Genomic DNA, 230,686 nt, shown 5'->3' with positions numbered 1-230,686 from the left:
CAATGTGCTTGGTGTGAAAGGTGTGGAGTTTATGATAGGAAATGGATTGAAAACACCTTTTAAATTCAATTTCGGAGCGCCTTCTTGCGTGCCAGCAACGTCTTTTGAATCTGCAGGAGCAATCATAGATTCCAACGATATTAAAACCTTAATGGCAAATCCTGAGATAAAGTATTTAGCCGAAATGATGAATTATCCTGGTGTTTTATTTGATGATGAAGAGGTTTTGAAAAAAATAGCTTGGGCAAAACATTATAGTAAGCCTATAGATGGTCATGCTCCTGGAGTCGTTGGTGATGATATTACTAAATATATAAACGCTGGAATGTCTACAGATCATGAATGTTTTACTTACACTGAAGGTTTAGAGAAACTACAAAAAGGGATGAAGGTTCTTATCAGAGAAGGAAGTGCAGCTAAGAATTTTGATGCCTTAATTGATTTATTGCCTGAACATTTTGAAAACATGATGTTTTGTAGTGATGATAAGCATCCTGATGATTTAATTATAGATCATATTAATAAACTTTGTGCTAGAGCAGTTGCAAAAGGAATTGATGTGTTTAAAGTGTTACAAGCGGCTTGTGTGAATCCTGTAAAACACTACGATCTTGATGTTGGTTTATTAGGAGTAGGTGATGATGCAGATTGTATTGTGGTTGAAGATCTAAAAGAGTTTAAGGTTTTGCAAACCTATATTAATGGTGTATTATTAAGTGAAAATGGAATCTCTAAATTAAAGTCCATTCCATTTGAAGTTCTCAATAACTTTAATACCAATAAGAAACAAGTTAATGATTTCAGAGTGTCTTCAGAAGCAAAACGAATTAGAGTGATTGAAGCGCTTGAAGGTCAGTTGGTAACTAATGAACTTATTGAAAATGCAACAATTAAAGATGGAAATTTAGTTTCAAATACCAATAACGATATTCTGAAAATGACTGTAGTTAATCGGTATAATAATGATGAACCAGCAATGGCATTTATTAAAAATTTCGGACTTAAAGAAGGTGCTATTGCGTCTTCAGTTGGTCATGATTCTCATAATATTATCGCAGTTGGTGTATCTGACGACATGATTTGTAAAGCTGTTAATTTGATTATTGAAAACAAAGGCGGAATTTGTGCAGTTTCAGCTTCCGAAGAAAACATTGTTTCACTTCCTGTTGCTGGTATTATGAGCGATCAAGATGGGGAAACTATTGGTAAGCATTATGCAGAGCTTGATAACATGGCAAAAGAATTGGGAAGTACTCTTCATGCGCCTTATATGACCTTGTCTTTTATGGCATTATTGGTAATCCCATCATTAAAGTTAAGTGATAAAGGATTATTTAATGGAACAGATTTTAAGTTTACACCTTTAGAAGTTTGAAAATTACCAATTAAATTTTAAAAATTTATAGTCATTAGCATCACTACTTGCTTCAAACACAATAAATCCATCTTCAAGAATAAATGACTTGTAGTGAATTTTATCTTTACTATTTTTAAACTGTTTTATATAAGTGTTAAATTCTTCATGAATAGCTAGGAGTTGAATCGTATTTACATCTAAAAAAACCTTTTTGCCATAAACGTCTTTCATGATCCTATGTTCAATGTCTACAGGGTAATTTGTGATACGATTATTATAACTAGACTTGAATTCTAGAACATTTTCTTCAATAGTTTTTCCTGTGTTTTTATCAATTTGCACCATGTTTAATACGTCAATATCAGTATTTCCATATGAAAATAATAACCTTGTTTTGTTTACTTTATTCAAGGTAAAAATACAGTCCATATTTGATTGATTGTCATCAAAAATATCTGAACTAAAAGGCGCTTGTATATCCCATAGAGACTTTCCTGTGATATCATATTTTTGAATGTAGTAGCCTTTAAATTTTGTTACAGCCCACTTTCTGTTAGCGTTTTTGTGCTCATGATAAAATCCATAGCTGTAAAATGCTTTATCAATTTTGTCATACCAAACTTTATTTAGCGCAGTATTTTTGTCGTTTTTTAGTGGAGCTCCGATTTTTGTTTCTTTAATTTTTTTACCATTCAAATCAAATGTTAATAAGAATATTTCGGTATAGAGTTTTTCTTTTACGTCTCGCGTAGATTTTTTTAGTTTGATTGTAAAACTATCATGAGTTAGCTTAAAGAGAGAAAAGTAAAATTTACCATCATTTGCCATGTCTGAAGGGCCTTGGAAATTCATTTTTTGAATTTTAGCAACTCCTGTCTTAAGATTTAATTTATATAAATAAAAATCATCCTGATTGTAAACATCTTTTGAGAACTCTTTTCCTTCTCTAGTCCCAATTGTAAATTGTGTGTTATCAATTAGAAAACGTTCTCCATTGTTTTTGATTTCTTCTCCTCCTGAAAGTAAATCTTTTTCAATTTCTAATATTTCTCCTTGACTATTTATATAGGAATAAGCATCCTTGCTAGCAGTCATTTTCGGATTATGTCTGTAATTGTTCAACATAGCGCCATCAATTGAAAAATCGAAAAAATTTGTGAATCCTGTAAAACTATTTGTGTAAATTTCATTTAAAGTGCTATCTATTCTAATGAGTTTTGGATCATTTGATTTGTAGCCTAAGGATTGCTTTGAAGCGCATATAACAAAGCTATTATCAGTAAAATGTATTAAACTACTGATTTTTTTATCCTTGTCTACTTCTATTTCATATGCAGAAGTTTGAGAAAAAGCAAAAGAAGTTGCTAAGACTAATAAGCAGGCTAATTTTTTCATCTTTAAAATTTTAGTAAAAATATCATTTATATAATTAATAAAAACAACGAGGTCATAAAATGAATACTCTGCATAGTTTGTTTGAGATAAATATTAATTTCATATATTTGGATAGAATGCTATTGGAAATTGCTAATAAAACTGCAAAATTTCTATAACATTCTTATTTTTTGTTCAAATATTAATAAAATTAATCTGAAAACCCGATGATGAATGTAAGTGATACACTTTCCGAAGTAAAAAATTATATAGATGGTAAATTCGAAAGAAATGATCAAAATGCAATGGACGTTTTAAGTCCGTTAGATGGCAGTAAAATTTCTTCAATTCCATTATCTACAACTCAAGATGTTGATGATGCTGTTCAAGCAGCAAAAAAAGCGTTTCCAGAATGGTCAGGTATGACCTTTAAAGAACGCGTTCAAATATTCTTTAGATATCGTAATCTATTAGAGCAAAACATGGATGAGCTCACAAAATTAGTTCAACTCGAAAATGGAAAAACCTATGGCGAGGCAAAAGCTGAGGTTGAAAAAAGTATGGAGCTTTGTGAATTTGCTGTGTCAATGCCACAAATAGTGGTCAATGAAGTGCAAGAGGTTAGTAAAGGTGTAGAATGTAGAATTGAGCGTAAACCACTTGGTGTTGTGGCATCTATTACACCTTTTAATTTTCCGAATATGGTTCCGCATTGGACGTTACCGAATGCATTAGTTTTAGGGAATACAATGGTTATGAAACCTTCTGAGCTTGTACCCTTAAGCACAGTTAGAATGGCTGAATTGCTTAAAGAAGCTGGGCTTCCCAATGGAGTGTTTAATATTGTTAATGGAGGAAAAGAAGTCGTAGAAGCTATTTGCGATCATCCAAAAATTGAAGCGGTTTCATTTGTTGGTTCTACTAAAGTTGCCAAAATTGTTTATAAAAGAGCGACGTCTAATTTGAAACGTTGTGTGGCTCTGGGTGGTGCGAAAAACCATTTGCTAGTCTTGCCTGATGCAAATCCGGAAATGACAGCTTCTAATGTTGTAGCATCAATGTCTGGCTGTGCAGGACAACGTTGTATGGCTGCTTCAGTTATGGTTGGAGTAGATAAAGTACAGCATATTATTGATCTTATGGTTGAAGATGCCAAAGCTATGGTGCCTGGAGATAATTTGGGTTCTGTTATTACTGCGGAAGCAAAAAAGCGTATTGAAGGTTATATAGATGAAGCTGAAAAAAATGGTGCAAAAATCTTATTAGATGGTAGAAATACAACTGTAAAAGGAAAAGAAGGTGGTTATTATGTTGGACCAACAATTATAGATTATGTGACAACAGATATGTCTGTGGCTAGAGAAGAAATTTTCGGTCCAGTGATTTCAATTATAAGAGCTAAAGATTTAGACGAAGCTATCGAGATTGAAAACGGTTCTAATTATGGAAATGCAGCTGCTGTCTTTACGCAAAGTGGAGGTTTAGCAAAACAAGTTATGGAGCGTGCAAGCGCAGGAATGATTGGTGTTAATATTGGAGTTCCTGTACCTCGAGAACCTTTTTCTTTTGGTGGTTGGAATGAATCAAAATTTGGTGTTGGCGATATTACAGGACGTAGTTCAATAGAGTTTTGGACACAAAATAAAAAGACCACAACGAAGTGGAATCCTGAAGCTCAAACAAATTGGATGAGCTAATCTATTTGTTTGCATAATCATAATTAAGTAATTATTAATCAACTATTTATATTTAATGAATAATCAACAGATTGTAAAAGATAATTTAGACTATACTTTATTTTCTTGGGCAAAACAAGGTGGTTTAAATCCTATAAATGCATCACATGCTAAAGGCTCTTATGTTTATGATAGAGATGGAAAAAAATATTTAGATTTTTCATCACAATTGATGAATGTAAATATTGGCCACGGAAATCAGAGAATTACCGAAGCTGTAGCAAAACAAATGCAAGAAGTGAGTTATGTGTATCCAGGAATGGCTACAGATGTTCGAGGGAAACTTGGAAAAAAAATAGCTGAAATAACGCCTGGAAATCTTGCTAAAACATTTTTTACACTTGGTGGAGCTGAAGCGATAGAAAATGCAATCAAGCTTGCAAGAATGTACACTGGTCGACATAAAATAATCTCACATTACAGAGCATATCATGGTGCAACTTATGGTGCTATGACTGCTGGTGGAGATCCTAGGCGATTCCCAGTTGATAGTCAGGCAATGCCGAATGTAGTTCATGTCGAAAATCCTTATGCGTATCGTTGTCCATGGAATTCTAATTCTATAGAGCAATGTGGAGAGCGTGCTTTGGCACATTTAGAGCGTGTGGTTAAGTTTGAAAACCCAGATAGTGTCGCTGCTATTTTATTTGAAGGCGAATCTGGTTCTTCAGGATGTTTGAAATATCCTCCAATGTATTTGAAACGAGTTAGAGAACTTTGTGATAAGTACGGAATTCTGATGATTGATGATGAAGTGATGAGTGGTTTTGGTCGTACTGGAAAAATGTTTGGAATTGATAACCATGAAGTAGCGCCAGATATTATGTGTTTGGCAAAAGGCTTGACTTCTGGTTACTTGCCTCTTGGAGGTGTCGTGGTTACAGATGAAATAGCTAAATATTTTAATGATAATCCAATGGTTGTTGGGTTGACATATTCTGCACATCCAACCTTGTGTGCTGCAGCATTAGAAAATATTAAAATTATCGAAGAAGAAAACTTAGTTAATCGCGCAGCCGAAATGGGATTGTATATTGAAACTGAAGTTGAAAAACTAAAAGCAAAACATCCGTCAATTGGTGACTTTAGAAACACAGGGTTATTGGGTTGTATTGAGCTAGTAAAAAATAGAGATACAAAAGAACCAACAACGCCTTGGAATGCAAAGCCTCATGAGATGGAAGCGACTAATAGAATGGCTGCTAAAATTAGAGAACTTGGTATGTTCACATTTGTAAGATGGAATTGGATTTTTATTGCACCTCCTTTAAATGTGTCTAAAGAAGAAGTAGATGAAGGGTTGAAAATTATCTCTCAGGCAATTGAGATAGCTGACGAATATTGTAAATAACCTTAATTGTCATTCCTACGCAGGCAGGAATCTAGAATTATATAGGCAAAATATTAAATGAACAAAGATATTGTAGAATTGCAAGAAGATGTGTCTAGTTCTTCACTTTATAGTGAGGATTTAGCGCCTGTGCCTTCAAATCAAAGAACTTGGACGAAATGGCATTTAGCTGCAATTTGGGTTGGAATGGCTGTGTGTATTCCTACTTATCTTTTAGCATCTTATATGATTAAATCGGGTTTAAATTGGATTGAAGCTTTAATCATTATCGGACTTGCAAATTTAATCATTACCATTCCTATGGTGCTCAATGGCCATGCTGGTGTAAAATATGGTGTTCCTTTTCCGGTTATTGGACGATCATCATTTGGCATAAAAGGGATTCATTTGCCTTCGGTTATTAGAGGGTTGGTTGCATGTGGTTGGTTTGGTGTAAATACGTGGTTAGGAGGAATGGCTTTATATTCCATTTTTATTGCTGTTTCAGGTAATGATCCTGCAATTGGACTTTCAATCGGACAATTTATATGCTTCGGAATTTTTTGGGTCATTAACATGTATTTCATCTGGAAAGGCACCGAAAGTATTAAATGGCTTGAAGAATATTCCGCGCCAATACTAATAGTGATGGGCTTGATATTGATTGGATGGGGTTATAGTAATGCTGGAGGTTTCGGGATTGTTTTAGAACAAGGAAAACAGTTGGAAATCCCAGTTGCTGAAATTTATCATACTGAAACTGCCAAAAATAATTTCATTCATATTAATCCTATTAAAAATATGGAAGGTGTTTCAAAAGCTAGTGAGTATCAACTTATTTTAAATGGAAACGAATTAGGATGGAATACATTGTCTGAAAAAGATGTTTCTATAGGAAGTTTAAATGAAAATGACGCGTATCAGATTCAATTAAGAAATACAAAATCAACGTCTTCTATTGTTGATGTAACCGCTAGAACTGATAAAGAAGCTTTCGGAAGTAAAATCTGGAAGTATTTAATATGGCTTACAGCAATGCTTGGCTTTTGGGCAACAATGTCATTGAGTATCGCAGATATTACAAGGTATTCTTCATCTCAAAAAGCACAAGTGAAAGGTCAATTTATCGGATTGCCTGGAACCATGATGTTGTATTCCTTTGTTGGGATATTTGTAACCTGTGCGGCAATTATTAATTTCGATGATATTCTAATTGCTAATGATGCGCCTTGGGATCCAATTGCACTGCTTGCTAAGTTTGATAGTGTTTGGGTTGTTGTCATTGCGCAAATTTTTATGATCATTGCAACACTGAGTACTAATATTGCTGCCAATGTAATTGCGCCAGCTAATGCGTTTTCAAATTTATTTCCTAAAAAGATAAGCTTTAGAGGTGGTGGTTTTATCACTGGGATTATTGGGATATTAATTTTTCCATGGAAATTGTTATATGAAATTCAAGGTTTGTTGATTGATGTTAGTGCTGTTTTAGGGCCTGTTTTGGCAATTTTAGTTTGCGACTATTACTTGATTAGAAAAAAACAAATTCAAATTGCAGATTTATATAAAGAAAACGGAATTTATTCCTATGGAAAAAGTGGGATTAATAAAGCAGCAATGATTTCACTATTCATAGGTGCTTTTGTTGCTATTGGAGGGAAGTGGATTCCAGCGATGAGTTCGCTTTATGCGATTTCATGGTTTTCAGGATTCATCGTATCTTTTGTGTTGTATTATGTATTAATGAAGAAAAAATAAAATGTCTATACTTATAAAAAATGGTCGTGTAGTAACGGCTTCCGAAAGTTATATTGCTGATGTCTATACTGAAGGCGAAAAAATTGTAGCTATTGGGAAAAACTTAAATTATCAAGCCGATAAAGTCATTGATGCTACTGATAGATTAGTGTTTCCTGGAGGGATTGATCCTCATGTGCATTTAGATATGCCTTTTATGGGAACGTATTCTAGTGATGATTATGAAACTGGAACACGAGCTGCATTACATGGAGGAACAACAATGGTTATTGATTTTATCCTGCAAACTCAAGGTGATACATTGCATAACGCATTAAAAACATGGCAAGATAAATCACAAAAAGCGATTGGTGATTATTCGTATCATATGGCTGTAACCGATTTTAATGAAGATGTGGCAAAAGAAGTCGTTCAGATGATTGAAGAAGAAGGTATTTCTTCCTTTAAAACATTTATGGCTTATAAAGGTGCTTTAATGATTGATGACGGACAAATGGTCCAGCTCATGAAAGTCGTTAAGAAGTCTGGAGGTTTAGTTACAGTTCATGCGACTAATGGAGATGTGATAGATTCTCTAATTGCAAAAAATAAAGCGTTAGGAAATATGTCACCTTTATATCATTATTTATCACAGCCAGAAGTTACAGAGTCTGAAGCTTCTGCGCGTTTTGCAGATATGTTACATTATACGGATTGTCCAGGCTATATTGTTCATATGACTTGTGAAGGTGCTTTAAATGCCGTACGAAAAGCAACGCAACGTAATCAGAAAGTATTCGTAGAAACGTGTACACAGTATTTGGTATTGGATGCTTCTTTATATGAAAATGATTTTGAAGGCGCTAAATGGGTTATGAGTCCACCATTAAGAGAAAAGAAAGATCAGGTAGCACTTTGGTCAGGAATTAATCAAGGTCTTGTTCAAGTTGTTGGTACAGACCATTGTCCGTTTATGTGGGAACAGAAGAAAATGGGTAAAAATGATTTTTCAAAAATTCCAAATGGTCATCCAGCAGTCGAGCATCGTATGGAATTGTTGTTTTCAGAAGGTGTAAATAAAGGAAAGATTTCATTAACAAAATACGTAGAAGTCAGTTCAACTAATGCTGCAAAAATCTTCGGAATGTACCCAAGAAAAGGAACAATAGCTATTGGAAGCGATGCAGATGTCGTAATATTTGATCCAAATAAGGAACATACAATTTCTGTAGAAACACATCATATGAATTGTGATTATTCAGGTTATGAAGGAATGAAAGTGACAGGGAAAACTGAAACCGTAATTTTAAGAGGAAAGGTTGCTATAGAAAATGAAGATTGTCTTTTAAAAGCAGGACATGGAGAATTTATAAAAAGAGGAAAAACCTCCAAAACAGTTATATAATTAATGTCAGGTCGAGCGCAGTCGAGACCTATTAAAACAAATAAATAAGATCATGGCAAGAAAAGTAAAATCAGGATTGATACAAATGAGCCTTCCAATGACAGAAGGAGAGGGAACAATTAAAGAAATTATGGATGCTATGTATGATAAGCATATTCCATATATTGAAGAAGCTGGACGGCAAGGTGTTCAGATTTTGTGTCTGCAAGAAATATTCAATACGCCATATTTCTGTCCAGGACAAGATAAAAAATGGTACGTATCGGCAGAGTCAGTTCCAGGTCCAACGACTGAAAAAATGCAAGTGCTTGCCAAAAAACATGATATGGTTATTGTGGTGCCAATTTATGAAAAAGAGTCTCCAGGTGTTTTGTACAATACAGCTGCAGTTATTGATGCAGATGGAACGTATTTAGGGAAATATAGAAAAAATCATATTCCACATACAACTGGATTCTGGGAGAAATTCTTTTTTAAGCCAGGGAATATGGGTTATCCAGTGTTTCAAACTAAATACGCTAAAGTTGGTGTCTACATTTGTTATGACAGACATTTCCCTGATGGAGCAAGAGCTTTAGGTTTAAATGGAGCAGAAATTGTTTATAACCCTTCAGCAACTGTTGCTGGATTAAGTGAGTATTTATGGAAGTTAGAACAACCGGCTCACGCAGCAGCCAATGGTTATTTTATGGGTTGTATCAATCGTGTTGGTGAAGAGAAACCTTGGAACTTAGGTAAGTTCTATGGGCAATCCTATTTTGTGGATCCACGCGGGCAAATTTTTGCTGAAGCCTCTCGTGATGATGATGAATTATTAGTCGCAGAATTTGATTTAGATTTAATAGAAGAAGTACGTTCTACTTGGCAATTTTATAGAGATAGAAGGCCAGAAACTTATGGTAGATTGACAGATTTGTAAATTAATTAGATGATTAAAATATTTTGTCATTCCGCACTTGATGCGGAATCCACATTAGGTTTAAAAATGGACTCCTGCTTTTACAGGAATGACAAATCAAAATAGTGTATGATTAAATTTTTTCGAAAGATTAGACAAAATTTACTTACTGAAAACAAATTCAGTAAATACATGATATATGCTATTGGAGAGATAGTTTTAGTTGTCATTGGTATTTTGATTGCGTTAGGTATTAGTAATCAAAATCAGCAAAAAATTAATGAAAAAAAAATAGCAAGTATTTTAAAAGAGATTCAAAGTGATTTGGTTAAAGATATTGAGTATTCTAAATTGATTTTTGATTATCACATTTATACTGATTCAATCGCAAAACTAATTCTTAATGATAAGTTTACATATGAAGATTATAAAACAGGAAATTTTGAAACTATAGGCTATAATTATCGTGATTTCAAAACCATTTCGAATGGTTATGATAATTTTAAAAGGAATATTGATAATGTGCCAGAAAAATACAGTGCTATAATTAATGATTTAAAGAATTTATATGAATTGGAAAAAATAGAACTTGATGTTTATAATGAAAGAATACGTACAACTGTTTACAAAAATATAGATGAATTCACTAATTTTAATTGGAATCTAGAACAAGAAAAAGGAATAGTTTCTGAAGAGCAAATTAACTATCGCCTTAATGATGATCACTATAAAAATATGGTGATAAAGTATATGAATGATCGAATAAATGTATTTTGGAAATGTAAATCATATAAATCGGATGCTATTAATCTGTATAATAAAATTTCTGAATTACTTGAAAGTAAAGATTCTATTCCTAAAAATGTATCCTATAATTCAATAAAGGGGTCTTTGGGTTTAAATAATAGTGTAGGGACTTATGAATTAAAAGAAACTGTGAATAACTCTTGGGATAAGATTATTGAAATTAAAGAAGTAAACGGTCAATTATTTCTTTCTAATGAAGATTCTGATGATATCGAGATTTTATGGTATGATAAATCCGTTTTCGTTGATAAGAATAAACGTAGTTCAATTTTGGTTATTTTTAATCGATCAAAAAAAGGAGAACTCTATATAAGTGGGAGTACAAATATGAGTGCAACTTATCAAAAAGTAGAATAAAAGACTGTAAAAATTATGGCAGAATATAAAAAACCAAAAACGAAAGCTGAATTCGATAAGAATTTCAAGCAGAAAAAACCATTAATGAATGACACTGAAGCTTTTTACGAAGCATCACGATGTTTGTTCTGTTATGATGCACCATGTATTCAGGCTTGTCCGACGAGTATTGATATTCCTTTATTTATCAAGCAAATCCATACAGATAACATAACAGGAGCCTCTAAAACTATTTTCGATTCTAACTGGCTCGGAAATGCATGTGGTGTCGTTTGTCCAACAGGTGTCTTGTGCGAAGGAGCTTGTGTGTATAATCATCAAGATGTGCCTCCAATTCAGATAGGTAGACTTCAAAATTATGCAACAAACAAAACAATTGATGCTGAAAAAGTGATTTTTAAAGTTGGAGAGTCTAATGGAAAAAAGATAGCAATCATTGGAGCTGGTCCAGCAGGAATTGCTTGTGCTTGTGAAGCACGAACTTTAGGTTATGATGTGGATATATATGAAGCAAAAGATAAACCTTCTGGTTTAACCGTTTACGGAATTGCACCTTATAAAATCACAAATGAAGAAGTGTTGAAAGAAGTTGATTATCTTCAAAAACAATTGAGTTTCAATATTAAATATAATAATGCTATCAATTCTAAAGAAGAATTAGCAGCTCTAGAAACCAATTACGATGCCATATTTATTGGTGTGGGTTTAGGAGTGACGAGACATTTGGGTATGGATGGTGAAGATAAAGAAGGTGTTGTTGGTGCAGTTGAGTTTATTGAAGAATTACGTATGAAGCAACATGAAATTAAGGTTCCTGCTAAAGTTGTGGTGCTAGGTGGAGGAAATACGGCAATGGATGCTGCTTCTGAAGCGGCAAGAATGGGAGCGCGTAAAACGGTTTTAGCTTATAGAAACTCAAAACAAAAAATGGGAGCTTACGGATTTGAATATGACCTAGCTATTAGTGCTGGTGTGGATAGTTTATTCAATGTAACTCCAATAGCTATCACAGGAAATGGTAAAGTTGAAGGTGTAAAGTTTGCAAAAACCGAAATGGTTGATGGAAAGCTACAAACCAATATGAATAATACATTCATCGTACGATGTGATATGGTAATCAAAGCAACTGGTCAAGCAAAGCAAGGTCATTTGTATGCTATGATTGATGATTTAGACTTAGATAATAAAACAAGAATTAAAATTAATGATGAATTTCAAACATCAAATCCAAAGTATTTTGCTGGAGGAGATGCTGTAAATGGAGGTGCAGAAGTTGTAAACGCAGCTTACGATGGTAAAATGGCAGCACAAGGAATTCATAATTGGTTAAACAAATAATATACACCTCTCGGCTAGGATCGAGGAGATGGAAAATAAACTAATGTCTGGTCGAGCGCAGTCGAGACCTATTTAAAAACAAAAACATGATTGACTTATCAGTAAATTTCGGAGGAATAAAAGCGCCTAATCCATTTTGGTTAGCATCGGCTCCACCAACAAATTCAGGATATCAAATAATGAAAGCTTTTGACGCTGGTTGGGGAGGAGCTGTCTGGAAAACACTTGGTGTTCCTGTGGTTAATGTGTCGAGTCGTTATGGTTCGGTGAATTATAGAAACACCAAAATGATGGGTTTCAATAATATTGAATTAATTACAGATAGACCATTGGCAGATAACCTTCGAGAAATTGAAGAAGTCAAAAAATATTTTCCGGATCACGCTGTAATTGCTTCCTTAATGGTAGAAAGCAGGGCAGAATGGGAGCAAATTATTAAAGATGTTCAAAATGCAGGAGCGGATGGTATTGAACTCAATTTCGGTTGTCCACATGGCATGTGTGAACGTGGAATGGGTTCAGCGGTCGGACAAGAGCCTGAGGTCTTAAAAACCATCGTTGGTTGGGTGAAAGAGGCTGCTAATATTCCAGTAATTACAAAATTATCTCCAAATATTTCTCATATTACTGATCCTGGATTGGCTGCTGTTCAAGGAGGAACAGATTCAATTTCATTAATTAACACTATTAAAAGTATTGTTGGTATCGATTTAGATTCTTATGCGCCTTATCCAATTGTGGATGGTAAAGGTAGTAATGGAGGTTATTGTGGGCCTGCAGTTAAGCCAATTGCGATGCATATGCTTAAAGATTTAGCACAGCATCCTGAAATAGGAAAAGTGCCTTTGTCTGGTATTGGTGGTATTGAAACTTGGCGTGATGTTGTGGAATTTATATTGCTTGGCGCTACTTCTGTGCAGGTTTGTACTGCTGTAATGCATTATGGCTTCGGAATTGTTCGTGAAATGGAAGCTGGCTTACGTCAGTTTATGGAAGAGAAGAATTACAACACAATTTATGATTTTGCAGGTAAAGCTTTACCGAATGTAACTGAATGGAAGCATTTGAATTTAAAGCATAAAGTCGTAGCCGAAATAAATCCAGATAAATGTATAGGTTGCGATCTTTGTTATATCTCTTGTGATGATGGAGCGCATCAGGCAATTGCATTGTCGGATGATCCAACAAATAGAATACCGAGTATTATTGAAGAAAATTGTGTTGGTTGTAATTTATGTTCTTTAGTTTGTCCTGTCGAAGATTGTATAACAATGGTTAAAAAAGATGATGGTACAGAAAGCTTAACATGGAACGAACGTACGCTTAATGATGATATTCCTGTGACATTTGATGATGATAGAGCTGGAGGAAAAGGGCATTTCGTGCCAACACCTCAAGATGCATTGAAGCACAGGAAATAGTAGTAGTTTCAATATTTTATTTGAGTTACCCTTTGTATATTGCTGCTGTTAAAAAAAATCAAGCAAGGAGCTTACAGTAGCTAAATATGCCAATATTAGAATCAACCTACAAACCGCCATTTCAGTTTAAAAACGGATTTATAGCAACTGTGTATTCAGGTTTAGTCCGTAAAATCAAAAACTTTGAACAGCAACGAGAACGCATTGAAACTAGGGATTATGATTTTTTAGATTTAGATTGGAGTTACTCTGAAAACAAATCGGATGCTGTCATCATTTTGCTTCATGGCTTAGAAGGTCATGCGCAACGTCCTTACGTCACAGGAACTGCAAAATTATTCAACGAAAATGGAGTAGATGCTGTTTGTGTGAACTTTAGAGGTTGTAGCGGAGAGGATAACCGATTTTATAATAGTTACCATTCTGGAGCTACTGATGATTTGGATGATGTCGTGAAGCATTGTGTTGAAAATAAAGGGTATTCAAAAGTCTATATAAAAGGTATTAGTTTAGGTGGAAATATTACACTTAAATATTTAGGTGAAGACCGAGAAATTCCTGAACAAGTAAAGTCGGCAATTGCGATTTCTGTTCCAGTTTATTTGAATGGCTCTGCAAAAGAATTACATAAACTGAAGAATAAAGCTTTTGCAATTCGATTTAAAAAGCATTTGGTTGACAAGTTAAAGTTAAAAATCATACAATTTCCTGATAGAATTAGTGTTATGAAAATTAACTCAATTAAAACTTTAAGAGATTTTGATGAGGTTTATACCTCAAAAGCGCATGGTTTTGAAGATGCTTTAGACTATTATGAGCAATCAAGTAGTTTACAATTTCTAAAAAATATTAAGGTGCCAACCTTGCTAATAAATGCCTTAAACGATTCGTTTTTATCTTCGGAATGCTTTCCTGTAAAAGAAGCAAAGCATAATGATAACTTATATTTAGAAATGCCGAAGTTTGGTGGTCACGTTGGGTTTATTCAAAAAGGTGGTATTTACTATAATGAAAGGCGTGCTTTGGAGTTTGTAAAACCTGAATAAATGGTTAACTTACAGCTTGTAAATTATATGCTATGAAAAGATATTACTCGACGACACTTCTATTACTTTTTTTATTTCAGATGTCTTTTGGGCAGATAAGTTTTCAAGAACATGTTATAAGTACAAATGCAAATTTTGCAACATCAGTTTTTGCAGCTGATTTAAATGGAGATGGTAATAAAGATGTAATTTCATTTTCAAGATTTGATTCAAAAATTGCTTGGTATGATAATGTTGATGGTTTAGGTGGTTTTAGTGAAGAAATAATTGTGTCAGATGATATACAAAATGCAGGTTCTGTTTATGCAGCAGATCTAGATGGAGATGGAGATATAGATATTATTTCAGCCGCTAGTGCTAGTTCTAATGCAGGAGAAGTTTGCTGGTTTAAAAATCTTGATGGTTTCGGGAATTTTAGCCCGAAAATTGTTATTTCTCAAAATAATCAATACTCAATTTCTGTCATTGCAGCAGATATGGATGGCGATAACGATTTGGATGTTGTAACACCAATGGCTTGGTATAGAAATAATGATGGAAATGGTAATTTTAGCGATGCGATACCTATTCCAAGTATAGTAACTTCATATTTACCGAAAGCTGTTTATGCAGCTGATCTTGATGGAGATGGAGATTTAGATTTAGTAACTGTAAGGTCTGATGGAACGAATGGTAGATCGATATGGCATGAGAATTATGATGGTTTAGGATCATTTTATAGCTCGAATTCTTATATTTTGCCTGGACAATATGGTGGGTTGAGTGATGTTTGTATTGCAGATGTAGATAGTGATGGTGATAATGACATTGTGGTTACTTCTTCAGATAATTCTGTAGATAATAGTGTTGTAAGAGTGTATTTGAACTCTGGAAATGGAAACTTTACAGGTCAAACTATTGCCACAGCAGCGCAATATAGAGCTGTGTTTTCTTCCGATATAAATAATGATGGAAATATAGACATCATAGCAGCTTCAAGTGGTTACTTGCATTGGTTTGATTCTGCTCAAGGCTTTAGTGAAAATACTATGAATTTTTCATTTTACAACTCAATAACAGATGTTTATGCTGCTGATCTTGATAATGATGGTGATGTAGATATTTTATCAGCATCGTCAAATGATGATTCGATTATATTTCTTGAAAACATGGGAGTTCTTGGTAACGAAATTGTAGGAACAGTTAAACTGAATTTGCCTACAAGCGATTGTAATGAAAACAACATTTACTTACCTAATATTTTAGTGTCCTCAGATGATGGCGGTTCAAATAGCTTTTCAACATTTACTCAAGAGAATGGGGATTTTCAAATACCAATTAATATAGGAGAATTTACAACTACTACGTATTCTCCTTCTAATTATAATAGTAACCCTAGTTCTGTTTTTATTGAATTTACTGATTTAGGTAATACTGAAGATGTCGATTTCTGTATGGAGCCAATAAATGTCATAAATGACTTAAATATTGTAATTTATCCCTCAATCAACAATCCAAGACCTGGTTTCGATACAACATACCAATTGGTATATAAAAACATTGGAACTACACAGTTAAGCGGTTCTGTAGCTTTCGAGTTTGACGACACAAAGCTCCAATTTTTAAACGCAAGTGAAACGATATCTTCTCAAACAAGTAGTAGCTTAACTTTTGGTTTCACAAGTTTAAATCCTTTTGAAACAAGAATAATAGATTTAGAATTCAATGTATTTGCGCCGCCAACAACAGAAATAGATGATGAGCTAGTCGCAATTGCTACTATAAATCCAGTTTTGGGAGATGAGACAGAAGATGATAATGTTTTTGAATTACAGCAAACAGTAATTGGTTCATACGACCCTAACGATATCGCAGTTTTAGAAGGCGATCAAATCTTAATCGAAGACGTAGATAAATATTTACACTATTTAATCCGTTTTCAAAACACTGGAACTGCAAGTGCTATTAATGTAACAGTAGAAAATGTATTAGATGATAAGTTAGATTGGACAACCATGCAATTAGAAAATTTAAGTCATACAGGTCGTGTTGATATCTTAAATGGTAGTGAGGTTAGTTTTGTTTTTGATAATATTAATCTGCCTGATAGTTCAAGCGACGAGTCTAATTCTCATGGATTTATTGCTTATAAAATTAAACCTAAAGACAATGTTGTTCTTGGTGATATTTTTTATAATACTGCAGCAATTTATTTTGATTATAATCCTCCAATCATAACAAATACAGTGTCTACTGAAATTGTTGAAGATCAATTATCTATTTCAGAATTTGAAAATGATATGTTCAAAGTATTTCCAAATCCAACTGATTCTAAACTAACCATTCAAAGTAAAGATGGAATGAGTGAAATTAATATTGTTGATATCAACGGAAGACTCTTGAAAACGTTTCAGAATTTAGATTCTAGTACAGATGTTGTTGTTGATGTAGGGAGCTTGTCTAGCGGAATTTATTTCCTTAAAATTCAAGTTAATAGTAAAAAACAGGTTGTTAGGTTTATTAAAAACTAATCATAGAAAAAAAGGGAAAATTTTAATTAGGCCATTTTTTTCATAACTTTAAGTCATATAAAATCTAGAAAAATGAAAAAAACTAGAAGGGTAAAGGAGGTGACTGTGAAGTCCAAATGTCTAAAGAAACAATAATTTCAATTCTTAATTTGTTAGGTCATGATATTTAAAGCAACAATTAAAAAGATGGTGTCAATTAAAAAATCAGTTTTCATAATGACACTAGTCTTGGTGTTGTCTTCTTGTCAGAGTCTTAAGACAGCTATTTTTGATCAATATTCTTACCAGCAAGCAATTTCAATAAAAGTAGAAAGCTTAAACCTTATGAGTGATGCTGATCAATCCTTTAGTGTTTATGAGGTGGAAGTTCAGGATTTATTGTTAGAGCTTCAGAAAATGATTGAATATGAAAAAAACAAGCCAGATAATGAGGTTAGTTATGCTATGTGGAAAGTGCTTGCAAACAAAGAGAAGAATCTATTGGCAGGTTTTTTTAAGCGCTGGAAAGATGGTGGGAAGCTTTCGGAAACATTTACAAACGAAGCAAAGCTACAGGTTGCTGAAGCTTTAGATTTGATAATTAAATACGAAGCGCAAAAGAATAAAACCAATGAGACTAATATTCTTAACTTTTTAGGAACCAATTAAATACAGATGTTATGGATATTGATGCATTGATAAAGCTATTAAAAGATGAACTAGTTAGTGTTTTGGGCGAAAGTTATTCGGATTATAAAAAAGAAACTAAAGAAGATGTAGAGTCATTTTTAACACTTTCTAAAGTGAAGCTTGAGCGGTGGACAGGCTTGTTACAATCTGGAGAGTTAACTCCAGATGATTACGAATGGCTTTTGAAGAGTCAGAAAGATTTATTAGTATTGAACGCTTTGTATCAGGCAGGTGTTTCAAAGTTGAGGCTTGGACATTTAAAAAATAAAATCATAAAAACAATTGTAAATACGGTAATCACTGTTGTAATTTAATTAACCAACGTATTAAAACATAATAATTTGTAGAATATTATCTATATTTGAGTAAATATTCTATAAATGCTCAAAAAAGTTTATGCTAGTGCAGTCTTTGGTGTTGAAGCTTCAACCATTACTGTTGAGGTTAATGTGGATAGCGGAATAGGTTATCATCTCGTAGGACTTCCTGATAACGCAATTAAAGAAAGCAATTTTCGTATTGCGGCAGCACTTCAAAATAACGGTTATAAAATACCAGGAAAGAAAATTATCATTAATATGTCGCCTGCAGATTTGCGTAAAGAGGGTTCTGCTTACGATTTAACCTTGGCAATCGGAATCTTAGTTGCGACCAATCAAATTAAAGCAGAATTTTTGGAGCAATATCTCATTATGGGAGAATTGTCTTTAGATGGAAATCTACAACCTTTAAAGGGTGCATTGCCAATTGCGGTAAAAGCAAAAGAAGAAGGTTTTAAAGGTTTTATTCTTCCGAAGCAAAATGCAAAAGAAGCAGCTATTGTCGATGGATTAGAAGTGTTTGGTGTTGAAAATATTAAAGAAGTAATTGATCATTTCGATATGAATATTAAAATTTCTAAAACCATTATCAATACTAAAGAGGAGTTTTACAAAAATTTAGATTTCCCTGAATTTGATTTTTCTGATGTAAAAGGACAGGAAAGCATTAAACGTTGCATGGAAATCGCAGCAGCTGGTGGGCATAATATTATTCTAATTGGTCCTCCAGGAGCAGGGAAAACCATGTTAGCGAAGCGTTTGCCTAGTATTTTGCCACCAATGACTTTGAATGAGGCTCTTGAGACTACAAAAATACATTCGGTTGTTGGTCGAGTGAAAGAGCATACAGGAATTATGGCGCAACGACCATTTAGAAGTCCACATCATACGATTTCAAATGTGGCGCTTGTTGGAGGAGGAAGTTATCCGCAACCTGGAGAAATCTCCTTATCGCACAATGGCGTTTTATTTTTAGATGAGCTGCCAGAATTTAAACGTGAAGTTTTAGAAGTAATGCGTCAGCCTTTAGAGGATCGGGAAGTGACAATCTCTAGAGCTAAATTCACAGTGACTTATCCATCGTCATTTATGCTGGTTGCAAGTATGAATCCTAGTCCGAGTGGTTATTTTAATGACCCAGGTGCTCCTGTAACATCGTCTCCAGCAGAAATGCAACGCTATTTGAGTAAAGTTTCAGGTCCTTTATTAGATCGAATTGATATTCATATTGAAGTGACTCCAGTGCCTTTTGATAAATTGTCTGATGATAGAAAAGGTGAATCTTCAGTGGAGATAAGAAAACGTGTAACTGCTGCTCGTGAATTACAAACCAAACGTTTTGTAGATTCAGAAAGTGTGCATTACAATGCGCAAATGAATATGAAGCAAATCCGAAAATATTGTAAATTAGATGATGCGTCTTTACAATTGCTAAAAACTGCCATGGAGCGTTTAAATTTGTCTGCTAGAGCATATAATCGTATTTTGAAAGTGTCAAGAACAATTTCTGATTTAGAAAACTCTAAATTTATAAATGGTTCTCACATTTCTGAGGCTATTCAATACCGAAGTATGGATCGTGAAGGTTGGTTGGGTTAAAAATCTTAATAATGTTATGGTTTAAAGTCTTAAATTTATAACATGAAAAACTATTATTTACTCTTTTTTGCGCTTTTAATATTGAGTTGCGATACATTCGAAAAAAAATCAATTACGGTTTCTGAACAAAAAATCGAAGTCAAGAAAGCTGTTGTGCCAATTCTGAATTTGACTGAAGCTAATCGATTAGCGCAATTGCCAATAGATTGTATTCAAACGGAGTATCCTAACAAGCTTAATCAGGTTATTGGTGGAAACGAAGATCTTCAGTCTCCACAAGCATTACATCCTGCATTTTATGGTTGCTTTGATTGGCATTCTGCTGTGCATGGTCACTGGAGTTTAGTGACGTTGTTGAAGCAATTTCCAGAGCTTGATAATCGTGACGAGAGTATTAGGATGTTGCTCGAAAACATCTCTGAAGACAATATAAAGATAGAGGTGTCTTACTTCTTCGGAAAACATAATGCGTCTTATGAGCGAACTTATGGTTGGGCTTGGTTGTTAAAGTTAGCAGAAGAGTTACATACTTGGGATGATCCAAATGCAAAAATTTTAGAGGGTAATTTACAGCCGCTTACAGATTTGATCGTTGATAAATACTTGGAGTTTCTTCCGAAACTAAATTATCCGATTCGAGTAGGAGAACATTCAAATACTGCCTTCGGACTTTCATTTGCTTACGATTATGCTAAAACAGTAGATAATGTTGAATTGAAGTCGCTTATAGAGCAACGTGCAAAAGATTTTTATAATACTGATACAGGGTGTCCTTTGTCTTGGGAGCCAAGTGGATTCGACTTCCTGTCACCTTGTTTAGAGGAAGCTGCTTTAATGAAGCGTGTATTGTCTTCTGGGGACTATAAAGCATGGCTAGATGATTTTCTTCCGCAATTAAAAAATAAAAATTTCACCATTGAAACAGGAAGAGTCAGTGATAGGTCTGATGGGAAATTAGTGCATTTGGATGGTGTTAACTTTTCTAGAGCATGGAGTTTAAACGAAATAGCAAAAGACTTGCAAGAATATGAACATTTGAAAAACATTTCAAACAAGCATATTAATTATTCGCTTCCAAGCATAGTGGGTGATGGTTACGAAGGTGGTCATTGGTTAGGTAGTTTTGCTATTTATGCTTTAAATTCTGTAGAGCGTGATTAAAAGTTGGTTTAAAAATATTGGACCAGGACCTTTGGTGGCTGCTGCATTTATTGGGCCAGGAACGGTTACTGTTTGTACGCTTGCTGGTGTAAATTTTGGTTTTTCTTTGCTTTGGGCTATGGTCTTGTCAATTGTTGCTACTATTGTTTTGCAAGAAATGGCAGCGCGTTTAGGAATTGTGTCTCAAAAAGGATTGTCTGAGGTAATTCGTTCTCAAATATCTAATCCATTATTAAGAGTTGCGGCTATTATCTTAATTCTTTCTGCTATTGTTGTTGGAAATGCAGCTTATGAAGCGGGTAATATTAGTGGAAGTGTTTTGGGTTTAGAAAATTTGTTTGGTGTTCAAGTTGTTGTTATTGGTGCTGTAAAACTTAATTTATTTAGTCTTTTAATTGGAATTGTGGCTTTTGTATTGCTGTACATAGGGAATTATAAAATTTTGGAAAAAGCATTGATTTCTTTAGTAATCTTAATGAGTTTTGCTTTTTTGATCACAGCTGTTATGACGAAACCAAATTTGTCTAAAGTGCTTAGAGGGTTATTTATTCCTGATTTTTCTGGTAACAATTTATTGACGATTATAGCTTTAGTTGGAACAACGGTAGTGCCATATAATTTATTTTTACATGCGTCTTTAGTAAAGGAAAAATGGAAAAGTGAAACTGATCTTAAATTTGCTCGTAAAGACACTGTAATTGCAGTGGTTTTAGGTGGAGTAGTCTCAATGTGTATTATGATTTCTGCTGCTGCAATTAAAACTTTTGAAGTTAGTAGTGCTGCTGATTTAGCAAAGGGTCTTGAGCCACTTTTTGGTAATTATGCGTCATTGTTTTTGTCTGTTGGATTGTTTGCTGCTGGAATCACAAGCGCAATTACTGCACCTTTGGCAGCTGCGTATGTAGCTTCTGGTTGTTTGGGTTGGAGTTCGAATATGAAAACTAAGCGATTTAGGATGGTTTGGGTATTTATCTTAGTATTAGGGGTTCTGTTTTCATCTGTTGGTTTTAAGTCTATCGAAATCATCAAATTCGCTCAAGTTGCAAATGGCTTGTTGTTGCCTGTTGTGTCTGGTTTTTTACTGTGGATTATGAATAAATCATTAATACTTGGGAAGTATAAAAATTCATTGCTTCAAAATGTGTTTGGTTTTGCGATTTTGGTAATTGTAATGTTTTTAGGAGTAAAAAGTATTTTGAAAGTATTCAGTTTTATTTAAAATGAAACAAATAGATATCAATTGTGATTTAGGTGAAGGTTTTGGTAATGAAGCATTATTGATGCCTTACTTGTCGTCGTGCAATATTGCTTGCGGTGGACATGCTGGAACATTAGAAACTATGAGGCTTGTTTCTAAGTTGGCGAAAAAGCATCACGTGAAAATTGGTGCGCATCCGTCATTTCCTGATGAAAAGAATTTTGGAAGGCAAATAATTGATATGTCAGTCTCAGATTTGCATAAAGCCTTATATGAACAGATTGATTCACTTGTAGAGGTTGTGAAGTCTATAGGTTTAGAGTTGCATCATGTTAAACCACATGGAGCTTTGTATAATTTAGCGTCAATAGATAAAAAAACGGCACAAATAATAGTTAGTGTAATAAAAAGTGTAGATGAAAACTTAATTCTTTATGCGCCTTATCGATCCATGATTTCTAAAATAGCTATTACTGACGGATTAAAAGTTATGTATGAGGGTTTTGCAGATAGAAATTATAATGAAAACCTAACTTTAGTGTCAAGGGAAAATAATGATGCAATAATTCGTGATTCAGAATTGATTTTTGAGCATGTTTTTAAAATGATTTCTGAAGGGAAAGTAAAGATGAAAAATGGAGTAGAAGTGGAGTTGAAAGTTGATACATTTTGCGTTCATGGTGATCATGAAAATGTGGTTAATAATTTAAAAAATTTGATACATAAATTAAAACAAAATTCAATAAAAATTTTGTAACTTTTGAAAGATTTTGAGCTTACATATCATCGCTTTTCAGAACGTTCTATTTTGGTGCAATGGCCTCATCGAATTAGTAAAAACATACTAAATGACGTGTTGATTTTTAAAAACCACCTTCTAAAATCAAATATTAAACAAGTGCTTCAGGTTAATAATGCATATAACTCGATATTAGTTATTTATAAGTGTACTATTGATGTTGTCTATGACGAGGTTTTTGCATTAAAAGCGTTATATTTTAGTCGAGCGAACGCAAAAAATCATGTCTTTAGACTCTGGAGAATTCCGGTGTGTTATGATGATAAATTTGGAATTGATTTAGATGAAATGTCAATAGAAATGAAACTCTCGAAATCAGAAATTATTAAGCGACATTCTGAAGTTTTTTATACTGTTTTTTTTATCGGATTTTTACCTGGTTTTTTATACTTAGGAGGTTTGGATAAACAACTGTTTTTTCCACGTAAAAAAAGTCCGAGATTACAGATTGAAAAAGGTGCAGTTGCAATTGGAAATCAACAAACAGGAATTTATCCAAATGTTAGCCCAGCTGGTTGGAATATAATAGGGAATTCACCTTTAGAATTTTTTAATAATGAACCTAATCTTCCATGTTTTGCAAAAGCTGGAGATACAATTCAATTTATACCTGTTTCAATTGAAGTACATAATGAAATATTAAAAGCAGTTCAAAACGGAACTTATAGTATAGAAAGTGAGGTTGTTTATGGTTGAAGTACTTAAAACGGGTTTATATGATACTATTCAAGACATAGGACGCTTTGGAGTTCAAAAATACGGAATTCCTTTTTCTGGAGTTATGGATTTGCAATCAGCCACTATTTCAAATACTGTTTTGGGTAACTCTATTTCAGATTCCATTTTAGAAATAACAATGACTGGACCTAAGCTACTCTTTCATTGTGATATTGAAATTGCTTTGGCTGGAGCCGATTTAAGCCCGAAAATAAATTCCAAAACCATAAAAATGAATACGCGTATTCATGTGACTAAAAATGATATCCTGACTTTTGGAAAACGAAACTATGGTTCTAGAGCTTATTTAGCAGTTAAGGGAGGATTTCAAACAGAATACTATATGAATAGTTACAGTATGTATGGCACTTTAACGAAGCAATCAAAATTAATAAAAGGGGATCAGCTCTTAATTTCAGAAGTTAGTGATGCATATGAAAATATTAATGCTTCGATTAAAATTGATAAAACCCATTTTAATGTAAGTGAAATCAAAGTTTTCAAAGGCATGGAATTTAACTGTTTATCTAAAATTGAACAAAACACACTTTTATCAACGAAATTTACAATTTCAAAGGATAGTAACAGAATGGCTTATCATGTCAATGAAACTTTAGAAAACACAATTGAACCCATTATTACTTCTCTAGTATTACCAGGAACAGTGCAATTAACGCCATCTGGTAAGCTTATGATTTTAATGCGAGATTGTCAGACAACTGGTGGTTATCCTAGAATTTTACAGGTTTCAGAAGCAGCTATCAATCATTTATCTCAGAAGGGTTTTGGTGAAAAATTTAGGTTGAAATGCATTGATTAGTAAGAAAAAACTTAGATTTTTTTCGTTTTGTTGGTTTTATCCTAAGATTTTCAATACATTAGACTAACAATTAATTCAAACTAACCAAATTATGAAAAAATTAGTATTACTTATTTTAGGATTTATCTTAGGTGCTTTAGCTATGTATTTTTATTTTCATAGTGATAAAAATCAAGAAAATATGGATGACACACCAATTCCAAAAGGTATTATTAAGCCTGATCAAATTAAGACATTAACTAAAGCATATGACCCTCGATATAATTTAATAAACGATAGTATTTTTAAAGGTGAAAAAGATGGAGATAATAGATCGTCTTGGTACTCTTTAGAGGACTTACAAAACTTTATTACTTTGGCTCAAAAACAAGCAGGAGACTTAGGTTACACCATGGATGGAATCAGGATTTATCCTGGTGCTCATCAGCAAGAAGCAGGTAAACCTGGATACACAACTTTTTTATTAGTACCAACTGGATATCTAAATACATCTGAAGGAAGTATGTTATCGATGCAAAAAGGCGGAGGAGATGATATTGATGGTGGAAATGGTTTAAATAATGGAGATAATGGTAAGCCACCAGGATCAAATTATCCTCAATAGTAGCAAGCTTTGAATGAGTTTTTATATCAGTATGATTCTGTAATAACTAAATCATTTGCTTTATTAGCTGCTGTATTTGGTTCTTTGTATTTGTATAAAACAAAGAATGAAAAGATTAGAATATTTGTGTACTTTTTATGGTTAACAGTTGTTGTTGAAACTATAGGAGGTTATACAAAAGTATTGCAAAATAATTTCGACTATTCTTGGTACATAGCTTTAAAAAACAGCATATTTTGTAGGAATTCATGGCTTTACAATATTTATAACTTTTTGTCTATAGGATTATTAGGAATTTACTATTCAGATTTGCTAATAAGTAAATCATTAAAGATTATTGCAAGGTCGGTTTTCCTGATTTATTGTGTTTTTACTTTAGGATATTACATGTTTACAGATGCGTTTTTTACAATGGGATTGCCATTTGAAAATATTTTGGCAACTTTAATAATAACGGTTTACGTAATTTGTTATTTTATAGAGTTAATTAGAAGCGAATACATATTGCAGTATTATAAAATGCCTTCGTTTTACATTAGTATAGCTATTTTAATATGGCATCTTACTGTAACACCTTTATTCATTTTTAACAGCTATTTTAGGGCTGTAAATACTGAATTTGTAATTTTTAGAACATACTTTTTGTTTTATATTAATATTTTCACATACTCATGCTTAACATTTGGTTTTTGGTATTCACTTTACAAGAGCAATCAATCAATAGAGAACAGATAGCTCTAATTGGTTATATGATTTTTGTGGTTTTGCTGTTGGCTGTCATGGTCATCCTGTTTTTTGTGACGTTTCAGAAAAGAAAAAACAAAATTCTAAGAGATAAGTTTAAACAAGAACAAGAGTTTAATGAAGAGATTTCTAGGACACAATCTGAGATACAAGAACAAACCTTAAAACATGTTGGTTGGGAATTACACGATAATGTTGGTCAATTATTGGCTTATGCAAGTATGCAATTAAATATGTTAACCTCAAAAGCTCCAGAAGATTTAAAAGTTAAGGTTGGTGAAACTTCAGATATTGTAAAGGAAAGCCTTAAAGAAGTTAGGTCATTATCAAAATCATTAAATAATGAAGTGATTTTAAATATGGGTTTTGAAGACTCTGTTTTGAATGAATTGAGTCGTCTAAAACGTATGAAATTCTCTTCCGCAGAATTAATTATAAATGGCTCAAATAAAGCTATTGCAAACAAAAAGCATGAATTGATTTTATTTAGAATATTACAAGAATTCTTTTCTAATTCGGTGAAATATTCTGAAGCAGAAACCCTTGAAGTATGTTTAGATTATCAAGACTCACAATTGTTAATAATCGCTACAGATAATGGCATTGGGTTTGATGTTGTTTCTTCTGAAAAAGGGTCAGGATTGATTAATATGAAAAGCAGAGCCCAATTAATTAATGCCACATTTGATTTAGTTTCACAGCCAAATGAAGGTGTGACTTTAAGCATCAAGTATCCTTATTAATTTTCACATGCATTCCAAATAGGATCATCTGGCAAAGGAGCAGTAACATCAATAGTTTCTTTTGAAACTGGATGTAAAAACTGTAAACGTCTAGCATGTAAGCTGATACTCGCATCTTTATTACTTCGGTTAAATCCGTATTTTAAATCTCCTTTTATTGGAGAGCCAATGCAAGATAACTGACATCTAATTTGATGATGTCTTCCAGTTTCTAATTCAATTTCAAGAAGCGAGTAATTATCTAGAACCTTTATTAAATTATAATGTAGAATAGCTTTCTTACTACCATCAATTTCACTAGAATATGCAGTAGACTTATTGTTTTTTGGATTTTTTTTAAGCCAATTAATTAAAGTGTCTTTAGGTTTTTTAGGACTAATTTTAACAATTGCCCAATAGGTTTTGTTCGCTTTCTTTTCTGAAAACAATTTATTAAGTCGAGGTAGTGCTTTACTCGTTTTAGAAAACATTACGATACCTGTTGTTGGTCTATCTAAGCGGTGTACAACGCCTAAATACACATTTCCAGGCTTATTGTATTTTTCTTTAATATAGTCTTTAACAACATCACTTAAAGGTTGGTCTCCAGTTTTGTCACCTTGAACAATATCTCCAGCACGTTTATTTACGATGATGATGTGGTTGTCTTCATAAATGACTTGAAGATTAGATCTGTTAGAATGGATTTTTTCTTTAGACAAGGCTAATATTCTAAATTAATACTGTTCTTTATCATTAGGGAAATCGGAAGCTTTAACATCGTCAACATACTGACCAATAGCTTGTGTCATTTCTTCATATAGATTCATGTATCGACGTAAAAAACGCGGATTGAATTCGTGTGTCATGCCAAGCATATCATGTAAAACTAATACTTGACCGTCAACTCCTCCACCAGCACCAATTCCGATAACTGGTATAGATACACTGGCTGCAACTTCTTGAGCTAATGTTGCTGGGATTTTTTCTAATACAATTCCAAAACAGCCTGCTTTTTCAAGCATTAAGGCATCTTCTTTTAATTGTTGTGCCTCTTGTTCTTCTTTGGCTCTAACAGTGTAAGTTCCGAATTTATATATAGATTGTGGTGTTAAGCCTAAGTGACCCATTACAGGAATTCCTGCATTTAAAATGCGTTTAATTGATTCTTTAACTTCTTTTCCACCTTCCATCTTTACAGCGTGACCACCAGATTCTTTCATAATTCGAATAGCAGAACGTAAGGCTTCTTTGGGATCACTTTGATAACTTCCAAAAGGCAAATCGACAACAACTAGAGCTCTGTCAATAGCTCTCACTACTGATGACGCATGATATATCATTTGATCTAAAGTTATAGGAAGTGTTGTTTCATGTCCTGCCATGACATTACTTGCCGAATCGCCTACTAAAATTACATCAATCCCAGCTTCATCTACTATTTTAGCCATAGTATAATCGTAAGCTGTAAGCATTGAGATTTTTTCACCTTTAGACTTCATGTCTACTAAGGTTTTTACTGTAATTCGTTTGTATTCTTTTTTTGCGGTTGACATGTGATGCTATTTAATTATTCGTAAAAATACAGAGATTTCTTAAATTTTATTTATTCTGAAGGATAAAAACTAACAATCACTCAAATGTACACCAACAGCTAAGCCTCCTTCTGATGTTTCTTTGTATTTAGTATTCATGTCTTTGGCAGTTTCCCACATGGTATTCACAACTTTGTCTAAAGGTACTTTTACGTTATTCGGATCAGTATCTAAAGCTAATTCACAGGCATTGATTGCTTTAATGGCACCCATAGCATTACGTTCTATACAAGGAATTTGAACTAAACCACCAATTGGGTCACATGTTAATCCTAAATGATGCTCCATGGCAATTTCTGCAGCGACTAAAACTTGCTCTGGTGTACCGCCTGAAAGCTCACATAAAGCTCCAGCAGCCATTGCAGATGATACTCCAATTTCTGCTTGACATCCACCCATTGCGGCACTAATAGTGGCTCCTTTTTTAAAGATGCTGCCAATTTCACCAGCAACTAACAAAAATCGTTTTATGTCTTCAAAATTACCATCGTGGTTTTCAATAACTAAATAATACATCAAGACAGCAGGAATAACACCTGCGCTTCCGTTTGTTGGTGCAGTAACCACACGACCTAAAGATGCGTTAACTTCATTTACTGCAAGAGCAAAGCAACTAACCCATTTTAAAATTTGACGAAATTTAACTTCAGTATTCCGTATAGAATTTAACCATTCAACAGGAATTGTGTATGTGGTGTCACCTTTTAGGGTTTTATGCATGTCATAAGCACGTCGTCTTACATTTAAGCCTCCAGGAAGGTTGCCTTCAGTGTGACATCCAATATACATGCATTCTAACATAGTATCCCAAATGCGATGTAATTCAGAATCAATGGTTGCTTCATCTCTTATTGATTTTTCATTTTCTAAAACTACACCAGAAATAGGGAGTTTTAAATCAGTGCAAAATTTGAGCAATTCATTTCCAGTAGAAATGGGATATGGATATGTACAATAAAAAATAATTTTATTGGCTTTAGAAACTTTACGTTCTTCTTGTACAACAAATCCTCCACCAATAGAGTAGTAGGTCGATCGATAACGCCTTCCATTTATATGTGCAGAAAACACTAAGGCATTTGAATGAAAAGGTAAAAATTTTCTATTGAAAATAATATCTGTTTTTATATCAAAATCTATAGGTCTTTCGTTATTAAAAGCTAAAGTATTTGTGTTTTTAATTGATGAAATAATGACATCAATTGATTCAACGGGAATATATTCAGGATCTGCGCCACTTAAACCTAAAAGTACTGCGTAATCTGTGGCATGTCCTTTGCCAGTTAATGATAAAGAGCCATAAAGGTCTACAGTTATTTTTTCAACCTTTTCAAATTTGTTGGAACCTTTTAATTCTTTAATCCAACGTTCTGCTGCTCTCCATGGTCCTAAGGTATGGGAGCTTGAAGGACCAACGCCAATTTTGAGCATGTCAAAAACAGAAATACACTCCATTTACTAAATCGTTTTAGTTGTAGAGCAAATATACGTTTTGTTAAACATGTGCAACACGTCTAGTATAAGATTCTGTATTATCTAATATTAAAACTTTCAATATTAGAGGCTTGCATAACCGTATTTAGATTAGAAGTATCAAGATTATCTATATTATCTGCAGGAACTACTACAACTCTAAAGATCTGATTTTGTGTCCAAATACTGTCTAAATTCTCTAAATCAGTAGTGCCTTCTAAAAAGAAACTGACGTCAGATTGTGTAAAATCATAATTATATACTAAGGTTCCATCATCAAACTCTACGGTTTGAGGCAACAAACGCCAAATGTCTTGTCCGTTTACAGTATCCCATAAAATGTAAACTAAAGTTACATCAGACGGATAGACATCAAATCCGTAGGCTTCAATAAAAGAGTAATCATCATCAGCATTAAAATCGATTTCAATTTCAAACGCAGAGGATACTAATAAGCCTCCAGTCACACCTTGTGGACCTTGAGGACCAGGATCGCCTTCACAAGACAAGATAAAAAATGTAGCAAACGCTAAAACTAAGTAAGATATATGTTTCATAAGGATAAGATTTGTTTGTTAGCATCAAATCGCGTACCAAAACTACAATTTAATGAGACAATTTTCAGAAAGAATTCTGACATCATGTCATATTTTTTGTAATGGCATAATGATTGTCATAATCAAATCGTAAATAAAAATGAACACAACGTTTCTGTGATAAGCAGAAATCTTTAAAACAAATATAATATTATGAGTAAGATTATTGGAATCGATTTAGGAACAACAAACTCTTGCGTTTCTGTAATGGAAGGTAACGAACCAGTTGTTATCCCAAACGCTGAAGGTAAAAGAACAACACCTTCGGTTATCGCCTTTGTAGAAGGAGGAGAAATTAAAGTTGGTGATCCAGCTAAGAGACAAGCAGTAACAAACCCAACAAAAACGGTTTATTCAATTAAACGTTTTATGGGTAACAAGTATTCTGAATCTAAAAAAGAAGCAGAACGCGTACCTTATACAGTGGTTAAAGGTGATAACGATACACCAAGAGTTGATATTGATGGTCGTTTATACACACCACAGGAGTTGTCCGCTATGATTCTTCAAAAAATGAAGAAAACGGCTGAAGACTATTTAGGTCAAGATGTAAGTGAAGCAGTAATTACTGTGCCAGCTTATTTTAACGATTCTCAACGTCAAGCCACTAAAGAAGCTGGTGAGATTGCTGGTTTAAAAGTTCGTAGAATTATCAACGAGCCTACTGCAGCTGCATTAGCTTATGGAATGGATAAAAAAGGTGTAGACCAAAAAATCGTTGTTTTTGATTTTGGTGGAGGTACACATGATGTATCTATCCTAGAATTAGGAGATGGTGTATTTGAAGTATTATCTACAGATGGAGATACACACTTAGGAGGTGATGATGTTGATCAAAAGATCATCAACTGGTTAGCTGACGAATTTAATGCTGAAGAAAATATTGATTTACGTAAAGATCCTATGGCTTTACAACGTTTAAAGGAAGCTTCAGAAAAAGCGAAGATTGAATTATCATCTTCAGCGCAAACTGAAATCAATTTACCTTACGTAACAGCTACAGCTTCAGGGCCAAAACACTTAGTACGTACATTAACACGTTCTAAATTTGAACAATTAATAGACGATTTAGTAAAACGTACAATTGAGCCATGTGCAGCAGCTTTAAAAGCAGCAGGTTTATCAAAAAGTGATATTGACGAAGTTATTTTAGTAGGTGGTTCAACTCGTATTCCAGTAGTTCAAGCAGAGGTAGAGAAGTTCTTCGGAAAAGCACCAAGTAAAGGTGTTAATCCAGATGAGGTTGTATCTTTAGGAGCAGGAATCCAAGGTGGTGTATTATCAGGTGATGTGAAAGACGTTCTGTTATTAGACGTAACACCATTATCTCTTGGTATTGAAACTATGGGTAATGTGATGACAAAGTTGATTGAAGCAAATACAACGATTCCGACTAAGAAATCTCAAGTATTTTCAACAGCAGCAGATAATCAGCCATCAGTAGAAATCCATGTATTGCAAGGAGAACGTTCAATGGCAGCTGATAACAAAACAATTGGTCGTTTCCATTTAGATGGTATTCCGCCAGCGCAAAGAGGAACACCTCAAATTGAAGTGATTTTTGATATTGATGCAAATGGTATTATTAAAGTATCTGCAGAAGATAAGGCTACTGGTAAGAAACAAGATATTAGAATTGAAGCGTCTTCAGGATTAACTGATGAAGAAATTCAAAAGATGAAACAAGAAGCTGAAGCAAATGCTGATGCAGATGCTAAAGCAGTAGCAAATGCAACGAAATTAAATGAAGCTGATGCTATGATTTTCCAAACAGAAAGTCAGCTTAAAGAATTTGGTGATAAATTATCTGATGATAAAAAACAACCAATCGAAGAAGCTCTTGAAGAATTGAAAAAAGCTTACGAAACTAAGGAAATTGAAGTTATCGAACCAGCTTTAGAGAAAATCAATGAAGCTTGGAAAGTTGCTTCAGAAGAAATGTACAAAGCGCAAGCCGATGCTCAAGGTGGAGCTGAAGCACCAGGACCAGATGCAAGCCAAAATGGCGAAGCAGAAGGAAGTGATGTTGAAGACGTAGATTTTGAAGAAGTAAAATAAACATCGTGTCATTCTTGTGAAGGCAGGAATCTCATAAACATAATTACTTAACATTTGGAAAAAGCGCAATCAGAAATGGTTGCGTTTTTTATTTCTATTAAATTAAAGAATATCGTTTCTTTGCGCAACGATTTCACACCTTACTAAATGCCTTTTTCAAAACATATAGAAACCAATTACAAACCCAAACGCCTAGCCGTAAAACTCACAGCTAAAGGAGAAAATTACGTGCAACAAGGACATCCTTGGGTGTTTTCTGATAGTATTGTAAAGGTAAATGCTGATGCAAAATCGGGAGACTTAGCTATTATATTTGGAAAGCGAGCCAACAAAATGATAGGTATAGGCTTATACGATGCCAATTCTCCAATTCGAATCAAAATGATTTACAGCGATACAAAACCTGTAACTATTGATGAAGCCTTCTTTTTTAAAAAGATTGAAAATGCCTATCAAAAAAGACTTCCGTTGCTTAAAACGAAAACCAATAGCTATCGCTTGTTATTTGGTGAAAATGACGGATTCCCTTCGTTAATTGCAGATGTCTATGCTTCAGTATTGGTCGTAAAACTCTATTCTGAAATATGGTTGCCTTTCCTAGAAACTATTCTAGAAAGCTTGGTTCGAGTTTCAAAATGTAAAACGGTTGTGATTCGTTTGAGTCGAGGTTTGCAAAACTCAAAGACGCATCAATTAGAAGATGGACTAGTTGTTTTTGGTACTTTAATAAGTGAAGTTGTTCAGTTTGTAGAACATGGCGTTAGCTTTTCAGCAAATGTTATTAAAGGTCATAAAACAGGTTATTTTTTGGATCATCGTGAGAATAGAAGGCAAGTCGGACTCTTAAGTAGAAACAAAACGGTTCTAGATGTGTTTTCTTATGCTGGCGGATTTTCAGTGCACGCTTTGGCTAATGGAGCAAATGAAGTCACTAGTTTAGATATTAGTTCGCAAGCTTTAGACATAGCTCTTCAAAACGGAAAATTAAATCCTCATTCTGGGCATCATAAAATATTAATTGGTGATGCTTTTCAACTATTAGAACAGCTTATTTTAGAAAAAAAACAATTTGATGTTGTCGTTATAGATCCTCCAAGTTTTGCGAAACAACAAACTGAAGTCAATTTAGCTAAGAAAAAATACGCACAACTTGCTCAGTTAGGAATTCAGTTAACAGCAAAATGTGGTGTTTTAGTTCTTGCATCTTGTTCTTCTCGAGTAACAGCTACTGCATTTTATGATATTAATGCACAGACCTTGCATAAACAGCAACGTTCATTCTCTATTGAACAGAAAACCCAGCATGATGTAGATCATCCTGTTGGATTTCCGGAAGGTGCTTATCTTAAATGCGCTTATTATAGATTTTTTGATTGATAATTAATACTTTTTAGATATGCCAAAACCCAAAGGTCAAAAAAACGGAAACAATAAAGCCAAGCACTCTAAGCTCATAGCTCAAAAAAAGAATAAACTCAAATCTGAGGCGGCAACAAGAAAAGAACGTTTAAAAGCGATTATTAAAAAGGCTAAAGAAGAGTAGCCTATACTGTTAAAAACGAATACTTCAACGGTTAATGTGTTTTATTTTAATACCTTGTGTAATCAATCAAACTTTAAGAATTTATGAAGAAAATTACACTCGTACTTACATTATTAACTTTAACAGTTCAAGCACAGTCTTTTCCTAGCCCATATTGTGTTGTTGATGAGGCAGATACATCTGTAGAAGAAATTACAACTGTTGCTTTTGGAGGAACAACAATCAATAATACTGATTTATTATCACTTTCAGTTGATGAAACAGCAACGATTATAACTGTAAATCAAGACGAAACTTATACGCTTGAAGTACAAGGAAACACTTACGATAGTGGAGGTAATGCTTTTGACAATGATATTGTTGCATTTATAGATTGGAACCAGAATGATATTTTAGATGATGTAGGCGAAATCTATCAAATAGGAACTATTACAGGTTCCACTGGGAATGATGGTACTACTGTGAGTATGGATATTATTATACCAACTGATGCTGTTTTAGGAACTACACGTATTAGAATCACAAAAATCTATCAAGATCCAGATTCTCCTGCGGAAATAGATCCTTGTGGAATTTTGTTTTACCCATTCGGTTTTGGGCCTTATGGAGGTTACGGACAAGCTTTAGATTTTACTTTAGAAGTTGAAGAAGCACTTGCTTTTCCTCTTCCATATTGTGTTGTCGATGAAGTAGATGTTTTGGTAGAAGAAATAACAACAGTTACTTTTGGAGGAACAACCATCAATAATTCAGATTTAACTTCTGTTTCAATAGATGAAACAGCAACGATTATAACTGTAAATCAAGACGAAACTTATACGCTTGAAGTACAAGGAAACACTTACGATAGTGGAGGTAATGCTTTTGACAATGATATTGTTGCATTTATTGATTGGAATCAGAATGACATTTTAGACGATACTGGCGAAATCTATTCAATAGGAACCATTACAGGTTCCACAGGAAGCGATGGCGTTTCTGTCACTATGGATATTACTATACCAACAAATGCTGTTTTAGGAACTACACGTATTAGAATCACAAAAACCTATCAAGATCCAGATTCTCCTGCAGAAATAGATCCTTGTGGAATTTTGTTTTATCCCTTCGGTTTTGGACCTTTTGGCGGTTACGGACAAGCATTAGATTTTACTCTTGAGGTAGAAGCGCCTTTAAGTGTCGCTCAGTTTGAGCTTGATGCCTTAGCAGTATATCCTATACCTGCAAAAGATGTTTTAAATGTAAATTACAATTCTGTACTAAGTGCTGTAAAGATTTATAATCTTGTTGGACAAGAAGTGTTTGTTGAAGAAACAGCTTCAGCAACTTTACAATTAGACCTATCGTCACTAGCTATAGGAACTTATATTGTGAAGTTATTTTCGGAAGAAGCAGTACATACCTTAAAAATTATAAAGCAATAAAAGTCGCTTAATGAAATATTTTAGACCAGTATTAAAACTGAATAACCATTCTATTGTTATTCAGTTTTGTTTTGTTAAAAAGTTGTTCGAAAGACGAAAGTAACTTAACATTTTAAATCAACTCGTCTCCGTTTCAGCCATAAAAATATTACTAACGACAAGATTCCAAAAACAGAAAACCCAATAAAAAGAGGTAACACAGACGTCTTCACAAAGCCACCAATAAAATTAGCAATAGGCACAGCCATAACCGTAGACACAAACCCATTAATAGCAGAACCAATACCAGCAATATGGCCTAAGGGCTCCATAGCAAGTGAACGTAAATTTCCGAAGAGAAAACCAATAGCAAAAAACTGTATTAAAAAGAAAGTAATCAAGATCCCAATACTTGGGTTATTTCCGGAGTGAAATAATATCACATATATTAATGAAATAACCGCATAGGCAATCGTAGCATAATATGCAATATTAAACGATCCAAAGCGAATCACAAGTCTACTATTTGTAAACGTCGCAAATCCCACTGAAAAGGCTGTACTGGCAAATATATAAGGAAACAAATCGCCCAATGCATATTGCTCTTGAAAGATGTGTTGAGACGTGCTTAAATACACCATAAATGATCCTGTTATAAACCCTGAAACAAGGGTAATTGCCACAGCTTCTTTATGTCGTAAAAATTCTTTTGTACCTGTAATAAAAATGGCAGGCGAGAATTTAATTCGATTCTCGTCTTTTAAGGTTTCGGGTTGTCGTTTCCAAAACCATAAAATGATAAGTAGTCCTATGAGTAAATTGGCATTAAAAATGGCTTGCCAATTAAAAATGTGTAGTAACCATAAACCAAAGGTTGGTGCAACAATTGGTACGAGAATAAAAAACATCACAATAATAGATAACACTTTCGCCATAAAGTCACCACTATAAGTATCACGCGTCATGGCAATGGCAATCGTACGAGGTGAGGAGAGACCAACACCTTGAAGGATACGACCAACAATCATTACTTCAAAGCTATTGGTAGTCACACAAATAATACTAGCAATCACAAAAACAGCAAATCCAAAATAAACCATAGGTTTTCGTCCGAAACTATCAGACAAAGGACCGAAGATTAATTGTCCGAAGCCTAAACCTAAAAAGATCATGGTAATCAATAGCTGATTATCACTAGGATTCGTTACACCAAGAGCTTTGCCAACTTCTGGTAAAGCAGGTAATAATGCATCAATAGATAAAGCAACAATTGACATCAACGATGCCATGAGTGCAATAAATTCGACTTTAAATGTAGGCTTATTTTGCATGCCGCAAAAGTACGAGAAAAGGAAGTGCGTACGACCTTATAAAATGAATTAACAAAACATTGACTTTTGGAAAAAACAGCGTACCAATATCAAGTGTATCTTTGTATCATAAATTAGAACGATGCAACATTTAAAAACTACAGATAAATCAGATACTAAAAATCCAAAGGTGACTTTAAAACAAGCCTTTAAAACGATTATTTGGCCACGAAGAAACCTCGTTTTTATAGGTTTGTTGCTAATTGTTATTAGAAGTTTATCTGGTTTAATTTTACCATGGCAAAGTAAAGTGTTGTTAGATGATGTGGTACCAAATGGTGATTCGAGTGCTTTATGGACACTTATTATTATTGTTATTTGTGCAATTACAGTGCAAGCTGTGACCTCTTTTTTATTAACAAAAATACTAAGCGTGCAAGCACAATATTTAATTAGTGAATTACGCGCACAAGTGCAAAAGAAAGTCTTGTCTTTACCCATTAGTTTTTTTGATAACACCAAATCAGGTGCTTTAGTCTCACGAATTATGACAGACGTTGAAGGTGTTCGTAATCTTATTGGTACAGGATTAGTACAATTAGTAGGCGGAAGTTTTACAGCAATTGTATCCTTAATTATTCTGATAAAACTCAATGCATGGATGACGCTTTTTGTGTTTGTACCTTTGTCTATCTTCGGAATTATTGCCTTGAAAGCCTTCAAATATATTCGTCCGATTTTTAGAAGCAGAGGAAAAATTAATGCTGAGGTTACAGGTCGTTTAACGGAAACCTTAGCAGGCGTTCGTGTTATTAAAGCCTTTAATGCAGAAGATCAAGAAAACAAAATCTTCGAAAAAGGGGTTGATAGACTCTATCAAAACGTAAAGAAAAGTCTAACAGCTACAGCCTTAATGACCAGTTCATCGACTTTTTTAATTGGAGTTGTCACAACAGGAATTATGGGAATTGGTGGTTATTATATGATCTTAGGAGAAATGACGACAGGTGATTTTCTGTTTTTTACGTTGGTGTTAGGTTTTATGATTGCGCCAATTGTGCAAATGAGTAATATTGGAAGTCAGTTAACCGAAGCATTAGCAGGTTTAGATCGTACAGAAGAATTGATGAATATGGCTGCGGAAGAAGATGATACAAATCGAAGTATAGAACTTCAAGATTTTAATGGTGAATTAGAATTTAGCGATGTCTCTTTTGCATATGAAGAAGGAAAACCTGTATTACACAATATTAATTTTAAAGCTGAATCTGGCTCTGTGGTTGCCTTAGTAGGAAGTTCTGGCTCAGGAAAATCTACTATTGCAGGATTGTCGGCAACATTTTTGAATCCGAAATCAGGACAAATTACCATTGATGGAAAAGATTTGTCTCAAGTGAATTTAAAAAGTTTCAGACAACATTTAGGTGTCGTCTTGCAAGATGAATTTTTGTTTGAAGGTACCATTCGTGAGAATATTATGTTCCCAAGACCTAATGCTTCCGAAGCACAAGTGCAAGCAGCAGTAAAAGCCGCTTATGTCAATGAATTTACAGACCGTTTTGATGATGGTTTAGAAACGATGATAGGAGAAAGAGGTGTTAAGTTATCTGGTGGGCAAAGACAACGGATTGCCATTGCTAGAGCTATTTTGGCTGATCCTAAAATCATTATTCTAGATGAAGCGACGTCTAATTTGGATACAGAAAGTGAAGCGCTTATTCAAAAGAGTTTAGGAGAATTGACAAAAAATAGAACAACCATTGTTATTGCGCATCGATTGAGTACCATTCGTAAAGCAGATCAAATTTTGGTTATTGAAAACGGAAAAATAGCCGAACGTGGCACTCATGATGAACTCATAGCAACTGAAGGTCGATACTTTGATTTGTACACGTATCAGGCTAAGATTTAACTTGTTGTGAGTTGTGAATTCATGAATATTATGAAGCGTCAGTTCGAGTGATTTTGTAGTATGAAAAATCGTAACGAGAACTTATTCTTGATACAAGTTTCACTTATTTCTAATCGTAAAATTTATTCGAATTGACGAATTTAATATATTTTAAATAAATTTATAGAATACTAAAATAGAAACCAATGCTAACAGATACATTAATTAAATTATTCGATAGAGATTTAAACGCTTTAAAAAAGGAAATTGAACTTTATAATGAAGAGGAGAGCATGTGGTTAACTCCAGAAGGAATTACAAATTCCGCAGGTAATTTATGTTTACATCTTATTGGAAACTTAAATCATTTTATTGGAGCTGGTTTAGGTAATTCAGGATATGTAAGAGAACGAGAACTCGAGTTTTCTTTAAAAGATATTCCTCGAGAAGATTTAATACAACAGGTAGATGACGCAAGCGTTATGGTATCGCAAATACTAAAACAAATTACTGAAGATGATTTACAAAAAGACTATACGCATCAAGTTTTTAAAGAACCTATGACGACTGCGTTTTTCTTGGTACATCTAAGTACGCATTTATCGTATCATCTTGGACAAATAAATTATCATAGACGACTTTTAGACAAGTAAATTATGACTTTTGATCACTATAAAATTAATCTACTTCAAGCCAATGAAAGCGAAGCATTTTTCAATTTAATTGATACTAATAGACCACGTTTAGAAGATTTCTTTGCTGGAACGGTTTCTAAAACCTTAACGCTAGAAACTACTGAAAACTACTGTGTTGACATTCAGAAGCGGATTGAAAATAAAAGCTATTTGCCTTATATGATTACAGATATTGAAACTAATGAATTTGTTGGATTAGTAGATGTAAAGAATATCGATTTGAATGTGCCAAAAGCAGAATTGGGTTCTTTTATAGATGGTAATTACGAAGGGAAAGGCATCGTGACTGAAGCTACTAAATTGGTTGTCGATCATATCGTAAAGCAGTATAAGTTCGTCAAACTTTTATGCAGAGCAGGAAGTCGAAATAAAGGTAGTATTGCTGTAATACTAAAAAACGGATTTGAACTCGAAGGCACCATTCGTAAAGACTATAGAACTACCAAAGGAGACATAGTAGATTTAAATTATTACGGTCGCGTGTTTGATGTTTAGTTTCTATAAAAATCATTTGAAATTCCTTTTTTGCTTTAAAGACTTTAGATTTTTGACCTATTTTTATTAATAGTTTATAGTTATGAGATTCCTGCCTGCGCAGGAATTTTACAACGGAATATTTCCATGCTTGCGATTAGGCTTCTTTACATCTTTATTTTCTAACATTGAAAAGGCTTTGATTAATTTCCGTCTTGTGTTCTTCGGAAGAATGACCTCGTCAATAAAACCTCTTTCTGAAGCACTATAAGGATTTGCAAACAATTCAGCATATTCGGCTTCTTTTTCTTTCCATTTGGCTTCAGGATCTTCAGAAGCATTAATTTCACGTTTGAATATAATTTCGGCAGCACCTTTGGCTCCCATCACAGCAATTTCAGCGTTAGGCCAAGCAAAGTTCATGTCTGCTCCAATATGTTTAGAATTCATTACATCGTAAGCTCCTCCATAAGCTTTTCTTGTAATAACAGTCACTCTTGGTACTGTAGCTTCACTAAATGCATAAAGGAGTTTGGCTCCATGTACAATAATACCGTTCCATTCTTGATCTGTTCCTGGTAAAAAACCTGGAACATCTTCTAATACCAATAACGGAATATTAAAACAATCACAAAAACGTACAAAACGCGCAGCTTTTTTAGAGCTATTCACATCTAAAACACCTGCTAAAAACATAGGTTGATTGGCAACAATACCAATAGATTTTCCGCCTAAACGTGCAAAACCAACAATGATATTTTCGGCATGATCTTTATGAATTTCGTAAAATGTGTCTTCATCAATAATGCCTTCAATCACCTGATGCATATCGTAAGGTTTGTTTGCGTTTTCTGGAACGATATCAGATAAACTATCTCTCAGTTCTTCCTGAAATTCAAACCCTAAATCTTTAGGCGTTTCTTTATTACTCTGAGGTAAATAACTCAGTAGTTTTTTAACATCTTCTAAGCATTCAACATCATTAGCTGAGGTTTTATGAGCCACACCAGACTTAGTAGAATGCACACTTGCTCCTCCTAATTCTTCACTAGTGACTTCTTCATTAGTGACTGTTTTTACAACATTCGGACCAGTAACGAACATATAACTGGTATCTTGAACCATAAGTGTAAAATCGGTCATTGCAGGAGAATACACTGCACCACCAGCACAAGGTCCCATAATTGCAGAAATCTGTGGAATTACACCAGAAGCCTGTACGTTTCTGTAAAAAATATCGGCATAGCCACCTAATGAACGCACACCTTCTTGAATTCGAGCACCTCCAGAATCATTCAAACCAATTATTGGAGCACCAACATTAACAGCCATATCCATGATTTTGCAAATCTTTTCGGCATGTGTTTCAGATAGAGAACCACCAAATACAGTAAAATCTTGAGCAAATACATAAATTAATCTTCCGTCAACGGTTCCATATCCAGTAACCACACCATCACCATAAAATTTTTGCTTTTCCATGCCAAAGTCTTTTGTTCTATGGGTTACCAAAGCACCAATTTCTTCAAAAGAGCCTTCATCTAAAAGATATAGCACACGCTCTCTAGCGGTTAGTTTTTTCTTTTGATGTTGTTTATCAATACGTTTTTGTCCACCTCCTAATTTGGAAAGTTTAAGTTTGTCGTTAAGGGTTTTTATTTTGGTATTCATGATTTTAAAATTTCATTATTTTGATAAGGTCTCGACTGCGCTCGACCTGACATTTGTGTCTTTAGTTGTTTTGTCAGGCTGATCACAGTCGAAACCTCCATGACAAGAATTAATTTGGTAACCTTAATAATTTATGATCTTCCAAATAGCATTTTAAAGCAATTTTTGCAGCTAGTTCAGCTTCCTCCTTGTGTTTAGCTTCCAAAAGGCTAGGTGAGTAGTAGTTTTTTACAAAGTGTGTATCAAAGTCTCCACTTTTAAAAGCATCATGTTCGCATACAAATCTTCCGAAAGGTAATGTGGTTTGAACACCTTTGATATGGTAATTATCAATGGCTTTTATCATTAACTGAATAGCTTCAGAACGTGTTTTTCCGTAGGTAATTAATTTAGAGAGCATTGGATCATAATAAATAGGAATGTCCATGCCTTCTTCAAAACCATTATCCACACGAATATTGTCGCCTTCAGGTAATTGATAGACTTCTAAATTACCAACACTAGGCAAGAAGTCGTTCATAGGATCTTCAGCATACACACGAAGTTCTAAAGCATGACCATTAATTTTTAAGTCCTCTTGTTTGATGTTTAAGGCTTCACCACGAGCGACTTTAATTTGCAGTTCCACTAAATCAACACCTGCAATCCATTCAGAAACAGGATGTTCTACTTGCAATCGCGTATTCATTTCTAAGAAATAGAAATTATGATCAGCATCTAGTAAAAATTCAACTGTTCCAGCACCTAAATAATCACAAGAACGCGCTACGTCTATAGCAGCTTGTCCCATTTTTTCTCTAAGTTCAGGTGTTAAAATGACTGAAGGCGCTTCTTCAACTACTTTTTGATGACGACGTTGTATGGAGCATTCACGCTCAAATAAATGAATGATATTACCATGACTGTCAGCCATGATTTGAATTTCAATATGACGAGGAGACGTGACATATTTTTCAACAAAAACAGAGCCATCACCAAAAGCAGACGTTGCTTCGCTAATGGCACGTTTCATTTGTTCTTCAACATCTTTTTCTTTTTCAACAACACGCATTCCTTTTCCACCACCACCTGCAGCAGCTTTAATTAGAATAGGAAACCCGATGTCTTTAGCAATTTGAATGGCTTCTTTTGGTTCAGTAATGGCATGGTCAACACCAGGAACCATAGGAATGTTATAATCTTTAACCGCATCTTTAGCAGCTAATTTATCTCCCATCATTTTGATGGCTTTAGAACGTGGACCAATAAAGATAATATTATTCTTTTCGGCAATCTCAGCAAAATCTGCATTTTCACTAAGAAATCCGTAACCTGGATGAATACCATCTACATTTAAAGATTTAGCGACTTCTATAATTTTATCACCTTTTAGATAGGATTGATTTGAAGGAGCAGGACCAATACAAACGGCTTCATCTGCATATTGAACGTGTGGTGCATTTCTATCAGCTTCAGAAAATACAGCGACAGTTTTAATGCCCATTTTTTTTGCAGTTCGCATGACACGAATTGCTATTTCTCCACGATTGGCAACTAATATTTTTTTCATATTTATTATATATCAATATGTCACATCTAGCGATTTTCTTCTGAAAATTATATTGAAAAGTTCTCGATACATTTTGTTCATACTTCTCAAAACACTTGAACTGACGAGTAAAAATTATTTAAATTCAATTAGAAGAGAATTTTTGTCTACGGTTTCACCTTGGTTTACATTTACAGATTTTATAACACCATCTCTAGGAGAGGTAATCACATTTTCCATTTTCATGGCTTCCAAAATTAAAAGCGCATCATCTTCTTTGACTTCCTGACCTTCACTAGCATTAATTTCTAGAATAAGTCCAGGCATTGGAGCTTTAATATCATTGACTTGTTTGGTAGCTCCAACCTCAAAACCTAAAGCTTCGATAAGTTGATCTAAATCATCATTGATGTCAACATTATATGTATTACTATTAACTTTTATAGTGTAGTTTTTTTTGTTGAAATCTGAGTTTAATACCGAAACTTTAGTAGAACTATTATGCTGTAACACATGAAAGTTACTTGTGTTGGTTTCAATAGCATCTAGTTTGTCTAAATCTGCTTTTGAAATGTCAAAACTATGGGTGTCATTGACTTTTATTTTATACATAAAATTGAAGTTTAATAAGGTATTGTAAAGTTAATAATATAAGCACTTCTAAAATGTGAAAACTGTAAAAATTTCTAGCTTTTCTTCACAATGATTTAAATTGAGAACGCTCTTGATGTTTTGCGATGGCTTTTCTAGATAAAACAATACCTATAATTAAAGATACAAAAGCACCAATCCAGATACCAGGAATGAAATCAATAAATAAGAAGAAATCATAAGCACCATGAAACAAGATGGCTAAGGCTAATCCATAAAGATTTAACTTAATTCGATTAGAAGAAAACTTAGCTTTTCCCATGAAGTAACCCATTAAAATCCCAAAAGTTGCATGAGCAGGAACTGCTGTAAAGGCTCTTAAAACAGCGACTTGAGCTCCTCCTTCTAATACGTAGAATACATTTTCGGTAGCAGCAAAACCCATAGATACCATAACAGCATAAACAATACCGTCAAAAGGTTCATTAAATTCATATTTTGGTTGTGCAAAATAGCGAACAATAACATACTTGCTAAACTCTTCTATTAAAGCGACTACAAAAAAGGCTTTTACGAATTGTTGCCAAACGCTAAAGTCATCTTTTAATGGCAATAGAATATCAAAACCAAGATATAGAATTGTAGTTATGATAATACTAACAATAGCACCAAAAAGGAAACACAAAAGAAGCAAACCTTTGGGTTCTTTTTCATATTTGTCTTTACAGTAGATGTAGATAATTATGATAAGAATAGGAGCAACTGCTAATAGTAAATTCATAGTCAAAAATATAAAATATACGACAAATTACGTATTTACATCAATTGATTTTCAAAGTAGTTTTGTGTATAAATTAAAATACTGATAAGATGAAAAAAATCACACTATTGATATTACTAATAATTACTGGAGCTAATGCTCAAGATTATTCTAGAATGTATTCAGTGTCTAACAGCTTAAGTACTGAATTAACAGATTATCAAATTCTTGTAGAGTTAGATACTCAAGCATTAATTTCTGAAGGAAAAATGCAGGTAGATTGTGACGATGTTCGTTTTATTCCAGCACTTGGTAGTGCAACACAATTAAGTTATTGGTTAGAATCTGGTTGTAATACAACATTGACACGGGTTTGGGTGAAAGTTTTATCTATACCAGCAGGAGGAACAGATATTTATATGACTTATGGTGATAATTCTGCAACTTCTGAAAGTGATGGCGAAGCAACCTTCATGTTTTTCGATGATTTTACTTCTGCGAGTTTAGATACTTCTAAATGGAATGTAAATACTAATGCTACCATTGATAATACAATGGGAGATACAGATATGAGTTCGGTTAAAATGAATCTCACAGGAACCAATGCTAATGGGTTACAGTCTAATTTGCTTCCTGATAACAATTTTGCGATTCATTCTACGTATTATGATCATGGTTTTGGAGGTGCTTCTACAAATACATGGAGTGGTGTTTTTGGAGCAGATGTCTATTCTGGAGTAGAATCTGGAGCACTGCCAAACTATTCATATTATACTGCTGGATATGGTAATACTGGAGTTGCAAGAAGTATTGGTTGGCATTATAGTGAAGTTTACTTTTCTAATAATCAATCTAAAACCATCGTTGATAGAGGTGCTTTTGAAAGCCCTTTAGTTGCTAATAACGGAATACCAGGAGATATGATTTTTTATAGTTGGAATGTACAGTCAAATTTTGATACTATTTTTGTTCGAAATTACGAAGCCGAACTTATAGTGACTGAAGGTGAAACGTTATCTAATATTGATTTTGATTACGCAAAGAAGAACGTGCTTGTTTATCCAAATCCAACTACTACTGAATTTTCTATAAAAAACGCACTCCATTCAAAGGTGACAATTTATAACACTTTAGGGAAACGTATGGTTGATGTTGTTAGTTATGATGGTAATGCAATTGATGTTTCTGATTTTAATTCAGGATTGTATTATGTTAATATAAATTCTGAAAAAGTGAATTCAACTCGAAAAATAATGATAAAATAATTACTTTAGTATAGTTGAAATTTCATCAAGTACTGTTTCATAATAGGAATTGTTTGAAGCTATAAAATGACCATTAGTTGCGCTGTTTTTTAATAATAATTTAAATTCAGGGATTGATATTAATTTTAAAGCTTCAACTTCTTCCTTTTGAAGTGTTAAGTCTTCAATGTTGACATTAATTTCAGCTATAAATGTGTTGTGAAATTCATTATCAATAATTCCATTTGTATACGATTGAAAGCATTCAAACACGCCAATTTTCATTAGTTGTTCTTCTGTAATAGTTATACCAATTTCCTCTTTAGCTTCTCTTACAGTAGCTTGTTTAGGAGTTTCTCCAGCATCAATATGTCCTGCAACAGACACATCCCAAAGTAATGGGTAAATAGCTTTTGAAGCAGCTCGTTGTTGGAGTAGGATGTGACCTTCCGAAGTAAAAAACCAAACATGAGCTGTGTTGTGCAAATGCCCTTTTGAGTGGATTTCAGATTTAGGAGCTGTAACTCCTGTTGGTATTCCGTTTATATCTACGATGTCTATGTATTCTTCCAAAACGAGAGTTTATAGTGCAGATTTTATACAATTTACTAAAGTCTCAAAATCAGATTTTGTATTATATAAATGACAAGAGATTCGGATATATTCACCTCGAAACGAAACAAATATTTGTTGCTCTTGAAGTGCGGTTTTTAATCGTTCGACATTTAGATTCTTAGGAAGTTTAACACCAAAAAGGTGATGTGTTCTATAGGTTTCATTTTCGATAATACATCCTAATTTTGACAATTCTTGAGAGGCTTCAAAAGAAATGGATTTACAGTAATTCTGTATCATTTCAGGTGTCCATTGAATAACTTGTTTTAAAGCTTCAATTTGCATTTTTACATAAATGAAGTTTCCATTTTCTCCAACAGCATAGCGATTTGCAAGTGGTTTGTATTGCGATTCGTAATTAGTTAATTCTGATAAGTTTTCACTATGTAATCGGTTAGACCAGCTGTTTTCAATAGGTTTACCATTATCAAAATATTTTCCGTAGTAGGCATAAGCACAGCCATAAGGGCCAAATAACCATTTGTAGCCAGCACATATAAGAGCATCTGGTTGAATGTCTCTTATCGAAAAAGGAAATGCACCAATTGTCTGACTGCCATCAACTATAAGTAAAGCATTATGCTTGTTGGTTTTTTGTCTGATAGCTTTTAAATCGAAAATCGTTCCGTTGGACCAATGAATATTTCCAATTGCTACAACTGCAGTGTTTTGCGTTATATTTTTTAATAGACCTTCGTTCCATTGTTTTGCATTATTCGTTTTAAGATTTGGGCTTTTTACAGTAATAATTTTTGCGTTGTATGTTTCAGCAAGGTTTTGCCAGGCATAAATATTACTAGGAAATTGCTCTTCAATTACTAAAATCTCATCATTAGGGTTGAGTTTAATATTGTTGGTAACTGTAGCTATTCCATAGGAGACAGAAGGAATAGTAACAATACGTTCAGATTCATTCGTGTCAATGAGTTTAGCAAATAACGATTTCAGTTCTGTTACAGGATCAAAGAAATCTGAAACAGTAATCGTATAAGGTTTACTTTTTTGAAGTACAGCATCTATTCCTGCTTGTTCTACAGCTTTAAAAGAAGGAGAGATGCTTGCTATATTTAAATAGGTGATTTTTTCAGGAATGTCGAATAAGTGTTTTTGATGTTGCATGCATAAATGATAAAAGTCACGTTGAGCGCAGTCAAAAAAATACATAGTTTTCGATTGCGCTCGAACTGACAGATGATTAATTATTTGAAATAAGAGAATGTCTCTCCATCTTTTATATTCAATAATGTTTCATAAATCATTTTAATTACATTTTCTACATCATCACGATGCACCATTTCTACAGTGGTATGCATATAACGAAGAGGTAAAGAAATTAATGCAGAAGCAACGCCTCCATTACTATAAGCAAAAGCATCAGTATCAGTTCCTGTTGCTCTTGATAAAGCAGAACGTTGAAACGGAATTTTTTTAGCTTCAGCTGTGTCTGTGATTAAATCACGTAATTTTTGTTGTACGGCAGGAGCATAGGCTATAACTGGACCTTTTCCCATTTCAAGATGACCTTCTTTTTTCTTGTCGATCATAGGCGTCGTCGTGTCATGAGTTACATCTGTTACGATTGCTACATTAGGTTTTATGGTTTCAGTAATCATTTGTGCGCCACGTAAACCAATTTCTTCCTGTACAGAGTTAGTTACATACAATCCAAAAGGCAGTTTCTTTTTGTTTTCTTTTAAAAGACGAGCCACTTCAGCAATCATAAATCCACCCATTCTATTATCTAAAGCACGACAAACGAATTTGTCTTTATTCAGAATATGAAATTCATCAGGATAGGTAATCACACAACCAACATGAACGCCAAGTTTTTCGACTTCTTCTTTTGTCGTGCAACCACAATCGATAAAAATATTATCTGGTTTTGGAGCTTCTTCTTTTCCTTTATTTCTAGTATGAATTGCTGGCCAACCAAATACACCTTTTACAATGCCTTTTTTTGTATGAATATTTACAATTTTACTAGGTGCGATTTGATGATCACTACCACCATTTCTAATTACATAAATTAATCCGTTGTCTGAAATATAATTAACATACCACGAAATTTCATCAGCATGACCTTCAATTACAACTTTGTACTTAGCTTTTGGGTTGATAACTCCAACAGCAGTTCCGTAGGTATCTGTAATGAATTCATCTACATAAGGCTTTAAATAGTCCATCCAGATTTTCTGTCCGTCCCATTCATAGCCTGTTGGTGCAGCATTGTTTAAATATTTTTCTAAGAAATCAATTGATTTTTTATTAAGTATGCTTTTTGAAGCCATATGTGTATCTTTTGTTTGTGTTTCTGTAAAAATAAAAGGTTTTATTTTGTTTTTAAGGCTTTGGAAAATGTTTTTGTAACAAATCCTCTTATTTTTGTACTTATTGACAAATAAACTAAAACAAGTACAGATGAAGCTTATCATTAAAGATTTAACTAAAACGTATAAAAACGGAGTAAAAGCAATTGACAATCTCAACTTAGAAATAGGTAGTGGAATGTTTGGTTTATTAGGCCCAAATGGAGCAGGAAAATCGTCTTTAATGAGAACAATAGCGACTTTACAAAGTCCTGATTCTGGTTCGATTACTTTTGGAGACATCAATGTGCTTGAAGATAATATGTCATTGCGAAAAGTGCTTGGATACTTACCACAATCCTTTGGAGTATATCCAAAAATGTCTGCTGAAGATTTGCTAAACTATTTTGCAACGCTTAAAGGCGTAAGTTCAAAAACGGATAGAGCCGTTTTAGTTAAAGAAGTATTAGAAATCACGAATTTGTATGATGTTAGAAAGAAGCATGTAGCTGGATATTCTGGAGGTATGAAGCAACGTTTTGGAATTGCGCAATTGCTATTAAATAATCCGAAATTAATTATCGTAGATGAACCAACAGCAGGACTAGATCCAGCAGAAAGACACCGTTTTTTAAATGTTTTAAGAGAAGTAGGGACTAATTGTACTGTTATTTTTTCAACACACATTGTTGAAGATGTAAAGGAATTATGTAACGATATGGCCATTTTAAATGGAGGACGAATTTTGAAACAAACCACACCATCTCTTGCTAGAAAGGAATTGATTGGTAAAGTTTGGACTAAGATTGTTGAGCGCGATGATTTAGAACAAAATGAAGCTAAATACAATGTGTTATCCTCTAATTATAATGAAGACAATACGCTAAATATAAGAGTGTTTTCTGAAGAACAGCCAGACACCGATTTTAAAACATCAGAACCACAATTAGATGACGTGTACTTTATAGCCTTAAAACATGACGAACCTGTTTTAAGCTAATTAATTTATAACTAAAAAAGTACACTATGTTTTCTACTATATTTTTTCATGAATTAAAATATTGGTTTAATAAACCAGCATTTTACATCTATATGGCAATTTTCTTTGCCTTAGCATTATTCTTTTCAGCGACAACAGCAGGGATTTTTGATAGTATTACAGCCACAACAGGTTCTTCACGAATTGTAAATTCACCTAGTGGAGTTACAGGATTGTTTAATGGATTGACTGTTTTTATTTTCTTCTTATTTCCGTCAATTATTGGTGTGTCTGTATATCGTGACTATAAAAGTGAAATGCATACCATTTTGTATTCGTATCCATTTTCAAAAGGAAGCTATTTATTTGCGAAATTCTTTAGCTCCATTTTAATTGTGACATGCATTGTTTTAGTTATTGGTTTAGGTATGTTCATTGGATTTAGAATGCCTGGAACTAACTCTGAATTAGTTACTGCTTTCGATTTTAAGTCCTATTTTGATGCCTATTGGTTATTCATTCTTCCTAATATTTTACTCTTTGGAGCTATTGTATTTGCTGTCGTTACGTTTTCAAGAAATATTGCAGCAGGATTTATAACAGTCATTCTTTTATTGTTTGTTCAAGGTGTTACTGAAAGTTTATTGTCTGATCCAGATAACAGATATGTTGCAGGATTACTAGATCCTTTTGGAGCTGCTGCATCAGATTATTATACAAGATATTGGACAGTTTCTGAACAAAACGAATTACACATACCTATCAAAGAATTGATTCTTTACAACCGTTTATTATGGTTAGGCGTTGCGAGTTTGATTTTCGGTTTGGTGTATAAATTCTTTCAGTTTAGTCAGAATGCTGTGTCATTTTTATTATTTAAAAAAGAAAAAGGAGAACGTGCTACCAAACGTAATTTTGGAGGAATCACACGTATCAATCTTCCGAAAGTTAATTTTGATTATTCAATACTTCAGAATATAAAAACCACTTGGAAACTCTCAAATATAGATTTCAAATACATTGTTAAAAGTTGGGCTTTTATAAGTATTGTATTGGTAGGATTAATCATCGTTTTAATTGCGCTTGCAGATGTTGGAAATCCTTATGCAACACCTACATATCCAAAAACTTGGCGTATGTTAAGAAGTGGAGGCGCATTTGTAATTGCGATAAATATTTGTACGTTTTTATATGCAGGAATGCTAGTGAATCGAAGTAAAACAACACGAATAAACTTTTTGATTGATGTGACTCCAATTCCAAACTGGTCCTTGTTTTTGTCAAAATTTATCGCCATAGTAAAAATGCAAATTCTTTTACTTGCTGTAATTATGGTTGCAGGAATTCTATTCCAAATTTATAAAGGGTATTACGATTTTGAATTTGGTTTATACATCAAAGAATTATTCGGTTTAAAACTGATTAATTATGTTTTATGGGCTTTTTTAGCACTAGCAATTCAAACACTAATTAGAAATCCTTATTTAGGCTTATTCGTCTTAATTGTGATATCTATTGGTATTCCGTTTTTATCTTTAGCTGGTATAGAGCAAGCTATATTTAAATATAATGAAGGTCCTGGTTTTAGATATGATGATATGAATGGCTATGGTGATTCACTAGGTCGTTATCTATTGTATAAAAGCTATTGGTTTTTATCTGGATTAATTTTGCTAATTGTAACTGCTTTATTTTGGGTAAGAGGTTTGCCACATTCATTTAAAGAGCGTTTGTCGATTGCTAAATCGAGATTTAGCACACCTGTAGCAATAACATTAGTAGTGTTACTTATTGGTTTCTTTTCTTTAGGTTATAGTATTTATAAGGAAACGAATATTGACAATGTTCGTTATTCTTCTAAAGAAACTGAACAATTAAGAGTAGACTGGGAGAAAACGTATAAGAAGTTTGAAAATTATGCACAACCGAGAGTCGTTTCAGTAAAGGTTGATGTTGATATTTTTCCGAAGAAAAGAGACTTTGCAGCGTCTGGAGAATATCTGATGATTAATAAAACGAATGAAGCCATTGATAGTATTTTTGTGAATCATAACGACTATCTTAGTACGTTTGAGTTTGATCGCGACAATGAGTTAGTTAAAGAGGATACGATTTTTAATTTTAATATTTATGAGTTAAAACGTCCTTTAGTTCCAGGAGACACCATGACACTTAATTTTACGGTTAAAAATCAGGCCAATACCTTAATTAATAATAATTCTCCTGTACTTACTAATGGTACATTTATTAACAACATGCAATTGTTTCCGAGTTTAGGCTATTCTGGAGGTAATGAGCTTACAGATGATAAAACGAGAAAGAAATTTGATTTACCACCAAATGAGCTCAAGCCTCATCCAAGTGATTCTACAGCTTTAGGGAATACTTACATCGCAAAAGATAGTGATTGGATAGATTTTGAAACAACCGTGAGTACAAGTGAAGATCAAATTGCTATTGCACCTGGTTATCTTCAGAAAGAATGGACAGAAAATGGGCGTCGTTATTTCCATTATAAAATGGATAGTAAAATATTGAATTTTTACGCTTATAATTCCGCAGACTACGAAGTAAAACGTGATAAATGGAAGGATGTCGATTTAGAAATTTATTACCACAAAGGTCATGAGTACAATTTAGAGCGTATGATGGATGGAATGAAAGCATCACTTGAGTACAATAGCGAGAATTTTAGTCCGTATCAACATAGGCAATTGCGTATTGTAGAATTCCCAAGTGGTGGATTTGCACAATCGTTTCCTAATACAATTCCGTTTGGAGGCGATACTGGTTTTATTGCAGATGTTGACGATAGTGATGAAGGTGGAATTGATTATACGTATGCAATTACAGTTCATGAAGTAGCACATCAATGGTGGGCACATCAGGTGATAGGAGCAGATGTTTTGGGAGCAACAATGTTATCAGAAAGTTTATCAGAATATGTCTCACTTAAAGTACTTGAGAAAGAATTAGGAAAACCTCAAATGCGTAAATTTTTAAAGAAATCTTTAGATGATTATTTAACACAAAGAACATTTGAGTCTAAACGTGAAAAAGCACTGATGTATAACGATGGTCAAGGGTATATTCGCTATCAAAAAGGATCTTTAGTGTTTTATGCATTGAGTGATTATATTGGAGAAAGAGTTCTTAATGATGCATTAAAAACCTATGTTGAAAAGGTTAAATTTCAAGAAGCACCTTATACGACATCAATAGATATGGTGAATCACATTAAAGCGGTTACTCCAGATAGCTTGCAATATGTAATCAAAGATATGTTTGAAACCATCACGCTTTATGATAATCGTATTGTAGATGTTACTTCTACGGAAATGGATAATGGTAAATTTAAAGTCGATATAGAATTTAATGTGAGTAAATACAGGAATGATGAAAAAGGAAAACGTTTTTATTCTGAAATTGGTCGTGATTCAATTTCGTATTTAGCTGAAGGAAAGAAGAGGCCATTACTTTCAGTTAAATTAGAAGATTATATAGACATTGGGATATTCGCTGAAGATGAAATTGATGGAAAAAAGAAAGAGCGTATTTTGTATTTACAAAAACATAAAATTACAGAGATCAATAATAAACTATCGATTATTGTGGATGAAAAACCAAATGAAGTAGGCGTAGATCCTTTCAATATCCTTATTGATACGCGTTCTGACGATAACAGGCAACGACTCTAAAAAGTAAGCGTCTTTTTCATTTTGAGCGCAGTTGAAAAACTTATAGTTTTAACTCGTATTGCATTTCAACTGCGCTCAATGTGACAAATAAAATTTTTAAAGAGACTTTTTATACAGTCTCTTTTTTATCTTAGAGACTTATATTTATGATTCTAAAGTATAATATTAATAGGATTTTAAGGTTTTACACTTTGTAAATATTTAATTTTGAATAACGTTTAAATCGTGTTTGGAATGGTTTTGGTTCAACACTACATAATGAAATTAATTAAGTACATCTTTATTGTGTTCCCAGTCTTTGTAATGGCTCAAATTGAACCCATTCAACAAGACTCAACTGCTGTGGAGTATATTTTGATTGAAGGCGATTCGATTCCTACAACAGCAATTGATCTGAATGAAGTTTTATTATTGCAAAACTTAAAATTTGATTCAAAAAAAGACCGAATCAAGTATTTAATTTTAAAACGGAAAACGATTAAAGTATATCCTTATGCAAAGCTAGCTTCAGAACGGTTAACGACATTAAATGAAAGACTAGAAACCTTAGAAACGAAACGTGCTAAACGACGATATGCAAAACTTATTCAAAAATATATTGAAGAAGAGTTTTCTGCAGAACTCAAAAAATTAACACGTACTGAAGGTCAGATTTTAATTAAACTTATTCATAGGCAAACTGGGACTACAACCTTCAATCTGATTAAAAAATTACGAAATGGTTGGCGAGCTTTTTGGTTTAACACCACAGCAAATTTGTTCGATATTTCATTAAAACGTGAATTTGATCCACTTAATGTCAAAGAAGATTTCCTTATTGAAGATATACTTGAACATGCGTTTCAGGATGGAAGATTAAAACGACAAGATCCTGCTTTAGATTTTGACTATTATGATTTAGCAAATAAATGGATCAATAATAAAACACCACAAACGAAACAATAATGCGAATACAATCGCCATTTGAAGAACGTTTAAATGCTTGGAGTCATGGCTTTGGTACTGCTTTAGGTATCGCAGGACTTATTCTTTTAATTGTGTTTTTAAAACAGGATATTCCTTATGCTTTGTTTAGTGTTATTGTGTATGGGATTTCTATTATCATCCTGTTTTTGGCTTCAACATTTTATCATGCAGTAAGTGGTGAAAAGCGGAAACACTATTTTAGAATTGTAGATCATATTAGTATTTATTTGCTTATTGCAGGAACTTATACACCAGTTTTACTCATTACGTTGCCTGATAGTTTAGGATGGGAATTGTTTTATACAGTTTGGGGAATAGCAGCTTTTGGTGTGATTTTAAAACTCTTTTTTACAGGTAAATTTGAAGCCTTTTCTACGATTTTATATTTAGTAATGGGTTGGCTGATTGTTTTCGATTTTTCAACTTTAGCAGATCGAATGGCTACAAACGGATTGTTATTGTTATTTGCAGGAGGTTTATTCTATACGGTTGGTATTGTGTTCTATGCGGTAGAAAGAATCCCTTATAACCATGTGATTTGGCATTTTTTCGTTTTAGGAGGTGCCATTTGCCACTTTTTTATGGTGTATTTTTTTGTGATTTAAGCTTTGTTTTTCTGAATAAGAAATGCTTTTAAGTCTTCGTAATTAGAAATTGATGTCGCTACTTTTTCTTTATCCATAACTGCTTCTATTTGAGGTGGCAAATCAATTTTTGTTTTAATAACAGATTCTACGACATCTAAAAATTTTGTTGGATGTGCTGTTTCTAAAAACACACAGTGCGAATTTGAATTGTTTTTTAAATATGATTTACAACCCAAATAGCCAACAGCACCATGAGGATCTGCAATGTAGTTATACGTCGTGTAAATATCTTTTAAAGCAACTCTTGTTTCTTCATCAGTGAAACTATAAGAAGATAGATTTTCTTTGAGAATACTAAAATCATTGTTATAAATTTCTTGAATGCGAATAAAATTACTCGGATTCCCAACATCCATAGCATTACTTATGGTTTGTACAGAAGGTTTCGGGATATACGTTTCTGTTTTTAAGTATTCAGTCACCACATTATTTGCATTGTTTGAGGCAACAAAATGTTGAATTGGTAAACCTAATTTTTGAGCCATCATTCCAGCACAAATATTTCCAAAATTCCCACTAGGAATAGAGAATACAATCTCTTTGTGTTTATGATGAAGTTGTTTATAAGCAAACATAAAATAGAACAGTTGAGGCAACCATCTTGCAACATTAATTGAGTTTGCAGAGGTCAACTGCATTTTACTAGTTAAGTCTTCATCTAAGAACGCTTGTTTCACCATATCTTGACAATCGTCAAAAACACCATCAACTTCAAGTGCTGTGATATTTTGACCAAGTGTCGTCAATTGTTTTTCTTGAATATCACTTACTTTACCTGAAGGATATAAAATCACAACATTTACACCTTTAACTCCTAAAAAACCATTTGCAACTGCACCTCCTGTATCACCAGAAGTCGCAACTAAAACTGTTACTTTCGTGTTATTGGTATTAAAATAACCTAAGCACCTTGCCATAAAACGCGCTCCAACATCTTTAAAAGCCATTGTTGGTCCGTGAAATAATTCTAAAGTAGAGATGTTGTTATCTAATTCAATAACTGGGAAATTAAAATTCAATGTCTCTTCAATAATCACTTTTAAAACCGATTCAGGAATTTCTGGACTTACAAACTGCTTTATAGCTTGAAAGGCAATTTCAGAATAAGAAAGTTGATCTATGTTTTCAAAAAATGACTTTGGCAAAGGTGTGATATGTTCTGGGAAATACAAGCCTTTGTCTGGAGCTAAGCCTTTAATAACAGCATCTTTAAAAGATGTATTTGGTGCTTTTTTGTTTAAACTGAAATAATTCATGATCGTTATAATATTTTTATACCTTCTGTGTTAATTTTTGACAAATGAATTTCAAAATCAATAGAAGTTTGAGAATAAACGTTTTGAATTGCAGTTTTTACCTTTTCTGCACTGTCTAATCCTTTACATAAACTAAATATAGAAGGACCAGATCCTGAAATTCCTGATCCTAAAGCACCATGTTTCAAAGCTCTTTGTTTCACATCATCAAAATACGGAATTAGTTGACAGCGATAAGGTTCAGCAATCACATCATTAAGACTATCACTTAATAAATTATAATCTTCGGTGTGTAAAGCATGAACAAAGCTACCAACATTTGACCATTGTGTGATGGCATTTTTTAATGGGATTTCTTGAGGAAGAATCGCTCTAGATTCAGAGGTTTTAATTTCTATTTGTGGATGAATGACAACGGCATAAAGGTCTTTAGGAGTGGGTAATTGTAAAACCTGTAAGGGAGCCAGACTTTTAACTAAAGTAAAACCACCAAAAAGGGCAGGAGCTAGGTTGTCTGCATGTTCACACTTGCTTGCTAAAGCTTCGCCTTTCATAGCGAAGTTGGTGAGTTGTGTTTTGTTATACGGTTTTCCGAGTAATTCGTTCATTGCAAAAACACTTCCAGCAGCACTAGCCGAACTACTTCCAATGCCGCTTCCAGGCTTGATTTTTTTATAGATTTCTATTTCAAATCCGAAGTCTGGATTAGCATCATTATATAATGCAAGAGCAGAAACTCCAGCCACATTGTTTTCAGTTTCAAAAGGTAAATCATAACCTTCAATTTTTGAAATGCATATTCCTTTTTGAGGCGTTTTTCTAATGATCATTTCATCTCCTATAGTGTCTAAACAAAAGCCAAGGACGTCAAATCCACAAGAGACATTTGCAACAGTTGCAGGAGAGAAAATATGTATTTGGTTCATGTCTTTTTCCACAAAAAAGAAGTCTTTATTTGTTACCAATTTTAATAATGTCAGCGAATAATCCAGAAGCCGTAACATCTGCACCAGCACCAGCACCTTTAACTATTAAAGGTTGTTCAGGATAACGTTCTGTGTAGAACATGACAATATTATCTTTACCTTCGAGATTATAGAATGGATGACCTTCTGGGATTTCTCTTAAGCCAACTTTTGCTTTTCCATTTTTGTATTCTGCGACATATTTAAGCTGACAGTTGTTTGCTTTTGCAGAAGCGTAAAGTTTTTGAAAATGTGCTTCTTCAGTTTTTAGTGTTTTGTAGAAATTATCTACGGTTGAACTTTCAAGATTAGTTTGGGTTAAAAAAGACTGGTTATCGATGTTTTCAATTTCCATACTTCCGCCATTTTCTCTAGCTAGAATTAATATTTTCCTTGCAACGTCAATTCCGCTTAAATCTATTCTAGGATCTGGTTCTGTATAACCTTCAAATTGAGCACGTTTAACTGTATCATGAAAGTTTGTACGATCACTGAAATTATTAAAAACAAAATTCAAACTTCCAGACAAAACAGCTTGAATACTCGTTACTTTATCACCTGATGCAATTAAATTATTAAGTGTATTTATGATTGGTAAACCTGCACCAACATTAGTCTCGTAAAGGAAAGGAGTATTGTAACTCAAAGATAAATCTTGTAACTTTTTATAGTTTTCGTACGTTCCTGAACATGCTATTTTATTACAAGCAACAACAGCAATACTTTGTTTTAAATAATCATCATACCAATTAGAAACGCCTTCATTTGCAGTAATATCCACGAAAATGCTATTGCGTAAATTTATATCAACAACCTTATTGAAAAAACCTTGTAAGTTTGATTTTTCGGCAAAATGGAACTGAGCTGTCCAATCATTTAGGTTGATGCCATCTTCATTAAAGATCATCTTTTTAGAATTGGCCATGCCAATGATGCGAACATCAATTTTTAGTTTTTTCTTAAGGAAATTGTATTGCTGAGCAATTTGATCAATAAGTTTTTCGCCTACATTGCCAATGCCAACAATAAATACATTGAGTTGTTTTGTTTTAACCTCAAAGAAGCGTTCATGTAATACGTTAAGTGCTTTTTTAACATCATTTTTATTGATAACTGCCGAGATGTTTCGCTCTGAAGCACCTTGAGCAATGGCTCTTATATTGATGTTGTTTTTGCCAAGTGTACTAAACATTTTTCCACTAATACCTTGAAAATTTTTCATGTTATCACCAATAAGAGCAATAATAGATAATTGGTCTTCAACAAGTATTGGATCAATTTTATGCAAAGAAATTTCATTTTCAAACGCAGTATCAATAGCTGTTTTTGCTAGGTCAGCATTTTTAATATCAATTCCAAAGCAAATCGAATGTTCAGATGATGCTTGGGTGATGAAAATGATATTTATTTTTTCTTGTGCTAAGGTTTCAAACAATCGTTTTGAAAACCCAGGAATACCAACCATTCCACTACCTTGTAAAGTGAGAAGTGCTATGTCATTTATGTTTGTAATGCCTTTTACAGGAGAAACAATCGTCGTTTCGGTTTCTGTTGAAATGACAGTACCTTGTTCATCTGGTTTTAATGTATTCTTAATATGGATAGGAATATTTAAATCTAATGCAGGCTGAACCGTTGGAGGATATAATACTTTTGCTCCAAAATGTGACAATTCCATCGCTTCCTGATAAGACAATCGTTTTATAGGATATCCATGCTTTACCAATTTTGGATTTGCGGTGTACATACCACTAACATCTGTCCATATTTCTAGTTGCTTTACTTTTAATGCAGCAGCAACAATAGCAGCTGTAAAATCTGATCCACCACGACCTAAAGTTGTTAGCTCTCCTAGATTAGATTTTGAGACAAAACCAGGTAAAATGGTAATATCTTGATTAGCAGATTTAAAATAAGTTTTAATATTAGTATTAGTGGCTTTGTAGATGACTTCTGCTTTTGTGAAATCTGAATTTGTAACTATTAATTCTTGTGAGTTCTTTCTTTCAGCATGAATCCCTCTCGATTTCATTGTTTCTGCAATAATATATGAAGACAATAATTCGCCAAAACTTACTAATTTATCAGAAGTTTGTGGAGACAATTCATTTATCAAATACAAACCATCTAAGAGGTCTTTAAGTGCTTTAAGTTTAGTTTCAACATAAGTTATGACCTCCTTATTTTTCTTTGGAATAAGAGCTTCAATTAATTTTATATGACTACGCTGAATAGCAATGAAAGCATCTTTGTAGTCGTTATTTTTTGATTGAGCAAGGTAACCAACATTAAGAAGTTTATCTGTAATTCCGCCAACAGCAGATACGACACAAATAACCTTATCTGTTTTAGATTTATCTTCTAATATAGAAATGACTTGATTGATATTATTTACCGAACCAACAGACGTACCTCCAAATTTTAAAACTTTCATTATTCTTGATTTACAACTTACGTTTAGTTGTTTTTATATTAAGTTCCAAAAGTATTACTTTTACTTTTAAATAAAACAGTACACGTGAAAATTTTCTCCAAAGAACAAATATATGAAGGTGATAGGTTAACCGCTAAAAAACAAGGCATTACCTCTACAGAATTAATGGAACGCGCAGGCATCCAAATTTTTAATTGGTTGCATATTAGAATGCAAGGAGCACAAGTTCCTATTCATGTGTTTTGTGGAATAGGTAATAATGGTGGAGATGGTTTAGTTGTAGCAAGACATTTAATCACTCACGGCTATAATGTTAAAACCTATATTGTTAATTGTAGTGATAAACGTTCAAAAGACTTTTTAGTTAATTATGATCGTATTAAAGAAACTACAAAAGAATGGCCTGCAATGTTGACTTGTAAGCAAGACTTTCCTCAAATTCATAAGGATGATATAATTATTGATGCGATATTTGGTATTGGTTTAAATCGTCCTGTAGATGAATGGGTTACCCAATTGTTTATGCATTTTAGAGCTAGTCAAGCGTATACACTTTCTGTTGATATTCCATCAGGCGCTTTTACAGATAAGATCACTGATAATGAAGATAGTGTCGTGTGGGCAAAACATACCTTAAGTTTTCAATCTCCAAAATTGATTTTCTTTTTACCAGGCACATCCAAATTTTCATTACAATGGGAAGTTATTGATATTGGTATTGATAGGGAATTTTTATTCAATACAGAAACAGATGCCACCCTTATTGGAAAGCATGAAGTGTTACCAATGTATCAATCTAGAGAAAAATTTTCTCATAAAGGGACTTATGGCCATGCATTAATTTTGGGTGGTAGTTATGGGAAAATAGGAGCTACACTTTTAGCAAGTAGAGCAGCATTAGTTTCTGGTGCAGGATTGGTGACTACATTTGTTCCTAAATGTGGTTATTCAATATTGCAAACAGCTTTACCTGAAGCTATGGTTATTACAGATAAGGATGAGAATTTAATTACAGATATTAGTTTTGATATCGCACCTAAAGTAATTGGTTTAGGAATTGGTATGGGAACAGCTGCTAAATCTGCTACTGCTTTAGAAAAATTTCTTAAGTCCAATACTGCGCCATTAGTGATTGATGCTGATGGAATTAATATCATTTCTAAAAAGAAAACAGTATTGAAATTATTACCAAAACAAACTGTTTTAACACCACATCCAAAAGAACTTGAATGTTTAATAGGAAAATGGAAAGATGATTTTGATAAACTTGAAAAGGTTAAAGTTTTTTCAAAAAAATACGACAGCATAATTGTAATTAAAGGCGCAAATACAATAACAGTATACAATGAAAAATATTATGTCAATACCACTGGGAATCCAGGGCTAGCAACTGCGGGAACTGGTGATGTTTTAACAGGTGTAATAACGGGTTTGATTGCGCAAGGTTATGATCCTTTACAAGCGACTTTATTTGGTGTTTACCTTCATGGGAAATCTGCTGATATTGCTATTGAAGATTTAGGATATCAAAGTCTAATAGCAAGTCATGTTGTTGAAACTTTAGGCGAAGCGTATCTAGATTTATTTAAACAGCCAGAGCAACCTCAGGTTGAAGAAGAACAACAAGAGAATAAATAATAAAATAGTAGTTAAATACATATAAAAAAGCCGCTCCATATGGAGCGGCTTTTTTATATTAATAATGAAATAGCTTAAACACTAAGTTTTTCTTCTAAAAGCTCTACTAATTTAGGGTTTGAAGGTCTGGGAGCATCAGGACTAACAATGTTTCCGTTTGGATCTATTAGAATAAAACGAGGAATCCCATTTACTTTGTAATTTTTAACAAAATCAGATTGCCACGCATTATCAGAAAACAGTTGAATGCCACCTAATTCTTTATCTTTTACCATTGTTTTCCATGATTCAAAAGCTTTCTCTTTAGTTCCACTTCGTCTCTCATCGTCTACAGAGATACTTACAAACTCAATGTTTTTGCCATGAAATTGTTCTTCTACTTTTTTAAGAGACGGAATTTCACGTTTACACGGACCACACCAAGTCGCCCAAATATCAACGTAAACATATTTTCCTTTTAAATCAGAAAGAGACGTTGTTCCTCCTTTAAAATTGATGTAATTCTCAAAAGTTGGTGAAGTCATTCCTTCAGGAAGTGATTCTCGTAACGCAATTTTTCCAGATAAATATTTTTTTATAGATTTGATAGTGCCTTCCATATTCTTGGCACCATTAGCCTTATGCAAAGAGTCTAATCCACTATAATTAGTTTCTAAATTTTTAAATCCAGCTTTGTAATCTGTAACAGCTTTGTTTAAACGCTCTGTATTTGGATCTGAGAATAAATCTTCAGTAAAATAGGTATTAGACAATAAATACGATTGTATCACATAGTTATTAATATCTGATCCATCACCATTATAAACGATGGTGTTATCAAAATCTTCATAATTAACTTCGATAGAAGATTCAAATCCATTCTTTAAATAGATAGAGCCAAATTCATCACCATGTTTTATAGAATAATCACCATCAGTCACTTTTAGTGTGTCACTAAATGTTCCATCTTCATTTATAACTATTATTTTTTCAAACGCTTTATCTTTGAATACCTTTAAAGTTTTGCTCTCATGAGAATTTGTAATTGTTCCGCTTAATGTAACATAATCTTTAGGTTCTTCTTTACATGCAAAAAGAGAGATTGCACATAATACTAATAAAATTCTTTTCATTTGATATGATTTTAGTTTCACCAAAAATAATAGATTATAGGTGTTTTTTTACATTTTATAAATTATTAACATTTGTTGCATACTAGCTTTCTATTGTTGATTTTTGAAAAAACAAATACATTATAATGAATACTGTCCATAAAATATCTTCTAAAACTTTAGATTTATCTACGATTAATGATGTCGTTTTTCAACAAATGAAGATTGAATTATCTTCTGAAGCTATCAGTAAAATCTCAAAGTGTAGAGCATATCTTGATACTAAAATGCAAGAAGAGGAAAATCCTATTTATGGAATTAATACAGGTTTTGGTTCCTTATGTAATGTGAAAATTTCTAAAGATAATTTAACACAATTACAAGAAAATCTTGTGATGTCTCATGCATGCGGAATAGGAGATTTGGTGCCTAAAGAAGTTGTTAAATTAATGTTGCTTTTAAAAATACAATCTCTCAGTTATGGTCATAGTGGTGTACAAGTAAAAACTGTAGAGCGTTTAGTTTATTTTTATAATAATGATATTTTACCAATAGTTTATACTCAAGGCTCATTAGGAGCATCTGGAGACTTAGCGCCATTAGCACATTTGGCATTGCCATTAATAGGAAAAGGAGAGGTGTATTTTAATGACAAAATATGTGATTCTGAATTTGTCCTTAAAGAATTGAACCTAGATCCAATTATATTACAATCTAAAGAAGGTCTAGCATTACTTAACGGAACTCAGTTTATGAGTGCTTATGGGATTCACTTGCTTTTGAAATCGTATAAATTGTCTTATATGGCAGATTTAATATCAAGTATTTCTTTAGATGCTTTCGATGGAAGAATAGAGCCATTTAACGAATTAGTGCATTTAGTGAGACCTCATAACGGTCAACTTAAAACTGCAAAACGGATTAGAGAATTTCTTGAAGGAAGTGAATTAATTAATCAAGAAAAAACAGATGTTCAAGATCCTTATTCATTTAGATGTATTCCTCAAGTTCATGGAGCTACAAAAGATACTTTAGCATTTGTAACAAAGACTTTTATAACTGAAATCAATTCAGTTACTGATAACCCAAATGTATTTGTTGGCGAAGATGAAATTATTTCTGGCGGAAATTTTCATGGACAACCTTTAGCATTAGCATTAGATTATTTGAAGATAGCAATGGCAGAATTAGGAAATATTTCTGAACGTAGAATTTATCAATTGGTATCTGGCTTAAGAGGCTTGCCAACTTTTTTAGTTGACAATCCTGGTTTAAATTCTGGATTTATGATTCCACAATATACTGCTGCAAGTATTGTAAGCGCAAATAAGCAATTAGCGACTCCAGCAAGTATTGATAGTATCGTTTCTAGTAATGGTCAGGAAGATCATGTCAGTATGGGAGCAAATGCAGCAATTCAAGCTTATTTATTAATCCATAATGTGGAACGTATTTTAGGCATAGAATTACTTAATGCTTCTCAAGCTTTAAACTTTCGAAATCCTAAGTTGTCATCACCATTAATTAATTCTTTATTAAATAGTTACAGAGTACATGTTCCATTCGTAAAAGAGGATAGTGTTTTTCATGAAAAGATAAAATTATCAATACATTTTATCGACGATTTTTGCATTGAAAATGAATTGCTTTTCGATTAAATGCATAAAAAATTGTTCAACTGTTTAATTTTTAAATAAACGTTAAATTTATTTGGTAGTCAATATTTTATCTTTTATTTTTAAACTATTCTAAGGTGAATTTTGTTCATTTTAGCTACACAAAAAAATAGAATTATAGCAATTATTTTTTCGTGTTCTTACCATAAAATTGTTTGATAGCACAACAATTGATTATTAGCACATTTATTGATTTTTGAATATGTAATGTATTCAAGTTTTTGAGTGATTTTATTTTACATTATCATGTAAAGTAATATTTCTCAAATTTGGTCCCAAACCTATTATTTAGCACTTGTTGCTTTAGTTATGTAGACTGCAGAAATGTTGTCAAAATAAATGTTAAGATAATTTTAATTTAAAACCAAACATTATGTTTATGAGCAATTTTACCCGAAGTGGTGGTCGCGCCAAAATCTGGCAGTCTATCACAAATTTATCGTGTTGTAGCCTTGATCTTATTACAAATCAAACAAGAGTTATGAAGGCGTTTGCCTTTGTGATGCTTTTTGGGTTTAGTATAAGTACAGTCGCAGCACAATCGTTAGAGAGAAGATCTTTCATCGAAGGCTGTCAAGACGAGGCACCAGCAGGACCAAGTGAGGCAGATGTAGCGAACTTGTATTTAAATCAATGTGGCGACACTCCAGCAGAAGTTATCAAGTCATCAATCATGTCAGGTAATGATTGTGATTGGACAGTTGAATACACTTACTCTATAAAGTGTGGTTCATTCGAAGGCGAGATAAAGATTCCTTATACAGGAGGAGATAGAACACCTCCATTATTAAATGAAGGCGCTCAAGTTCCAAGTGGAGCAACAGGTTTAAACTTATGTTTTAATCAAGCACCAAGCGGTCCAAAATTATCAACAATAGCAGGTCTTTACACAGATAACTGTGGAGAAGTTCTAGTAGAGAAGTTTGGTTCCCCTCAAGGCGATGATTGTTCATGGACAGCAAATTACAAGTATACAATTATGGATACTTGTGGTAACATGTTAGCGGATTTAGATATTCATTATAGTGGAGGCGATACTCAAGCGCCACAATTAAATAAAGGATCAGAAGTTCCAACAGGAATGAATGGTTTAAACTTATGTTATGATCAGAAACCATTAGGTCCAACAGAAGCAGAAATAGCAGCCTTATATTGGGATAATTGCGGAACAGTAACGGTAACAAAAACATTAACGACAGAAAAAGGTAATGATGATTGTAAATGGTTATCAGCATTTGAGTATACAATTCAAGATGACTGTGGGAACTTTGCAGAGCCAATCTTTATTGAGTACATGGGAGGTGATTCAGAAGCACCAGTTTTAAGTGGCGTTCCAGCAAATACAGAAGTATCATGTATAGATTTAATACCAGCAGCAGCTAATGTTACAGCAACAGATAACTGTACAGCAAATGTTGAAGTAATTCTTAATGAGAATTATGATAATCTAGGATTAGCTTGTGAAGGCGGAGAATTAGTAAGAACATGGTCAGCAATGGATCTATGTGGAAACATGGCCGTTGTAGGTACTCAAACAATAGTTGTGTTACCAGCACCAATGGCAGAATTTGCACCAGTTTCACCAGAGACAATTTCATGTGAAGCAGCATTTAACTTCCAAGTAGAAGATTTATTATATAGCAATGGTATATCAAAAAGTGCATGTTCAATTCAAGGATCAGTATCAGGAACAGTAACACCAAACTTTACACTTTGTGGAGGAGATATTACTGTAAACTGGACGTATTCAGATGACTGTGGACGAACAATAAACGCGGAGAAGGTTTATACCGTAACACCAGCACCAGCAGCGACATTAGACGCAACAGATAATACACCATTAAGTTGTGAGGAAGCATCCTCATATGTTGCAGGATCATTAGGCTATAGTAATGGCTTAGAAGGAGATTGTAGTATAAATGGTTCAATAGCACCAATTCAAAAGAATTTATTTGATGCTTGTGGCGGAAAAATCACAGTAAACTATATCGGAGAAGATACATGTGGTAATCCATTAAGTACATTAGTAGATATCGTAGTCTTACCAGCACCAGCGGCAGAGTTTGAAGCTATTGATGTTGAGTCAGAATTATCATGTTCAGATGCATCCGGTTATGTAGCAGCAGCATTAAATTATTCAAATGGCTTAGAAGGAGATTGTAGTTTAGATGGATCAGTAAACCCAGAACAAGTAAATGATTTTGATTCATGTGGCGGAAAAATCACAATAACTTGGACAGGAGAAGATGCTTGTGGAAACCCATTAAGCGCAACAGTAGATATTAATGTATTACCAGCTCCAGAAGCTAGTGTAACTACTCCAGAGCTTCCGACAAGTATTGATTGTGCAGATGCAGTAAGCTTTACAGCAGGAGATGCTACTTATACTAATGGATTAACAGGAGATTGTGAAATTTCAGGATCTTTAGTAGCAAACGTAGTTAAAGAATATGATTCATGTGGTGGTAAAATTACGATTACATATAATGGAGAAGATGCTTGTGGTCGCCCACTAAGCGCAGGTCCATTTGATGTAGATGTTAATCCAGCACCAATGGCAGAAATAATAGATGGGCCAGGAGATATTGTTATTTCTTGTGTTGACGTTGATGGATTTGTGCCAGACACATTAAATTATAGTAATGGTTTAGCAGGAACTTGTGAAATTTCAGGTTCAGTAACAGGAGTATTAAGTGGAACTTCTACAATATGTGGAGGAGAATTATTAGTGACTTGGGATTTTGTTGATGAATGTGGTAGAGAATTGTATTATGAGCAATTTGTTACTGTTACACCAGCGCCAGAGGCTAGTTTCGAAGAAACAGAACACGAAGATATTACATGTTCAGAAGCAGCAAATTATGAAGCAGGATTATTATCATATTCTAATGGTTTAGAAGGTGAATGTGGAATTAATGGTTCAGTAGACGGAGTATTAAGTGGAGAGTTTAACTCATGTGGAGGTTTATTGTTTGTAGATTGGACTTATACAGATCAATGTGGACGAACAATTACAGCAAGAAAGCAATTAAAAGTAGGTCCAGCACCAGAGGCAACGTTAGATACATTAGAGGATGAGATGTTAAGTTGTTCAGATGCAGATTCTTATCAAGCAGACTCATTGTATTATACAAATGGATTAGAAGGTACATGTAATATTTCAGGATATTTAGAGCCAACTCAAACGAATAATTTTGATGAGTGTGGCGGAGAAATCACAGTAACATGGTCAGGAGAAGATGTTTGTGGACGTGCATTAAGTGCTTCACAAACGATATCAGTAGATCCAGCACCAATGGCTGAATTTATAAATCCTTTACCAAATATCAATGTAACATGTGATTTAGCAGACGATTATATCGTTACTAATTTAGCATATAGTAATGGTTTAGAAGGAACTTGTGGAATCAATGGAGATGTACCAGGAGTAAAAACAGGAAGCTATGATGCATGTGGAGGAACTTTATATGTAGACTGGAAATTTGTAGATGATTGTGGACGAGAAATCGAATACAGAAAAACAATTACAGTTTTGCCAGCACCAGAAGCAAGTGTAACAACACCAGAACTTCCAGCTAGTATTGATTGTTCAGATGCAGCAGGATATATGGCAGCAAACGCAAGCTATACAAATGGCTTAACAGGTTTATGTGAGATTTCAGGAGAATTAGAAGCTACTATCGTACCAGATTATACTGTATGTGGAGGAAAGCTAACCGTAACTTGGTCAGGATATGACGTATGTCAAAATCCATTAAGTGCAGGTCCAATTGAGATCATCGTTAATCCAGCACCAGAAGCAAGTGTAACAACACCAGAACTTCCAACTAGTATTGATTGTTCAGATGCAGCAGGTTATATGGCAGCAAATGCAAGCTATACAAATGGTTTAGAAGGAACATGTAATATCTCAGGAGAATTAGAAGCTACTATCGTACCAGATTATACGTCATGTGGAGGAAAATTAACTGTAACTTGGAGAGGATATGACGAATGTCAACGTCCATTAAGTGCAGGTCCAATTGAGATCATCGTTAATCCAGCACCAGAAGCAAGTGTAACAACACCAGAACTTCCAACTAGTATTGATTGTTCAGATGCCGCAGGTTATATGGCAGCGAATGCAAGCTATACAAATGGTTTAGAAGGAACATGTAATATCTCAGGAGAATTAGAAGCTACTATCGTACCAGATTATACGTCATGTGGAGGAAAATTAACTGTAACTTGGTCAGGATATGATGAATGTCAACGTCCATTAAGTGCAGGTCCAATTGAGATCATCGTTAACCCAGCACCAGAAGCAAGTGTAACAACACCAGAACTTCCAGCTAGTATTGATTGTTCAGATGCAGCAGGTTATATGGCAGCAAATGCAAGCTATACAAATGGTTTAGAAGGAACATGTAATATCTCAGGAGAATTAGAAGCTACTATCGTACCAGATTATACGTCATGTGGAGGAAAGTTAACTGTAACTTGGTCAGGATATGACGAATGTCAACGTCCATTAAGTGCAGGTCCAATTGAGATCATTGTTAACCCAGCACCAGAAGCAAGTGTAACAACACCATTACTTCCAGCTAGTATTGATTGTTCAGATGCAGCAGGTTATATGGCAGCAAATGCAAGCTATACAAATGGTTTAGAAGGAACATGTAATATCTCAGGAGAATTAGAAGCTACTATCGTACCAGATTATACGTCATGTGGAGGAAAATTAACTGTAACTTGGAGAGGCTTAGACGAATGTCAACGTCCATTAAGTGCAGGTCCAATTGAGATCATTGTTAACCCAGCACCAGAAGCAAGTGTAACAACACCAGAACTTCCAACTAGTATTGATTGTTCAGATGCAGCAGGTTATATGGCAGCAAATGCAAGCTATACAAATGGTTTAGAAGGAACATGTAATATCTCAGGAGAATTAGAAGCTACTATCGTACCAGATTATACGTCATGTGGAGGAAAATTAACTGTAACTTGGAGAGGATATGATGAATGTCAACGTCCATTAAGTGCAGGACCAATTGAGATCATCGTTAATCCAGCACCAGAAGCAAGTGTAACAATACCAGAACTTCCAGCTAGTATTGATTGTTCAGATGCAGCAGGTTATATGGCAGCAAATGCAAGCTATACAAATGGTTTAGAAGGAACATGTAATATCTCAGGAGAATTAGAAGCTACTATCGTACCAGATTATACGTCATGTGGAGGAAAATTAACTGTAACTTGGTCAGGATATGACGAATGTCAACGTCCATTAAGTGCAGGTCCAATTGAGATCATTGTTAACCCAGCACCAGAAGCTAGTGTAACAACACCAGAACTTCCAACTAGTATTGATTGTTCAGATGCAGCAGGTTATATGGCAGCAAATGCAAGCTATACAAATGGTTTAGAAGGAACATGTAATATCTCAGGAGAATTAGAAGCTACTATCGTACCAGATTATACGTCATGTGGAGGAAAATTAACTGTAACTTGGTCAGGATATGATGAATGTCAACGTCCATTAAGTGCAGGTCCAATTGAGATCATCGTTAACCCAGCACCAGAAGCAAGTGTAACAACACCATTACTTCCAACTAGTATTGATTGTTCAGATGCAGCAGGTTATATGGCAGCAAATGCAAGCTATACAAATGGTTTAGAAGGAACATGTAATATCTCAGGAGAATTAGAAGCTACTATCGTACCAGATTATACGTCATGTGGAGGAAAGTTAACTGTAACTTGGAGAGGCTTAGACGAATGTCAACGTCCATTAAGTGCAGGTCCAATTGAGATCATTGTTAACCCAGCACCAGAAGCAAGTGTAACAACACCATTACTTCCAACTAGTATTGATTGTTCAGATGCAGCAGGTTATATGGCAGCAAATGCAAGCTATACAAATGGTTTAGAAGGAACATGTAATATCTCAGGAGAATTAGAAGCTACTATCGTACCAGATTATACGTCATGTGGAGGAAAGTTAACTGTAACTTGGTCAGGATATGACGAATGTCAACGTCCATTAAGTGCAGGTCCAATTGAGATCATCGTTAATCCAGCACCAGAAGCAAGTGTAACAACACCAGAACTTCCAGCTAGTATTGATTGTTCAGATGCAGCAGGTTATATGGCAGCAAATGCAAGCTATACAAATGGTTTAGAAGGAACATGTAATATCTCAGGAGAATTAGAAGCTACTATCGTACCAGATTATACGTCATGTGGAGGAAAATTAACTGTAACTTGGTCAGGATATGACGAATGTCAACGTCCATTAAGTGCAGGTCCAATTGAGATCATTGTTAACCCAGCACCAGAAGCAAGTGTAACAACACCATTACTTCCAGCTAGTATTGATTGTGTAGATGCCGCAGGTTATATGGCAGCAAATGCAAGCTATACAAATGGTTTAGAAGGAACATGTAATATCTCAGGAGAATTAGAAGCTACAATCGTACCAGATTACGATGCATGTGGTGGAAAGTTAACTGTAACTTGGTCAGGATATGACGTATGTGGACGTCCATTAAGTGCAGGTCCGATTGATATAGAAGTAAATCCAGCACCAGCACCAGTATTCGATTCAATCGAATCCGTTAGTATTGCATGTGAGGATTTAGCAAGTTATGAGCCAGAATTCTTAGGCTACAGCAATGGTATTGATGGAACATGTGGAATAAATGGAGAGGTTCAAGGAGTTGCTGATGAATTTACAGGAAGCTGTGGAACATTTGAAGTTCATTTCTCATATGTTTCTTGTGGCGTAGAGATAACATCAAAACAAACAATCACAGTAATTGATGAAACAGCTCCAATATTAGTAGGAGAGTTGCCTCAAGGATTATCAGATGTAAACGCATGTTTATCAGGAGCACCAGCTCCACCAACAGAGGAGGAGATTGAAGCCTTATTTACAGATAACTGTGGAAATGTAAATGCAACCTTAGTAATCACATCTCCAGAGGAGAATACAGATTGCTTATGGGCAGTATTATACAGATATACAATTGTTGATGACTGTGGAAACTATGCAGCACCAGTTAAAATTTACCATAACGGTGGAGATAAGTCTGCACCAGAATTGGTAGGAAACTTACCAGAAGGTGTTACAGGCTTACAGTGTTTAAGCGAAAATCCAGGAGCGCCAGATTTAGGAGCTATTCAGGATGCTTATACAGATAACTGTGGAGATGTAATGGTTACGCCATTTGAGCCTAATATTCAAGGAGATGATTGTGGATGGACTGCTACTTACGAGTATGAGATTAAAGATACTTGTGGAAACAAATTACCAAACTTAGTAATTGTAAACAGTGGTGCAGATACAATGGCTCCAGAATTAGATGGAGAGATTCCAATGGGAGAGAATACAGTAAATGCATGTAAAGATTCTGATTTGGGAGAACCAACAGAAGAAGATATAGCAGCATTATTCTCAGATAACTGTACAGATATTACAGCAGATAATGTAACTAAGATTGAAAAATTAGCTATAGGATCAGATTGTGAGTGGATACGAGTATTTGAATACATCGTTAAAGATGATTGTGGTAATGTTTACCCTACATTCAAAGTGAACTACCAAGGAGGTGATTCTGAAGGTCCAATGGCTACTGGTCAGTGTACAGATGAAGTTATGGTTCTTAATACTAGTGATTGGGATGGCTTAGCTTGTCCAGAAGATGCAAGTCTTTCTCTGGTAGATGGAGATGTAATATCAGTAGATTCAGAATGGACTGTAGGAGGAATTCCAGCAGGAGCAATAGGATCAATTTACGGATGTTATACTGATAACTGTACTGCAGTTGAAGACTTAACATTTACTGTAATCGGATTAGAGGAATCTAAATCAGATTGTTCAACGACATTAACAGTTACATTTGATGTAGAGGATAGTTGTGGAAACAAATCAGCAGATCCATTAGTATGTACATTTATTATAAATGATACAACAGCACCAGAATTAACTTGCCCAGCAGGTGAAGACTTTGGTACTGTAACTGAAACACCAGACTTTATTGATAAAGCAACTTGGACAGATAACTGTCAAGGTAATGGTGAAACGGCTGATTATACAGATGTGATTTCATCTAGTACAAGTACATCAGGAAATGGTGTAAGTGGAATTACATTTGATTGTTTTTATGTTGGAAATTCATTCCTAATTAATTTCGAAGATGCTATTGGTACTGATATAGATGGATATAATCTTTATGACGTGAGTGTTAATGAGTATCAAGGTCAAGTTAATACAGAACCATATTCTTTAATCTTTAATTCAGGAAATAATAGATGGGAGTTAAGACTTGTAAGCAATGCTGCAATTATTGCTGTAAGTTATGTAAATACATTTGAACCTTCTTGTAATTCTTCCGATTGGACTGATGTTCATCCTGATTGCTCAATTCTTGATGTAATATGTGAATCTGGAAGTGTTGAAGAGTACACATTAGTACGTACATTTACAGCAGATGATGGATGTGGAAATATTGGTGAATGTGAGACTACTTACACTTGGACTATCGGTCAAGCTTGTGATGATGTTGCACCAGTATTAGAGTGTCCAGCAGATGAAGACTTTGGTATTGTACAAACAGCACCAACAGCATTTGCAACTTCAGCACCTTACAGTGATGAAGGAAATGCAGGAGGAACAACTGAAACATATTCAGATGTTGATAGTTCAGAACAGTACTTTGGAGAGTCAACTGAATTGAGTATAGGTTGTATTGAAGATGGCGTTTTATTTGCCGTAGTTAATTTTGTAAGAACAGGATTCAATGGAGATGGTATTGCAGAGTATGCAACTGGTACAAGAGATGATGCTCCAGAATTGACATATGAATTGATTTACGATTCGTCTACAAGTACTTGGATAACAGAAGAGTATCAGAATGGAGTGTTCTTATCAAATATATGGTTCTCACCTTCGTCTGATAATGCACCTTCTTGTGATCCAGCAGATTGGGATATTAACTCAAGTAGATGTGATTCAATCTTTGTTGATTGTGGATTCGCAGAGTTAGATTATACAGAGTATACTAAAACAAGAACATTTACTGCTACAGATGATTGTGGTAATGAAGATACTTGTGATGTCGTTTATACTTGGGTAATTGATAATGAACCATCTGCTAGAAATTCTAGTTATACTGTAGGTTCTAATAGCGATGTTAGACCACTATCATTAACTGGTTCAAAAGAAGAATCTAAAATTGATTTCAAAGCGTTCCCAGTACCATTTGATAATGAGGTAACACTTACATATGAGTTTGATTACAGAACAGACGTAACTATTGAGTTCTTTGATACTAAAGGTTTATTAGTATTAACTGAAACAAACACTAGATATGTTGCAGGTTCCACAGGTAGAACTAAATTAGATCTATCAAGAACTTCTAATCAAGTCTTCTATGTGAAGTTAACGACAAATCAAGGTTCAGTTACTAAGAAGTTAGTATCTTCAGGGAAATAGTAAATTAGATTTAAATAATTAGGGAATTCCCTAAGGGTATATATAAAAGGCAGCTAGAAATAGCTGCCTTTTTGTATGCATTATTTTGAGATTTGAAATATGTGTTTTGTCACATCGACAGAACGAAGCATGAGAAACGAGATATCTTATATTAATAAATAATGACGATGCTAGTTTTAATTATTTTTTATTGTATTGTGAATAATATTGTTTGGGTTGTATCAGATTGATATAAATTCTATGATTTTAAAGAGTAGTAAATGAGAAAAAATAGCATTAAAATTTTTAGTTTAAATCGTTTTTGATTTTTAAGTATTTCAATTTTTATTTGAGTATTTTTTATAAAAAGACGAAAATCACTATGCTTTTTATCGACGATTTTTACATACTGAATCAATTAGTTTCCGACCAAATGCATAAAAGAAAAGTTGAACTGTTTAATGTAAGAAAAAACAATAAATTTATTTGGAAGCAAACTTTCTATAATATATTTTTGGAATCAAGTTAAGGTGAGTTTTATTCATTTTAACTACATGAAAAGTAGAATTATAGCAATTATTTTTCATGTCCTTACCATAAAATTGTTTGATAGCACAACAATTGATTATTAGCACATTTATTGATTTTTGAATATGTAATGTATTCAAGACTAGAGTGATTTGACCTTGCGATATTTCGTATGTTAATTTTACTCATTTAAAGCAAACCTATTGCCTAAGCTAAAACTAGCTTTAGGTTATATCAGATTACAGAAATGTAGTCAAATATAAATGTTAAAATAATTTTAATTTAAAACCAAATTCTATGTTTATGAGCAATTTTACCCGAAGTGGTGGTCGCGCCAAAATCTGGCAGTCTATCACAAATTTATCGTGTTGTAGCCTTGATCTTATTACAAATCAAACAAGAGTTATGAAGGCGTTTGCCTTTGTGATGCTTTTTGGGTTTAGTATAAGTACAGTCGCAGCACAATCGTTAGAGAGAAGATCTTTCATCGAAGGCTGTCAAGACGAGGCACCAGCAGGACCAAGTGAGGCAGATGTAGCGAACTTGTATTTAAATCAATGTGGCGACACTCCAGCAGAAGTTATCAAGTCATCAATCATGTCAGGTAATGATTGTGATTGGACAGTTGAATACACTTACTCTATAAAGTGTGGTTCATTCGAAGGCGAGATAAAGATTCCTTATACAGGAGGAGATAGAACACCTCCATTATTAAATGAAGGCGCTCAAGTTCCAAGTGGAGCAACAGGTTTAAACTTATGTTTTAATCAAGCACCAAGCGGTCCAAAATTATCAACAATAGCAGGTCTTTACACAGATAACTGTGGAGAAGTTCTAGTAGAGAAGTTTGGTTCCCCTCAAGGCGATGATTGTTCATGGACAGCAAATTACAAGTATACAATTATGGATACTTGTGGTAACATGTTAGCGGATTTAGATATTCATTATAGTGGAGGCGATACTCAAGCGCCACAATTAAATAAAGGATCAGAAGTTCCAACAGGAATGAATGGTTTAAACTTATGTTATGATCAGAAACCATTAGGTCCAACAGAAGCAGAAATAGCAGCCTTATATTGGGATAATTGCGGAACAGTAACGGTAACAAAAACATTAACGACAGAAAAAGGTAATGATGATTGTAAATGGTTATCAGCATTTGAGTATACAATTCAAGATGACTGTGGGAACTTTGCAGAGCCAATCTTTATTGAGTACATGGGAGGTGATTCAGAAGCACCAGTATTAAGTGGCGTTCCAGCAAATACAGAAGTATCATGTATAGATTTAATACCAGCAGCAGCTAATGTTACAGCAACAGATAACTGTACAGCAAATGTTGAAGTAATTCTTAATGAGAATTATGATAATCTAGGATTAGCTTGTGAAGGCGGAGAATTAGTAAGAACATGGTCAGCAATGGATCTATGTGGAAACATGGCCGTTGTAGGTACTCAAACAATAGTTGTGTTACCAGCACCAATGGCAGAATTTGCACCAGTTTCACCAGAGACAATTTCATGTGAAGCAGCATTTAACTTCCAAGCAGAAGATTTATTATATAGCAATGGTATATCAAAAAGTGCATGTTCAATTCAAGGATCAGTATCAGGAACAGTAACACCAAACTTTACACTTTGTGGAGGAGATATTACTGTAAACTGGACGTATTCAGATGACTGTGGACGAACAATAAACGCGGAGAAGGTTTATACCGTAACACCAGCACCAGCAGCGACATTAGACGCAACAGATAATACACCATTAAGTTGTGAGGAAGCATCCTCATATGTTGCAGGATCATTAGGCTATAGTAATGGCTTAGAAGGAGATTGTAGTATAAATGGTTCAATAGCACCAATTCAAAAGAATTTATTTGATGCTTGTGGCGGAAAAATCACAGTAAACTATATCGGAGAAGATACATGTGGTAATCCATTAAGTACATTAGTAGATATCGTAGTCTTACCAGCACCAGCGGCAGAGTTTGAAGCTATTGATGTTGAGTCAGAATTATCATGTTCAGATGCATCCGGTTATGTAGCAGCAGCATTAAATTATTCAAATGGCTTAGAAGGAGATTGTAGTTTAGATGGATCAGTAAACCCAGAACAAGTAAATGATTTTGATTCATGTGGCGGAAAAATCACAATAACTTGGACAGGAGAAGATGCTTGTGGAAACCCATTAAGCGCAACAGTAGATATTAATGTATTACCAGCTCCAGAAGCTAGTGTAACTACTCCAGAGTTTGCTGAATCACTGTCTTGTGAAGAAGCTAATGCTTTCAATGCGGCAAACGCAACATATACAAATGGATTAGATGGTACTTGTAATATTTCAGGAGAACTTGAAGCAACAGTACAGAATAGTTATGGAAATTGTGGTGGATTTATTACAGTTTCATATTCAGGAGAAGATGCATGTGGACGTCCACTAAATGCAGGTCCATTTGAAATTATTGTAATTCCAGCACCACAACCTACAGTGTCAGTTCCAGAATTCCCATCAGATATTATGTGTTCAGAAGCAGCAAACTTTACAGCTGCGGATGCTACTTATAGTAATGGTTTAGATGGTACTGCTTGTGGATTAACAGGTGCTATTAATGCTGATGTAGATTTTAACTATGACCTTTGCGGAGGAACAATTACTGTTAATTATTTAACTAAAGATGCTTGTGATAGAGATTTGATGGCAGGACCATTTGTAATCAATGTTACACCAGCGCCAGAGGCTAGTTTCGAAGAAACAGAACACGAAGATATTACATGTTCAGAAGCAGCAAATTATGAAGCAGGATTATTATCATATTCTAATGGTTTAGAAGGTGAATGTGGAATTAATGGTTCAGTAGACGGAGTATTAAGTGGAGAGTTTAACTCATGTGGAGGTTTATTGTTTGTAGATTGGACTTATACAGATCAATGTGGACGAACAATTACAGCAAGAAAGCAATTAAAAGTAGGTCCAGCACCAGAGGCAACGTTAGATACATTAGAGGATGAGATGTTAAGTTGTTCAGATGCAGATTCTTATCAAGCAGACTCATTGTATTATACAAATGGATTAGAAGGTACATGTAATATTTCAGGATATTTAGAGCCAACTCAAACGAATAATTTTGATGAGTGTGGCGGAGAAATCACAGTAACATGGTCAGGAGAAGATGTTTGTGGACGTGCATTAAGTGCTTCACAAACGATATCAGTAGATCCAGCACCAATGGCTGAATTTATAAATCCTTTACCAAATATCAATGTAACATGTGATTTAGCAGACGATTATATCGTTACTAATTTAGCATATAGTAATGGTTTAGAAGGAACTTGTGGAATCAATGGAGATGTACCAGGAGTAAAAACAGGAAGCTATGATGCATGTGGAGGAACTTTATATGTAGACTGGAAATTTGTAGATGATTGTGGACGAGAAATCGAATACAGAAAAACAATTACAGTTTTGCCAGCACCAGAAGCAAGTGTAACAACACCAGAACTTCCAGCTAGTATTGATTGTTCAGATGCAGCAGGATATATGGCAGCAAACGCAAGCTATACAAATGGCTTAACAGGTTTATGTGAGATTTCAGGAGAATTAGAAGCTACTATCGTACCAGATTATACTGTATGTGGAGGAAAGCTAACCGTAACTTGGTCAGGATATGACGTATGTCAAAATCCATTAAGTGCAGGTCCAATTGAGATCATCGTTAATCCAGCACCAGAAGCAAGTGTAACAACACCAGAACTTCCAACTAGTATTGATTGTTCAGATGCAGCAGGTTATATGGCAGCAAATGCAAGCTATACAAATGGTTTAGAAGGAACATGTAATATCTCAGGAGAATTAGAAGCTACTATCGTACCAGATTATACGTCATGTGGAGGAAAATTAACTGTAACTTGGAGAGGATATGACGAATGTCAACGTCCATTAAGTGCAGGTCCAATTGAGATCATCGTTAATCCAGCACCAGAAGCAAGTGTAACAACACCAGAACTTCCAACTAGTATTGATTGTTCAGATGCCGCAGGTTATATGGCAGCGAATGCAAGCTATACAAATGGTTTAGAAGGAACATGTAATATCTCAGGAGAATTAGAAGCTACTATCGTACCAGATTATACGTCATGTGGAGGAAAATTAACTGTAACTTGGTCAGGATATGATGAATGTCAACGTCCATTAAGTGCAGGTCCAATTGAGATCATCGTTAACCCAGCACCAGAAGCAAGTGTAACAACACCAGAACTTCCAGCTAGTATTGATTGTTCAGATGCCGCAGGTTATATGGCAGCAAATGCAAGCTATACAAATGGTTTAGAAGGAACATGTAATATCTCAGGAGAATTAGAAGCTACTATCGTACCAGATTATACGTCATGTGGAGGAAAATTAACTGTAACTTGGAGAGGCTTAGACGAATGTCAACGTCCATTAAGTGCAGGTCCAATTGAGATCATCGTTAACCCAGCACCAGAAGCAAGTGTAACAACACCATTACTTCCAACTAGTATTGATTGTTCAGATGCAGCAGGTTATATGGCAGCAAATGCAAGCTATACAAATGGTTTAGAAGGAACATGTAATATCTCAGGAGAATTAGAAGCTACTATCGTACCAGATTATACGTCATGTGGAGGAAAGTTAACTGTAACTTGGAGAGGCTTAGACGAATGTCAACGTCCATTAAGTGCAGGTCCAATTGAGATCATTGTTAACCCAGCACCAGAAGCAAGTGTAACAACACCAGAACTTCCAACTAGTATTGATTGTTCAGATGCAGCAGGTTATATGGCAGCAAATGCAAGCTATACAAATGGTTTAGAAGGAACATGTAATATCTCAGGAGAATTAGAAGCTACTATCGTACCAGATTATACGTCATGTGGAGGAAAGTTAACTGTAACTTGGTCAGGATATGACGAATGTCAACGTCCATTAAGTGCAGGTCCAATTGAGATCATCGTTAATCCAGCACCAGAAGCAAGTGTAACAACACCAGAACTTCCAGCTAGTATTGATTGTTCAGATGCAGCAGGTTATATGGCAGCAAATGCAAGCTATACAAATGGTTTAGAAGGAACATGTAATATCTCAGGAGAATTAGAAGCTACTATCGTACCAGATTATACGTCATGTGGAGGAAAATTAACTGTAACTTGGTCAGGATATGACGAATGTCAACGTCCATTAAGTGCAGGTCCAATTGAGATCATTGTTAACCCAGCACCAGAAGCAAGTGTAACAACACCATTACTTCCAGCTAGTATTGATTGTGTAGATGCCGCAGGTTATATGGCAGCAAATGCAAGCTATACAAATGGTTTAGAAGGAACATGTAATATCTCAGGAGAATTAGAAGCTACAATCGTACCAGATTACGATGCATGTGGTGGAAAGTTAACTGTAACTTGGTCAGGATATGACGTATGTGGACGTCCATTAAGTGCAGGTCCGATTGATATAGAAGTAAATCCAGCACCAGCACCAGTATTCGATTCAATCGAATCCGTTAGTATTGCATGTGAGGATTTAGCAAGTTATGAGCCAGAATTCTTAGGCTACAGCAATGGTATTGATGGAACATGTGGAATAAATGGAGAGGTTCAAGGAGTTGCTGATGAATTTACAGGAAGCTGTGGAACATTTGAAGTTCATTTCTCATATGTTTCTTGTGGCGTAGAGATAACATCAAAACAAACAATCACAGTAATTGATGAAACAGCTCCAATATTAGTAGGAGAGTTGCCTCAAGGATTATCAGATGTAAACGCATGTTTATCAGGAGCACCAGCTCCACCAACAGAGGAGGAGATTGAAGCCTTATTTACAGATAACTGTGGAAATGTAAATGCAACCTTAGTAATCACATCTCCAGAGGAGAATACAGATTGCTTATGGGCAGTATTATACAGATATACAATTGTTGATGACTGTGGAAACTATGCAGCACCAGTTAAAATTTACCATAACGGTGGAGATAAGTCTGCACCAGAATTGGTAGGAAACTTACCAGAAGGTGTTACAGGCTTACAGTGTTTAAGCGAAAATCCAGGAGCGCCAGATTTAGGAGCTATTCAGGATGCTTATACAGATAACTGTGGAGATGTAATGGTTACGCCATTTGAGCCTAATATTCAAGGAGATGATTGTGGATGGACTGCTACTTACGAGTATGAGATTAAAGATACTTGTGGAAACAAATTACCAAACTTAGTAATTGTAAACAGTGGTGCAGATACAATGGCTCCAGAATTAGATGGAGAGATTCCAATGGGAGAGAATACAGTAAATGCATGTAAAGATTCTGATTTGGGAGAACCAACAGAAGAAGATATAGCAGCATTATTCTCAGATAACTGTACAGATATTACAGCAGATAATGTAACTAAGATTGAAAAATTAGCTATAGGATCAGATTGTGAGTGGATACGAGTATTTGAATACATCGTTAAAGATGATTGTGGTAATGTTTACCCTACATTCAAAGTGAACTACCAAGGAGGTGATTCTGAAGGTCCAATGGCTACTGGTCAGTGTACAGATGAAGTTATGGTTCTTAATACTAGTGATTGGGATGGCTTAGCTTGTCCAGAAGATGCAAGTCTTTCTCTGGTAGATGGAGATGTAATATCAGTAGATTCAGAATGGACTGTAGGAGGAATTCCAGCAGGAGCAATAGGATCAATTTACGGATGTTATACTGATAACTGTACTGCAGTTGAAGACTTAACATTTACTGTAATCGGATTAGAGGAATCTAAATCAGATTGTTCAACGACATTAACAGTTACATTTGATGTAGAGGATAGTTGTGGAAACAAATCAGCAGATCCATTAGTATGTACATTTATTATAAATGATACAACAGCACCAGAATTAACTTGCCCAGCAGGTGAAGACTTTGGTACTGTAACTGAAACACCAGACTTTATTGATAAAGCAACTTGGACAGATAACTGTCAAGGTAATGGTGAAACGGCTGATTATACAGATGTACTTACTGAAGAGCAAGGAGAAGTTGCATATGTAGAAGGTGATTATGTGTTTACTTTTGAAGCAGGCTATGTGCTAACATTGGGAGGTCAACCAGCAGGTACTCAAAATGATAAACCATATTATGCAGGATCTATAACAACTAACGGAAACCCATCACCACAGTATGGTACTTTCGAAGTTATTTATAATTCAGGTAGTGGGCAGTATGAAGTTATGCAAGATTTCGGAAATGGACCATTCGTAGCAGGAACAGCAAGTGCAGATGCATTTGAAACATGTGATGCTGATGCATGGTACTTTGAAGAGCAAGATGGTCATAATAAAGCATTTACTTTAGAGTGTCCTGAATACTCAAGCACAACGACTTACACATTAGTACGTACATTTACAGCAGATGATGGATGTGGAAATATTGGTGAATGTGAGACTACTTACACTTGGACTATCGGTCAAGCTTGTGATGATGTTGCACCAGTATTAGAGTGTCCAGCAGATGAAGACTTTGGTATTGTACAAACAGCACCAACAGCATTTGCAACTTCAGCACCTTACAGTGATGAAGGAAATGCAGGAGGAACAACTGAAACATATTCAGATGTTGATAGTTCAGAACAGTACTTTGGAGAGTCAACTGAATTGAGTATAGGTTGTATTGAAGATGGCGTTTTATTTGCCGTAGTTAATTTTGTAAGAACAGGATTCAATGGAGATGGTATTGCAGAGTATGCAACTGGTACAAGAGATGATGCTCCAGAATTGACATATGAATTGATTTACGATTCGTCTACAAGTACTTGGATAACAGAAGAGTATCAGAATGGAGTGTTCTTATCAAATATATGGTTCTCACCTTCGTCTGATAATGCACCTTCTTGTGATCCAGCAGATTGGGATATTAACTCAAGTAGATGTGATTCAATCTTTGTTGATTGTGGATTCGCAGAGTTAGATTATACAGAGTATACTAAAACAAGAACATTTACTGCTACAGATGATTGTGGTAATGAAGATACTTGTGATGTCGTTTATACTTGGGTAATTGATAATGAACCATCTGCTAGAAATTCTAGTTATACTGTAGGTTCTAATAGCGATGTTAGACCACTATCATTAACTGGTTCAAAAGAAGAATCTAAAATTGATTTCAAAGCGTTCCCAGTACCATTTGATAATGAGGTAACACTTACATATGAGTTTGATTACAGAACAGACGTAACTATTGAGTTCTTTGATACTAAAGGTTTATTAGTATTAACTGAAACAAACACTAGATATGTTGCAGGTTCCACAGGTAGAACTAAATTAGATCTATCAAGAACTTCTAATCAAGTCTTCTATGTGAAGTTAACGACAAATCAAGGTTCAGTTACTAAGAAGTTAGTATCTTCAGGGAAATAGTAAATTAGATTTAAATAATTAGGGAATTCCCTAAGGGTATATATAAAAGGCAGCTAGAAATAGCTGCCTTTTTGTATGCATTATTTTGAGATTTGAAATATGTGTTTTGTCACATCGACAGAACGAAGCATGAGAAACGAGATATCTTGTTGAATTAAAATATTGATATCATTAAATGGTAAGATTGTTATGAGCCTAAAATAAATAAAAATGACTTTTATTTTAAAAGGTTTCAATTACAATTAATTTGACAGATGGTTGATTTAAAGTGTAATTTATAGTTGTTAAAAATAAAGAAAGATGCTTTTATAGGAATACCATTAAATAGAAAGGACTGTATTAGCCCAAATAGTAGCTTCTTCAATAGTATCAAGAATTTCAAAAGGTTTATTTAAAAAGAGCTTTTCAATTTCAGCATTGCGTTTAGCTTTATAATCTGCGGAAACTACACAAAATCCTGCTAGATTTTTAATTTTAGAAGTTTCTTTATAAATGGCAGGATCTACTGAATAAGAATGTAAGCGATGAGTGATATAAACAAAAGGTTTATTTTTATAATAGGTATCAGCAACATTTAATAATACATCGTTGTGCGTAGTTGTAACAGTAATGCCTTCATTTATAACTACTATCATATAGTAATCGTAAATATGCATGGTACAAAAATCATATTTTAATACATCAGTCACATCTAAAATTAGTAATTACTACGATGGAAAGCAAAAAAAACGTCTTGAAATTTCAAGACGTTTTTAATTTGATATATCAATATTATGATTCAGCTTGCTTTTTAGGCTTCTCTATTTTTATAGTTAATTCATCAGATTTTGTATCTAAATCCATAATAATAGTATCACCTTCTTGCAATTGTGAATTAATAATTTCTTCTGCCAATGCATCTTCAATATACTTCTGTATAGCTCGTTTTAAAGGTCTTGCTCCATATTGCTTATCAAACCCTTTTTCAGCTATGTAATCTTTAGCCTTAGTACTTAATTTAAGTTTATAGCCTAAATCTTTTATGCGTTTAATTAAGAATGCTAATTCGATATCAATAATTTTATTGATATCATCTTTTTCAAGTGCATTGAATACCATTACATCATCTATTCTGTTAAGAAATTCAGGAGCAAAAGCTTTTTTTAGTGCATTTTCAATAATGCTTCTAGAGTTGTCACTTGCCTGAGCGGCTTTAGCTGAAGTACCAAAACCAACACCTTGACCAAAATCTTTCAATTTTCTGGCACCTATATTAGAGGTCATGATAATAATCGTGTTTCTGAAATCGATTTTACGACCTAAACTATCTGTCAAGAAACCATCATCAAGAACTTGAAGCATCATATTAAAAACGTCTGGATGTGCTTTTTCAATTTCATCTAATAAAATAACAGCATAGGGTTTACGTCTAACTTTTTCAGTAAGTTGTCCACCTTCTTCATAACCAACATATCCTGGAGGTGCTCCAACAAGTCTAGAAATAGCGAATTTCTCCATATATTCACTCATATCTATTCTTATTAAGGCATCTTCACTATCAAATAATTCACGAGCTAATACTTTAGCTAACTGCGTTTTACCAACACCTGTTTGTCCTAAAAATATAAATGAACCAATTGGCTTATTAGGATCTTTAAGTCCAGCACGATTACGCTGAATAGCTTTAACAACCTTAGCAACAGCTTCGTCTTGACCAATTACCTTTCCTTTTATTAATTCAGGTAATTGAGCGAGTTTATTACTTTCAGTTTGAGCAATTCTATTTACAGGGATTCCAGTCATCATAGAAACAACATCGGCAACATTATCTTCTGACACTACTTCTCTATGTTGTTTGGTTTCTTCTTCCCATTTTTCTTGTGCTAATGCTAATTCCTTTTCTAAGCGTTTTTCATCATCTCTTAGTTTAGCAGCTTCTTCATACTTTTGCTTTTTAACAACCGTGTTTTTAGTTTCTTTTACTTCTTCAAGTTTCTTTTCAAGCTCTAATATTTGCTTAGGAACATCAATATTTGTGATGTGGACTCTAGATCCAGCTTCGTCTAAGGCATCAATAGCTTTGTCTGGTAAAAACCGTTCAGTCATATATCTATTGGTCAATTTCACACAAGCTTCAATAGCTTCGTCTGTATAATCAACATTGTGATGTTCTTCGTATTTTCCTTTAATATTATTAAGGATTTCAATGGTTTCTTCAACAGTTGTAGGTTCAACAATTACTTTCTGAAAACGACGTTCTAATGCACCATCTTTTTCAATATATTGTCTGTATTCATCTAATGTTGTTGCTCCAATACATTGTATTTCTCCACGAGCTAATGCAGGCTTGAACATATTAGAAGCATCCAAACTACCAGTTGCTCCACCTGCACCAACAATAGTATGTATTTCGTCAATGAACAAAATGATATCATCATTCTTTTCAAGTTCATTCATCACAGCTTTCATGCGTTCTTCAAACTGTCCTCTATATTTTGTTCCTGCAACTAAGCTAGCTAAATCTAATGTAACCACACGTTTATTAAAAAGAATACGTGATACTTTACGCTTTACAATTCTTAAAGCAAGACCTTCAGCAATGGCAGATTTACCAACACCAGGTTCACCAATAAGTAAGGGATTGTTTTTTTTGCGTCTACTTAATATTTGTGACACACGTTGTATTTCTTTTTCTCGACCTACAACGGGATCTAATTTGCCTTCTTCAGCCATTACAGTCAAATCTCTACCAAAGTTATCTAAAACAGGTGTTTTAGATTTTTTGGTTGATTTTGACCCTGTTTGACCAAAAGGATTTTGTTTAGCATCATCATCTTCTATTGGCTCATCATCAGAAAAAGATTCTGCTTTTGGCTCATCTATAAAATCATCATCGTTTGTAATCATAAATTTGAATTGTTCTTTAACATTATCGTAATCTACTTTCAGCTTATTTAAAAGCTTAGTTGTTGGATCGTTTTCATTTCTTAGAATGCACAATAATAAATGTGCTGTATTAATAGACGTGCTTTGGAAGAGTTTAGCTTCTAAAAATGTCGTTTTTAAAGCACGCTCTGCTTGTCGAGTCAAATGAAGGTTTTTCTTTTCATTTGATGTTATTGTAATATTAGGATTAGCAGGACTAAGAATTTCTACTTTCCGTCTTAAGTGATTCAAATCAATATCTAAAGCACTTAAAATATCTATTGCCTTTCCGCTTCCATCACGAAGCAAGCCCAACATTAAATGTTCGGTGCCTATAAAATCGTGGCCTAAACGTAAAGCTTCTTCTTTGCTAAACGCTATAACATCTTTAACTCTTGGGGAAAAATTATCATCCATATTAATCTCTTTCTGCATTAAAAATAGTAAAAACAAGTATAAAAAGGCAAAAACTATACCTTAAAATATTTGAATAGTCTAATAGACTAAAAAAACTTTACAAAATCAAAGTTTTTAACAAGTAACTTATTAAAAAAAAGCGTTAAAATTTGTTAATAAAAAATATTAAAAAAGGGATTTATAAGTTCTGTAAACACTATGAAATTGGTTATCTTAGCATGTTTTGAAAACCTACAAAAAATCTAATAATTTTATTTATGGCAGAAGGAGAAAAATTGATTCCTATTAACATAGAAGATGAAATGAAATCGGCTTACATTGATTATTCAATGTCAGTCATTGTGTCACGTGCATTACCAGATGTAAGAGACGGCTTAAAACCTGTTCACAGACGTGTATTATATGGTATGCATGAATTAGGAGTTCGATCTAATACAGCCCACAAGAAATCGGCTAGAATTGTTGGAGAAGTTCTTGGTAAGTACCATCCACATGGTGATACTTCAGTTTATGATGCAATGGTTCGTATGGCTCAAGAATGGAGCTTACGATATATGTTAGTCGATGGACAAGGAAACTTTGGCTCTATTGATGGAGATAGTCCTGCAGCAATGCGTTATACAGAAGCGCGTATGCGTAAGATATCTGAAGATATGCTTGCCGATATTGATAAGGAAACTGTTGATCATAAATTAAATTTTGATGACACTTTACAAGAGCCTACTGTATTGCCTACGCGTATTCCAGGTCTTTTAGTTAATGGTGCATCTGGTATTGCAGTTGGTATGGCTACCAATATGCCACCTCATAATTTGAGTGAAGTTGTTGATGGAACTGTAGCTTACATTGAAAATAATGACATTGAAATAGATGAACTTATTACGCATGTAAAAGCACCAGATTTTCCAACAGGTGGAACCATTTATGGATACGATGGTGTTCGTGAAGCTTTTAAGACAGGTCGTGGACGAATTGTCATGAGAGGAAAAGCTATTATTGAAGAAGTACAAGGAAGAGAAACTATTATCGTTACCGAAATACCATATCAGGTTAATAAAGCTGATATGATTAAGAAAACGGCTGACCTTATTAATGATAAAAAGATTGATGGTATTTCTTTAATTAGAGATGAATCTGATAGAAATGGTATGCGTATCGTTTATGTATTAAAACGTGATGCCATTCCTAACATTGTTTTAAACATGTTGTATAAGTATACAGCATTACAATCATCTTTTAGTGTTAATAATATTGCATTAGTTAAAGGACGTCCACAATTGTTGAATCTTAAAGACATGATTCATCACTTTGTGGAACACAGACATGAAGTGGTTGTAAGACGTACTAAATATGAGTTGCGAAAAGCAGAAGAACGTGCTCATATATTAGAAGGTTTAATTATCGCTTCAGATAATATCGACGAAGTTATTGCACTTATAAGAGCATCTTCAAATGCAGATGAAGCTAGAGAAAAGCTAATTGAACGTTTTAAACTTTCAGAAATTCAAGCGAAAGCCATTGTCGAAATGCGTTTGCGTCAATTAACTGGACTAGAACAAGACAAACTTCGTAACGAGTACGAAGAATTGATGAAAACCATTGAAGATTTGAAAGACATTCTTGACAAAAAAGAGCGTCGTATGGATATCATTAAAGACGAACTTTTACATGTTAAAGATAAATATGGTGATGAGCGTCGTTCATTAATCGAATATGCTGGAGGAGATTTAAGTATCGAAGATATGATTCCAGATGAACAAGTAGTGATTACTATTTCACATGCTGGTTATATAAAAAGAACATCACTTACAGAATATAAAACTCAAAATAGAGGAGGTGTTGGTCAAAAAGCATCGACGACTAGAAATGAAGATTTCTTAGAGCATTTATTTGTTGGAACTAACCACCAATATATGTTATTCTTTACTCAAAAAGGAAAATGTTTCTGGATGCGTGTTTATGAAATTCCTGAAGGAAGTAAAACATCTAAAGGAAGAGCAATTCAAAACCTTATAAATATTGAGCAAGATGATAAAGTAATGGCTTTCATTTGTACTCAAGATTTAAAAGACGAAGACTACATCAATAGTCATTATGTAATCATGGCGACTAAAAATGGTCAGGTAAAGAAAACATCTTTAGAGCAATACTCTCGTCCGAGAACCAATGGTATCAATGCCATTACCATTAAGGAAGATGACGAATTGTTAGAAGCAAAATTAACTACAGGAAATAGTCAAGTTATGCTGGCTCTTAAATCTGGTAAAGCCATCAGGTTTGAAGAAGCTAAAACGCGTCCAATGGGAAGAAATGCTTCAGGTGTTAGAGGAATTAGACTACAGCATGACAAAGATGAAGTTGTTGGAATGGTTACTGTTGAAAATCCACAAGAAGAATCTGTACTAGTTGTTTCTGAAAAAGGTTACGGAAAACGAACGTATATTGATGACCCAGAAGATGGAGAAGCAGTGTACAGAATTACAAACCGTGGAGGTAAAGGTGTTAAAACCATTTCAATCACTGAAAAAACAGGACATCTAGTTGCTATCAAAACGGTTACAGATGAAGATGATTTAATGATTATTAATAAGTCTGGTATTGCAATTAGAATGGCAGTAAATGATTTACGTGTTATGGGTCGTGCTACTCAAGGTGTTAAATTGATTAACCTTAAAGGAAGTGATTCTATCGCAGCTGTAGCCAAAGTCATGAAAGATGAAGATGAAGATGAATTAGATGTTGAAGACTCTGGCATTCAAGGTCTTAATGAAGATGGCACAACTCTTGATACCAACGAAGAAGAATAACAACAATAAAAACTAAACATAGTAATAATGAAAAAACAAATTATAATTGCTTTAGCACTATTAGTTAGTACCTTTTCTTTTTCTCAGAAAGACGAACTAAAAGCAGCTGAGAAAGCAATAAAAAGCAAAAATTTTGCTGATGCTAAAACGGCAATTCAATCAGCAGAATCACTTATAGATTCAGCAGATGATAAGATGAAAGCAAAGTTTTATTTCTTAAAAGGACAAGCGTTATATGCAAATGGTGCTGGATCTAATGACGATACAGATAAAGCTATTGCGAGTTTTAATAAGGTAAAAGATATTGAAGCTAAAGCTGGTAAAGGAAAGTATTCTTCTAACGTAGATGAATTAAAGCAACAAATGCTAGCTAATTTTTTAACTAAGGCAAATACAGCTTGGCAAGAGAAACGTTTTGTTGAGTCTTCAGATGGATTTAACAAAGCATATCGTATGTCTACTAAAGATACCTTATACCTTTATTATGCAGCATCTTCAGCAGTGAATGCACAAGATTATGATACTTCATTAAAATTATATGAAGAGTTAAGAGAGATGGGATATACTGGTATTGTTAAGGAGTACTCAGCTACGATTAAAAATACTGGTGAGTCTGAAAGTTTTGATAGTAAATCTTTAAGAGATTTTGCTTTAAAGGCTGGAACTCATATTGTTCCTAAAGAAACACTTACAGATTCAAAATTGCCTTTAATTAAAAAAATGCTTGCAGATATTTATATCTTCAAAGGAGAAGACGATAAAGCTATTGCAGCAATTAAAGAAGCTAGAGCTGAAAATCCAGATGATGCAACTCTTATTATTGCTGAAGCTAATATTGAATATAAACTTGGTAATAATGATAAATATAAAAGCTTAATGGAGGAAGCCATTTTGAAGGATCCTAACAATGCAACGCTTCGTTATAATGTTGGTGTGATGACCATGAAGGAAGGCGAATATGAGACTGCTAGAGCGGCATTCAGTAAAGCTTTAGAATTTGATCCAACAATGAAAGATGCTGCGTTGAATATTTCTACTACTTATATTGAAGAAGGAAATAAACTTTTAGAAGAAATGAATAGTCTTGGTACATCTAGTGCTGATTTTGAGAGATATGATGAGTTAAAAGCTCAAAAAGTTAATCTGTTTCAAGAAGGAGCAAACATATTGGTTGAATTTTTAGAGGCTAATCCAGAAGGAAGTAATGGTATTTTTCAACAACTGAATAATATCTATTTAGCTGTTGGAGAAGTTGAAAAGGCTAAAATGTATAAAGCCATGATTAAAGAATAATTTAATAGTCTAAGTTATATAAAAAAAGCCATTCAATTTGAATGGCTTTTTTTATATAATTTTTTTGATAACTCTAAGTTTATGAGTATGTATATTCTTGTCAATATTATAAATGCCAGAATGGTCTAAACGATCAATTCGTACTTTACCATGTGCATGGATGATATAATTATCTTCCATAATAATGCCAACATGTGTAATTAGCCCTTCATTATTGTCAAAAAAAGCCAGATCTCCAGGTTCGCTTTCTTCAATAAAACTTAATGCAAGGCCTTGAGTAGCTTGTTGTGAAGCATCACGAAGTAAATTGTATCCATTTAATTTATATACCATTTGAGTAAAACCTGAGCAATCAATTCCAAAAGGTGTTTTTCCTCCCCAAAGATATGGAGCATTTAAATACATAAATGCAGTTTTAATCAGGTTTTCTTTAGGGTGTTTTGTAGACGTTGTACGACCATCAAACGTATGCTTTAGAAGACTCAACCCATTTAAAGAAGCTCCAAGTGGTATTGTAGATAATTGTTGATTTTCATCTTCAATATATTCTACTAAATCATTTGAAAGCATGTGATTTTCAATCTTAATAGACTTGTATTCATCTTCTGTGATTTCTAAATACTGTTTGTTATCTATCCAACCTTCATATTTATCATATGCTAAACGAATTTTACTCCAAGATTTACGTTGTTCTAGCACCTTGAAAATTTCACCATAAAGTACTTGAGAGATCAACTCGCAAGCGTCACTAGGTTCAACTCTAAGTGGAACAATACTCAGATTACAAATTCCGTATTGCATTACGATAAATTAATTGCGTTCTAATACTACAGCAGAAGCACCACCACCACCATTACAAATAGCTGCGGCTCCAGTTTTAGCATTGTTTTGTTCTAATACGTTAAGCAATGTAATCAAAATTCTAACACCAGAACAACCTAATGGATGTCCTAACGAAACAGCGCCTCCATTTACATTTACATTACTATCAGTAAGTCCGAGTAGTTTCATATTGGCAAGACCTACAACAGAAAAAGCTTCATTGAATTCAAAATAATCTACATCATCTATTGAAATCCCAGCCTTATCTAATGCTTTAGGTAGCGCTTTAGCAGGTGCAGTCGTAAACCATTTCGGTTCTTGTGCAGCATCAGCATAACCTTTAATAGTAGCTAGTGGTTTTAATCCTAATTCTTCAGCTTTATCTTTACTCATTAATACCATTGCGCCAGCTCCATCATTAATTGTTGAAGCATTTGCTGCAGTAACAGTTCCTTCTTTAGTAAAAGCAGGACGCAAAGCAGGTATTTTTTCCATTCTAACATTGCTGTATTCTTCATCTTTAGACACAATGATTGCATCACCACGACGTTGAGGCACTTCTACAGGAACAACTTCATTATTAAATTTTCCAGCGTCCCAAGCAGCAGCAGAACGATTATATGATTGAATAGCAAAAGCATCTTGATCTTCACGTGAAAAATTGTATTCAGAAGCACAGGCATCTGCACAAACTCCCATAGCATTTTTATCGTAAGCATCAACTAATCCGTCTTTTTGCATTCCATCTTCCATGGTAGCAGGACCAAATTTAGTTCCAGTTCTTGCGTGGTAATAATGAGGTATTAAACTCATGTTTTCCATTCCGCCAGCAACAATAATATCTGCATCACCTAGCGCTATAGATTGTACCGCTTGCATTACGGCTTTCATGCCAGAAGCACATACTTTATTTATAGTCGTACACGGAACAGAATCAGGTATGCCAGCATAAATAGCAGCTTGTCTTGCTGGAGCTTGTCCAGTCCCAGCCTGAACAACATTACCCATCAACACTTCTTGTACCATTTCTGGTTTTAAATTGATCTTATCTAAAGCTCCTTTTATTGCTGTAGCTCCAAGTTTGGGAGCTGGAACTGTTGATAAAGCACCTAAAAAACTTCCTATAGGTGTTCTTGCAGCGGAAACAATTACGACTTCTTTACTCATTTTAATTCCTTTTGTGTTATTTGATGCAAAATTAATCAATTTTAATAGATTTTTTGCTATCAAATTGATAACATCAAAAGTTTAATCTATTATATTTTATTACTTTTGAATGAATTCAAACCAATACAAATACACATTAACTTAAAGGTATTTGTAACTCCTTAATATTGAAGATGGAAGATTTAATTAATAAATGGTATAAAAATCATTCACTTTTTTATAAAGTGCTTTTGTTTTTAAGCACTACATTTTTAATTGTATACCTATTTCCAAAAAGTGGAAAGTTTAAATATAATTTTGATAAAGGTAAACCTTGGCAATCTGAAAATCTGTATGCACCTTTTGATTTTGCTATAAAAAAATCGTTTGAAGAAATAGATGAAGAAGAACAAGACATTAAGGATGCTAGTCCTATATATTTTGATATAAAGACAAAGACCAAATTTGAAGTTTTAGAAATGTATGCTCTAAATTTTGAAAATAAATTTTCAGATACCATACCTAAAAAAAGAGTGTTATATGATGTAGGAAAGTCTGCTGTAGAAACTTTATATGGCTATGGTGTTCTTGATGAGGATTATAAATATCCTGAAAATAAAAACATCATTTTAGTTGAAGATCAGAAGCTAATTTCAAGAACTACTTTTGATCAATTAACAAAGATTGATGAATTTAGAACAATTTTAGAAGATGCTTTAATTTATAACGATTTATCATCTTATAAAACCACATTTGTATCGTTGTTTTTTGATATAGTTAAATCTAATGTATCAATAAATTCATCACTTACTGATAATGCACTTCAAGAAGAATTAAACAGTATTTCGACTGTTAGAGGAAGTATAGAAAAAGAAACCTTGATTATTTCTAAAGGAGAGATTGTTGAAGGTAATAAATATGATATTTTAAAATCTCTTGAAACAGAGTATGAATCTCAAGTTTGGAATGCCTCAAACTATAACTTAGTTCTTTTTGCATATGCTTTACTTGTAGCTTTGGCACTTCTAATGCTACTGCTTTTCTTACGTAAGTATAGAATTGAAGTCTTTTTAGATAATACTAAAGTCACCTTTATTTTCTTCAATATATTATTGATGATTTTGTTGACAACCCTTATTATTAAATACAATTCTAGTCAAGTTTATGTCATCCCTTTATGTATTCTTCCTTTAGTTTTAAAAGCATTTTTTGATGCACGATTAGGATTGTTTGCTCATGTATTAACTGTTTTGCTATTAGGCTTTATAGTTCCTAATAGTTATGAGTATATGTTTTTACAAATTATCGCAGGTATAGTTACTATATTAACAGTTTCAGAATTATATAAGCGAGCGAATTTATTTATTTCTGTAGGTCAGATTACACTCATATATATTATAGCATATTTTGCATTTTTTGTAATTCATGAAGGAAATATCACAAACTTAAAACTTGAAACTTTCGGGCTTTTTATTTTATGCGGATTAGCGACATTGTTTGTTCAGCCGTTAATTTATATTTATGAAAAATTATTCGGTTTAGTTTCAGATGTGTCACTTTTAGAGCTTTCAGATACAAATACTAAGCTTTTAAAGGAGTTGTCAAATAAAGCGCCTGGGACTTTTCACCATTCTTTAAATGTTGCAAATTTAGCTGAAGCCTCTGCAAATGAAATTGGTGCTAATGCAATGTTGGTTAGAGTAGGAGCTTTATATCATGATATTGGTAAAATGAAATCTCCTACCTATTTTACAGAAAACCAAGCTACTGGAATCAACCCTCATGATGAGTTGTCTTCAAAGGAAAGTTCAAAAATTATTATTGACCATGTTATAGATGGAATTGAGATCGCTAAGAAAAATAATTTACCAGATCGTGTTATCGATTTTATTAGAACCCATCATGGAACAAGTATGGTATATTACTTTTATATGAAAGAGAAAGCACTTAATGAAAATACCAGTGAAGATGATTTTAGATATCCTGGTCCTAAACCATATAGTAAGGAAACTGCAATTTTAATGATGTGTGACAGTGTTGAAGCAGCTTCAAAAAGTTTAAAGGAACCGTCTTCTTCTAAAATTGATAAGTTTGTTGAATCTATAATAGCAAAGCAAATGGATGATGGGCAATTCTTGAATGCAAATATTACATTTAAAGAAATACAATCTATTAAGAAAGTCCTTAAAACGAAGTTAGCCAACATATTCCATCTTAGAATAGAATACCCAGAATAAATTTTCATAAAAAATTTAAAAAAATAGTTGCGTTCTTTGTAATGATAAGTTACATTTGCATCCGCAATTTATTGCTAAGTTCATATACAATTGGAGAGGTGCCTGAGTGGCCGAAAGGAGCGGTTTGCTAAATCGTCGTACCTAGAAATAGGTACCCAGGGTTCGAATCCCTGTCTCTCCGCTAATTTCATTTGAAATTTTATTAATTAGATAGCCTTCGGAGTGTAGCGTAGCCCGGTTATCGCGCCGCGTTTGGGACGCGGAGGTCGCAGGTTCGAATCCTGCCACTCCGACTAATTTTTTGCAGTATTCAAAATTTTTTTATTTTGAAATTTATGAGTAAGGGCTCTTAGCTCAGCTGGATAGAGCACCTCCCTTCTAAGGAGGCGGTCGAAGGTTCGAATCCTTCAGGGCTCACAAAAAGACTTAACAGAAATGTTAGGTCTTTTTTGTTTTTAGTCGATTTATAGTTGCATTTCGTCGATAATTGAATTGAAATTGTGTATTTCGTCGAAAATATCAAACATTTTGGCGGTAAAATGATGTGGTTTTGATTTTATTTCAGCTACATTTGTAGAATAATTTTCATTAAACCCCAAACCGATGAAAAACCTACTAAGAGCAACTGCTTGTGCAGTTGTTATGATTTCATGTTATAGTTGTTCTGTTGAATCAGCTGAAACCACCCAAGAAGAATCTTTAACAACTCAAGAAGACCTAGCTAGTTTTGTAGCTCCAGAGGTTCAATGTTCTAGTCAAGATCCTCAAGCAGTATTAACTAATAATAGTTTATTGCCAGTTGATTTTGAGGTGTTAGATCAATTTGGACTTTTAATAACTCATGCTTATGGAGTTGCTGCTGGTGATGTTTCTTCCGTTTTAACATTTCCTGATGGTGTAACTACTTTTATTGTTAGTACTGAAATATTTTCAAAAGAAATAAAAATTGATATGGAAAACTGTATGATTTATGAAGTTGAAATTGATGTAAACAATCAATTAAATACTGACGATCCTATTCAACTTTAGAACAGATTAAAACTATTTTTTCGTTCAATACGTTTGTTGTAAAGAAGAGGTAATTATTACCACCTTCTTTTATATCTAGTTTTTTTCGAATATTCTGAACCGTTTCAGGAAAGTTTCTAATAGTGATATTTGCCTTTTTTAAATGCTCTTTTTTTAGACGTTGTTTATGATAAGGTAAGACCTTGTCTATTTGAAAACGTCTTCCAGGAAATGCGAAGAGTGTATTTGATGTATAAAGATGACTATTACTATGTAGTTTGTTAATGTTTAATTTTGTTGACACAAGTTTGAATGCGCCAGATTTGTAAATTGCTACGTTTGGTTCATATAAATAGGAAAGAGGTTCGCTATAAACAGGATTTGCATCAAGTTCTTCATTTAAATAAAAATCGAATGCTTCTGTTTTTTGATTAGTTATGTCTACTGTTGAAACTTTAATGCTACCTGAATAATCTTTTTTTAGTACCCATAATAATTCTTTGACTTCATTTTTTACAGAAACAATATGAATGGATTCTACATGTTTCAATTCTTTTAATCCGATAGAAATATCTAAAAGAGGAGATGTTTTAACTAAAATCTGATCTGTTTTTGAAAAGAGGAATTCTAGATTCAAAGGTACGTTTGGTAAACAGTCTTCAAGGAAAAAAACCTTTCCCTTTTGATTGTGTCTTCGTGATGGATCAATATATATCCAATCAAAAATTTCCTCATTACATTTTAAAAAGGCTATACCATCTGTTGAAAAAAACTCTATATTATTTGATTGAAGTAATTTTGAATTATTGGCTACAATGTGGGAGAGTTCTTCGTTTATTTCACAATGAATTACTTTGGAAAACCGTTTTGAAAAATAGTGGCAATCTATTCCAAAACCTCCAGTGATGTCAATAATATTATTACCAGAAATTAGTTCAGATTTATATTTAGCTGTGATTTCAGAAGATGTTTGCTCAATATTTAGTTTATTTGGGAAATAGATTCCTTCAGTTTGAAACCAAGTTGGTAATTTGATTTTAGACTTTAGTTTGGCTTCAATTTGCTCAACTATCGCTTTGGTGTTAACTCCATTTATTTGTGTTCCTTTTAATAGAAGTTTTGTAATATCATCATTAAGATGAGAGTTTATATAGGATTGAACTTCTGTATGTAAAATGCTTTGATTCAATTGAATTAAAGATCTTGAGTTAGTTTTTTTACGACTTTATTTTCTGAAAGAAACTCTTTTAAGATCACTTTTATTGCTGTATATGATGGTACTGCTACGATCATGCCTACAATTCCGAATAACAATCCTGCAATAATAATTATTAAAAATATTTCAAGAGGATGTGATTTTACGCTTTTAGAAAAAATAAATGGCTGACTGAAAAAATTATCTACCAATTGGGCAATTACAAAACCAATCATTACATAGGTGGTCTTAGGTAAAATTACATCACTAAAACTTTCACCTAAATTGCTAGACATGGTTAAAACAATCATTAAAATTCCACTTACTAATGGTCCAACATATGGAATAAGATTAAGTAAAGCACATAAAAAAGCAATAACGATTGCATTGTCAATATCAAATATTAATAATACCACTGTATAGATTACAAACAGAATTAGAATTTGAAAGATTAAACCAACAAAGTATCTAGAGAGTAAATCTTTAATTTTTTCTGAAGAGTTTTTCCAACGAGATTCTTTAGAGTCTGGTATAAATGTGATAATTCCGTTTTCAAAAAGACGGCTATCTTTTAAGAAGAAAAATGAAATGAATAATACAGAAAACAAGCCAATGAGAGAGCTTCCTAATCCTTCAATAAATGAGTTTAAAAAATTTGGGAGTATAGAATAATCTAATTTAGATAGCATTCCAGAATCCTTTATAGATTGCTCAACATCAACTTTACTTAAATCAAAATAGGTGATAATCTCTGAATATAAGTTTTCAGCATTTCGTTGTAATTCATCAATATCTAAGAGTGATAAATTTTCACCTTGTTCTACGACCAAAGGTATAAACATTCTTATAAGACCTAATAGTAGCCCTATAAATAATACCATTGTAATGATAACTGCTATTGTGTTATTGAACTTAAGTTTGCGTCTTAAAAACAATACGATAGGCCTTCCAATTAATGAAATTACACCAGCAATTGCAATGTAAACGATTACGGATTGAATTTTATATAAAAAGATTAAAATAAGGCAAGCACCTAATAAAATAGCAATCGCTCTTAATATGCCATTTGCAATGATTTTTGAATTCATGATCTAAAGATATAAAACTGTTATAAGAATTGCTTAGTAATTTCGTATAAAGTAATTGAAGTTGCTTGCACAACATTCATACTGCTATTTTGGCCAAACATTTCTATATGTATGGTATTATCACATAAGTTCAAAAGAGTTTCTGAAACTCCAAAATTCTCATCACCAATTATAAGAGCAATGGGCTGATTTATAGAAAATTGATGTGTATATAATGATTTGCTAGTACTTGTTATTTCTAATGCAATAATCTGATAGCCATAGGATTTCAGTTTAGTTGCTATTTCTTCAGCATTATTTGAAACTTCAAAACACACAGACTTCTCAGTAGCACGTGATGTCTTAGTCATTTTTCGACCTAATGGAATATGATCACCACAAAACACTATTTTTTCAATCCCAAAAGCATCAGCAGTTCTAAACAAGCTGCCAATGTTTGGTGCATTTGTGACATTTTCGCAAACTAAAGTTATTGGGAATTTTCGTTTTGTAAACGATGTAGAGTAGTGGTTGAGTTGCATTTTATAGATGAAATGTCTTTCCGCAATTACAACTCATGTGTATTGGTGGATCTGCAAAAAAACATGTGATACCATTAGGAGGATATTGATGAAAATTTGAAATTCCAGTTGAGTATGTATGCTGATTTATATTTTGCATAGACTGAAAAACAAAAAGAAATGCCATTAATATTGAAAAAATCATATTTGTATTTCTTCTGGTTTTCATATTAATTCTCAAACGCATATTTTACAATATTGGCTCCCATTTTAAGCGCTTTTTCTCTAACACTTGGTGGATCATTATGAACTTCAGGATCTTCCCAACCATCACCTAAATCGCTTTCAAAAGTAAATAAAAGCACTAATCTGCTTTCGTAAAATAAACCAAATGCTTGTGGTCGTTTACCATCATGCTCATGTATTTTGGGTAAACCATCAATAAATGGGTAAGCGCTATTAAAAATTTCGTGTGTAGCAGGTAATTCGATGAGTTCTTGATTTGGAAATACTTTTTTAAGCTCCTTTTTTATGTAAGGTTCCATGCCATAATTATCATCAATATGTAGAAAACCACCAGAAATTAAGTAATTATGAAGGTTTTCAGCATCTTCATCACTAAAAAAAACGTTTCCATGACCTGTCATATGTAGCATTGGAAATTGAAAAATATCAATACTACCAACATCAACAGTTTCTGGTTTTGGATTCATTTTGGTGTTTATGTTCGCATTACAATATTTAATTAAATTAGGCAATGCAGTAGGATTGCTATACCAATCACCTCCACCTTTATATTTAACAATCGCTAAATCTTGAGCACTAGAATTAAAATTAATGAATCCTATGAAAAATAAAAAAAGGTATAGTGTTTTACGGAGTTTTGACATATTTCAAAAATATAAAATAACTGCTATCTAAAAGATGTTTTAACTTTAATTAAGGTTTTTTCTAAAAGTTTTTCGACGTCTAAACACAACAGGATCAAAATGTTTCCAGATTTTTTGAATGGCCTCATTGTCTTCAAGTTCTGGAGTTCTAATGCAGGTTTCTATACCTTTTACTTTAAAAGTTTCATAATATTCATTAAAAATTACAGCATGAACACCTTTATTTTGATATTCTGGGTGAATTCCTATAAGATAGAAAATGGCATCTTTGCTATTCTTTTTTGCATTTAAAATATGTCTAAATCCAAAAGGAAATAGTTTTCCATTAGCGTTTTGTAGTGCTTTTGAAAATGCAGGCATAACTATTGCAAAACCAACAAGATCATCATTTTTATCTACCACAAACTTAATGTATTCAGGATTTATGAAGCTTATAAATTTCTTTTTGAAGTATTCTTTTTGAATATCTGTAATTTTCACAAAGGAAGATAGTGAAGCATAACTCTCATTGAACAAGTCAAACATTTTGTCAACGTAAGGCATAACTTCTTCTGTTTTTGTGAATTTTAAAGCCGTTAAACTATAGCGACGTTTAATTAATTCTTGAGCTTTTGCAAAAAACTCTGGTTTTACATTTTCAAAAGGGAAAGTGCTTTCAACGTAAGTTTTTTCAGCTTTATAACCTAAAGCCTCATAATGTTTGATGTAATATGGATGGTTGTACCAAGTCACCATTGGTGCAATAACGTCAAATCCTTCGGTAATAATGCCTACTTTGTCTAAGTTTGAAAAGCCAACAGGTCCTTCGGCATATTCTAGATTGTTCTCAATGCCAATATGTTCAACGTTTTGAAGTAAAGCTTTTGAAACGTCAAAATCATCAATAAAATCAAACCATCCAAAACGCATTTTCTTTTGGTTTTGTCCATCTACTTCAAGCCAATTAATAATTGCAGCTACGCGACCAACAATAGTGTCGCCTTTGTAAGCAAGAAAAAAACGAGCTTCGGCATCTTCAAAAATGGGATTCTTTTTTTTATTAAAAGTTTGCAATTCTTGAGTTATAATAGGAGGTACCCAAGCTTTTGAGTTTTTATAAAGCCCAAAAGGAAACTTTACAAATTGCTTCAAGTCTTTTTTAGAATGAATTTCTTTAACAGTAATCATACACATTTTGGCTTAAAGGCTTCCGTCATCATCAAAGTCAGTATCATCTTTTTTCTTCTTTTTTTTCTTTTTCTTCTTTTTTGGTTTTCTTTTGTCAGCATCCTCTTTGGAGTTGCCGTTGTCTGTTTCCTTATCAACATGAAAATCCAATCGGTATGAAAGTCCAAAATTCACGCCAAACACTGATGGCGTGTCTTTAGTATTTAATGTAACCGCAGTATCTAGCTGAAAGTCTTTACTCCATAAGTATGCTCCACCAAAACGAAATAAATTATCAGCATAATATTCACTATCAATACCTTGAGTTTCGGCAAAAATAACCCATTGAGGGTTAAAAGAGTGAGTAAGTGTTAAGATGTATTGAAATTCAGAATAATCGGTTCCAATTCTGTCTTTTATTAAATTCATAATAAGTACCCAACCACCAGAAAAATTATTTTGTGTAGCAACCATGATTTTAGGACTAAAACCTTCAACGTCTGGAGGTAAATATGAATTATCTTTTGTGTCAAAATTTGCACCTGCATAAACTGCGACAGCAGGAATTAAAGAGCTCCATTTGAAAGTTCTATTTGCATGGTAACTATATAGATTCGGTTTCTCTTCTCCTGCATTTTTTAAAGGATCATACACCAGATATTTTGCGCCAATAGTAAAATTTTTAAAGTTAGAACGTTTATTCTCTACAGCTATAAATCCTCTATTATCTGTTCTAGTGTCATTTTGGTAAATCCCTTCAATATTTATTTCTAATTCTTCAAAAAGCAATCCGTATCGAGCGGCAAAATCAACTCCAAAACCTGAAACTTCATATTTTAAAGGGGTATGCTCTTCTTTAACAATATATGGCCCAACTTCAAGTTGAGCAACATTTGTGCCTACTGAAAAAGCACTTCTCGACACTCCAGGTCTATTCGAATTAATAACTTCTGTGTATTGAGCAAAAATAGATTGGGTGACAAAAAGGAGGAATATTGTAAAGGATACTTTGATGAAATTCATAGGCTTTTGATTTAAGTCAAATATAGAGATTTTATATTTTTTTTAAGTATTTATAACTGTTTTTAAATGCTTATAATTGTATTTTTGTTTAAATATCTATTTATGTTACAAACAGCATCATTCGTGGGTTTTTTTAGAACGATTTTAATTATCCTTTTGGTATATTATGGTATTAAGATTTTGACACGTCTTTTTGCGCCATATTTTTTACGCTATATGTCTAAAAAGATGCAGCAGAAATTTGGCGGACAGTTTCAACAGCATCAGCAAAGCCAAAATCCTAAACAAAAAACAGGAGAAACTGTTATTGATAAAGTTCCTCAGCAACATAAAACTTCAGATAAAAGCGTTGGTGAATATGTAGATTACGAAGAAATTGAGTAAATTTCGACCTCATTGATAATTTGAATCCATGCCATTATCTTTCAAAAAATTTCTTCCGCACGTATTAGTCTTAATTGGTTTTGTAGTTATTTCATTAGCCTATTTTAGTCCAGTTTTGCAAGGGAAGCAAATAAAACAAAGCGATATCATGCATTATATTGGTATGGCGCAACAACAGAAAGATTTTAAAGCTCAAACTGGTCAAGAAACCTATTGGACAAACAGTGCATTTGGCGGCATGCCAACCTATCAATTAGGTGCTAAATATCCACATAATTATATTAAAAAATTAGATTTAACACTTCGATTTTTGCCAAGACCTGCAGATTATCTATTTATCTATTTTTTAGGATTTTATGTGCTTCTACTTGTATTAAAAGTTGAATATAGATTAGCGGCACTTGGAGCTCTCGCTTTTGGCTTTTCCACCTATCTCATTATTATACTTGGTGTTGGTCATAATAGTAAAGCACATGCCATTGCTTATATGCCATTAGTATTAAGTGGAATTGTACTCACATTTCGTAAAAAATACATTTTTGGATTCTTATTAACCACAGTTGCATTGGCTCTTGAACTCTGTGCGAACCATTTTCAAATGACCTATTATTTAATGCTGTTGGTCATCGTTTTAGGAATTGCATATCTCATAGACGCTTTTAAAAAACAAGTATTACCTCATTTTTTTAAAGCTGTTGGTATTCTAGTTTTTGCGGCTATACTTTCAGTAGCATTGAACGCTACTAATGTTTTGGCTACACAAGAATATGTAAAGGAAAGTACACGTGGTAAAAGTGAATTAACTATTAATTCAGATGGTTCTCCTAGAGAAATAACGTCAGGTTTGAGTCGAGATTATATCACAGAATACAGTTATGGACTTCTAGAAACGTTTAATTTATATATTCCTAGGTTTTTAGGTGGCGGAAGTGGTGAAAATGTAGGTAAAGATTCTGAATCGTATAAATTTTATACAGGAATTGGTGCAAGTCCGATTGAGGCTTTAAACGAAGTGAAACATATGCCTACTTATTGGGGAGATCAGACCATTGTTGAAGCTCCAGCCTATATTGGAGCAGTCGTTTTGTTTTTGTTTGTTTTTGCTTTATTCCTTGTAAAGGGCAGACTAAAATGGTGGTTAGTTGGAGGTAGTTTATTATCCTTGATTTTATCTTATGGAGACAGCGAGCCTTTCGCATTTATTACTAATTTCTTTATTGATTATGTACCATTGTACAACAAGTTTAGGGCAGTCAGTTCAATTCAGGTTGTATTAGAATTGTGTATTCCTGTTTTGGCTATTTTCGGATTATCGCGATTGTTTAATCAGTATGAAAAGGATACACAAAAAATGAAAGCTTTAAAGTATTCTGCAATGATTGCTGGAGGATTGGCTTTAGTATTCCTATTGTTTAAAGGTGCATTCGATTTTGTTGGTGTTAACGATGGGTATTACAGACAAGCCTACGGTCAATATGGAGAAGCATTTGTTGATGCGCTTCGTGAAGATCGAAAATCATTTTTTACTCAAGATACATTACGAACACTCATTTTAGTTTTATTATCAGCTGGAACCATTTTTATGTTTTTAAAGAAGAAATTTTCTGAAAACACGTTAGTGGTAGTTTTTGCTGTTTTGATTTTATTCGATTTAATTGGTGTTGATAGACGTTATGTGAATACAGATAATTTTGTATCTGCAATTAAAGTGAACAAGCCATACAAAGCTAACGCTGCTGATTTAGAAATTTTAAAAGACAAAGGTCATTTTAGAGTTTTAGATTTATCTGCTGAAGGCAGTAGAGCACCAGCAAGAGCAGCGTATTTTCATAATTCATTAAGTGGTTATCATGCAGCTAAACTGAAACGTTTTAATGAATTATATGATTTCCATATTGCTAGAAATAATATGAATGTATTGAACATGCTTAATACAAAATACATTATTGCTGAAGAAGAAGGTCAGGTGTTTCCTTATACAAATGAAGATGCTAATGGAAATGCTTGGTTTATTAGTGATTTAGAAAAAGTTAATTCTGCAAATGTAGAAATACAAATGTTAGATAGTTTAAATACAGCTATTAAAGCGATTACAACGTCTGAAGTATTGAATACAAAGCAATTTAGTGTTGATTCTACGGCAAATATTAAACTTACAGAATATAAGCCTAATTATCTTAAATATAGCTCTACAAATGCTAAAGACGGTTTTGCTGTATTTTCAGAAATGTACTACGGAAAAGGTTGGCAAGCGTATTTAGATGGAAATGAAGTGTCGCATCAGCGTGTTGATTATGTTTTACGCGGATTAGAGGTGCCTTTAGGAGAACATCAGATCGAGTTTAAGTTTGAACCACAAGTCGTAAAAACAGGAAGCTGTATTGCTTTAGCAAGTTCTATTTTGTTTGGATTATTATTGCTTGGTGGATTGTATATGGAGTTTAAAAAGAAAACCAATGAAAGTGCATAAAAAGGCACTCATTATCACTTATTATTGGCCACCAGCTGGAGGTCCAGGTGTACAACGATGGTTGAAATTTGTAAAATACCTTCCAGAATTTGGCATTGAACCTATTGTATATTGCCCAGAAAACCCGAGTTATCCAATAACAGATAACAGTTTAATTGATGAAGTTTCAAGTGCAATTACAATTCTAAAACAACCTATAAAAGAACCGTATCGTTTCGCTAATTTTTTATCGAAAAAGAATTCAAAACAAATCAGTTCTGGTGTCATTCCGAAACAAAAAAAGCAGACCTTTATTCAGAAAATGATGCTTTATATTCGTGGTAATTTCTTTATTCCAGATGCGCGAAAAGATTGGGTGAAGCCTTCAGTGTCATTTCTTTCAGATTATATTGTTAAACATAATATTGAAACCATAATTACCACTGGTCCACCTCATAGTTTACATCTTATCGGACTTCAGTTAAAACAAAAACATGGTTTTAAATGGTTGGCAGATTTTAGAGATCCTTGGACGACCATTGGCTATCATAAACAATTAAAATTGACAAAATCATCTGCTATAAAACACTTAGAATTAGAATCTAAAGTGCTACAGACCGCAGATCAAATTATTGTAACTAGCGATAATACTAAAAAAGAATTTGAATCTAAAACTAGACAACCTATTGCTGTAATTACTAATGGTTTTGATGTGAATCATGTTGAACGACCGAAGAAAGATTCAAAATTTACAATGTCTCATATTGGATCGTTGTTATCGGAACGAAATCCGAAACAATTATGGGACGCTTTGAGTGAATTAATTAATGAAAATTCTTCTTTTTCAGAAGCATTTCAATTGCAATTAATTGGAGTCGTTAGTGATGATATTATACAAACGTTTCAGCAGTTTGGACTAACTAATCATGTGAAAACTTTAGGATATGTTTCACATGAAGACGCTATAAAAGCTCAAATGAGTTCTCGATTATTATTACTTATTGAAATCGATTCCGAAGAGACTAAAGTAATTATTCCAGGAAAACTGTTTGAATACATGGTATCAGAAACACCAATATTAGCTGTTGGTCCGAAAGATTCAGATGTTGAGACTATTTTAAAATCAACGAATACAGGTCAGTATTATTACTACGACCAAAAACGAGATATTAAATCTCAGGTTTTATCGTATTTTGAAGCTTATAAAACCGATTCATTATTGGTAAATCCAATTGGATTGCAAAAATACAGTAGAAAAGCGTTGACCAAATCGCTTTCAGATTTACTCAAGGATTAATTTTAAAATTTAGAATTTTAAATGTATGGGAATAGTTATCAACCAATCTTTTAAAAATACAATAACCACGTATCTTGGTTTTGGACTTGGTGCTATTAATACCTTATTTCTTTATACCGAATTTATGAGTGACAATTACTATGGGTTGGTCGCTTATATCTTATCTACAGCAAATATTATGATGCCTCTAATGGCATTTGGTGTGCATAATACAGTGATTAAATTTTATTCAACTTTTAAAACTAAGAATTCTTTAAATAGTTTTTTAACCTTGATGTTGTTTTTGCCTTTAGCTTTGACAATTCCAATTGGATTAGTTGGATTTTTAAGTTATGATACGATTGCTAGCTGGCTAACTCATAAAAATAATATTGTTGGAGATTATCTCTGGTATATTTTTATCACAGCATTAGCAATGGCATATTTCGAGGTCTTTTTTGCTTGGGTAAAAGTGCAAATGAAAACGGTATTTGGAAACGTTATGAAAGAAGTATTTCATCGCGTTGGCATAATGATTTTGCTATTTGCATTATATTTTGAATGGATCACAGTTGAACAGTTTTTAACAGGATTAGTTAGTGTTTATGTTTTAAGAACACTATTAATGTTAGTCAATGCTTTTTATATTAGATTGCCAGTATTCCGATTCAATAAGATTGATAAATTAAGCTCTATATTAAAGTATTCAAGTTTAATAATTATAGCAGGTTCAATAGCAACTATGATTTTAGATATTGATAAATTCATGTTGAATAATTATATCGACATTGAAAAAGTTGCCTATTACAGTGTAGCTACATTTATTGCTACAGTTATTGCTGTTCCTCAGCGAGCGATGCATCAAATTATGATGCCTTTGACAGCTAAATTTATAAACGATAATAATAGGGAAGAGCTTAATGATTTGTATGAACGTAGTTCATTAACATTGTATATTATTAGTGGTTATATATTCTTGCTGATTGTGCTGAACATTAATGAGCTATACACTATTATTCCAGAAGAATTTTCAGGTGGAATTATTGTTGTTTTTCTAATTAGTATTGCTAAGCTTTATGATAATCTTTTAGGAAATAATAATGCTATTTTATTTAATAGTGATTACTATAGAATGGTCCTAGTGTTTGGAGTTATATTAGCGATTAGTGCAGTTGTACTCAATATTATTTTAATTCCATTGTATGGAATAAATGGATCTGCCTTAGCAACTTTAATTGCTGTAGTTGTTTACAATACCATAAAAGTTGTATTTGTAAAAATGAAATTTAATATGTTACCATTTACAATGCAAACTTTGAAGATTTCGGTTTTACTTATTATTTGTGTTTTAGCTTTTTATTTCTGGGAATTTCCATTTAATGCATATATGAATATCTTTTTCAAATCTATAATTGTTGGAATAGTGTATGCGGTCTTGATTTATAAGCTTAATGTGTCTGAAGATATTACTGCCATGTTTAAAAAGTATTTGAGGTTGAAAAAATAGATGTTATATGAATGGGAAAATCCCATAAGGTGCTAAAATGCATACTCTTATGGGATGTTCCACTAACCAACCAAAATCTTTATTTCTTTTGAACTTATCTTGTTCTTTTTGTTCTTGAACCTGAACTGTTTGTCGTAGTTCTTGAACTTGCTTTTTTTGCTTTTGTATTACTTCTACTATGAGTTTGGTTAGAAGCTCTAGCAGTTCTAGTGTTTTGCTTGTTACTAGATATACGAGTATTAGATGACTTTGGTTTTCTAATTGACGTATTTCTTTTAACTGTTCTAGTGTTTGTTTTGTTATTAGACACAGAAGTATTGTTTCTGGTCACATTTTGTCTTGTATTTGTAGCGCTTCTTCCTGTTGTACTTCTAGTTGTCGTAGCTGAACTTCTGCTATCATTATTTCTTGTACTGTTCATTCTAATACTATTACTAGTTGATAGAGTTCTAGTATTAGAGTTTCTTGTGTTATCATTACTTGATAACGTTCTGCCATTAGTTCTTGTAGAAGAGTTTCTAATAGTTCTATCGTTATCTCTAGTCGTAGCGTTTTGACGATATCTTGTATTTACACTATTTCCTCTTCTTCCAGTATTTGCTACAGTATTACGGCGACCATTTATTCGTACAGGTTGCCTGTAATTATCTCTATATGGTCTATAATATGTATGTCTTACAGGAGTGTAATATTGTCTGTATGGTCTGGTGTTTATTACGCAGTAGTTGACTGAAGGAATAATATAATAACTATGCCATGGTCTAAAGACATAAGCTCTATTGTATATGTTGATAAAACCTGTGTAATGCGTATACACTCTATGATTGTTGTAATGAATATAAAGTCCACCAACTCGAGCTATTCGACCGAAAGCATTATAATGAATATTTACATTTCCAACTTGTGTAACTCGTCCATAATAATCATAATAAATGGATGTGTTTTCTATTTGTAGAATTGCTCCAAAATCATCATACTGAACATAAGGATTATAATCATAACCAGAGTTAAAACTAATTGATACTCCAGGAGTATTAATACCTAAGCTAACATTTGGACCATAATCTTGCATGTAAAAATCAAACTGACCATCAGGAAAGATTGAAAATTCGATACCATTTTCAACAAAAATGAAAGAATTACCGTAACCTCTATTTGAATAGTTGTTTGATGTGTAGTTGGTTGCGAAAACTGATATTCCTCCGAGGAATAAAACAGTTATTAATAAGACTAATTTTTTCATGATTGTATGGATTTATTTGTTACATCTATATCTAAACAATTAGTGTGCCAAAAAAGCAAATTTTGTTTTATATAAATGCAAATCAAATTGTTACATTTTATTGATTGATGCTTTCTTAGAGTTCATACGTTTTTTTAATCGTAATTTTCAAACGAAACAATGTGTTGTTAGGGCAAAAAAAAGACTTATATTTTGATTGATACAGAATGTTTATGACTGAAAGATTTGATATTATTTTAAAAGATGTGACTGCTTTACTAGTTAACGAATTGTCTGAGCATTTGACTTATCATAGTGTTAACCATATATTATATGTTTTTAAAAAAGCAGAACATATTGCATTAAATGAAAAAGCATCTCAAAAAAATGTGTTTTTTGTTGAAATTGCTGCTTTATATCCTGATTTAAGATTTATGAATATTCGAGAAGGTCATGAAGCAGAAAGTTGTAAAATAACTAAACTCCAATTAGTAGATTATAATTTTTTAAAAGAAGATATCGATGTTATTTGTGAAGCTATAATGGTAACAAAAGTACCACAAAACCCAACAAGTCATTTAGGAGAGATTCTTTGATGCAGATTTAGAATATCTTGCAACAAATAAATTTTCGTCAATTAGTGAATTGCTTTATAAAGAACAAAAGTATTTCAATAAGGATTTAACTAGAAATCAATGGAATCAGATACAAATCGATGTTTTTATCGAAGCATAACTATCATACTAATTATTGTAAGCAATATAAGACGTTTCGAAAAGAAAATAATCTTAAAAAACTAAAATCTATGATGTAAATAATCCCAAAGACTTGGGGAAGTACTTTGGGATTGTATAGCTACATGTTAGTTGTTAGGGTTGAGCTATGATTGTTTATATTCTTTATTTTTCTTCGTTTTTTTTATTTTGCCATTTTTTCTGTAGTAATAATAATCATCGTCATAATCTTCTACATCATTATATCCAAAATAATTATTTCCACCATGACCAGAGCCAACACCATAATTAGTGTCAGTGTTAAAGCGGTTCACATTACCAGACACATGAACGATTTCTCCCCAACGATTATAGTTAATTCGTAATCCTCCAACTTGTTTCAATAAACCATTGCTTCTTTGATAGCTCATGTATACAGAGCCAGCACGTTTAATTCGTCCTTCTCTATCATAGTTAATAAATACATTTCCGATTCTACGAACTTGGCCATTGTTATCATGTGTAATAATGATGCCTCTTGGACGAGAATTAGAGTAGTGTACTCTGTTTATCGTTCCTGGAGCTCCATAAGTTGTATTTACAGAACTTCGTTTTGTATTTGATCTGTAATACATATTGGATGTATTGTTTTCAATTTCTGTGTTGAAATCGAAACTTCCATCTGGGAAAATCAAAAATTCTACACCACGTTCAATGAACACAATAGGTTCGGCAAAACGATAACGTGTTGTATTATAATCTTCCCTATTCGAAACAGCATGTCCTGCTGTTGTAGCTGTTGCTGATGTTAATCCTATTAACATCGCTGCAATAAAAAGTAATTGCTTTTTCATAATTATAGGTTTTTAGATTTTACCTTTGTTACCAACTTGTTTGGAAACTTTTTGGTTTGTATTATCTGTTTAATTAAATTCAATTTGCGTGCCAAAGTTGTAATTATTTGATTGTTAGGATTTTAATCATGTTTTGTTATTGCTTTTATTTGCTCAACGAGTAAGCTGGGCCTAAATCATTTAATTTTTTATTACATTTATATCGCTAACCAATATTTGATATGTCAGACGAATCATTAGTCACAACAAATGAACCTTTACCTTGTCAAAACTGTGATTCTATTTTAGAAGAGGGATTTGAGTTTTGTCCACATTGCGGACAAAAAACGAATGATGCACTTACAATAGGAGTGTTGTTTTATAATACGATAAGTAATTACTTTTCCTTTGATGCTCGTTTTTTGAAAAGTTTTGCTCCTTTGATGTTTAGACCTGGTTATTTAGCCGAAAAATTCATACAAGGCAAACGATTGTTGTATTTGCATCCTGCTCAAATGTATTTGTTTGTTTCTGTAATATTCTTTTTTATTGTCTCATTTAGTACAAGAGACCTTGTGCAAGAAGCTAATAAAATAAATGAAAAAGTAGCAAAGTCCGAGTTTGTATCAGAGCAAAAGGATTCGCTAAATCAAGCTACAGATTCAATTAAAATTGAGAAAATAATGAAGCCTTTAAAAGATAATCAACAGATTATCGGGCTTGAGGATTCGGACTTAAAAATGGCAGATTCTTTAATAAAATTAGAAACTGCTAATCCTAAAAACATGAACACATCATGGGATTTTGATAAAAGGAAAGTAGATTCTTTAGTTGCTTCAGGTGCAGATAATGAAGTTATTTATAAAGAAATGGGCATGTCTGAAGATCCCAGTTTTCTTGAGAGACGCCTTTATACAAGAATGTTGAGTTTGGCTAAAGGTCAAGGTGCTGGATCAATTGTTCAGGCATTCTTTGATAGTATTCCGATTTCGATGTTTTTCTTACTACCGTTTTTTGCGTTAATTCTTAAAGTGTTTTATTACAATAAAGGAAAGTATGTTCACCATTTGGTTTTTAGTTTCTATTTTTTTTCATTCTTATTTACGGTGTTTAGTGTTCTTTTTGGATTAAATAATTTTTTCGAGATAGAAAGTTGGATTAATTGGCTAATTGCGATATCAACTTATTTTTATTTTTTAATCGCTTTAATTCGGTTTTACAGACAGCATTGGTTTCTTACTTGGGTAAAAAGTGGAATAATTACTTTCGTATTTATCCTTTTTGTAATACCAACTGCTATTGGGTTACTAGCTGCGTTTTCTTTTTTTACGTCTTAAGAATAGAGTTTGTCACGTAAAAATTCTCCAGTAATGGATTTCTTATTTTTGGCAATGTTTTCAGGAGTTCCTTGAGCAATTAATTGTCCGCCACGTTCGCCTCCTTCAGGTCCTAAGTCGATGATGTAATCTGCACATTTAATAAGATCGATATTATGCTCCACAACGATGATTGAATGTCCTTTTGCTATTAAAGCTTGAAACGACTTCAATAATTTTTTGATATCGTGAAAATGTAAACCCGTTGTTGGCTCATCAAAAATGAATAAAGCATTATCGCTTTTAGAACCTTTTCCAAGGAAAGATGCTAATTTAATTCGTTGTGCTTCACCACCAGAAAGAGTAGAAGAACTCTGACCTAAAGTCACATAACCTAATCCTACATCTTGTAAAGGTTGTAATTTGCTTTGAATTTTTGTTTGAGTATGTTCAGTAAAAAATGAAATAGCATCATCTATAGTAAGGTTCAGTATATCATCTATAGATTTTCCGTTAAAATGAACCTCTAATACTTCTTTTTTGAAGCGTTTTCCATTGCATGTATCACATGTAAGATGTACATCTGCCATGAATTGCATTTCAATAGTAACTTGACCTTCTCCTTTGCAGGTTTCACATCGTCCTCCATCTACATTGAAGCTAAAATGCTTGGCTTGGTAGTTTCTAATTTTGCTTAATTTCTGACTTGCATATAATGCTCTAATATCGTCATAAGCTTTTATATAAGTTACAGGGTTAGAACGTGATGATCTTCCGATTGGATTTTGATCTACAAACTCTATATGTTTTATATTGCTGAAATTTCCTTTTAACTCTGTAAATTGTCCAGGTTTGTCTCCAAAATCGGTTAACTTCTTTTGTAAAGCTGGAAATAGTATCTTTTTAACCAAAGTACTTTTCCCACTTCCTGAAACTCCAGTAATTACGGTAAGCATTTCTAATGGAAACGTAACATTAATATTTTGAAGATTGTTTTCTCGTGCTCCTAAAACATCTACATGATATTTAGAAGTTCTTCGTTTTTTAGGCACTTCAATTTTTAATTGACCGTTGAGATATTTTGCAGTTAAAGATTCTGAAGCTAGGATGTCTTTAAAATTCCCTGTGGCTACAACTTCACCTCCAAAAGTTCCTGCTTCTGGACCAATATCTATTATTTCATCTGCTGCTTGCATAATGTCTTCATCATGCTCTACCACAATAACCGTATTGCCTAAGTCGCGCAATGCTTTTAAGACTTTAATTAGTTTTTGAGTGTCTTTTGGATGTAAGCCTATACTTGGTTCATCTAGGATATACATAGATCCAACCAAGCTGCTTCCTAAGGATGTGGCTAAATTTATACGCTGACTTTCACCTCCAGATAAGGTGTTAGATTTTCTGTTTAAAGTTAAATAGTCTAAGCCAACATTAGTTAGAAATGATAGTCGATTTGATATTTCTTTTAGCAAGCGATTTGCAATTGTTGTGTCATGATTGTTAAGTTCTAATTGCTTAAAGAAATTGACCAATTTATCCAATGGCATTTCTACTAAATCAGTTATTGTAATATTGCCAATTTTAACGTAATTAGTTTCTGGACGAAGCCGTTTTCCTAGACATACACTACATTTTGTTTTCCCTCTATAACGTGATAACATTACACGATTTTGAATCTTATATGCTTTAGATTCTAATTCAGTAAAGAAGGAATTTAAGCCTTCAAAGTATTGGTTGCCATCCCAAACGAGTTGTTTTTGTTCAGGAGATAATTCAAAGAAAGGTTTATGTATTGGGAAATCAAATTTATGTGAATTATTAACTAATTGATCTCTATACCAACTCATGCTTTCACCTCTCCAAGGAAAAATAGCATTATCATATATTGATAAACCTGTATTTGGAATCACTAAATCTTCATCAACACCAATAACATCTCCATATCCCTCACATTTTGGACAAGCTCCATAAGGATTATTAAAGCTGAATAGATGTGCATTTGGTTCTAGAAAAGTCATACCATCTAATTCAAATTTGTTATTGAATTCAGTACGCTTTTTGTCGGTAAGTGATTCGATAATGCAGGTGCCTTTTCCTTCAAAGAAGGCCGTTTCAATAGCATCTGCTAATCGATTATAAAAATCATCTTCGTGTTTTACTACAATACGATCTACAACAAGGAAGATGTCTTTTTTTAGTTTTTTATCTACAGCCTCATCAATTCTTAAGACAACTTCATTATGTTGAATTCTTGCATATCCTTGTTGTTTTAAAACATTAAGTTTGTCTATCATCGTTCTTCCTTCCTCTAAAATAATAGGTGAAAGGAGTAGAAGTTTTTCACGATCGTCAAATGATTTTACCAAATCTAGAACATCTTTAGTTCGATGTTTTTTTACTAAATCTCCAGAAACTGGAGAATAGGTTTTTCCAATTCTAGCAAATAATAACTTTAAATAATCATAGATTTCTGTTGATGTACCAACAGTAGATCTTGGATTTGTTGAATTTACTTTTTGTTCAATAGCAATAGCAGGAGCGATACCTTTTATAAAATCAACTTTTGGTTTATTGAGTCGTCCTAAAAATTGTCTAGCATAACTTGAAAGGCTTTCTACATAACGTCTTTGGCCTTCTGCGTATAAAGTGTCAAATGCCAAACTAGACTTTCCAGAACCTGATAAACCAGTAATCACTACAAGTTTTTGTCTAGGTATAACAACATCAATATTTTTTAAGTTGTGCAATTTGGCACCTTTAATGATGATGTTTTCTTTTGGATTAACGTCTAAAATGTTAGTATTCATAGGAGTTTACGCAAATTATAATGTGCAAAGATACTACAAGTATTTCATCAAATAAAATGGATTATTGTAGATTAAAATGTTAAAGTTTTGTACATTTTTTTGGAATTTAGAAATGATTGTTGTTATATTTGATTTCATAACATATTAAAAAAGAGCTGCCTATTTCATAATATTACTTTATAAAATTTAACCCCAAGCTAAGATTTATTCTTTGCATTAAAGTAATAATTATGAGACAACAACTTATCACGGACGCTGTTTTAGTTAGAAACTACATGGATGGAGATGAAAACGCTCTATCAGTTTTAATCCATAGGCACAAACAAAGAATTTACAGTTTTATTTATTCAAAAGTATTTGATAGAGACATTACTGAAGATATTTTTCAGGATGCTTTTATTAAAGTCATTAAAAATTTGAAACTAGGGAAGTATAACGAAGAAGGCAAATTTTTGCCTTGGGTAATGCGTATTTCTCACAATCTTGTAATTGATCATTTTAGAAAGAATAATCGAATGCCAAAATTTGATAATTCTGGTGAGTTTAGTATTTTTTCTGTTCTTGGTGATAATGCATTAAATGCAGAAAATCAGCTCATTAAAGATCAAGTTGAATGTGATTTGCGTCGCATTATAGAAGAGCTTCCCGAAGACCAGAAAGAGGTATTAGTGATGCGAATGTATAAAGACATGAGTTTCAAGGAAATTTCTGAACGAACAGGCGTAAGTATCAATACTGCATTAGGAAGAATGCGTTATGCGCTAATTAACCTAAGAAAGGTCATTGATAAAAATAATATCATTTTAACAAATTAACACAATAAGTAAAGTTTTATAGCGTTTATTTAATATAACAAACCAAAAACCGTAAAATGGCAAAACTTTACTCTGAATGTCCACAAAAAAAGGACAACCTTAATCCAAAAAAAGAAACTATAGATTTTCTTTTAAATTATTCTAAAGCTTTAAGTGTTATAGAATGTAGTGATTTGAAGTTTGAAACGCTTCAAAACTAAATTTTAAAAAGTCCTAATTCGTTAGTCGTTAGGACTTTTTATTTTTATTGTATGCGTTTAAAACTGTGGCTCTTCCAATAGTTTTTGTAATAATATCTTTTTCTAAATCCCAGCCTCTTGCTGGTGAATATTCTCTTCCATACCAAATAATTTGAAGATGTAAGTCGTTCCATAATTCTTTAGGGAATAAACGTTTGGCATCTTTTTCTGTTTGTATTACATTTTTACCATTGGTTAAATTCCATCGATACATTAATCTGTGAATATGAGTGTCTACAGGGAACGCAGGAATTCCAAATGCTTGTGACAATACAACAGCAGCAGTTTTGTGTCCTACAGCAGGTAATTCTTCTAAAGCTTCATAAGTTTGAGGAACTTTTCCGTTGTGTTTATCAATCAAAATATGTGATAATCCATAAATGCCTTTGCTTTTCATTGGAGATAAGCCAACAGGCTTGATAATGGCTCTAATTTCTTCCACAGAAAGTTTAATCATATCATATGGGTTGTCGGCTTTTGCAAATAGTAGAGGTGTGATTTGATTTACACGAACATCAGTACTTTGAGCAGACATTAATACAGCTATTAACAAAGTGTAAGGGTCTTTGTGCTCTAAAGGGATTGGTATGGTTGGATATAATTCTTTTAACGTATTAATAACAAAATCTACCTTTTCTTGCTTAGTCATAAGTTGTATTTTTACAAAAAGTAAAGTTAACAATTATGACACAATTAAAAGTAGGAGATAATGCTCCAAATTTTTCAGCTCTAGATGAACAAGGAAACATGATTTCTTTAGCAGATTACAAAGGGAAAAAATTAATTGTTTTCTTTTATCCAAAGGCGAGTACTCCAGGATGCACTGTTGAAGCATGTAATTTAAATGATAATTATGAACGTTTTCAAGCTCAAGGCTATGAGATTTTAGGTGTTAGTGCAGATAATGCAAAAAGGCAAACTAATTTTAAAAGCAAATATGGTTTTCAGTATCCTTTATTAGCAGATGAAGATAAGTCAGTAATTGAAGCTTTCGGAGTTTGGGGACCAAAAAAATTTATGGGAAGAGTGTATGACGGTATTCATAGAACAACGTTTGTAATAGATGAAAATGGAATTATTGAAGACGTTATTTTAAAAGTGAAAACTAAAGCTCATACAGATCAAATATTGAAATAGGTAGTTGCTTTACTTCATTCCGAATTAGAAACAAAAAACCGCATGAAATTCATGCGGTTTTTTGTTTCTAAGGTTTAAATTTAATCTCCTAAATGAATTTGTTCAGTTTCACAGCCAAAAAGACTTTTTTCTTTAATTAATTTGCCAACACCTTCAGGTAGCATAGCTTCCCATTCATCGTTCCCGCTAGCAATCATTTTTAGCACAGTTCTTGAGAATATTTTCAATGTAGATTCATCATAATCAGCGATGTCGACTACTTTTCCATTGTATTTAAAGAACTTGTAGAGTTCTTTCATTCTTGGATGTACTTTGAGGTTTTCACTAGTAGTAACCGTATTATCATCATTTTGCATTGGATATAAATAGACTCTTAAATCTTTGAAGAATAATTTTCCAAAGGCTTCTAAGATACCACCACTTAAATGACGGTAATATTTCTCATCAAAAATATCGACGAGGTTATTTACTCCCATTGCTAATCCCATTCTAGCTTTCGTATATTGAGAGAAGTATTCAACAAGTTTATAATACTCTTGAAAATTAGAGATCAACACTGTTTGACCTAATGAGCATAATAATTTAGCGCGATCCATGAAATCTTGTTCATCGATTTCGCCTTCAGCTCTTAGATTAGATAAAGTAATTTCAAAGATGACTTGTGTTTTGTCAACATCAACTTTACTTTCTTTAATAAACATGTCATAAGATTTCTTATACATGTCCATATTTACCTTAGTTACTGGTCTAAAACTACCACGTAATGTTAATATGTTCTTTTTGTAAAGAACTTTTGCAGGAAGTACGTTGTTGCCATCAGGCGCAAACATGACAGCATCAGTCATTCCGTTTTTAACCAGTTGTAAACTCATTAAGCGGTTGTCAACATCTTTAAAAACTGGACCAGCAAAATTGATAGTATCTATTTCAATTTGATCTTTGTCTAAATGATCATATAAATAACGTAGTATTTTTTTAGGTTCATTGTATTTATAAAATGCACCATAAATTAGATTTGTACCTAAAATACCAAGAGTTTCTTGTTGTAGTCTTGCATCGGTTTCTTTAAAACGTAAGTGCAGTACAATTTCGTTATAGTCTTGATTAGCATCAACTTGATATTTAATTCCTACCCAGCCATGTCCTTTGTATTTTTTCGCAAAATCAATAGTTGCCACTGTATTTGCATACGTAAAGAACATTTTATTAGGATGTTCTTCTCTAGAAAGACGCTCTTCAACTAAGTTGATTTCATGATCTAGCATTTTTCGTAAACGCGCTTCAGTAACATAACGTTTATCATCTTCAATACCATAAATTGCATCACTAAAAGCTTTGTCATAAGCAGACATAGCTTTTGCAATAGTTCCGGAAGCACCACCAGATCTAAAGAACTGACGAACAGTTTCTTGACCTGCTCCAATTTCAGCGAATGTTCCGTAGATGTTTTCATTGAGATTAATTCGCAAACATTTTGTTTTTAACGAAGGAATCTCATCAAATTCTCTATCTCCTTTTAAGGTTATTTCCATCTTTAAGTCTGGGTTTTGTCAACTTCACAAAGGTATTAAAATAGGAGGTATAACTAAAAAAAATAGTTTTATTTTTGTTTTAAATTAATAGACATTGAAAATTACATTTTTAGGCACAGGTACTTCACAAGGAATTCCAGTTATTGGAAGTGATCATCCTGTATGTTTAAGTACAAACCCTAAAGACAAGCGCCTTAGAGTATCTATCTTAGTTGAATGGGACGATTTTGCTTATGTCGTAGATTGCGGTCCAGATTTTAGACAGCAAATGCTTAGAATTGATTGTAATAAGATTGATGGTGTGATTTTTACTCATGAACATGCCGATCACACAGCAGGATTAGATGATATTAGACCTTTTTATTTTAGGCAAGGAGATATTCCATTTTATGCACATAAGCGCGTGTTTGGGGAGTTAAAAAAACGTTTCGATTATATATTTACAACTAAAAATAAATATCCTGGCGTTCCAAGTGTGATTGAGAATGAAATAAAGAATAAACCTTTTAAGCTTGGTGATTTGGAAGTGATTCCTATAAACGGTTACCATCATAAACTGCAGGTTTTTGGGTTTCGATTTGGTGATTTTGCGTATTTAACAGATATGAAAACTGTTGCAGATGAGGAAGTTGAAAAGCTAAAAGGTGTAAAAGTTTTAGTTGTAAATGCATTACGAGAGCGAGAGCATATATCGCATTTTAATATGACTGAAGCTTTAAATTTTGTAGAAAAGGTACAACCAGAAACCGCTTATTTGACACATATTAGTCATTACTTAGGTTTTCATGATGAAGTACAACAAAAATTACCCAAAAACGTTTTTTTGGCATATGATAACTTAGAAATAGAACTTTAAACATTGATTATGAAACAAAGATTGTTCATGTATTTATTTATTTTCACTTTATTATTAGTGATTTTTCAATTTGTAAATTCTAAAAGTATTATTGAGAACTATGACAAAAAGCTAACCAATTATATGGTAGCGAATACTCAATTGAAAGATTCAATTAGAGTTATGGAAGATGATGTTGTTTCTAATTTCTACACGTTCAAGTTTGACACCAATGAGGATGCAATGATATATTGGGAAGAGCAAGGTTTTAGAATTTCAGAGTTTGTACCATTTATAAAAGACGAATTAATGAATCTTAATGTTTATGAAACTGAAGATCATCCGTTAGTGCCTTATGCGTCTATGACTGGTCAGAAAATGCTAATAGATCAAATACGAATGCTTAACCATAAATGGATCATAGCTAGTTTTACTGATGGTAAATATTGGGGAGAAATGTTACTGTCTTATGAAATAGAAACTATTGAAGATAGGAAAGAGCTTAAGTTTAAAGTTATTGAATCATCGTTATATAGGCCTAGATAAACTTAAATAAAAGTTGCTTCGATTCGCTCTGAATGAAATTTTAAATTCTGTTCTTTAGCCAGCTTCTAAACTCATAAAAATTTTGAGGAGCAACACCATGTCCAATAGGGAATTCAGAATACGTATTTTTAATATTTAAAGCATTTAAGAACTGAGGTGATTTTCTAGCCCAATCTACTGGGATAACTTGATCTACACTTCCGTGAGAGCAATAGAAATCTAAGTGTTTGTAGTTTTTAGTTGTTAAATCTGTGTCTAACATATCTTCACTAACATAGCCACTTAATGCAATGATATTTTTAACTTTTTCGGGATAGGTGAGTGCAACAGCATAACTTAAAATGGTACCTTGACTAAATCCCAAAAGGGTGACATTATTTTTATCGACGGAATATTCAGCGCAAGCTTCATCAATAAAGTTGGCGATTTTATCACGTGATTCAATAGCTTGTTCTACGTCATTCCATTTGTTTTGATTGGCGTCAAAATTAATAGCATACCAGGCATTTCCATAAGGTTGCATAGGATAAGGCGCTCTTACCGAAATGATATATAATTCTTCAGGTAATTCTTGAGCGAATGAAAACAAATCATTTTCATCACTACCATAGCCATGACACATGATTAGTAATGGTGCATTTTCTTTTAATGAAGAAGGTCGTGTAATGTGATGTAAGGATAAACTCATAAATTATTGTCCGATTGTAGCAAAAAGTTTTTGAAAGAAAGGACCTAAAATTGGAACTTCATTCATTTTTTTTCCAACAGCTCCAAATATGCCATATAAAAATAAAGCGATAAAGAAAACCCAAAAGGACGATGAGATCATCCAACTATTAAAAGCACCAATAAAATAACCTAAAACCATTTGTAGTAGCCATAAACCCAATGCTTGTCGAATATGAAAGGAAACAAGTGGATTGCGCTCTTCTCGATTCATAAAGAATGCTATTAGAGTTCCGATAAGTGTGATATAAGCAACAATCGCTAAGCTGTCATTGTTGTCGTTTGATGTGTTTTGCATAGTTTGAAGTTGTTATTTTGATAAAATCATCTTATTGTTTGCGATAATCCCGTAAACTATTCCTTTTAATTCTCTGTTTTCAAATATTGAATTTTTTGATCTTGATGTCATTTGTTCTTTTGAAAATATAGAATTCTCATTTGGATTAAACAATGATAAATCAGCTTTGTTTCCTATAGAAATTGAAGAAGATTCAATTCCGAAGCGTTCTTTTCCTTTAGTTAATAATTCTATTGTTTTCTTAATTGTAAAGATAGAATTCAATGCTCCGAATGCGCTTTCTAATCCGATTGTTCCATATTTGGCATAATCAAATTCAATTTTCTTGTCTTCAATGTCTATTGGATTATGGTCGCTTGTTATCATATCAATTGTACCATCTTTAATCCCTTCAATTAAAGCATCAATATCTTTTTGAGTTCTTAAAGATGGTAGTACTTTAAAATTGGTGTTAAAAGTTGATAACTCTTCGTCAGTAAAAATTAAATTATGAATTGCAACACTACAAGTTACATTCAACTTTTTCTTTTTAGCTGCTCTAATCAATTCTACTGATTTTGCAGTTGATATTGTTGGTATATGGAGTTTAGCTTCAGCGTAATCTAAAATAAATAGATCTCTAGCGACCTGCAATTCTTCTGCCAAAGCAGGATTTCCTTTTAGCCCTAATGATGTGCTTGTTATGTTTTCATTCATAACTCCTAATCCGCTTATCTTTGATTCCTGTGGAAATGAACAGACCAATCCGTTAAAATTACTAGCATATTGTAGCGCTAACTTCATCAGATTTGGGTCGTCAATAGGGTGTTTGTAGTCATAAAATGCCACTGCTCCAGCATTTTTCATATCAAACATTTCTGCTAAGACTTTTCCATCACTATTTCGTGTTAATGCTCCAATTGGATAGAGATTCGTTGCGTGTTTTTCGGCCTTCAGTTTTAGAAAATGAATATCTGCATGAGAATCAATGACTGGATTTGTATTTGCATTTACTGCTACTGAAGTAAATCCAGAAAGAGCAGCAGTTTTAAGTCCGTTTTCTATCGTCTCTCGTTCTTCATATCCTGGTTCTCCAAAACTCACGCTACTATCAAACCAGCCTTGAGATATATGAAGGTTGTCAAGTTTAATTTCTTTATGGTTTTTTGGATTTGAAATGCGTTTAGAAATGTTAGAAATGACACCTTTTTCAATTAAGATATCGACCGTTTCATTGTGAAAATCGCTTTTAGGGTCAATTATAGTGGCCGATTTTACGAGTGCATTCATTTCAAGAATTTTAAGATGAGCATTTCAATAATTATAAAAGCTAGTGCAAAAATAACAAACCATTTCCATAGCTCGTTAACATTAGTTGCACTTTTTATATCATTTATCGTTGATGTAACCGATTCACTGACTGTTGCGTTTTCTGTATTAGTTAAATCAAAGTAGGAAAGATTACTTTCGTTTCTATTAAAATTAAAACTTAAATTTTTCAAAAAGGTTTCGTTGTTCTGAACAGCAATAATTCCTGATGAATTAGGATAATCACTAGTCTTTAAAGCAACTTTATTTGTATAAGTCTGTTGTAGTGGAATTGCTGAGTTTTCGCCATTAACTAAAGTTAGAATATCATCTTGCTGAAGTTTTGTTGGTATATCTATATTGTTTTCTTCACCTATAGTGTAGTATAATTGAGAGACTTTCAAGCTTTGTTTTCCAATATTGTAAAGTACAGGAACAATTAAAGGTGAATTTTTAAAATTAGAATTGTTTGTATTTAATGCTGCTGAAAAACGATATGCATTTTCGGATTGTGATAAAAATGAAGAGCCATCTTCGTAGCTCAATATTGATGTTCCTTTGTCTGAAGTGTTACTGTAATATGAATTTACTTTTGGGTACTGAAAATTTCTAATTTGTTTGTCAAAAACATTAGTCAATAATGGATGTGAAAAATGTATTGTTGTTACCCTTTTTTCTTGAGAATGAATAGAGTCAAATCTTGATAAATTATAGTTCGTAAATAATTGATTATAAGTGTTTAGTCTGATGTTGTTTGATGGGATTGTTAATATAATTCCACCATTATCTGTAAATGCTTTTAAGGCTGTGATTAATGATGGTGGAACCTCTTTTAATTCATTTAAAACGATTAGATTCTGGTCGTCAAGAAGATTGTAATTTAAAGCATTAAATGGTGTTGAAATGAAATCAAATTCATCATTGGTATATATCTTTTTTAAGTAGCTGTCATCAGCTTCATTAATTGCAATAACTTTTATAGCTTCTTGTTTGTCAATGTTGAAGTACAATTCGTTATCATATTGAAGATTGGTATCTTCAATCGTTATTTTTCCATTAAAAACAGTATTGGTTGGAATCGTAAAAATAGTGCTTGATTCACTTACAATATCAACAGCACTTTTAGCAATAAGTTTATCGTCATTAAATAAGGATACAGGCAAGGTTTCAATAGGTTCTCCTTGGTTTTTAAACTTAACAGTTAATTCTAAGTTTTCAACTGTAGATTTTGAAATAAATAAACTATCTATTGTGATATTTGAAACACTAGCTGGTTTTAACTGAACCAATTTTATATTTGTTATACTGTCCTTTGCAATAGAAAGGATGTCCATTTTTTGCTGAAAATCTGAAATTAAGACTAAGTTTTTAATAGAACTTTCATCTTTTGAAAAGACATTTTTACCTTTTAAAATAGCTGCGTCGTATCCTAGTTGACTTGGAGAATGCTTTAGTTGTATTAAATCATTTTTAATTGCTTTAATACTCGTGTTGTAAAAGTTTGCATTATTAGTAAATACCGAAATTGGTTCGTTTTCATCAATACTTTCAATAATATCTTGAATTGCAGAGTTTAATAAAGTCCCATTAATCCCTTGCGCTTGCATACTAAAGGAATTGTCTAGATAAATAACAGTTTCACTTTTAGTATTAAAGCTTTCAGAATTAGACATGTAAGGTTGAGCAAAAGCAATAATAGCACAAGCAAGCAGCAGCATTCTTGTTAATAGGGTTAGCCATTTTTTTAACTGTGAACTTTTACGTGTTTGTATGCTTAATTCTTTTAAAAACTGAACATTAGTAAACGCTACTTTTTGAAACTTACGAAGTTGAAATAAATGAATAATAATAGGAATGATAAGCAGAAGTAAAGCGTAGAGAATTTCTGGATGTTTAAACTGCATTCCTAAGTTGTGATTTTTTTATATAATTAGTTAATGCTCAAATATAGAAAATGCTAAGGGATTTGTAGCTTTAGCTTTTGAGAAAATTAACGTTTTAGCGTGAAATGACCAGTAAATGTCTTTCCATTAATAAGCGTTGCGATAAACCAATAGTCTGAACTTGGTAATGTTTGTCCATTAAGTGTGCCATCCCAACCAGGACTTAAATGGTTGAGTTGTGTTATTAATTTTCCGTAGCGATTAAAAATTTTCACATCAATGCCTTGGTTGAAATCTTCGCTAATACCATATATATGCCATCTTTCATGAACATTATCTCCATTTGGTGTAAAGAATTTAGGGAATCCTAAAACTGAAACAGTTTGTTCAATGAAACCGCAACCATTTAGATCTCTTACATAAACAGTATGTATACCTGGAGGAACGTTGTAAAACACATTATTCTCTTGAAAAATCACACCAAATATATCTAATGCATATTCGTAGACACCTTCACCAGTAACTTCGATAGCAATAGTATTATTACTTGTGCCTTCTTGAATGATTATATTTTCGATAGTAGCAATATTTGAAGGGTTCACTGTTAAAGTTCTGCTTGAAGAACAACCGTTTGGATCTGTAACTATTACTGTGTAAATGCCAGGTTCATTAATCTCATTAAACGATGTGTTTACTGAAGTTGTTGTGCCGTTTAGGAGCCATTCATAATAATAGTTGCTAGGAGAATCATTGAGTACACCTCCTAACAAAGTGATGGTTTCTGGAAATGAATTTAAGCAATAAATAAATTGTTCATCATCTAAAAGCACAGGAGTATATAAAACGTTAAGCTCTGCAGATGTTATTGAAAAACACTGATTATTATTTGTCACTTTTACAAAAATGGTTTGATTATCAGGTGTTATATTTTGATAAATTGCGCCTAAAGTATTCGTTTCTTGAAAGGCATCATTTTCAGTTTCATAAAAGGTAACATTTGCGCCAACAGGAATTTGATTTTGAATGTTATCAATAATCTGATTTAAATCGAAAGTTGCAAATCCATCAATATCATCACCATCACATGCTTCAAGTGTTGGGATGTTTAAGATATTATTTGAAATTTGAAGCTCTAATTCGGCAATTTCAAAACACCCATAAAAATTTTGAACTCGAGCATATACTGTTTGAAAAGGAATGGAGTTTTCAAAATTAGTGGGATTTATAATCGCATTTGTGTTTTGAAGTGCATCATTTTCAGATAAGTAAAAATTGACAAGAAAAATTGAATTATCATTATTAGTAATATCACCTTCAGCATCATAAAGATTATACAATGTTATTCCATCTTGATCTTGATCACATTCTATTAAAACGGAATCAAATACTATAGGATTATTGGCATATTCAATTACAATATCTCCATATGAAACGCAGGTATTGTCTAAGGTGATTTCAACATTATAGGTTCCAGCTTCTGTAACTGTGTAAGTTGCGTTTGTTTCAGTAATTAATTCAACACCATCTTTAAACCATTTAAAACTATTACTATTTATTTGAGAAGCGTCCAATTCTAAAGTCTCATTTCCACAAAGTGCATTTTGAGTTGATAGCAATCGGTTAGGACCTAAATTTGTTGATAGCTGAAAACTCCCAGCCTCAAAGAATACAGCAGAATCATATCTGTAATTATGATCGTCTGCAATAACAAGTTTAACATGATACGTTTGATTTGGAATTACATCAGCAGTAGCTGTAAGTACCTTTGTTTGTCCGTTAAAATTTATTGGCACATTATTACCATTCCAGCTTTCAAAATAGAATTCATTAATAGCGTCGCAACTATTAGGAATTCCGGAATGTACTGTGGTTACTTTTACAGGTGTTTGCGTATTTGGAACTAAAGCGATATTTGAATACTGTTGCTCACCGATTGGTCGAATAAGAAAACCGAATAGATCTGAGTAATGACACGTGTTTGAATTGCCTTCTTGGTATTCTTCGGAAGCAAATAAATACCTAAAACTGACTTGTGATGCGATAGAGGTGAAGTCGAATTCAAGAATAGTTGCATTTATGGTATTAGATTCGTTAAGACTGTTTTCTAGGTCTGTATCACCATTCCAATCAGGAGCATTGTCGTCACTTAACGTTGCATTTGGTCCAGGAACGTTAGATAATCTACCAGTACTAAGCACAACACCACTTTGAAATGGAAAAGTAGTTCCAGTTGCGTCAAAATAGCCATAGCTCTGGTCTGTATTATTGAAATTACCACCAACGACATTTGTTACAATGACGTTTTCAATACAATCACTATCAATAAGGATATCTTCAATAAGTTGTTGCGGAGTGAAGGTCTGACTATCAACTTGAATATTTTGTCCAAGAATAGTCAAACTTACTAGTAAACAAGTAAGTAAAATTAAACGTTTCATCTGCAATTTTTCCGCTAGCAAAGATACGGATAGTCAAGGTTTAAATAACTAAAATATTGTTAATATGAAGTTAGAATTTACTATAGTCGTAATGAAAAATGTCCTTTCACTTCAAAAGCGATGTCACCTTTTCTCACTTTAGCTAAATACCAGTAATCTGAAGCTGGCATTAATTTACCATTATAAAAACCATTCCATCCAGTTGAATTGGCAGTGAGAGTCGTAATTAGTTTACCAAAGCGATCAAATATATAGATGATTGTACCAGATAGCGTTTCAACACCAGTAATATGCCATGTGTCAAAATGACCATCACCATTAGGAGTCATAAATTTAGGAGCATCAATAACTACTATTTCTTTAATAATAGAAGCACAACCATTTAAATCAATTATGGTAAGTGTATGAAAACCTAAACTTACATTTTCAAATACATTCGATAATTGTGGATCCTCATCATCTAATTGGTACATGTAATTTCCAATACCACTTACTGTAATTACTACATTATTTGGATCTGAAAAATCAATATTTTCTGTAACGACAATGTTTGCTGCTTCAGATTCGGTAACGGTAAAGAATTCAGTAGATTCACATCCTTCAGAAGATGTTACAGTAACAGAGTAAGTTCCAATAGTTGTGATTTCAATATCTGGTGATGTTTGATTGGTAGACCAAAGATAGGTGTCTCCAACTTGATTTGTATTGGCACTAACTATTAATGGCAAATCTTCTAAACAAATTACCTGAGAGCCAATATCAAGAATTGGTTTCGGATTAATAATGATTTCAAAAGACGTCATATTATAGCAACCCGTTGTGTTGTTTTCGACACGAACAAATATTGTTTCAGCATTTTGCGATTCATATATTTCACCAATACTATTGATACCTTCTTCCGCAGCAATTAAATCATTGTAATAGGTAACACTAAAGTTATTCGGATTTTGTCCGTTTAAAACAGTTGGGTTTTGTAATGCTAAATCAAAGTAATACAAGCCATCATAATCATCATCACATTCTACTAGGTCATTTGGTGTATTTGCAATTGGACTCGGATTTACAATTAAATTAAACTCATGAATATGGTAACAATGCGTTGTTGAAAATTCGACACGCGCAAAAATAAAATCACTATTTGATTGGTATTCATAGTCATAGTCTAAAGCGTTAGTTTGATTTATGGCATCTTGTTCGGTTGGATAATAAACGACGATAACATTTGCTGTTTGTATTAGCAATGGCGAATTGATTTCAGATAACGTTGCTCTTCCATTTTCATTCTCACAGAGTTCAAACTCGTCTAAAGGATCAATTGCAGGAGGCAAATTGACATCTAATTCAAGAGGAACAAAAGTAAAGCAGTTAGCAACTGTATTAAACACTTTAATGAACACAGTTTGCGGACTAGAGCTATTGATGTAATTTGTAGGATTTATAATTTGATTCACATCATTTTGAAGGTCATCTATAGATTCAAAATAAGTGATGCTATTATCAGGATTTACACTGTTGAAAAGTTCGGATTCAGCTTGAGTTAAATCAAAAGGAGTATTGCTATCATAGTCTGTGTCACAGTTGACAATTAGCGAAGGCACATTTGGATGCTCATTGACAATTAAATTAAACTGAGTCAAGCTATAGCATCCAGTAGTGTTGTTTTCTATTCTCACAAAAACAGTTTCACCATTTTGCCCTATGTAATTGAATGTTAGAGGGTTTGTGTCATCGTTAGCATCTGCTATGGTTGAGAAATAGGCTACTGTAAATGCGTTAGCATCTTGAGAGCCTAAAACAGTACTGTTAACAGAGAACAAGTTAAATTCTCCAATACCATCATTAGAGTCATCATCGCAGGTTTGTAAATCTGAAGGTTGATTTGCTACAGGAAGAGGGTTGATTATAAGATCAAAAGGGTAAATATAGAAACAACTTGTTGATCCAAATTCTACACGAACAAAAATAGTGTCACTAATTGTAGAATAGGTGTAATCCGTGTTTAAAGGGTTTGAACTAATTTGCGCCTCTGCAAGCGTTTGATAATAGCTAAATAATACATCAGTGTTATCATTAACAATAACATTTTCTATCTCATTTAAGTTGAAACTACTCGTTGCATTATCACAGATTTCATGGGTTACAAATTCATTAATTTGTGGAGGTAAATTAATCATTAATTCTAAAGGAACAGAAGCATAACAATCTGCTAAAGTATTATAAGCCTTAATAAAAATTGTTTGTGGATTTGTAGTATTGGTATAGTTTGACGGACTTACAATAGCATTTGTACCAGACTCTAAATCAGTTTCAGATTCAAAATATGAAATTGTAATGTAAGATGGTAAAATTGGATATAAATCAGATTCTGCTTGTGTTATATCGAAAGTCGTAAAGCCATCATAGTCTGCATCACATAAAACAATAGGTTGAGCAGGTTGTGGATGTTCATAAATCAAAACATCAAAAAGCGTTGTACTATAACAACCTGTGCTGTTATTTTCAATTCTAACATATATTGTTTGTCCATTAGAAGCACCATAACTACTAGGTAAAACATTTGTGTTTGAATTGGCTGAAGTTTCATCTATGTGATAAGAGACTGTAAAGAGCATATCACTTTGAGCACCTAAAACTTGAGCATTTTGAAGTGTTAAGTCAATGGTTTCAATGGCATTATTTGAAATATCATCACAAGCTAAAAATGTTGTTGGAACATTAGCAATAGGTAGAGGATTGACAATTAAATTGAAATTATATGTTGTCCAGCAACCAGTAATTGCATGCTCTAAGCGTATATAAATAGTGTCATTATTGGTCGTGTAAGTGTAGTTTGTTGGTAACGGATTTAGATTGTTGTTAGCATCAGTTTGTGAGCTATGGTAGCTAATAATAATATTAGTTAAATCGTTAGTTACGATGTTATTTATAGTATTTAAGTCAAAACTATTGTTTGTATTTTCACAAATGTTATGTGATAGAAAATCATTGACTGAAGGCGGAAGATTTACAATTAAATTAATTGGTAAAACAGCATAGCAATCTGAAATGGTATTGTTTATTTTTACATATACCGTTTGAGGGTTTGATGTATTTGAATAATTTTGAGTATTTATAATTACTTCAGTGTCAGACTCAGCACCTGTTAGAGATTCGTGATATGAGATTTCTATATTATCTTGACGTACATCTAGAATATCTACTTCCACATCAGTTAAATTAAAAACGACAGAGCCATCATAATCTACGTCACAAGCGATGAGGTCAGGAGCAGGACTTACTTCAGGAACTTGAATAATATTAATATTAAAATCTACAATAGCATGGCAGTAGGTTCCATTTTCAATTCTTACAAATATTTGTTGAGGATTGGTAACATTTGTATAATTCAACGGAAGCTCATTTAAGTCATAATCTGCTTCATAATAACTATTGTGGAATGAAATACTAAGCGTTTCAGGAATACTTAACGCTATTTCAACAAGCTTTTCACTTAAGTCAAAGTCTTCAATACCGTTGTTGCTTATATCATCGCAAACAAAAACATCTACAGGTTCATTGTAAAGCGGTAAAGAGCCGACTTCCAATTCAAAAGATTCAGTACCAAAACATTCAAGATCTGTGAGGTTTTCAACTCGAATATGAATAGTTTGAGGACTAGATAAGTTTTGATAGGCAGAATATTTATCAATAATGTTTATCCGATCTATGGCATCTTGAGCCGTTTCAAAATATAAGACTTGTTTGCCTGGTTGACCATTTAAAATTTCAGTATCTTTTAAATAGAAAAAGAAATCTGCAATTTGATTACCATCTGCTTCACAATTTTCAAAATTACTAATAGGAATAAATGCAGGTAGAGTGTTGATATATACATAAAAGCCTACTAGACTAAAACAACCAGTATTATCATCTTCAACTCTAGCATACATATATTGTGTAGCTGTAGTATAACTCTCTGGATCTGAAATAACGTTTATTGCATCATAGGCATTCCAATAATCATTATAAAACGTAATATTGAGTCCTGTTGTATTAGTAACAATTTCTGGAATTCGAGTTTCTAAATCTACTGTAGATATACCATCTTGATCATCATCACAAACAATAATATCACTAGGTTGTAAAACAGTTGGAGCACTGGTTACATTTATTTCTAAAGGAGCGATATCAAAACAACCCGTTTGAGAATTGGTTACTCTTACATAAATGGTAAAAGGATTGACCGAATTATAGTAATATGGCGCTAAAACTATTTCGTTATCAATTGCTTCCTGTTCTGTTAAAAAATATCTTACGTTAGCTCCATTTACACCTGTAGCAACATAAGCGTTAAATGAATCTAAAAATACAGTTGTAAATCCATCTGTATCATCATCACAATAATCAACAGTGCCAAGACCTTGGATGTCTATTGGAGGTTGAATTACTAAATTAATTTCAATATATTCAGTACATATATCACTTACAATCGTAGCATAAATAACCGCAGGATTTGTACTTACAGTGTAAGGAACATTACTATCTAAAGGGTTGGTGTCATTATTTTGATCGTTAAGGGTTTCATAAAAGGTAATTGTAAACTCGTCATAACCATTAACCAGAGATGTTTCGATTTCATTTAGATCAAAATCTTCGATACCATCTTCGGAAACATCATCACAAACTGAAAAGGTATTAGAACTAAATCCTGTTTGAATAATATTAGCATGTAATTCTATAGGAACTATTGAAGTACAACCAGTAACATCATCAACAACTCTAATGTAAACAATTTGTAAACCAGGTATTACATTTTGGTAGTTTTCTGGATCAGCTATAGGGTTGTTTCCAGTGAGCGCATCTGCCTCATTTTCATGGAAAGAGATTGTTACTCCAGTTAAACCTTGTAAAGCAGAAGCCACTACAGTTGTTAAATCAAAATCTGCAAATCCATCAAAATCTTGTTCACAAGCATTAATCCATAGATCATCTTGAGTAACTGGAGGATTATCTATTACAGTTATGTTAACGCTGGTTGTATTAACGCATCCAGTCGTTGCATCATAAACACGAATAAATAAAGTTTCAGTTGAATTTATATTGCTATAAGGCGAATACACAGGGTTGGCTCCAGAATTCGCATCTTGTTGTGTATAATGATAACTTACATATAAATTTGGATTTCCATTTGTGACTTCTAAGCTAGTCGGATTTAAATCTATTAAAGTAAAACCATCAGAAACCGTATCATCACAGACCACTACATCTGCAGGATCAATAACATCTGGAACTTGATTAACAATGATATTAAACGTTGAAAAAGCCAAGCAACCATTGTCCATATCTTCTATTCTGATGTAGATTGTTTGTGGATTTGATGTGTTTTGATAAATATTTGGAAGTGCATTAGTTCCATTTTGAGCATCTGCTACTGTTGGATGGTATGTTATGTTGTAGTTAGAAGGAGGAACAGATATAAGGACTTCATAATCTTTAGTTGATAAATCAAATGTTTCAATACCATCATTCGAAATATCATCACACAATAAATAATCAGAAATAACACCAGAGTTTTGTTCTGTGTTTAGTGTAATTTCAATGTCGTCTTCAATTACACATTCTGTATTATTTAACTGAATCGTAATTTCTACTTTGTATGTCCCAGATGAGGTAGCTTCATAAGTTGTTGCAGTTGCTCCTGAGATTGGAGTGCCATTTTGAAACCATTCGTAACTAGCCAAATTGTTTTCAATATCAGCATTTAACAGTACCGAATCACCGCAAGTTACTATATCTGGACCTAAATCTACAGAAGCGTTAAAGCTATTTCCTTCTATGAATACTGCCGAATCATAATTTTCATCAGTTTGATCTGCAATGACCAATTTAATATGATATTGTACATTAGGAACAATGGTAGCTGTTGCAGTTAATACTGTTGTTCTTCCATTATAATTGGTGTCTCCAATATTATAACCTTCAAAAAAAGATTGATTTTCTGCTGGACAAAAACCAACAATTTCATCGTGTATGGTATTGGTGTTAACAGGAATGGCAGTTCCAGGAATTAAAGCAATATTAGAATAAGGATTTGAGGTTCCAGTTTCTTTAATAAGAAATGCAAAACCATCAGAATACTGACAAGGGAAATTTGTATTATACTCTTCTGAAGCTAATAAATAATTAAACTGAATTTGATTTGCTACAGAAATAAAATCAAATTCTATAGAAGTTGCATTTATGGTTTGTGTAATGCCTAATGCATTTTCAAGGTCTGAATCTGTTAACCAATTATCTTCGCCATCATTTAACGGATCAGTAATGACTGAGTTTCCTGCTGAATCAATATTTCCTGTAGATAATATGATACCATTTTGAAAAGGAAAACCAGAATTGTCCCGATCAAAAGAACCATAACTTGAAATTCCGTTTATTTCACCATTTATATTAGAAGAAATATTAGAAATATCTACACAACCTTGTCCTAAATTGGCTTGAATTAGTGCTTCAAGAGCTTCAGAACTATCTGTAGAAATTTGTTGTCCATTAACTATGTTAATTGAAAAAAAGTAGAACAACACATACAGAATGAAACTTATCTTCATTTGAAATGAAGTATAGTAAAGTGGTTTATTAATCATAGAATAATTTAAGGATCGAAATCTATAATTTATTAAAGTAATTAAAAATACCCAATACTAGTGGTTTTCAATGTTTAAAGGATTTATTCCTAGTTGAAATACAATATAATGTAGTGATTCTTGTTAGAGTCTTAAAGAAAAATGACCTTTCACCTCAAAAGATTTTTCACCATCTTTTACTTTCGCGATGTACCAATAATCAGAATTTGGCATGACGCTACCATTATAAGTGCCATTCCATCCTGGAGAATTTGAAGTCAATGTTTTTATGAGTTTTCCGTAGCGATCAAAGATGTAAATAATTGTTCCTGGTAATGTTTCAACACCTGTAATATGCCATGTGTCAAAACGACCATCTTCGTTTGGTGTCATAAACTTAGGAGCATCTATAACTACAATGTCTTTAGTTATGGAAGCACAACCATTTAAGTCAATTATGGTGAGCGTGTGATATCCTAAGCTCACGTTTTCAAATACATTTGATAATTGAGGCTCATCATCACCTAATTGATACATGTAATTTCCAATTCCATCAACCGTGACTATTACATTGTTTGGGTCTGAGAAATCAATACTTTCTGTAACGGTTATAGTTGCTGCTTCAGATTCTGTAACAGTAAATACTTCTGTAGTTTCACAACCAAAAGGAGAGGTTATAGTTACGGAATAGGTTCCTATGTCAACGATTTCAATTTCGGGAGATGTTTGATTTGTAGACCATAAATAGGTGTCTCCAATTTGATTCGTATTAGCACTTATTGTCAACGGTAAGTTTTCTAAGCAAATCACTTGAGAACCTATATTTGCAATAGGTTTTGGATGTATAATTATTTGAAAAGAAGTAATGTCATAACATCCAGTTGTATTGTTTTCAACACGAACATAAATGGTTTCATTGTTAATAGCTACATAAATTGTATTTAAAGCATCAATGTTATCTTCAGCAGATAGTAAATTACCATAATAAGAAACCGTAAAATCATTAGGATTTTGTCCATTTAAAACTGTAAAGTTCTGAGATGATAAATCAAAGAAATATAGCCCATCATAATCGTCATCACATGCTTCAAGATTATTAGGTGTATTTGCAATTGGTAGTAGATTGACTATTAAATTAAACTCATGAATATGAAAGCAGTGTGTTGTTGAAAATTCAACACGAGCAAAAACAGTGTCATTAGTTGATTGATATTCATAATTATCATCTAGAGGATTCGTTTGATTGATAGCATCAAATTCTGTAGAATAATATACTATGAAAGCATTTGCTGATTGCGTAAGTAATTTTGAATTGATATCAGAGAGCGTAACTGTGTCATCTCCATTATCACACAATTCAAATTCATCTAAAGGATCTATAGCAGGAGGTAAGTTGACATCCAATTCTAAAGGGACATGTGTATAACAATTAGCTATAGTATTAAATATTTTAATGTATATAGTTTGTGGACTCGTTATATTGATATAGTTTGAAGGGTTGCCAATGCTATTTATATCATTTTGAAGGTCATCAATAGACTCAAAATATGAGATGATATTATCAGGATTTACAATATCGAAAAGTTCTGATTCAGCTTGAGTTAAATCAAAAGGAGTAAAACCATCATAATCTGTATCACAATTTGTGATTTGAGAAGGCTCTTTAGGATGAATATTGACAATTAAATTGAACTGAGTTAAGTTATAGCATCCAGTAGAGTTATTCTCAATTCGAGCGAAAATAATTTCCCCATCTTGTCCTGTGTAATTATAAGTTACTGGACTGTTTCCAATATCAGCTTCAGCTTGAGTATTGAAATAAGTTACTGTAAAATCGTTAGAATCTTGAGACCCAAGAACAGCATTGTTTACAGAAAATAGATTAAAATTTTCAATTTCATCATTAGAAATATCGTCACAGGCTTGTAAACCTGGAGGTTGATTTGCTATTGGCAAAGGGTTGATAATAAGTTCAAAAGGATAGATGTAAAAACAACCTGTTGTTGCGTATTCAATACGACTAAAAATAGTATCGTTAGACGTTGAATAGGTGTAATTCGTATCTAAAGCATTAGCGCTATTTTGAGCATCAGAAAGTGATTGGTAGTAGCTAAAAACCACATCAGTATCATCATTAACGATTATAAAATTAATGTCATTCAAATCAAAACTGCTTGTAGAATTATAACAAATTTGATACTCCTGAAATGCATTTATCAGTGGAGGTAAATTCACTGATAAGTTTATGGGTTGAATACTATAACAGTTTGAAAGTGTATTTGTGACTTTTATGTAAACTGTTTGTGGATTTGAGGTGTTGGTATAATTGTCTGGATCTAGAATTGTTCCAGAGCTGTTTTCTGCATTTTCTAAAGTTTCATGATAACTTATGTTGATGTCGTCAATCCTAACGTCAAGGACATTAGATTCTATTTGTGTTAAATCAAATGAGACTATGCCATCGAAATCATTATCACAACTGATTAGGTCTGGAGCCGAATTTATTTCAGGAACTTGTACAACATTTAATAGGAAGGTAGAAAGTGAGTGGCAAAAACTGCCATTTTCTATTCTTACATACAAGAGTTGCGGATTGGTAATATTGGTATAATTAAGTGGTAATTCATTTAAATCTAAATTAGCATCACTATAACTTTGATGAAAGGAAATGTCTAAACTTTCGGGAATGTTATTACTAACTTCTGTAACCTTTTGAGTTAAATCAAAATTTTCAAAACCATCATTGGAAATATCATCACAAACATCATAACTTACAGGCTGATTAAACAGCGGAAATGGTGTGACGTTTAAAATTAATGATGACGTCCCAAAGCAATCTATATCTGTAAGATTCTCTACTCTAACATGAATCGTTTGAGGGTTAGATGCGTTTTGGTAAGTTATATTTTTATCAATTATATTGCTGCGATTTATAGCATCTTGTGCAGTTTCAAAATATAGCACTTGTTTACCAAGTTGACCGTTTAATATTTCGTCATCTTTTAGATTAAACACGAAGTCATTTATTCCATCATCATCACTTTCACAAGTAATAAAGTTTGATATCGGAATAAACACTGGTAATGTATTTATAATGACATCGAAATTAACAATAATATGACATGTTGTGATTAAGCTTTCTATTCTTACAAAAACAGTTTCGGTTTGCGTGTTGTAACTCTCTGGTGTTGATATGCTATTGGTCCCAAAATCGGCATCTTCAAAGGTGGTGTGAAATGTAAAAAGAAGGTCTGTTGTATCTGATACAATTTCAGGAATACGGTTCTCTAAATCTACAATTGAATATCCATCTTGATCATCATCACAAATAATAATATCGCTTGGTTGCATGACTATTGGTGGATCAATAACTAGAATTTCTAATGATGAAATATCATAACATGTTGTTTGAGTATTTGCGACTCTTGTATAAAGTGTAATTGGGTTTACTGTATTAGTATAATTTTGAGGTAATACGTTTTCATTATCAATTGCATTTTGTTCTGTTATATAATATTTAACGCTAGGAAAGTCAATTCCAAAGCTAACATAGTCATTAAAACTTGGTAAAAATATTGATGTTGAGCCATCAAAATCAGTGTCGCAATACTCAACACTTTCAAGAGGTTGAATCTTTATTGCAGGATGAATAACAAGTTCAATAGAATTAAATTGATCACAAGAATCTATTGTTGCTGTTATATAAATTATTGTGGAAATTGAAGTTGCTGTATAAGGTACATCTTGATCTAATGCATTACTATTATTAAGTTGGTCATTTTCGTTTTCAAAAAAAGAAATATCGAAGCCTACATAACTTGCTAATATTGCAGTTCTTACATCGTTTAAATTAAAATCTGCTATTTCGTCATTTGAAGCGTCATCACATACGCCAAAATCATTCGTATTAAAACCAGATTCAACGATATTAGTATGAAGTTCAATACTCATAATTGAAGAACATCCAGTGACATCATTTGTAACTGTTATATAAACCAATTGAAAAAATGGCGTTGTATTTTGATATGCTGTTGTATTAGGAATTACATTAATTCCTTCTTGTGCATCAATTAATGTTTCATAAAAACTATAAGAAACACCAGTAAGTCCTAGAAGAATTTCATCTACTACTGATGTTAAATTGAAAAATTCAAATCCATCACCATCAGTTTCACAAGCATTAATCCATTGTACTTCTTGATTGATAATTGGATTTTCTAACACTTGAATATTCATTTCGGTTGTGTTTACACATCCTGAAGTAGCATCTTCAATTCGTATAAACAAAGTTTCAAATGCATTAGTGTTCGTGTATGGACTAAGAATCTCATTTTGGTTTAAATCAGCTTCTTCTTGAGTACTATGGTAACTAATTAATAAATTGGTGTTTCCAGCAGTAATTTCATCCGTTTTAGTATCCAGATTAATAGTTGTAATTCCATCTGACACACCATCATCACAAATTTCAAGATCTGAAGGTTCTATGTATATTGGAGCATTATTTACAACAAGGTCAAAAGTTGAGTATGCCAAGCACTCTGTGTCTATGTCTTCAATTCTTACATAAATTGTTTGAGGATTTGTAATGTTTTGATAAGGACCTGTAATCGTAGCAGTTTCTGTTAAAGCACCAGCATTGGTTAGATGATAGCTAATGTCATAATTACCAGAAGAAACAGCATTTATGACTTCATTATCTTTGGTTGCTAAATCAAAAATCTCATGACCATCGTTTGAAGCATCATCACAACGTATAAAGTTTGTAATGGCATCTACATTTTGTTCGTTGTCTAAAACAATATTTATTTCATCTTCTATTATACAACTAGAACTGTTTATTTGCAAATCAATTTCTACTCTATATGTCCCTGAATTTGTAGCTTGAAATGTACTGTCGTTAGCACCTGCGATTGGTAAGTTGTTTTCAAACCATTGATAAGATGCCAGACTATTTTGAACATCACCATTAAGAAGTACGGATTGGCCACAGGTATCAATGTCTTCACCTAAATCGACTGTAGCAAGCGTACTTGTACCTTCGATAAATACTGCTGAATCATAGTTTCTATCAGTTTGATCTGCAATAATTAATTTTATACGATAGGAAACATTAGGAGAGATGTCGTTAACTCTAGCCGTTAGGACTTTAGTTCTTCCGTTGTAATTCGTGTCTCCAACATTATAGCCTTCAAAATATTGAGCATTTTGTCCATCGCAAAATCCAACAACTTCGTCGTGTATAGTGTTTGTGTTTACAGGTATCGACGTTCCAGGAACCAATGCAATATTTTCAAATGGGTCAGGAGTGTCAGATTTTTTAATCAGGAATGCAAAGCCATCAGAATACTGACAAGGAAAACTTGTATTATACTCTTCGGAAGCTAATATGTAATTAAAAGCAATAAGATTTCCTGCGGAAACAAAATCAAATTCTATAGATGTTGCGTTTAAGGTATTCGTAACACCTAAATTAGTTTCTAAATCTGGATCTGTTGGCCAATTATTTGAACCTTCATTTAAATTATTTGGATTAAAACTGTTTCCAGCCGAACTGATACTACCTGTTGATAAAATGATTCCGTTTTCAAAAGGAAAGTTTGAATTTGCTTTGTTGAAAGAACCAAAAGAATCAAGACTATCAAATTGACCGTTTACAGAGGATGATATGTTTGATATTTCCACACAACCTTGACCCAAGTTAGCTTGTATTAAAGCTTCGAGGGTTTGAGAGCTATCTGTTGAAATTTGTTGCGCTAATGTTGTATTCATTGAACCTAGTAGGAGTCCAATACACAAGCACTTTAATATCTTCATTTATAACGATTAATTACCTAAATAGTTAATTTCAAAGGTTAGATTTTAGGGTAATGAAATCTAGAACTAGTGAAGGTAATTAAAATATCCGTTTTTTAAAGTTTTATAAAGCCTAAAGGAGTTTTTATCAGTTAAAGTGCATGTTTACGTATTTGGCCAATAAATTACAGTCTGAGTGTAAAATGCCCTTTGACATCAAATGCAATACTTCCTTTTCTAACTTTTGCTAAAAACCAATAATCATTGGCAGGCATTAAGTTGCCGTTATATCTACCATTCCATCCATCTGATGAAGAGTCTAGTTTCGTCAATAATTTGCCATAACGATCATAAATATAGATGATAGTTCCAGGTAAGGTTTCTACACCAGTTATATGCCAAGTGTCAAAATAGCCATCATCATTTGGTGTCATGAATTTTGGTGCATCAATAACTACTATTTCTTTTGAAACTTCAGCACAGCCATTCATGTCTATTATTTTAATGGTATGATAACCAATACTTACATTTTGAAATACATTTGAAAGTTGAGGTTCGTCGTCATCTAATTGGTACATGTAATTACCAATTCCGCTAACTGTAACTGTAATATTGTTTGGGTCTGAAAAATCAATTGTTTCAGTTAATTCTATTGTTGCAGTTTCAGATTCTGTAACGGTAAATACTTCAGATGTTTCACAACCAAAAGGTGAGGTTACTGTCACAGAGTACGTGCCAACTTGAGTAATTTCGATTTCTGGAGTTGTTTCATTAGTAGACCATAAATATTGGTCGCCACTTTGATTTGTGTTAGCGCTTACGAGTAATGGTAAGTTCTCCAAACAAATTACTTGACTTCCAATATCAACGATTGGTTTTGGATTTACAATTGCAGTGAATTGAGTGAGTGTGAAACATCCTGTTACATTATTTTCAACTCTAACATAGATGTTTTGTCCGTCATAAACATCATAAAGTGTAGGTAAAACACCTTCTGCTTCTTCAGCCAGTATATCATCATCATAGTAACTTACTGTAAAGTTTGTTGGACTCTGTCCTCCTAAAACGATAGCATTTTGTTGACTAAGATCTATTTCAATAAAGCCATCATAGTCGTCGTCACAAGAAATTATATCATTAGGTTGATTTGCAATAGGAGCAGGATTCACCAAAAGACTAAATTCATGAATGTAAAAACAATGTGTTGTAGAAAATTCTATACGAGCAAAGATTATATCATTTGTAGATTGGTAATTGTAATTAAAATTTAAAACATTTGTTAGATTTTCGGCATCTAGTTGTGTTGGATAATAATTTATGATCACATTGGCACTTTGTTCTAAAATGACTGAATTAATTTCCGTTAAATCAGTGGTATCGGTAGCATTATCACAAATGGTATAACTTGCAATTTCGTTAATTGCAGGTGGTAAGTTGACTATAAGTTCTAAAGGTACAGATACAAAGCAATCAGAAAGAGAATTTGTCACACGAACATAAACTGTTTGTGGATCAGTAAGGTTTGTATAGTTTGTAGGATCTGCAATAGTATTTGTTTGTAAAAATGAATCTTCAAGAGTTTCATGGTATGTAATTACAATATTATCTTGCCTAACATCTAGTATATCGAATTCTGACAATGTTAAATCAAAAGTTACAATTCCATCATAATCGTCATCACATTGTATTAATGGTTGCGGCATATTTATATTTGGAGCTGCGATAACATTAAGAACAAAAGAAGTGTATGATTCGCAAATGGTTCCATTGTTAATTCTTACATAAATTTGTTGTGGATTAACAGTATTGCTGAAATTTAGAGGTAGTGGATTGATATTGTTTTCAGCATTGCCTTGAGATGTATGAAAGCTAACTTCTTCAATTTCACTTATACCTTGAGTGATTTCTGCAAGTTGTACGTTAAAATCAAATTCTACACTACCATCATTAGTAATATCATCACAGATAAATATATCTGAAGGTTCGTTATATACAGGATTTGTACCTACTTCAATAGGAAAAGATGAAGTGGTATAACAATTTGAATCTGTAACATTTTCAACTCTAATATAAATTGTTTGTGGATTTGATGTGTTTTCATATATATTATCCTTGTCAATTGGATTTGTATTGTTTTCGGCATCTAAAGCCGTCTCATAATAAAAGACTTCTTTTCCGGTTTGGTCATTTAATACTTCAGCATCTTGAGTAGAAAAGATAAACTCCCCTAAACCATCATCACCAATTTCACAAAATTTATAAAGACTTATTGGATGTATAACAGGTAACGTGTTTACAATAACTTCAAAACGTTCGGTTGTATAACAGCCAGTGGAATTGTTTTCAATTCTTATAAAAAGTGTTTCAGTAATTGCTGAATATGAAGACGTTGTATTAATAGAGTTGATGTCATCATCTGCATCAGCTTGACTATGGTGAAAGGTAATATTTAAGTTCGTTGTATTCGAAACAACTTCAAAAATTTTACTATCTAAATTAATGATTGAGATGCCATCTAAATCGGCATCACAAATTATGATATCAGTTGGAGTATTGCTTTCAGGAGCTGGAATCACTTCAATTTCAAAAGAATTTATATCAGCACAACCAGTTAAACTATATCCAATTCTAGCATAAATGGTTTGAGGATTTGACACGTTTGTATACACGGTTGGTAGTGCATTAGAGTTTGAGTCAGCATCTTCTTCTGTTGCAAAATATCTTACTGTATAATCTGGTTGACTATTGGTTACTTCAGCATCAAACTGACCTAAATCAATTGCTGTAAATCCATCTTGATCTATGTCACAAATTGTTACATAGCCAATAGAGTCAAACTCAGTAATTGAATTTAATGTAATTTCAATTTGGTCAACTTCTTGACAAGTTGGACTTGTTATAACTAGATATAATGTTTGAGGATTAGAAGTGGGTTCAAATGGTACAAGAGGATCAATTGCGTTAATTTGATTATCCCGTTCATTTTCTGTCAGATAAAAATCAATTGTAATATCTATCTCTAATATTACTCCAAGATTTCCAATGATTCCATCGGCAATACTAACTAAGTCAAATGTTTCTTGACCATCATTGCCAATATCACATACACTAACATCTCTTAAATTGGTTGCCGTTAATAATAGATTCGTATGCAGTTCAATAGGAGTAATGCTACCACATCCAGTTGCTTGATTTTCGACTCTAATGAACACAATTTGTTCATCACTTACAATATTTTGATAATTGCTTTCATTGGCAATGGCATTAATACCTAAATCTGCATCTTCTTGTGTTTCATGGAATGTTACAATGACGTCTGTAGTTCCTTGTAAAACATCAGCAATAATTGAAGTTAAATCAAAAGTAGCAAATCCGTCATGGTCAGCATCACAAGCATCAATGAATTGTGGAGCAGTATTGATTGAGGGATTAGCTAACACTTCAATATCTAATGTTGTCGTACTAGAACAGCCAGTATTAGCATCTGTTACATTTACAAATAAAGTTTCTGTAGGATTTGTGTTTACATATGGTAATGGAATACTATTAGTGCCATTATCTGCATCATTTTGAGTTAAATGATAGGTGACTAGTAAGTCAAAATTTCCAGAAGTAATTTGATCATCTTTTTGAGATAAGTCAATTGTTGTCACACCATCTGAATTAGTATCATCACACACGATTAATGCTGTAGGATCGATAATATTAGGCAGAGGGTTTACAATTAAATCAAAACTTTGATACGCTAAACATCCATTTACCGTGTCCTCAATTTTCACAAAGATCGTTTGAGGATTTGTTGCATTTTGAATTGGAGATGTAATAGCATTTGTTCCAGTTAAAGCTTCATTTTGTGTATAATGATAACTTACATTATAACTTGATGATGGTACTGAAGCTAGTGCTTCTGAGTCTTTTGTTGATAAATCAAATAATTCTATTCCATTTCCGCTAATATCATCACAAAGTTGATAGTCTGAAATTGTATCGGCAGATTGTGTTGAACTTAGAATTACATTTTTTGTATCTTCAATGATACAAATAGAGTTAGTTAAAGGTATTTCTATTGAAACCGTATAATCTCCAGATTGGGTTACGTTTAAAGTTTCTTGGTTTTCACCAGGAATTATAACACCATCATGTAACCATGTATAGATGGCTTGCGGATTATCAATATTACCATCTAAAGTTACATCAGTAGCACAGGTTTGGGTATCAGGACCAAGATCTACATTGGAATTAAAACTATTTCCTTCAATAAAAACCGCAGAATCATAATTTTTATCAGTTTGATCTGCAATTACAATTTTTATATGATATTGTACATTAGGTGTAATTGCTGCAGTTGCAGTCATGACAGATGTACGACCATTATAATTTGTATCTCCTACATTATAGCCTTCAAAATACTGCTCATTTGACGCAGCACAGAATCCTATAATTTCATCATGAATGGTATTCGTGTTCACTGGAGTAGTGGTTCCTGGAATAATAGCAATATTTGTATAAGGATCACTCGTTCCAACTTCTCTGATAAGAAAAGCAAACCCATCAGAATATTCGCAAGGAAAATTTCCAAAATATTCTTCAGAAGCTAATATGTAATTAAACTGAATTTGATTTGAAACCGAAACAAAATCAAATTCTATTGATGTTGCGTTCAATGTTCCAGAAATTCCTAATGCAGTTTCTAGATCGGCATCTGTAGTCCAATCTGTACCTCCTTCATTTAGGATGGCATTATTTTGGGTGTTTCCACCTGAAGTTGCATTTCCTGTAGAAAGCATTATTCCATTTTCAAATGGGAAGTTTGATCCTGCTCGTTCAAAGTAAGCAAAACTGTTAAATCCATTTATGGATCCGTTTACCTCTGAATTAATGTTGGAGGTTTCTACACAACCTTGAACTAAATTGTTTTCAATAAGTTGTTGTTCTGTAAAAGTATTATTTATACTTATTTGTTGGCTATAAGATATAAAACCAAATAATAAGCAGGTTAATACTGCAAGGGATTGTTTTAAAATATTCATTACTAAGCGGTTAAGTTCATGGTGGTTAGCCATGAGGTTTGGGACTTTGGGCTAATTTGTAATCTTTAATGGGCGAAATATAGAACTAGATTAGATGAAATGCAAATATTTACGACGAAATACACAAAACATTAACATTTCGATTTGTTGAGTGTAATGATTTCTGAAGCTTTTTTGATGAGTATTTTGAGTTCTTTGGGTCTGAATGTGTATAAGTAAATCATAACATAAATTATAAAGTTGGACTTTAAATGTTGAAGTGAAATTTGAGATTTACTTGTAATCCATTGATATTTAGTACTTAAAAACGTTCTGTGTGTGTTTGTACAAAAATGAAAACGAGGTTGTAGATTTTATCTTTTCATATGATGTAAGTGAGTTGCTGCTTAATAGAATTACTATTTGAGGGAAAAGATTGTTAAGCGATAAAATTCAAATTGAAATTAGAGTTTAATAAGATAAATGACAAATAAATACGACGAATAACTATAAAATTTAACATTTAATAGTTTACATAAACCCATCCTACTTGTGATTCATAATTAGTATCGTTAAAGTTTATAGTATAAAAATAGGTGCCAACTGGAACAATTTTGCCATGATTATTAAGACCTCTGTTAATTAAACCATACCAAGGGTTATCATTATTCCCTTCAAAAATAAGAGTACCATATCTATTATATATTTTTAGTTCATGTTTTTCAAATATATCATAGAGGCCTTGAATGTTAAACCAATCGTTTGTGTTATCATTATTTGGTGAAAACCCTTGTGGAATATGAGGTGGACAATTTTCAACTAAAACATCAAATGTGTAAATCTCATAGCAAGGCGGATTATCGATTTTGACATAGATGGTTTGAGGGTTGCTAGTATTATTATAGTTTTCTGGGACATTAATTTCATTAGTATTTAATTCTAAATCTGAAAGATTAGCATAGAAACTTATATTGTTTGATACAGTAATATTATGTTCATTAAAAATATCAACTAAATTAAATACAGCCGAACTAAACGCTTCATTACATGACTGAACTTCTGGTAAAAATTCAATAGGAGGAATAACTAATAAATCAAGTTGAATTTCAAAACTATTATTCGTCTCATTAATTTCAGTAATTGCACCAATACCTGTTCCGTTATCATCAACAACTAATGATAAGACAAAGGAATCACCAACGCTTTCTGGTATTAAAAGAGAAATAGTTCCGATTTCAAAATCATTTATTTGTATATCATTTAAGGTAACCGATTGTCCAACTAATTCATTATCTGCATAAAAAGCAATTTGTGTATTTGCAGGTAATGGGTCTGTACTATTGGTATTAAAAACGGTGTATTCTATATTTATATTTTGATCACCACAATTAATAGTATAGTCATTAAGCATAATTGTAGCATCAGGAAGTTGACTGTTAAGTACTGTAATGATATTATTAATGAATACTAAATCTTGACCAGAAGTTAGTTCTATTATGGCAGAATTGTCACCTATGGAAATATTGTTTTGAATATCATAGACGTCAATATCCATATTATATAAATCTGTAGCACCAGTAAAACTATTGGTTCCGTTAAAGGCATTATTTGTTGGGTTTAATGGTGGATTACCAATTATATTGCCGTTAATCGTTAACTGTTCATTAACAGCGAGTCCTGCATCTCCTTCCCAAGCAATAAAGCCAATTTTTGCGTCCTCATTGTCTAAAACATTCAAATTATCTAATGTTATTGTTATATTATCTGGTACTCTTTGTAATCCATCATAAATGTTTAATTGATTTAATGGGAGGTTTGGGTCTTCATAAATTACAGTAATTGCCCAACCACCAAAGTTACTTCCACTTAAATTTGAGCAGTAAGGTGCTATAATTTCAGTAAGATCAAATTCGGAAACTGTATAGGTTGTATTGCCTAGATTTTGAATGATTAAGGTGATGTCTGTAAAAGCAGAAAAGTAAACTTTATTATTATATACATTACTAAACGTTCTATCTGGAATAATAGGAATTCCATTAAATTCAATATCAAAGTCTCCAGGTCCTGAACCAGCCCAATATAAATAGGCAGCAACTATATTTTGATTAGTAGCTAAAGATAAATCTGCAGAAGACGTTGTTAAAATATCACAAGGAGAGAAGTTGCCATTTTCAGAATTGTTGAGTGTATTTCCAATTGCAGTATAGTCATATCGACCATTAAATTGTTGAAATAATTCAATATCTTGACTATATGAAGAAAATGATATAGCGAAAATGAAACTAAAAATTACAAATTTGCTAAACCTCATTTTGATTTGTTTTGATGTGTTAAATTACACAATTTTTTGTTTACCGTCTTAACGAAAAATGACTTTTAAAAACTCGACCATCTTGAAGTGTTACAGCAAACCAATAATCACTAGCAGGCATATTGTAACCGTTTAACGTTCCATCCCAACCAGGACCAAGTGGGTCTACTTCAGCTAGAAGTTTTCCATAACGATCAAATATGTGTATTTGTGTATTAGGTTGAAATTGTTGCGATATACCTTTTACTTGCCAAAACTCATTATTTAGATCTCCATTTGGTGTGAAAAACTTTGGGAATCCTATCACTGAGACTTCTTCTTCAGAAATACCACAATCATTTTCAATGTCACGAACATAAACTGTATGAAATCCAAAGTCTACATTGGTAAACACATTACTGTCTTGATAAGGACCAAAAATATTATCTAAGGCATATTCATAAATTCCATCTCCAGACACAAATACTGAAATGGTATTATTTGATGTGGCATCTGTAATTTGAATATCAGTAATTGTAGCAATATCTGAAGGTAATACAGTAATCGTTCGGTCTTTAAAACAACCATCTGTGTTGGTAACACGAACAGTATAGATTCCTGGTTCATTGACTTCAATTTCAAACATATCTTCACCTGTAGACCATTCGTAATAATAATTATTAGGAATGTCATCAATAAGACCACTAGTTAATGTAATAGTCTCCGGAAAGTCATTTAAGCAATACAATAATTCTTCTTGAGTGACAATATTTGGCAATTCAAATACGGTTAATTCTATTGCACTAATGCCGTAGCAAGCATTTGCGTTTTCAACACGTGCAAATATGGTTTGCGAATATGGAATTGTATTGGTGAAATTTGTACCTAATGGATTATTCTCTATAAGTGCATCTTCGTAGGTTTCATAATAAGTAAGATCAAGACCAGTTGGTAATCCATTTAGGATGGTGTTTTGTATGTCGATAAGGTTAAAATTAACAAATCCATCTTCTGTGCCATCATTGTCACAGGCTTCTAAAAATGTATCATTTGAAGCCGTTGAACTCGCTTGAAGTGTGATTTCAGCAATATTAGTACAGCCAGTATTGGTATCTGTCACAAGGGCAAAAATGAGATGCGGATTGAAATAATTGTCAAAGGCATTAGGATTTAGTTCGTCTTCCTCATTTTCTAAATCTGCTAAAGACACATAGAAGTTTATGGTTCTATTAGGAGCACTATTTGTAATTACGTCAAAAAACTGGTTAAGATTAAAGGTTGTAAATCCTTCAGGAATACCATCTTCATCACATTGTAAAATGGTCGTGTTTATAGCTTCAGGAGCATCGTTAACCGTTAAGATGAATGCATCTGTAGAATAACAATCGGTGTTTGCATTATTTTCTATACGAACAAATATCTCTTCAGTATATGCAATAGTATTGGTATATGAATTTGGCAATGCATTTGTATTATCATCTGCATCTAACTGTGTTGGATGATATGTTATGGTATATAAACTGTCATCTTGTGAGCCTAAAATATCAGGATTGAAATCTGAAAGCACTAAAGTTGTAACACCATCCATACTATCTGTATTAAAATCGGTATCACATACAATCACATCATTTAATGTTACAATTACAGGTGTAATATAAACGTCTATATTAAATGTTGTAGTAGCATAACAATTAGGATTGCCATTATTTTCTACTCTAGCATACATGGTTTGAGGCGTTTCAGTGTTATTATAATCTCCAATAATTTCATTCTCATTATTATCTGCATCTAACTGACTTGTAAAATACCGAACCGAGTAATCTATTGGATCTTGAACGTCTAAAATTTGAGCATCCTGAATGGCTAAATCAAAGCTTGAAATTTCTGTGTCATCACAAACTACAATAGTGTCTGGTGGAGTTGCAGAAGGGATGTCAAAAATACCAACTACAGCTTCGCCTTCAATTGGGCATTCACCATTGTTTTGCTCAATAAAAACTTCATAAAATCCAGGCGAATCAACAAATAAATTAAAAGTGGTATCTGGTAAAGGCAGTCCGTCTTTAGACCATACGTAATCTGCTCCAGGAATATTATCAGCTAATAATGTGTAACTGTCTCCTGTACATAGTTTTAGTTCGGTTGTGCTAATTCCATTTTGAATGATATCCACTTGAGAATTAAATAAGGATTGAATAAAAGGAGGTAAGCCAATACGACCTCTATTTTGTGAATTATTAATATCTAGTAACACTCCAGTTTCATTATAACCAGCAGCAGCTCCATCTGCTTCAGGGTTTGGAATTACACCAATAAAACGATCAGAATTACCACCACCTGAAAACTCGAATTGTACTCTATAAATTCTTTTGTCTAAACCGAGTTGTATAGCACCAGCATTAATAGTGTTTGATGTATGTATTGTTTGTTGAGTGTTTGGAATATCTGCTGCTTCTAAATCCCATTGTAAAATTCTACTTGATCCATTTCCAGTGATACCATCATTTATAGACGCATAAATTTTTCTATTTTCTGCTGAAAATTCTACGCCATACGGACTATCATTGTTTTGAGGACTATATAATTCTATAGCATTTGAAACAATTCCAGTATCATTATCAAAATCGAATAAGTAAACACCTCCTGCAGCATCATCTCCTGGGCTTGTTGCAAATCCAAAGTGAGCTACGGCTAGTTTAGATCCATCAGGAGAGGCTTTTAAATATCCAAGCGCATTTCTACGATATCCTGATATAGGAACTGTTGGACCAGCTGTTGATACCACTGGTGTTGTTTCTACTCCTGTTTCAGTGACTTTAAAAGCATAAAATTTGTCTATAAAATGACTAATCACCCAAAAAGAAGAGCAATCATCGGCTTTAACTGCTGTGATTTTTTCAGAACATTTATATTCGGTTTGAAGAGGATCAGTAGGATCGTAAGTAACTAAAGGAATATTCTTTTCAACACCATCAACATCTCCAAGCCCTCCATCTAAAGTCATGTCAACTAATGAATACATTAAGCCATCGTTAATGCCATCATTTTCAAATCCACCAGGAACAGCAGATGTGTTATTATGATGAGGTTCATCAACAGTGAATATATAGTAATAATTGGAGTCTTGTGGTTTTGGTACTATTAACCCTGAAGATGTGCTAGAGTCATCACCTTTAAGACCTGTACCTAGTGCTACACTACCATTTGTCATTGGAGCATGATTAGCATTCCAAATAGTTATACCATCAGAATAAAACAATAAATTACCATTTGTGTCTGAAATAGATGTACAACCTTCTAAGGTGTTAATTTGACCATCAGTTACAGCTGTAACGGTTCCAGCTCCTGCGTTAAAACGTAAGCCAGCATTTTGACCAAAATACCAATAGGATGCTTCTTGTTGTGCGTAGGTAAATACACTGCATAGCAGTAGTGTAAGAAATAGATAGGGATTCTTTTTCATGTAATAATAGCAATTATGTAAGATGCTCTATAGCTATAACAATTTAAGTTATAGAATTCCTCCTTTTTTTAGTTAAAGTTAGGGTACAAACTTTAAGAAGAACATCTAAAAACACTAAAGGTATTACAAATCTCGCTTTTTTAATAATCTGTAAGATAAAAAGATGAAAAGTGCTGTCCAACCTAAAACGATAGCAATTTCGTACCAATGTACTGCAAAGTCGTATAAGAATTCTTGTCCGTTTGGCGCTTTTGAAATTGCGATTCTTTGAAAGGGTTGGTCGATAAGCTTATACATGGATTGTAACGGGAAGAAATTATGAATTTTTTCAGCGATACTTAAATTAGCTTGCCATGTAATTAGTCCGAAAATAATCCATTCTAAAATATACAATACAAATAGAAATGCAAGAGCAAAAGCTGAACGTTTTACTAACATTCCTAAAAATAAACATAGACTAAAGAAGCCGACTAGTTTCAAGAAATATGCAAATAAAAATTCAGTGTCTCTAAAAATTAAACTCACTTCATTAATGCTAGAGTAATATAGTCCAATGACCAAACAAATAATAAATATTATAAATGTTGCAATGGCAGAAAAGAATACAATGGTATAAAATTTAGACAATATAAACTCCTTTTTACTTAAGCCATCAATGAGGTTTTGTTTAATGGTTTTATTGCTGTATTCATTGCCAATCATGCTTACAACAACAATGGCGAAAAAGAATTTAAACTGTGACGCAAAGAAGGTTGTGATATGCCATACAATCGGAAAGTTAAAAAGTCCGTAATGTCCTAATTCTAATGTAAAAAATCCAAAAAAGTCAATTCGTAATGACGATAAAATAATGACGAAAAAAGGAAGTATGAATGATATGAATATCAAAACTTTACTCGCTCTGTTGAGTAATAGTTTTTGTAATTCTAGTTTAAGTAATCTTAACATGATGGGTTGGTTTTATTTTGATTGATTGACCCTTCGACTGCGCTCAGGACAAGTTTTTAGTTATTGTTATCAGTAAGCTGTAAAAACTGTTCTTCTAAACTTTCTTTACGTTTTACTAAATGAGATAGCACAATGTCTTTTTCAAACATAAGTTTGTTAAACGCTGGTGAATCCATTGGTTCATTTAAAAACGCTGTGATCAGTTGGTCTTCAATTTTCACAGTTCCGAAAGAGGAATTGTTTTCAAGAAAAGTAACCAATTCGTTATGCTTTTCAGCTTTCAATTCAAAAAAGCCATGACTAGAGATCATTTCGTCAACACGACCTGAATATAATTTTTCGCCTTTTCGTAATACGACAACATGAGAGCATACTTTTTCAACTTCATCTAAAAGGTGAGAGGCTAAAAGTATAGTTGTGCCTTTGCTGGCTATTTCTTTTATAATCGCTCTAATTTGATGAATCCCTTGAGGATCAAGCCCATTTGTTGGTTCATCAAGAATTAAAATTTCTGGATCGTTAAGCAATGCAGAAGCAATAGCTAAACGTTGTTTCATTCCTAAAGAATAGGTTTTGAATTTGTGGTCTTTTCTATCTAATAAGCCAACAACCTCTAATTTTTCATTTATTTTACTTTGACCAACATCTTTAATTCTGCAAACCAATTTTAAATTTTGTTCTGCAGTCATGTATGGATAAAAATTTGGGCGCTCAATGATAGCACCAACTTTTTTTAAAGCGTTATGAGTAGATACGTTTCCATCAAACCAATGAAAATTTCCTTCAGTTTTATTGACGACGTTTAAAACGATGCCAAGCGTTGTTGATTTTCCACTTCCGTTTGGCCCTAAAATGCCATAAACGTTGCCTTTATTAATCGTAAAAGATAAATTTTTGACAGCAGTGAGGTAACCAAATTTTTTGGTAAGATTGTTAATGGTTAGTATAGCTTCCAAATTTGATTGATTTTTTTTACTGAAAAGCTTCAGTAAAGGTTGATTATAAAAGTAAGACGACACTGTGAATGTTTTGTTACAATGTCGTCTTAAATAAATATTTTGATTGCTGAAGTTTTTAATTCCAGTTTTCGTCAAAGTCTAAATCTTCATAATCATCAAGATCAAGATCATCACCAAATTCATCATCAAGGTCATCAAAGTTTTCTGCTTCAAAGGTTTTTTCAGGAGCAGAATCAGGAATTTCTCCAAAAGCAAACATAAGATTCGGATAATCACTAGCTTCAACTTCTTCAACGATATCAGCAAGTTCTACTAAAAATGTCCACATACTCATAAAATCGTAAACGTATATGAGTTTTGTTTGCGACTTACTCACCACTTGGTTTAGATTAGTTTCACTCATTAATCGAACTGATGAATGTCCTTCACTAACATCAAACATTGAGATTTCTTCACCTTGATCCCATTCTTCATTACTGATATAAAAAGACGCCATTTGTAAACCATCAAAACCAAACGATTGTGTAATGGCATTATGTAAATCTTCAAGAGAATCTGTTTCGCGAATTTCTATATCACGAAAAATATCTTCTTTAGTATCGTTATCTAGTATGGCTCTAAATCTGTATATCATGTTGCAAAAGTAAATTATTTACTGAAACGATGCAAAGTAAATGTCATTGCAGTTAGTAATAAAAATGCGCCAATTTGATGAACTACGCCTAACCAAACTGGAACCGCATAAATTATGGTTAATACACCTAGTAAAAACTGAATTCCAACCATAATTAGTAAGGCATTAATACCATATAATTGGTTGCTGGAAAGAATTAATTGTTTTGCTCTATACCATATGAATAAAATCATTGCGACTACAATATAGGCTAAAGTTCTATGTACAAATTGAACACCGCTTTTACCTTCAATAAAATTCTTATATAATGGACTTTGTTCTATATAAACCGTTTCGTGCATGAATTTTCCTTCGCTCATCATTGGCCAATGGTTGTGTATGAATCCAGCATCTAAACCAGCCACAAAAGCACCATAAATTATTTGAAGGATGAGTATGCCTAAACCAATCCTTATGATGTTTCTAACACCTTCGTCAATCTCTTTTTTGATTGGAAACATTAAATCTAAAGCCACCCAAAATGTATAAGCAAAAGTAATGAAGGCAGTTGTTAAATGCATTGATAATCTATAATGGCTCACATCTGGATTGTCAACCAAACCACTTTTTACCATATACCAACCTAAAAAACCTTGAAAGCCACCTAAAACCAGAAGCATTATTGCTTTTTTAATTGTAGCTTTTGAGAGTTGATTTTTTATAACGAAGTATAAAAACGGAATTAAAAAGACCATTCCAATAAATCGACCTATAACTCGATGTATCCATTCCCAGAAGTAAATGTCTTTAAAATCTTGAAGATCGAAATGCGTATTCAGTTTTTGGTACTCTGGATATTGTTTATACAAATCAAAAGCGTCTTGCCATTCAACGTCATTCATAGGAGGAAGGGTTCCGGAAATCAATTTGTAGTTCGAGATTGATAATCCAGAATGTGTTAATCTGGTTATTCCTCCAACAATCACCATAATGAAAATCAAAACACAGCCTGTTAATAGCCAGTAAATAACCCTTTTATTGTCTTTTTTCATTCTATTTTCTTTGATTCTGTATCATTTGCTATTCCGAGGAATTTCATTAATTATTAATAGGCTCTTTATTTCACTTCATTCTGAATGACAAAACTGTTATTGTATTTGATTATAAGCATGTGATTTTTTTACGTAATAATCTATACTTTTATTTTTTTTAAAATATGTCTTGCTCTTGCTTTAAAACCTGAACTCTGCATTTGATAATCTCTTTCTAAAATCATGACTAATTCTGGGTGAATCCAATCAATATCCTTTCCTAACAAATACAAAACGTTCATTGAATAGGCTTTTGGTGCTATTTTTTCGTCATTAATCATCCAGTCAAAACAAGCTTCCACAATTTTTTCTTTATGGTCAGAATTTAAAGCTGTTTTAATTGCATTATTTGTTTTTGCGTAATTAGCTGTTACTAAGTACTCACAAACTTTTGCTACTGGTCTTACAGCTGAATCTAAATGAACTTTATGTATGTTTTGAGTAAATCTGTCTAAATAAGGAATAATTGCTTCTAAATTTTCACCACACATAAACTCAAATACCCAAGCAGCACGACACGATATTTTATCGTCAACAGTAAATAAAATAGTCAGTAATTTAGGAATAAGGTTAGGTTGCGAAATCACTAAATTAGCATAGTGGAGCCTTTTTTCTCGCGAATGGTTGACGTAATTTAATTCGTTGTAAAGTTGTTCTGTGGTCAAACCTTTTTTTGTACTTTTAAGCACTACAAAAATAATCAAAATGAAACTTATAAAAAAGATACTTTTAGCTTTACTTGTACTATTTATTATTGCACAATTCTTCGGGCCAGATAAAAATGAAGGAGATTATGCTTCCATAGAATCATTTTTGAATGAAACAAAACCTTCTACAGAGGTAAAAGGTATTTTAAAGGAAAGCTGTTTTGATTGTCATAGTAGTGTAACTCGTTATCCTTGGTATAACAACATCACACCAGTAAATTATTGGCTAGCAGATCATATTAAACATGGAAAAGGTCATTTTGATGTGTCTAAATGGGATGAGTATTCTGTTAAAAAGAAAGACCACAAACTTGACGAATTAATTGAAATGGTTGAAGATAAAGTCATGCCATTAGACTCTTATACTTGGACACATTCTGAAGCTAAATTAACTGATGCTCAAATTAAAGCCGTAAATGATTGGGCAAAAGGTGTCAGAGCGACTTATGCTGCTGAACTTTCTAATGACTAATCTTGGTACATAATTCTGTGCAAAAGCAACTTCTTATTATAGGTTTTGTTTGGCCAGAACCCAATAGTTCTGCAGCTGGAAGCAGAATGATGCAGTTAATTTCCTGTTTTAAATCTGAAGGATATTCTATCACATTTGCCAGTGCTTGTGCTAAAACAACAAATGCTTTTGATTTAACCTCTTTTGGAATTGACCAAGTTAGCATTGAACTCAATCATTCTAGTTTTGATGAATTTATTTTAAAAATTCAACCAGATATTGTACTGTTTGATCGTTTTATGACCGAAGAACAATATGGTTGGAGAGTATCTGAACATTGTCCTGAAGCATTACGTATTCTGGATACAGAAGATTTGCATTGCCTGCGAAAAGGAAGACAACAAGCTTTTAAAGATCAGAACACATTTGACACTTCTTATGTGTTTAATGATGTCGCGAAACGTGAAATCGCTAGTATTTACAGATGCGATTTAAGCTTAATTATATCTGAAGCTGAAATAGATCTATTAACTCAAGTTTTTAAAGTTAACGATTCACTATTACATTATTTGCCGTTTTTATTAGATCCATTATCTGAGGTAGCTAAACTTGGTTTTCCTGAGTTTAAAGAACGAGATCATTTTGTTACAATAGGTAATTTTTTGCATCCACCAAACTATCAGTCAGTAGTGTATTTAAAAGAGCATATTTGGCCAGCAATACGTCAACAATTACCAAATGCTGAATTGCATATTTATGGAGCCTATGCATCTCAAAAAGTCACACAATTGCATAATGAAAAGCATGGGTTTTTAATTAAAGGTTATACTGAAATTGTTTCTGAAGTGATACAAAAAGCGAAAGTATGTTTGGCACCTTTGCAATTTGGAGCAGGATTAAAAGGTAAATTAATTGATGCTATGCAAAGCGGAACCCCTTGTGTTATGAGCTCTATTGCTGCGGAAGGCATGTTTGGAAACCATGAAGCTAACGGATTCATTACAGATAACGAAACCGAATTTGTGAATTCGGCGATTGCTTTACACACTAACGAAAGCATTTGGAACCAAACTCAAGAACATGGTTTTAAAGTGATTAATACACGTTTTCAACGTTCAGAGTTTCAAGCAAATTTTATTCAATTGATACACGATTTAAAGTCTGTTTTAATAACACATCGAAGAGAAAATTTTATTGGTCAAATGCTTCAGCATCACAATTTGCAAAGCACTAAGTTTATGAGTAAATGGATTGAGGAGAAAAATAAAGATAAATAATAGATATTTTGATGACATTTTAAGATGTTTTCGATGATTAATTATAATCACAAAACCTTAAAACCATGAAAGTTATTTTTAAATTATTTTTAGCCCTATTTCTATTTAATATGTCCTCTTGTTCTTCTGATGATAGTAAAGATGATGGTAAAGTTGGTGATGTTGTTACGATTGAAGGCGTTTGGAAACTTACAGCTTTAGCAGTTGAGAGCTCATTTGATTTTAATAATGATGGAGTTTATAGTAGAAATCTATTTGAAGAAACACCTTGCTATTTAGATGATTTTATAAATTTTAGAGCTGATGGATCTGTAAATATAGTATCAGCATTAACTAATATTTCGGTAGATGTTACTAGTTCTACAGATTATGAGCATGTTTATGAATGTTTAGATGGCCTAGATCAAGAATCGTCTTGGATTAAAGAAGGGAATTTAGTTACCGTTGAAAATGGAAGTACTGATTTAGAAGGTTATATATTTGAAAACACATTAATCGTCACTTTGAGAGATACCTTTGAAATTGAAATGTTTGATGGAACGAATTATTTTTATCAAGAAGAAGATATCGTTTTGGAGTATACTAAAGTACAAGAATAATCATTTAGAGCTCTTCCTCTAAATGGGAAGGGCTTGTATTGTTTTTATTTGATACTAGTCGTTTTTATATTCTCAATTTCCAATCCTAAAAACAATAGGTTATGAAACGTAGGTAATTGGGCTTCAGTTTCAGTAGTAGTCCAATCTGTCCAAGAGGCTTCTAATCCATTAATGGGTAAAATATCGACCCATAATTGAAAACTTTTTGGTTTTCCAGAATCATCAAAATGCCATAAATACGAATCACCTGGAGTTGAGCCACCAGAATTATAGGTGACTAAAAGTGCGTCTCTATTGCTTTCAGTTTTTACAAGTTTGCGTGTTACACCTTCATCAAAAACCTTGTAAGGCGCAACCAACCAAAAGGTGTCATTATTGAAATAACCTTCAGCTTTATGAATGTAATCATGAGCATCTGGTTGTTTGTATTCTAATTCATTAATAAAGACATTTGAGTTGTCATGATTTACCAGATCTAGATCTACTTTAATGTTTTTCCAGTAGACTTCACAAGTGTTTTTAGTTTTATTCCATTTAAAATGATGACGGTTTTTAAAGGTGAATTCAATAAAATCTGTGGCTTTATATGCATCATGATTTAAGACATTAAGCATTCTTGTTGCTAAAAGATCTGCAGCTTGTCCTTGTGTTCCAGTTGGCAATTCTTCATTGTATTTGAAATACATAAATGTGAATAAGAGCAACGTAGGTAAGGTGAAGAATACTACGATTCCACCAATAATTTTTAAAATGCGTTTAATTTTCATGAGCTAATTTGTCTTTAATAGCTTTGGCAAGCAGTTTAGCTGCTTCAGGATGGTGTCTAAACCATAATTCTGGTTCTATAAGTTCCAATTCTGAAAGTGCAATATGTTCATTATTATCTTCAAAGATATCAACTCTAGCATAGATAGGTAATTCAATACAGGCTTTTACACAAGTTTCAGCAAATTTAATTTCTTCATCAGTAGGAGTGTAGTCCTGCACACTACCTCCAAAATCATCTTGCACTCTAAAATCTCCAGTTTTTGCTTTTTTAAGAATCGCGTGTGTAAATTGTCCGTTAAAAACCATCATAGAGATTTCTCCTTTACTAACGATATTATGCTGAAACGGTTGCAACATCATGGCTTCATTTTTAATCAACTCTTGAAAGGTTTTTTCATGAGCTTCTAAGTTTTCAATATTTAATTTATAGGTATGTCTAGCAGCTCCAGAAATGCATGGTTTTAAAACAGTGTCTCTCCAATTTAAAATATGATGAAGTTGAGATAAAGTAACTTGAGCGTTTTGTTCTATGAAATGACTTTCGGCAATATGAATATCATTTTTTTGTAAATCTAAAAGGTAATGCTTATCAATATTCCAACGAATAATTGCTTCAGAGTTTAATAAAGTAGTTTGTTTAGAAACAGTTTCCAACCATTTTGAAAACTCATCAAAACGATCAAAATAATCCCAAGTTGTTCTAAATAATATTAATTTTGTAGTCGACCAATCAAAAAACATATCGTCCCAAGCGAGACGCAAAGTTCTAAGTCCGAGTTCTTCTAAGGCATGATAAACCAAGCGATCTTCAAAATAAACGTTATGTTTATAGGCATCCGTTTTTGAATCGTTAAGATATCGTTGTTCAGTAAGAATGACGCAATCGTATGTTGACATGTTGATTTTAATTCGCAACTAAATTATGAAAAGTTGATGAACTTGAAGAAGAAAATATTACTATTGATTATGTGATTTTTTGCCAATCAGTTCTATGTATTTCATAACAAATACATGTTTCAAATTTTGGATGTTTTTTTAGTTTTGGATGCTTAAATGTTCCAATTTTTTTCATGCCAATTTTTTTCATGACCTGTTCAGATTTGATGTTTTTTTCTGTAAACACTGAGATTATTTTTTCTAAATTTAGGGTGTTAAAGGCGAATTCTAGACATTTTTTTGCACCTTCAGTTGCATATCCATTTCCCCATACACTCTTTTTTAATCGCCAGCCAATATCTGTTGCAGGAGTAAATTTTGTTTGATATTCTTGATATGCTAAACCAATAAAACCAATTAATTCTCCAGTTTCTAAAAGTTCAGTAGCAAAGTAATTATAACCTTTGTTGTCATAATGTTTTTGTAGTCGGTCAATGAACTCTGAGGTTTCGCTTGTTGTTAATGGATTTGGAAAGTATTCCATAACTTCTAAATCGGCATTTATTTCAGCAAATTCGTTTAGGTCATTTTTATTCCAATTGCGAAATCCGAGTCTCTCAGATTTAAATATGTAGTCTTTTTTCAAATTAAATGTGTTTTATTTAAGTTAGTGAATCAAGATATTGGTTTTTAAAAATCATCATCATTTTATGATCATAATAGTTGTTCTCAATTTTTAAAAAATGCTTCTGAATGCCATATTCTGCAAAGCCTATCTTTTCATATACTTTGGCCGCTTTTGTATTACTTTCAATCACATCGATTTCTACTTGCTCAATACCTTGTATTTTAAATGCTTCACTTAAAGTGAATTTTATAAGATTTATGCCAACACTTTTGCCTTGAAACTGAGGTTTAACATACACTTGGATGATAATTCCTCTGTGATCAATTTTTAATCGTTCATATCTTTGAAAGCCTGAAATGCCAATTAAATTGTTATTATAAAATGCGCCAATTACAAAATTATTTGAATTAGCTTGTTCTATAAAAGGTTGAAAGAATAATTTCTCTTTTGCTTTTTCATCTTCGTAATTTGATGTGAAATTTGTTGGATAATTTTTTAGGCATTGTAATCTTAATTCGCGATAAGAATTAGATTCGTTAGGAGATAATTTTCGAATATCAAAGTCCATTAAAATAATTTAGTCAAGGTTTGTATATTACTGCTACTAAATTACTAAAAGAATACCAATAGAACAGTATTTGCTATTAATTGGCATCTAATTGATAAATGATTTTGTTTTAATTTTGTATTTAAGAATTTATGAAGAACAACAAGAATAATACTATTTTAAAAAAGACACCATGGCCAACTAAAGCAGCTATGGATCAAGTTTACAAATTGAAACTTTGGGGAGAAAATGAAACTAATTTTTATTCAGGTATTGGATCACATCATCCAAAATTAGTTCAGCCTTATTTAGATGTTTTAACTTCATTTTTGACATCTTTTAAAAACCCTCTTGTAGTATGTGATTTGGGCTGTGGTGATTTTAATGTCGGAAAAGAATTAGTAAAATATAGCAAGAAATATTTTGCTGTTGATATTGTTGAAGACCTAATTGAGCATAATAAAGTTAAGTTTATTGACGATAATTTAGAATTTCATTGTATAAATATTGCTGTTGATGATTTGCCGCCTGGAGATTGTGTCATTTTACGACAAGTCCTTCAGCATTTATCAAATATTGAAGTGCAAGGCATAGTGAATAAGTTATCAAAATATAAATATGTTATTTTAACTGAACATATACCAGAAGGCGATTTTATTCCTAATAAAGATATTATTTCTGGACAAGGTATTAGACTAAAAAAACAAAGTGGTTTAGATTTATTGGCTTCACCTTTTAATTTTAAAATAAAAGAAGAAAAACAATTATTATCAGTTAGTTTAAAAGATAGTAAAGGAATAATTATAACAACGCTTTATGAAACCTTGTAGTGTTAATTTATAAGCTATTTAATACATTCAGAACATAGAATTGTAGTTCTAAAAAACAATGTGTTAGTTTTTATGATTTTTTACAACTAAAGGCTTATAAAAATTAAACTCATGAAAAATTGTATTAAAATTTTATTCTTATTTATTGGTGTTTCTGCTTTTTCACAAAGTCCTTGGACTCAAAATAAAGGCAAGTTCTACACTCAGGTTTCATTTACTACAATATCAGATTATGATGCATTATTTGGTGATCCTGATTATAAAATTCCTGGTAAATTAACAGATAATACAATTCAATTTTATGGTGAATATGGTCTTTCAGACAAAACAAGTTTGATAATCAATGTTCCATTTAAATTAATAGCTTTCAATGGTTTTGTAAATCCATTAACTAACTGCGCCAATTGTTCAGAAGATCTTAATACATCAGCATTAGGGAATATAGAGATTGGTGTTAAACATAATTTTTATAAAAAGAATTGGGTGCTTTCAGGTCAATTGTCTTTAGAAGCAAATACAGGTACTTTTGATTCTGATTCAGGAATTAGAACAGGTTATGATGCATTTACATTTACACCGCTTTTTTTAGCTGGACGAAGTTTTGGGAAAACGTATATTCAAAGTTTTATTGGGTTCAATCTTAGAACCAATGATTACAGTTCTAATTTTAAAGCAGGAGGAGAAGTTGGACACAAAATTGTCAAACGAATTTGGTTGGTTGGATTTATTGATATCGTAAAATCATTTGAAAACGGAAATATCGTGTTACCAATTGAGAATGCGTTTACAGGTTTGTATGTTAACGATCAGGAGTATGGTGCTTATGGCTTTAAAGGTATTGGAGAAATCACTGAAACATTTGGTGTTACTGTTAGTTATGCAAGTGCTTTTTTTGGAAATAATGTTGCTAAACAATCGGCTTTAAATATTGGACTTTACCATAAATTTTAAGGCATTAAGTATTGGTTTAGCATTCATTGAAAAACACTTAGACTTTATTTATTCCTTTTTAATTTCATGAGCTATAATTTTACTGCAATATGATATGAAAACGTAATTGACTTTTTATTTAAGATGCCAAATTAAAAATACCTATTGAAATTCATTTATTATTTGTTATTTTTAAATTTATAGTTCTCATTTAAAGTCTTACTTATGAATCAAATCATCACCTTTGGCGAAGTCTTAATGCGTTTATCTCCAAGAGGAAATAAAAAGTTTATACAATCTAATTTATTAGAATTTTATTTTGGAGGTACAGAATTGAATGTTGGTATCTCAATTGCTAATTTTGGTGAAGATGTAAAGCATGTCAGTTGTGTTTCTGATGATTTCATTGGTGATACAGCAGTGTCTTATATCAATAAATTTGGTGTTAGTACGTCTTCAATCGTCTATTCAAAAAGACCATTAGGTGTGTATTTTTTAGAAGTTGGAGCAGTAATGAGACCCAGTTCCATTTCTTATAATAGATCACATTCTTCATTTTCAGAAATTTTGCCTTCAATGATAAATTGGGAAAAGGCCTTGAAAAAAGGAAAGTGGTTTCATTGGACAGGCATTACACCAGCTTTATGCAGAGGGAGTTATGAAACCTTAAGAGAAGGTTTAATTTTGGCTAGAAAGAAAGGAATGACAATTTCTGCAGATCCTACATACAGAAGTGGTTTGTGGAAATATGGAGAAGATCCTAAAAAAGTTTTAATTGAATTACTCAACTATTCTAACATATTTATTGGAGGTGTAAATGAAATGAATGAAGTTCTTGGTACAGATTTTAAGTACTCCAATGACGACTTCATTGAAGCTAGTAAATTGTTAATGGAAGAGTTTCCTTCTATTGAAAAAGTTTTTGATAAGGTCAGAACAGCTCTCAATGCGTCTTGGCATAAAATTAGAGCCAGAATGTGGAATGGAAAAGAGTTTAAGGAAACCGAAGACTTAGAAATAACACATATTGTGGATCGAATTGGTACAGGTGATGCATTTGCAGCAGGCCTAATTTATGGATTGCAAAAATATGATGACTATAAATCGTTGCAGTTTGGAAATGCTGCATGTGCTTTGAAGCACACCTACGAAGGCGATGTTAATTATGCTACAGTAGAAGAGGTGATTGGTCTATTAGAAGGAAATACTACTGCACGTGTAAATCGTTAATTGTAAGAAGATATTAGTCGGTTTACTCAGAAATTTTCTTTAATAATTCCGCAGTATTTGGTTCAATATCTCCATTGAATTTTAATTTAGTCACTTTTTTACCTGTAAGTAATTGATAAAAAACACAAGCGTTTAAAAAAGCACCATTTTTATTAGGATGAATATCATCATCATAAAGTTCTATTTCTAGATATTTGGTTAATACATCATAGTATTTGGTTCCGTTATTAGATTTTATCAAACCATGTTCTTGAGCTACTAAGTCGTACGATTCATTTATTAGTTTAATTTCTTGTTCTAAATTTTGAATAGTTGGCGAGCAACATTCGTCTTTATCAATTGATTCATCTATACGACTTGATGAATAGCAATAGTGTTTAGGATACTCTTTTTTTGAAGGCCAAGTATTGAAAAGTATGAATTCACATTCTGGATTAGTAGCTAGTTTTTTAATATCCGAAATGGCTTTATTTAGTTTAAGATCACGATTTTCAGGAATTAAAACACTCACAGTTCCTGTTTGCAGAATAATAATATCCCAATTTTTTTCAGTAATCTTATGTTCGGTCTCAGTGGTTTCTCCTGGTTCTTTTTTTCTTGTGCTGATGCTGTTTTCTGTTCTTGATGTGATAATATTTGATAAATGTCCTGGTAATGATTGACCAGGACATGTGATTTGGTCAATCTTAATATTTGGATGGGTTTCATCTAGCATCAACTGAAGTGTTTGTGGCATGTCATGAAAATACGTAAGACTATTTCCAACAAACAACACATTCAATTCTTGTGATGATTGTAGCTTTCTAGAGTTGCAATTTGTTACTGCAAAAGCAAAAATGATAAGTAAAATAATTCGCATAAACCTCAGTGAACTTGTTCGTATATGATTGTTGGTGTTTACTATTACTAAGTTAGTAAAAGTTAATTAATCAGAATGAAATTTATATAATTCCAGTAAAAATAAAAACATAATACAATCCAGTTAGAATAAAAACGATTCCTGCAATTGTTCGCATTACATTCTCAATTTTTGTAATTCTATTGTAAAATACACCTATTTTTCCTGCAGTAAAAGCTAATAAATAGGTAAAAAAAATGACAGGTAATCCTGTTCCAAACGCAAATACTATTGGTAAATAGAGTCCATCAACTGATGTAATTGTCATTGGGATTAGCATTCCAAAAAATAATGCGCCACTGTATGGACAAAAAGCCAATGCGAAAACAACACCAATTAAAAAGGAACCTAGCAAACCTTTATCCTTAAATTTTTCGGATAATTTTTCTTGAAAATTTGACTTTCCCAAAAAACTGAGCTTGATAAGATTTAGCATAATTAATCCTATAATTATTAATAAAGGCCCTAAATATTTTTCACCATTCTGATTAAAAAATCGAGCAATATGAAATTTACTTGCTCCAAAATATAATATCAAGCCAATAGTAGTATAGCTAAATCCTCTTCCAACAGAATATAATAAACCACTTAAAAACACGTGTCTTTTACTCGAAATGTTTTTTGAAATAAATGCAGTTGCAGTTATATTAGTTGCTAATGGACAAGGGCTAATAGCTGTCATTAGTCCGAGTATAAATGCTGATAAAATCGGAATATTATAACTTTCTAAAAGCGATTGTAAAACCTCCATTTAAAGCGTATTTAACTCCTTTTCAATTTTAGATTTTAGTTCTTTTGAAAAGGTATCTTGGTTGTTACCTTCCATAAAAGCAAATTCGGTTAAATCTATTTTGGTTTCTTTTCCCTTTTTTATCACATTCAAAATCAAAGCGGTTCCTGAAGCTTCAAATTTTTCAGCAATTTTCTCGTTTTCCTCTTTATCTACATTTATGACTTGAAAAGTGATTTTATCAGCTTTCATCTCATTTGAAAAATAGGTGTCTAAAGTATGTTTTGTATTTGCTTCAATAGCATTACATGTCATACATCTATGTGTAGAATGGAAGTCTAAAACCTCTATTTTAGAGATGGATTGATCTAAAGAATGTGTTTTGCTTTTACTTTGATCATTACAAGCCATTAGAAATAAGGCGAGTGTTAGCATTTTAAAAAATTTAATCATTGTGTTCATTTTAATATTGATTTATTATTTATAATAACATGTTGAATACATATCCTGAAATGATGATACAGAGAGTTACAACACTAAAAAAGATAGCAATTAGTTTTATGGTCATTACCTTCTTTAAAAGTAATGCTTCAGGTAAAGACAAGCCAACAACTCCCATCATAAAAGAGATTGCTGTACCTAATGGAATTCCTTTTGATACTAGCACTTGAACGACTGGAAGTATTCCTGATGCATTTGAGTACATTGGAATTGCTAAAATAGTAGCAATAGGAACTGCAAAAAGATTGTCTTTGTCCATATGTTTTTCAAAAAAACCTTCAGGAATATAACCATGCATCAATCCTCCAATAGCGATACCTACAATGACATAAGGCACAATACCTTTTAGAATGTTTATGACTTCATCCCAAATGATAGGCAATCTCTGTTTTAAAGTTTGATTTTCGGCAATAAATGCATCTTGGTCTTTTTGTGCATTTTCTAACACTTCTTTTGCCCAAGGAGTTAAATAAGATTCTAATTTTAATTTTTGAAGAATTACGCCAGAAATAGTACCTAATAAAATACCGCTTATGATATAGATAATTGTGGTTTTTATTCCGAATAAGCCAATGAAGAGTCCTATTGCAACTTCATTAACCAAAGGTGAAGTAATTAAAAATGAAAACGTAACACCTAAAGGAATACCGCCTCTTACAAAACCAATAAACAAAGGAACTGACGAGCAAGAACAGAAAGGCGTTACGACACCAAAAAGGCTAGCCATGAGGTATTCTAATCCATATAATTTGTTTCTGGAAAGGTAATTTTTGACTTTATCTATTGGGAAATAACTGTTAACTATTCCCATAAAAAAGATAACGACAAACAGTAAAATTAAAATCTTTGTTGAGTCATAAATAAAGAAGTTTAACGCTTCTGCTAAATGCTGTCCTTTATTTAAATTTAATAGATCATATACCAACCAATCAGCAATATTTTGTATCCAATCAAACATGACTTATTGTGCTAATCGTACCAGAAATTGTGCAAGACCGTTTTATAGTATTGTAAATCGTTCCAAACTTTTCAATATTCTTTTTTAGTAAGGTCGTGTTTAATTTTTTGTCGTCGCTAAATAGGGTCAAATGGTATTTGATATGATCCATTCTTGGAGGATTTTCATGACGTGTAGCATTAACCTCAAGAGTGGCTTTTGTATAGGAAAATTTCATCATACCCGAAAAACGTTCCACATTTTTAAGCATACAAGCCGCAAATGAACTCAAGAATAATTCAGCAGGATTTGGTAAGATTTCAGACGTAATTGAAGTTGTTCCAAAATCTATATTGGATTGTTTTACATGAATAATTGCATCTTGATTTGCAGTAGATGATGCTTTAATTTGATATCTCATGTTGTCAGTTTTAATTAGTTTAACAGTGCTAAAACTTCTTCTTTTGATGGTACTCTTCCTTTTATTGTAATCACATCATCAATTACTAAAGCAGGTGTTGTCATTACGCTGAATGTCATGATTTCCATTATATCCTCAATTTTTTCTAGGGTTGCATCAATGTTGTTTTCTGAAACAACATCTTTCACAATAGCTGTCATAGATTGACACTTTGGACAACCTGTTCCTAAAATTTTAATTATTCTACTCATAATATTTATATTTGTTTATCGCAAATAGACGATAGGTTTGCTGAAAAATATCAATCAAAAAACTGCTGAAATAATGATTTTGCAATGTTCCATTTGTCTTGATTGATACAGTATTTTATTTTTGGTGGTTTTAATTCTCCTTGAATGAGACCAGCGTTTTTTAGTTCTTTTAGATGTTGAGAAATTGTAGATTGAGCCAATGGAAAAACATCTACTAAATCGCCTGTAAAACAACAGGATTGATTTTCAAGATGCTTTAAAATTGCAACACGCGTTGGATGACTCAAAGCTTTGGCAAATTTGGCTAAGGCTTCTGTATCTTTTTTATATTCTATATGTTCTAAACTTCTTTTCAACTGCTTTAGTTTATTTTAAATTCATTATCGCAAATGTACGATTGATTTATAATTTAAAATGTGACATTTATCACATTTTCCTAATTTTTTGAGATAGAGAGGTCTTAATACTTTAATAATCTTGTGCTCTCTAAAAGTTTATTTGTAACTGTCTTTCATTAGTTATTTTGATTGGATAATTTAATATGCATCTTTTGACCTTCTCTTATAACGATGTCTACAATTTCTTTTATGTCTTTTTTTGAAGTTCTGAAATTCACAACACAAGCTCTTAAACAGTATTTTTGATTTACGATTGCATTTGAAAGAAATACTTCGCCACCAGTTTGTAATTCATTTAATAGTTTTTCATTCAAGGTATTTAGATAAGTGTTTTTATCATCTAAACTCATTTTAACGTGTTTTGGAATATACCTAAATGTCGTAATGCTTAAATTTTGAGTAACAGGCTCTAGCTCATCATGTTTTTCAGCTAAATGAAAAAGTAATTTGGATAATTCAATGTCTTCACCAATCAATTTTTCATAGCCACTTCGACCAAGGTGTTGTAAAGTGAGCCACACTTTTAATGCTCTAAATCCTCTAGAATTTTGAAGTCCGAATTCATAGTAATTTTGAGCAATTTCGCCTTCTGAACTCGTAAAATTGTAATATTCAGGATGAGAACTAAATGTGTCTATTAAATGCTGTGGATTTTTCACAAGAGTACATCCAGCTTCCAACGGACTATAGAGCCATTTATGAGGATCTAGAGCAATAGAATCTGCTTCAGTAACACCTTCAAATATATCTTTTAAGGAAGGGATAATTGCAGCAGGAATACCATAAGCTCCATCAATATGAAACCATAAATTATAGGTTTTACTAATCGTTGAAAGGTTCTTTAAATTATCAACTGTACCAGTACTGACATCTCCAGCTGTACCAATTATCATGATCGGTTTATAGCCGTTTTTTAGGTCTTCAGTAATTGTTTTTTCTAAAACATCTTCGTCTATTTTATTTGAGGAAGTTGTTGGTATCCATCGAATAGATTTTGTTCCTAGTCCAAATAGAATAGCCGCTTTTTCAATCCAAGTGTGTGTTGTTTTTGAGCAGTAAATCGTCAGTTTTTCTGTTGAATTTGAAATCCCATTTTCACTGATTGATTTTGGTGCTTTTGCAGTCCTTGCTGCTAAAAATGCTGTGAAATTCGCCATATTGCCACCACTTACTAATAGACCTCCATAACTTGGTGATACACCAATAAATTCAGCTAACCACTTTACGGTTTGCTTTTCGATTTCAGTTGCAATTGGACTTAACATATGAGCACCAACATTTGGATTAACTGAAGCTGCTAATAAATCGGCTAATGCTCCTAAAGGTGCAGCAGAAGATGTTATATATCCTAAAAATTTTGGATGACCATTAAACAAAGAATTGTTGAATAGTAAATGGGTTGTCTTTATTAGTAATTCATCTGGAGCGGTTCCTTTTTCAGGTAAAGACTGATGTCCTAATATGTTTTGGAGTTCACTTGGCGTTTTAGTTGTTGTTACAGGTTTCTTATCAATGTTATCAATTAAATCTGCAATCCTATCAATTAATTGATAGCCCAGTTTTTGGAACTCATTTTTATTAATGTCTATTTGATTTTCTCTATTTTCAGTCATAGTATTAAGTTTCCTAAATGTGAGAAGTTTTACGGTTTATAGTTCTTTAATTCGAAATTTTTGTGTCGATGAATTCATAATTTTCATTTACTATATCAAAAGACATTTTTTTAGTTATAAATTTAATTTGATCTTTATTTAAGACTTCGTATTTATAAATATCAACTTTGCCTGAAACATCATGGTATTCATGGAAGCATCCATTTTCAATCCACCAAGTTCCAATTTCAGTTTCTTCAATGAATTCACCATTTAAATTGGCTTTCACTTCAAGACTGAAAGTACCATCTAAATTTCTGATCATTTTCCATTCTGAAGACATGCCTGGAAAGATTTTACCAGATTCAGATCCTTTCCAAAGTCCAACTAACCTTGTATCAATTGTTTTTCCATTTTTGCCTACAATTAAATGTTTTTTTTCATTACAAGAAGTACATATGAAAAGCGAAATGCTTAATGCGCTAATAATTAATTTTGTTTTCATAGATGTCTAGTATTGAAAAGTCTCTATCTTATTAATGTCTCCATTAAAAGACCGTTTTCAAGAATTTCAGATTCCCATTTCATATTAAAAGTTGAATTACATATTGTATACTCCACCATTAATGTCCAAGGTAGCACCAGTTATAAAGCCATCATATTCGGACGCTAAATATAAAACTGCTCGTGCGACATCATCTGCATTACCTGCTCTTTGAATAGGAATACCAGCAGTTGTTGCTGCTGCTGATTCTTTTGTTGTATGCGTATTGTGAAAAGAAGTACCAAGTATAAGACCAGGAGCAACAGCGTTGACTCTTGTGCCATTTGGGCCTAATTCAGAAGCGAGTGCGCGAGTAAATGTTAATATAGCTCCTTTGCTAGTAGAATAAGCTAACGAACCAGGATGGCCACCTTTACGTCCTGCTAATGATGCTAAATTAACAATACTACTATTATTGTTTTTTTTCAGAAATGGTGCTGCTGCTCTCGTAACAAACAGCATTGATGTAAGGTTAATGTCCATTACCTTATTCCAGAATTCAGTTTCCATTTCGCTCAACATTTTGCGTGCAACAAGTGAACCTGCATTATTGATGAGTATGTCTAGACTACCAAATGCTTCTACTGTTTTCTGGACTAATACATTCGCATCAACTTCTTTAGTTAAGTCACCACTAATTGCAATTGCCTTTTGTTCTTTACTAGCTGCATATTCTGTTAATTTATTAGCAGTATCAGCACTAGAGAAATAGTGGATTGCTACATTGGCACCACAATCAATAAAGTGTTTAGTGATTGATTCGCCAATTCCTTGTGCTCCAGCAGTGATAAGAACGTTTTTTCCAGTTAATTTATTTTTATTCATAGTATTTGTGTCTTTTCGTTTTTGATTTTTATGTCATCAATTTTAGTGGTGATTTTTCAATTTGAATTAGAGGAATAAAGTTATGCTTTAAAATTAAAGTAGGAGTGAAGTGATTTTATTGTTCTTTCATAATTAATTATTGGTTGTTTTTGAGGTTTAGAATTCATCTTTCGACCAATTTGCCCTCTTTTTTAATTCATTGTGATCTGGTACATACGTGAGTCCTTTTTTATAAATTTTGTATGATCTTTTATATTGATTTTTATAGTAATAATAATTACCAGCTTTAATATAAAGATCGCTTAATAAACCATTACTCACTTCGTCTAGTATGTCATTATTATCTAAAATGAATTCTAATTTTTGTAGATATTCATTTGCTTCAGATATGTTTTTGCTTTTAAATTTCTTAAATGAAATACGAGCATATAAGTAAGCTAAACTTATATTATATCTATTATTCTCTTTTAAAAATTCATATTTTTCACAGATGCTTTCAAATGCTGTAAGCGCCTCCATATTGTAACTTGAAAGCTTTACTTTTTTAAACGCAACATAAGAGACAACACTCTTGATTCTTTTGTTTTTAGGATTGATGAGTAAGATGTCATCACAATAATTTATGGCTTCATCTAATTCTTCATTTCTTGCCGCATTTTCTGCTAAATACTCTAATAAAAATTCAATGGCTTCATTTTTAATATTTGGATCAGTTATATTTTTGAATTTTTCAATTGTGTATTCAATGAATGCATTGTCATTATCATCATGATCGATTATTTTGAATAAACTTGATTTTAAGTTGCTTATAGAATAATCTTCAGGGAATTTAGAAATGGATAATAATTCAATTAAATAATCGACATCCTTTTTTGTGTTAAATTCCAATTCATTTACATTAATAAACATAATGTTTTTAATAATTGGATCAATGAGAGGTGAAGAATAGAAAATCTTTGTTTTTTTAAAGTTGTTTAGAGCTTCATCATTTGCTTCATTTTCAAAATCTATCAAACCTTTGTTATAGTATTGCATTCCTATTAAAGCTCTTTTATCTATATATTCTTTTCCATAAAAGTAATCTTCATAAAATTTTAAATAGCCTTTTTTTGAAACTTCATCAGAAGTGACTAATTTGTATGATATTAATTCATCTACAATCTTTTTAATTTCAGATTCTTTGGGAGTAATAAAGCCATACTGTCCAGGAACTGTAGTTTCTAAATAAATTTTATAAGTGTTAGGATAAACCACTAAAAACACATGTGAAGGTGTTTCTTTGACATGATATGGAATATTTAATTCTTCAAAAACATAGGAATATAATGCAGTAGCTGTAACACAATTATACGTTCCATTTTCGAAAATATCGTTAAAATATGCATTCAGGCGATATTTAATAAAAAATGTATCATGCAAATCATCATATAATTTTTCAATCCTCTTTTTCTCTTTTTTTTCTTTTTTCTCTTTAGGAGGAACAGATTTTATAATTGAATTTACTTCTAATTTATAATCTGAAGCTAATTCTGGAGTCATAGAAGGATCTATGGCTAATAAGCTTTCGAAGAATTTATAATTTATAGAATCCTTTTTTATGTTGTTAAATATATCTTCCTCATAATTAGAAGAATAAGTTTGAGAGTTAACGCTAAGGCAATTGATTATTATAAATAAACAAATGAGTTTTTTCATGAAAAAGATTGGCTTTTGAGAGAAAAAATTAAGTAACATCACCAATATAATAAAAAATCAGATGTTATAGTTCTCTTATAGTCTTTCAATTTTCCGTTTTATATGAGTTTATTTTTTTTTCAAAGATTGTTATTAACGTATTTCCGTCGTTGAAAATAATTCTATCTCCATTAATAATTCCTTTTTTGATAGTTCTTGAATAATAATTTGTCTTTCCGCTTTTTGATGGTAAAAATTGTTCAAGTTCAATGATATCATCTGTAATTCTGTATTTTCCACCATAATAGATAGAATTTTTATTTCTAGACTCATATTTAAAATTATAAATACTAGAAGACTGTTTATAAAATCCGTCATTGTGAAAAACCAAAATATCGGGATTCTGTTTTTCGTTTTCGTTATAATATCTGCCTTCAAATATTTGAATATAATGTGCAGAGGTATCAATTTTGGTTAAATCGGTTTTACTAGGAATTTTTGTGAATTTATAATTCACTTTTTCATTCAAAATAGGTTCTCCATTAGTGTCTTTCAATATCTTGTGATAACCAATACAACCAATAAGAAATATAGATAAGATTGATAATATAAAACATTTTCTCAGCATGTGTGTTTTTGATTTAGAATGTTGTTCATATTAAACACAACGCGATTGTGAATGGTTAGTTGTACGGAATAAAAAAACGTAAGATTTTAGAGAACATACAGACTCGTCATTTTTTATCATTTTTCAACAAAAAGACTTTGTCCGAAAGTCAACAGATTATTGTCTGGATCTAGTATAGAAAATTCCTTTTGTCCCCAAGGTTTTGTTTCTAATGGACCATTTGGGTGAATAGGTGTTTTAGAATCTAATACGGATTGGTAAAAACGGTCAATAGCATCAGTTCTAATATAAACCTGACCATAATTCTCTTTAGGATCGAGTGTTTTAAATTCAAAAAAATGAAGTTGAATTTGATCTTTTTCCATCATCAAATACTCATCATAATCAGTGTTTCCAAAGGTTTTAAATCCTAGTTTATTTATATAAAATTCTTTCGTAATACTTTTGTTACGCATTGGTAATTTCGGATGAATATCAGTTAGCATAATTCTATTATTATAAAGTATTTAATTTTTTATGTTTCTTCCTTAGAGCAATTCAATTAATCCCACCATAACCAGAAGTATTTATTTTCTGTATAGTCAGAAATCATTTCATCCATTGTGCCATAACCTTGGTCAATTACATCTGGGCAAAATTCATAAACTTCATTTGAAAACTTATTAATGTCTCTTGGTAGCTTACCTATATATGCATGAATTCTAGAAACGTCGATAACAACAAATTTGAAGTTGATTTGCGAATCCCATGCTTTTAATTTTTTGATGATATCTGGATTGTAAACATCATAATTTACTCCATTAGTACCAATTAATTCAATGATTTTGAATGGATCAGAACCATCAATAATTACAATATCATAATACGTATTGTAAGATTCGTCAAAATCCATATTTGTAAGAAAGATGTAATTATTGCCTTTAACAACTTGCTCATAATATGCATTAAAAATGGAATGGGCTTTTTGTTCTTCCACAAATTTGAAGACTACACCTTTATTCAAAACGTAATGTTCTTCATTTCCTTCTTTATCGTAATTCCAGACTTCTCGATTTAATTTATTAGGTGTTTTTTTGAGATCATTCTTTATATTAGAAAGAAGTTTTGTATCAATTGTTAATCCATTTTTATCCACATCATTAAACCTAATATGTGTTGCAACATCAAGCTTGCTATCGTTTTTATTCAAACATGAAACTGCTGTAATAAGAATTAGAACGTAAATTATTTTTTTCATAAGTTTGATATATAGCACAAAAGGTATTGGTGTAATTTACTTGGTTAGCAGGAACTAAGTTAGCAATAGAACACAAATTGATTTAAGAATCTGGAATGTTTTACAAGTATAAATGAGCTATACAGTTTATGACAACCGTTAAATAGCTCTTTTTATTTTTTTTCTTTCTTTTTGTATTTGGTGAACGTTATTTTTTTCTTTTCTAGTATTGCATAAAATCTACGAGAAGATATTTTTAAATCTTTAGTTATTTCACTTACTTTTTTCTTTCTTTTTTTATAAAGCTTAAGATTTTCGTTGACTACTTTATTGAAGTAATGTTCTTTCAGTTTATCAACAATTTGTATTTCAGTTAAATTAGAGTCATTTGCGTAGGCTTCTATTTCTGACTTGACTTTAGATAAATTTGTTTTCATAATTCTTATTTATAGGGTTTAGAGTAATGAATGCCAACGGATTCGTATAGGGTTCGTATGTTGGCAGGAACTAAGTTAACAAAAAGAAAATTAACTATTAATGAAATTCGTAGGATTTTTAATAAAAACGTAAACTAGCCTTTGATCATTTCATTTTTTTTGGAAATCATTATTTTATGTATTGTCCATTTTTATAATGCTCAATATTTAGTAAATTTCCGTCAATATCATATATTTTCATTGTACCATTTCCTTCGGTAAATGTTCCTTTGTCTAATTCATTTCCTTTACCATCATAACAGCTAATAATTTCAATGAGCTTTCCGTTATTCCAATTACGTTCAGTTTGAAGTTGGCCATTTTTAAAATACCATTTCCATGTTCCAATTCGTTTGCCATAAGAGAGTGTCCCAATTCCTTGATGATTTCCATTTTGGTGATAGAAATTCCACTCTCCATTTTGTTGGTTATTTAAAAATTGACCTATTTGCCTTAATTCTCCGGTTTCGTGATAGACTTTCCATTCTCCAGTTTTATTTCCATTAGAATAATGTCCTATTTGAAATAGATTGCCATTTTTATGAAAAAGTTTCCATTTCCCATTTTTTAAAGTGTCAGAAATTTTTCCTTTAGCTTTCAGATTTCCACTTTCATAAAATTCCTTATGCAAACTGCAAGTGGTTAAAGAAAAACATGCAATAATTAAAAGTATAATTTTATTCATAAATTTTATTAAAATATGTTTTATAGTTAGAAGTAAACTTGCAATTCTTTACTACTATTATCTATCATTATTGATTTAACTCATTCATTCTATACATTACTGTAAGCGTTTAGTTTTCAGTGAATAGTTCAATAGTATAATCCAAAAGGTTATTATTACCAGTTTTTCCATGTCCAGGAATCACTATTTCTAATTCGGTTAATTCATCTTTTATTTTTGAAACTGTTTTTGGCCATTCCTTAATGTTTGCATCTTCAAGATTTCCTTTTCCAGATCCCATTTCCTTAATCAAACATCCACCAAATATTGCTTTTTCACTTTCTATATATGCGATGATGTTATCTTTCGTGTGTCCTTCTCCAAAATGTTTTGCCAGTACTATTTCATTTCCAACTTTCATTTCAAGTTGTTTTTCAAAACCATTTTGAGGTAACACTTTATTGTTTTCCTTTGCCAGTTTAATTGTTAATTTATGAGCATAAGATTTTATTCCTTTTGAATGAAATTCGTTCAATCCACCTAGACAATCAATATGAAAATGAGTGGCAATAATAGCCTTAATATCTCTTTTTCCAATCCAATTAATTAATTCTGCAGATGCTTTATCATTTGAAGGAGTGTCAAAAATCACAGCCTCATTATTATTAAAATATATAATTCCATTACAAGGAACTTTTCCATAATCTTGAGTATTTAAAAACGAAATGTGTTTGTAAAGGTTTTTGGTAATCTTTTCAATCTTTAAATGTTCTGAATGATATATATCAGACGGAGTATTATTAGAATTACAACTAATGAAGATAGTTATGATTCCTAGTATGAATATTTTATTTTTCATAATTACTTATGGATTTGTCTATGATTTATACGACTTAGAATCTTCAGAATCTTTAATTGCAGATAAAGTTATAAATTAAAATTGAAGTAGGAGGTTAGCATTAAATACATACATTGTTATAAACTATTTTTATTCACATAATAGGTTATAATCTTCAACCAATTCTATCAAATTATCAAAATTATATAATTGATTTTCCAGATAGTATACTATTTTTTCACAATCAGAGAAATAACTTTTTGTTTTAGCAATAAAGCCTATTAGGCTATTTGAACCTGTTATCAATTTTGCTTTTTGTTCGTTATTTCTTATAAGATAGAATTGAGAATTTTCGTAGTAAATTGTTGTAGAGGGTATGTTTGGGTTTCCAATTATTTATACTAGTTGTAGTTAGTTTTTATTTTTAATAATTTTTGCAATTCTATTATTTATGATTTCTGACAAGTTCCAATTGTATAATTTTGGGTCAGTTGTACTATAGAACGCAATAACAACCGCATCAATGTCTTTGTAATATTTTGCAAAACTTTGGTATCCAGGAACCCATCCTGAATGTTCATACTCATAAATGGAAGCATATATTTCCTGTTCATTTGGTTTAAACAATGATCCATCATTCAATGCTCTTATAAAAACACCTACGTCTTCTGCAGTGGCTAACATACCATGTTCGTCTGCCTTTAAATCAAAAGGATGTCCTACATGATAACCACTCATTACATCCTCTATATTGACTTCGCTTAGCGAACCAAAGGTGTTTTTAAGATTTAGAGGAATTAGGATTTCTTCTTGAATGTATTTAAAGTTAGGATAACCTAATGCGTCATCCATTATCTTATTGATTAAAAGATAATTTGTATTACAATATTCATAGTCTTCACCTGGTTTAAAATTTGCTGACTTATCGAGTATCAATGCAAGACTTTCTTCATAGGTTTCAGTAGGTGTTGCCCAAAAATTAGGAGTGTCAGTGAAATTTGGAATGCCACTTCTATGCTGTATCATTAATCTTAAAGTGATTTTGTCTGAGTTTTCTATTCTTCCTACAAGTTCTGGTAAATACTCAGCGATTGTTTTATCTAGTGAAAGCCTTCCATCATTTACTAATTTGGTAACAGCAACGGCATCATATAACTTACTAATGCTTGCAATCTTAAATAGTGCGTTAGGTTTGGCAGGAATCTTAGATTCTCGATTATGCCAACCAGAAACAAAATACTGTGGAGGTTGTTCAGCTTTGTCTACATAAACAATCATTCCGTCAAATCCATAATTAATTGATTTAGTTACTTGTTCTTTAACTGTATTTGGTAGAGGAAATATCCACGCTCTGACCAACAACCATGGTACGAAAAACATTGATACAACCGTTCCAACTAACAATATTATTCTAATTATGTTTTTCTTTTTCATATTACTTAAGAACCACATTTTTTTAATTAGCGTATTTGTGTACGAGGGAGTTACGTTGACGAGAACTAAGTTCGTAAAAAAGAATCAAACCACTATGAAAATCTGTTAGGATTTTCATAGCATATATAGATTAAACGATTGATTATACACGCTGTATAGTGTTGTTTTCTTCATTAAATATCACTATTACATTTCAGTTTCTAAAATGTGTGACTTCAATCCTTTAAAAATTAACCAAAATGGAAGTATTAGTTGAATTAATCCTATGGGAAGAAGCATATTCATACTTATACTTTGTCCAAAAAGCGAAAATAACATTTCAATAAACATAAGAATTATAGCTATTATTCCAACAATTGAAATGATTTTTGGAATTAACTTAGTGACGAATAATGTATAGTATAATATAAACACTGGGACACAAGAAATTAGTAGACTTAAGTAATGTGACCACCAATGTTTTTTGTAAAACACACTTCCTAATGTGTTTAGAATATTAGAATTTTCAATTCCGCTTTTTGAATATTCTAGACTTAATTCCAACATAGATAGAACACTAATATTATCAATAGATATAGCTATAAAGTGTAGTATACAGAAAGCTAAATATAAAAAGGCCAAGATGATACTATGTTTTTTAAATATTGGCAATAAAATTGTAGCGATAACTACAGACGTTATACCACTTAAAAATAAAAGTAAAGTTGAGATAATGATTTTAGTTGAATTTGTAGATGTGGTAGTTAGAAAGTCATCTGAAAATAGGACAGGACCTTGTAAAAATTGATAAACTATAATACCATTTGCAAAAATGAGTAGAAATAATAGGCCTACAAATCTTCCAGTTGTTTTATTTGATTTCATATTTTGATTGATTAATTGTATGACGTTTTGGGCACAAGAATGTTACAAAAGGAATGTAAATTCGTATTACACACAACGTGTTTGTGTATTGATTTTACTTTGACGAAAACTTAACTTATCAAAAGAAACTGAACCAATAGGAAAACCTATTAGGATTTTTTTGTGCGTACAAGCTGAGTAATTAATTATACACGTTGTTGGCTAAAGTTTCTATTTATTTGGCATAAGTTTTTAAATTATTCTCCCCACATTTTCATTTCAATACTTCTGTATAATTCGTCAAAATCATAAGGATGATTAGCAAATATTATGATAGCTCTTTTTTTAGTTGGCTCAATAATCGAAATTGTTCTAACACCTGTATCTCCTCCTCCATGTTCGAAGTATAAATTATTATTAATTGCTTTTATAAACCAAGTGTAATATCCCAAATGAGGAGTACTAACGGGAGGAATAATTAAGTTTTTTGTTTCATTATTTAAAATAAATTGATTGTTATCCGCATTTATAAAACCTGCTATTAATGTAGAATAATCTTTAATAGAAGTTCTTAATTGCCCACCAGGATAGTCTGGATATCCATTATGACCTTTAAAAACAAATTCTTTTGAATTATTTTTTATATATGTTTTGGCAACTTTACTTGTATCTAAATTTTTTAAAAACCAGCTTGAATTTTTCATGTTCATAGGTTTGAAAATATGTTTTTGACAAAAATTTTCATAGCTCATTCCTGATATTTGTTCTACTATGTAGCCAAGTAGAGCAATTCCTGTATTTGAATATTTAAAAACAGATTTGTGGTTTGGATTGCTATCATAATGACTCATATTATATAGATTACCTCCAGGAACTAAATATTCTTTTAGGAATGCTAAACTCATGGTTGGGTCACCATTTGGATTTCTCCAATGTGGTCCATAGAATTTAATATCATCTTTAATGCCACTTCTGTGTTTTAATAACAGAGAAACGGTTATTTTTTCATTAGGAAAATATGGATTTTTCACTTTAAAAGGTAAATATTCATTAATGTTTGTATTTAAATCGATTTTTCCTAACTCAACTAATTTAAATACAGCCATATTGGTAACTGTTTTAGAGACAGAAGCAATATGAAATGGAGTGTTAATATTGGCTTTTTTATTAAGTTTAACATCACGTAATCCATTTGCGCTAATATGTATAACTCTTCCAGAATCAATTACTGCAACTGCCAAAGCAGGAACTTTGTTTGCTTTAATTTCAGCATCAATTAGTGAATTTATTTTTGGTATTGTTTGTCCAAAACTAACAGTTATGACAAAAAGAAATAGTATTAAAAGTTTTGATTTCATGTGATTTAATTTTTGTTTTTTTAATTGAAATCAAAACTATGTGATTTAAATGCTGTAGAAGTTAAGTGTAGTCATATAGCGAACATCTAAGCTTATAAAGCGATAATTAGCGTATGAATTTTTGAATCCTTTAAAAAGAAGTGTTTATGTCTGTAAAACTCTATTTTATGCGTATTTATTAAGTGTTGGTAAAGTTATCTGTAAAGATTACTAGAATAATTGTAGTTTTAAAAACCTATAGATGTTCAATCAGTTATGATTAAAAAAAGTGCTTATTTACAGATTCTTAATAATACAGTTCTCAGACATATCTTGTTTTGGGGATTAGCTTTTATCTATTATTTAAGTGTTTCTTGGCCTTATAAGACAAATAAAATACTGTTAATTGAGGTTACATTGTTTGAGTTGATCTTACAAATGTTAATAGCTTATTCTGTGATATATTTCTTTATCCCAAAATTATTGAATAGAAATAAGAAGCTAGTGTTTTTTATGTGCATGCTTGTGATATCATATTTAGCCCATCTTTCTTTTTCTACATTTATAAGTTTTCGATGGATAAAAGAAACAGAAGTGCTTTCTAAATCCGATTTTTTCTTCGAAAGAATAACAAGTTTATCTCAATATTTAAGAAGTATTCCAAGTTATGCTTTACCTATGATAATTTTAGTGATTTTTGGTTATTATAAAAAACAGAAAGAAATCGCAAACCTCTTAGAGCAAAAAAGAACCTCCGAACTTAATTTATTGAAACAACAATTAAATCCACATTTTTTATTTAATACATTAAACAATTTATACATTCTAGTATTAGAAAAGTCTGATAAAGCAGCACAGATAGTTGGCAAGTTGTCAGAGATTTTAGATTATATTTTATATCAATGTAAGGACAAATATGTACCTCTTTATAAGGAAGTGAAATTACTAGAGAATTATATTGTTCTAGAAAAAGTAAGGTATGGAAGTCGAGTTGAAGTGTCTTTTGAAAAACAAATTTATAATGATGTGAAAATTGCGCCATTAATTTTGTTAAACTTTGTTGAAAATGCTTTTAAACATGGAGTAAGTCAGGAAGTAGATAAAGCATTTATCTCGTTGTTTATATCATCTTCAGAAAAGGAAATTGTTTTTAAACTAAAAAATACAAAGCCGAAATTTTATGTGGAAAGTTTAAAGAAAGATAAAGGTAACATTGGAATGAACAATACAGAAAAACAGTTAGAATTATTATATCCTAACACTTACAATTTAGATATAATAAATACTGAATTCGAATATGATTTAGAGCTAAAAATTCAACATAATGGAAAAATATAAGTGCTTAATTGTTGATGATGAAGAATTAGCAAGAAGGTTAATAACAAGGCATTTAAATCAATTGCCTGATTTTGAAATAATAGCAAGTTGTGGTTCTGCCATAGAAGCTAATAGTATATTAAAAAAGGAATCTATTGATTTATTATTTTTAGATATTGAAATGCCAATTTTAAAAGGAACAGAATTTTTAAAGACTTTAGTTAATAAACCTAAAGTGATATTCACAACGGCTTATAGAGATTATGCTATTGAAAGTTACGAACTTAATGTAATTGATTATCTGTTAAAACCGATTCTGTTTGTACGATTTTATAAAGCAATTGAGAAATTTTTAGAGACTCAAATTGTTGTAAAAACAAAAGAAGATAGTACTTCCAATCGAATGCATATTTTTGTGCAAAGCAATAAAAAAAATATAAAAATTTTGTTAGATGAAGTATTATATATTGAAAGTATAAAAGGGTATATAAAAATTTATACTACTAATGAAAAACATTTAATAATGCATAGTCTTTCAGCTTTCATAGATAAGCTCGATGATAGGTTTATAAGGGTACACCGATCTTATATTGTAAATTCTAATAGAGTAACAGCCTACACTAAACAAGATGTTGAGATTGGTAGAATAGAAATTCCAATAGGAGATTTCTATAAAAAAAATGCTTTAGAAAAATTGAAACCCTAAAACTAGATCGTTTTATTATTACGCAAAGTAAGTCTTAAGAAAATTGAATAGAACGGTTTTCGTTAAAATTACAGCCAACGTGTTTGTGCTTGACTAGTTTCATTGGTGAAAACTAAGTTAATTAAGAAAATGAACCAGAGGGAATTCTGTAGGAATTTCCAATTAGGCTAGAGCTAAACAATTGGTTATACATGTTGTTGTGTTGTCGTTTTTTTGTTATTCTTTAAGTTTTTAATTCATGAATTTTTTTTTGAGTTTGTGAAATTTTGATGACATTTTATTTTTTTTACGATTCTTAATTGTATAAATCAAATTTTAAGATATTATGAAAAAAGTGAGCACTCCCTTAGCGTTTAAATGGATTTTAATCATTGTTGTTACATGTTTTGCATTGGGTTGTGAATCTAAAGATGGGGATACTATGAGTAATGATGGAGTTTTACTATCATCATCTAATTTATCAATAGATAATACCATGGCATTAAATTCTACTGCAAATTTCAATGCGATTATTGACGGTATAGATGAAAGTCAAAATTTGGCATATTTATGGTATTTGGAAACTTTTAGAGGCGCACTTTTAATAAATGGTCAAATTGTTGAAAATGCGATTCAAACATTAGATAATTCTATTCAAGTTCGTGGAGACAATCCAGGATCTGAAACCATAAAAGTTGAAGTCATCAATACCGATTCAGGGGAAGTACTTGCAGATGACACCTTAACATTCGAAATTGTTGAGCCAACTAATGTTGCAAGATGTTTTAATGAGCCTGTGTTATTTTTAAGAGATGGAAATTGGACTAGAGTTTTTGTGTTTGGTATAGAATCAGGTGAAACTAGCGTAATAAACTCAACAACTGTAAGTGCTTTTACAGATATGTCGCCTAACGGATCTTTTTATTTAAGACAAAACTTAGATGACTTTACCAATATTGAAATTTATTTAGAATCTTGTGATCCAACAGTTGGAAGTACTTTACTTGTTGATGGAGGGAAAACTGAATTGCCAACATTTGGTCCAGATGGAGCATTTGTGTATTACAGTAAAATGATTGATAATCCTGAACAAGTAGAAGATCCACGTGCTCAAGAGATCGTTAGATATGATTTACAAACTGGACAAGAAGTTTTTATTACTGATACACGTGTGTTTTCTGGAGCGCCAAAAGTGTCTCCAGATGGTTATTGGATTGCTTTTGAACAAGCTGTGCCACAATTTAATAATGGCACTTTTATTGGCTCAACAACACATTTGGCAATTATGCCTAGTGAAGGAGGTCCAGCACAGTTATTGTTCGAAATTGATTGGGATAATTTTCGATTAGGAGGATTTGATTGGTCACCAGATTCTGATAATATTGTTTTTTATATAGACGCATACACTAATAATAATAGTTCATTTACTGAAGGTATATATAGAGTACAACGAGCAGGAGGGAGCCCTTTTTTAATATTTACTGATGGTGCAGACACAAGTAGTTCTGCACACAATTTAGGTTATTATGATAATGGAAATCGAATAGCTATTGAAAGAGGTGGCGATATTTGGAGTATTGATGCTAATGGTGGTGATTTGCAATTACTTTTTGATGAAGGATTTGTAAATCTCGATTTTACATGGGAACCAAGCAATTAATATGAATTAGTTTTAAAAATAAATAATAGAAAAGAAAAATTGTATTTCATAGGTTTGTTTTTATACATGATTTTTGTTTAATGTGTGGTAACACGACTCGTAAGTGAAAATTTGAATGGTTGGTAAACACTTAATTTTTCTGTTGTCTAAAATTAAAATATGGTGACCTTGAAGACACGACTATGCCTTTGTTTACGTAACTTTTGATCTATTTTTTATACATTTTTAGACAAAGGACTTCTGTACTCAACTCGAGGATAGTCCGACATTCGCATATTTCCTTTTTGTAATTCGGTCAAAGCATTTTTTCCAATCCATTTCGCAGAATTACTCTCAAATTTCAATATTTCATAAGCAACTTCTATTGCTTTTCTATTGAGGTCAATGTTCCGTTTTCCAATATTTCGCAATGCCCAGTTTACTGCTTTTTTGACATACAGTCTTTCGTCATTTGCCTCACGTTTTATTATTGGAAAAAACTGTTCAAAAAGTTCGTTCTCTGATATTTTATCTGCCATACAATAGGAAGCCATAATGGCAAATCCAGCTCTTTTTTCAAATTCGGATTTTCTTTCAGTCCATTCCAAAATTTTGGCAAGTGCAAATTTGCTTTTTGAAAAAAGGCCCATACTAAAACTGTCGCAAATTTCCCAATTCTCAAACGACTTAACCCATTTTTCCATTAACGGTTCAGTAACATCTTTGGGTTTAAACATTTTGCTACACAAAAGTCGTCCTTCATAAATTCCGCTATCAAAGAGTTGTATAGCGAGCTCATTATTTTGTCCAATCTCTTTGGCTATCATTTTCAATTCTTTGTGGTAAATCCCTAAAGAATTGTTTGCTATTATTCCAAATTTTTTCTCTTTGAAAATAACCTTTTCGGCATCTTTCAAGTCATAAAGACATTCTATAGTTTCATTGTAGGTCACTTATTTTTTTGAGTTTATTTCTATTGCTTGTTTTATGTAATATTCAACCGCTTTTTTGTTCAATTCCTTTTGTGGTAGAACTCTTATTGCCTTTCCTTTGCCTGTTAAAAGCCCTAAGTTGTCTTCCATTTTAGCACCTTTTAAAAATCCAAAATCTATTCCATTAGGCATTGTTCGCATATGACAAATTCCGCCTTTTTCATTTGAATAGGTTGTAATTCTTTTCTTTTTGGTTTCAATTATGCCCTCAAAAGATAATATAAATTCTCTAGCTTGTAAGAATAGGTTTTTGTGTTCAGATTCTAAATCTTTGTTGTATTGCATTACTTTATTGGGATAAAAATTTCTGTTAGTAAATCTTCTGTTGGTGTAATTTCTTTGTTATTGATGTATTGCTCAAAAATGGGTTCATCTCTTAATTCATAGTCCATTTTTATAATCCAACCTCTAAATATATGATTGTAAACTAAACCTAAATTTTGATAGTTACCTTTGTATAAAAAGCATAAGTATTTGCCACCAAAAATGGTTTTGGTAGAAAACTCTGTTTTGATTTCTGTATTATTTTGAATTGAGATACAGGCATCATATCTAATTTTTCCCTTTTGTGTAATTTCTGGGTCATCCCAATTGATGCCATAAAATTTTGATTTAGGGTTTAGAACTTGAAGCCTTTGTACATTTGCAAACAAATTTTCCCAATTCGTTTTTGTTGTTTTGTCACCGAATGTGCCTTTTGATTGGAAAAGAAAGTCAGTCGAAATTGATTCGTTTGTTTTTTTGAATATCATAATTTTGCTTTTTTCTACAAAGCTATGAGTTGAATCTTTCAATTAATGCTCCAATCTTGCTGTTTTTTCCGTTTTGTGACTAAGGAGTTGGCAGCATGCTTGAGTAACTAATTTTGTAATTAAAGATACATGTAGTGTCCAATGCTTTTATTCCGTCACAGAACTCCAATTTTCTCCTGTTTTTATCCTATGAATTTGCATGTCAGATACTCCGAAACGCTTTGCAATCATTTTAATTCTAGTTCTATTATTTTTTAATTGGCGTTTAATAATTTTTACTTTCACTTCGTTTAATTTACCAATATTTTTACTTCTTTTTTTTACGATTTCTTCCCAATTTGGGTTGTTAAATTGATGAAGTTCTTTTTCTCTTTTGCTAGCCCATTTTAGATTTTCAATGCGATTATCGGTTTTATCATAGTTTAAATGAATAACACAGATTCCATTGTTTTTTTCTAGAAAATGTTCCGCAACAAGTTTGTGAACGTATCTACTTGTTTGTTTTCCGTTCTTTTTTTGTTTGAGAGGTAAATTCTGATATCCGTTTATAAAGTACTTTTTAACTAGAAATTTCTCGTCTGTTTTGCAGTTTATAATTCTTCCGTAATTTGAGATTTTAAATTTCTCTTTTTCTGAAATATTTTGATCAAATTCTATCTCTTTCCATTCTTCATTCCAATAATTTCTTGTAATCATTTTTTTTCCAATCTTGACTAATATCAAATTTTGTTGTTGATATTCGGTTAATTTTATTTTTACAAATCTAATGATTCTCATTCGTTAACTCGAAGAGTTAATCAGATTCTGATTTGGCTAATGTCTTGTCTTAAAATATGGCAACAGGTAAAAATTGATTTCACGTTGATAACTAAAATACCATATTGAGTGTTTTATAATATAAAGATAAGTGTAATCTTATTTCATTGTGTAGATTAATTGCATTTTTTGCAGGCCTTATAGCGTGAGTCACGTTAGCAAAGGTTTTGTCGAGATAAAATTTATCTTTTGATATTCCATTTAATCGTTCAGCCATTGCATTTTAGTAAGAATGATTATTTTCGATCATAACTAAGATCTCTCTCTTTTCTATATGGCTTTGATTAAGGTTTTGCGATTGTACTTTTTAATCCAAACATTGACCGTTGTAGGTGCAATAGAATGGAGTTTACATGTGCGTTTTCGGTTGTGAGTTCGGCTAATATTTTTAATTTGAAAGGGTCGCTGTAACGTCTAATTACGTTGTTGTTTTTATACATAATGTTAATATTATGTAGCCTTTATTCAGAACGAATCAAGCTTGTGCACAACGTGTTTGTGTATGGCTAGTAGTGTTGGCGAGAACCAAGTTAACAAAATAAGCAATTGGTCATGCACCTTGTTGCCATTCGTTATTTTTTTATTTCTGAATCAAGGTCTACTAAAATTTGTTCTATTTGCTCTTTTATTCCACCAAAAAACCTTTGTCCATTTGTTGCATTAATAGTTAAATAGAAATCCAAAAGAGTATTTTCAAATTTAATTAAACTAAAAACTTTTTTATTACTCGCAGTATCGGAAATCGATTGATGTTCAAAATTAAAGCCTATATTAATCAATACTTTTCGGACACTTCCATTTTTATTTAATTGTTTTTGCAGTTCTTTCTGCATTTCGAGAGTAGAAACTTCTTGTATTTTTAAAAAATCTAAAGTACTCTCAAAAGATGCAATTTTTTGTCTTAGTTTTTCATTTTGAATTAAATTTAGGTTGCCAGAGCTAATAATATCAGTTAATACTCCTTTTGAAGGGATATAAGTCGTGACTCCTTTAAAAACTGAATGTATAATATTTGATGTTTCTTTTTCACTTATAGTGTCACGAACATTATCATCAAATAAAGTAAGCATATTCTCAACTGCTTTCACTTGATTATGATTTTCGATAAGACAATTGTTTATTTTTTCTAAGTTTATTTTAAATTCAGATTGAAGAGACAACAAATAGGCCTGTTCAATTTTCCTTTGTTGTCTATTGTTATTATGATTATTGATTGAAAGTGCAATCAAAATACCAATAACGACAAGAATTATTTCTCCGATAGCGTAAGTCAGATATTTTCCGAACTTATTTTCAGTCAGCGTTTTTTGTCTAATTTTTCTAAAGAATTTTATCATTGGTTAGCGGTTAGTTTTAATGTCTCGTCCTGAAATATGGTTACAGTTTAAAATTGATTTTACGCTGATAATTTATATACCATATTCGGTGTTTTATAACCTAAAGGTAAGTGTAATCTTATTTCATTGTATAGATTAATTGCATTTTTTGCAGCTCTTTTGGCGTGAGTTACGTTATCAAAGGTTTGGTCGAGATAAAATTCATCTTTTAATATTCCATTTACTCTTTCAGCCATTGCATTTTCGTAAGAATGATTATTTTCGATCATAACTAAGATCACTCTCTCTTCTATATGGCTTTGTTTAATAAATTGCAAATAGTGTCCCGATGATAAAACTAATAATAGCTTCTTTTATTGATAATTTTTTAGAGCTAAAAGTGTCAGTATATGCAATATATATTGCAGTTAATCCAAATATTATAAATATTATCGTTAGATATAAATCAAATTGACTATCTGATATTCCTAACCAATTGAAAAGGATCTCCTCAACTACAGAATGACCAATAAAGCTAATGCTAGATTTGCTTTTGCAGGATTAACAAAGAGTCGAATACCAGCAATTAAAAGAATTATAGAAATAACCACAGGAGAGAAACTCATTAAATATTCAAAATCAAAATAACTTTCAAGATTGTAAGTCAGCTTTGAGTTGACAATAAAATTAGTCGAATATACTATCGAAAATATTGAAAATATTACTCCTATAATTTTGTTATATTTCATAGAATAGAGCGTTTCGTTTCACAGCTTGTTGCCAACGGTTTTGTGTATGGCTGGTTGCGTTGACAAAGACTAAGTTAGCAAAATAAACCGAACCATTAGGGAAATCCGATAGGATTTTCCGAGTACACACAAACCAAGCAATTGTTTATACCTGTTGTTACCCAACGTATATTTGTTTTTCATATTTCATTTAGGGTAAATGAAGAAACTCATTTTGAAACCAAGAAATCTTTGAAAAATGGACTAATGTTGTAATTCATACATAAGATTAACATATCGTTCAATTTCTAATTCAAAATCTTTATATAAGGTTTTGTATTTAGGATTCAATTTTGTTCTAATATCTTTAAGAGTCTCATTCGATTTTCCACCTTTTTCATAATCTGATTTTACCTTTTTCCAGATACTTGATAATAAACCAGCATCTCGTGTTACAGATTCTACATTAGTTGCTTTACCATGTCCTGTTAAGACAATAGTTGGGTTTAATTTTGCTACGGTGTTAAGTGTTTTAATTAAATTTGGAATATTACCATGTCCAGTAATCATTGGCATCCAATCAGAACTTAATACATCTCCACCTATTATGATTTTTTGTTTTGGTAACCAAATCAATATATCTCCAGGAGAATGTCCATCATTAGAAAGAATAATTTCTACGTCTATTCCTCCAAAATTTCGCTTTATTCCTTGCATTAGTATTACTGTAGGGTAAACAAGCTGTGTAGAACCAATTGTTCCTTTAGTCACTTTAAAATAAAAGTCCAAAGATGGTTGTCCATGCTCTTTCATTGTTGCTAATGCTTTACTACTTGTAATAATTTCAAACGCAGTATTTGTAAATGCTGCATTACCCAACCAATGGTCTGCATGACTATGCGAATTAATTATCCACCGAACAGGTTGGTCAGTAATCGACTTAATAGCTTTTTTTATTTTGAGACCAATAGATTCGGAAGATCCTGTATCAAAAAGTAAGACTCCTTTTTTCGTAACTACAAAATGGATATTAGAATTCCAACCTTTATTTTTAGGAGTAGGTAATCCTTTTGAAGGAGAAACAATGCTATATACATTTTGGGTAATGGTAGTTACCACAAAATCAGAATTATCAGTTGAAGCGAAAGAACTGTGAACTATTAGAAAAATTAAACTGAAAATTAGATTGATAATTTTGATTGTGTTTTTTTTACTCATTAATTTCAATTTTTTCATAATGTCTTGTCCTGAAATATGACTAGTTGCGAGTTTAAGCAACTAATTTAGCAAATAAAACACAGATAGAATATTTCGCAGAAATATTCGTAAGTAGGCTAGGACTAGCAATTAATTATATACGGTGTTAGCCATAGTAATTATTTTATTTTTTTGAACAATAACCCCATAATTTTAATTCCTTTAATTGTTTCATTATCATAACGTACAAGTTCAATCGGGTAGTTTTGAATCTCCAGTATGTCTTTCGCTACTGATTCTATTTCAGTTTTCCAAGCTCCATTTCTATGGTAAAAATATAAGATGTTGTTTTCCAACTTTATTTTTTTCCCTATTTGAAAATTAGCATTAAAATATTGACCTTCAAATTCTTTTAACTCACTTTGTGTATGGTTATATGGTTTATATTCTTTGAACACCCAAGGAGCTTCAATATCAGAGGGATAATGAGAAAATTTGTATTCTTTTATTTTTTCATTAATAGTAAACTCAATGACTTTATCGCTAAAAAATATAAATTTCTGATTACCAATAGGTTTTAATTCAGAAATCTCTTCTCCATCGGAATCAAAGGCAATTAACTTTTTACGGATTAATTTTATTGTATTTATTTTTATGGATTCTTCCTCGTTTCCAAGAAAGATATAAGTTCCTTCGTATTTTTTGAGTTCAGTTTTTGGCAGCTTTATTTCTTTATAATCAACTGACTGAAATTCGCTATTTATTGACTCCTTTTTAGGAATATACAAATCGACTAGTTGGAAGAAACGCTCTCTAAAGTCCCAATCAAATATATTTTGAGTAGTGAAAAAAGCGATATCTAATTCAGGAAAGTATAAGTATTTTGAAACAAAACCACCTTGTATCATTCCATCAAACCCCATTGCTTTATATCCCTTATGTGTTTCAAATTCTACACCTAACCCGTAACTTATTTCTTCTCCATTGTTTAATTTGCCTTTGGTATGCATTTTTTTCCATAATTCGGATGTTCCAATAGTTGCGTTTTTAATATTTTGATGCCACTTGAACATATCTCTAGGAGATGTTAAAACTTGACCATCTCCGTTGTAGATTGTTGATTTGAAATCTGTTTTATAAAATATTCCGCTATCTTCAATGTAACCAACTGCTCTGTTTTTTATGGTAGAATAACTGCTGTTTTTCTTAGTAGTGCTTTTCATCCCTAAGGGTAAGAAGATGTGTTTTTCCAAATAATCTGGAAACGATTTTTCTGAAGTTTTTTCTATTATGTTAGCAAGTAATATATAGTTTGCATTGGTGTATTGAAAGTACTCACCTGGACTAAAGTTGAGTTCTTTTTGTTTTGTGATTATGTTTATCATTTGTGATTGGGTCAACAAGTCATACCAATTTAAGTCAAGTAAGAATAAATATGGGTCAACTTCTTGTATTCCACTAGTTTGATTTAATAACTGTTCTATGGTTGGGTCGCCTTTTTTGTATCTAGTTAGGTTGTCAATATACTTATATGCAGGCTCTTTGATTGAAAGTTTTCCTTCTTTTTCTAACAATAATATTGCAGCAGCAGTAAATTGTTTAGCAATAGAACCAATATCAAAAACCGTTTCGTTTGTTATTGGAATATTGTAATCAAGATTGGAATTACCGTATTGTTTTTCAAGAATGATTTCATTTCCTTTAAATATGGCAATTGAAAATCCGGGTTCACTTTCATTTACTTGATAGAGGCTATCTACTTTAGATTCTATGTTTTGTGAAGTTCCAAATTTTGGAAATAGAAATACCAACATTATTAGTATTCCGAACTGTTTTTTATGCATAAGTTTTATTTCTCTAAAGACTTAATTAGATTCTCTTTGTTACAGTTGAGTGAGTTTTTATTATGGCTAACGTGTTTGTATGGTTAGTTGCGTGTTTAAGGAACTAATTTAGCAAATAAAACACAGATAGAATATTCCGCAGAAATATTCGTAAGCAGGCTATAACCAACAATTAAATATACACGTTGTTGTGAAACGTTTTTAGTTTCTCTCTATTTTAGCATCAAACCAAAAATCGATATGAATCTGTTCAGTATCTAGGTTTTGCTTTTCTCCTCTATTTCCTCCATTTTTTTGACCATTACCACGTCCCATTCTACCTCCACGACGGTTTCCATTTCCTGTTCTTATTCCTTGACCTTGTGCTTGCTTATTTTCCATTTCAAAACTTCTCTTGTGTTTATTTGTTAGCACACCAATAGATAATTTTGTAAAATCAATTTTATTTTCATTGCTTATCCTGCTTTTAGGTATTTTTAATGAAAAAACCAATGATTCTCTAGTAGTTATATAGCTTAAAGATATATCTTGTATGTTAAGATCTTTATGAAATGTTTGTTTTTCATCATAGTATGTATACTCAGCTTCTTTGGGAAGGTTTTTTATAATTGAATTTAAATCTATTGCACTAAATTCTTGGTTTCTTTTCGCCTCTTGAGAGTTTTGCTTTAAATGTCTAGGTTTTATGTTATATGGATATTTTATGTAAACATCTTTTTTCTTTTTTCCTTTGATGTCAAAGTATATAGTAAGTCCATTTCTAATTATGGACATTGATGTGTTTTTGTCAGTAGTGCTGATATTCAAATAAATATAATTGTTATCACTAAAAACTTTATAAAGCACATTATTTTCTACAACATTAGTAGTGTCTGTTACTATTAATTTCGTTTTTGCATTAGCAGAAATAGTAGTTATTATTAAGAATAAAATTATTAGGTGTTTCATCGTGTTTTTCTAAAGTTTTTAATGAGACTACCCAATTTTGGATTGGTTTAATATATTATGATTTTTTTAACTTAGTTAGTTATGTATTATACTGAAATAGGTTGACTCTTTTTTGGTTATTATTTAGACGTTCAAACTATTTTTTTCAGCCGTTTAGAAGGCAAAAAAATAGTTTGAACTAGGTTTGTTTTTAAATCGTCAGTTCAGGTAAATTTACATTATTTTTCGATAGGATTTTCTGAGCACACACAAACCAAGCAATTGGATATACACGTTGTTGTGCCCTGTTATTTTAAGCGATAAATTGTTTTATTTTTTTCTCCTATTTTCTCAAATAGATTTAATTCCACACCTTTCTTTAAATCTCTACTTGCTGTTGCTGAAGAAATATCTTTAAAAACATCCATATAATTTTTTCTTGTAAACTCAGCTTTATTCAAAGAAACAAAATAATCTAATCTATCTTTTTCATTTAATGTTCGATTATTGAAATCCAATAACTTACTTATTGAAATATCAATTACACTTAACATATATTCAATAAATTTTGTTGATTTTCCAGATTTGTCACTTTCAGCCAAAGCTTTGTAATATTTTTCTTGGTCGTTACTAATTATAGTTTCAAAAGGCAAAAACTCAAAGACTGGATATTTTTTCATTAAAATTAAAGTTTGCCACAATCTTCCCATTCTGCCATTTCCATCCAAAAAAGGATGTATAAATTCCATTTCGTAATGGAAAACACAACTTTTAATTAATTCAATTTCGTCTGACTTTTGCAAATATTCAAAAAGGTCTTTCATTAAATATGAAACATTTTCAAAAGGAGTTGCTAAATGTTCTACTTTTGAACCTTTAACAATTCCGACACTTTGGTTTCTATATTTTCCAGCATCTTCAATCAGGCTTTCCATTAAGTTTTGATGAGCTTTTAAAAAAGACTTTTCTTGAGAAGGGTTGTATAACTCAAGATTTTCATAGATTTTAATTGCATTAAAAACTTCAACAACATCTTTTTTTGGACCGATGACTCTTTTGTTTTCCAGAAGAGCAGTTATTTGTTCTTCAGTAAGTGTGTTTCCCTCTATTTTTAAAGAAGAATGAATAGTTTTAATTCTATTCTGTTTTCTTAATTTGGTTGAAGGCTTGTTTAATAAACTTGCATTTACTTCTCCTATTTTTTCTGAAATAGAAGTTATTAATTTTAAAATCGAAGATGTTATTTCGTAAGGTGGTTTCATTTATGATACTATCATTTGATACTATCAAAGATAGAATCATTTAGTTCTAATTATGAAATGAAACGAAATTTTTTAATTGGGCGCAACGTGTTTGTGTATGGCTTGTTGCGTTGGCGAGAACTAAGTTAACAAAAGAAACCAAACCAGTAGGAAATTCCGACAGGAATTTCCGAGTAAGCTATAACCAAGCAATTGGTTATACACGTTGTTGGCACCAGTTTTTATTCGCAAAGTTTTTTCAATTGTTCATATTCTTCATCAACTTCAAAATGTTCGTTTTTTTCAAGATTCAGTTTAATGGCTTTTTTAAAGTCCTTACAAGCTTTTTTCTGATCATTAAGTTTTAAGTAAATTCCAGCTCGATTGAAATGTCCTATATCATAGTTCTTTTTTAATTTTAAAGCTAGATTAATTTTTACTAATGCTTCTTCTGGTTTCTTAATTTCTTTATAAAGACTTGCCCAATTATTGTAAAGAATGTGTAGATTCGGTTGATTCGGAAATTCAGAAACTATTTTTTCATAATCCGCTAATGCTTCTTCGAACAATTTTAATTCTTTTTTGATATTTATTAAATTAGTTAATGACTTGAAATCTTTTGACGATATTTTCAATTGAGATTCTAAGTCAATTTTCGCTTCTTCGTATTTTTCTAATCTTATTTTCGCATATGCTCTTTGAAAATAAATGTCCGAAAACGATGGTTTTATATCGATTATTTCGGAGTAATCTGAAATAGCCATTTCGAAGTTACCTGCATCTAAATAAGTATTAGCTTTTGCATAAAGTACGTTCAAATTTTCAGGATCTAATTTTAATGATTTTGTATAATCTTTTATGGCAAGTTCATATTCTTTACGCATTCTATAAACATTACCTCTATTAGTATATGGTCCAGGTGAATCAGGATAAAGTTTAATTGCCTTTTCAAATATTGAGAAAGCTTTGTCTATTTTCCCTTTTTTAGCAAGTTCAATTCCTTTAGTGTTTAATTCCTTAGCTGTTTGAGAAATTAAATTTTGAGTTGTTATTAATAGAATTGCTATTGCTAAAATTTTCTTCATATCGTTTTTTGCATGTCTAGTCCTGAAATATGGCTACAGGTTAAAATTGAATTAAGCTGATAATTTATATACCATATTTGGTGTTTTATAATCTAAAGATAAATGTAATCTCACTTCATTGTATAAATTAATCGCATTTTTTGCAGCTCTCTTTGCGTGAGCCACGTTATCAAAGGTTTGGTCGAGATAGAATTCATCTTTTAAGATGCCATTTACACGTTCTGCCATTGCGTTTTCGTAACAATGATTTTCTTCAGTCATCCTAATATCTATCTTTTTTCTTTTTAATATTTGTGTGTATACATTACTGCAATATTGTATTCCTCTATCTGAATGATGAATAAGCCCATTAATACTTCGACTGCGCTCAGTACAGGTGTTTTTGGCCTTATAAATGGCCTTGTTAAGTGCTCTTACGCATCCTTTGAGCTCCAAGCTGTCACTAAGGTCATAACCTACGATTTTACGAGAATGCATATCGGTTATTAAAGCCAAATAACAAAAGCCTTTTACGGTTCTAATATAAGTTATGTCACTAACCCAAACTTGGTTAGCTCTAGTAACTTCTAAGTCTTTTATAATGTTATTATACTTATAAAAACGATGATAAGAATCGGTAGTTCTTGCGCTGGTTTTCTTTCTAAGGGTCAGCATATCGTATTTTCTAAGAACATTAAATAAAGTATCTCTACCAACTTTAATATTGGCTTTAGTAAAATCTACATCTAAAGATTTTGTAAGCTTACGCACGCCTTCTCTAGGAAGGGATTTGCGTCTTTTTCTAACAATGTTTATAATCTGTTGTTCCAGTTTTAAACGCATATCAGCCCTAGATTTGTATTTGTAATACGCATCACGTTTAAGTCCAAAACAATGGGCTATAGTAGTTAGAGAAGCAAATCCCTTAGAGTTGGCTTTAGCTATGATTAGGGCTTTATACTTAACTTTTTTTTTAGTTCAGTAACAGATTTGTAGCCTAGATCTTCTGCAGCTACTTCCAGGTAAGAATCCAAAACCATAGCATCCAGATCCTTTTTAAGCAGTAGTTTTTTAAGCTGTCCGATTTCTTTTTGCAGTGCTTTAATTCTTGATATTTCGTCTTTTGTTTCCACTTTTACTCTGGTGTTCATTAAGTCTTTACGATTGTACTTTTTAATCCACACATTGACCGTTGTTGGTGCAATAGAATAGAGTTTACAAAGTTCGCTCTTTGTGTGTTTTCCGGTTGTAAGTTCGGCTAAAATTTTTAATTTGAAAGGTTCGCTGTAACGTCTAATTACTTTGTCATTTTTGTACATAATGTTAAAATTATGTAGCCTTTATTCAGGACGGGTCATTATTGCACACAACGGTTTTGTGTATGGTTAGTTGCGTTGGCTAGAACTAAATTAGTAAAAGAAAACGAACCAGAGGGAAATCCGCAGGATTTTCCGAGTACGCACACAATGAGCAATTAATTATACACGTTGTTGTAAAACGTTATTTGTTTAAATAATTTCCAATTTTTTCAATATTAATTAATTCATAGACCATTGTTTTACCATCTTTACTTTTAAAAACAATTCCTTTTTCTTCTAAATCAACTAAATCTCTGCTAGCAGTCTGTCTGACAATATCATGTCGTTTAGAATATATTGGAACAGTTATTTTAGCTTTTGGTTTAATAAATAAATATCCTAGTAAATCAGCTTGTCTTTTATTAAATCCTTTTTGTGTCAATTCATAAATTATTTCAGATGCCTTTTGTCTTTCCTCTCTTTTTTTATCTCTGTAAGTAACCAAACTTTGAAAAGCAACTCTTAAACTTTTCATAGAATACATAATAAAATAGGTTAAATCATTGTCGTCATGCTCTGTTTTTAAAAATGCTTTGTTATAACTTGTTCTTGAATTTAAAATTGCTTTAGAAATTGAAATGTGTTTTAGTAATGAGTATCCTTTTTTTATCAAATACCAATAAAAAAGAGCTCTGGCTGTTCTACCGTTTCCATCTCCGAATGGGTGAATATATCCTATCATAAAATGTAGAATAGAAGCTTTTTTTATTGGATGATAAAATTCTTTTTCTGAATTAATGAAATTTATAAGCTGTTCGATTAATTGATTAACTTCAGAAAATTCAGGAGCTGTGAAAGCAATTTCGCCATCGATATGGTCTTTAACATAAATTGGATGGTCTCTAAATTTTTCGGCATATATAGTAGCATCAGTTTTTACTGTCATTATTTGATGGATATCTAATATCAATTCAGTAGATAAATCTTCATCAAGCCTATTTTCTATTTCTCTAATGGCTCTGAAATTGTTAATTATCATCTGTTCAGATTCCGTTCTAGGTTTTCTTCCAGATTTAATCATTTCTCTTGCAACATCAGTTGTTGTTGCTGCACCTTCAATTTGAGACGAAGCTATTGCTTCTTCTATTAAAGAGTTTTTGAAATATTCTTGTTGTTCTTGTGGTGTTATTGAATTTTTATAAAGTCCACCTATAAGTTTTAAATCAAAGTTGTGTAAATCTTCTTGGATAAAAGAAGTAAGGTTGTATGTGAATTCATGTTTTCCGAAAAACAATCTTTTAGCTCCAATAAACCTATGTGTTTTAATAGTTTCCCATGCTTTTTCTGGGCTTTCAAATGGTAAATTTGGACGATGTTTTATTTCAGACCAATAAAAATATCTTTTGTCAGTTTCCGCTATAAAAGAATCCATACCATCTTTTTTAAAACATTCAATATATTTATTAAAGTCAAAATCTTTAATACTTGGTGGATTTTCAATCTTCATGTTACAACGTGTTAAAAATACATGTAAATGTAACACATTGTAACGTGTTATTCATAATATTTGATGTGTTTCGTTGAATTTTGAAGTTTTGAGGTAATGTTTTACAACGGTTTTGTGTATGGCTGGTTGCGTTGGCGAGAACTAAGTTAGCAAAAAGAAACCGAACCAGTAGGAAAATCCGTAGGATTTTCCGAGTACACACAGACCAAGCAATTGGTTATACACGTTGTTATGCCCATGTTAATTTTATTTCTTAATAATCAAGTAAACTTTTTATTCCATGTTTGATAGTGTTTATTGTATCCGTACTAATCATGATTGTTTTTGAATAGTTCTAGTATCAAATCCGTTATCTGTGTAAAAAACGATGCCGAAAGATAAAACAACTATTAAAAATTATATTTATATTGAATTATATTATTTTTCTATCTAACATATTAAAAAGGAAGTAACATGTCAAAATTGAATAAGTACTTTATTATGGTTTTTGTATTTATTATAGCTATTCCAAATACCGTTTTGGGACAAGAATTGACTAAAAATAAAAAAACCACTGTAGTAGGATTCAGAACCGTTCATCTTGTAAGTTTAAAAACTGTTGAAGATGAAGCCAAAATAGTAGCAATTGCAGATGATTTCAATAAAGTAGTTACGGAATTAGGATATCAAAACATCCGATTCAATTTCTGGAAAGAAACTGAAGGTAGCGAAGGACAATACAAATACATTTTTGAATCCAACTGGCCTGATCAAGAGACTTTTGATAAGGTGCATGAGTATGAGGAATTCCAATTAGTTTGGGAAAAGAACTACGTTAAATGGAAAAGTATGATAGAAGAAGATATCTATAACAGATATATTCCTATGAATTAGGTTAAATATTTATAGACAATATAAAGTTGAATTTTTTTTGTAATTGGGCATAACGGTTTTGTGTATGGCTGGTTGCGTTGGCAAGAACTAAGTTAACAAAATAAACCGAACCATTAGGGAAATCTGTTAGGATTTTCCTAGTACATAAAGACTAAGCAATTGGTTATACACGTTGTTAGGCGCTGTGTTTTATTTATAATTTTTCTTTAATCGCTTTTCTCCAAAAGTAAATTCCAAAAACACAAGTAACAATTGCAAACATAATTCCGTTTTCGCCAAGCCAATATTCCGTTCCTTCATTCTTAATTGTTAGTTCAGGCATTATTTTTTGAATATAAACATTACTTACTGCGTGAAATATTACAGCTGGCCAAAGACTTTTAGATTTAAAAGCGTAGTAGGTCATAATGAAAGACATAGAAATGATTACTATGAAGAATGTTATAAATTCTAATAGCATATTATTACTATAGTAAACAAGTAGTGGCCAATGCCAAGCAGCCCAAATAAATCCACTAAAAATTGATACACTAGTAAATGAAAGTACCTTTCTCAATTCATAGATAAAAAAACCTCTCCACCCAATTTCTTCTCCTAAAGTTGTTGCAGAAGCTCTTATTACTTCTACAGTACCTAATAAGGTAATTGCTATTATTGTTATTGCCGTTGGATTTAATGTGCCTATTCCAAACAAACCAAGATCTTTTCCCCAATTTGTTATTTCTTCACTATTAGTTAAACTTCCCAATCCGAAAATCCAGATTAATATATAAGTGACTATACCATATAGGGCAGGAATGAAATAAGACCATCGGATATATTTCCAATTTCCCCAATTCCAATTTAGAGATGAAATCTTACGACCTTTTATTTTTAAGGTAATAAATGCAGCAATTGCAGGACACCACATTATAGCTCCAACATATATTCGTGATGGATATAAATTAACTATGGCATAATGAAAAGGTGAAGTAAGAAGGATAACGATTGCAAGAAATAGAAAGATTGTTTTCCAAGTTTCTTTTCGTTCCGATAAATTTTCTGGCATAATGTTTTAATAATTGGTTTGTTTATGGAAGACGAAGAGATTATGGTTTTGTTACATTGCACCTAACGTGTTTGTGTTATGGCTAGTTGCGTTGGCAGGAACTAAGTTAACAAAATAAACCTAACCTTTAGGGAAATCCGTGAGGATTTTCCGAGTAAACACAATACCAGCAATTAGTTATACACGGTGTTGTGCTTTCGTTAATTGCACTTTTTGTTTTTTAATAATTCCAAGGGTTCTTGTATTTCTTGCTTTAAATTAGAAAAATGTTGTTTCTGTCTAATTTGCATACCCAAAATAAAAACAAGATTATCTTGAAATTTTATGAATATAGGGTGAGTAGGATCGTTTGTCCAATTGATATTTGGTAACAGAGAAATATGTTCTTTATCAAGTTCTTGTTTCATATAATCAATATGTTGGTAACCTAATTCAGTTATAGCTCATAATCCGAATATCTTTCAATAATTTCATTTCGATTTTCTTTTAGTAAATTTATAGTGTTGTTCAAAAATGTACTGTGTTTAATCAGTCTGTTCTTTAATTTAATATCTGTTAAAAGTTTTAGTTGTCCCGAAGATGTTAAATCTTCAAAAGTAATGGTGCTGGGAACAAAAACATCTTGTCTTAAAGCAACTACAAATTTATTAAGGATTGTACTTTTATCGTTTGGTATGTTGTTTAAATCTTTTATAAGCTCTTTGTTGAGTTTTATTCTGTTTGTTATCAGCTCATAATTTTCATTAATTAACCTCACATTGAGTTCAAAGTCATCTAAAATTCTACAGTAATACTCAGCTTCAGTAATCTTATTTTTTCTGTTTTCATTCCAATTATTAATCTGAAGAGCAATTAAAATTCCAATAACAACTAGTATAATTTCTCCAATAGCATACTTAAAATACTTTCCAGTTTTATTTTTTTCCATAAGGTCGTAGCGTATTTTTCTAAAGAATTTTATCATAGGTTAGCGGTTTCTGATAATGAAGCACAACGTGTTTGTGTATGATTAGTTACGGAAAAGGACGTAAGTCATTTTCCGATTATTAGCTAATATAATTAATTATTGTGAATTTCCGATTGGAAATTCCGCAGTAATTAATTATACACGTTGTTAGCAACTGTAGTGCAGCACAAGTCATTGGTAAATCACAGAACTAGCTATATACTTCACAGCAACCGAAAGAGAATGCTATAACTAACATTAGCTGATACTTCCAAGAAACCGTTGATTTGGCAAAAGAGAAAAGTCCATAATAGCATTTAGGTTGTACCACAGGAATACTAACGAACACCTTTTTTGGATTTAAGAACGATACAGAACGCTAGCGATAATTTGGCTGACTTACGAAAAAACAATTTTAAATGAACGAACATATTATCTTAAAAAGAAACTGTTTACCATTGAAGTAAGAAATTATCTTGAGAGTTTTCTAGCTATAAGTTAATAAACAAAAACAGACCATAAAAGCGTTTAGTTCTCCAAAAAATGATAAACGAAAATCTTAAATGAGAAATTAGAGATTTTTGTATTTACAATAATAGTTCAAATAGAGTAGTGCTGTTGAATTTTTGCACTATTGTTGTTAACGTGTTTGTGTATGGTTTCGTTGCGTGTTTCAGCAACTAATTTAGCAAATAAATAACGAATAGAATATTCCGCAGGAATATTCGTAAGTAGGCTAGAACTAGCAATGAATTATACACGTTGTTGCCCACAGTATTTTATTCCGCTAACAATTTTTTCGGAACTTGATAACTTGCAGAATACATTAAATTCTTTTCACGGTTTTTAAATTCGGTAAATGCTTTTCTATACCATTTTGGGTCATTCGCAACAGTTTTATAATCTTCGTAACTCAAAACATCATAGAAATCTCCATTCAGCCAAGGTTCAATTCCGAAAATTGCGATTTCGTTTTTTTCAACTCTGCCAAGTACGATTTCAAAGTCAGATTCCGAGAAATAGTAAATCGATTCAGAGTCGAATCCGTCATTCAGATTTTCAAGTCCGTTAAACACATTTGTTTTCAGATATTGAGATTCTTTTATTCGTTCTTTTTCGCTGTAATCTTTTAATTCCATTTCCGCTTCCTCAAAAGTTTTCGTTTCTGTTCTGTTTTTATTGTTGCAACTCAATGTTAAAAGTCCAATTAGTACTATTTGAAGCAGTTTCTTCATATTGTGGGCAACGTGTTTGTGTATGGCTTGTTGCGTTGGCGAGAACTAAGTTAACAAAAGAAAACGAACCAGAGGAAATTCCGATAGGAATTTCCAAGTAGGCTAGAACCAAGCAATTGGTTATACACGTTGTTATAAACTGGTAAGACAGATTCGAGTAATCACGACAAGACAAGAGCGTTGGAGCAAGAGTAGGCTTTTAAGTTTAGCTATAAATTTCCTAATAGATAAAAAAACATCCAAGATTAGTTTTCTTTACCTTTCGAAAATATAGAGTTTGAGTGAATAATTCCGCAAACTTTCAAAACCATTTACAAAAAAAAACAAATTTAGCCTAGAATAGTTTTTTGGTCAATACTTCTTTAAAATTCAAAAAAAATCGCGAAAAAAAACCAGGCTTTTTTTCGTTACAATTATTTGTCATTAAAAGCAGAGAGTTTTAATCTTTTTAACTTCAGAGCTCGAGTAAGCTTTCCAATTAAGAGTTTGAGTAGGCAGAAGTTCGAATGATTAAATTTTAGTAATCCAATTTTCTTAGGAGTTACGATTTCGGAGTACTTGTTTATAACGTGTTTGTGTTATGGCTAGTTGCGTTGGCAGGAACTAAGTTAGCAAAATAAACCGAACCATTAGGGAAATCCGCAGGATTTTCCGAGTAAACACAACACTAGCAATTAGTTATACACGTTGTTAGCCACTGGTTTTTCCTTTCAGATAAGTTTCTGGTGTCAAAATAGCTAAATCACTCTTTTTAAAATCTTTTAAGTTTCTTGTTAAAATAATCTTTATTTGACCATTTTGTATAGCGGAAAAGTTTTGCAATGCATCTTCAAAATCTTTAAATTCAGAGTTTAATGCATCCAAGACAGCATTTTTATCCATTTTAATAATATCAATTATATTCAGAAGTTGTTTAATCTTTTCAACTATAATATCATGCTTTGCAGTTTTTCTAAGTAAATAATAAACATTAGAAATTATAACTGGTGTTGTATATCCTTTTATTTCTTTTTCAGCGCAAAGATTTAAAATTCCTGCTGAATATTCAGCGAATGGTTTTCTATCAAAAAAGAAATCGAGTAAAACATCAGTATCTATTAGAACTTTATCCATTTAAATATATTTTTTTTCTAATCGATTTTTGAGCTCTTTTTTATAATCCATATCTTTAGGCATCTTGAAAGAACCTCTTAGAGATTCTACTGCAGGATTAAGCTTTTTGCTTTTGTTTTTCTGTTCTTCTTTGGTGAGTATTTTTAAATAGTTTTCGATAATATCTGATAAACTGCGATTTTTTTCTTTCGCATAGTTTTTAGCTCTTTCAATTATTTCTCTTTCTATTGTTAATGTCAATTTTGTGTTCATAATAATGAGTTTATGAGTTTCTGTTCACAAAGTTACAAAATAATTATTAAATACGTGTAAATATTTTCGTTTTAACACGTGCTATTAACTTGTGGCTAACGGTTTTGTGTATGATTAGTTACGGAAAAGGGCGTAAGTCATTTTCCGATTAGCAGCTAAGTTAATTAATTATTGTGAATTTCCGTTTGGGAAATTCCGCAGTAATTAATTATACACGTTGTTGTGCTTTCGTTATTTTTTACGTTCTTCCAGTTCTGTCTCAACCATCTTTAACACTTCTTCAGTTTTTTCTTTGAAACCCGTTAAATTTCGTTCATATGTCAAATTCAAAAGTTCTAAATGGTAGAATGGTCCTAAAATTTTTGGGTCATTGATTAGTTGCTCATAATCATAAGCTACTATTACACCACCAAAGCCTTCTGGAATTTTTGTGAGTTTAAAATTGTCGTATAAATTATCGGATTGAATCAATCCTAATTGTTCAACTCTGGAAAGAATTCCAGTTATATCGGATAAATCCGTTGTATAGTGTTTCGTAATTCGTTTTCGTAATTCGGTATTTTGAATAATATCAAAACCTCTTTCTTTTAATAGCTCAAAACCCGAGTTGTTAAAAGTTTTGTAACCTCTGTGATAATAGACATCCATAAATAAATCGTCTAGTTTTTTTTCATAGGGGAACTTGTTTTCAATATGCAATATCACTTCTCTACTATGAAGTATTTTTCTTTCTAAATTCTTTAAGTTTGAGGCTAAAACGGATACATCTTGATTCAGTGCTACTTGTATTTCATATAGCGTTTCTAATTCCGCCAATCTTAATTGTTTATTCTTATTCCAAGTATTTATTTGTAACGCAATTAAAATTCCGATAACAACAAGTATAATTTCTCCAACAGCATATAGTAGATATTTACTTGCTCGATTTTCTTTAATCATATTTTGTCTAATTTTTCTAAAGAATTTTATCATTGGTTAGCGGTTTCTGATAATGAAGCACAACGGTTTTGTGTATGGCTAGTTGCGTTGGCAAGGACTAAGTTAGCAAAAGAAACCGAACCAGTAGGAAATTCCGATAGGAATTTCCGAGTACACACAAACCAAGCAATTGGTTATACACGTTGTTGTATGTAGTTATTTTATTCTTCCAATTGATGTACTTCGAGTTTTAAAACTAATTAAGCCTTTAATTTTCTTATCAGGTCTTTTAATTAATTGATAGTCAGGATTGTTCTTTGGGTCATTGTCAATAACTATTTCCCAAAACAATAGCTTTTCAAAACAATACTTTGAAATAGGATTATGTAATTCCTTTACTTCATCGCTCATAACTGCTCTTAATTCTTTTGGTAGGTTTTCATAATGATTTTCAAAAAAAATATATTGTTCATTATTGTAAGATAAAATTATATATTCCAAATCGTTATATTCAAGGTCATTTGGTATTTCGATTTCCGAATTTTCTCTGTTTAGAATTTTGATTCTTTTGTATTTCTCATTTTTCGTAACCAGTTCTAAATTGAAATCAGTTTCTGCAACGTTGGATATTGTGTCGTTATCAATAACTAATCTTAATTTTAAAGGTTTGGAAATAGCCTTTATTTCCTTTATTATAAATGGAATATCGTGCGAAACATATTCGCTATGTTCTCTAATGATATTTTCTACGATTTTCGAATAGTTAGTTTCAACAAGTACTTTGTTGAAATCTGGTTCTGTTTTAGTGAGATTTATAAATTTTTGCAACCTGTCCTTTTCGTAGTTAGAATATATTTGTAAAGTTCTGTCATTTGCTTCTTGAATATAGAACTTAAAGTTCTTGTCAATAGATGTATTATATTCTTTTAAAGTAGTAATATCTGTTATATCCAAATCATAGTCATTGAAAACTAAATTTGTTGATTCAAGTATCTTATTCTTGTATTTGCCATAATATTCAGTGATTAGTTTGTCCGAATTCAGAGCGTTGAGAAATTCTTTTGCTTTTTCAGAATTTTCTTGAGCATTTAAAATGACCGTAAAAAATAGTAGAATGATTGTCGATATTCTCATGTTTCTCATAATGTCTTGTCCTGAAATATGGCTACAGGTTAAAATTGATTTTACGCTGATAATTTATATACCATATTTGGTGTTTTATAATCTAAAGATAAATGTAATCTTACTTCGTTGTATAAATTAATTGCATTTTTTGCAGCTCTCTTTGCGTGTGCTACGTTATCAAAGGTTTGGTCGAGATAAAACTCATCTTTTAAAATTCCGTTTACACGCTCAGCCATGGCGTTTTCATAACAATGATTTTCTTCTGTCATGCTAATATTTATCTTTTTTCTTTTTAAAATTTGTGAGTATTGTTTGCTACAATACTGTATACCTCTGTCGGAATGATGTACCAGTCCTTTAATGTTTTTAGCTTGATATAATGCTTTTTTAAGCGCTCTAACGCATCCAATGAGTTCTAAGCTATCACTCAGGTCATAGCCAACAATTTTCCTGGAATGCATGTCTGTAATTAAAGCGAGATAACAAAAGCCTTTTACTGTTCTGATGTATGTAATATCAGATAGCCAAACTTGGTTTGATCTAGTGACTTTCATATCCTTTATAATGTTATTATACTTATAAAAACGATGATAAGAATTTGTTGTTCTGGCACTGGTTTTCTTTCTAAGTGTAAGCATATTATGTTTTCTAAGAACGTTAAATAGGGTGTCTCTACCGACTTTTAGGTTGGCTTTAGTAAATTCATTATCTAATGATTTTTTGAGTTTACGCACGCCTTCTCTAGGAAGGGATTTACGTTTTTTACTGACTATGTTTATAATCTGTTGTTCTAGTTTTAAACGCTTATCAGCTCTAGATTTGTATTTATAATACGCATCACGTTTAAGGCCAAAACAATGAGTTATAGTTGTTAAAGAAGCAAATCCCTTAGATTTCTCATTAGCTTTGATTAAGACTTTATGCTTAACTTTTTTTTAGTTCAGCAACAGATTTGTAGCCAAGATCTTCAGCAGCTACTTCCAAATATGAATCTAATACCAAAGCATCTAGATCCTTTTTATACAGTAGCTTTTTAAGCTGTTCAATCTCCTTTTGAAGTGCTTTTATTCTTGATATTTCGTCTTTAGTTTCCACTTTTACTCTGGTGTTCATTAAGTCTTTACGATTGTACTTTTTAATCCACTCATTGACTGTAGTAGGAGCAATAGAGTAGAGTTTACAAAGTTCGCTCTTTGTGTGTTTACCGGTTGTAAGTTCGGCTAAAATTTTTAATTTAAAAGGTTCGCTGTAACGTCTAATTACTTTGTCGTTTTTATACATAATGTTTAAAATTATGTAGCCTTTATTCAGGACGGGTCATAATTAAGCACAACGGTCTTGTGTATGGTTAGTTGCGTGGTTAATCAACTAATTTAGTAAACAAAAACGTGCCAGAGAAAATTCCGAAGGAATTTTCCAAATAAGCAACGACCAAAGCAATTAATTATACACGTTGTTGCCAGTAGTGCTTATGCTACTTTAAATTCCGATTCATTCATTTCGACACTAAATCGGACGTTTGCTTTCAATGCTCTGAACACTTTTAAAATCGTTTCGATAGTTACGTTTTTAGTGTTTCTTTCCAATTTCGAGATTTGCGATTTTTGAACTCCGATTAATTCTCCGAGTTGCTCTTGAGTCAAATTCCGTTCTTTTCGGACAGACTTTATCATATCTCCAAGCACTTCCATTCGCAAGTCAAATTCGTATTTGTCACGTTCTGGTGTTCCAACTTTTCCAATGTCCTTGTCCTTCATTTGGTCAAGTGTCATCATTTTCATTTTTTTATTTTTCGTTGCCATAATTTTAAGTTTATTCGTCAAAATATTCAGCTCTAATTTTCAATGCTTTCTCAATTTCTGATTTTGGAACTTTACTAACCTTTTTTACCATTCCGTGTGTCGATAGCACAAGCGTTTCGGTTTTATCTGTTTTGTCCCAAAATGCAAAGAGTCTGTATTGAATTCCTTGATAAAGTGTTCTAAATTCCCAAATGTCGTCTGTCAGTTTTTTAAACAGTTTTGGGTCATTTTCGAGTTTCGCTTTATCCAAATTGTAATAGATTTTCTTTTTTGCTTTAGCGTCCAATTTGGAAATAAAGTCAATAGCTTGTTCAAGAAAAACTACCTCAAATTTTGGTTTCATTCAGTTTATTTGTCGTTATACTTTAGCAAAGATAACAAAAAAGTTGAATTATATGGAAACTTTTGGTGATTTCGTCCGCATTACTGGCAACGGTTTTGTGTATGATTAGTTACGGAAAAGGACGTAAGTCATTTTCCGATTATTAGCTAATATAATTAATTATTGTGAATTTCCGATTGGAAATTTCGCAGTAATTAATTATACACGTTGTTAGCAACTGTAGTGCAGAACAAGTTATTGGTAAATCACTGAACTAGCTATATACTTCACAGCAACCGAAAGAGAATGCTATAACTAACATTAGCTGATATTCCCAAGAAACCGTTGATTTGGCAAAAGAGAAAAGTCCATAATAGCATTTAGGTTGCACCACAGGAATAATAACGAACACCTTTTTTGGATTTTAGAACGATACAGAACGCAAGCGATAATTCGACTGACTTACAAAAAAACAATTTTAAATGATCGAAGATATTATCTTAAAAATAAATTGTTTACCATTGAAGTAAGAAATTATCTTGAGAGTTTCCTAGCTATAATTTAATAAACAAAAACAGACCATAAAAGCGTTTAGTTCTCCAAAAAATGATAAACGAAAATCTTAAATGAGAAATTTGAGATTTTTGTGTTAATAATAATAGTTCAAATAGAGTAGTGCTGTTGAATTTTTGCACTATTGTTGTTAACGTGTTTGTGTATGGCTAGTTGCGTTGGCGAGAACTAAGTTAGTAAAATAAACCGAACCATTAGGAAAATCCGTAGGATTTTCCGAGTACATACAGAACCAGCAATTAGTTATACACAGTGTTGGCAAATCGTTTTTTGTTTTTCTTTCCAATTAATTTGGCATAAATGCTCCACAACCTTCCAGAGAAACTCCAGTTTGCTCAGCAAGAAGAAACATATTTCCAGTTTTTCCTTGTAATTCGGCTAGAGTCCATTTCTTTTTAATATCAGCCTCAATATTCCAGCCTTTTAGGAAAATTAGTGTTCTAGTTTTTTCAATTCTATGCGGTATATTTTCGCCAGTTAATATTTCGCAAAGAAGTTCGGTATTCGCTTTCCGAGTAGAGTAGAAGTGAAAATTGACGACCAATTCAGTTTCTGAATTTATTCCGCTTTCTTCCCAAATCTGCCACATTTTTTCATTCCGCTCAAAATGAGCATTTAATTCAGATTCGTTATTCATTTAGTTTTTTACTTGTCTAGTTTATAATCAGATTTAATATTCCACTACCTATTGTTATTAATAACATTATTCCAGAAAATTTTCTTAATTTATTTGATTTCTGCTTTAGTTTTTCATTTTTACCTTCTATTTTCCAATTCATTTTGAACATAGAATTTAACATCAATTCATAAGATGAAAACGAAAATGGATTGAGAATTGGAAAAAAAGGATATTTGCTTTTATCATCTGAATAATAAATCCAAAGGTTCACATAGATTCCTATTCCGAATGAGAAAAAGGCTAATACAAATCCAATAATAGTAATTCCAGTAATTATTTCGGTCATTAATTATTCGTTCGTCAAATGTTTGCCAACGGTTTTGTGTATGGCTGGTTGCGTTGTCAAGTACTAAGTTAGCAAAATAAACCGAACCATTAGGAAAATCCGATAGGATTTTTCGAGTACACACAAACCAAGCAATTGGTTATACACGTTGTTGGCAACTGTAGCGACACATTAGAGTAATCACATTCAGATTAGAGTGTTGGAGCAGGAGTGAGTTTTCATACATGTATGATAGATTTTTCTAATAAAAGAAAATTGTACCAAATTTGATTAAAGCTCCTCTCGAAAAATAAAGAATTTGAGTGATCATCTTTTTACGTTTGAGTGATTATTTCCGCAAGCTTTCTCAAACTCAAATAAAAATTTTCTCAGAATAGTTTTTTAGTGAATGTGCCTTAACCTCAAAAAAAAAAATCGCGAAAAGAAAACCAGGCTTTTTTTCGCCACAATGAGTTTTAGATTTTGAGTAAGTTTTCAACTTTAAGAGTAAGAGTGGCAATAGTTCCGAAGTTGTAATTATAGTAACTCTGTTTCACTTGGAGTTACAATTTCGGAGCTATTGTTACCAACGTGTTTGTGTATGATTAGTTACGGAAAAGGGCGTAAGTCATTTTCCGATTAGCAGCTAAGTTAATTAATTATTGTGAATTTCCGTTTTGGAAATTCCGCAGTAATTAATTATACACGTTGTTGTGTAGAGTTTTTTACTCTTTATTTAATGATTTAATTACATCTGAAATAAATTCTTCAGGTAAATAATGTCCTGATTCGTAGAATTTCAATGTTTTGGCTTTAATCTCGATATTATCATAAAAATCTTGTGCCTCCTTTTCAGTATACCAACCATCTTTTGTTCCCATAAGTAAAGTAATTTGTGCTTTTTGTATTGGTGCATATAATTCACTTGAAAAGATTTTCTCCACCTTTTTAGCGTTCTCCTCATTGAGTCCTAATCTCATACTAGCCTTAAGAGCACTACCCAAAGGTGCAACACAAGCAACTATGCGATTCAATCTGTCATCAACCGAGTTTAAATAAATAGCCATTAATGCACCCATACTGTACCCAACTACATCAAAAGTATTCTGTTTCTCATTCGGAAGTGATTGCATATAGTCAATTATTACTCTGATATCTTTAACAGTAGTTGACCAAAGGCTTTGTATTTTTAGTACATCTTGTGTTGAGTAAAATGCAATTGGAGATACAAAATCAGCTTCATAACTTCTTTCTCCGTGATATTTAGCATCAGGTATTATAACGTTGTATCCGATTGATAATAATGAATCTTTTAATTTCACATATTTTTTAGACAGGCTTGATGTTGGATTAACCCAATTTTCTTTACTTCCATTTATGCCGTGAAGTAGTATAACAAATTTGTTCGTTTTTTTAATTCCAGGCCTTATAACATAGAATGGGACTCTTGAGTCAAATCCGTCGATAACAATTTTTTCAAAAGTAGTTCCATCATCTGAAGTATCACTAGCAGCTACTTTAGCATTGTATTCTGTTTTAAGGTCATAACTTAAATAGGGAATTACTTCCTGCGAAAATGAATTGGTACTAAAAAAAATTAGTCCAAAAATTAATAGTGCAGTTCTGATTTTTATCATAATATGTTTTTTTCTTTAAATTCTACACAACGGTTTTGTGTATGATTAGTTACGGAAAAGGGCGTAAGTCATTTTCCGATTAGCAGCTAAGTTAATTAATTATTGTGAATTCCCGTTTGGGAAATTCCGCAGTAATTAATTATACACGTTGTTGGCTGTAGTTTTATTCAGAAATATATTTTAATTACTAGAATTATAACTATTAAAGTAATTGATATAAAACCAATAATTCTTTTTCTTTTATTGTTAAATAATTTTTTCTTAATTGTTTCAATTACAGATATTAAAAAATTCCCTATACTAAATCCAGGTAGTGGTATCAAGTTTAGGATTCCAAGAAATATTAAGTTTAATGATAATACAGTTAGTTGACTGCGAAAATCTGAATCGTTAGGTATCGCTTTATATTTCCCAACATCTTTATAAGATGGATTTGGATCTATTATATAATAAGCCTGATCCAAAAGACTTTTTAAACGACTCAAAGCATCAGAAAAACCATAACTTCTTGTAGTTACTTTAATTTCATTTTCTCCATTGGAATCAAACATTATTGGAACAATTAAATCTTCTTTTTGATTTTGCATTAATTCTAATATATCTAATTCACTAATTACAACCAAATCCACAATTCCGTTTTTTTCTACTGACATTTCAATATAATCGTTTTCGAAAATGATTGTTGATAGAATATCAGAAACTCTATCAATCTCTTTTCCATTTATAGACTTTATTTTCATTCCATCTTGAAGTCCATATTTTTCCATAGAACTATTGAATTCGTATCCATAAATGACATTCTTGTTTTCAATGAATTTATCTTTTGTGGATTTTGTAATTGTATATGTCAAAACAAAAGCAAATAATAAGGAGAAGAGCAATCCACTTAATTTTAGAAATGGAACTTTCCAATTGAAGTTTTTTTCTAATAATTTAAATTTTTCATTCATTACCCAACGAGGTACTAAATTGAAAAACACATAAATTATTATAGCTAAAAGTATCAAATATTGAGTTTTTTTTAATTACTGCCAACGTGTTTGTGTTATGGCTAGTTGCGTTAGCAAGAACTAAGTTAACAAAATAAACCGAACCATTAGGAAAATCCGCAGGATTTTCCGAGTAAACACAACACTAGCAGTTAGTTATACACGTTGTTGGCAAATGTTTTTTATTTTTTTCCATAGACTCATCATTATATTTATTAATCCGAAGTAAATTAAAAACATAACAAATAGTTGAATCCAAATATTATTAATAATAGATTCAGTCAAAAACCTATCAATAAAATTAAAAGTAACGATATCTTTAGATTTATGAGTTACAGTATAAACCCTATTGGTAGTGTGAAACCTTAAATCACAATCACATATTGGTTTTTTTGAAAATAATTTAAAATTATTTTGCCCTTCAAATCCTTTTAAACTAGCTATTGTATCTGCAATTTTTTTTGTGGTTTTTAAGCCTCCTATTGAGCCTGAATAATAGGTGTTATCTCCAGATACTGATAGAATAGTAAGTTCAGGAACTCTAAAGTTAGATTTAGATCCAAAGATAAATTTATTTATATATGAATAATCATTGTAAATAGTGTCTATTTTTAGAGATGTTGGAATAACCATTGAGGTTTCATAATCAATTTCTCCTGTTAAGCTATCTTGCAAGTATGCTATTCTGTAATCTTCGGGAGTAAAATCAATTGTTGGAATTGTAGGAATATATAATGGCTCTACAGAAAATATTTCAAGCTCGTGTTCATTCGGAATATCAGTAATAAAAAATTGATATACAGTTATAAAAAATGTGAAGTATAAGATTATTAAAGACCCAATTTTATTAATATGACTTTTTTTGTTTTTAATAATTGATCCAATATCGGAAAATTTGAATTTGAAAATAATTATATATAAGGCGTATATTACAATTAAACATATCAAGATTTGATACATAGGATGATAAATAATATAATTTATTACTTTATATCTAAAAGAGCCAATCTTTTCAAAATATGTTAGAGTTTGATTTATATCAACGACTTGTTTATTATTAACGAGGAAATAATAATTTCTAATATCAAAAAGCTCATCGGTCCTTATTTGATTTTTAAGATTAGCTATAATCCAAACATCAATTTTTTCATTCTTGCCAATATTTATAGAATTCAAATTATGATATCCAGAATTTACGATATTGAACTCAGTTTTATAAGCATCATTTAAGTTTATATTTTTTCCATAACAAATTTCAAATTTGTTTTTGGCATTTGGAATGTTGATTTCTAAATTTTTTATGTCTTTACTATATGAGATAAATTGTAAATGAATTATCATTTTATTTTCATCTAAATAAGGATTATTCTTATTCATTAATGATGATTCAATATTATCCTCAGTACGTTGATTGAAGTATTCATAATCTACAAAACCCAAATTTGTAGAACCTATAAAAGTTGCGCTATATTTAACAGGTTTATTAAAAGTATAATAACTTGTTGCAACAATAATTAGAAAGACTAAAAATTGAACTATTCGTTTCTTGTATTTTGTAATTAGCGTTTTCATTGGAAAATTTTTGCCAACGGTCTTGTGTATGGTTAGTTGCGTGTTTCGGCAACTAATTTAGTAAACAAAAACGAACGCGAGAAAATTCCGAAGGAATTTTCCAAATAAGCGACGACCAAAGCAATTAATTATACACGTTGTTGTAACACGTTTTTGTCCTTATTTAAAATACTTATTTAGAAAATCGACTTGTACTTGACTTGACTTATCAAATATTGAACTAGGATAATGTAATAGTCCAAAATGACCACCATCTACTTCAATTAATTCTTTTGGTTTTTTAATCATCTTAAATATTCTGTTTGTAACTTCATTACTCGAACCTTCCATTTCATCGTTATTTGCCACAACCATAAGAATTGGTGCTTTTAAGTGTTCTGAACATTGACCGATGTGAAATTTACTTGGAATTTCTGTGTTAGAAAATGAAACTATATTCTTCCAATTTGTACCATAGCGTCCGCCATATTCAATAAACCAACGATAAGCGGTTATTTCTGAAAGAGCAGAAGGAGTACCTATTTGGTCTGATGAAACGATTGGCATCTGTCTAGTAATCGTATGTGGTAAATCTAATATTTTATCGGTTAGTACAGTCTCCTTAGCAAACGAATATAGCTTACTATCTTTGTCCTCAGTAGGGAAATCATCTCCATAGGCTGGAATTTGATTTATTATTGCTTTTACTCTTTCATCTACCGAACCAACAAGAAATGCTTCTCGAGCACTTAAACTAGCACCCCAAACAGCTACTTTTGATGTATCAATTTCTGGTTGAGTAGTTACAAAATCGATACAATCAATATAACCTCTAGATTGAATCCAAAAATTAATCTCTTGACGTGGTTCTCCATCACTAATACCAAAATTTCGGTGGTCATATAATATTACAGCAAATCCTTCTTCTCTAAATCTTTCGGCATACTTATCTGCTGTCATCCCATTTATGGTAGTTGTAAATCCGTGAGCCATTATAACAACAGGGCTTTTTTTCGATTTGTTTTCGAGTAGATATAATCTACCTCTAAGTATTGCTCCTTGTGATTTAAACTCAATATTTCGAAACATAATATTTTCTGTTGTACTAGAATTAAGCTTTTCCTTTAGTGTTTTTATTATTACTCAAGCCAATATATTCCCTAAAAAAATGACGAGAAGAATTTTGGTTATTTTTCGTGTTGGTTTCAGTTTCATATGTTTTGCAGATTTTCTTCTAATGTGTTACAACGTGTTTGTGTATGGCTTGTTGCGTTGGCGAGAACTAAGTTAACAAAAGAAACCGAACCAATAGGAAATTCCGATAGGAATTTCCGAGTACGCACAAACAGAGCAATTGGTTATACACGTTGTTGTACAACGTTTTTAATTTCGCAGTAACCTTCTTTAATTTCAACTACTGACCATTTTTTTAAATTCCAAAAGTTATCACTATCATTAATCCATTCATTATTTAAATATTCAAATGCAATGACATTTACATTCGACCATTTCATTTCGCGTACACCAACTACGTTTTTATCAGATTCCAAAGAAAAAGTAAGATTGTATTTTGAATCAATATCAAGCTTCTTTAAATTGAAATGAATTTCTTGTTCCAATAATTTTGATAAAAAATCTACATTTATGAAGTCAGTTAATCTTTTTAGGTTTTCAGTATTTATTTCCGAGTAAATAATTCCGTTCTGCTCATCTTCTTGGATTCTTTCCCAAACTTTTTCATCTTTCAATTTATATAAACGCCATATTAATTTAATCTTACGTCCAAATTTCTCTAAAGTTGTTCCGTCAACTAGCTCACTCGGTAAATTCAGAGAGTTGAGATTTTCAAGTTTAGAAATGAAATTTAATGAGTAATTGGTCATTTTCAAATGTTTTACAACGATTTTGTGTATGATTAGTTACGGAAAAGGGCGTAAGTCATTTTCCGATTAGCAGCTAAGTTAATTAATTATTGTGAATTTCCGTTTGGAAATTCCGCAGTAATTAATTATACACGTTGTTAGCAACTGTAGAGCAGCACAAGTCATTGGTGAATCACAGAACTAGCTATATACTTCACAGCAACCGAAAGAGAATGCTATAACTAACATTAGCTGATACTCCCAAGAAACCGTTGATTTGGAAAAAGAGAAAAGTCCATAATAGCATTTAGGTTGCACCACAGGAATAATAACGAACACCTTTTTTGGATTTTAGAACGATACAGAACGCTAGCGATAATTTGGCTGACTTACGAAAAAACAATTTTAAATGAACGAACATATTATCTTAAAAAGAAACTGTTTACCATTGAAGTAAGAAATTATCTTGAGAGTTTTCTAGCTATAACTTAATAAACAAAAACAAACCAAAAAGCGTTTAGTTCTCCAAAAAATGATAAACGAAAATCTTAAATGAGAAATTTTGAGATTTTTGTATTTAAAACAATAGTTCAAATAGAGTGGTGCTGTTGAATTTTTGCACTATTGTTGTTAACGGTTTTGTGTATGGCTAGTTGCGTTGGCTATGACTAAGTTAGCAAAAAGAAACTAACCAGTAGGAAATTCCGCTAGGAATTTCCGAGTATGCGATAACCAAGCAATTGGTTATACACGTTGTTGTACAGCGTTTTTTATTCTTTTTTAAGGGTTTCTTTTAATATTTGCAATTTTCTTTGGTTTAGTAAACTTACTTTAACAGAGTCACTAAAAACCTTATGCAAAATATCTTCTTTTCTATTAATTAATAAAATAATTTCATTTCCCTTAATCAAATATTTACCATAAATAGAATCATACGTCATACTTGCTTCAAGTAACAAGTCATAAGTATAGTCAGATTTCAAATTCAAAGTTAATTGTCTGACATTTTTTTTATGTGTCTTATAAGTTCCATATATTTTCTCTTTTTTAATTCCACAAGAGTAAAATAATATCATTAATAGTAAGATACTTAAAGTTTTATTTCCCTTTGAATTTTCTAAACAACTCACAACGTTTTTATTCTATTATTTGTTCTATTAAATCTCTGTCGATATTCTCGGTATTCAACTTTATATAATTGAAAGATTTGACTTTAGTATTATTAAGTTCCAAAATCAAAACTTTGTTTTTATTCGAGTAAACTATTCGATTTCCCAAAGCCAAATAATCAGTTCCAAATTCCGATTCCAATTTCGTTTTTGAAATTCCGATAAGATTTGCCTTTCCTAAATCCGAATCTTTATTAAAAATCCTTAATTCAATTAAGATTTCAGTTTCGTCTTCGTATTTGTGTTTGTTTTCTCCGTATTTAAAAACAACTATTTCGTTAGCTCCTTTTGCTCCAATATTATTTGTTATAAAATTATAACCATAAAAAATGGAATCTTTAATTTTTGGATGATATTGATATTCTAATCCATTATTTACACTTGTCGTAACATTTCTGTTTTTCTTTGTCTTAAACTCTTGTAAGTCAATTGGGTTTTCCAGAAAAGAATTTAGTTTTAAATTTTCGGATTGTTTTTCGGCTTTCTCAATTTTCAATTCCGTTGAGTCAATTTTAATTTCAACTTTTTCAGTTTCCTTTACAGTCACATTTTTGCAACTTATAAAAACTAAAAATAATGTCGTTAAAAATCGAATTTTCATTATTTGGACAAATGTCTAGTCCTGAAATATGGCTACAGGTTAAAATTGAATTAAGCTGATAATTTATATACCATATTTGGTGTTTTATAATCTAAAGATAAATGTAATCTCACTTCATTGTATAAATTAATCGCATTTTTTGCAGCTCTCTTTGCGTGAGCCACGTTATCAAAGGTTTGGTCGAGATAGAATTCATCTTTTAAGATGCCATTTACACGTTCTGCCATTGCGTTTTCGTAACAATGATTTTCTTCAGTCATCCTAATATCTATCTTTTTTCTTTTTAATATTTGTGTGTATACATTACTGCAATATTGTATTCCTCTATCTGAATGATGAATAAGCCCATTAATACTTCGACTGCGCTCAGTACAGGTGTTTTTGGCCTTATAAATGGCCTTGTTAAGTGCTCTTACGCATCCTTTGAGCTCCAAGCTGTCACTAAGGTCATAACCTACGATTTTACGAGAATGCATATCGGTTATTAAAGCCAAATAACAAAAGCCTTTTACGGTTCTAATATAAGTTATGTCACTAACCCAAACTTGGTTAGCTCTAGTAACTTCTAAGTCTTTTATAATGTTATTATACTTATAAAAACGATGATAAGAATCGGTAGTTCTTGCGCTGGTTTTCTTTCTAAGGGTCAGCATATCGTATTTTCTAAGAACATTAAATAAAGTATCTCTACCAACTTTAATATTGGCTTTAGTAAAATCTACATCTAAAGATTTTGTAAGCTTACGCACGCCTTCTCTAGGAAGGGATTTGCGTCTTTTTCTAACAATGTTTATAATCTGTTGTTCCAGTTTTAAACGCATATCAGCCCTAGATTTGTATTTGTAATACGCATCACGTTTAAGTCCAAAACAATGGGCTATAGTAGTTAGAGAAGCAAATCCCTTAGAGTTGGCTTTAGCTATGATTAGGGCTTTATACTTAACTTTTTTTTTAGTTCAGTAACAGATTTGTAGCCTAGATCTTCTGCAGCTACTTCCAGGTAAGAATCCAAAACCATAGCATCCAGATCCTTTTTAAGCAGTAGTTTTTTAAGCTGTCCGATTTCTTTTTGCAGTGCTTTAATTCTTGATATTTCGTCTTTTGTTTCCACTTTTACTCTGGTGTTCATTAAGTCTTTACGATTGTACTTTTTAATCCACACATTGACCGTTGTTGGTGCAATAGAATAGAGTTTACAAAGTTCGCTCTTTGTGTGTTTTCCGGTTGTAAGTTCGGCTAAAATTTTTAATTTGAAAGGTTCGCTGTAACGTCTAATTACTTTGTCATTTTTGTACATAATGTTAAAATTATGTAGCCTTTATTCAGGACGGGTCAAAATGTTGTACACAACGGTTTTGTGTATGGTTAGTTGCGTGGTTAAGCAACTAATTTAGCAAATAAATCACAGATAGAATATTCCGCAGGAATGTTCGTAAGTCGGCAGTGACAAAGCAATTAATTATACACGTTGTTGTGGTTAGTTTTTTAATTCCGTTATTTTAATATCTCCAAAATCACTTATGATTTTATCAAACTCTTTTTCGGTTAAACACCAACGCTCATAAGTCAGTTTGTTTTTGCTGTAACCTTCAATCCAAATGGTTTTTGAGTGTTCCATAGCTACTTTGTAAACTGAGTCAACAATTACTCTTTTATTAATTTCAACTTTTGTTTTAGTATTAAATTCCGATTTGTCGAATTCAAACTTATCAACTTCAATTTTTTCTTTCTTTTTCTTCGCAGTTTTAAATATTTCTAAAAATTTAAAGAACTCTTTAAAAGCATTTTCGTCATCATTTGGATTCCTGTTTGATATTTGCCAATGCCATCCACCACTTTGTCCAAAATGTTCAGGTAAATGTCCAAGAATCCAGATGTTGAAATCAGAAAAATTGTTAAACTGTTCGGTCTCGAGTTGATTTCTGTCGCAACCAATTCCGAAACCTGTTATAAAAGCGTCCAGAGAATGAAAAGTATATTCATTTCCTAAATACATAGCTTTTCTTTTTTCAAGATGCTCTAGTATTTCGTATAAATTTGTTTTTCTATAGTTCATTTCTCAAATTAACCACAACGGTTTTGTGTATGATTAGTTACGGAAAAGGACGTAAGTCATTTTTCGATTAGCAGCTAAGTTAATTAATTATTGTGAATTTCCGTTTGGGAAATTCCGCAGTAATTAATTATACACGTTGTTAGCAACTGTAGTGCAGCACAAGTCATTGGTAAATCACAGAACTAGCTATATACTTCACATCAACCGAAAGAGAATGCTATAACTAACATTAGCTGATACTCCCAAGAAACCGTTGATTTGGCAAAAGAGAAAAGTCCATAATAGCATTTAGGTTGTACCACAGGAATACTAACGAACACCTTTTTTGGATTTAAGAACGATACAGAACGCTAGTGATAATTCGGTTGACAAGCGAAAAAACAATTTTAAATGATAAAACATATTATTCTAAAAATAAATTGTTTGCCATTTAAGTAATCAATTTTCTTGAGAATTTCTTTGCAATAACTTAATAAACAAAACCAGACCATAAAAGCGTTTAGTTCTCCAAAAAAGGATAAAGCGAAAATCTTAAATGAGAAATTTGAGATTTTTGTATTAATAACAATAGTTCAAATAGAGTAGTGCTGTTGAATTTTTGCACTATTGTTGTTAACGGTTTTGTGTATGGCTTGTTGCGTTGGCAAGGACTAAGTTAGCAAAATAAACCGAACCATTAGGGAAATCCGATAGGATTTTCCGAGTAAACACAAACCAAGCAATTGGTTATACACGTTGTTGTGCTTTCGTTATTTTTTATTCAATTCTTTTTCAATGAGACTAATTGTTTCATTAGTTTGTCTTAGTAATCCATATTTAATCCATATTTGGTCAGAAATGTTGAAATAATAGATTTGAAATAATTTTGAATATGTTTTAGAAGATTTTATTAAACGAACAAATTCATCATCACTTCTAATAAAATCTGGGTGCATTGATGTTGGTTGTTGTACATAAAAGTGGTCTGGAACATCTGGAAAAGCTGATAGATTTAGAATTAAATTAGTAACCTCACTATTATTATTCATGGAAATTTCTTTCAGTTTTTTATCTATATCCTCTCTAGATTTTGAGTAGTCTTTTAACAAATTTAGCTTATGTTTTAAGCTGTCACTTAATATTTCAAATTTTCCGGAAGAAATAGCTCCTTCTTGAACCGAGTTCAATAATGATAACGTGTGTGGATAATACAGAGTAGAAGAATAGAGCCTAAGACTATCAGTTGTCAGTTCTAAATCACCTGCAGAAAAATTAATAACTTTATTTAGCTGAGAATTATTTTTTTCTAATCCTATCAAGTGATTCTCCAAAGCTTCTTTATTGGTTGAAAATTCTTGTTTCAAGTCATGCATAAGTTTTTGCTTATCGTTTTCTGATTTTCTGCCCTCATTCCAATTATTAATTGATAACGCAATTAAAATTCCTATAACAACAAGTATGATTTCACCAATAGCATATTTCAAATACTTTCCAGTTTTCTTTTTCTCCATAAGGTCGTAGCGTATTTTTCTAAAAAAATTTATCATTGGTTAGTTGTTTCTTGAAAGGTAGAACAATTATTTAACTCGAGTGAGTGATAATGAAGTACAACGTGATTGTGTATGATTTCGTTGCGTGTTTAAGCACTAAAGTTAGCAAATAAATCACAGATAGAAAGTCCGCGAGGACTTTCGTAAGTAAGCTATAACTAGCAATTGATTATACACGTTGTTACCCAACGTTTTTATTCCTCAATTTTATTTTTCGGTCATACTTTATTTTCCAAATTCTATATTTTAATTTACCAATAAATTTATTCCATTCGTGTCTAATTCCGCCTAATTCCCAATTAACGTCAAATTTCCGTTCCGTTTTGTTTGAATTAGGTAATTCTGTTATGTAAAAAGGACGAGCTACTTTACAATGAAGCATTGGCTCGTTATTTACGATTGTCGGATAAAATTCCACTGTATGAGAAGTTTTAAGAAAATATCTGATTTCTATTATGGTTTTATTCGGTAACGATTTATAGATATGTAAATTTAAGTCATAAAGATTTTCAAATATTTTAGTTAAATCCGCCACAATTTCGTTTAATGATTTGGGTGATTTCTTTTCATTAGTCTTTTTCCGAAGTTTAGCTCTTTCAAAAAAGTTCTTTCCGATACTTTCGTCAATTTCCGACATTATAAACTCGCAATTTCTAGATATTTTATTCCAACAAATATCAGTTGCCATATCAATCAAACTTGATGTTGCATCTTGGATTTTATTTTCGAGTTCTGTTTTTTTCAAATGTTGGGTAACGGTTTTGTGTATGATTAGTTACGGAAAAGGACGTAAGTCATTTTCCGATTAGCAGCTAAGTTAATTAATTATTGTGAATTTCCGATTGGAAATTCCGCAGTAATTAATTATACACGTTGTTACCAACTGGCTTTGTTATGAAAATGATTAAATCTTAATAATTTTTTTATAATCAGTTTTTGTTCCACACTTATAATGCATTATGTATACTCCATCTGATAAATCTCCAACATAGATTTCATTTTCGACAATTTTTTTCTTTATTCGTTTTCCAGAAATATCGTAAAGAATGGCATCTAAAGAATTAATATCAATTGTGCTATTTAAATAAATAAATTCTTGCACAGGATTTAAAATGGTCAAACAATTCTGTTCAGAATTATTCTCTTCAGTTTCAATAATTGATACAGAATCTAAAAAATAATACGATAAAGGTTCACCATCAGGTAATTCCATTATAGATATTTCTTCATCAGAAGAAAATACTCCAATTGTTAAAAAAGACTCTCCTCCGTCAGATTCAATAATACCAGAAACTTTCGTCCAATTTTCTTTGTCAGATATAATATCATTACTCAAAATCTGAGGTTCAACTGACAAATGATTCAGAGTATTATCACCTTCAACAGCAAAATTTGTTAATAGAGCACCAATATGATTTAATGCGAAACTACGATTGTCTGCTAATGAAACATAAAATGAAATTTCATAAAACCTATTAGCTATTAAGGGACTCACTAATTCAACTTGCAGATATTCTCTTAACTCAAATGATAGATTGTTAAAACAGGCAAAACCTGTGAAAGCATTGCCATCTCTTGGGATTTGTGTTCCAAAGAAACTGGTTGGAATAGAATAACTCCCAGTTGAGCAAGTATGGAAAAAGTCAGCCGTTCCAGAATGGTTTAAAACATTATACCAATTATCAACATTAAAGTCTCCTTGTATTTCAGGACATTCAAAATAATTTTCAAAACTACCATTTGGTACAAGGTTTTGACTATTTAGAAATTGAACAATAAAAAATAATATTAAAAATAGCTTATTCATTCTGTCGCTGTCGTCAATTTAGCTTGTTGGTAACGGTTTTGTGTATGATTTCGTTGCGTATTTAAGCACTAAAGTTAGCAAATAAATCACAGATAGAAAGTCCGCAAGGACTTTCGTAAGTAGGCGAGTACTAGCAATGAATTATACACGGTGTTGGCAAACGTAATTCTTAAAGAAGATTAATTTTAAAAAAGCATTATTTTTTAATTACTCTAAATGTTTTTGAAGTTTCATCATGTTTAATATTTATAAAATATATGCCTATTTCCAATTGCGAGAGATCAATTGCACCTATTTTTGAACTCAAATTGACTTTTCTTCTGTAAACAGTTTTACCTAGTGTATTGTATATCCTAATTTCCTTGACATCAAATGCGTTGATATTAGAGTTTTTAATATAAATAAAACTATTTGTTGGGTTTGGATAAATGTTAAGACTTAAAGGGTTTTGAAAGTCAGTATCTGTAATTGATAGTACTTGAGCACTTAATTCTATTGAACAATCTTCATGATTAATTATCACACTATAATCTGTAAATTCGGTAGTTTCTTCTACCATAATAGAATTATTTGTTTCACCTGAAATTATAGTACTTTGATAATACCATTCGTAATTAAAATTTTCATTGTAAGTAGCACTTAGTATTTGATTGTCATAGGTTAACTCTGCATTTGGTAGTTCGGATACTTCAATTATGATTTGTTTAGGCCAACTTTCTATATTATTAATAGTTTGAGTTACGTATAAAATGTTATTCTCAGTTACTTGGAAGTTATAATTATTTCCTAAATGAATTTCATTAGTAATATCAGAATCTGAATACCATTTTATATTATCACCTGTTGCCGTTAAAGAGATTTGTGTATTATTCTCACAGAGTAGATAGTTTCTATTTATTTTAGGTCTTTCTGTTTTTTTATAGGTAGAGCTCAATGTATTTAATTGAGCAATTCCAAAAGTGTTTTCAGTAACCGATTGTGTTTCATCAATAAAATTTATTGAATTGTTATATCCAGTATAATAACAAAACCCATTATTATCAATATCAATTGCTTCAGAATAATCAGCAGTATACATAACAAATTCTTGCCTCCATTGATTAAGACCATTAACATCATACTTTTCTAGATAAGAATTTGTGTTTGTTGATGAAGAATAATATGATCCAGTTAAATACATATTTCCAGAATAATCTACTTTTATATCGGCTGGAACGCCTTTTTCTTCAAGAGTTGTGTGAGCTTCTTTTGCCCAAATTAAATTACCTGTTGTGTCATATTTAACTATATATGGTTTTGGGTTTTGACAACAAATACCATCAATATATACACTTTCAAATGTTATACCACTGTACAATGAACCACTTAAGTATAAATAATTATTAGAAGTTAATGCAATTTGTGGGTTACTATTTGTTCTGCCATCCGATGATTTTATCCAAATAAAGTTTCCATCTGTATCCATTTTTCCCCAAAAAGTATCGTCTCCCCAACTTCCATTGTGCTCCAAGGTAAAACTGTCCAAGATTAATTCATCTATATCAAAAACACCTATGAAATATATGTTACCTAATTTATCAACATCTATATCTGTGACATCACAAGCATTTGAGGAATTGTGCCATAAGTCCTTCACCCATATGGTTTCTCCAAAAAAGTCTAACTTAGCCATAAAGAAGTTCCATCCGCTTCCACCAGATATGTACACGTTATCATATTGGTCAAGTGCTATAGATTTGCCATAACCATAGTATTGGTTGTCAAAGTTGTTAGTCCAAATTTCAATACCTTCCGAGTTATATTTTGTTACAAAAATTTTTCCATCTTTATTACCTGTGAGATAAATATTGTCGTCATCGTCCGTTGTTATTGAAATATCATCACCGTATGAGTCTTCTGCCTCAATATTTATTAACCATTCAACTTCCTTTTCAGAGTTAATGCGTGCTAAATAAATATCAGCATAATAATCATCTTCTGTGTACAAAGAAAAAGAACCAAGTGAAAAGTTTTCTTGATAATATCCAGCAACAACCATATTTCCATCAATATCAACGTCCATATCTAAAGCATTATATCTCTGATCGTCACCTGTTGCTTTTATACTCCAAGTCCATTCCTGGCTATAAGATTTAATTGAAAAGGTTAATTGGAAAATTACAAGTGTAAGTAATATTTTTTTCATTTAGTTTTTTATTTATGTTTGCCAACGTGTTTGTGTATGGCTAGTTGCGTTGGCGAGAACTAAGTTAACAAAAGAAACCGAACCAATAGGGAATTCCGATAGGAATTTCCGAGTATGCAGAAACAGAGCAATTGGTTATACACGTTGTTAGCTAACGTGTTCCCATTCTAGAATTTCTACTACTTGGTTTCCGAAAGTATTTATCATTAGTTCTTTCAGCTCTTTTTCGCTCAGTTTTCCAATTTTTTCTGGATTAATGTCAATCAGAAAATTTCGAAATTCATATAGAAATTCATTTCCAAACTTTGAATATAGCTCTTTAGCTTTTATGTAAAATTGAGTTTGATACCATCCATAGTTTCGACCGTGTTTAAGAACTTCGAAGTAATCTTCTTCAAATTGCTTTAGAGTCTTGTAATTCAAGCTTCCCCATTTGTTAGAGTTAATTAGAAATAATTGAAAAGAATCCATTCTATTAAAGACATCTTGTGTTGCTAAGTTTTTTGCAGCTGCAACTTGGCATAAGTTACCGAAAATTTCATTTAACCAATGTCTTTGAGTTCCTTTTCCTGTTTTAACAAACTGATACAAATGTCCTAATTCATGCAGAGATAATGCATCTCTATAAAATAAGTCTAAGTTTAATTCTTCACCAAAATGTTGCTTTAGTATTTCTAGTTTAGAATCTGGAACATTTTTAAGACCTTGCTCTGCTCGTGTTGCCATTACTGAGCGACTCAAACCTAAGATCATATTTCCATTATAATGAGCCTGAGGCATTCCAGGAGGTGGGGAAAATGCATATTTATTCCAATTTGAATTGTCCACAAATAATACTGCAAAGTTTAGATTTTCCTTAAAAATTTTATCGAAATATACCTTTGCTTGTTCGAGATTGTCAACAGTGTTTTTAATAGCCTCAGGATTCGGTTCAGTACTATATGTTTCAAACATTTCTGAATAACTTATATCATAAAGACTTTCATGTTTAGAGCGATCAACCCAATCAGATTCTATTTGTTGCTTACATGATGTAATTAGGATTAAAATTGAAATTAGATATACTTTCATATATTTTCGATTTGCATGTTTGCTAACGTGTTTGTGTATGGCTTGTTGCGTTGGCGAGAACTAAGTTAACAAAAGAAAACGAACCAGTAGGAAATTCCGATAGGAATTTCCGAGTACACACAAACCAAGCAATTGGTTATACACGTTGTTGTACACAGTTTTATTTATGTAAACTTATAATACCTTCATATAAACTGTCTTTCCAATTATCAAGAATTTTATGTAATTTAAGAAATAAGATCTCTTCTGGCGATTTAAATAATTTTTCATCAGTCCAATGTGAACTCATACTTATTGAAAAAGAATTTGAAGAATGGTTAAAACGATATAAGTCCTCAGAAATTCCTTCAGGACTATACTTTTCTTTTTTACTCGTATAAAGTGTTTTTAAGTTTACCTTTTCAATAGATTTAAAATCCTCAATAATTTGAATAATATTTTCTGGTAATAAGTTGCTTTGATAGAATGAAAACAATCTTTTTTTTGCAGGGAATTTGTACCAAAACAGTTTAACTTCAAAGCAATAATTTTTATCGATGAAGATATCAATTACTCTTGGTATAGCAGTCCAATTTGGTCTTGAATGATAGTGCAATAAATATTCAGACTTTAATTTTTTTTCACCAATTTCATAATATTTTGTGTCATCAGAATATTCAGCTTGTGTCATTAGTTTTCTAGTTCATTGTATTATACTGAAATAGGTTGACCTTTTTTATTTATTATTTCGACGTTCAAAAGATTTTTTTCAGCCGTTTATAAGGCAAAAAAATAGTTTGAACTAGGTCTGTTTTTAAATCGTTAGTTCAGGTAAATTTACATTATTTTTTCGATAGGATTTGTATTTGATGTTTGGATTTAAATGGACTTCGGCAGGTTTTCTTAGATCCAGGCTAAAATGCGTTCTCAGATTGTTATAAATATATACAGCTTGCTCGGTCATTTTTTGAGCTAGGTCAGTGTTTTTAATGGTTTGTTTTAATCCGTATTCATATTTAAGAGTTCTATTAATGCGTTCGGCAATAGCATTTTCATAAGGGTCGTATTGCTCGGTCATACTCAAGGTAATTCCATTGTTTTCAGCAAACTCGGTGTATTTTGGGTTACAGTATTGAAACCCTCTGTCAGAATGATGAATAAGTTTATGACTGGGATACTTTCTATTTTTAATAGCCATAGCGAGGGCATCTGTGCAAAGTGATGTTCTCATATGATTATCTATTTTGTAGCCCATAATTTGCTTAGAATACGCATCAGTTACGATTGCTAAATAATTATGACCGTCTTGGGTTTTAATGTATGTTATATCACTTACCCATAGTTGTTCTGGTCGAGTAGGAACGTGGTCTTTTACGATATTTTTGTATTTTCTGTACATGTGATTAGAGTTTGTGGTTGTGATGTAGTTTTTGCGTTTAGGAACCAGTAAATTATAATACCTTAAAAAGCGATAGAATTTGTCTCTACCAATTTTAATATCATCGTTAATAAAGTCTTGTTTAAGTTCAGTATGTAGTTTTATTCCACCAGTTTTGGAGCCTACTTTTTTACGGTAGTCTTTAACCATTTTAATAAGTTTTTGATGGTCTATTTCTTGTTTTTGTTGGGCTTTGAGTCTTTTGTAGAAGGCTTGTTTAGATATCCCAAAACATCCATAGAGCCATTTTCTTTTATACGCTGTTTTTTCTTTAGCTCTATCTCTTTTGCTAATGTTTTGGGTAATGACTTTTTTGACATATCGACTCCTGTAATGAGTTCCATATCAGCAATGATATCTTGCTGAAAGTCTTTTTGAAACTCTAGTTCTTCAATCTTTTCCTTAAGTTTTTTAATTTCCTTGTCTTTACTCATACCATTGTTTTGTTGTACTAAGGTACTGTATTTTCTCAACCAATAGGTAATGGTAGTTCTCGGAACATCATACTTTTTAGATGCGAAGTTGGTAGATACTTGACCGTTTAAGATTTGGTCAACAACTAAAAGTTTGGTTTCTAAAGTTACTTTTTGATAGCTTTTTTTTCGCCAGTGTTCATTTTGTGTTTTCATAAGTGACTATAATTAAGTGATTAATTTTTAGTCAACCTATTTCAGGAAAGTTCACATGTTAAATTGTGTACAACGTGTTTGTGTATGGCTTGTTGCGTTGGCGAGAACTAAGTTAGCAAAAGAAACCGAACCAATAGGAAATTCCGATAGGAATTTCCGAGTACACACAAACTGAGCAATTGGTTATACACGTTGTTGTAGTGTCGTTTTATCTAACACCTTTAGTTTGTAAATCAACATATACATCTTGATCTCCATGATATTCTTTTCCAAACTTAATATTAATATCATAGTTGATTCTGTATAAATTTAAAACATCATCTACCATATCCTTTTGACTTTTTGCTATTTTCAATTCATTACGATGATTATTTAAAGCACCAAAAGCCATTCCAATTGGCCCAAGACCTGCAGCCATTATTATAATAGGTATTGCAGAAATTACTCCACCTTCAAAAATATATTTGCCTAAAAGAAATCCACCAACCATTACAGAAATCCCAATAATCGCAAATATTATGAAATAGGAATATGTAACAGCTTTAGCTCTATTAGCTTTTTGATAACGAATATTTACTTCTTTCACTTTACCCTCAAACTTTTCATTTAATTCAATTTTTGCACAAGTATTATTGAATTCTGGTTTTCTATTTGTTAATGCACAAGTTGTACCTTTTTTAAAGTCAACTTTTTGATTGTCACATAAATTACAATGTTTTGATAAATCCATTAAGGTTAATGATTAAAAGCGTTTTTATTCATTCCAAATGTCAGAAACATTTTCAACAGGTAAATAATTCCACCAACTATAATCTACAAATTTTTCTTGAATCATTAATGTGTCATTTTTTTTATTTACCAATTCTAAAGGGTATTCCGCTATCATGCTATATTTTGGATTTTCACTGTCATAAACAATAACAACCATTTTATCTATAGGATATTTATCTCCTTGTTTGCCATGAAACTTAATTCCGTTAACTTGATATTCGTATCTGGAATAATCGTAATCTCTTTTTCCTTCTTTCCAATTCGCAACTATTTTGCCATACGTATATTTAGTATTTGTTTTAAGTCCATAAAAGGTTGAATAATTCCAAGAAAAGAGTATTCCTAAAACAATTACTAATCCTATAAAAATTGTATATGAAGTTCGTTTTTTACTTTCCATTTCTCAAAATGCACTACAACGTGTTTGTGTATGGCTAGTTGCGTTGGCGAGAACTAAGTTAACAAAAGAAACCGAACCAATAGGAAATTCCGATAGGAATTTCCGAGTACGCACAAACAGAGCAATTGGATATACACGTTGTTACCTGTAGTTTTTTCAATCCGCAATTCGTTTTAATAATTTTGCTGTTTTAGGTTCAATTTCACCGTTATATTTTATACTTGATGCTTTGTTGTTAGTTAATATTTTATAAAAAATACAAGCATTTAAAAAAGCGCCATATTTATTAGAATGAATTTCATCTTCATAAAGTTCCACTTCAGGATATTTCGTTAATATTTCATAAAATTTAGTTCCATTATTGGATCTTAATATTTTATTTTTATTAGCTAAAATTTCGTAAGATTCGTTTATCAGTTTAATTTTTTGTTCTAAGTTCTTAATAATTGGTGAACAATAGTCGTAATCTTCTAAGTCTTTTTCAATCGATCTACCTGAATAACAGTATTCCTTTGGGTATCCTTTTTTTGATGGCCAAGTATTAAAAAGTATAAATTTGCAATTTGAATTAGAAACTAATTTTTTAATATCTGTAATAGCTTTATTCACTTTTAAATCTCGATTTTCTGGAATTAAAACACTCACAGTTCCTGTTTGAAAAATTATAATATCCCACTTTTTTTCAAGAATTTTTTTTTCAGTTACAGTAGTTTCTTCAGCTGTTTTTTTTCTAGTGCTAATTCCGTTTTCTGTCCAAGAAGTAATCATATCTGTTAAATGCGCTGATAATGACATTCCAGGAAAAGTGATTTTTTCAATATTTATGAATGGAGTAGTTTCCACAAGCATGTTTCTTAATGTTTGAGTCATTCCATTATATTCAGTTAGACTATTTCCAATAAATAAAACATTTATTCTTTCGTTAAATTGCTTTTTTTGTGACTTACAACTGATAGTCGCTAAAGATAAAATGATAAATAGAATGATTCTCATAAATTACAGGTAACGGTTTTGTGTATGATTAGTTACGGAAAATGGCGTAAGTCATTTTCCGATTAGCAGCTAAGTTAATTAATTATTGTGAATTTCCGTTTGGGAAATTCCGCAGTAATTAATTATACACGTTGTTAGCTTTTAGTGCTTTTTTGTCCGTTCTATTATTTGTTCATTATCTAATTCCGCAAACCAGCTTAAAATTCCACAATTAGTTAAATTCCATTTTTTGATTATTACAAGATTAACTCTTTTTTAAACTCATAATGTTGTGCAGTTTTATCATATCTCAACAATATACGTTTTGCATTTTCAGGAATATATGCGATTTCATAATTTTCACCAGCAAACTTTTTCACTGAATCGATAGAATCGAATTGAAGAGTTAAAAAGAATTCAACCTCAGTTTTTCTATTCTGTGTAGATATGCTAACCTTTTCTAAGCCATCAACTCCATTCTTTTTCACAGTTGGGAATACTTCATTAATAAGCATATCTTCGTAAATAGGTGCATTTTCTATTGTCGTCCAACCTTTCCAAGTTCTGATAATTTTCATTTTATTCTCCATTAAATTCTTTTTCGAGCTTCGATTCCACAAACTTGCTCTTGCATTAAAGCTAACGTGTTTGTGTATGATTTCGTTGCGTGTTTCAGCAACTAAATTAGTAAACTAAAACGAACCAGAGGAAATTCCGAAGGAATTTCCAAGTAGGCGAGAACCTAGCAATGAATTATACACGGTGTTGGCAAATCGTTTTTTATTTCCGCTACATTCCATCTTCTCGTTCTGAAAGCCAATCTTTATATTTAGTTTTTAATTTGTCTCTTTTTTCTTGAGTATCAACTATTATGTCCATTCCACCATCATAAGGTGATACAATACAATTCCTTTTCGGACAAACGAACATTGCTCGAAATTCATCATCCGCAATATTTTTCAACAGTCTGTTTTGAGAATTAATTATCCAAGTATCAGGTTTGAAATAAACATCATAAAAAAAATCATCTTCATATTCTTCCGGATAAGTTTTATGAAGTTCAATCGTTCTGCTTTTTTTAAATTCTCCGTATTCAGATAATTCGGTTGAGATTTTGTCGGTCAATTTCGTTTCGTATTGTCCAGACACAATTATTATTTCCGTATTCTCTCCAATTAGTTCAGAAATCAGTTTGTTTTGTCTATTCAGTATTATCTGATATTCATCTTCCGATTCCGCATATCTTTTCGATTCGGGTAAACTATGAATTCGTAGCCATCTTTTCGGATAAACACTTTTTAATTCGTGTCCGATTTGATTCGATTCAGGATAATTTAAATCCCAATATTTATTAAATTCTATGCTGTTCATCAAATGTTTGCCAACGGTTTTGTGTATGGCTAGTTGCGTTGGCAAGGACTAAGTTAGCAAAAGAAACCGAACCAGAGGAAATTCCGTTAGGAATTTCCAAGTAGGCTAGAACCAAGCAATTGGTTATACACGTTGTTGTGCGTTCGGCTATTTACTAATTCCATTAATTGGATTTCCGTTTAAAGATGTAGATGACCAGTTACCACTTCCATAAAAACCATATGCGTTTGAATCAGTATATATTGCAATAGTATTCATCGAAGACACTGCACCAATAGGATTTCCATTTAAGGATGTAGGTGACCAGTTACCACTTCCATAAAAACCATATGCATTTGTATCTGTGTATACAGCAATAGTCTCATTAGAAGCTACAGCATTAATTGGGTTTCCATTTAAGGATGTTGATGACCAGTTTCCACTTCCATAGAAGCCGTATGCATTAGTGTCTGTATATACAGCAATAGTCTCATTAGAAGCTACAGCATTAATTGGGTTTCCATTTAAGGATGTTGATGACCAGTTACCACTTCCATAAAAGCCGTATGCATTTGTATCTGTATATACAACTATTGTATTATCTGTAGCAATAGCTCCAATTGGATTTCCATTTAAAGCTGTAGATGACCAGTTACCATCTCCATAAAAACCATATGCATTTGTGTCTGTATATACTACAATGATCTCACTAGTATTGCTTTTTGCTTTTATAGATTGAGGAAGGCTGGAAATGTTAACGCTTTCTGAATATAAAGCATATGGAACACTCATTAATTGATTCGTACCTATAATACTATAATTTGTGCCACCATTAGGATCCACTTCAACTTTTAAAAACTTGGAATTAATTCCCCAATTTATTTCAGAAAAACTTCCACTATTTGATGTTCCTTGACCAATATTTAAATTAAACAAACCTTGAGAATTTGTTGTTTTTATATGTGATTCCTCGTACACTAACGTACCAGTTGCAGAATTATCTAAAATACTGATGCGTATCCCTATATTACCATTCACAACAGGGTTTCCGTTCGTGTCAAAGGCTACTGCTTGATAACTAATACCTTGTGGAGATTGAGCAAATGTAAATAGTGATACTATTAAGAATGTGATTGTAAAATAATTTTTCATAATGTTATTTTTTTATAATTTTAAATGACTGAATATTTTGATTGTCTGTTTTAATAATATATGTGCCTGTTTGTAACTCCTCTAAACTAACCTTTTGATTGATGATTTTTTTATTTCCTATAAATCTACCATTTAAGTCATATATATAAATCTCATTAATTGTTTTGTTTTCTAATTCAAGAAAAAGGAAATTAGAAGTTGGATTTGGATAAAACTGTAAATTTTCTGAGACCTCAATTTCATTAATTCCAAGAGAAGTAAACTCTATTTTTGAAATGACACCAATGATTCCAGAACTTAATTCATCTTGATTTTCTGGAATTACAAATACTTCTCCAATCGAATAAATTAAGTTATTATTGGAGTTTGCTCCACTATTTGTAGATGCTATATCTTGTCCATAGGTAAAATGAATAAGACTTAAAAGAATAATAAATGTTAAGATTTGTTTCATAATTTTTATTTTATTGAGTTCGGATGTTTTGTTTAAGCTGACGCACAACGGTTTTGTGTATGGCTGGTTGCGTTGGCGAGAACTAAGTTAGCAAAAGAAACCGAACCAGTAGGAAATTCCGATAGGAATTTCCGAGTACACACAAACTAGCAATTGGTTATACAAGTTGTTGGCTGTAGTTTTTAGTTCTAGATACTTTATAAAATTTCGTTTTTAATTATCATTTTCTCAATTTGAAGTCTGTGCCTTAAAATATGAACTATTGCATGTTCAATAATCGCTTCTAAATCGTAAGTTGTCCAAGAAGTTTTGATTATAGTATTCATTAATTCGCGATATGTCAAATGCCATTTGTTTTCAAAAGTTTCAACAGTGTATTCAAACATTTTTTCAAGTTCAGTTATTCCTTGTTCAGTTGTTTCAATTTCTATTTTTAGAACAACATAATTATTTCCAAACCTTTTTCTAATATAATTCGCATAACCATATCCTGAATTAATCATATGCAAAACTATATTCCTTACTGATTGAAAGTCAACCGCAGTTTTTTCATTATATACTTTTTGAAATTCAGCGTCAGGAACTTGTAAGAGCAAGGCTTTTAATTCGTTCAGAGCTTTTTCGTATTCGTCTGTTAAAGCTCCAATAGCTCCTTTCCTAAATGTTCTATTCATTTTGGTTTCTGTTTCCTTTAATTACTGCCAACGTGTTTGTGTATGGCTTGTTGCGTTGGTAGGAACTAAGTTAACAAAAGAAACCGAACCAATAGGAAATTCCGATAGGAATTTCCGAGTACACACAAACCAAGCAATTGGTTATACACGTTGTTGTGCATAGTTTTTTTTACCATCCTTTCAATACCATATTTGTTTTAAAAACTTAATAATTGAATCGATTGTTAAATAATATAAAAAAACAGTAGCAATAACTCCAATGACAATTATATTATCAGAACTAATATAATCTGGTACTAATAAGTTGTAAAATGGATAAAGTAATGTGAAAAGGTATATTGTAAAAACGATTATTGATATTATTCCTTTTAATAACAATTTTATAAACTTCTCAAACATAATCTAAACCAATAATTTTATAATTCATTCAGTTTATTCACAGCAATATCCCAATCGATTGGGAAAAATTTATTAAATAAAATTTTTGTTTGAATTAGTTTGTTTCCTTTAATATAATTAATCGTAAATCCTTTAAAATCTCTGTTGTTTGGGTTGAGGAGAGCAAATGATTTACACGTTTCAAAAGGTAAGTTAAATTCATCTGTTTCTTCTATCAAATATTCTATTCCATTCAGATTCGTTTTATTGTTTTCTGCGATTAATTTGTCAATAAGCACCAAATCAATATTGTCAAAAATATAAGTATTTGATTCCATTTTCCCATAAATCTGATTTTGGTCAGAACTATAATCTAAAATGTAAGAGTATTTTTTTAAGTTTTTATTTTTACTTTTAAATTCATAAAAAGCGTCATTTCTGATTGGCATAATGGTATCAACCCATTTCTGATTAAAAATATCTTCCGCAACAAATAGTTTTTCTATTCCATCTTTAGGTGAAATTTTTGTCTTATCATTTCCTTTTTTACAGGAATTGATTAATAAAAATAGTGCTGAAAATAGTATTAATGTTTGTTTCATTTCGCTTAGCTCAAATTATGCACAACGATTTTGTGTATGGCTGGTTGCGTTGGCGAGAACTAAGTTAACAAAAAGAAACGAACCAGTAGGAAAATCCGATAGGATTTTACGAGCACACACAGACCAAGCAATTGGTTATACACGTTGTTAGGCAACGTTTTTATTTGTTAATCAGTTTTTTAATATCTTTCTCAATTTGGTCGGAAAATCCGTGATATTCTTCTTGGATAATTCCATTTTGGTCAACTAAAAAATATCTTGGCCA

Annotated in this window: 191 protein-coding genes and 3 tRNA genes (2 of these 194 only partly in view); 65 read left to right on the top strand and 129 right to left on the bottom strand. The window is 32.1% G+C overall.

Translation table 11 applies throughout. The annotated features are described in order from the left end of the window. Positions 1-1,375, top strand: the 3' portion of a protein-coding gene (ade, locus tag MUN68_RS10175) for an adenine deaminase (RefSeq protein WP_249996660.1). The gene continues 245 nt to the left of window position 1, outside the view; only the last 1,375 of its 1,620 coding nucleotides appear in the window; its start codon lies off the left edge, out of view; its stop codon occupies positions 1,373-1,375. A 3-nt stretch (positions 1,376-1,378) separates the two neighbouring features. Here the strand turns inward: ade and MUN68_RS10170 are convergent, their stop codons facing one another. Continuing rightward, positions 1,379-2,752 (bottom strand): hypothetical protein, encoded by a 1,374-nt coding sequence (locus tag MUN68_RS10170; protein ID WP_249996661.1) that lies wholly within the window; start codon positions 2,750-2,752, stop codon positions 1,379-1,381. A gap of 206 nt (positions 2,753-2,958) precedes the next feature. Here MUN68_RS10170 and MUN68_RS10165 point away from each other — a divergent pair, with 206 nt between their 5' ends. The 20 genes from MUN68_RS10165 (at position 2,959) to MUN68_RS10070 (ending at position 26,690) form a co-directional block, all read left to right on the top strand. After that, a complete protein-coding gene (locus MUN68_RS10165; protein WP_249996662.1) occupies positions 2,959-4,428 on the top strand; it encodes a CoA-acylating methylmalonate-semialdehyde dehydrogenase in 1,470 nt (489 codons plus the stop codon). Between the two features lie 55 nt (positions 4,429-4,483). Next, positions 4,484-5,818 (top strand): aminotransferase class III-fold pyridoxal phosphate-dependent enzyme, encoded by a 1,335-nt coding sequence (locus tag MUN68_RS10160; protein WP_249996663.1) that lies wholly within the window; start codon positions 4,484-4,486, stop codon positions 5,816-5,818. 57 nt (positions 5,819-5,875) lie between these two features. Next, positions 5,876-7,555 (top strand): NCS1 family nucleobase:cation symporter-1, encoded by a 1,680-nt coding sequence (locus MUN68_RS10155; protein WP_249996664.1) that lies wholly within the window; start codon positions 5,876-5,878, stop codon positions 7,553-7,555. Position 7,556: 1 nt separating this feature from the next. After that, positions 7,557-8,939 (top strand): dihydropyrimidinase, encoded by a 1,383-nt coding sequence (hydA, locus tag MUN68_RS10150; RefSeq protein WP_249996665.1) that lies wholly within the window; start codon positions 7,557-7,559, stop codon positions 8,937-8,939. A gap of 52 nt (positions 8,940-8,991) precedes the next feature. Continuing rightward, a complete protein-coding gene (locus MUN68_RS10145) occupies positions 8,992-9,858 on the top strand; it encodes a nitrilase-related carbon-nitrogen hydrolase (protein ID WP_249996666.1) in 867 nt (288 codons plus the stop codon). A 108-nt stretch (positions 9,859-9,966) separates the two neighbouring features. Further along, complete coding sequence (locus MUN68_RS10140; protein WP_249996667.1) at positions 9,967-11,001, top strand: hypothetical protein; 1,035 nt, start codon at positions 9,967-9,969, stop codon at positions 10,999-11,001. Positions 11,002-11,016: 15 nt separating this feature from the next. Further along, on the top strand, positions 11,017-12,339 hold the full coding sequence (locus MUN68_RS10135; RefSeq protein ID WP_249996668.1) for an FAD-dependent oxidoreductase: 1,323 nt from the start codon (positions 11,017-11,019) through the stop codon (positions 12,337-12,339). 86 nt (positions 12,340-12,425) lie between these two features. Continuing rightward, positions 12,426-13,760 (top strand): NAD-dependent dihydropyrimidine dehydrogenase subunit PreA, encoded by a 1,335-nt coding sequence (gene preA / locus MUN68_RS10130; protein WP_249996669.1) that lies wholly within the window; start codon positions 12,426-12,428, stop codon positions 13,758-13,760. A gap of 86 nt (positions 13,761-13,846) precedes the next feature. Continuing rightward, positions 13,847-14,806 carry a YheT family hydrolase gene (locus MUN68_RS10125; RefSeq protein WP_249996670.1) on the top strand — a complete coding sequence of 320 codons (960 nt, stop codon included), beginning with the start codon at positions 13,847-13,849 and terminating at the stop codon, positions 14,804-14,806. A 32-nt stretch (positions 14,807-14,838) separates the two neighbouring features. Beyond that, positions 14,839-17,316, top strand: a complete 2,478-nt coding sequence (locus MUN68_RS10120) for a T9SS type A sorting domain-containing protein (RefSeq protein WP_249996671.1) — start codon at positions 14,839-14,841, stop codon at positions 17,314-17,316. Positions 17,317-17,475: 159 nt separating this feature from the next. After that, positions 17,476-17,964, top strand: a complete 489-nt coding sequence (locus tag MUN68_RS10115) for a hypothetical protein (protein WP_249996672.1) — start codon at positions 17,476-17,478, stop codon at positions 17,962-17,964. A gap of 11 nt (positions 17,965-17,975) precedes the next feature. Continuing rightward, entirely contained in the window at positions 17,976-18,299 is a 324-nt protein-coding gene (locus MUN68_RS10110) for a hypothetical protein (RefSeq protein WP_249996673.1), read from the top strand. 66 nt (positions 18,300-18,365) lie between these two features. After that, positions 18,366-19,904 carry a YifB family Mg chelatase-like AAA ATPase gene (locus tag MUN68_RS10105; protein WP_249996675.1) on the top strand — a complete coding sequence of 513 codons (1,539 nt, stop codon included), beginning with the start codon at positions 18,366-18,368 and terminating at the stop codon, positions 19,902-19,904. A 42-nt stretch (positions 19,905-19,946) separates the two neighbouring features. After that, complete coding sequence (locus MUN68_RS10100) at positions 19,947-21,065, top strand: DUF2891 domain-containing protein (protein WP_249996676.1); 1,119 nt, start codon at positions 19,947-19,949, stop codon at positions 21,063-21,065. Then, positions 21,058-22,284, top strand: a complete 1,227-nt coding sequence (locus MUN68_RS10095) for an Nramp family divalent metal transporter (protein ID WP_249996677.1) — start codon at positions 21,058-21,060, stop codon at positions 22,282-22,284. Before MUN68_RS10100 ends, MUN68_RS10095 begins: the two co-directional genes overlap by 8 nt. A 1-nt stretch (position 22,285) precedes the next feature. Then, entirely contained in the window at positions 22,286-23,020 is a 735-nt protein-coding gene (gene pxpA / locus MUN68_RS10090) for a 5-oxoprolinase subunit PxpA (RefSeq protein ID WP_249996678.1), read from the top strand. A 3-nt stretch (positions 23,021-23,023) separates the two neighbouring features. Next, positions 23,024-23,758 carry a 5-oxoprolinase subunit PxpB gene (pxpB, locus tag MUN68_RS10085; protein ID WP_249996679.1) on the top strand — a complete coding sequence of 245 codons (735 nt, stop codon included), beginning with the start codon at positions 23,024-23,026 and terminating at the stop codon, positions 23,756-23,758. Then, entirely contained in the window at positions 23,751-24,599 is an 849-nt protein-coding gene (locus MUN68_RS10080; RefSeq protein WP_249996680.1) for a 5-oxoprolinase subunit C family protein, read from the top strand. Before pxpB ends, MUN68_RS10080 begins: the two co-directional genes overlap by 8 nt. A gap of 91 nt (positions 24,600-24,690) precedes the next feature. Beyond that, entirely contained in the window at positions 24,691-25,203 is a 513-nt protein-coding gene (locus tag MUN68_RS10075; protein WP_249996682.1) for a hypothetical protein, read from the top strand. Positions 25,204-25,874: 671 nt separating this feature from the next. Continuing rightward, positions 25,875-26,690 carry a sensor histidine kinase gene (locus MUN68_RS10070; RefSeq protein ID WP_249996683.1) on the top strand — a complete coding sequence of 272 codons (816 nt, stop codon included), beginning with the start codon at positions 25,875-25,877 and terminating at the stop codon, positions 26,688-26,690. Here MUN68_RS10070 and MUN68_RS10065 read toward each other — a convergent pair. From MUN68_RS10065 to MUN68_RS10050, 4 genes are all read right to left on the bottom strand, one after another. Beyond that, complete coding sequence (locus tag MUN68_RS10065; RefSeq protein WP_249996684.1) at positions 26,687-27,391, bottom strand: RluA family pseudouridine synthase; 705 nt, start codon at positions 27,389-27,391, stop codon at positions 26,687-26,689. The genes MUN68_RS10070 and MUN68_RS10065 overlap by 4 nt on opposite strands. 15 nt (positions 27,392-27,406) lie before the next feature. Next, entirely contained in the window at positions 27,407-28,225 is an 819-nt protein-coding gene (gene panB / locus MUN68_RS10060; protein WP_249996685.1) for a 3-methyl-2-oxobutanoate hydroxymethyltransferase, read from the bottom strand. 69 nt (positions 28,226-28,294) lie between these two features. Further along, positions 28,295-29,719 (bottom strand): L-serine ammonia-lyase, encoded by a 1,425-nt coding sequence (locus MUN68_RS10055; RefSeq protein WP_249996686.1) that lies wholly within the window; start codon positions 29,717-29,719, stop codon positions 28,295-28,297. Positions 29,720-29,796: 77 nt separating this feature from the next. Next, positions 29,797-30,294, bottom strand: a complete 498-nt coding sequence (locus MUN68_RS10050; RefSeq protein ID WP_249996687.1) for a hypothetical protein — start codon at positions 30,292-30,294, stop codon at positions 29,797-29,799. A gap of 192 nt (positions 30,295-30,486) precedes the next feature. Between MUN68_RS10050 and dnaK the strand changes: the two genes are divergently transcribed. The 4 genes from dnaK (at position 30,487) to MUN68_RS10030 (ending at position 35,358) form a co-directional block, all read left to right on the top strand. Then, a complete protein-coding gene (dnaK, locus tag MUN68_RS10045) occupies positions 30,487-32,391 on the top strand; it encodes a molecular chaperone DnaK (RefSeq protein ID WP_249996688.1) in 1,905 nt (634 codons plus the stop codon). A 147-nt stretch (positions 32,392-32,538) separates the two neighbouring features. Continuing rightward, positions 32,539-33,768, top strand: coding sequence for a class I SAM-dependent rRNA methyltransferase (locus MUN68_RS10040; RefSeq protein WP_249996689.1), 1,230 nt, complete (start codon positions 32,539-32,541; stop codon positions 33,766-33,768). A gap of 19 nt (positions 33,769-33,787) precedes the next feature. Continuing rightward, positions 33,788-33,934 carry a hypothetical protein gene (locus MUN68_RS10035; protein WP_249996690.1) on the top strand — a complete coding sequence of 49 codons (147 nt, stop codon included), beginning with the start codon at positions 33,788-33,790 and terminating at the stop codon, positions 33,932-33,934. Between the two features lie 83 nt (positions 33,935-34,017). Beyond that, positions 34,018-35,358 carry a GEVED domain-containing protein gene (locus MUN68_RS10030; RefSeq protein WP_249996691.1) on the top strand — a complete coding sequence of 447 codons (1,341 nt, stop codon included), beginning with the start codon at positions 34,018-34,020 and terminating at the stop codon, positions 35,356-35,358. Between the two features lie 104 nt (positions 35,359-35,462). Here MUN68_RS10030 and MUN68_RS10025 read toward each other — a convergent pair whose 3' ends face one another. Next, positions 35,463-36,668, bottom strand: coding sequence for a multidrug effflux MFS transporter (locus MUN68_RS10025; RefSeq protein WP_249996692.1), 1,206 nt, complete (start codon positions 36,666-36,668; stop codon positions 35,463-35,465). A 121-nt stretch (positions 36,669-36,789) separates the two neighbouring features. Here MUN68_RS10025 and MUN68_RS10020 point away from each other — a divergent pair, with 121 nt between their 5' ends. From MUN68_RS10020 to MUN68_RS10010, 3 genes are all read left to right on the top strand, one after another. Next, the gene (locus tag MUN68_RS10020; RefSeq protein ID WP_249996693.1) at positions 36,790-38,559 is read left to right on the top strand and encodes an ABC transporter ATP-binding protein; all 1,770 of its coding nucleotides are present in this window, start codon (positions 36,790-36,792) and stop codon (positions 38,557-38,559) included. 185 nt (positions 38,560-38,744) lie between these two features. Next, complete coding sequence (locus MUN68_RS10015; protein WP_249996694.1) at positions 38,745-39,191, top strand: DinB family protein; 447 nt, start codon at positions 38,745-38,747, stop codon at positions 39,189-39,191. A 3-nt stretch (positions 39,192-39,194) separates the two neighbouring features. Beyond that, entirely contained in the window at positions 39,195-39,728 is a 534-nt protein-coding gene (locus tag MUN68_RS10010) for a GNAT family N-acetyltransferase (RefSeq protein ID WP_249996695.1), read from the top strand. Positions 39,729-39,836: 108 nt separating this feature from the next. Here MUN68_RS10010 and MUN68_RS10005 read toward each other — a convergent pair whose 3' ends face one another. From MUN68_RS10005 to MUN68_RS09990, 4 genes are all read right to left on the bottom strand, one after another. Further along, on the bottom strand, positions 39,837-41,378 hold the full coding sequence (locus MUN68_RS10005; protein ID WP_249996696.1) for an acyl-CoA carboxylase subunit beta: 1,542 nt from the start codon (positions 41,376-41,378) through the stop codon (positions 39,837-39,839). A 109-nt stretch (positions 41,379-41,487) separates the two neighbouring features. Next, positions 41,488-42,927, bottom strand: a complete 1,440-nt coding sequence (gene accC, locus MUN68_RS10000; RefSeq protein WP_249996697.1) for an acetyl-CoA carboxylase biotin carboxylase subunit — start codon at positions 42,925-42,927, stop codon at positions 41,488-41,490. Positions 42,928-43,041: 114 nt separating this feature from the next. After that, complete coding sequence (locus MUN68_RS09995; protein ID WP_249996699.1) at positions 43,042-43,518, bottom strand: acetyl-CoA carboxylase biotin carboxyl carrier protein subunit; 477 nt, start codon at positions 43,516-43,518, stop codon at positions 43,042-43,044. A gap of 85 nt (positions 43,519-43,603) precedes the next feature. Continuing rightward, positions 43,604-44,278 carry a PrsW family intramembrane metalloprotease gene (locus MUN68_RS09990; protein WP_249996700.1) on the bottom strand — a complete coding sequence of 225 codons (675 nt, stop codon included), beginning with the start codon at positions 44,276-44,278 and terminating at the stop codon, positions 43,604-43,606. Positions 44,279-44,367: 89 nt separating this feature from the next. Between MUN68_RS09990 and MUN68_RS09985 the strand changes: the two genes are divergently transcribed. After that, positions 44,368-45,522 (top strand): DUF2341 domain-containing protein, encoded by a 1,155-nt coding sequence (locus MUN68_RS09985; protein WP_249996701.1) that lies wholly within the window; start codon positions 44,368-44,370, stop codon positions 45,520-45,522. Here the strand turns inward: MUN68_RS09985 and MUN68_RS09980 are convergent, their stop codons facing one another. From MUN68_RS09980 to MUN68_RS09970, 3 genes are all read right to left on the bottom strand, one after another. Next, a complete protein-coding gene (locus tag MUN68_RS09980; RefSeq protein ID WP_249996702.1) occupies positions 45,523-46,074 on the bottom strand; it encodes an NUDIX hydrolase in 552 nt (183 codons plus the stop codon). A gap of 9 nt (positions 46,075-46,083) precedes the next feature. Beyond that, positions 46,084-47,235, bottom strand: coding sequence for an aminotransferase class V-fold PLP-dependent enzyme (locus MUN68_RS09975; RefSeq protein WP_249996703.1), 1,152 nt, complete (start codon positions 47,233-47,235; stop codon positions 46,084-46,086). Between the two features lie 80 nt (positions 47,236-47,315). After that, complete coding sequence (locus MUN68_RS09970) at positions 47,316-48,404, bottom strand: M42 family metallopeptidase (protein WP_249996704.1); 1,089 nt, start codon at positions 48,402-48,404, stop codon at positions 47,316-47,318. A gap of 130 nt (positions 48,405-48,534) precedes the next feature. Here MUN68_RS09970 and MUN68_RS09965 point away from each other — a divergent pair, with 130 nt between their 5' ends. From MUN68_RS09965 to trhA, 4 genes are all read left to right on the top strand, one after another. Then, a complete protein-coding gene (locus MUN68_RS09965) occupies positions 48,535-49,422 on the top strand; it encodes an ABC transporter ATP-binding protein (RefSeq protein ID WP_249996705.1) in 888 nt (295 codons plus the stop codon). Between the two features lie 26 nt (positions 49,423-49,448). Beyond that, the gene (locus tag MUN68_RS09960) at positions 49,449-53,099 is read left to right on the top strand and encodes a M1 family aminopeptidase (RefSeq protein WP_249996706.1); all 3,651 of its coding nucleotides are present in this window, start codon (positions 49,449-49,451) and stop codon (positions 53,097-53,099) included. A gap of 258 nt (positions 53,100-53,357) precedes the next feature. After that, positions 53,358-54,044 (top strand): DUF4294 domain-containing protein, encoded by a 687-nt coding sequence (locus MUN68_RS09955; RefSeq protein WP_249996708.1) that lies wholly within the window; start codon positions 53,358-53,360, stop codon positions 54,042-54,044. Then, a complete protein-coding gene (gene trhA / locus MUN68_RS09950; protein ID WP_249996709.1) occupies positions 54,044-54,670 on the top strand; it encodes a PAQR family membrane homeostasis protein TrhA in 627 nt (208 codons plus the stop codon). Before MUN68_RS09955 ends, trhA begins: the two co-directional genes overlap by 1 nt. Here trhA and thrC read toward each other — a convergent pair. Genes thrC through thrA form a run of 3 tightly spaced genes read right to left on the bottom strand, consistent with a single transcriptional unit; the run spans position 54,667 to position 59,367 of the window. Then, positions 54,667-55,968, bottom strand: a complete 1,302-nt coding sequence (gene thrC, locus MUN68_RS09945) for a threonine synthase (protein WP_249996710.1) — start codon at positions 55,966-55,968, stop codon at positions 54,667-54,669. The two genes, trhA and thrC, sit on opposite strands and share 4 nt — an antisense overlap. A gap of 5 nt (positions 55,969-55,973) precedes the next feature. Next, positions 55,974-56,894 carry a homoserine kinase gene (locus MUN68_RS09940; protein WP_249996711.1) on the bottom strand — a complete coding sequence of 307 codons (921 nt, stop codon included), beginning with the start codon at positions 56,892-56,894 and terminating at the stop codon, positions 55,974-55,976. 25 nt (positions 56,895-56,919) lie between these two features. Further along, entirely contained in the window at positions 56,920-59,367 is a 2,448-nt protein-coding gene (gene thrA / locus MUN68_RS09935) for a bifunctional aspartate kinase/homoserine dehydrogenase I (RefSeq protein WP_249996712.1), read from the bottom strand. Between the two features lie 84 nt (positions 59,368-59,451). On the opposite strand from thrA, the gene MUN68_RS09930 reads away from it, so the two are divergent. After that, positions 59,452-61,005 carry an NAD(P)H-hydrate dehydratase gene (locus MUN68_RS09930; protein WP_249996713.1) on the top strand — a complete coding sequence of 518 codons (1,554 nt, stop codon included), beginning with the start codon at positions 59,452-59,454 and terminating at the stop codon, positions 61,003-61,005. 74 nt (positions 61,006-61,079) lie between these two features. On the opposite strand, the gene MUN68_RS09925 is transcribed toward MUN68_RS09930, so the two are convergent. Continuing rightward, positions 61,080-62,117 (bottom strand): TlpA family protein disulfide reductase, encoded by a 1,038-nt coding sequence (locus MUN68_RS09925; protein ID WP_249996715.1) that lies wholly within the window; start codon positions 62,115-62,117, stop codon positions 61,080-61,082. A 125-nt stretch (positions 62,118-62,242) separates the two neighbouring features. On the opposite strand from MUN68_RS09925, the gene hutH reads away from it, so the two are divergent. The 3 genes from hutH to MUN68_RS09910 all read left to right on the top strand — a co-directional run bounded on the left by hutH (position 62,243) and on the right by MUN68_RS09910 (position 82,157). After that, entirely contained in the window at positions 62,243-63,754 is a 1,512-nt protein-coding gene (gene hutH / locus MUN68_RS09920) for a histidine ammonia-lyase (RefSeq protein ID WP_249996716.1), read from the top strand. A gap of 397 nt (positions 63,755-64,151) precedes the next feature. Continuing rightward, entirely contained in the window at positions 64,152-73,247 is a 9,096-nt protein-coding gene (locus MUN68_RS09915) for a T9SS type A sorting domain-containing protein (protein WP_272792360.1), read from the top strand. 810 nt (positions 73,248-74,057) lie between these two features. Beyond that, on the top strand, positions 74,058-82,157 hold the full coding sequence (locus MUN68_RS09910) for a T9SS type A sorting domain-containing protein (protein ID WP_272792359.1): 8,100 nt from the start codon (positions 74,058-74,060) through the stop codon (positions 82,155-82,157). A gap of 320 nt (positions 82,158-82,477) precedes the next feature. Here MUN68_RS09910 and MUN68_RS09905 read toward each other — a convergent pair whose 3' ends face one another. Both MUN68_RS09905 and MUN68_RS09900 read right to left on the bottom strand, forming a co-directional pair. Beyond that, a complete protein-coding gene (locus tag MUN68_RS09905) occupies positions 82,478-82,846 on the bottom strand; it encodes a hypothetical protein (RefSeq protein WP_272792358.1) in 369 nt (122 codons plus the stop codon). 82 nt (positions 82,847-82,928) lie between these two features. Further along, entirely contained in the window at positions 82,929-85,478 is a 2,550-nt protein-coding gene (locus MUN68_RS09900) for an ATP-dependent Clp protease ATP-binding subunit (protein ID WP_249997155.1), read from the bottom strand. Positions 85,479-85,735: 257 nt separating this feature from the next. Between MUN68_RS09900 and gyrA the strand changes: the two genes are divergently transcribed. Beyond that, on the top strand, positions 85,736-88,285 hold the full coding sequence (gyrA, locus tag MUN68_RS09895; protein ID WP_249997151.1) for a DNA gyrase subunit A: 2,550 nt from the start codon (positions 85,736-85,738) through the stop codon (positions 88,283-88,285). A gap of 27 nt (positions 88,286-88,312) precedes the next feature. Next, positions 88,313-89,578: a tetratricopeptide repeat protein gene (locus MUN68_RS09890; RefSeq protein WP_249997150.1), complete on the top strand. Its 1,266-nt coding sequence runs from the start codon at positions 88,313-88,315 to the stop codon at positions 89,576-89,578. A gap of 51 nt (positions 89,579-89,629) precedes the next feature. Here MUN68_RS09890 and MUN68_RS09885 read toward each other — a convergent pair whose 3' ends face one another. Both MUN68_RS09885 and MUN68_RS09880 read right to left on the bottom strand, forming a co-directional pair. Then, entirely contained in the window at positions 89,630-90,379 is a 750-nt protein-coding gene (locus MUN68_RS09885) for a C40 family peptidase (RefSeq protein ID WP_249997149.1), read from the bottom strand. 9 nt (positions 90,380-90,388) lie between these two features. Beyond that, positions 90,389-91,567: an acetyl-CoA C-acyltransferase gene (locus MUN68_RS09880; protein ID WP_249997148.1), complete on the bottom strand. Its 1,179-nt coding sequence runs from the start codon at positions 91,565-91,567 to the stop codon at positions 90,389-90,391. Positions 91,568-91,740: 173 nt separating this feature from the next. On the opposite strand from MUN68_RS09880, the gene MUN68_RS09875 reads away from it, so the two are divergent. The 5 genes from MUN68_RS09875 (at position 91,741) to MUN68_RS09855 (ending at position 94,812) form a co-directional block, all read left to right on the top strand. After that, complete coding sequence (locus MUN68_RS09875) at positions 91,741-93,783, top strand: HD family phosphohydrolase (protein ID WP_249997147.1); 2,043 nt, start codon at positions 91,741-91,743, stop codon at positions 93,781-93,783. Positions 93,784-93,875: 92 nt separating this feature from the next. Continuing rightward, positions 93,876-93,964, top strand: a tRNA-Ser gene (locus MUN68_RS09870). Between the two features lie 37 nt (positions 93,965-94,001). Then, positions 94,002-94,076 (top strand) — tRNA-Pro (locus MUN68_RS09865). Positions 94,077-94,126: 50 nt separating this feature from the next. Further along, positions 94,127-94,200, top strand: a tRNA-Arg gene (locus MUN68_RS09860). 186 nt (positions 94,201-94,386) lie between these two features. Further along, positions 94,387-94,812, top strand: a complete 426-nt coding sequence (locus MUN68_RS09855; protein ID WP_249997145.1) for a hypothetical protein — start codon at positions 94,387-94,389, stop codon at positions 94,810-94,812. Here MUN68_RS09855 and MUN68_RS09850 read toward each other — a convergent pair. From MUN68_RS09850 to MUN68_RS09820, 7 genes are read right to left on the bottom strand one after another with little or no spacing between them, the layout of a single operon-like run. Then, on the bottom strand, positions 94,799-95,980 hold the full coding sequence (locus MUN68_RS09850) for a class I SAM-dependent methyltransferase (RefSeq protein ID WP_249997144.1): 1,182 nt from the start codon (positions 95,978-95,980) through the stop codon (positions 94,799-94,801). The two genes, MUN68_RS09855 and MUN68_RS09850, sit on opposite strands and share 14 nt — an antisense overlap. Before the next feature lie 5 nt (positions 95,981-95,985). Then, positions 95,986-97,074, bottom strand: a complete 1,089-nt coding sequence (locus tag MUN68_RS09845; RefSeq protein ID WP_249997143.1) for an AI-2E family transporter — start codon at positions 97,072-97,074, stop codon at positions 95,986-95,988. A gap of 20 nt (positions 97,075-97,094) precedes the next feature. Beyond that, a complete protein-coding gene (locus MUN68_RS09840) occupies positions 97,095-97,595 on the bottom strand; it encodes a TrmH family RNA methyltransferase (protein WP_249997142.1) in 501 nt (166 codons plus the stop codon). 1 nt (position 97,596) lies between these two features. Then, positions 97,597-97,803: a hypothetical protein gene (locus MUN68_RS09835; RefSeq protein ID WP_249997141.1), complete on the bottom strand. Its 207-nt coding sequence runs from the start codon at positions 97,801-97,803 to the stop codon at positions 97,597-97,599. Position 97,804: 1 nt separating this feature from the next. Beyond that, a complete protein-coding gene (locus MUN68_RS09830; protein WP_249997140.1) occupies positions 97,805-98,464 on the bottom strand; it encodes a DUF4159 domain-containing protein in 660 nt (219 codons plus the stop codon). Between the two features lie 45 nt (positions 98,465-98,509). Further along, entirely contained in the window at positions 98,510-99,631 is a 1,122-nt protein-coding gene (locus MUN68_RS09825; RefSeq protein WP_249997139.1) for a GTP cyclohydrolase, read from the bottom strand. Positions 99,632-99,643: 12 nt separating this feature from the next. After that, positions 99,644-100,633 carry a transporter gene (locus MUN68_RS09820; RefSeq protein WP_249997137.1) on the bottom strand — a complete coding sequence of 330 codons (990 nt, stop codon included), beginning with the start codon at positions 100,631-100,633 and terminating at the stop codon, positions 99,644-99,646. 102 nt (positions 100,634-100,735) lie between these two features. On the opposite strand from MUN68_RS09820, the gene MUN68_RS09815 reads away from it, so the two are divergent. Genes MUN68_RS09815 through MUN68_RS09800 form a run of 4 tightly spaced genes read left to right on the top strand, consistent with a single transcriptional unit; the run spans position 100,736 to position 106,249 of the window. Further along, complete coding sequence (locus tag MUN68_RS09815) at positions 100,736-101,017, top strand: DUF4834 family protein (RefSeq protein WP_249997136.1); 282 nt, start codon at positions 100,736-100,738, stop codon at positions 101,015-101,017. A 28-nt stretch (positions 101,018-101,045) separates the two neighbouring features. Next, on the top strand, positions 101,046-103,487 hold the full coding sequence (locus tag MUN68_RS09810; protein WP_249997135.1) for a YfhO family protein: 2,442 nt from the start codon (positions 101,046-101,048) through the stop codon (positions 103,485-103,487). Continuing rightward, a complete protein-coding gene (locus tag MUN68_RS09805; RefSeq protein WP_249997134.1) occupies positions 103,474-104,763 on the top strand; it encodes a glycosyltransferase family 4 protein in 1,290 nt (429 codons plus the stop codon). The genes MUN68_RS09810 and MUN68_RS09805 overlap by 14 nt, the downstream gene beginning before the upstream one ends. 25 nt (positions 104,764-104,788) lie before the next feature. Further along, positions 104,789-106,249 carry an oligosaccharide flippase family protein gene (locus tag MUN68_RS09800; RefSeq protein WP_249997133.1) on the top strand — a complete coding sequence of 487 codons (1,461 nt, stop codon included), beginning with the start codon at positions 104,789-104,791 and terminating at the stop codon, positions 106,247-106,249. Positions 106,250-106,343: 94 nt separating this feature from the next. Here MUN68_RS09800 and MUN68_RS09795 read toward each other — a convergent pair whose 3' ends face one another. Next, the gene (locus MUN68_RS09795) at positions 106,344-107,492 is read right to left on the bottom strand and encodes a hypothetical protein (protein ID WP_249997131.1); all 1,149 of its coding nucleotides are present in this window, start codon (positions 107,490-107,492) and stop codon (positions 106,344-106,346) included. Between the two features lie 212 nt (positions 107,493-107,704). On the opposite strand from MUN68_RS09795, the gene MUN68_RS09790 reads away from it, so the two are divergent. After that, on the top strand, positions 107,705-108,067 hold the full coding sequence (locus MUN68_RS09790; protein ID WP_249997130.1) for a hypothetical protein: 363 nt from the start codon (positions 107,705-107,707) through the stop codon (positions 108,065-108,067). A gap of 284 nt (positions 108,068-108,351) precedes the next feature. Here MUN68_RS09790 and MUN68_RS09785 read toward each other — a convergent pair whose 3' ends face one another. Beyond that, positions 108,352-109,038: a hypothetical protein gene (locus MUN68_RS09785; protein ID WP_249997129.1), complete on the bottom strand. Its 687-nt coding sequence runs from the start codon at positions 109,036-109,038 to the stop codon at positions 108,352-108,354. 221 nt (positions 109,039-109,259) lie between these two features. Between MUN68_RS09785 and MUN68_RS09780 the strand changes: the two genes are divergently transcribed. After that, positions 109,260-110,354, top strand: a complete 1,095-nt coding sequence (locus MUN68_RS09780) for a DUF3667 domain-containing protein (RefSeq protein ID WP_249997128.1) — start codon at positions 109,260-109,262, stop codon at positions 110,352-110,354. Here the strand turns inward: MUN68_RS09780 and uvrA are convergent. Next, positions 110,351-113,140: an excinuclease ABC subunit UvrA gene (gene uvrA / locus MUN68_RS09775; RefSeq protein WP_249997127.1), complete on the bottom strand. Its 2,790-nt coding sequence runs from the start codon at positions 113,138-113,140 to the stop codon at positions 110,351-110,353. The two genes, MUN68_RS09780 and uvrA, sit on opposite strands and share 4 nt — an antisense overlap. A gap of 230 nt (positions 113,141-113,370) precedes the next feature. Here uvrA and MUN68_RS09770 point away from each other — a divergent pair, with 230 nt between their 5' ends. Continuing rightward, a complete protein-coding gene (locus tag MUN68_RS09770) occupies positions 113,371-113,955 on the top strand; it encodes an RNA polymerase sigma factor (RefSeq protein WP_249997126.1) in 585 nt (194 codons plus the stop codon). A gap of 56 nt (positions 113,956-114,011) precedes the next feature. Beyond that, on the top strand, positions 114,012-114,155 hold the full coding sequence (locus tag MUN68_RS09765; RefSeq protein ID WP_249997125.1) for a hypothetical protein: 144 nt from the start codon (positions 114,012-114,014) through the stop codon (positions 114,153-114,155). Between the two features lie 28 nt (positions 114,156-114,183). Here the strand turns inward: MUN68_RS09765 and MUN68_RS09760 are convergent, their stop codons facing one another. After that, positions 114,184-114,843 (bottom strand): endonuclease III domain-containing protein, encoded by a 660-nt coding sequence (locus MUN68_RS09760; protein WP_249997123.1) that lies wholly within the window; start codon positions 114,841-114,843, stop codon positions 114,184-114,186. A 35-nt stretch (positions 114,844-114,878) separates the two neighbouring features. On the opposite strand from MUN68_RS09760, the gene bcp reads away from it, so the two are divergent. After that, a complete protein-coding gene (gene bcp, locus MUN68_RS09755) occupies positions 114,879-115,331 on the top strand; it encodes a thioredoxin-dependent thiol peroxidase (RefSeq protein WP_249997122.1) in 453 nt (150 codons plus the stop codon). Between the two features lie 80 nt (positions 115,332-115,411). Here bcp and MUN68_RS09750 read toward each other — a convergent pair whose 3' ends face one another. Further along, a complete protein-coding gene (locus tag MUN68_RS09750) occupies positions 115,412-116,863 on the bottom strand; it encodes a TonB-dependent receptor (RefSeq protein ID WP_249997121.1) in 1,452 nt (483 codons plus the stop codon). 94 nt (positions 116,864-116,957) lie between these two features. Here MUN68_RS09750 and MUN68_RS09745 point away from each other — a divergent pair, with 94 nt between their 5' ends. Both MUN68_RS09745 and MUN68_RS09740 read left to right on the top strand, forming a co-directional pair. Beyond that, positions 116,958-117,719, top strand: coding sequence for an MBL fold metallo-hydrolase (locus MUN68_RS09745; protein ID WP_249997120.1), 762 nt, complete (start codon positions 116,958-116,960; stop codon positions 117,717-117,719). Positions 117,720-117,728: 9 nt separating this feature from the next. Beyond that, the gene (locus MUN68_RS09740) at positions 117,729-118,244 is read left to right on the top strand and encodes a hydrolase (protein WP_249997119.1); all 516 of its coding nucleotides are present in this window, start codon (positions 117,729-117,731) and stop codon (positions 118,242-118,244) included. A gap of 40 nt (positions 118,245-118,284) precedes the next feature. Here MUN68_RS09740 and MUN68_RS09735 read toward each other — a convergent pair whose 3' ends face one another. From MUN68_RS09735 to MUN68_RS09665, 15 genes are all read right to left on the bottom strand, one after another. Continuing rightward, positions 118,285-118,932 carry an alpha/beta hydrolase gene (locus MUN68_RS09735; protein ID WP_249997118.1) on the bottom strand — a complete coding sequence of 216 codons (648 nt, stop codon included), beginning with the start codon at positions 118,930-118,932 and terminating at the stop codon, positions 118,285-118,287. 3 nt (positions 118,933-118,935) lie between these two features. Then, complete coding sequence (locus MUN68_RS09730; protein ID WP_249997117.1) at positions 118,936-119,268, bottom strand: hypothetical protein; 333 nt, start codon at positions 119,266-119,268, stop codon at positions 118,936-118,938. A gap of 12 nt (positions 119,269-119,280) precedes the next feature. After that, positions 119,281-120,537, bottom strand: coding sequence for a dihydroorotase (locus MUN68_RS09725; protein WP_249997115.1), 1,257 nt, complete (start codon positions 120,535-120,537; stop codon positions 119,281-119,283). Further along, positions 120,534-122,459 carry a BatA domain-containing protein gene (locus tag MUN68_RS09720; protein WP_249997114.1) on the bottom strand — a complete coding sequence of 642 codons (1,926 nt, stop codon included), beginning with the start codon at positions 122,457-122,459 and terminating at the stop codon, positions 120,534-120,536. The genes MUN68_RS09725 and MUN68_RS09720 overlap by 4 nt, the downstream gene beginning before the upstream one ends. A gap of 86 nt (positions 122,460-122,545) precedes the next feature. Continuing rightward, positions 122,546-124,876 (bottom strand): T9SS type B sorting domain-containing protein, encoded by a 2,331-nt coding sequence (locus MUN68_RS09715; RefSeq protein ID WP_249997113.1) that lies wholly within the window; start codon positions 124,874-124,876, stop codon positions 122,546-122,548. An 80-nt stretch (positions 124,877-124,956) separates the two neighbouring features. Next, positions 124,957-131,496 (bottom strand): T9SS type B sorting domain-containing protein, encoded by a 6,540-nt coding sequence (locus tag MUN68_RS09710; protein ID WP_249997112.1) that lies wholly within the window; start codon positions 131,494-131,496, stop codon positions 124,957-124,959. A gap of 123 nt (positions 131,497-131,619) precedes the next feature. Then, positions 131,620-137,244 carry a T9SS type B sorting domain-containing protein gene (locus MUN68_RS09705; RefSeq protein WP_249997111.1) on the bottom strand — a complete coding sequence of 1,875 codons (5,625 nt, stop codon included), beginning with the start codon at positions 137,242-137,244 and terminating at the stop codon, positions 131,620-131,622. Between the two features lie 209 nt (positions 137,245-137,453). Further along, positions 137,454-142,298 (bottom strand): T9SS type B sorting domain-containing protein, encoded by a 4,845-nt coding sequence (locus MUN68_RS09700; RefSeq protein WP_249997109.1) that lies wholly within the window; start codon positions 142,296-142,298, stop codon positions 137,454-137,456. Between the two features lie 502 nt (positions 142,299-142,800). Then, positions 142,801-144,588: a gliding motility-associated C-terminal domain-containing protein gene (locus MUN68_RS09695; RefSeq protein ID WP_249997108.1), complete on the bottom strand. Its 1,788-nt coding sequence runs from the start codon at positions 144,586-144,588 to the stop codon at positions 142,801-142,803. A 40-nt stretch (positions 144,589-144,628) separates the two neighbouring features. After that, positions 144,629-148,030 (bottom strand): T9SS type B sorting domain-containing protein, encoded by a 3,402-nt coding sequence (locus MUN68_RS09690; RefSeq protein WP_249997107.1) that lies wholly within the window; start codon positions 148,028-148,030, stop codon positions 144,629-144,631. Positions 148,031-148,153: 123 nt separating this feature from the next. Then, positions 148,154-148,978 (bottom strand): ABC transporter permease subunit, encoded by an 825-nt coding sequence (locus MUN68_RS09685; protein ID WP_249997106.1) that lies wholly within the window; start codon positions 148,976-148,978, stop codon positions 148,154-148,156. A gap of 56 nt (positions 148,979-149,034) precedes the next feature. Continuing rightward, positions 149,035-149,934 (bottom strand): ABC transporter ATP-binding protein, encoded by a 900-nt coding sequence (locus MUN68_RS09680; RefSeq protein WP_249997105.1) that lies wholly within the window; start codon positions 149,932-149,934, stop codon positions 149,035-149,037. A 118-nt stretch (positions 149,935-150,052) separates the two neighbouring features. Further along, positions 150,053-150,571: a plasmid pRiA4b ORF-3 family protein gene (locus tag MUN68_RS09675; RefSeq protein ID WP_249997104.1), complete on the bottom strand. Its 519-nt coding sequence runs from the start codon at positions 150,569-150,571 to the stop codon at positions 150,053-150,055. A gap of 14 nt (positions 150,572-150,585) precedes the next feature. Next, complete coding sequence (locus MUN68_RS09670) at positions 150,586-151,602, bottom strand: COX15/CtaA family protein (protein ID WP_249997102.1); 1,017 nt, start codon at positions 151,600-151,602, stop codon at positions 150,586-150,588. Between the two features lie 140 nt (positions 151,603-151,742). Further along, a complete protein-coding gene (locus MUN68_RS09665; protein WP_249997101.1) occupies positions 151,743-152,306 on the bottom strand; it encodes an adenylosuccinate lyase in 564 nt (187 codons plus the stop codon). 40 nt (positions 152,307-152,346) lie between these two features. Here MUN68_RS09665 and MUN68_RS09660 point away from each other — a divergent pair, with 40 nt between their 5' ends. The 3 genes from MUN68_RS09660 (at position 152,347) to MUN68_RS09650 (ending at position 154,675) form a co-directional block, all read left to right on the top strand. Beyond that, the gene (locus tag MUN68_RS09660) at positions 152,347-152,820 is read left to right on the top strand and encodes a heme-binding domain-containing protein (RefSeq protein WP_249997100.1); all 474 of its coding nucleotides are present in this window, start codon (positions 152,347-152,349) and stop codon (positions 152,818-152,820) included. A 17-nt stretch (positions 152,821-152,837) separates the two neighbouring features. Then, positions 152,838-154,076, top strand: coding sequence for a glycosyltransferase (locus MUN68_RS09655; protein WP_249997099.1), 1,239 nt, complete (start codon positions 152,838-152,840; stop codon positions 154,074-154,076). A gap of 65 nt (positions 154,077-154,141) precedes the next feature. After that, positions 154,142-154,675, top strand: a complete 534-nt coding sequence (locus MUN68_RS09650) for a hypothetical protein (protein WP_249997098.1) — start codon at positions 154,142-154,144, stop codon at positions 154,673-154,675. A 44-nt stretch (positions 154,676-154,719) separates the two neighbouring features. On the opposite strand, the gene MUN68_RS09645 is transcribed toward MUN68_RS09650, so the two are convergent. The 4 genes from MUN68_RS09645 to MUN68_RS09630 all read right to left on the bottom strand — a co-directional run bounded on the left by MUN68_RS09645 (position 154,720) and on the right by MUN68_RS09630 (position 157,515). Then, entirely contained in the window at positions 154,720-155,442 is a 723-nt protein-coding gene (locus MUN68_RS09645) for a hypothetical protein (RefSeq protein ID WP_249997097.1), read from the bottom strand. Continuing rightward, positions 155,432-156,340 (bottom strand): ATP-grasp domain-containing protein, encoded by a 909-nt coding sequence (locus MUN68_RS09640; protein WP_249997095.1) that lies wholly within the window; start codon positions 156,338-156,340, stop codon positions 155,432-155,434. Before MUN68_RS09640 ends, MUN68_RS09645 begins: the two co-directional genes overlap by 11 nt. A gap of 67 nt (positions 156,341-156,407) precedes the next feature. Beyond that, positions 156,408-156,965 (bottom strand): GNAT family N-acetyltransferase, encoded by a 558-nt coding sequence (locus tag MUN68_RS09635; protein WP_249997094.1) that lies wholly within the window; start codon positions 156,963-156,965, stop codon positions 156,408-156,410. 16 nt (positions 156,966-156,981) lie between these two features. After that, a complete protein-coding gene (locus MUN68_RS09630) occupies positions 156,982-157,515 on the bottom strand; it encodes a GNAT family N-acetyltransferase (protein ID WP_249997093.1) in 534 nt (177 codons plus the stop codon). A 131-nt stretch (positions 157,516-157,646) separates the two neighbouring features. On the opposite strand from MUN68_RS09630, the gene MUN68_RS09625 reads away from it, so the two are divergent. The 3 genes from MUN68_RS09625 (at position 157,647) to MUN68_RS09615 (ending at position 160,484) form a co-directional block, all read left to right on the top strand. Beyond that, a complete protein-coding gene (locus MUN68_RS09625) occupies positions 157,647-158,324 on the top strand; it encodes a class I SAM-dependent methyltransferase (protein WP_249997092.1) in 678 nt (225 codons plus the stop codon). Positions 158,325-158,435: 111 nt separating this feature from the next. After that, a complete protein-coding gene (locus MUN68_RS09620; protein ID WP_249997091.1) occupies positions 158,436-159,275 on the top strand; it encodes a hypothetical protein in 840 nt (279 codons plus the stop codon). Between the two features lie 204 nt (positions 159,276-159,479). Further along, positions 159,480-160,484: a sugar kinase gene (locus MUN68_RS09615; protein WP_249997090.1), complete on the top strand. Its 1,005-nt coding sequence runs from the start codon at positions 159,480-159,482 to the stop codon at positions 160,482-160,484. 22 nt (positions 160,485-160,506) lie between these two features. Here the strand turns inward: MUN68_RS09615 and MUN68_RS09610 are convergent, their stop codons facing one another. From MUN68_RS09610 to MUN68_RS09515, 20 genes are all read right to left on the bottom strand, one after another. Further along, complete coding sequence (locus MUN68_RS09610) at positions 160,507-161,343, bottom strand: DUF4886 domain-containing protein (protein WP_249997089.1); 837 nt, start codon at positions 161,341-161,343, stop codon at positions 160,507-160,509. A gap of 82 nt (positions 161,344-161,425) precedes the next feature. Beyond that, entirely contained in the window at positions 161,426-162,133 is a 708-nt protein-coding gene (locus MUN68_RS09605; protein ID WP_249997088.1) for an aromatic aminobenezylarsenical efflux permease ArsG family transporter, read from the bottom strand. Then, complete coding sequence (locus tag MUN68_RS09600) at positions 162,134-162,565, bottom strand: nitrophenyl compound nitroreductase subunit ArsF family protein (RefSeq protein ID WP_249997087.1); 432 nt, start codon at positions 162,563-162,565, stop codon at positions 162,134-162,136. A gap of 28 nt (positions 162,566-162,593) precedes the next feature. Beyond that, positions 162,594-163,571 (bottom strand): permease, encoded by a 978-nt coding sequence (locus MUN68_RS09595; protein ID WP_249997086.1) that lies wholly within the window; start codon positions 163,569-163,571, stop codon positions 162,594-162,596. Beyond that, entirely contained in the window at positions 163,564-163,971 is a 408-nt protein-coding gene (locus MUN68_RS09590) for an OsmC family protein (protein WP_249997085.1), read from the bottom strand. Before MUN68_RS09590 ends, MUN68_RS09595 begins: the two co-directional genes overlap by 8 nt. Before the next feature lie 14 nt (positions 163,972-163,985). Continuing rightward, positions 163,986-164,222 (bottom strand): thioredoxin family protein, encoded by a 237-nt coding sequence (locus MUN68_RS09585; protein WP_249997084.1) that lies wholly within the window; start codon positions 164,220-164,222, stop codon positions 163,986-163,988. Between the two features lie 50 nt (positions 164,223-164,272). Next, the gene (locus tag MUN68_RS09580; RefSeq protein ID WP_249997083.1) at positions 164,273-164,578 is read right to left on the bottom strand and encodes an ArsR/SmtB family transcription factor; all 306 of its coding nucleotides are present in this window, start codon (positions 164,576-164,578) and stop codon (positions 164,273-164,275) included. A 158-nt stretch (positions 164,579-164,736) separates the two neighbouring features. Beyond that, positions 164,737-166,233 carry a pyridoxal phosphate-dependent decarboxylase family protein gene (locus MUN68_RS09575; protein WP_249997082.1) on the bottom strand — a complete coding sequence of 499 codons (1,497 nt, stop codon included), beginning with the start codon at positions 166,231-166,233 and terminating at the stop codon, positions 164,737-164,739. A gap of 46 nt (positions 166,234-166,279) precedes the next feature. Further along, positions 166,280-166,717: a hypothetical protein gene (locus tag MUN68_RS09570; RefSeq protein ID WP_249997081.1), complete on the bottom strand. Its 438-nt coding sequence runs from the start codon at positions 166,715-166,717 to the stop codon at positions 166,280-166,282. A 96-nt stretch (positions 166,718-166,813) separates the two neighbouring features. Next, positions 166,814-167,581, bottom strand: coding sequence for an SDR family NAD(P)-dependent oxidoreductase (locus tag MUN68_RS09565; RefSeq protein ID WP_249997079.1), 768 nt, complete (start codon positions 167,579-167,581; stop codon positions 166,814-166,816). Between the two features lie 156 nt (positions 167,582-167,737). After that, complete coding sequence (locus MUN68_RS09560) at positions 167,738-169,276, bottom strand: hypothetical protein (RefSeq protein ID WP_249997078.1); 1,539 nt, start codon at positions 169,274-169,276, stop codon at positions 167,738-167,740. A gap of 85 nt (positions 169,277-169,361) precedes the next feature. After that, the gene (locus tag MUN68_RS09555; protein ID WP_249997077.1) at positions 169,362-169,883 is read right to left on the bottom strand and encodes a hypothetical protein; all 522 of its coding nucleotides are present in this window, start codon (positions 169,881-169,883) and stop codon (positions 169,362-169,364) included. A gap of 116 nt (positions 169,884-169,999) precedes the next feature. Next, positions 170,000-170,368: a bleomycin resistance protein gene (locus MUN68_RS09550; protein ID WP_249997076.1), complete on the bottom strand. Its 369-nt coding sequence runs from the start codon at positions 170,366-170,368 to the stop codon at positions 170,000-170,002. 56 nt (positions 170,369-170,424) lie between these two features. Beyond that, a complete protein-coding gene (locus tag MUN68_RS09545) occupies positions 170,425-171,120 on the bottom strand; it encodes a DUF4253 domain-containing protein (protein WP_249997075.1) in 696 nt (231 codons plus the stop codon). A 152-nt stretch (positions 171,121-171,272) separates the two neighbouring features. After that, positions 171,273-171,536, bottom strand: coding sequence for a hypothetical protein (locus tag MUN68_RS09540; RefSeq protein WP_249997073.1), 264 nt, complete (start codon positions 171,534-171,536; stop codon positions 171,273-171,275). A 169-nt stretch (positions 171,537-171,705) separates the two neighbouring features. After that, a complete protein-coding gene (locus MUN68_RS09535) occupies positions 171,706-172,260 on the bottom strand; it encodes a toxin-antitoxin system YwqK family antitoxin (RefSeq protein WP_249997072.1) in 555 nt (184 codons plus the stop codon). 109 nt (positions 172,261-172,369) lie between these two features. Next, on the bottom strand, positions 172,370-173,098 hold the full coding sequence (gene bla / locus MUN68_RS09530) for a subclass B1 metallo-beta-lactamase (protein WP_249997071.1): 729 nt from the start codon (positions 173,096-173,098) through the stop codon (positions 172,370-172,372). 390 nt (positions 173,099-173,488) lie between these two features. Then, positions 173,489-174,511 (bottom strand): serine hydrolase domain-containing protein, encoded by a 1,023-nt coding sequence (locus MUN68_RS09525; RefSeq protein ID WP_249997070.1) that lies wholly within the window; start codon positions 174,509-174,511, stop codon positions 173,489-173,491. A gap of 186 nt (positions 174,512-174,697) precedes the next feature. Continuing rightward, on the bottom strand, positions 174,698-175,375 hold the full coding sequence (locus MUN68_RS09520; protein WP_249997069.1) for a DUF4386 domain-containing protein: 678 nt from the start codon (positions 175,373-175,375) through the stop codon (positions 174,698-174,700). A 236-nt stretch (positions 175,376-175,611) separates the two neighbouring features. Continuing rightward, positions 175,612-176,712 carry a serine hydrolase domain-containing protein gene (locus tag MUN68_RS09515; RefSeq protein ID WP_249997068.1) on the bottom strand — a complete coding sequence of 367 codons (1,101 nt, stop codon included), beginning with the start codon at positions 176,710-176,712 and terminating at the stop codon, positions 175,612-175,614. 255 nt (positions 176,713-176,967) lie between these two features. On the opposite strand from MUN68_RS09515, the gene MUN68_RS09510 reads away from it, so the two are divergent. The 3 genes from MUN68_RS09510 (at position 176,968) to MUN68_RS09500 (ending at position 180,353) form a co-directional block, all read left to right on the top strand. Then, a complete protein-coding gene (locus MUN68_RS09510) occupies positions 176,968-178,029 on the top strand; it encodes a sensor histidine kinase (RefSeq protein ID WP_249997066.1) in 1,062 nt (353 codons plus the stop codon). Continuing rightward, positions 178,016-178,714, top strand: a complete 699-nt coding sequence (locus tag MUN68_RS09505; RefSeq protein ID WP_249997065.1) for a LytR/AlgR family response regulator transcription factor — start codon at positions 178,016-178,018, stop codon at positions 178,712-178,714. The genes MUN68_RS09510 and MUN68_RS09505 overlap by 14 nt, the downstream gene beginning before the upstream one ends. A gap of 325 nt (positions 178,715-179,039) precedes the next feature. Next, complete coding sequence (locus tag MUN68_RS09500) at positions 179,040-180,353, top strand: TolB family protein (RefSeq protein WP_249997064.1); 1,314 nt, start codon at positions 179,040-179,042, stop codon at positions 180,351-180,353. A gap of 215 nt (positions 180,354-180,568) precedes the next feature. Here the strand turns inward: MUN68_RS09500 and MUN68_RS09495 are convergent, their stop codons facing one another. The 15 genes from MUN68_RS09495 to MUN68_RS09425 all read right to left on the bottom strand — a co-directional run bounded on the left by MUN68_RS09495 (position 180,569) and on the right by MUN68_RS09425 (position 194,014). Continuing rightward, positions 180,569-181,285, bottom strand: a complete 717-nt coding sequence (locus MUN68_RS09495) for a DNA alkylation repair protein (protein WP_249997063.1) — start codon at positions 181,283-181,285, stop codon at positions 180,569-180,571. Further along, a complete protein-coding gene (locus MUN68_RS09490; RefSeq protein WP_249997062.1) occupies positions 181,286-181,609 on the bottom strand; it encodes a DUF1801 domain-containing protein in 324 nt (107 codons plus the stop codon). Continuing rightward, positions 181,609-182,076: an AraC family transcriptional regulator gene (locus tag MUN68_RS09485; RefSeq protein ID WP_249997061.1), complete on the bottom strand. Its 468-nt coding sequence runs from the start codon at positions 182,074-182,076 to the stop codon at positions 181,609-181,611. Before MUN68_RS09485 ends, MUN68_RS09490 begins: the two co-directional genes overlap by 1 nt. Positions 182,077-182,223: 147 nt before the next feature. Then, positions 182,224-182,769 carry an HNH endonuclease gene (locus MUN68_RS09480; protein WP_249997153.1) on the bottom strand — a complete coding sequence of 182 codons (546 nt, stop codon included), beginning with the start codon at positions 182,767-182,769 and terminating at the stop codon, positions 182,224-182,226. Positions 182,770-183,464: 695 nt separating this feature from the next. After that, a complete protein-coding gene (locus MUN68_RS09475) occupies positions 183,465-184,229 on the bottom strand; it encodes a DUF6090 family protein (protein ID WP_249997059.1) in 765 nt (254 codons plus the stop codon). 59 nt (positions 184,230-184,288) lie between these two features. After that, entirely contained in the window at positions 184,289-184,498 is a 210-nt protein-coding gene (locus tag MUN68_RS09470) for an integrase core domain-containing protein (protein ID WP_249997058.1), read from the bottom strand. Positions 184,499-184,723: 225 nt separating this feature from the next. Beyond that, positions 184,724-184,957 (bottom strand): hypothetical protein, encoded by a 234-nt coding sequence (locus MUN68_RS09465; protein ID WP_249997057.1) that lies wholly within the window; start codon positions 184,955-184,957, stop codon positions 184,724-184,726. A 243-nt stretch (positions 184,958-185,200) separates the two neighbouring features. After that, positions 185,201-186,154: an MBL fold metallo-hydrolase gene (locus tag MUN68_RS09460; RefSeq protein ID WP_249997056.1), complete on the bottom strand. Its 954-nt coding sequence runs from the start codon at positions 186,152-186,154 to the stop codon at positions 185,201-185,203. Positions 186,155-186,312: 158 nt separating this feature from the next. Beyond that, positions 186,313-187,977: a serine hydrolase domain-containing protein gene (locus MUN68_RS09455; protein WP_249997055.1), complete on the bottom strand. Its 1,665-nt coding sequence runs from the start codon at positions 187,975-187,977 to the stop codon at positions 186,313-186,315. A gap of 201 nt (positions 187,978-188,178) precedes the next feature. Then, positions 188,179-188,925 carry a hypothetical protein gene (locus MUN68_RS09450; RefSeq protein ID WP_249997054.1) on the bottom strand — a complete coding sequence of 249 codons (747 nt, stop codon included), beginning with the start codon at positions 188,923-188,925 and terminating at the stop codon, positions 188,179-188,181. A 287-nt stretch (positions 188,926-189,212) separates the two neighbouring features. Beyond that, positions 189,213-190,166: a Fic family protein gene (locus MUN68_RS09445; RefSeq protein ID WP_249997052.1), complete on the bottom strand. Its 954-nt coding sequence runs from the start codon at positions 190,164-190,166 to the stop codon at positions 189,213-189,215. 221 nt (positions 190,167-190,387) lie between these two features. Continuing rightward, positions 190,388-191,230, bottom strand: a complete 843-nt coding sequence (locus MUN68_RS09440; RefSeq protein WP_249997051.1) for a tetratricopeptide repeat protein — start codon at positions 191,228-191,230, stop codon at positions 190,388-190,390. Between the two features lie 51 nt (positions 191,231-191,281). Next, the gene (locus MUN68_RS09435; RefSeq protein WP_249997595.1) at positions 191,282-192,112 is read right to left on the bottom strand and encodes an IS3 family transposase; all 831 of its coding nucleotides are present in this window, start codon (positions 192,110-192,112) and stop codon (positions 191,282-191,284) included. Positions 192,113-192,156: 44 nt separating this feature from the next. Continuing rightward, entirely contained in the window at positions 192,157-192,528 is a 372-nt protein-coding gene (locus tag MUN68_RS09430; RefSeq protein WP_249997592.1) for a transposase, read from the bottom strand. 181 nt (positions 192,529-192,709) lie between these two features. After that, positions 192,710-194,014 (bottom strand): Fic family protein, encoded by a 1,305-nt coding sequence (locus MUN68_RS09425; protein ID WP_249997475.1) that lies wholly within the window; start codon positions 194,012-194,014, stop codon positions 192,710-192,712. A 453-nt stretch (positions 194,015-194,467) separates the two neighbouring features. On the opposite strand from MUN68_RS09425, the gene MUN68_RS09420 reads away from it, so the two are divergent. Beyond that, positions 194,468-194,887: a hypothetical protein gene (locus MUN68_RS09420; protein WP_249997473.1), complete on the top strand. Its 420-nt coding sequence runs from the start codon at positions 194,468-194,470 to the stop codon at positions 194,885-194,887. A 193-nt stretch (positions 194,888-195,080) separates the two neighbouring features. Here MUN68_RS09420 and MUN68_RS09415 read toward each other — a convergent pair whose 3' ends face one another. The 42 genes from MUN68_RS09415 to MUN68_RS09210 form a co-directional block, all read right to left on the bottom strand. Continuing rightward, entirely contained in the window at positions 195,081-195,935 is an 855-nt protein-coding gene (locus tag MUN68_RS09415) for a CPBP family intramembrane glutamic endopeptidase (protein WP_249997471.1), read from the bottom strand. A 200-nt stretch (positions 195,936-196,135) separates the two neighbouring features. Next, complete coding sequence (locus tag MUN68_RS09410; RefSeq protein ID WP_249997470.1) at positions 196,136-196,342, bottom strand: hypothetical protein; 207 nt, start codon at positions 196,340-196,342, stop codon at positions 196,136-196,138. A 29-nt stretch (positions 196,343-196,371) separates the two neighbouring features. Then, positions 196,372-196,863, bottom strand: coding sequence for a DUF6090 family protein (locus MUN68_RS09405; protein ID WP_249997468.1), 492 nt, complete (start codon positions 196,861-196,863; stop codon positions 196,372-196,374). A gap of 797 nt (positions 196,864-197,660) precedes the next feature. After that, positions 197,661-198,116, bottom strand: a complete 456-nt coding sequence (locus MUN68_RS09400) for a hypothetical protein (protein ID WP_249997312.1) — start codon at positions 198,114-198,116, stop codon at positions 197,661-197,663. 690 nt (positions 198,117-198,806) lie between these two features. Next, positions 198,807-199,229 carry a type II toxin-antitoxin system VapC family toxin gene (locus MUN68_RS09395; RefSeq protein ID WP_249997311.1) on the bottom strand — a complete coding sequence of 141 codons (423 nt, stop codon included), beginning with the start codon at positions 199,227-199,229 and terminating at the stop codon, positions 198,807-198,809. Next, a complete protein-coding gene (locus tag MUN68_RS09390; protein WP_249997310.1) occupies positions 199,230-199,481 on the bottom strand; it encodes a DUF6364 family protein in 252 nt (83 codons plus the stop codon). A 231-nt stretch (positions 199,482-199,712) separates the two neighbouring features. Next, positions 199,713-200,420 (bottom strand): DUF6090 family protein, encoded by a 708-nt coding sequence (locus tag MUN68_RS09385; RefSeq protein WP_249997309.1) that lies wholly within the window; start codon positions 200,418-200,420, stop codon positions 199,713-199,715. A gap of 195 nt (positions 200,421-200,615) precedes the next feature. After that, entirely contained in the window at positions 200,616-201,542 is a 927-nt protein-coding gene (locus MUN68_RS09380) for a hypothetical protein (protein WP_249997308.1), read from the bottom strand. Between the two features lie 41 nt (positions 201,543-201,583). Beyond that, the gene (locus tag MUN68_RS09375) at positions 201,584-202,390 is read right to left on the bottom strand and encodes an IS3 family transposase (protein WP_249997313.1); all 807 of its coding nucleotides are present in this window, start codon (positions 202,388-202,390) and stop codon (positions 201,584-201,586) included. A 58-nt stretch (positions 202,391-202,448) separates the two neighbouring features. After that, complete coding sequence (locus tag MUN68_RS09370) at positions 202,449-202,805, bottom strand: transposase (RefSeq protein WP_249997307.1); 357 nt, start codon at positions 202,803-202,805, stop codon at positions 202,449-202,451. A gap of 188 nt (positions 202,806-202,993) precedes the next feature. After that, positions 202,994-203,326 (bottom strand): helix-turn-helix domain-containing protein, encoded by a 333-nt coding sequence (locus MUN68_RS09365; RefSeq protein WP_092210206.1) that lies wholly within the window; start codon positions 203,324-203,326, stop codon positions 202,994-202,996. Positions 203,327-203,336: 10 nt separating this feature from the next. After that, the gene (locus tag MUN68_RS09360; RefSeq protein ID WP_249997306.1) at positions 203,337-203,669 is read right to left on the bottom strand and encodes a type II toxin-antitoxin system RelE/ParE family toxin; all 333 of its coding nucleotides are present in this window, start codon (positions 203,667-203,669) and stop codon (positions 203,337-203,339) included. An 838-nt stretch (positions 203,670-204,507) separates the two neighbouring features. Next, positions 204,508-204,858: a ribonuclease E inhibitor RraB gene (locus MUN68_RS09355; protein ID WP_249997305.1), complete on the bottom strand. Its 351-nt coding sequence runs from the start codon at positions 204,856-204,858 to the stop codon at positions 204,508-204,510. Positions 204,859-204,874: 16 nt separating this feature from the next. After that, positions 204,875-205,186, bottom strand: coding sequence for a hypothetical protein (locus MUN68_RS09350; RefSeq protein ID WP_249997304.1), 312 nt, complete (start codon positions 205,184-205,186; stop codon positions 204,875-204,877). A 704-nt stretch (positions 205,187-205,890) separates the two neighbouring features. Continuing rightward, positions 205,891-206,802: an alpha/beta hydrolase gene (locus MUN68_RS09345; protein ID WP_249997303.1), complete on the bottom strand. Its 912-nt coding sequence runs from the start codon at positions 206,800-206,802 to the stop codon at positions 205,891-205,893. A 167-nt stretch (positions 206,803-206,969) separates the two neighbouring features. Continuing rightward, positions 206,970-207,809, bottom strand: coding sequence for a M50 family metallopeptidase (locus MUN68_RS09340; protein ID WP_249997302.1), 840 nt, complete (start codon positions 207,807-207,809; stop codon positions 206,970-206,972). A 138-nt stretch (positions 207,810-207,947) separates the two neighbouring features. Further along, positions 207,948-209,363 (bottom strand): hypothetical protein, encoded by a 1,416-nt coding sequence (locus MUN68_RS09335; RefSeq protein ID WP_249997301.1) that lies wholly within the window; start codon positions 209,361-209,363, stop codon positions 207,948-207,950. A 159-nt stretch (positions 209,364-209,522) separates the two neighbouring features. Beyond that, positions 209,523-210,431 (bottom strand): alpha/beta hydrolase, encoded by a 909-nt coding sequence (locus tag MUN68_RS09330; RefSeq protein WP_249997300.1) that lies wholly within the window; start codon positions 210,429-210,431, stop codon positions 209,523-209,525. A gap of 269 nt (positions 210,432-210,700) precedes the next feature. Then, positions 210,701-211,225, bottom strand: a complete 525-nt coding sequence (locus MUN68_RS09325) for a hypothetical protein (RefSeq protein ID WP_249997299.1) — start codon at positions 211,223-211,225, stop codon at positions 210,701-210,703. A 749-nt stretch (positions 211,226-211,974) separates the two neighbouring features. Then, entirely contained in the window at positions 211,975-212,334 is a 360-nt protein-coding gene (locus MUN68_RS09320) for a hypothetical protein (RefSeq protein WP_249997298.1), read from the bottom strand. 7 nt (positions 212,335-212,341) lie between these two features. Then, the gene (locus MUN68_RS09315; RefSeq protein ID WP_249997297.1) at positions 212,342-212,974 is read right to left on the bottom strand and encodes a hypothetical protein; all 633 of its coding nucleotides are present in this window, start codon (positions 212,972-212,974) and stop codon (positions 212,342-212,344) included. 50 nt (positions 212,975-213,024) lie between these two features. Next, the gene (locus MUN68_RS09310) at positions 213,025-213,855 is read right to left on the bottom strand and encodes an IS3 family transposase (RefSeq protein WP_249997595.1); all 831 of its coding nucleotides are present in this window, start codon (positions 213,853-213,855) and stop codon (positions 213,025-213,027) included. A gap of 44 nt (positions 213,856-213,899) precedes the next feature. Beyond that, positions 213,900-214,271 (bottom strand): transposase, encoded by a 372-nt coding sequence (locus MUN68_RS09305; protein ID WP_249997592.1) that lies wholly within the window; start codon positions 214,269-214,271, stop codon positions 213,900-213,902. A 180-nt stretch (positions 214,272-214,451) separates the two neighbouring features. After that, complete coding sequence (locus tag MUN68_RS09300; protein WP_249997400.1) at positions 214,452-215,030, bottom strand: hypothetical protein; 579 nt, start codon at positions 215,028-215,030, stop codon at positions 214,452-214,454. 749 nt (positions 215,031-215,779) lie between these two features. After that, positions 215,780-216,520, bottom strand: a complete 741-nt coding sequence (locus tag MUN68_RS09295) for a DUF6090 family protein (protein ID WP_249997401.1) — start codon at positions 216,518-216,520, stop codon at positions 215,780-215,782. Positions 216,521-216,740: 220 nt separating this feature from the next. Beyond that, positions 216,741-217,304, bottom strand: coding sequence for a hypothetical protein (locus tag MUN68_RS09290; RefSeq protein ID WP_249997402.1), 564 nt, complete (start codon positions 217,302-217,304; stop codon positions 216,741-216,743). A gap of 159 nt (positions 217,305-217,463) precedes the next feature. Then, entirely contained in the window at positions 217,464-218,366 is a 903-nt protein-coding gene (locus MUN68_RS09285; protein ID WP_249997403.1) for a T9SS type A sorting domain-containing protein, read from the bottom strand. Positions 218,367-218,562: 196 nt separating this feature from the next. Continuing rightward, entirely contained in the window at positions 218,563-220,551 is a 1,989-nt protein-coding gene (locus MUN68_RS09280) for a T9SS type A sorting domain-containing protein (RefSeq protein ID WP_249997404.1), read from the bottom strand. A 147-nt stretch (positions 220,552-220,698) separates the two neighbouring features. Continuing rightward, positions 220,699-221,622 carry a hypothetical protein gene (locus tag MUN68_RS09275; RefSeq protein ID WP_249997405.1) on the bottom strand — a complete coding sequence of 308 codons (924 nt, stop codon included), beginning with the start codon at positions 221,620-221,622 and terminating at the stop codon, positions 220,699-220,701. A 160-nt stretch (positions 221,623-221,782) separates the two neighbouring features. Further along, the gene (locus MUN68_RS09270) at positions 221,783-222,292 is read right to left on the bottom strand and encodes a hypothetical protein (protein WP_249997406.1); all 510 of its coding nucleotides are present in this window, start codon (positions 222,290-222,292) and stop codon (positions 221,783-221,785) included. A 123-nt stretch (positions 222,293-222,415) separates the two neighbouring features. Then, positions 222,416-223,264: an IS3 family transposase gene (locus MUN68_RS09265; RefSeq protein WP_249997590.1), complete on the bottom strand. Its 849-nt coding sequence runs from the start codon at positions 223,262-223,264 to the stop codon at positions 222,416-222,418. After that, positions 223,210-223,668, bottom strand: coding sequence for a helix-turn-helix domain-containing protein (locus MUN68_RS09260; RefSeq protein WP_249997589.1), 459 nt, complete (start codon positions 223,666-223,668; stop codon positions 223,210-223,212). The genes MUN68_RS09265 and MUN68_RS09260 overlap by 55 nt, the downstream gene beginning before the upstream one ends. 208 nt (positions 223,669-223,876) lie before the next feature. Further along, entirely contained in the window at positions 223,877-224,398 is a 522-nt protein-coding gene (locus tag MUN68_RS09255; protein ID WP_249997603.1) for a hypothetical protein, read from the bottom strand. 24 nt (positions 224,399-224,422) lie between these two features. After that, on the bottom strand, positions 224,423-224,839 hold the full coding sequence (locus MUN68_RS09250; RefSeq protein ID WP_249997601.1) for a hypothetical protein: 417 nt from the start codon (positions 224,837-224,839) through the stop codon (positions 224,423-224,425). Between the two features lie 156 nt (positions 224,840-224,995). Next, entirely contained in the window at positions 224,996-225,832 is an 837-nt protein-coding gene (locus tag MUN68_RS09245; protein WP_272792357.1) for a DUF4886 domain-containing protein, read from the bottom strand. A 236-nt stretch (positions 225,833-226,068) separates the two neighbouring features. Beyond that, positions 226,069-226,389 (bottom strand): antibiotic biosynthesis monooxygenase, encoded by a 321-nt coding sequence (locus MUN68_RS09240; RefSeq protein ID WP_249997328.1) that lies wholly within the window; start codon positions 226,387-226,389, stop codon positions 226,069-226,071. Between the two features lie 211 nt (positions 226,390-226,600). Continuing rightward, a complete protein-coding gene (locus tag MUN68_RS09235) occupies positions 226,601-227,182 on the bottom strand; it encodes a DUF3885 domain-containing protein (protein ID WP_249997329.1) in 582 nt (193 codons plus the stop codon). A gap of 147 nt (positions 227,183-227,329) precedes the next feature. Beyond that, positions 227,330-228,313 (bottom strand): hypothetical protein, encoded by a 984-nt coding sequence (locus MUN68_RS09230; protein WP_249997330.1) that lies wholly within the window; start codon positions 228,311-228,313, stop codon positions 227,330-227,332. Positions 228,314-228,317: 4 nt separating this feature from the next. Then, positions 228,318-228,767 (bottom strand): T9SS type A sorting domain-containing protein, encoded by a 450-nt coding sequence (locus MUN68_RS09225; protein WP_249997331.1) that lies wholly within the window; start codon positions 228,765-228,767, stop codon positions 228,318-228,320. A 197-nt stretch (positions 228,768-228,964) separates the two neighbouring features. Beyond that, complete coding sequence (locus MUN68_RS09220) at positions 228,965-229,441, bottom strand: DinB family protein (RefSeq protein WP_249997332.1); 477 nt, start codon at positions 229,439-229,441, stop codon at positions 228,965-228,967. A gap of 416 nt (positions 229,442-229,857) precedes the next feature. After that, the gene (locus MUN68_RS09215; RefSeq protein ID WP_249997333.1) at positions 229,858-230,421 is read right to left on the bottom strand and encodes a hypothetical protein; all 564 of its coding nucleotides are present in this window, start codon (positions 230,419-230,421) and stop codon (positions 229,858-229,860) included. Between the two features lie 160 nt (positions 230,422-230,581). Then, positions 230,582-230,686 carry the final stretch of a TlpA family protein disulfide reductase gene (locus MUN68_RS09210; protein WP_249997334.1) on the bottom strand. 1,002 nt of this gene lie beyond the right edge of the window, so 105 of the gene's 1,107 nt are visible here — the last part of the coding sequence; the start codon falls outside the window, past its right edge; it ends in the stop codon at positions 230,582-230,584.

Source organism: Psychroserpens ponticola (assembly GCF_023556315.2).
Taxonomy (GTDB): domain Bacteria; phylum Bacteroidota; class Bacteroidia; order Flavobacteriales; family Flavobacteriaceae; genus Psychroserpens; species Psychroserpens ponticola.
This window is presented reverse-complemented; position numbering and strand designations above follow the sequence as displayed.

What these genes read in the sequence shown, in the direction of transcription:
- MUN68_RS10170 (WP_249996661.1), bottom strand. Translation starts at nt 2,752, where the DNA reads ATGAAAAAATTAGCCTGCTTATTAGTCTTAGCAACTTCTTTTGCTTTT.
- MUN68_RS10165 (WP_249996662.1), top strand. Translation starts at nt 2,959, where the DNA reads ATGATGAATGTAAGTGATACACTTTCCGAAGTAAAAAATTATATAGAT.
- MUN68_RS10160 (WP_249996663.1), top strand. Translation starts at nt 4,484, where the DNA reads ATGAATAATCAACAGATTGTAAAAGATAATTTAGACTATACTTTATTT.
- MUN68_RS10155 (WP_249996664.1), top strand. Translation starts at nt 5,876, where the DNA reads ATGAACAAAGATATTGTAGAATTGCAAGAAGATGTGTCTAGTTCTTCA.
- hydA (WP_249996665.1), top strand. Translation starts at nt 7,557, where the DNA reads ATGTCTATACTTATAAAAAATGGTCGTGTAGTAACGGCTTCCGAAAGT.
- MUN68_RS10145 (WP_249996666.1), top strand. Translation starts at nt 8,992, where the DNA reads ATGGCAAGAAAAGTAAAATCAGGATTGATACAAATGAGCCTTCCAATG.
- MUN68_RS10140 (WP_249996667.1), top strand. Translation starts at nt 9,967, where the DNA reads ATGATTAAATTTTTTCGAAAGATTAGACAAAATTTACTTACTGAAAAC.
- MUN68_RS10135 (WP_249996668.1), top strand. Translation starts at nt 11,017, where the DNA reads ATGGCAGAATATAAAAAACCAAAAACGAAAGCTGAATTCGATAAGAAT.
- preA (WP_249996669.1), top strand. Translation starts at nt 12,426, where the DNA reads ATGATTGACTTATCAGTAAATTTCGGAGGAATAAAAGCGCCTAATCCA.
- MUN68_RS10125 (WP_249996670.1), top strand. Translation starts at nt 13,847, where the DNA reads ATGCCAATATTAGAATCAACCTACAAACCGCCATTTCAGTTTAAAAAC.
- MUN68_RS10120 (WP_249996671.1), top strand. Translation starts at nt 14,839, where the DNA reads ATGAAAAGATATTACTCGACGACACTTCTATTACTTTTTTTATTTCAG.
- MUN68_RS10115 (WP_249996672.1), top strand. Translation starts at nt 17,476, where the DNA reads ATGATATTTAAAGCAACAATTAAAAAGATGGTGTCAATTAAAAAATCA.
- MUN68_RS10110 (WP_249996673.1), top strand. Translation starts at nt 17,976, where the DNA reads ATGGATATTGATGCATTGATAAAGCTATTAAAAGATGAACTAGTTAGT.
- MUN68_RS10105 (WP_249996675.1), top strand. Translation starts at nt 18,366, where the DNA reads ATGCTCAAAAAAGTTTATGCTAGTGCAGTCTTTGGTGTTGAAGCTTCA.
- MUN68_RS10100 (WP_249996676.1), top strand. Translation starts at nt 19,947, where the DNA reads ATGAAAAACTATTATTTACTCTTTTTTGCGCTTTTAATATTGAGTTGC.
- pxpA (WP_249996678.1), top strand. Translation starts at nt 22,286, where the DNA reads ATGAAACAAATAGATATCAATTGTGATTTAGGTGAAGGTTTTGGTAAT.
- MUN68_RS10080 (WP_249996680.1), top strand. Translation starts at nt 23,751, where the DNA reads ATGGTTGAAGTACTTAAAACGGGTTTATATGATACTATTCAAGACATA.
- MUN68_RS10075 (WP_249996682.1), top strand. Translation starts at nt 24,691, where the DNA reads ATGAAAAAATTAGTATTACTTATTTTAGGATTTATCTTAGGTGCTTTA.
- MUN68_RS10070 (WP_249996683.1), top strand. Translation starts at nt 25,875, where the DNA reads ATGCTTAACATTTGGTTTTTGGTATTCACTTTACAAGAGCAATCAATC.
- panB (WP_249996685.1), bottom strand. Translation starts at nt 28,225, where the DNA reads ATGTCAACCGCAAAAAAAGAATACAAACGAATTACAGTAAAAACCTTA.
- MUN68_RS10055 (WP_249996686.1), bottom strand. Translation starts at nt 29,719, where the DNA reads ATGGAGTGTATTTCTGTTTTTGACATGCTCAAAATTGGCGTTGGTCCT.
- MUN68_RS10050 (WP_249996687.1), bottom strand. Translation starts at nt 30,294, where the DNA reads ATGAAACATATATCTTACTTAGTTTTAGCGTTTGCTACATTTTTTATC.
- dnaK (WP_249996688.1), top strand. Translation starts at nt 30,487, where the DNA reads ATGAGTAAGATTATTGGAATCGATTTAGGAACAACAAACTCTTGCGTT.
- MUN68_RS10040 (WP_249996689.1), top strand. Translation starts at nt 32,539, where the DNA reads ATGCCTTTTTCAAAACATATAGAAACCAATTACAAACCCAAACGCCTA.
- MUN68_RS10035 (WP_249996690.1), top strand. Translation starts at nt 33,788, where the DNA reads ATGCCAAAACCCAAAGGTCAAAAAAACGGAAACAATAAAGCCAAGCAC.
- MUN68_RS10030 (WP_249996691.1), top strand. Translation starts at nt 34,018, where the DNA reads ATGAAGAAAATTACACTCGTACTTACATTATTAACTTTAACAGTTCAA.
- MUN68_RS10025 (WP_249996692.1), bottom strand. Translation starts at nt 36,668, where the DNA reads ATGCAAAATAAGCCTACATTTAAAGTCGAATTTATTGCACTCATGGCA.
- MUN68_RS10020 (WP_249996693.1), top strand. Translation starts at nt 36,790, where the DNA reads ATGCAACATTTAAAAACTACAGATAAATCAGATACTAAAAATCCAAAG.
- MUN68_RS10015 (WP_249996694.1), top strand. Translation starts at nt 38,745, where the DNA reads ATGCTAACAGATACATTAATTAAATTATTCGATAGAGATTTAAACGCT.
- MUN68_RS10010 (WP_249996695.1), top strand. Translation starts at nt 39,195, where the DNA reads ATGACTTTTGATCACTATAAAATTAATCTACTTCAAGCCAATGAAAGC.
- MUN68_RS10005 (WP_249996696.1), bottom strand. Translation starts at nt 41,378, where the DNA reads ATGAATACCAAAATAAAAACCCTTAACGACAAACTTAAACTTTCCAAA.
- accC (WP_249996697.1), bottom strand. Translation starts at nt 42,927, where the DNA reads ATGAAAAAAATATTAGTTGCCAATCGTGGAGAAATAGCAATTCGTGTC.
- MUN68_RS09995 (WP_249996699.1), bottom strand. Translation starts at nt 43,518, where the DNA reads ATGTATAAAATAAAAGTCAATGACACCCATAGTTTTGACATTTCAAAA.
- MUN68_RS09990 (WP_249996700.1), bottom strand. Translation starts at nt 44,278, where the DNA reads ATGAATTTACTATTAGCAGTTGCTCCTATTCTTATCATAATTATCTAC.
- MUN68_RS09985 (WP_249996701.1), top strand. Translation starts at nt 44,368, where the DNA reads ATGAAAAAAATCACACTATTGATATTACTAATAATTACTGGAGCTAAT.
- MUN68_RS09975 (WP_249996703.1), bottom strand. Translation starts at nt 47,235, where the DNA reads ATGCAACATCAAAAACACTTATTCGACATTCCTGAAAAAATCACCTAT.
- MUN68_RS09970 (WP_249996704.1), bottom strand. Translation starts at nt 48,404, where the DNA reads ATGGCTTCAAAAAGCATACTTAATAAAAAATCAATTGATTTCTTAGAA.
- MUN68_RS09965 (WP_249996705.1), top strand. Translation starts at nt 48,535, where the DNA reads ATGAAGCTTATCATTAAAGATTTAACTAAAACGTATAAAAACGGAGTA.
- MUN68_RS09960 (WP_249996706.1), top strand. Translation starts at nt 49,449, where the DNA reads ATGTTTTCTACTATATTTTTTCATGAATTAAAATATTGGTTTAATAAA.
- MUN68_RS09955 (WP_249996708.1), top strand. Translation starts at nt 53,358, where the DNA reads ATGAAATTAATTAAGTACATCTTTATTGTGTTCCCAGTCTTTGTAATG.
- trhA (WP_249996709.1), top strand. Translation starts at nt 54,044, where the DNA reads ATGCGAATACAATCGCCATTTGAAGAACGTTTAAATGCTTGGAGTCAT.
- thrC (WP_249996710.1), bottom strand. Translation starts at nt 55,968, where the DNA reads ATGAATTATTTCAGTTTAAACAAAAAAGCACCAAATACATCTTTTAAA.
- MUN68_RS09940 (WP_249996711.1), bottom strand. Translation starts at nt 56,894, where the DNA reads ATGAACCAAATACATATTTTCTCTCCTGCAACTGTTGCAAATGTCTCT.
- thrA (WP_249996712.1), bottom strand. Translation starts at nt 59,367, where the DNA reads ATGAAAGTTTTAAAATTTGGAGGTACGTCTGTTGGTTCGGTAAATAAT.
- MUN68_RS09925 (WP_249996715.1), bottom strand. Translation starts at nt 62,117, where the DNA reads ATGAAAAGAATTTTATTAGTATTATGTGCAATCTCTCTTTTTGCATGT.
- hutH (WP_249996716.1), top strand. Translation starts at nt 62,243, where the DNA reads ATGAATACTGTCCATAAAATATCTTCTAAAACTTTAGATTTATCTACG.
- MUN68_RS09915 (WP_272792360.1), top strand. Translation starts at nt 64,152, where the DNA reads ATGAGCAATTTTACCCGAAGTGGTGGTCGCGCCAAAATCTGGCAGTCT.
- MUN68_RS09910 (WP_272792359.1), top strand. Translation starts at nt 74,058, where the DNA reads ATGAGCAATTTTACCCGAAGTGGTGGTCGCGCCAAAATCTGGCAGTCT.
- MUN68_RS09900 (WP_249997155.1), bottom strand. Translation starts at nt 85,478, where the DNA reads ATGGATGATAATTTTTCCCCAAGAGTTAAAGATGTTATAGCGTTTAGC.
- gyrA (WP_249997151.1), top strand. Translation starts at nt 85,736, where the DNA reads ATGGCAGAAGGAGAAAAATTGATTCCTATTAACATAGAAGATGAAATG.
- MUN68_RS09890 (WP_249997150.1), top strand. Translation starts at nt 88,313, where the DNA reads ATGAAAAAACAAATTATAATTGCTTTAGCACTATTAGTTAGTACCTTT.
- MUN68_RS09885 (WP_249997149.1), bottom strand. Translation starts at nt 90,379, where the DNA reads ATGCAATACGGAATTTGTAATCTGAGTATTGTTCCACTTAGAGTTGAA.
- MUN68_RS09880 (WP_249997148.1), bottom strand. Translation starts at nt 91,567, where the DNA reads ATGAGTAAAGAAGTCGTAATTGTTTCCGCTGCAAGAACACCTATAGGA.
- MUN68_RS09875 (WP_249997147.1), top strand. Translation starts at nt 91,741, where the DNA reads ATGGAAGATTTAATTAATAAATGGTATAAAAATCATTCACTTTTTTAT.
- MUN68_RS09855 (WP_249997145.1), top strand. Translation starts at nt 94,387, where the DNA reads ATGAAAAACCTACTAAGAGCAACTGCTTGTGCAGTTGTTATGATTTCA.
- MUN68_RS09845 (WP_249997143.1), bottom strand. Translation starts at nt 97,074, where the DNA reads ATGAATTCAAAAATCATTGCAAATGGCATATTAAGAGCGATTGCTATT.
- MUN68_RS09840 (WP_249997142.1), bottom strand. Translation starts at nt 97,595, where the DNA reads ATGCAACTCAACCACTACTCTACATCGTTTACAAAACGAAAATTCCCA.
- MUN68_RS09835 (WP_249997141.1), bottom strand. Translation starts at nt 97,803, where the DNA reads ATGAAAACCAGAAGAAATACAAATATGATTTTTTCAATATTAATGGCA.
- MUN68_RS09830 (WP_249997140.1), bottom strand. Translation starts at nt 98,464, where the DNA reads ATGTCAAAACTCCGTAAAACACTATACCTTTTTTTATTTTTCATAGGA.
- MUN68_RS09825 (WP_249997139.1), bottom strand. Translation starts at nt 99,631, where the DNA reads ATGATTACTGTTAAAGAAATTCATTCTAAAAAAGACTTGAAGCAATTT.
- MUN68_RS09820 (WP_249997137.1), bottom strand. Translation starts at nt 100,633, where the DNA reads ATGAATTTCATCAAAGTATCCTTTACAATATTCCTCCTTTTTGTCACC.
- MUN68_RS09815 (WP_249997136.1), top strand. Translation starts at nt 100,736, where the DNA reads ATGTTACAAACAGCATCATTCGTGGGTTTTTTTAGAACGATTTTAATT.
- MUN68_RS09810 (WP_249997135.1), top strand. Translation starts at nt 101,046, where the DNA reads ATGCCATTATCTTTCAAAAAATTTCTTCCGCACGTATTAGTCTTAATT.
- MUN68_RS09805 (WP_249997134.1), top strand. Translation starts at nt 103,474, where the DNA reads ATGAAAGTGCATAAAAAGGCACTCATTATCACTTATTATTGGCCACCA.
- MUN68_RS09800 (WP_249997133.1), top strand. Translation starts at nt 104,789, where the DNA reads ATGGGAATAGTTATCAACCAATCTTTTAAAAATACAATAACCACGTAT.
- MUN68_RS09795 (WP_249997131.1), bottom strand. Translation starts at nt 107,492, where the DNA reads ATGAAAAAATTAGTCTTATTAATAACTGTTTTATTCCTCGGAGGAATA.
- MUN68_RS09790 (WP_249997130.1), top strand. Translation starts at nt 107,705, where the DNA reads ATGACTGAAAGATTTGATATTATTTTAAAAGATGTGACTGCTTTACTA.
- MUN68_RS09785 (WP_249997129.1), bottom strand. Translation starts at nt 109,038, where the DNA reads ATGAAAAAGCAATTACTTTTTATTGCAGCGATGTTAATAGGATTAACA.
- MUN68_RS09780 (WP_249997128.1), top strand. Translation starts at nt 109,260, where the DNA reads ATGTCAGACGAATCATTAGTCACAACAAATGAACCTTTACCTTGTCAA.
- uvrA (WP_249997127.1), bottom strand. Translation starts at nt 113,140, where the DNA reads ATGAATACTAACATTTTAGACGTTAATCCAAAAGAAAACATCATCATT.
- MUN68_RS09770 (WP_249997126.1), top strand. Translation starts at nt 113,371, where the DNA reads ATGAGACAACAACTTATCACGGACGCTGTTTTAGTTAGAAACTACATG.
- MUN68_RS09765 (WP_249997125.1), top strand. Translation starts at nt 114,012, where the DNA reads ATGGCAAAACTTTACTCTGAATGTCCACAAAAAAAGGACAACCTTAAT.
- MUN68_RS09760 (WP_249997123.1), bottom strand. Translation starts at nt 114,843, where the DNA reads ATGACTAAGCAAGAAAAGGTAGATTTTGTTATTAATACGTTAAAAGAA.
- bcp (WP_249997122.1), top strand. Translation starts at nt 114,879, where the DNA reads ATGACACAATTAAAAGTAGGAGATAATGCTCCAAATTTTTCAGCTCTA.
- MUN68_RS09750 (WP_249997121.1), bottom strand. Translation starts at nt 116,863, where the DNA reads ATGGAAATAACCTTAAAAGGAGATAGAGAATTTGATGAGATTCCTTCG.
- MUN68_RS09740 (WP_249997119.1), top strand. Translation starts at nt 117,729, where the DNA reads ATGAAACAAAGATTGTTCATGTATTTATTTATTTTCACTTTATTATTA.
- MUN68_RS09735 (WP_249997118.1), bottom strand. Translation starts at nt 118,932, where the DNA reads ATGAGTTTATCCTTACATCACATTACACGACCTTCTTCATTAAAAGAA.
- MUN68_RS09730 (WP_249997117.1), bottom strand. Translation starts at nt 119,268, where the DNA reads ATGCAAAACACATCAAACGACAACAATGACAGCTTAGCGATTGTTGCT.
- MUN68_RS09725 (WP_249997115.1), bottom strand. Translation starts at nt 120,537, where the DNA reads ATGAATGCACTCGTAAAATCGGCCACTATAATTGACCCTAAAAGCGAT.
- MUN68_RS09720 (WP_249997114.1), bottom strand. Translation starts at nt 122,459, where the DNA reads ATGCAGTTTAAACATCCAGAAATTCTCTACGCTTTACTTCTGCTTATC.
- MUN68_RS09715 (WP_249997113.1), bottom strand. Translation starts at nt 124,876, where the DNA reads ATGAAACGTTTAATTTTACTTACTTGTTTACTAGTAAGTTTGACTATT.
- MUN68_RS09710 (WP_249997112.1), bottom strand. Translation starts at nt 131,496, where the DNA reads ATGATTAATAAACCACTTTACTATACTTCATTTCAAATGAAGATAAGT.
- MUN68_RS09705 (WP_249997111.1), bottom strand. Translation starts at nt 137,244, where the DNA reads ATGAATACAACATTAGCGCAACAAATTTCAACAGATAGCTCTCAAACC.
- MUN68_RS09700 (WP_249997109.1), bottom strand. Translation starts at nt 142,298, where the DNA reads ATGAATATTTTAAAACAATCCCTTGCAGTATTAACCTGCTTATTATTT.
- MUN68_RS09695 (WP_249997108.1), bottom strand. Translation starts at nt 144,588, where the DNA reads ATGAGGTTTAGCAAATTTGTAATTTTTAGTTTCATTTTCGCTATATCA.
- MUN68_RS09690 (WP_249997107.1), bottom strand. Translation starts at nt 148,030, where the DNA reads ATGAAAAAGAATCCCTATCTATTTCTTACACTACTGCTATGCAGTGTA.
- MUN68_RS09685 (WP_249997106.1), bottom strand. Translation starts at nt 148,978, where the DNA reads ATGTTAAGATTACTTAAACTAGAATTACAAAAACTATTACTCAACAGA.
- MUN68_RS09675 (WP_249997104.1), bottom strand. Translation starts at nt 150,571, where the DNA reads ATGATATACAGATTTAGAGCCATACTAGATAACGATACTAAAGAAGAT.
- MUN68_RS09670 (WP_249997102.1), bottom strand. Translation starts at nt 151,602, where the DNA reads ATGAAAAAAGACAATAAAAGGGTTATTTACTGGCTATTAACAGGCTGT.
- MUN68_RS09660 (WP_249997100.1), top strand. Translation starts at nt 152,347, where the DNA reads ATGAAACTTATAAAAAAGATACTTTTAGCTTTACTTGTACTATTTATT.
- MUN68_RS09650 (WP_249997098.1), top strand. Translation starts at nt 154,142, where the DNA reads ATGAAAGTTATTTTTAAATTATTTTTAGCCCTATTTCTATTTAATATG.
- MUN68_RS09645 (WP_249997097.1), bottom strand. Translation starts at nt 155,442, where the DNA reads ATGAAAATTAAACGCATTTTAAAAATTATTGGTGGAATCGTAGTATTC.
- MUN68_RS09640 (WP_249997095.1), bottom strand. Translation starts at nt 156,340, where the DNA reads ATGTCAACATACGATTGCGTCATTCTTACTGAACAACGATATCTTAAC.
- MUN68_RS09630 (WP_249997093.1), bottom strand. Translation starts at nt 157,515, where the DNA reads ATGGACTTTGATATTCGAAAATTATCTCCTAACGAATCTAATTCTTAT.
- MUN68_RS09625 (WP_249997092.1), top strand. Translation starts at nt 157,647, where the DNA reads ATGAAGAACAACAAGAATAATACTATTTTAAAAAAGACACCATGGCCA.
- MUN68_RS09620 (WP_249997091.1), top strand. Translation starts at nt 158,436, where the DNA reads ATGAAAAATTGTATTAAAATTTTATTCTTATTTATTGGTGTTTCTGCT.
- MUN68_RS09615 (WP_249997090.1), top strand. Translation starts at nt 159,480, where the DNA reads ATGAATCAAATCATCACCTTTGGCGAAGTCTTAATGCGTTTATCTCCA.
- MUN68_RS09610 (WP_249997089.1), bottom strand. Translation starts at nt 161,343, where the DNA reads ATGCGAATTATTTTACTTATCATTTTTGCTTTTGCAGTAACAAATTGC.
- MUN68_RS09605 (WP_249997088.1), bottom strand. Translation starts at nt 162,133, where the DNA reads ATGGAGGTTTTACAATCGCTTTTAGAAAGTTATAATATTCCGATTTTA.
- MUN68_RS09600 (WP_249997087.1), bottom strand. Translation starts at nt 162,565, where the DNA reads ATGATTAAATTTTTTAAAATGCTAACACTCGCCTTATTTCTAATGGCT.
- MUN68_RS09595 (WP_249997086.1), bottom strand. Translation starts at nt 163,571, where the DNA reads ATGTTTGATTGGATACAAAATATTGCTGATTGGTTGGTATATGATCTA.
- MUN68_RS09590 (WP_249997085.1), bottom strand. Translation starts at nt 163,971, where the DNA reads ATGAGATATCAAATTAAAGCATCATCTACTGCAAATCAAGATGCAATT.
- MUN68_RS09585 (WP_249997084.1), bottom strand. Translation starts at nt 164,222, where the DNA reads ATGAGTAGAATAATTAAAATTTTAGGAACAGGTTGTCCAAAGTGTCAA.
- MUN68_RS09575 (WP_249997082.1), bottom strand. Translation starts at nt 166,233, where the DNA reads ATGACTGAAAATAGAGAAAATCAAATAGACATTAATAAAAATGAGTTC.
- MUN68_RS09570 (WP_249997081.1), bottom strand. Translation starts at nt 166,717, where the DNA reads ATGAAAACAAAATTAATTATTAGCGCATTAAGCATTTCGCTTTTCATA.
- MUN68_RS09565 (WP_249997079.1), bottom strand. Translation starts at nt 167,581, where the DNA reads ATGAATAAAAATAAATTAACTGGAAAAAACGTTCTTATCACTGCTGGA.
- MUN68_RS09560 (WP_249997078.1), bottom strand. Translation starts at nt 169,276, where the DNA reads ATGAAAAAACTCATTTGTTTATTTATAATAATCAATTGCCTTAGCGTT.
- MUN68_RS09555 (WP_249997077.1), bottom strand. Translation starts at nt 169,883, where the DNA reads ATGCTGAGAAAATGTTTTATATTATCAATCTTATCTATATTTCTTATT.
- MUN68_RS09550 (WP_249997076.1), bottom strand. Translation starts at nt 170,368, where the DNA reads ATGCTAACTGATATTCATCCGAAATTACCAATGCGTAACAAAAGTATT.
- MUN68_RS09545 (WP_249997075.1), bottom strand. Translation starts at nt 171,120, where the DNA reads ATGAAAAAAATAATTTACGTTCTAATTCTTATTACAGCAGTTTCATGT.
- MUN68_RS09540 (WP_249997073.1), bottom strand. Translation starts at nt 171,536, where the DNA reads ATGAAAACAAATTTATCTAAAGTCAAGTCAGAAATAGAAGCCTACGCA.
- MUN68_RS09535 (WP_249997072.1), bottom strand. Translation starts at nt 172,260, where the DNA reads ATGAATAAAATTATACTTTTAATTATTGCATGTTTTTCTTTAACCACT.
- bla (WP_249997071.1), bottom strand. Translation starts at nt 173,098, where the DNA reads ATGAAAAATAAAATATTCATACTAGGAATCATAACTATCTTCATTAGT.
- MUN68_RS09525 (WP_249997070.1), bottom strand. Translation starts at nt 174,511, where the DNA reads ATGAAAAAGAAAAACATAATTAGAATAATATTGTTAGTTGGAACGGTT.
- MUN68_RS09520 (WP_249997069.1), bottom strand. Translation starts at nt 175,375, where the DNA reads ATGAAATCAAATAAAACAACTGGAAGATTTGTAGGCCTATTATTTCTA.
- MUN68_RS09515 (WP_249997068.1), bottom strand. Translation starts at nt 176,712, where the DNA reads ATGAAATCAAAACTTTTAATACTATTTCTTTTTGTCATAACTGTTAGT.
- MUN68_RS09510 (WP_249997066.1), top strand. Translation starts at nt 176,968, where the DNA reads ATGATTAAAAAAAGTGCTTATTTACAGATTCTTAATAATACAGTTCTC.
- MUN68_RS09505 (WP_249997065.1), top strand. Translation starts at nt 178,016, where the DNA reads ATGGAAAAATATAAGTGCTTAATTGTTGATGATGAAGAATTAGCAAGA.
- MUN68_RS09500 (WP_249997064.1), top strand. Translation starts at nt 179,040, where the DNA reads ATGAAAAAAGTGAGCACTCCCTTAGCGTTTAAATGGATTTTAATCATT.
- MUN68_RS09490 (WP_249997062.1), bottom strand. Translation starts at nt 181,609, where the DNA reads ATGCAATACAACAAAGATTTAGAATCTGAACACAAAAACCTATTCTTA.
- MUN68_RS09485 (WP_249997061.1), bottom strand. Translation starts at nt 182,076, where the DNA reads ATGATATTCAAAAAAACAAACGAATCAATTTCGACTGACTTTCTTTTC.
- MUN68_RS09475 (WP_249997059.1), bottom strand. Translation starts at nt 184,229, where the DNA reads ATGATAAAATTCTTTAGAAAAATTAGACAAAAAACGCTGACTGAAAAT.
- MUN68_RS09470 (WP_249997058.1), bottom strand. Translation starts at nt 184,498, where the DNA reads ATGATCGAAAATAATCATTCTTACGAAAATGCAATGGCTGAAAGAGTA.
- MUN68_RS09465 (WP_249997057.1), bottom strand. Translation starts at nt 184,957, where the DNA reads ATGAAATATAACAAAATTATAGGAGTAATATTTTCAATATTTTCGATA.
- MUN68_RS09460 (WP_249997056.1), bottom strand. Translation starts at nt 186,154, where the DNA reads ATGAGTAAAAAAAACACAATCAAAATTATCAATCTAATTTTCAGTTTA.
- MUN68_RS09455 (WP_249997055.1), bottom strand. Translation starts at nt 187,977, where the DNA reads ATGCATAAAAAACAGTTCGGAATACTAATAATGTTGGTATTTCTATTT.
- MUN68_RS09450 (WP_249997054.1), bottom strand. Translation starts at nt 188,925, where the DNA reads ATGAAACACCTAATAATTTTATTCTTAATAATAACTACTATTTCTGCT.
- MUN68_RS09445 (WP_249997052.1), bottom strand. Translation starts at nt 190,166, where the DNA reads ATGAAACCACCTTACGAAATAACATCTTCGATTTTAAAATTAATAACT.
- MUN68_RS09440 (WP_249997051.1), bottom strand. Translation starts at nt 191,230, where the DNA reads ATGAAGAAAATTTTAGCAATAGCAATTCTATTAATAACAACTCAAAAT.
- MUN68_RS09430 (WP_249997592.1), bottom strand. Translation starts at nt 192,528, where the DNA reads ATGTACAAAAATGACAAAGTAATTAGACGTTACAGCGAACCTTTCAAA.
- MUN68_RS09425 (WP_249997475.1), bottom strand. Translation starts at nt 194,014, where the DNA reads ATGAAGATTGAAAATCCACCAAGTATTAAAGATTTTGACTTTAATAAA.
- MUN68_RS09420 (WP_249997473.1), top strand. Translation starts at nt 194,468, where the DNA reads ATGTCAAAATTGAATAAGTACTTTATTATGGTTTTTGTATTTATTATA.
- MUN68_RS09415 (WP_249997471.1), bottom strand. Translation starts at nt 195,935, where the DNA reads ATGCCAGAAAATTTATCGGAACGAAAAGAAACTTGGAAAACAATCTTT.
- MUN68_RS09410 (WP_249997470.1), bottom strand. Translation starts at nt 196,342, where the DNA reads ATGAAACAAGAACTTGATAAAGAACATATTTCTCTGTTACCAAATATC.
- MUN68_RS09405 (WP_249997468.1), bottom strand. Translation starts at nt 196,863, where the DNA reads ATGGAAAAAAATAAAACTGGAAAGTATTTTAAGTATGCTATTGGAGAA.
- MUN68_RS09400 (WP_249997312.1), bottom strand. Translation starts at nt 198,116, where the DNA reads ATGAAGAAACTGCTTCAAATAGTACTAATTGGACTTTTAACATTGAGT.
- MUN68_RS09395 (WP_249997311.1), bottom strand. Translation starts at nt 199,229, where the DNA reads ATGGATAAAGTTCTAATAGATACTGATGTTTTACTCGATTTCTTTTTT.
- MUN68_RS09390 (WP_249997310.1), bottom strand. Translation starts at nt 199,481, where the DNA reads ATGAACACAAAATTGACATTAACAATAGAAAGAGAAATAATTGAAAGA.
- MUN68_RS09385 (WP_249997309.1), bottom strand. Translation starts at nt 200,420, where the DNA reads ATGATTAAAGAAAATCGAGCAAGTAAATATCTACTATATGCTGTTGGA.
- MUN68_RS09380 (WP_249997308.1), bottom strand. Translation starts at nt 201,542, where the DNA reads ATGAGAAACATGAGAATATCGACAATCATTCTACTATTTTTTACGGTC.
- MUN68_RS09370 (WP_249997307.1), bottom strand. Translation starts at nt 202,805, where the DNA reads ATGTATAAAAACGACAAAGTAATTAGACGTTACAGCGAACCTTTTAAA.
- MUN68_RS09365 (WP_092210206.1), bottom strand. Translation starts at nt 203,326, where the DNA reads ATGGCAACGAAAAATAAAAAAATGAAAATGATGACACTTGACCAAATG.
- MUN68_RS09360 (WP_249997306.1), bottom strand. Translation starts at nt 203,669, where the DNA reads ATGAAACCAAAATTTGAGGTAGTTTTTCTTGAACAAGCTATTGACTTT.
- MUN68_RS09355 (WP_249997305.1), bottom strand. Translation starts at nt 204,858, where the DNA reads ATGAATAACGAATCTGAATTAAATGCTCATTTTGAGCGGAATGAAAAA.
- MUN68_RS09350 (WP_249997304.1), bottom strand. Translation starts at nt 205,186, where the DNA reads ATGACCGAAATAATTACTGGAATTACTATTATTGGATTTGTATTAGCC.
- MUN68_RS09345 (WP_249997303.1), bottom strand. Translation starts at nt 206,802, where the DNA reads ATGATAAAAATCAGAACTGCACTATTAATTTTTGGACTAATTTTTTTT.
- MUN68_RS09335 (WP_249997301.1), bottom strand. Translation starts at nt 209,363, where the DNA reads ATGAAAACGCTAATTACAAAATACAAGAAACGAATAGTTCAATTTTTA.
- MUN68_RS09330 (WP_249997300.1), bottom strand. Translation starts at nt 210,431, where the DNA reads ATGTTTCGAAATATTGAGTTTAAATCACAAGGAGCAATACTTAGAGGT.
- MUN68_RS09325 (WP_249997299.1), bottom strand. Translation starts at nt 211,225, where the DNA reads ATGACCAATTACTCATTAAATTTCATTTCTAAACTTGAAAATCTCAAC.
- MUN68_RS09315 (WP_249997297.1), bottom strand. Translation starts at nt 212,974, where the DNA reads ATGAAAATTCGATTTTTAACGACATTATTTTTAGTTTTTATAAGTTGC.
- MUN68_RS09305 (WP_249997592.1), bottom strand. Translation starts at nt 214,271, where the DNA reads ATGTACAAAAATGACAAAGTAATTAGACGTTACAGCGAACCTTTCAAA.
- MUN68_RS09300 (WP_249997400.1), bottom strand. Translation starts at nt 215,030, where the DNA reads ATGAACTATAGAAAAACAAATTTATACGAAATACTAGAGCATCTTGAA.
- MUN68_RS09295 (WP_249997401.1), bottom strand. Translation starts at nt 216,520, where the DNA reads ATGGAGAAAAAGAAAACTGGAAAGTATTTGAAATATGCTATTGGTGAA.
- MUN68_RS09285 (WP_249997403.1), bottom strand. Translation starts at nt 218,366, where the DNA reads ATGAATAAGCTATTTTTAATATTATTTTTTATTGTTCAATTTCTAAAT.
- MUN68_RS09280 (WP_249997404.1), bottom strand. Translation starts at nt 220,551, where the DNA reads ATGAAAAAAATATTACTTACACTTGTAATTTTCCAATTAACCTTTTCA.
- MUN68_RS09275 (WP_249997405.1), bottom strand. Translation starts at nt 221,622, where the DNA reads ATGAAAGTATATCTAATTTCAATTTTAATCCTAATTACATCATGTAAG.
- MUN68_RS09270 (WP_249997406.1), bottom strand. Translation starts at nt 222,292, where the DNA reads ATGACACAAGCTGAATATTCTGATGACACAAAATATTATGAAATTGGT.
- MUN68_RS09260 (WP_249997589.1), bottom strand. Translation starts at nt 223,668, where the DNA reads ATGAAAACACAAAATGAACACTGGCGAAAAAAAAGCTATCAAAAAGTA.
- MUN68_RS09255 (WP_249997603.1), bottom strand. Translation starts at nt 224,398, where the DNA reads ATGGATTTATCAAAACATTGTAATTTATGTGACAATCAAAAAGTTGAC.
- MUN68_RS09250 (WP_249997601.1), bottom strand. Translation starts at nt 224,839, where the DNA reads ATGGAAAGTAAAAAACGAACTTCATATACAATTTTTATAGGATTAGTA.
- MUN68_RS09245 (WP_272792357.1), bottom strand. Translation starts at nt 225,832, where the DNA reads ATGAGAATCATTCTATTTATCATTTTATCTTTAGCGACTATCAGTTGT.
- MUN68_RS09240 (WP_249997328.1), bottom strand. Translation starts at nt 226,389, where the DNA reads ATGAAAATTATCAGAACTTGGAAAGGTTGGACGACAATAGAAAATGCA.
- MUN68_RS09235 (WP_249997329.1), bottom strand. Translation starts at nt 227,182, where the DNA reads ATGAACAGCATAGAATTTAATAAATATTGGGATTTAAATTATCCTGAA.
- MUN68_RS09230 (WP_249997330.1), bottom strand. Translation starts at nt 228,313, where the DNA reads ATGAAAAATTATTTTACAATCACATTCTTAATAGTATCACTATTTACA.
- MUN68_RS09225 (WP_249997331.1), bottom strand. Translation starts at nt 228,767, where the DNA reads ATGAAACAAATCTTAACATTTATTATTCTTTTAAGTCTTATTCATTTT.
- MUN68_RS09220 (WP_249997332.1), bottom strand. Translation starts at nt 229,441, where the DNA reads ATGAATAGAACATTTAGGAAAGGAGCTATTGGAGCTTTAACAGACGAA.
- MUN68_RS09215 (WP_249997333.1), bottom strand. Translation starts at nt 230,421, where the DNA reads ATGAAACAAACATTAATACTATTTTCAGCACTATTTTTATTAATCAAT.